The following is a 230,686-nucleotide window of genomic DNA, read 5'->3' as shown; positions in this document are numbered from 1 at the left end:
GGACGGCGTGGTTCCTTCCAGCTTTTTGAATGCCTGGTTAAATGTTGCCTTCGAATTGAAACCGCATTCCAATGCAATACCCAGCAGGGATAAATGCTGGTTGGACGGATCGAGTGCCTGGACCTTGAATTCCTGCAACCGGTATTGATTGACAAATTCGAAAAAATTTACGCCAAATGCTGTATTAATTACCTGCGATAGCTGATGTCGCGGGATGTCCAGGCGTGCAGCGAGCTCGACGAGCGTTAGATTATTGTCCAGGTAAGGCTTTTCGGAATGCATCAGGGTGGTGACGCGCTGTGCAATGTCGTCGCTGAGCACATCAGATAGGCTGCTTTTGGCATACTTTGGGGCGGGTTCAGCCTCCTGCGCGGGCGCAGTAGCGGGTGAAGGCGTTAATGCGGCCTTTTCATGAAGAAGCTTGAATGCGATCCAGTAGATGAGCACCACTACGAGCAGGAAATGCGCCGGGTAAATGCTGCCAAGATACGCTACCCGGTATTTCCGGGCGTAAAAGGTAGCCACTGAAAAGAGCATGACCGATAGCACGATCCAAAGGAATTCTTTGAGCCAATGGACGTCGATGAGGTCGCTGTTCGAAAAGTGCTGGGAGCGTTTGCGCAGGTTGCGGTAAAATGTGAGCAATGAACTCCCCACGAAACCTACATGAAGATAGTTGGTAAGCGTGTTCATCCAGCCAAAATCCTGTTGCGCGACTAAACGGGAGTCGGAAAGGTAGGCCAGCTTGTCGGCCGTTGGTAAGGAGAAATAGGGGAGCAAAATGAAGAAGTAGATCGCAAAAGGTAAAAGCGACAGCCATTGCCGCCGATGCATCCTGAAATCGGGGTCGGTAATGCTTTGGGTCAGCAGCAGGATCAGCGGCCCGTATAAAAGCGGTAACAGCCACGACAGCCTGCTGCAATGCGGATACAGAAGAAACATATCTTTAACATCCAGGCAGATCAGAAAAAGGTGGCTCATGACTACCAAAATGAGCGTGGCGAGAATCCGGTTAGGGACCTGGTTGGATGGTTTTCGCAGCAGCATCATCGCCAGAAAGCCGCCTTGAATAATGCCCGAAAGGAGTATTGCTGTGATCAAAACAGGAAGATGAATGTGCTAAACAGGTACACCAAAGAGGTATGAACTTGTCGGGAAAGACGACACCCGGCTCGTTATTGACCAAAATTGCGGAAAATTTCAAGATGAAACTTCGTACACTACTTACCGCCCTCCTGCAACTGGCTATATACTTAGCAACCGGTGCACAATCTTTGTCCGACAAAAAAATTTCTTCCTCCGCATTGCTTTCGGATATGGACATGGCCCGCTCTGCCGTGGTAACCCTTCACCCCGGTTTCGGACGTTTCGGGCCGCGTGAAGAATTCCTGCATGCGCTCGATTCGGTGAGAAATGTGATACGCGGTAGCGACTCGACTTCCTTCATTTCCTTTTTCAGGATGGTGAACCCGGTATTAACGAAAATCCGGTGCGGGCACACCAAGTTTTTCCCGCCCATGAAAGGGTTCCCTTTTTACTTTTTCACGGATAACCTGATTCCCCTGATCGTGCGATTTGATAACGGGAGGCAGTTGCTGGTGACGCATTCGGGGCACCCGGAGGCCGTAGGGAAATACGTGAAGCGCATTAACGGGCAGCCGATCGATTCGGTGCTGAATGCATTGCGGTCGCAGCTGTTTGTCGACGCGCATGTACGAACATCCGCCAATGCACAGATAGCGCAATATTTCAGCGCCTGGTATGCCGACTTCGTTCAGTCGGGCAACGGGCCGTTTGAAATAGTACTGGCCGATGAGCAGGGAGACCATACGACCGTGGAAATGAACGGCATTAGTGCGGACACGTGGCAGCTGCTGAATCAGAACACCACTTATCTGGCCGCTCATAATCACCTCAGTTTTCCTTCAGATACCGTGGCCCGACTGCGGGTTGCGACGTTTTACCCCCCACAGGGTGACAAGTATTTCCGGCGGTTTCTCGACTCGGCCTTTACGCAGATACGCAGCCGGAAAGTGCAGCGGCTGATCATCGACCTCAGGGGTAATGAAGGGGGGAATGATGCATTGGGAAAACACCTTTACGCACACATAGCGCGAAGCGATTTCCGGTATTACGACCGCATTGAAGTGAAGGTAAAGCGCAAAAAGGACGTCCCCAATCGGGGTAACGTATACCTGCCGCGGTTCATCGGGTTGGCCAGGTGGTTTATCAGGAAAGATGCTCAGGGTAGGCTGTTATTCAAAAAACACCAGAACCTGGGTATGCATAGGCCGCACCGGCAGGCGTACACCGGAAATGTTGTATTTCTGATGGACGGACTGAGCTATTCTGTTACCTCGGAATTCCTGGCCGTCGCCCGAAGCGAAAACCGGGGAATCTTCATGGGCGAAGAATCGGGCGGGGCCTACCAGGGCGACAACAGCGGCACATTCGCGATTTACAAACTCCCTGCTACCGGGCTCGACCTGGGCATCCCGCTGGCCGGCTACTACATGGCTGTCAAACCTGAATCCGGAGTTTCCCGCGGTGTTATGCCCGATATCGTCGTCAGACCGTCGCGCCAGGACCTGCTCTCGGGCCGCGACCCGGCCGACGCATTGCCTGCCGAATGAATTTTTAAATCCAATCACCATAAATCAGCCATGAAAATCAAAGTTTTAATGGCGGCGTCGCTGACGCTGCTGGCCGCGCATTTGTCCGCGCAGGCGCAGGACACCTTGCAGTACAAGCTCAGGATTACCGTCCCGCTCGTGGATTATCCGCAAATCACCGATCTCCCGCAGCACTATGTGTCGATGGACCAGTCCCTCGAATATGCCCGGGGTATGTATGAGCTTTCGTTTTGGGGGATCGACGCGCTGGGCAATACATTGGTGCGTCCGAAATCGCCTGGAAGAAAGATCTGGAACGGTATCCTCAAATACGGCATGACACTGGGCTTTTCGCGTTTTGCGAGCGAGCTGCCCATTCCGCTTGGCGAGTGGGCACATGAAGAGTTCCATAGGACCGTGCTCGGGGTCAACGGGATCGCCTCCAAAAACGGTAACTGGTTCCCAAACCGGTGGGACGGGACGGTTTACGGCATCACCGACGCCGCGCTGTCCAATTTGAAACAAAGCAACCCGAATGCGTTGCTATACGCGTACACGGCCGGCGTACAATCGGAAGTCCTGCTGAACAAGCGCATTTCAGTTGATGATTTCTACAAGAAGCGGACCTTGCCCAAAGGTGCATTGGTACTTTACAATGCCTGGTATGTACATAATTATTTCCGGTTTTCGACCAGTCCCGAGAGCGATTCGGCCAAAGTGTGGTCACCCACTTTTGAAAATCCGCTGGAAACAGAACGTGACTTTGCCGGCGCAGACCTGACTGCCTGGGCTTATGATATGTTTAACCCGGAAACCGCATTTACCGAGCGAACAAAGTTCAAAGGCGGGGAAGGGGTCAACCGGCGGGTCGGATTTTCGGAGCTGAGCAAAGAGGCCCAGCACTTTTTGCTCCGGCAAAAAAAGCTGTCGCTGCTCAACTACCTCAATCCTGCGATATTCATGGTCAACAGGATCCGGTTGGGCCGTGGCATTGCGTTCAACTTCTTTACGCAGTATGCGCCCACCCATTTCGGTAACAGCATTTCGCTGATCGTACCTGTGCAGGTAGGCGCCCGCGACCTGCTGTTCGGCGCGCATCGCTACAACAACCGCGACCACGGGTATTACGGCATTGAATTGGGTGTGGCTAACCACCGTTTCATCGACAAGTGGTATGGAGACCTCACACTGCAAGGCTGGCAGCAGCCCGAGGCGTTTTTAAAAGAGGAGCATTATACCGGTGGTGCAGTTCACGCAAGGCTTTTCCGTGCGATCAGCAAGGGATTTTCGGCCTATGTTTCGCTCAATGGCAAAACAAAAGGATGGGAGATGGGGAGCCCTTACCTGGGGGCTAACTTGTCAGCACAATTCGGGATGCGTGTGGAAGTGCATTAGAAGTCGACGTAACCAGGAATGGTATACGTCGGCCTGGCTCGTATTGTCATTTTTTCCTGGCCGGCAGGCGAGGAAGCGCTTTGTCGTGTATCGAGTAAAGGTGTTCTATATTTCCACGCAAATCCAGGAGAAAACAGTGGACATTCAGGGTTACGATTGTGTGGTCGTCTACCCTGAATTGATGGATTTGCTTGGCGAGCGCTGTTGAAAATTTGACATGGCAACTGTGCTCGCCAGCCGAAAGTGCCTCCTTCGTCAGAAAGTTTTGGTAAGCGCCGCAATCTTCGTGTTCGATGATGTAGACATCCTTGATATCGTGCAACGCGATCGCAATCCGCACATGGTCACGCCATACTTCATTCCATTTTTTGTAGCTTTTGATTCCGCTTTCAAGCTTGGCGTGATCCAGCAGCACCGCGAGTTCGGGGTTGTCTGCCTGCGTCATTAACGACGTCCCGGCCAGGGCAAAGTGATCATAGCGGTTGGTGAGGTTGTCAAAATGAAGGAATTCCAGCAAATTGTCGGTTAGCCTCAGATCGATGCAGCTTAATACCAGGATGTTTTTTCTGGGCAGGTGATAAATGCCGCGCTCGGGATAGATGAAGTAGGACATGGTTGACTGACAGGTTTGGATGATGAGGTAGAATACCGGTTTGATCATGAGAGCTGATCAAATCAGACTAAGTAATAACCTGTCGTCTTTTAATGTTCTTGTAGTCAGTTGGTTATTAAGCGGTAATTGTATCGGTTAGAAGACCCTGCCCAATGCCCGCGCGGCGCGTTGGGCAGGGTCTCACATATTGTGCTATTGAATCTGGATGACGACTTTTTCTTTTCCCTGCATGACAAGCTTGACCTCATATTCAATATATCCCTGATCCTTGTCGTAGATAATGCGCAGGCGGTCGGGTTGGCGGCCAAGCTCGGACAGCCACCGGGCGTAGAGTTGGGCAAAGGCCTGCTTGTGGGTAATCTGCATTTCGGACAGTGATTCCTTGGCGGCCAGGTATGTCCTGAAATCGTCCTGGGTTTTGCTGTCCTTTGAATTGGGATTATTGGTGAGGTCCATCACGAGCGTGCCTTTCCAGGGGGACTGCTGCCGGATAGACAGGTAAAGCCGTTTGAATAAAAGACTGGTTAAGGGTTTTTGAGAATTGATTTTAGCGTGCCCGAGCGGGGTTTTTCCCAGTATCGGAACAATGGAGAAGGTGTTCATGGTTTGTGGATCCGAGTGCTGTTATGTAATGATTTGGCGATTAATTTGGTCAAAACAAATGCGTCGCAAATAACCATTTTCGGGAGGGTACAATCATTGCCACATCATACACATTTCTTGACAAATTGTGCATTTCTTCAAAAAACGATCGGCCAAATGGTTGCGCAAATCCAGTTTAAGGCTGAATTTTGCCTGAATATGGTATTCTGCAAATATGTGGTTGTATAAAATCTGATGAGGAGCCTGCTAATATCCCTGCTGCTGGTTGTATGTGTGGTTTCCGGCTATGTTTCGGGGCAGGGTTTCCCTTATAAATTCAGTTACCTCACGGTCGACGAAGGCTTGTCGCATACCGATGTGAATGACCTTGCGCAGGACCGGAAGGGATATATCTGGGTCGGGACCAACTTCGGCCTGGACCGCTACGACGGCTATTCGGTGCAGCGGTTTTACAACACCAATGTCCCGCTCCAGAATGCATTCAAAAACCGCATTATCGCGCTTTACCCGGATGGCGAGGATAAGATCTGGCTTAGTACCGAAAACGGATTGCAGTGCTTTGACCCCGCCAACGAGCGGTATTTGGATTATACCATCAGGAAAGCCCCCAAAAATCCTGTTTTCTGGAAGCTTTTCAAGCCGACCGGCAACCTGATCTACGGCTTGACCAATTATCAGATCAAGTTGTACCGGATTTCCGGCAGTTCCCTGGAAGAGCTGCCGCTGACCATCCCTGCCGGTGTCCGTTTTTTCAGTATGGAGCCCGACCGGAATGGTACGCTCCACTTTGCCAGCGACCGGGGATTGTGGCGGCTCGAAGGCCGGCAACGGTTTGTCAAAGTACCGGTGGCCGGTTTGCCGACAGACAGTCTTAAACGCATTTTTTTCGATAAACGAAATAATTTACTGATCGCGTCCCGTAACCAGGTGTTCCTGACCGGCGGTGGGCAGTTGCCTTTCGTCAAAAAGCAATTCACCTGTGTCGACTGCACGCCCTCTGTCGGGATTGCGGCAGGGAACGGCCCGGATTACTGGATTAACACCCGCACCGGATTGATCCGGCTGGATGGTAACCTGAATTTGATCCAGAAGATCGATGAGGTATCGGCACCGCGCAGTTTGAATTCCACGGTGGTCGTTCGTATCTACATCGACCGCTCCGATTGCCTGTGGGTCGGGACGTCGGGCGGAGGGCTCAACTATTGTGACCTGAATCAAAAGCTTTTTTATACGATGCGGCACGAGCCCGGACAGGCAAATTCGCTGTCGGGCAGCTACGTCCGTTCGATTTACGAAGATGGAAACGATCTCTGGATCGGTACCAATGCGAATGGCCTGGACCTGTATGACCGCAAATCGGGCGCTCGCACCAACTATAATGCGGTGAATTCTGCCGTCAGGCTGCGAAACAACAATATTGCCGCGTTGACATTCGATACAGCCCATAATTTATGGATCGGTACCGAGTCGGGGATCGACATTCTCAGGCCCGACAAGAAGACGCTGTGGAAACCTGACGGCTATCAGCAGTTTCCCGCTTTTGGCATCACCACGCTGGTGGCCGATTATTATGGAAACATGTGGTACGGGAACCTCGACAAGCTGGGTGTGATATGGAAAGACGGTACCGGGAAATACCAGGTCAGGGAGTATGCCGAAGGGCATTTTATTCTGGCAGCAAAGGACAAGCCGGAGCTGTTTGTCGCGACCAGGCAGGGTGTAAAACGCATGACGGTTGACGCGCAGGGAAGGGTGTTGCGCACCATCAGCTACCGGGCTACTTCGCAGCCGCATTCGCTCAGTTCGGATTACAGCGCCGTGATAGGCCGGCAAAATGACAGTACCTACTGGATCGGCACGATCGGGGGCGGATTGCACCGTCTGACATTGCGCGAGCGCGACCGATCCACACGCATCGAACATTTTGGCGAAAATCACGGTATTTTCAATGACGTCGAGGGCATCGAGATCGACGGGGACAACATCTGGCTGGGAGGAAACGGCTTGCTATGCCTCAATTCGAAGACCGGAAAGCTCATCCGTTACTATAAAAACGACGGCTTGCAGGGAAACAGTTTTAAAATCAGGTCGTCGTTCAAAGCAGCCGACGGCAAAATGTACTTCGGGGGCATCAATGGCCTGAATTATTTTTACCCGCAGCAGATCCGTTCCAATACGGTCGCCGCCCAGCCGGTTTTTACAGGTATCCTGATTAACAACCGGCGGCCCAAAATCGGCGAATCGGGCGATATGGACAATGTGGTGAGCCAGGCTATCGGGTATGGCGAAAATGTGGAGCTCAATTACCTGCAAAACAACTTTATCGTGTCCTTCTCGGCCATGCATTTTGCCAACCCGCTTAAATGCAGGTACCGCTACAAACTGGTCGGTTTTGACAACGACTGGAATTATACCGACGGCAACAACCCCCGGGCGGGATACAGCAACCTCAGTTACGGGAACTACCAACTCGTGCTCGAAGCGACCAATAACGACGGGATATGGAGCAAGCGTCGCGCCGAAATCAGCATTAACATCAGTCCGCCGTGGTGGAAAACCGATCTGGCGAAGGCGCTCTACGCATTGCTGGCCATTTCGGCATTGGTGGGTATTTACTTTTACCAGGCACGCTGGCACCGGCTGAAACGGGAGATAGAGGTACGCGGAGTGGCCGAACAGAAGCGGGAGGAGATCCATCGCCAGCGGGAGGAGTTTTACCAGCAGCAGCTGATGTTCTTTACCAATGTTTCGCACGAGTTCCGCACGCCGTTATCGCTGATCCTCGGTCCGCTGGAAAGCCTCATAAGCCAGAATAGCGATGCTACGCTCGGGCATTCCTACCAGCTCATGCACCGGAACGCCAAGCGGCTCATCAACCTGATCAGCGAACTGATGAACTTCAAGAAAGTATCCGACAGTCTGATCAAATTGCAGGTGCGGCCATTGGCGATCAGCGAATTTTGCCGGCAACTGGCAGCGGAATTTGATGGGGTTGCCGCCAGTAAACACATTTCGCTGCACCTGATCGACCACACCCGAAAGAACGCCTATTGGCCGCTGATGGGGCTGTTCGATGCCCAGATTCTGGAAAAGATACTGCTGAACCTGCTGAACAATTCGTTCAAATACACGCAGGACGGGGGAGCGATTACCTTTGAGATTTTTACGGATATCAACCAGTTCAAAAGGTCGTTCGAGACAGGTTTCGAATTGCTGCATGAGGGGCACCGAGCCCGGCGATACCTGTATTTCCGGGTGGCCGACACGGGTATCGGCATCTCGGCCGACACCATTACCCGGATTTTCGACCGGTACTACCGGATCAGCAGCGATCACCTGGGCTCAGGCGTAGGGCTCGCGCTCGTCAAGAGTCTCACGCACCTGCATAAAGGCGACATATACGTTTACAGCGAGCGCTACCAGGGCACCGAGATCATCATTGGTATACCATTGGGCGAAGAAAACTGGGCCGAGGCGGAGCGTGCGCCTTCCAGTTTCGAGCCGGAGGTACGACTGGAACCTACCGACCATTCGATCCTTGCGCCCATTACGGACACGGTTTCAGGCCGGCAGGAGGGTGTTCAGTCAGGCAAGCGCATCCTGCTCGTGGACGATAACGCGGAATTGCGGATTTTCTTGAAACAAAGGTTTGAACAACAGTATTTTATCTACGAGGCGGCCGACGGCGAAACAGCCATGAAGCTGGCCGCGGAAAAAATGCCAGACCTGATCATCAGCGATGTCATGATGCCGGGGATCAGCGGGATCGAGCTTTGCCGGCAGATCAAGGAAAGTTTTGAAACCAGCCATATCCCTTTTATTATCCTCTCCGCAAAGGACGCACTCACCAGCAAAATAGAGGGAATGGAATCGGGTGCGGATTTTTATTTTTCCAAACCGTTGAGCATCGACCTGCTGATGCTGACCGTCAACAACGTTTTCGAACAGCGTGAAAAGCTCAGAAAGAAATTTACCAACAACTACCTTTCCGAAGCCAGCGAGCTGGTGCATTCGGAGAAGGACAAAGAGTTTTTCCAGGCATTGCTGAAACTCATCGAAGACCATATGGAAGATCCGAACCTGGATGTCGATTTTCTCTGCCGCCATTTGTATACCAGCCGGACCAAATTGTACCAAAAGATCAAAAGCATTACCGATCAGTCGGTCGGCGATTTTGTGCGCACGATCCGGCTCAAAAAGGCGATCCAGATCATGACCCACGAAGATATTCCGCTCAATAAGGTGGTAGACCGCGTCGGTTTGCAGAGCAGCTCCAACTTTTCAAGGGTATTCAAAAAGGAATATGGCAAATCGCCCCTGCAATTCATGCAGGCGCTCAAACGGAACCAGCTCTGAGTTTGATGTCGGACCAGACTTTGAATGCGGAACATACAACCCATTATGTTTTTTGTTTTGTTTCATCTATCCCATACTTTTGCTTAAATTGTGGTAGGTTCTTAGAATAATATATTGAATTCTGGTTACTTGTTAGATATTAATTCTGTATAGCGTTTGAGTGGGATTGGTCTGGATCGGGAAAATAGTCTTTTGCTCTCTGCGGCCCAGGGCAACCAGACTGCTTTTGTCGCCCTCTTTCATAGTCACAAACACAAGCTTTACAGTTATACGCTGCGGTTGACACAGTCGGAAATGCTGGCTGAGGACATTGTCCAGGATGTGTTCATGAAGCTCTGGTCGGAGCGCGCCGCGATGGTCTCCATCGATAATTTCGGAAACTATATTTTCCGGATGGCTAAAAATCAGGTACTCAATCATTTCAAACGGGTGGCCCACGAAATGGCGATCGTTTCGGAGATGTTCCGGGACGGCGACCAGGGCTGTAACAATGCCCAGGACATGCTCGCCGTGCGCGAGGTGGAGCAGGTACTGCAATCGGTCGTGGAAATGCTGCCCCCGCAGCAGAAGGCGATTTACCGGCTAAGCCGGGATGAAGGCAAAAGCCACGAAGAGATAGCAGGCCTGCTTAAAATTTCCCCGAATACCGTCAAAAACCACATGGTGCAGGCCATGGCGACCATTCGCCACCAGCTGCGCCGCCACGCCGATTCGCTGCTCGTGGTAACGGCTCTGCTCGCTTTGAAAAAATAATTCAAAAATTTTCGGTGCAGACTAGTCCCTGCTCTTTTCCCGATTGTCTTTCATTTGGCAATCGGGTATAACTGCTTGCTTTTGTTGGTAATCATTAGCCGGTGGCCAAATTAAATAAGGGCCAAATGCCGGATTGGAGATATTTTATGAACGACGAGCGGATAGGCCTTCTGATAGGCAAATGGATAGATGGAACGCTTGCCGTTTCGGAAAAACGGGAACTGGCGGAATGGGTTCGCCTGAACCCTGACGATGAGCGTACGGCCCGGCTGCTGGAACGGTCCTGGGAAACTTTCGAGCCCCGGGAGCCGATGCCGGAGGCCATGTCGGAGCGCATTCTTTCCCATATTTTCCCGGCAGAGGAAACAATCGGGGACGAGCCGGATGAGCGTGAGTCAACACGCGGCATTGCGTGGCTCTGGCCGAAGCTGGTCGCCGCCGCGCTTCTGATCGGACTTGGCGTGTACTGGTGGAAGGGTTATCAGGATAAGGTACAGCTGGCAAAGCAGAAAGTGACCGCCGTGCAGCCCGCGGACTTGCCTCCGGGCGGCAACAAGGCGATCCTGACACTCGGCGATGGTTCGAGCATCACGCTGGACAGCGCAGGTAATGGATTGCTCGCGAGCGAGGGCGGTAGCAGTGTAACACAGTCGGGCAAAGGCCAGCTGGTGTACAAGGCGGGGCAGGGGACTGGCAGCGCGCCGGTGATTAATACGGTGACCACGCCCAAGGGAGGACAGTTTCATATTGTACTGCCCGACGGAACGGGTGCCTGGCTGAATGCGGCGTCGAGCCTGCGTTTCCCGACCGCATTCACCGGAAAGCAGCGAAATGTGGAGATCACCGGCGAGGTATATTTCGAGGTGGCGCATAACAAGCAAATGCCTTTTGTGGTAAAAAATGGCGAAACGCGGATCACCGTGCTCGGGACGCATTTCAATGTGATGGCTTACGACGACGAGAAAGTGATGCGCACGACGCTGCTCGAAGGAGCGGTGAAAGTTACGCGTGGGGCTAGCGAGGCGCTGCTCGCGCCCGGCCAGCAGGCGCGTATTCACGCAGGTACGGGCAATGTGCGGGTGGTAGACGGCGTGGATACGGATAAAGAGCTTTCCTGGAAAAACGGCTACTTCCAGTTCGAAAACGAGAGCCTGGAAAGTGTTATGCGCCAGGTATCGCGCTGGTACGATGTGGAAGTGCAATATGAAGGAAATACCCGGGGAGAAAATTTCACGGGCCGGCTGCCGCGCAATTCCAATGTATCCAAACTGCTGAAAATCCTTGCGTTAAGCGGGGTGAAATTCAGGATTGAAGAAAAAACCATTATTGTAACACCGTAAACCTCCTGCCTATGACCGAATAGCGACCCGCTTCGCCGGCATCTGCAAAAAAAGAACGGGAACGTTGCAACCGCTCCCGATCCGGCAAGAGCCTGGCATCTGTAAACAATTGTCCTACTGTTTAGTACCAACTCTCAAGACAAAAGTATGAACCACAACTCTTTTATCCAAAAGGGGCCGGGGGCCTTGTGTGCCCATGAAGGACCTCCCCGCCCTCCCTTTATCAGGGCCATTCTGGTTATGAAACTGATCTTTATTTTTTCGCTCGCATTCTGCATGCAGGTAAGCGCCAGCAGCTTTTCGCAGAAGATCACCATTCTGGCGAAGAATGCGCCGCTGGAAAGGGTTTTGAAGGAAATCGAAAAACAGAGCGGCTACTCGTTCTGGTATAAAACAGAGCTAATCCAAAAGTCGGAACGGGTGACGATCTCCATGCGGGAGAGCACGCTCGAAGAAGTGTTGGCCAAATGTTTCGTCAACCAGCCGCTGGAATATTCCATCGTGGACAAGACGGTGGTTTTACAGGCGAAAAAGCAGTTGAAGATAGCACCTCCGGCCCCCAAAGCCGTGCAACTGATCAAGGGGCAGGTGATGGGCTCGGACGGAAAGCCGCTCGTAGGCGTGACCGTCGTTGTGAAGGCCAGCAAGCTCGGGACTGTGACGGATGCCGACGGGAATTTTTCGATCGATGTAGCGGATACGGATGTACTCGTTTTTTCCTACATCGGGTTTGAATCCAGGGAGGTCCTGGTCGGCAAGCAAACCAGCATTTCGGTTTCATTAAAGGAAAGTAACACCACCTTGAATGAGGTGGCAGTGGTTGGGTACGGCCAGCAATCGCGGAAAAATCTGACGAGTGCGGTTAGCACAGTCAAAAGAGAGGAGCTCAATAATGGCGCCATTGCCGACGTCGGACAGTTACTTCAGGGGAAAGTGCCGGGACTGAACATCACCGCCAGCGGCGACCCTAACAAGCCGGCAGCGGTGGTAATGCGCGGAGCATCCACGATTAACAGCGCGCAGGGGCCGTTTTATGTGATCGACGGTGTGCCCGGGGCCGATATTGCCACCATTGCACCGGATGATATCGCCTCGATAGATGTGTTGAAAGACGCGGCTGCAACGGCCATTTATGGTAACCGTGCTGCCAATGGGGTGATCATGGTCACCACCAAAAAGGGGAAAGCAGGGACGATGCAGATTTCCTATAACGGTTATGTGGGTATCGAGAAGGTTTCGAACAAACTGGACATGATGACCGCGGACCAGCTGAGAGCTTTTCTGGACAAAAATGGCATCGGCTTTACCCCTGCGGATGACAAAGGGGCCAATACGGACTGGCAGTCGTCTATCCAGAAAAAGACTGCGGTTTCCACCAATCATAACCTGTCGTTCAATGGCGGCGGCGAGCACACGACTTACGCCGCGAGTTTGAACTACGTGAAGAAAGACGGTATCCTGCTGAACAGTGATCTGACGCGTGTAATCGGCCGTTTGTCCATTGAGCAGCGTGCCTTGAAGGACAAATTGAAATTCGGCTTCTCGGTGACGAACTCGCATAGCAATGGCAACGATATTCCGTATCGCAACACCGTGTTGCTGCAATCGACTTCCTACCTGCCTGTTTCACCGATCAGAAAAGAGGACGGTTCCTATTTTGAAAATTTTCAGAATACCAACTATTACAATCCGGTGGCGATGATCAATAACAGTGAGATGAATACGAAGTCGAACAATCTCATCGGAAGTTTCAAAACGCAGGTGGAGCTGCCTTTCGGGCTGACTTATAATCTGGACATTTCCTACCTGAATACCAATACTTTGCAGGGAACGTACTACAACAAGTATTTTACGAATAATTATAACAATATGTACGATAACCCGGATCCGGGTTTGGGCTTCCACTCTGTCCAATCATTCGGTAAAAACGGGCAGGCCAACAGGAGTTCGTACCAGAATACCAGTAAAATTCTGGAAACTTACCTGACCTGGAACAAGGAATTCGGCGATCATACCATTAACGCGGTAGTGGGTTACTCGTGGCAGAACAATAAGATAGGACAGGGCTTTCAGGTGACGACCAGCAATTTTCCGGTTGATAACGTTACCTACAATAACCTCGCTTTGAGCAATCCCTATGGAACATCAGGTTTCCAGATTGGCTTCGGACCGGATGGTGTTTATCAGGAAACCCAGCTGATTTCGGATTTTGCCCGGTTTAACTATAACTACAAAAGTAAGTATTTGCTGCAAGGTTCGGTCAGAAGGGACGGCAGCTCGGTGTTCGGGGCTAATCATCAATGGGGTTACTTCCCGTCGGTGGGTGCAGCGTGGAGAATCAGCCAGGAAGGTTTCATGGAAAGCCAGCGCGTATTCAGCGATCTGAAATTACGGGCCAGCTACGGAGTTACCGGTAATGCAAGCGGGTTCAATGCCTACACAGCGAAATTTATCTCCGGCGCATTGGGTACATATTATTACAATGGCGCACTTACCGGCGCATACGGTCCTACAAAATCCGAAAACCCGGATTTGAAATGGGAGAAAACAGCAACGACCAACATCGGTCTCGACTTTGCCGTGCTGGGTAACCGGGTAAACGGCTCGCTGGAAGTATATGAAAAGAACACCACGGGAATGATCTATTCCTACACCGTGAACCCGATTCTCGTTCCATCCGGAAGCATTGTGGCGAATGGGGGAAGCGTGAATAACAAGGGAATCGAGTTCAATCTGAATGCGAAAGTGGTGGAAAATACCAATTTCAGCTGGACGAGCGGAATCAACCTGGCACATAACAAAAACGAGATCACCAGCCTTACCAATCCCCTGTTTGCGGGCGGCGACTCGGTATTGCTGTCGTATCCCGAGGGGGGCGGCCAGTCGGGAAGATCATTGCAAATCCTGAAAGCGGGCCGGCCATTGGGACAATTCTTTGCATTTAAATATGCCGGCAAAAATGAAGCGGGTGTTTCTCAATTCGTGGCGGCAGACGGTACCCTCACGACCACACCGGTAGTAGGGAAAGATTATCACTACCTGGGCAGTGCGCAGCCGAAGCTGATGCTGGGCTGGACCAACAGCGTGCGGTACAAAAACTTCGATCTGAACGTGTTCATCAGAGGTGTATTCGGAAACAAGGTCTTCAATGCGACCCGCGCCGACCTGTTCAGGCCAAGTACTGCGCAGTATTCCAATATCCTCGTGGATGCGGCTAACGAATCCACCAGTGATTTTAACGCCTATGTATACTCGTCGCGATTCCTCGAAAGCGGAAGTTTTGTGCGGTTCGACAATGCTACGCTGGGCTACAATTTCAAGAAGCTGGGGCCATTTGTCAAAAATCTAAGGGTGTACACTTCCGTGAATAATTTGTTTGTCATCACCAAATACAAGGGTGTTGATCCGGAGGTGAACCAGGGCGGGATCGCTCCGGGGGTTGACTACAACAACTTCTATCCGAAGACCCGTACGTTTCTATTCGGTCTGAACATATCCATCTAAAATCGAAGGAGAATCATGAAGAATTCATATATAAAATTTGTTTTCACAACGCTGGCGGCAACCGCGCTGTTTGCCTGCCACGACCTGGACGTGCCGGTCACGACCGCGCTGACGACCGACGTTTTCCCGAGTACGGATGAACAATTCATTTCCGCAGCCGGGCCTGTTTATGTGGCATTGAGAGGGAATTTCGGAGCGGAAGCCTATCAGATCGCGGCGTATAGCACGGATGAGGGCATTATGCCCGCCCGGGGAGGTAACTGGTACGACGGCGGGCAAAACCAAACTTTGCACCTGCACACCTGGACGGTGGACAACGGCTATGTGAACGGCCACTGGACGTGGCTATCGACCATTATCGGGGTTGCCAACCAGACGATCTCCATTCTGGAACAGAAAATGCCGGACGGCGCAGCGAAGCAAACGAGCCTTGCAGAGATCAAAACGGTACGTGCATTAGCCTATTTCATGATGATGGACAGTTTTGGAAATGTGCCTATCTACACGACTTACGGTGATTTTGCACCCAAAACCAACTCGCCCAGGACAGAGGTTTTTAATTTTATCGAAAAGGAAATCCAGGATGCGATCCCCAATCTGAACGAAGTGTCGGGCGTGCCTCAATACGGAAGGCCCAACAAATGGACTGCCTATGCCTTGCTGGCCAAAATGTACCTGAACGCCGAGTACTACACCGGTACCAACCGGTATAACGACTGCATTGCCGCCTGCGACAAGGTGATCGGTTCGGGATTGTATGCATTGGAGCCCAGAAGCAGCTATCTGAATATGTTTTATCCGACGAACGGGCCGCAGATGAAGGAGTTTATTTTCGCGATTCCTTACGATCCGGCGCAAACCAATACTTTCCCATTCAGAAGTGTCAACATCCGTGCGCGCTACGACATTCCGAGAAGTATGGTGAAGAAGTTCAACCTGCCGTACACCCCTGCCGGAAGTGCGTGTACACTACCGGAATATTATGCCAATTTCAATGACGAAGGCGATATTCGCAACAAGCAATGGCTTACCGGGTTGCAGTATATGAACGACGGCGTCACACCACTGACTGTTACGACTACCAAAATCGGTTACGACCAGTTTTACAAAGGCAGCGATCCGGCGGCACCCTACACTTACCAGGTGAAACTGACGCCCGAAGTGGTATTGCGTCAGGACGTGGCTTCTTTTGACGCGGGTAACGACGAAATCGCCTGGCACATGGGTTACCGCAATATGAAGTTTTACCCCGATGCGAGTTCGCTCAACCGGAACCAGAACAATGATATCCCCGTCTTCAGGTACTCTGATATTGTTTTGATGAAAGCCGAGGCGATACTGCGCGGCGGAAGTCCGACGCTCGGTCATACCGCACTTTCGCTGGTGAATGAGCTGCGGGCGCAGCGGACCACCTCGCCGGCGTTGACGAGTGTTAATCTTGAATTTATCTACGCGGAAAGAGCGCGCGAGTTTGTCTCGGAGGGCTGGCACCGGAATGACATGATCCGTTTCGGGAAGTTTGAAGGCAAATGGGGCTACAAAACCGATTCAGACGTGAACAAACGCATTTTTCCGATACCAAGGGTAGCGCTGCAACTCAATCCTGCGCTGGTTCAGAATCCAGGTTATTGATTTATAACATTCTCCGTAGCCGTATTTCGGGTACGGAGAATGCCTTCATTCACATCGTTCCAGTCACAGCATTCAGCTGCCGACAGGCCAATCATTCCGTATTTTAAAATGAATCATTTCCGTAATGGTGGTTCTTCTCCTCGATGGTTGGGAAGGACCAACCGGTTTTGTCTTATCTTTTGGATGAGTGTCCCCGCGACGACTTCCATAGCCCAGGCGGTTGTCGATCCCGCAAGTTCCTTGATACAGCGAGTGGTCCCAACGCACGCCTCGCATTTTCAGGTAGAGGAACTGCATTCGAGGTCGGGTAAGGATGAATTTGAAATCGAAAGTAAAGCGGGTAAAATCGTCCTTCGTGGTTCCAGCGGCGTAGCGATAGCCTCTGCCTTATACCATTACCTCACCGAATATGCGCATTGCCAGATTACCTGGAATGGCACAAACCTGGCGCTGCCTGCCCAATTGCCCGTCGTTCCGGCCAAAGTGCGTAAAGAAACCGCGTACCGGTACCGCTATAACCTCAATTATTGTACATTCAATTACACCATGAGCTGGTGGGACTGGGACCGCTGGCAGAAGGAGATCGACTGGATGGCCCTGCACGGGATCAATATGCCGCTCGCGATTACGGGAGAAGAGTACGTATGGTTGCAGGTGTACAAGGAGATGGGTTTCAGCGAGGAGGACCTCAAAGATTTTTTCAGCGGCCCGGCCTATTTTGGCTGGTTCTGGATGGGGAATCTCGATGGCTGGGGCGGGCCATTGCCACTCAGCTGGATGGAGAGCCACCAAAAGCTGCAACAGCAGATTGTCCGTCGCGAGCGGGAGCTGGGTATGAAACCGGTATTGCCCGCATTTACCGGACACGTTCCGGCGGCATTCCGCAAAAAGTATCCCCAGGCCCAATTGAAAGCGACCAACTGGACTAATGGTTTCGGCGATACCTACATTCTCCATTCGCAGGACCCGCTGTTTGCGGAAATAGGGAAGCGGTTTTTGAATAAGCAAAAAGAACTCTACGGAACCGACCATTTGTATTCGGCCGATACATTCAATGAGAATGAACCGCCCACCGACGATCCCGCCTACCTTTCGAAGCTCAGCGAACGTATTTATCAGGGTATGCAGCAGGCCGATCCCGACGCGGTGTGGGTCATGCAGGGCTGGCTTTTTTACAGCGACCGCAAGTTCTGGAAGGCGCCGCAGATCGAAGCGTTACTCAATGCAGTCCCCGATGAGCGGATGCTTTTGCTCGACCTGGCTGCCGAGATAGAGCCGGTCTGGAAGCGGACGGACGCCTTTTACGGTAAGCCCTGGATCTGGAACATGCTCAACAATTTCGGCGGGAATGTGAACCTCTTCGGACGAATGGATGGCGTGGCCCAGGGACCGGCCGCCGCCTGGAACAGCCCCAACAAAAAGCGCATGGAAGGGATCGGTCTGACGATGGAGGCCATCGAGCAGAACCCGGTGATCTACGAACTGATGATGGACCATACCTGGCGGACAACCCCCATTGACCTCGACGAATGGCTCCCCCGATACGCGCGAAACCGCTACGGAAGGGACGACCAGCGGCTGGTGAAGGCATGGCAAATTCTCCGGCGGACCGCTTACAACGGCATGGAAATACGCGACGGGGCCGAATCGATCGTCACAGGCAGGCCTACGCTGGATTCTACAACCGTGTGGACGCGGACGAAGCTGAATTACCCGCCGGCCGACTTGTTGCCGGCCTGGGATTTGTTCGTAGAAGCGGCGGCAAAAGGCCCCCATACCGAGGGTTTCCTGTACGACCTGACCGATATTTCGAGACAGGTGCTGGCCAACTATGCATTGGTCGTGCAGAAACGGTGGGTAGAGGCGTTTCGCAGGGGAGATCAGGCAGGCTTCGACAAGTACAGCCGCGCTTTTCTCGAACTGATCGTAGATATGGATCTGCTGCTGGCGACGCGCAAGGACTTTTTACTCGGCCCGTGGATCGCTTCGGCCAGGCAATGGGGAGCCACCCCGGCAGAAAAGGCGCTTTACGAGAAAAATGCCCGGGACCTGATCACGCTCTGGGGCGATGCGGACAGCCCGCTGCATGAATATTCCAACCGGCAATGGAGTGGATTGCTCAACGACTTTTACAAAGTACGATGGGAGCAATTCTTTGGCATGCTGGGGAAATCGTTGAAATCAGGAACAACGCCCGACTGGCAGGCTTTTGAAAATTCCATACGCCAATGGGAGTGGCAGTGGGTGAATGTGCGGAAGGATTACCCAGTGGCGCCGAAAGGAAGTAGTGCCCAAGTGGCTGCGGGCCTGTACGAAAAGTACCAGCGCCAGATCCGCGATGCCTATCACACTACGGCGCGGCATTAAATTGGATGATTACCAATACAAAACAGCCCGGTTACTAATCGCAACCGGGCTGTTTTGTTGAATGGATTTCGAGTTTGGTCCGGACTTGAATGCATTTAGTTGCCAGCCAGGATTTGATAGGTTTTCCCCTTTTCTGTTTTAAACTCGGTAATGTATCCGGCAGCCGTTTTTTTGCTGGTTGCACCGGCTACTTTGACGGGTACGTTTGTTTTGATCGTACATAACTGCCCGTCCAGTGATTTGATGACGGAGCTGACCAGTTTCCTGTTTTTCCAGTTTATATCGACCTCAAATCCGGACCGTGCACGAAGGCCTTTGATGCTGCCTTCCTTCCAGTCGGATGGGAGGGCGGGTAAGAGGTGTATTCCTTTCAAATGACTCTGGATCAGCATTTCGGACATTCCCGCAGTTCCGGCAAAGTTCCCGTCGATCTGGAATGGCGGGTGAGCGTCGAAAAAGTTGGGGTATGTGCCGCCGCCCCTGTACTCTGCGTTACCCTCGTTGGTATATTTCATCAACTGGCGAATGAGTTTGTAGGCGTGGTCGCCGTCGAGGAGCCGCGCCCAGAAATTGATTTTCCAGCCCTTACTCCATCCGGTTCCATGGTCGCCGCGTACTTCGAGCGTTTTTCTGGCCGCCTGGAAATATTCCGGGGTGTTTTGGGAAATCTGACGTCCCGGATGCAGTCCGAACAGGTGCGATACGTGGCGGTGCAAGGTGTCGGTTTCTTCAAAATCTTTATACCACTCCTGTATCCTGCCGCGCTTGTCTATTTTCAACGGGTAAAGTTTAGCTCTTTTTTCAACCAACAGCTTTTTGAATTCCGGATCGTTGCCGAGTACATCCGCCGCTTCGATCAGGTTCGAAAAGAGGTCGTACACAATGGAAATGTCCATGGTGGTAGCTATCGAAACAGCCGCTTCGCCGCCTTTGGGGTCTTTGAACTTGTTTTCCGGCGAGGTGGAAGGGGCTGTTACGAGGTAACCGTCCTTGTCCTCTACCAGCCAGTCGAGCGTAAACAGGGCAGCTTCTTTCATGAGCGGGTAACCTTTATCACGCAGGAAGGCCTTGTCGCCCGAAAACCGGTAATGCTCCCACAGATGCTGGCACAGCCAGTTGGCGCCCATGTACCAGTTGGCCCACACCGGATCACCGTCCCCGACATTCCCTACCGGATTGGACATCCCCCATATGTCTGCATTGTGATGTGCCACCCAGCCCCGGGCACCGTAAAACTCTTTTGCGGTGACCTTACCGGTTTGGGAGAGGTCTTTGATCCACGTCAGCAGGGGCATATGCATTTCCGACAGGTTCGCCACCTCCGCCGGCCAGTAATTCATCTGCGTGTTGATATTGATCGTGTAGTTGGAGCTCCATGGCGGCCGCATTTCCTTGTTCCAAATGCCTTGCAGGTTCGCGGGCGGGCCGGCGGGTACGCCCGGGAGCGCGGGCCGTGAGGACGAAATCAGCAGGTACCGACCGTATTGATAATAAAGCACTTCCAGTTTCGGGTCATGGTCCCCTTTGGAATAGGCCATCAGGCGCTCGTCCGATGCGAGTTTCGGATTGGGATTATTGGGAGAGCTATCGGTCAGTTCGAATCTGACACGGTTGAAATAGGTATGGTAATCAAGCTCGTGACGTTTTTTGAGATCGGCGTATGTTTTGCTCAATGCCTTGTCCAGGTAGCCTTTGGCCAGCGCTTTTTCATCTTTTCCATCCTTATCCGGGCATTTATCAAACCCGTTGAAGCTGGTCGCGGCCGACAGGTATACAAACACCTCGCTCGCATTCCTGACGCTGATACCGGAAGTATCCGTCGAAATGACGCCGTCCTTGCTCACGGCTTTGATCCTGAACTGAAACCGGGTGCCGTTGCAGCCATTGGGATCCTCATAGACGATCGGCTGCTGGCCTTGCGGATTGTAATAGTTTGGGTTAACGTGCGATGGCGCTTTACCATTGACCACCAGTTCGCGGGTACCGGTGGCTAGCTGGTAATGCAGCTGGCTGTTCGCGGAAACGGTGAAGTTGAGCTGTTTGGGTTTCGAAGCGGATATTCTCATTACCAGGATGTTGTCGGGCGCCGAGGTGAAAATTTCTCTTTTGTAGCTGACCCCATCGACGGTGAAGCTCGTGCTGGCGACGGAATTGGCAATATCCAGGTCGCGGTAGTAGCTGGTGGCTTTTTTGCCCTTTAAATCCTGCGAGATCCGCAGGTCACCCATCGGCATATATGACTCGGTGTAAAGACCCTGCATTTTTTTCAGCAATTCATTTGCTTTCTGGTAATCCTGCTCTTTCAGCAGCGCTTCCCTGACCTGCGGCAGGTAGGAGGCCGATGCCGGGTTGACATTCGTTTTTACCGGCCCGCCCGACCAAAGTGAGCTCTCGTTGAGTTGCAGCAGCTCCTGTTCGACGCCCCCGAAGATCATCGCACCGATGTGCCCGTTACCGACCGGCAGCGCTTCCACCCATCGGGCGGCCGGTTGTTTATACCAAAGTTTCAGATCGGCGGATTGCTGCCCGAACGAGCTGAAACGCCATAGCGTCAGCAATGCGACGGCGACGAGCTTCCTGGGTAAATGATTCATAAATGAGGTTCGGATTAAAATAGATAGTTTTCTGGTAAAGGATATGCGGTCAGTTGATAAATGCCATGGCTTTGATGACGTTCGTGGCAGGGTCGAGCCAGCTTTTGAAATCGGATTTGATGTCACTGAATTCGACACGGTGGGTAATGTAGTTTCCGGGTGTTATCTGCCCGTTTCGAATACAGCTGATAACGTATTCGAAATCGGCCCGCGTGGCATTGCGGCTGCTCATCAGCGTGGCTTCGCGTTTATGGAACTCGGGGTGGCTGAAAGCGATCTCTCCGCCTTGCAGGCCCACGAGCACATACTTCCCGCCGTGGGACAGGTATTCGAATCCTTTGTTAATGGCTTTGAGGTTTCCGGTGGCGTCGACCACGACCGTAGGCATATCGCCGGCGGTCAGCCGGGCCAATTCCCGGGCCACATCCTGTGTTGAACCATTAATGCTATGTTTCAGCTGAATATGCTCCTCGCAGAACCGCAGCCTGCCTGCATGGATATCCAGGCCGATCACCTTCGCCCCCGCGATCCTGGCAAATTCCATAATTCCCAGACCGATGGGGCCAGCTCCCATGACGAGCACCGTATCATCGGCCGTAACACCAGCCCGCCGGATGGCGTGTGCCCCGATCGCGAGCGGTTCAACCAATGCGAGTTCCTCAAATGTAAGCCCTTCGGCATGAACGAGTTTGTCGGAAGGGACGGAGATGAACTCGGCCATACCGCCGTCTACATGCACCCCGAACACTTTCATGCGGGTGCAGCAATTGGTTTTTCCGTTGCGGCATGCAATGCAGTGCCCGCAGTTGAAATAGGGTAGGAAAGTAACAGCTTCGCCTACCGAAAAGCCGGGCGCTCCATGGGTTGCCACGATTTCACCGGCGAGTTCATGGCCGAGTATTCTGGGGTAATTGAAAAATGGCTGCGTGCCTTCGAATGCGTGCAGATCGGTGCCGCAAATGCCGATGTTCCTGATTTTCAAGATGGTGTGATTCTCCGTCAGAACGGGGATGTCGGAGTCGTGGTACCGGAAATTCCCGGGAGTTTCGCAAACTAATGTTTTCATCGTGATGGTAGTCGGGTTACTTCCTTCCCGGGCGGTCGGGAATGGCCGTAACTGCGCTGATAATGGTACAGTTGCCTTATTTTCTTTGATTTATAACAATACAAAGGAATTGTGTTTTTTTAGGAAGATTGCGCAAAACATTAACCGAATTGTAAGAGATATTAACATGTTTATGGGCAGGCTGCTTATTTTTGGTGTATAGAAATTTAATATGAAACCGCAGCTACTCAGGGTCCCGAATGCGCAGGCACATTCGTTCAGTGTTCGGCACGACAAAATGACGAACATCAACAACCGCTGGCATTACCATCCGGAGGTGGAACTGATCTATTTTCACAGGGGATCGGGAACGCAGTTTGTGGGAGATAGTATCAAAAGGTTTTTTACGGATGATATTGTGCTGGTTGGCAGCAACCTGCCGCATTACTGGCGATTTGACGCGCCTTCGGAACCGGTGAATGTCTCAGGAAATCTCGTTTCAACCGTCATTCACTTTATGCCGGATTTCTGGGGCGATAAATTTCTGAACCTGAGCGAAAACAAGCCTTTTAAATCGGTATTGGAGAAAGCAGGCAGGGGGCTCCTTCTGACGGGTCGTTTAAAAGAAGAGGTGCGGCAGCAGATAACCAGCCTGGATCACGCCGAAGGCCCGGACCGGATTATGACGCTGATGAAAATCCTGTACAGCATTTACCGGTCGGAGGAGACGGTCATGCTATCCTCGATCGGATATCAGAGCGTTCTCCTGGATTCGGAGAACGACCGGATCAATGATATCTACGAATACACATTCAACAATTTTCATAAGAAAATCTATCTGGAACATGTAGCCGGCATTGCGGGGTTGGTACCCAATTCGTTTTGCCGCTATTTCAAATCCAGGACCGGTAAAACATACCTGCAATTCCTGACGGAAATTCGGGTCGGAAACGCCTGTAAGCTGCTCATGAACGATAATATCAACCTGAAAGAGGTCTGCTATGAAAGCGGGTTCGCGAATTTCAGCTGCTTTCACCGCAGATTCAGGGAGATTACCGGACAAAGCCCGCACCATTACAGGATGACGATAGCCAACTGAATGAAAACCTGCTACTCTTTACCCGCAGCAAACCGGGCGATCTGATTTTGCTGGTACCGGTTTATTTCGTCGAGTTTCTCCGGGCCTAATGTCTCGGCCAGCAAGTCGGCAAAGTTCCGGGCGCGGTTAACTTCCAGAATTTTCCCGTGTTTCTGCTCAATAGGGCCCAGCAGGTTCACCATCAGATGGCTGTCCGCTTTCGACATCTCGCCAAACAGCATGTGGGCGGGCAGGTACAGCCGCTCATAAAGTTTGAACAGCAATTGCTTTCCCTCCACGGTCAGCTGAACGAGCTTTGCCCGTTTATCGGAAGGATCGGCCCGTTCGGAAATGTAGCCGGCTTTTCTCAACCGGTTGAGCATATCGATGCCGGTGGTCTGTTCGAGAAAGTTATAGGTGATGATATCGATTTTGCGGGCTTCTCCCTGATGGAAAATGGCGTTCAGGCAATAGAACCAATCCAGCTCTATTTCTTCTCCTTCCTTCAATGCCAGTTTGGAATAAGTCGTCAGCATGGCACCCAGCCGGCCAACCAGTTTGGCGATTGTAGATGTCATGTCGGGCGGCTCGATACCGGAGAAAAGGCCCTTGTCTGATCCCGCGGCATCCATCATGGCCAGGTAATGGCGACAAAAATCCGCTACCGTAGCGTCCGGACGTGTTTCCTGAAAGCTATCCCACGCACTGATCAATTCAACAATTGGCTTCATAATAGATCGTTTTTGCTGTAAATGTAAATAAAATAGTCGGTTTCGTTGTTTATATATCTAAACCGATATAATTTTGTCAACATAACAACTGAACCGATGTAATTAAAATGGAAATTTCTTTGAAAGAGCCAACCGCAGATCGAACGCCGGCAAACATGTCGCTGTTGATCACCACAGTTGCTTATCTGCTGCTCAACGGAGCGCAGTTATTTGAAACGGCAGTGCTGGTCCCGGTATGGACGGTCGCCCCGCCGGCGTCTTTGCATTTGTTCCAGGGGCCTTACGGACTTGACTTTAAGGTTTTCTGGATCGTGGCCCACTCGCTGCACGAATTGACCTTCCTGGCAGCTCTTGTTCTGAACTGGAACATACATTCCCGCCGAAAAATATTGCTCGTGGTCCTGGTGCTGCACGTCCTCGTGCGGGCCTGGACGCTGCTGTATTTTGCTCCAGTGATCATATCCTTTCAGCAAATACCCGTTTCGGATACAGTCGATCAAATTCTTTTGCAAAAGGCCGCGCGATGGCGGGAGATGAACCTGGTCCGTGTGGCGGCATTTACAATCCTCTCTTTTGTGCTCATTCCGTTGAACCGGACAGGTAAAATCACGGACAGCGCTATTTCGCATGCCTGACATGGCGCGGCAGTTAAACATATCATTATCATGAAAGCAATTATTGTTGGTTGCGGGATCGCCGGCCCCGCTATGGCGCTGGCACTGCAAAAAGTGGGCGTACAGGCAGTCATCTACGAAGCCCGGGAAACGGCTGATGACACCCAGGGCGCCTTTCTGGGGATTTCTCCGAACGGATTGAATATTTTAAAAGAATACGTGGCGTTGGACGAGTTATTGACCGATTATACGCCCGGCAAGATCCGGTTTTTCAATGCGCGTAATAAATCCATTGGCGTCATCGATAATGCGGAGCAAATGTCCCGGTATGGCAGCGAGACGATCCAGGTTAAACGTGGCTTGCTCAATGGCGCTTTGCGGCGTGCGGCCCAACAGGCCGGTATACCGATCGAATTCGGGAAGCGGCTAGTGTCTATCGGGCAGCGTGAGGTGACGGTGACGGTCTCTTTCGCCGATGGTTCTGTCGTGGAAGGCGATTTGCTGATCGGTTGCGACGGCATTCATTCTGCCGTTCGCAGGGCGATTTTTCCGGAAGCCCCCGGACCCGAATACACCGGCTTATTGTCAACCGGCGGCTTTACCCGGCTGGAAGATTTCAGTCATCCCTCGGACGCCATTCGCATGACGTTCGGAGAGAGGGGATTCTTCGGGTATGCGGTTTCCAAAAGCGGGGAAATCTGGTGGTTTAACAACATCGCGCAAAAGACGGCGCCACTGCGCCATGAACTGGATCAGTCGGAGCTGACGGATTTGAAAAAGCGATTGACGGCATTGCACCGCAATGATCCCGAACCGATCGTATCGATTATCGAGCAAGCACATTCCATCGAAATTTACCCGATCTACGACATCCCTTTTTTGGACCAATGGCATCAGGGGCGCATATGCCTGATAGGCGACGCGGCGCATGCGACCGCCCCGCACATCGGGCAAGGCGCATCGCTGGCCCTTGAAGATACGCTGGTGCTGGCACAGTGCATCCGCGACTGCACCGATTTGCACGCGGCATTTTCCCGTTTCCAATCGTTGCGCCAGGAACGCGTTCAGGCGATTATCAAACAGGCACGGAAGGTAGGGGATACCAAGACTGTCCCCAACCGCTTTCAACAATTTTTCCGGGATTTGCTGCTGCCTATTTTCGTCAAGCTGGAAGCGCGGAAAATGGACTGGGTATATGGTTACCGCGTCGACTGGCACCGCAAACTGATCTGATTCAGCTCAAACCTGAAAGAGTCTACATGAAAACCACTATGATCAGCAGTGCTATCTTCCTGCTATACGGCGTTGCCGGCGGAATTAGCTCCTGCGAGGTGGGTAATATGGCGCCTATTGCCAATACGGCCACATTGCCTGCCAAGCTATCCGATTATGGTATATTTCCTGACGGGACTGTCGATCAGCTGGCACCGGGTTTTCACAAGTACGATCTGGCTACCCAGCTTTTTACTGATTATGCCGAAAAACGGCGTTTGTTCCATTTGCCGCTGGGTGCACAATTTTCGTTTGACCCGTCGGGTAACCCCGTTTTTCCCGATAGTTCGGTCCTGGTAAAGACATTCTTTTATTATAAAGACAAGCGAAATCCTGCCGCCGGAAAGCAATTGATTGAAACCCGGCTCCTGGTGAAACTGGAAGGGCAATGGAACGTGGGAACCTACAAATGGAATGATACCCAGACCGACGCATTGCTGCTGGAAAGCGGAACCGATGAAACTGTAAGCTGGGTGAATGAACGAGGGGTTCGTAAAACCCTGCGTTACCATATTCCCTCTCGGGAGGAATGCACATCCTGCCATCGCTCGGGCCGCTCCATTACGCCTATCGGCCCCAAAGCCAGGAACCTGAATATCCCGCTCGCGGGTCAACCCGATCACCCAAACCAGCTTCTGCATTTCCGGCAGGCAGGCCTGGTGACGTTGCAGCCCGGCGATCTGCTGACGCCGCTGCCCGATTGGCAAGACCTGTCAGTTCCGCTTGATCAACGCGCGCGTGCATACCTGGACGTTAACTGCGCGCATTGCCATTCATCCGTCGGTTTTGCCGAAAGTACCCGCCTGTATTTGGGTTACGAGCTTCCTCTCTCTTCCACACGGATCCACACCCGGAGGGACCACATCCTGCACCGCATACAGTCGGCCAATTCCAATATCCGTATGCCTCGGTTAGGCACAACCGTGCCCGATTCGGCCGGGGTGGCGTTGATTAAGGCCTATATTCAATCTCTATAAATGGTTGTCAGGGGATTTGCCTTGCAAAAAGGATAAAATCAGTTCCCGGAGGCGTTATACCGAGCCCGCGTATCAGGTGGACGATCTGCCCGCGGTGGTAGGTGGCGTGATTGACGATATGCGTGAGTACGTCCGCGAGGTTATCGAGGTACGGGTCGCCGGCCATGTTTTTGTAGGCCAGCTTGGTATGAAAATCGTTGTCTTGCAACTCGCTCAGGTGCGAGAGCCAAAGCGCGCCGTTCTCCGCGAGCTGTGAAGCAATGGCAGACGGCGGGAGCGTTGTCCAGAGTGGCACATCGTTTTGTTGCCCTATTACCCTGAAATACCAGTTTCTTTGTGCGTGTGCGAGGTGGGATGCAATCAATAGGACCTGCTCATCCCGGATTTCGTTCGCTGAAATGAAGTCGGCAACGGCCTTGTTTGCCCAGTTATTGAAGGTGAAGAAACGGGTGAAGAACGCTTTCATAGCTAGTGGTTATTAAAAAACGGAAACACTGTAAGATACGGCACTTCCCTCGAAGGGTCAATTTTTGCCCGCATTAGTGTATATTTTTGTAAGGTATACTTTACTTTTGGTAAACTGTATATTACATTGCAGCCTCACTAAACTTATCAAATATGGCACCATTATCTTTGGTCCGGTATCGGCCGGTTGGGGTTTTACTGACAATTGCCGGGTTTTTGTGCTTATGGGCTGCTTCCTGCGAAGGGCTGATCAATGTTTACCGGATTATTTTGCCGGGGCATACGCTGCCCGACGGCTCTTATCCTTATCCTGCCAATTTCCGGGGCGTCAATGCGGTGTTCGGCATTGTGTCGGCCTGCATGCTCACCGTTGGGGCTGCTATGGTGTTTCTGGCGAAGGAGCCGGATGAATACTTTTACAAGGTCCGGCTGGAATCCATTCAGTTTGCAGTGTTCGTGCAGTTTCTGGTCGGATTGATTGCCTTTGCATACTTCTATTTTACACCCGGTTATCAGATGGAAAACACATTTCAGGCTATCCTGGGACTTGCTTGCGGTGCCTTTCTGGTTGCTTATCCGGTGCGGTATTATACAGGGATCCATTTCAAGGCTGATCAGGATTGAGTACCCAAAACATGAAACTGGAAAACACGTTGCGCGTCGAGCGCGCGATTATGCGTATGACGCAAGCCGAACTGGCCGAACGCGTAGAAGTGTCGCGGCAGGCGATCATTGCGATTGAGACCGGCAAGTTTATCCCCTCTGCTGTTTTGGCAATCAAATTGGCGAGGGTTTTCGGCAAGTCCGTTGAAGACATATTTATCCTGGTGGAAGATCAAAGCCAGGTGGGAGTGAAAGAATAAGCGTGCGTATTAATCATTTATTAGCTATGAAAATACTTTTTGCGCTGTGTTTCACAGTGTTTTTCGCTGTGCGCACGACTTGCGCCGGCCTTGGGCAGATAGAGGGGCACGCGACCAATGCAACGGAGGAAAGTCTCCAGTGCACCATTGTTTCCAATAAGCTGGCCAGCAATCCTGTCAAGGTGGTGATACCGATGAAGGACGGATACTTCCGTCATCAATTCGATATTACGGAGCCGACATTTCTGAGTTTCAGCGATGGGACCAACTACTTTGGAGGGTTTGTCGAGCCCGGCGACAGTGTTGTCATTACATATGATCGGGTAGATTTCGCGAACAGCATTTCTTACCAGGGAAGAGGCAGAGAGAAATTTGAGATTGTGCATTCGATTACGGACCTCAGCCGCATGGCGCGCACAATTGCCGCGACCGCCAAAGGGCGCAGGTTCCCGGTGGATTACATGTTTGCCGCGATCGATAGTTTGAAGGATGGTATTCGCCAGCGAATCGACCGCTCTGCGAACTCGATGAGCGCTGAAAGTCAAAAGCGATTGCTTGGAGCTTTGGCCGCAACTGAGCAACACGCGAAACACAATGGCCTGGTTGCTGTTTTCGGAGATTCTTACAACAACATTATGGCCAATCACCGGGAGAAGCTCAGTGATGCTTCCATTGTGCAAATGAAGAAGCTGCTGGATTACGAGGAGGTATATTTCGATTCCAGGGTCTATGTCGATGCCGTCAAAAGTCTTGCGTCCATCTATATCGAGGAGAACATCGGGCCGGTAACTAGCAATTTTGAGGAACAGAAGTATCAGATACTGATCGGGATGTTGCCCCTGAAGTTGCGTACGCCTGTCTTGTTCATGGCCCTGAAATCGGATATAACAACGGCTTCGCATAATGTGAACGAACCGGCTTTGCTGCAAGCTGCCGAGCTGCTGACGGATCGTCAACTGAAACAAAACATTCTGGATCTGCTGGCCGCGAGGCGACTGATCAGGGTGGGGGACAAAGCGCCGGAATTTTCAGTGCGAAATCTGTCTGGGGAAAAGATCGATCTGGCTTCGTTCCAGGGCAAGACTGTGTACCTTGATTTCTGGTTTGCCGGCTGCGGGCCGTGTCACGCACTTTTCAAATCCATAGAGTCCGTTAAGAAACACTTTGAAAATGACGACCGGGTTGTTTTTTTAACAGTGTCGGTGGACAATGAAATAACCTGGAAGAGAGCCATCGACCGGTTCGGCGTGAAAGGGTACCACGTTTTTACGGAGAATAAGCTGCGCGATCACCCGATCATCCAATCGTACAATGTAACGGTCTACCCGACGACCTACATCATTGATCCCGCAGGCCGCTTTCATAACGTTCAGCCCTCCAACAATCCGGATGTGCTCAGAAAGCAGATCGAGGAATCGCTCGGGGCTATTTCCCGTAACCGATAATCTTTCGAACCCTCCGTACGCCTTTGTCGATTACGCGGTAATCGACAAGTTCTCCATTGTTTTGAAGATAATCATAATCGGTTTGAACATCCATAACCAACCCGATTTTGGCTGCATAACACTTGTATCCCAAACGATAAATCACGGGCCCGGTTGTATCCAAACGTTCAGTGACTTTCAATGTAGTTGGGAAATAAAGGGAATCTATTTGCTGCGGCTGATCCAGATCTTCATAATAAAATAAATGACCGTAGCGGGGATCCTCGTCGTTCATGGAAAAATGTTGATACCCATCCCATTTAACAACCGGACTATAAGGAAATACCAGCGAGGTAATCAATTCATTGTCCTTGTTCTGCATTACTTTGTCGATGGAGACATAGGCTTTGTATTCTTTTGTTTTTAACCAGTAATCGGTTGGTTTAGTCCTGACCGAGTAAGAAACAAGGCATTCGGATACACCGTTGGAATCGGTTTTTGAATAAGTTACTTCCTCTTTTTCAAACCAGCTGGCAGTTTTGGGTTCTTTGTTGCCCGTCGAGTAAATAGCCTCTTCAACCGCGTAGATGCGGTAAGAGCCAGCGGTTACCGGGAAATAATCGGGAACGACCGGACTTTCTTTCGGATCTTCACAGGCGATCAAAAAGAGCACAATAAATCCCGTAATATACCGGATGAATTTCGATTGACAGAAAGGAAAGGTGGTAGACTTGTTTTTCACAGGCAGTGTGATTTGCATTTAAATTGTAACGGTGAAATTTTGTTTTTGTTACAGGCTATTTACCCGCAGTCAGATCCAACGCTTTTTGAAGCTGCACATCCTTTTCTGTAAGGATATCCGAAATGGTAGGGGTAACGGGGTATTCGGGAATAATGCCGCGGCCCGGTTCCTTAGCCGGTTTCACGGCGTTCGCATACCGGATCGTCGGCACGGCGATCTGCACGCCTGAATGCGGAAGGCTGAGCCTCACTGTTCCTCCCGAGTTGTTACCCTCGTAGCCTCCGCCGGTTTCTTCCCCTATAAAAACGGCCCTGGCGTTGCTTCTGGCGATGGCACAAAAGTCGGCGGCGGTCGAGAACGTCCGCCCGTCGATGAGCACGTACACGTTCCCCCGAAAATGCGACCCGGCCGGTTGTTGCACGGCGAGGCCGGGGTGGTCGTCGGGCGTCATCACCGGCTTTGATTGGGAACGCAGGGCCGCAAAGTAGCGGAATGGCTCGCCCGTAAGGTAGGCATACAGCAATGCGCCGTACACATCCTCACCACCGCCATTTCCACGCAAATCGATTATCAGGTCTTTTATTTGCCTCTCTCTCAGTGCCCCGAACGTCGTTTCCAGAAAGGCCGGAAAATCCTGGCCGGCTTGCATGATTCGCTCCTTGCTGAATGTACGGATTGTGAGCTGGGCCCGGGTGCCGCCAGGGTAGGAGAGGTCAAGCGGCTTGGTGTTGCTTCCGGTTTTGTATGCGGGGCAGCTTGTGTTTTCAAACAATGCCGCCTGCAAGGTAACCTCGCGCAACTGACCATCCGATGCCATTATTTTTACTTTGTAATGGGTCTTTGCTCCATAAATAAAGTTGTAAAGAAAGAGAAACGCGTCGTTGTTCAAAGTCGCATTCTTTTTGGTCCGGATCTGCCCATCCGACGGGAGGTATTGTATGAGTCTCCGACGGATCTGTTGCATGGAATCGCCGTCTATCGACAAAATTTCGGTTCCCGGGGGTACAGTTTCATCCCTGCTGCAAAGCACAAATGCACGGTCGCCGGCAAACCAGACTTTCAACGGGAACATCGGCACGGATGCGGCATAATTTTCCATGACTTCGCCGGGCAGGCTGCCACTGGTATGCCCGCATTCCAGCGCGCTGACGGCAAACCGGACCAGGTTTCCGAATTCAATCAGGTTCATCGGGGCGTTAATGCTGGCCTGGCAGCTGTCGAGTAGCCGGTTGAGTGACTCCCGGGAACGGTAGCGGTACATATCCGGGTGGTTTTCGGTGAGCACCTTTCGAAAAGCTTGGAAATCTTCCTGCAAGAGAGACGCGTTCAAAGGCTGGTTGAAATCGTTTTTGGACGTGAGCTGGCCGGAGGCGCTAATGGTGGTCAATAGCAGGGTGAGGGCAATAAGAATCCCTCCCCAGCGAATGGGTGTCGTTGGATACATCGTAGTGGTTTGATTTAAAAGATCCTAGTGATCAGATTTTTTCAGAAAAAAATAATAGCCCGCAAAGCTGCCCGACAGGCACAGCGAAAGCACCGCAAGGGCGCCCCAGGGTGTGAGGTTAGTAAAGGCAATGATGGTAAAGCCCACGGCCATACCCAGGAAGAGGACAAACCATTTGACGCAGGTTTGCAGGTTTTGCCGGCTGTCCGATTGCAGCAGAAGGGCTGCGAACTCCTCGCTCACACCCGATTCGAGGACTTTTTCTTTAAGCCGGTACTGAAAATAACGCCTGGTGAGTTCCAGCAGAAAAGCCAGGAGGAGTGCCACCAGTAAAACGGTTACGCCTAATGCAACCTGGTCGCGGTCGACGTAGGTATTGGGCGTCGTTTGTGCGTTCGCGGAAGCGGGTACAGCGGCGAGGGAAATGATCGATAGTATCTTTTTCATGTTTGATAGCCGTTTGTAGATTAGACCGCCGCACCGGGGAAATGTTGCAGCCTCTCCGCCGCATTGAGCGCGCGGATTTTGTCGGAGTAGTCTTTCCACAGATTGGTGAGCAGGAAAGAAAACAGTAAGCAGCCTGCTACGCCGCCCATAATCACCTTGCTATTCCATAGCAGTTCACGCAGTAGTCCGGTATTGAGGTAACAAAACACCCCAATGGTCGCGAGAATGCCTGCGAGCGAGACGCACGCCAGGAACACGAGCTCAGGAGCGTACCTGCGCTTCCGCGACGGAAGTCGCGTCAGCACCACTTTCGCGAGGTCGAAGTCAAATTCTTCCGCGGGCATTGCCGAAATGCTACCGACCATTTTTTGATAAAAGGCAACCCGGCCTGAGCAATGCGGGCATTGTGCGATATGCGATGCATTGTCTGCGCTTCCGGTATCCAGCGCATATTGCTGAATTTCCATGTCTGATAAATGATCCGCTGTTTTCATAAGCCCTTATTGTAAATCATTTGCATTCGTTCTTTCAAAATTTTCCGGGCCCTGAACAGGTAATTTTTGATCGTGCCGTCCGGCAGGGCCACGATCTGCGCGATTTCCGAATAGCTTAGCTCCTGGTGGTGATAGAGCGTAATCAGGAGCTTGTACAAGGCCGGAAGTTTTTCGATTTCCGATTGAAGTAAACTGTCAAACTCGGCACCCATGAGATTTTCTTCCATATCATGCTCATCTGCATACTCGTGCGGGTGGTCGTCTTCTTCGCCGGTGCGTATGAAATACTGAGTTCCAATGGCCGAGGTTTTATTTTTTTCGAGCTGATTAATGCAGGTATTGTAGGCAATTCTCGCAATCCAGGTGGAGAGTTTGGACTGAAAACGGAAGCTATCCAGCTTTTGAAAGACTTTCAGGTAAACGTCCTGGGCAATATCCCGTCGCTCTTCCCGGTCGGGGATCATCTTGAACACGATCTGCGCGACGAGCCCTTCGGTATCCCTGACGATCGTTCCGAACGCCCTGGTGTTGCCACTGAGCACCCGTTCCACCAGCATACGGTCGGTCGGCTTATGATGTTCTTTCTGATCCATTGCTACTGATTGGACAGCCATGGTCTTTAAAAGTTGCAAAACCGCCAGACACTTACCGTTTGACGGACTCTTCCTGCAAAAAACGGGTGTATATCGCCGCCCCTTTCCGGTTCAGGTGGTGGGCATCGAACAGGTTTTCGGGGATAAAAAACGCATCGAGCAAGGGCTGTTCCGGCAACCGGATCAGATTATCATCAGGCAGAAATGGTGCTACCTGTGATAGGATACGGTATTCACCCCGGGTAATGTTGTTGGGATAATAGAAAACAACTTTCCTGCCCAGTTGCCTGGCGCGCGCGATCAGCTGCTTGATTTGAGAAACATAATAGGTATTCCGTTCCGGCTGCGGGCGAATGCCTAGCATTTGTTCGGTCGCGCTTTTATTGGCAACGATCCGGTCATTTGTTTTGGAAAGAGCCGCCATCACGGGCTGGTAACCGTTGGCCAGGAGGTTAGCCTGACCTTCGATAGGGTCATTGTTGCCCGGGTTGAGCGCTTTCCTGGCAGACAGCACTTGCGGAGCAATGGATACCATCTGGAACAATGTCGTATTGAGGCCGGCCAGGAAGCTACCGGTCTTTTCGTGGAAATCGATGTCGGGGCAGTCGGCCAGTACGTTGGCCCGGAAAATAGCGTCCGGGATAACCTGTTGCGGCGGCAGTGCCACGGTACTGTAATCGAGCGCGCTCAGCTCGATATAGATAGTTTTTACGGCAGGGGCCGTCGAAAGTATGTCATCCGCAATCCGGATGGAGCTATAAGGCGAAAGACTGAAAATGCCGAAATTGTAGCTCCTTGTTTTTGAGTGGTTGAGCGAGTCGAAAAGTGCCGGGTCGATTCCGTATTGGGTCCGGCTGGTACCGATGAAAACGACATCCGGATGGTAAGCGCGGCAAAGTTGCTCCCTCGCAGGGATGTCGCGTCGCGGGTCGGTGTAAAAGCGTGCGACAATCAGCGTGACGACCACCTTAAAGGCGACAAGCAGCAGCAGCCATTTGGTAATTTTGACAATCATGATGCCTGCCTTGGAGAATGATTGATTAAAACTGGATATAATAAAAATTGCCTACCGACGGCCTACCGAACAGCAGTACCAGCTGAACAAGCAGCAGCACCGACAGAGTCCGGTACAATGCGCTTTTTTTCAACATATAAGAAGCGATGTCTTCTTTCTCCCCCATTTTATAATTGAAAAAATCCATCACGAGGAACAACGCGATGGTCAGCAACAGGCTGGACGTCAGCAGGGACGTTGTGCCGGACTTAAACCCGAACATGCTGCTGTACAACCGCACCCCGCTGCTCAGTTCCGCGGCACGGAACCACCCCATGATCAGCGTGCCGGTGAGGAGCCTCACGACCACGCGCCACACATAATGCGCCTGCGAGCCGGTGGGAAAATTGAACCTGGTGTAAAACCGCTGCCAGAAATCTTTCGTGCGCATTTCAAAATTGATGTAAGCCCATTGCATCGAACCCCAGATGACGAACGACCAGCTCGGTCCGTGCCAGAGCCCGGTAATGATGAAAGTGAGCAAGCGGTTGAATTCGAGCCGCTTCTGGTTGGTGACGCCTTTGCTGATGTTGAAAAAGATGTAGTCGCGGAACCAGGATGTGACCGTGATGTTCCAGGCGCTCCACGATTCCGTCCGTGAGGGCGTAAAATAGTACCGGTTCGAAAAATTCTTGCTAAGCCTGATTCCCAGCAACCTGGCCGAGCCGGTGGCAATGTCGCAGTAGCCCGAGAAATCGCAGTAAAGCTGGATGGAGAACAACAGGATGGCCAGTGTGACGGAAATGCCGGTGTAGGCGTCGGGCCGGTCGAAAACAGGGCTGGTAATATCGGCAAGCCTGGCCGCAAGGACGATTTTTTTAAATAACCCCCAGATAATGAAGTAAATGCCGGCCTTGATGTTTTCCTGGTCATACGGCTTCGGGGCCCGGAGTTGCGGGACGAGCTGGCGTGTGCGTTCCAGCGGGCCCGCCAGCAGCGTTGGGAAAAAGCCGAGGTAGATCATCAGGTAGCCGAGGTGGTTTTCCGGTTTGATATACCGGCGGTACACGTCGTAGAGGTACCCGATGATCAGGAACGTGTAATAGGAAATACCAATGGGCGCGATCCAGTTCAGCGCGACCAGTGACACGGAGTTATGGACCGGCACCAGGTATTTGAAAAACAAAAGCGGCGAAAGGCAGATCACGATGGACAGCGAGAGCAGTGCTTTCCGCTGCTTTTTGGAATATGCCTGATTGGCCAATGCCTTGCCGGATGCGTAGCAGATCGTGACCAGGATCAGCCACACGACCAGGTATTTTCCACTCCAGCTGAGATTGAACAAAACGCTGGCGACCAGCAGAAAGACCCATTTTTTTGCTTCCGGTACTTTGTAATAGGCAGCAACAACGAGGGATAACAGAAGTAAATACGTGAAATCCGTGAATTTAACCATGCACTTTTACTTTAAGAGCACGGGTAAACGCTTGTAGCCCCTGAAAAAAATCTTGGAATCCCATTCAGGGCTTTGGGTAGGATGTAAACGGATATCCGGGAACGCGGCCATGAAACGGGGCAGGAACTTCTGCATTTCGAACCTGGATAGCCGCGCGCCGAGGCAATGGTGCATGCCAAAGCCGAAACCGATGTGCGGATTAGGCTTACGGGTGGGCACGAACGTATCAGGATTTAGAAATACCGCCGGGTCACGATTCGCAGAAGCCAGGCCCAGTAGCACAGTCTGGCCTTTTCTGAGCTTCAATCCTTCAAATTCCATGCTGTGCGCGACCTGCCGGGGAATCCAGTTCACCGGGCTTACGTAGCGGATCAGCTCTTCCACGGCAATGGCGCATTCATTATGGGCGTCCCAGTTGATCACCTGGTCGCGGTTTTCGATCAGCGCCGCAATGCTTTTGGTCAGCAGCAGGGTAGTGGTTTCCGTGGCAGCATTGACCAGGAATTCCCAGGTGCCGATCAGTTGCGGGGCCCTTTCGCTGCCCATGATCTCCCGCATTTCGAGCAGAAGACTGTTGGTAGCCTCGGCTTCCTGGCGGGTAAACGTTTCGGAAAGATAGCCGTGGAACTGCCGCGACATCGCCGCGCATTCCAGCAACTCGGTGACGGACAGTGTTTTTTCGAAAATAAAGGTAATGACGTAGGAAAACTTCTGGATAAAATCGTAATCCGCTTTTTCCAGATGGATAATCTTGCTGATGATCAGAAAGCTGAACTGCCGCGCCATTTCCACGATATCTGCTTCGTTCTGCCCGTCGAGCCCCGTGATAATCTCCTGGATCGCGTCAAGGGTGATTTTTTCGTAGTCGGCCTGGTAAAACTTCTGGTTCACGAAACGGCGGTGCTCTGCATGCTTTTCACCATTCATAAACAGTAACCAGTAGCGAAGGCTTTCCCCGAATTCGAGCAGGCCGGGGTCGTTGTCCGAGAGGGCCGACACGATTTTGAACCGCTCGGTAAAGTCGAAATTTTTGAAATTGTCCAAATCGGACAGGATCTTCTTCACGTTGGCATAATCCATCGCCACCAGGTCACCGAACATATTGAAATGCAGCGGGTCCGACTGGCGGATGTCGGCGATCAGCCCGGAATAGTTTTGATTGACCTCGGTTTTCGACGACCAGATCGACGTCGCAGACATGAGCGGGGTTTGCATGATCAAGACGGAAATGGTTTTTATATTTCCTGGTTTTCTGCAATCCATTGGCTGGTGGCGGCAATGGTACGCATCTCCCAAAAAATGGAAGGGCTTAATTCCATCCCGACATATTCTTCCAGCTCAGTGGTGATGTTGACGAGAATGAGGGAATCTAATCGAAAATTGACAATGTCGGTATCGAGTGCAGCTTCGGAGGGATCAATTCCCGCGTGTTTTGAAATGTTCGCGGCGATCCATTCGGAAATTTCAGTAAAGGTCTTGGGCATGAAGGCGTCAAGTAGGGTGTACAAATGGTAATAATTGAGTAATGTACTATCAAAATTCTGCCCAAAAAAGCCTGGACGCCGGATAATGTAATTTTGGCCCTCATAAAGTTAGTGACCGGTAATAGACTTGTTTTTCATGCCGCAAGCACTTCGCGAATGGCCGTTTAATAATCCAGCCAGGCTTTCAGCACATTTGCCTTTTCCCGGCTTACCAGCACTTCTACCTCAGGATGATTGCGGATATCGATTTTGAGCTTCCCGTTGAAATGGTGGTGAATGCGTGCGATAGCGTCTATATGAATGATAAATTGGCGGTTGGCACGAAAGAACTCCTTCGGGTTGAGCTGCTGTTCAAGTTCTTCCATCGTTTGAACCAGTACTTCTTCGGAACCGTCGGTCAGGCAGGCACGCGTGATCTTGAATTCGGAATGAAAGAAAATCACGTCGCTCACCAGCACGGTTTTGTACCCGTCTTTGAAAGGCAGCAGGAACCGGCTCCGGAATTCTTTCGGCTGGACAAAGTTCAGCAGCCCTTCCAGTGAACTGAAGTCGAGCCGGCGGGTCTGTTTTTCGGCCTCTGCGAATGCATTTTCGAGCTCGTCCTGCTCCACGGGTTTCAGCAGGTAATCGATGCTGTTGTATTTGAATGCCCGCACGGCGTATTCATCATAAGCTGTCGTGAAAATGACGGGGCATTCGATGCGCACTTTTTCAAAGATCTCGAAGCTCAGGCCATCCGAGAGTCGTACATCGACCATCACCAGGTCCGGGTGAGGGTGCTGGCCGAGCCATTCGACGGTTTCGGTAATGCTTTCCAGCACGGCCACAATTTCGGCTTTGGGCCGGATCGCCTTGATCAGCCTGCGCAGGCGGTCGGCATTGGGTTTTTCATCCTCGATGATCAGAATGGTGTCAATCATATTTTTATCAATGGGATAATCACTTTGAATGTACGTTCGTCGGTTTCAATCACTGGCTGGCGATGGGAGAGGAGGTTAAACCTTCTCACAATGTTCGTGATCCCGATCCCCGACGACTGGATCGGCTTTTCGAGCGGTAACAGCGTGTTTTCGACGATCAGCTCCTTGTCTTCGTTGCTGAAAATCCGCACCACAAGGGGCTCTTTCTTGCTGGTACGATTGTGTTTCAATGCATTTTCTACAAGCAGTTGCAGCGTCAGCGGCGGCATCAGCAGATGGCGATGCGCCGGGTCGACGTCGATTTCAAATAATACCCCTTCCCCGAAGCGGTGTTCGATCAGGAACATGTACGAGTTCAGGAATTTCAGCTCGTCTTCCAGCGGGATCACGTCTTTTTTGGAATTAACCAGCATGTAGCGGTAGATGCGCGAAAAATTCTCCGCGTATTCATAGCCCAGTTGCTGGTCTTCAAGGATCAGTTCCGAAAGCACGCTGAGGTTATTGAATACAAAATGCGGGTCGATCTGTAATTTGAGCGACTGTAACTCCGCCTCCATCGCGGCCTGGTTGAGCTGCGCCACCTGAATAGCCTCATTGCGCCAGTTCATGATCAGGTAATTACCGATGTTGATACCCATGATCATGATCGCGATGATCGTGCTCACCACCATCCACTGGATGATACCCCGCGTTTCTTCAATCGTAAGGCCCGATTCGAGGAGTAGCAACTGCTTTTCGTCGGAAAGGTAAATGAATGCGATGTTGATCAGCAGGTTGAGCAGCAGGACGGCGATCAGGTTGAAACTGGTTTCCAGGAAAAGCCGTTTGCCGGGGTGTTCCTTCCAGGACATCAGCCTGTTGAGGCGCATGCCGATAGCGATGTTGATTTCGGAAATCGAAAGGCAGTACAGAAAAGATACCAGCCAGTCGCCGAGGATGACCAGCGGCTCGCGCTCGAAATAATGCTGCCAGTACGCCGCGAAAGGGTCCAGGATGTAGGATACCAGGTACGACGCGAGGAATGCGAGCACCGCTACCAGGATGCGTATTCCTTTATTATTCAAAAAATAGGCGTCTCTTCCGTTGGCCATTCCATGTGTCAGGTTTGCATTTGAAAATGCCGCGTCCAGCCTTTTGGCAAGGACAGGTTGCATTATTTCACTACAAAAATAAAACGCGCCGCCCGATACCCGCCGAAAATTGATCCAATGCGTGGAAATCGGGTACCGAACCGCATGTGCGCGGGACTGAAACGGCACCGGCCCGTACCTCAGGCGCGGGCCGGGATTCGGTAGGGCCATTCTTCGTTTCGGTCGCGAAATTCAACGCTTCGGTCAGTTTAAACCGGTCACGGGCATGAAACCTGCATTTTTTTGCATAAAAATCAACTTCTAAAAATGACACAGGGATTCATGTTGAGCCGTGAAAAAACAAAACAGGCTTTGCTCATCGGACTGGTCGCGTGGGTGTCTGCCTGCGGGCCGAAGCAGGAGCAGCCGCCCATGCAGAATGCACCCGTGAGCGTCGATTTCCAGGAGATCCGGCAATCGGAAGCACAGGTGGAAAAGAAATACCCGGGCTCGATCGAAGGTTCGGTGAATGTCGATATCAAGGCGCAGGTATCGGGCTATCTCGACGAAATCTACGTGCGCGAGGGCGAGTACGTACAAAAAGGTAAGCCGCTGTTCCGCATCAAGGGCGACGTGTTCCAGGAGCAGGTCAACAATGCCGACGCCGCATTGAAAGCCGCGCTGGCCGCCGAAGAAAGCGTGCGGATCGAGTTGGAAAAGATGAGGCCGCTCGTACAAGGCAAGGTCATGTCGCCGGTGCAGCTGCAAACGGTCGAGTCGAACTACGCATCGGCCAAAGCACAGGTGGCACAGGCGAAGGCGGCATTGGGTTCGTCGCAGATCAATGCGGCATTCAGTCTGATCAAAGCACCGGTAAGCGGCTACATTGGCCGCATCCCCAACCGGATCGGTAACCTGGTAACGCCCGCCGATGCCGCGCCTCTGACGACGCTCTCGGAGATCAATGATGTGTTCGTGTACTTCTCGCTCAGCGAGTCCGACTTCATATCCTTCATGAAAGACCGCCAGACCGACGAAGGCCTGCATACGGTGGAGCTGATCATGGCCGATGGGACGACCTATCCGCAAAAAGGCCGTGTGGAAATCGCCAGCGGTAATATCGAACGCGCCACCGGCAGCATTCCGCTCAAAGCCGTTTTCCCTAACCCCGATAAGGTGTTGCGCTCGGGCGGGACCGGAAAGGTGGTTTTGAGAAGGACCCTGACAGACGCCCTCACCGTGCCGCTCGCCAGTGTGAAAGACATTCAGGACCGCTATTTCGTATTTGCCCTTGGCGATAGCAACAAGGTGGCGATGAGGCCCATCGAAGTCAGTGGCCGGGCAAAAAACCATTATATCGTTAAAAGCGGATTGAAGGAAGGTGACCGCATCGCTTTGAACCGCATCGACGTGCTGACCGAAGGTATGCCGGTGGAACCGGGTAAGACAGGAGTGGCGGACGCGGCAGGCAAGTAAAGCATCAACAACAACTGAAATCAAGTCATGTTAAAATCAATTATAGACCGGCCGGTGCTGGCAACGGTGATCTCCGTCGTGTTCGTCATCCTGGGGATCATCGGCCTTACCCGGCTTCCCATTACCCGTTTCCCCGACATTTCGCCTCCTACCGTGCTCGTAAGCGGCAGTTACCCGGGCGGTAACAGCGAGGCGGTGCTCCGTTCGGTGGTGACGCCCCTCGAAGAGCAGATCAACGGGGTGGAGAATATGCAATACATTTCGTCCTCCGCGAGCAACGATGGTACCTTCTCGGTTCGTGTGATCTTCAAACAGGGCGTAGATCCCGATCAGGCGGCGGTGAACGTGCAGAACCGCGTGCAGCAAGCCACGCCGATCCTTCCGCAGGAGGTGATCCGGATGGGCCTCACGACGTCCAAGCAGCAGAACAGTATGATCATGATCTTCAACGTGTATGCGGAAGATAATGCTAAATACGACGAGCTGTTTTTGCAAAACTATGTGAATATCAATCTTATCCCACAGATCAAGCGCGTGCCGGGTGTGGGCCAGGCACAGGTGTTCGGGTCGAAGGATTACTCGATGCGTGTGTGGCTGAACCCGCAGAAAATGGCGGGGTACGGGCTGATACCTTCGGATGTGACGTCGGCAATCGGTCGCCAGAGCCTAGAATCCGCGCCGGGTAAATTGGGAGAGGAATCGGATGCGGCGCTCGAATTTGTGATCCGGTACAAAGGCAAGAAAAATCTGCCGGAGGAATACGAGAACATCATCGTGAAAAGAAACGGTACCGAGCTGGTGCGGTTGAAAGACGTGGCACGGGTAGAGTTCGGGTCGATCAGTTACAGCGGGAATAATAAGGACAACGGGCGCAATGCGGTATCGGTGGCGATCCTGCAAACTTCCGGGTCCAATGCGAACGAGATCGAAATCGGTGTGAAAGACGAGATTAAAAAAGCGTCGCGTTCGTTCCCGCCGGGGATCAGCTACGCCAGTTTGATGAGCACCAAAGACCGGCTCGATGAGAGTACCAGCCAGGTGAAATCCACATTGATCGAGGCATTTCTGCTCGTGTTTATCGTCGTGTTCCTGTTTTTGCAGGATTTCAGGTCGACGGTCATTCCGGCCATTGCGGTACCGGTCGCGATTGTCGGGACATTCTTCTTCCTGCTTGCATTTGGTTTTACGATTAACATTCTGACCCTCTTTGCATTGGTACTTGCGATCGGTATCGTGGTCGACGATGCGATTGTGGTCGTGGAGGCGGTGCATAGCAAGATGGAAGGCTCGCATATGAGCGGGCGCGAGGCCACGCACAGCGCGATGGGCGAGATTACCGGTGCGGTGATTTCGATTACATTGGTGATGTCGGCGGTGTTTATTCCCATTGGCTTCATGACCGGCTCGTCGGGGCTGTTCTACAAGCAGTTTGCCTACACGCTCGCCATCGCGATCATCATCTCCGCGATCAACGCATTGACATTGACACCCGCGCTTTGCGCATTGCTTTTGAAAAACACCCATGCGGAAGGCAGTCACGGCAAGCCGATGAATTTCAGCCAGCGCTTCTTTACGGCATTCAACTCGGGTTTCAACAGCATGACAGGCCGGTACGTCAAAGGCGTCCGTTTCCTGGCAGGCCAAAAATGGCTGGCCGCCGGAATTGTGGCGGCGATCACCGGTTTCGCTATTTACCTCATGACCAGCACACCGCGCAGCTTTGTGCCGATGGAGGACGACAACTTTATCGTGTACAGCCTTGGGATGCCTCCGGGTACCGCGCTCTCCCGCACGACCGAAGCCGCCGCTAAGATCGACAAGCTCCTGTCCGACATGGAGGCGATTGAAAGCAATACCAGCATTACCGGTTTCAATATCCTGGGTGGCAATGCCAGTGCGGCCTATGCGACGGGTTTTGTGAAATTGAAGGAACAGAAAGATCGCGGGAAGGTGCAGGATATCGATGCAATCCTCGGTATTATCTCAGGCAAGCTTGCTACCGTGAAAGAGGGTACCGCGATGGCATTCCGCTCTCCGCCTGTGGAAGGCTACGGGATCACCAGCGGCGCCGAGATCGTTTTACAGGACCGTATGGGGCGTGACCCGGCCGCACTCAAAGCCATGGCCGACAGTGTCATGGGCCAGATTATGCAGCAGCCGGGCGTACAGTATGCCTACACCATGTTCCGTGCCGATTACCCGCAGCTGGAACTGGAAGTGGACGAGGAAAAGGCTACGCAAATGGGCGTAGATGTGGATGGCATGCTGGGGACGATACAAACCTATTTTGCCGGTGACCAGTCGCTGAACTTCACCCGTTTCGGGAAATTCTACCGTGTGAATGTGAAAGCAGACGGTGTTTTCCGCACCGACCAGGAAGCATTCAATGAGCTATTCGTGCGCAATGACCAAGGTGGAATGGTACCGGTGAAGTCGCTGGTAACGCTCAAAAAAGTGTACGGGCCCGAGTCGGTGAGCCGGTATAACCTCTACAATTCTTTGACGATCAATGTGGTGGCGGCACCGGGCGCAAGTAGCGGCGCGATTATGGATAACCTGGAAACCAACGTGCTGAACAAGCTGCCGGGCGATTACAGCTACGAATGGACCGGGCTGAGCCTGGAAGAAAAATCTTCGGGGAACCAGACGATGCTGATCCTTGCGCTCAGCCTGTTGTTTGTGTATTTCCTGCTCGCGGCACAATACGAAAGCTACCTGCTTCCGCTGGCCGTCCTGCTCTCGATCCCGACGGGTATTATCGGGGCGTTCCTGGGCATCCAATCCATCGGGCTCGACAACAATATATATGTGCAAGTCGGTTTGATCATGCTTATCGGTTTGCTGGCTAAGAATGCGATCCTGATCGTAGAGTTCGCCGTGCAGCGCAGGCGCGCGGGGCTGTCGATCGTGGAATCGGCGCTGGATGCGGCGAAAGCACGTCTGAGGCCTATTATCATGACGTCCCTGGCATTCATCGTGGGAATGGTACCGCTGATGCTGGCTACCGGCGGCTCGGCTTCGGGTAACAAATCAATCAGTACCGGTGCCGCCATGGGCATGCTCAGCGGTGTGGTACTCGGGGTGATCGTGATCCCATTGCTGTACATGCTCTTCCAGTATTTGCAGGAAAAAGTGTCGCGTAAAAGGCCAGTGGAAATTGTAAACGGATAAAAATGAGGACATTCAATCGATATATCATAACCGGCCTGATCCTGGCATTGTCCCTGTCGGCTTGTCGGGTAGGGAAGGAATACCGCCGGGCCGATCTGAAACTGCCCGAAAAATACCGGCAATCCGGGAATACTCAGTCGCCGGTAGCCGAGCCGATCGCCCTTACGGCGGATTCGGTGAAGCTTTCGTGGCGGGCGTTTTTCAGGGATACGACTCTTGCCACACTCATCGAAAAGGCGTTGGTCCATAACAACGACATTGCCGTGGCGATGATGAACATGCAGCAACTCGACCTGACGTACCGGCAAGCGAAACTGGGATTGCTGCCCACGGCCGATTTCAGTGTGGGCGCCAATCGTACCTGGCTCTCCACCAACTCGCTCAACGGCTCTCTCAGCGACCAGTTTCTGGGTACGAGCTATATGGACGATTACAGCGCGACTATCCGTCTGAGCTGGGAGGCCGATATCTGGGGCAAAACCCGCATGCAACGGGAGGGGGCATTGGCCAACTACTTTGCCCAAAAGGAAAATCTCTCGGCACTACGTACCCGCATTGTGGTGCAGGTAGCGCAGGCATATTATAACCTCGTAACGCTCGATGAACAGTTGAAAATCGCGCGGCGCAATGTGGAGCTGGGCGATAGCACGCTGAATATGATCCGCTTGCAATATGCATCGGCGCAGGTTAACTCCCTGGCTCTGGAGCAGGCCGTGGCGCAGAAGAAAACGGCCGAATTGCTCATACCGGCCGCTTTGCAGGATATTGCGGTGCAGGAAAATGCATTGGGCATTCTTTGTGGAAGCTACCCCGACAGCATCCAGCGCTCGGGCGCCGCTTCGGCACTGGTTTCCGGCATGACATTGCCTGCGGACGTACCGGCACGCTTGCTGAGCCGCCGCCCCGACGTGAAGGCCGCGGAATATGCCGTAATCGCTGCCAATTCGCAGACCGGCCTGGCAAAAGCGGCCATGTACCCGGCCATCAGCCTCACGCCGTCGATCGGTGCGAACTCTTTCAAGTTCAATACCTGGTTCGATTTGCCGGGCTCGATGGTGAAAAGCGTAGCGGTGAATATCGCGCAGCCTCTTTTCCAGAAAAAGCAGTTGAAAACGGCCTATAAAATCGCGCAGATCGAGCAGCAAAAGGCGGCGGTGCAGTTCAGGCAGTCGGTGTTGACGGCTGTGGGGGAGGTGTCGGATGCGCTTGCCAAATCGGAGCATGTGCAAACGCGGCTCAGATTAGTGGGAGAAAAAAAGGAGTCGCTGACGAAAGCTAACCAGGACGCTCTGGTGCTCTACCGGAGCGGGATGGCGACCTACCTCGAAGTGATCACCGCACAGAACAATGCGTTGCAGAACGACCTGGAAGCCATCAATATCCGCCGCGAGCAATATAATGCGGTGATGGACCTTTACCGCGCGCTTGGCGGCGGGGACGAGCAATAGGGATCAGGCGGCAGGCATTCGACCGGCCGCCTGATTTTTTACTAAGTACCCCAAACCCGGTTTTTCAAAATGTCGAATGTCTGTCGCAAATGCCCGTTCAGCATCAGTAGTACCACGGCCGCGACTAATGCGTAGCCCACAAAAGTGAAAATTTCCATTTCGGCCAGCAGCGTGGTTTGGATGGAGAGGCGCTGGCTGAGCTGGCGGAATGCGAGGCCCGTTGCCTGGTCTTCGGAAAACCCCTTTGCCACGAACCGGGCGGTTGATCCGGCCAGCCAATGCTGCGTTTCGGCGTTTTCCGGGGTTAGTACTTGCTGTAACTTGTGGTAATGTTTCTGTTGTAAAATCACCAGCGCATTTTGCATCATACAAAAACCCAGCGTGCTGCCCCAAAACCGGCCGGTGACGCCGACGGTGCCCGAAAATGGTGCGAGGTGGGAAGGGGTGGAGGATACTGTGAAGAGCACCAGCGGCACGAATATCACACCGACGCCCACGCCTTGCAGGAGGTAAGGCACGGCAATGTCTGCCAGCGACAGGTCCGGCACAAACAGGAACGTGAACCACAGGTGGTGAATGGCCAGGACCGAAAAGCCCAGCATGAAGATGTACCGGGTAGCAACCGAACGCGACATGCAGGCCGCGGCGATCAGCATACCGATTGCATTACCGGCCACATTCAGATACTGGATGTGGCCGACCCTGACGGGCTCCCAGTTCCATACCTTTGTCATGGTTTGATGGCAGAGGTTGAGGGTAGCCCTTGAAATGTAGAAAACAATAAAAAGTAGCAGGCCCGTGCGAAGGTTAGCATAGCGGAATACCGCGAAATCGAAACATGGACGTTTTACAAGTTGTTGTCTCAAAATGAATAGCGCGGAGGTAACCGCAGCGGCCGTACATGCCGCGACAATGAGCGGCGATTCGAACCAGTATTTCTTTTCCCCATACACAAGCACGAACGCCCCGCACAAAATGGCCGCGTGAACCAGTACCAAACTCGCCCAGTCGATCTGGAAGAGCGGCGTTTTGCGTTGGAACCGGTGTCCGTTGAAGATCAGTAATACCCATGCGACGCACAGGAGCTGGAAAAATGCGGACCCGTAGGCCATGTAATTCCAGTCGTAATTTTCCAGTAGCCATACGGCGATGTTCATGATGAATGGAGAGGCCATCAGCAGCATTCCATAGGTAAATGAAAACACGATGATGGTCGCATTCCTTGATTTAAAGCGGGTAAGCAGCAGAATGCGCAGCGGCACCCAGGGCAGGGCCATCAGCACGCCTTCCGCCGCCCGGAGCATAAGGAAAATTACAAAGTCGTGCGTGTAGGCCGACGCGATGAATGTGAGCGCGGCGAGGGTGTAGATGGCGATAAAATAATTCCGGGTCGGGAAATACCGGAAAATGCGGTTCTCGACCAGCAAGGTCGCGAGGAAAGTGCCGTAGGTGACGCTCATGGCAAATTGCAGATCTTCGGGCTCGACATCCAGGAAACTCGCCGAGTAGGTCATATTGCTGGTGTACAATCCGAGCAGCACCATGGTATGCAGCATGCAGAATATCAGCACCGATTTGATGAGCCAATCGGGCACCCAGCTTTTGAAAACAGGTTGTTTGTTCACAGGATCAGTGCTGGTGGGCAGCGGTAACGGTGACGTTCATGCCGGCCCGGAGAAAGGCGGTCTGCGAACCGGGATCAATAAGTCTGATACGTACCGGAATGCGTTGTTCGATCTTTACGAAGTTGCCGGTCGAATTGTCGGGCGGCAGAATGGAGAAACGGGCGCCGCTCGCTGGTGAAAACGACTCGATCCGGCCGTTGAAAGTGCGGCCATGGGACGCGTCGGCTTTGAAGGTAACGGGTTGCCCGACGGTCATATCGGCGATCTGCGTTTCTTTGAAATTCGCTGTGATCCATTTTTCGCGGCTCACCACAGACACCAGCGTTTGCCCTTCCTTCACGAGCTGGCCCGGCTGAATGGTTTTCCGGCCTACCCAGCCGTCGTATGGCGCGGTAATGACCGTATACGACAAATACAATGCCGCGTTGTCGGCGGCCGCATTCCTGACTTCTATCATCGATTCGGCCACGGGTACCTGTGCGAGCGCTTCGGAAGTCGCCAGTTCAGAAGCCCGGATGCTTCTGTTCACTTCGTCGTAATGTGCCTGAGCGGATTCGTAGTCGGCCCGTACTTTCTCGACTTGCTGCTCGGTGGCGGCTTCCTCGTGCAAAAGGGCCTCGTAGCGTTCGTATTCCAGCTTGGTTTTCCAAACCAGCGTCCGGGCCGCGTCCAATTGCGCCTGGCCTACGGCTACATGGCTTTGAGTCGACGCGGCATTTTTGCGTGCCGCCGAAACGTGATGCCGGGCATTACTGATTTCGGCAGTCGCCACGCCCCAATGCGCCCGGTACTCCCGGTTATCGATGACAATCAGCGTGTCGCCCCGGTGTACAAATTGGTTTTCTTCGTACCGTACTTGCTGTACGTAACCGGTAATACGGGTCGCGACGGGTGTTACATACTGGTCCACCTGCGCATCGTTGGTTTCTTCGTAGTTGCTGTAAATGATAAAGAACCATACCCCGAGCCCAATGCCTCCCAATGCGATGAGGCTGGCAATGACGGTTATGGTGGTATGGAACGGGCCGTGTGCGGCCGGGGTTTTGCGGACTTTCATGAGAATGTGTTTGGAATATATCGGGAGTTAAAAGGGCCTTATGGCAGCTGGCCGGAGGCGTATAATAGCCGCCGGTGTTTGACGGTAACGTTAATGCGGGCCGTGAGCAGATCGAAGCGCGCCTGGAGGAGCGCATTGTCGGCGTCGAGCATTTCGGTGATCAGGGCGAGCTGGTGCAGGTATTTGAGTTTTACGATGCGGTAGTTTTCCGTTGCCTGCGTCACGGCTTTTTCTTTGACGGGAATGGTTTCGAGCAGGTCGTTCAGCTCGGCGTGGTGTTTGAACACATTGTCCATTACCCGGTTTTTAACGACGCCCGTCTGCATATGCTGCGCTTCAGTACGCAGGCGAGCGATGTGCGTGCGGGTCTTGTTTTTATACAAATTGGAAAGGCTGTAAGTAGCTTCCACCCCAACACGTCCTAATGTATAGAGATAGGGGTCGGGCGGGAAAAACATGTAATTGGGATAGTTGAACCCGTAGGATGTGAAGAGGTGGATGTTCGGCAGGTATGCCGCCCGTGCGATCCGTTGTTCTGTTTCGGAAACCGCTTCCATTTTTTCAGAAATGCGCATTTCATCTTTGGCGAGCGCTGCCTGGAGATATGAATGCATGTCTTCGATCGGTAAGGTGCTTTCCAGCAGGTGGGCTGTGTCGAGTTCGAGGGAAATCTCTTCCGGCATTTCCAGCAAAGTGTGCAAATCATGCAGCACGATTTCGGTATTGCTGCGGTTGGTCGTGCGCGAGAGGTGCATATCGGAAAGCTGCAATTCGGCCCGCAGTACTTCGTTCCGGGTAACGGTGCCATGCGCCTTGAACGAGCGTACCTCTGCAAGCCGGTCTTCCTCTTCCCGGATATGTTCTTGCAGCAGTTTGTCGAGCTCCATCATTTGATAGGCTTTAAAAAACAGCTCCGTCGCTTCCATCTTCACGTCGTTTTCCGTTTTCAGCACCGCCAGCGAGGCGATCTCGTCCTGCTGGCGCGCTTTCAGGATCGCATACCGGATCTTTCCCCCGGTATAAAGCGGCATTTTCGCGGAACCGGTGAGGTCGGCGATGACGGGAATGGTGTGCGTTACGACTTTGTCGCCCAGGCCGTGGCGGTATTCGGTCAAATCGGTAATGCGGGCATAGGAGGCATGGAAATCGACTTCGGGGAGGCGCAGCTCCTTCTTTTCGTCAATGTTGGCCTCGGTTACGGCCCTTTCGATCCTGGTGTGGCGAATGTCACGGTTATTGGCCACCGCGATTTTCAAAGCTTCCGGCAGCGACAGCCGGCGGGAGCTTTGTGCCTGTGTGGCGGAGGAGAGCAGCAATGCGCCCGCAAATACCGCGCCGGCTGTTACAGAGCCTGGTTTGTAAGGGGTTGATAATGAGTGATTATTTCTTGGGGATGGTTTTGTTCTGAATTGCACTTTGCTGAGTGTGAACTGCCAGAACACGGCCGCAGATCTCATTGCGATAGGACTTATAGGTGATTTAAATTGTAAAGCAAAGGTGCGACGTTTTGATATGGCTTTATTATCTTGCAAAGTCAAATATTTATCCATTTACGCCATGTCGAAAATCGATCGGATGTATTACCTCACCGAGGTCGACAAGCAGCCCCGCAGTATCTATTGCATGCACGACCTGATGGGTGAAAACGACGTGGCCCCGCACATGCACCGCAAGGGGCAGTTCCTCTACACGCAGGGAGGGATCGTGCATGTGGTGACACCCCGGAAAACTTACTTTTTGCCGGCCCGGCATTATATATGGATACCGCCCGGGGTAGAGCACAGCATTCATCCCGGCTCGCCGGATGTGATCATGCGGAATCTGTATTTCCCGGTAGAGCCCGGGGACCAGCCTTTTTACTTCGAAACAGGTATTTATCCTGTGAACGACCTGCTATTGCAAATGGTGATTTTCAGTAATCAATGGAGCGGGGATATTCACGAGACCGACAAGAGCAGTTACCTGTTTGCGATGGCATTGAAATACATTTTGCCGGAAATCAGCATTTATAAACTGCCGCTTGCATTGCCCTATGCGAAAGACAAGCGCCTCGATAAGGTGATCCGTTTTATGGAGGACAACCTCCAAGAGCCCATCGTGTTCCCCGAACTTGCCCGCCGGTTCGGTTTCAGCGAGCGCAGTCTTTCCAGGTTGTTTCATAAGGATCTGGCAATGTCGTTTGTCCAGTATCTGACCATTCAGCGGATGATGCGGGCGTTACGTTTCCTGCTGGAAGAGCACATGCCGGTGAAGGAGGCGGCGGCATTGGTAGGCTACAACAGCGTCCCGACATTCAGTACTACCTTTTACAAAATCATCGGAATCCGCCCTTCCGACTATGTGAAGCTGAATGATCTGTCGCATGAAAAGTTGTTTTAAAAATGCTGTTGGTTAATTTGGCCGCCGGGTTGAACAAACACTATGCAGATCGAACATTTTCTGGGAAAAAGATTGGGGTTGGAAGGCGGTCGCCTGCGCCAGTTGCTGGATATAGCGCATGCGAGGCGTTGCCGGAGAGGTGATGTTATTTTTCAAAGAGACAAAATTTGCAATTCCCTCGGATACATTGTGAACGGCGCGCTGCGGACCTATTGTGTCATGGAATCCGGGCAGGAAATCAGCTTCCTGCTGCAAGTGAACGGCGATTTTTTCGGGGATTACGAAAGTTACCTCACGGGTGCGCGGTCGCGGTTCATTATCGAAGCCATGATGGACACCGAGGTATTGCTGTTTGACAAGAGCGATCTTGACCGACTCATCGACAGCGACATTTTCTGGCTGCGGTTCAGCCGCACGATCCCCGACGTCTGCTTCCTCGAAGCAAAGCGCCGGATCGAAGACCTGCTGTTCTTCGGGCCGGAAGAGCGTTATGACAGACTGCTGAACAAAATGCCGGAAATCGTTCAGAAAATCCCTTTGAAATACATTTCGAGCTACCTGGGGATTACGCCGCAGTCGCTGAGCCGTATCCGGAAGCGGATCATTAATTAACTTAAGTGAACGTTTTTTGGACCACCCGCAACCCAATTTAGCGGCTACAAACAACCAACAGTAAAAACATGGAAGTAGCCATTATTGGAGCAGGGATCGGCGGATTGGCGACAGCCCTCGCATTGAAGTCAGCCCAAATACCATTCCGCATTTATGAAGGAGCACCTGCGCTGGAACCCGTCGGTGCGGGCATTATGATCGCCAACAACGCCATGCAGGCGTTCCGCACCTGGGGGATTGCCGAGGAGGCGATTGCATTGGGAAACCGCATTTCGGTGATGAACCTCACGCATCCGGATCTGAGCCCCATATCTTCCAACGATCTCGGATGGTTCGAGAAGCGGTCGGGTCTGCATAACATAGCCATTCACCGCGCCGATCTTCACCGGGTTTTGGTAAATGCGGTGGGGGGCCACCACATTGTTTTGAACAAACGACTGAAAACCGTTTCACAGGCCGAAAATGCCTACGAGCTGTCATTCGAGGATGGTAGCGTGGCAGCGGCAGATTACCTGGTGGGTGCGGACGGCCTCCGCTCACGAATGAGAAGCGCGCTGTTCGGAAACGGTGCGTTGCGGGACGCCGGGCAGAATTGCTGGCGGGGCGTGACAAATTACGCGCTGCCCGAACGCTACCATCACGAGTTGAACGAGGCCTGGGGAAAAGGAAAGCGTTTTGGTTTTGTGAGGCTGAACGACCGGCAAGTGTACTGGTATCTGCTGATCGACCAGGACCTCGCCGACTTGACGTCCGATATTCTACCTTATTTAAGCGACTTTCACCCGTTGGTCGGGGAAATCATCAGGGCTACGCCTTCCTCCGGCTGGATCGTCGCACCGATCTTCGATCTGAAACCCATGCGGCAATGGAATACCGGTCGCGCCTGCCTGATCGGTGACGCTGCCCACGCCACGACCCCTAATCTCGGGCAAGGCGCATGCCAGGCGATTGAGGACGCCTATGCGCTCGGGGAATTGCTCAAAAAGTGCTCACTCGATGAGGCCATTCGCCGGTATCCGTCGGTTCGCATGCCGAAAGCGCATTACATCGTCGATATGAGCTGGCGGATCGGCAAGGTGGCACATGCCCGGAACCCGCTGCTGATCGGCCTGCGTAACCTGATCATGAAAGCGACGCCTGCGCGGGTCAATCAAAGGCAACTGGCGAAGATTTTCTCGCTGGATGCGGTTTAGCGGGATTCCTGCAAAAATCGTTAAGTTAGCCAGCGCTAATCGCATTCTCATTTCCATTATTCAGCATGTTGAGTCTGATAGGGCTGGCAATTACTTTCTTTCTGGCTGTCATTTTATGGGGTAAGCGCCACAAAACCAGTGCCGACTATGTGTTGCTGATCTGGTTGCTGCTGATCGGCGTACACCTGGGGTTTTACTATTCGGTCAGGAGCGGGAAGTACCTTCAATTTCCCTATTTGCTCGGTGTCGAAATCCCGCTTCCGCTTGCGTATGGGCCGCTGTTGTACCTGTATACTTCCGAGCTTACGCGGCTTACGCACAGGCGGCGATACAGGGTCCTCCACTTTGTCCCCTTGATGCTGGCCTATGTCTATGTCATACCATTTTATATGCTGACACCCGAGCGCAAGGTGTGGGTATACCAGCATGAAGGGGAGGGGTTTCGTGAGCGGCAGTGGGTGTTGCTGTGCGCGATCGTACTCTCCGGGGTGTCGTATGCGCTGCTTTCGTGGTTCCGGTTACAAAGGCATCGAAAGCGTATCGATGCCCGGTTTTCCAATACGGAAAAGATCAATCTGGCCTGGCTCCGGTACCTCATTGCCGGGATATCGGTGATCTGGCTGACGATCTTTCTCGATAGCGAGGACTACATTTTCGGAGCGGTAGTGGCATTCGTATGCTTCATCGGGTATTTTGGCATCCGGCAAACGGGGATATTTACCGATCAATCGAGACTTGCTCTGGAACAGGAGATCCTGGTCCCCGATATCGCTGCCGTGCCGCTGGCGGAGCCCGGGGAACCGGTTGCGGAGGTTGATCATGCAGCGCAGGAAGCCGCCGTGAAATCGAAATATGCGAGGTCCGGGCTGAGCCGCGATGTGGCCTTGCGGATCTACGAAAATCTGGAAGACCTGATGGCCCGTGAGCGGCTTTTCACCGACCCCGAGCTTACCCTGGTTCAGCTGTCCGAAAAACTCGGTACCAATGCCAATCATCTGTCGCAGGTAATCAATATGGTCGGTAACAAAAGCTTTTACGACTACGTCAATGCCCTGCGGATCGCCGAATTTACCCGGATTGCAGCGCTGCCCGAAAACCAGAAATACACGCTGCTGCACCTGGCCCTCGAATGCGGGTTTAATTCCAAAACTTCCTTTAATCGTAATTTCAGGAAGCATACCGGCTTGTCGCCCAGTGAGTTCCTGGCCAGGCAAGATGTCCATTTGCAATAGGAACAGGCCGTGGCGGACGTCCAATTTCGTGCCATCCTACACGCCGGGGCGATCCCCGATGTCCCGGATTTCATCTTTGCCGAAAACTTTTAATCGACAAAGATGAAAAACCAACTTACCAGCCGGCAATGCTGTCGCCGGATCATCCGCATCACTTTGCGCGCCGCTTTCCTCATTCCCGTCCTGGCCGTATGGGCGCTTTCCTGCACAACCGATCACGTCCCGCCCGTCGATCATCCCGACGCGGAAAAGTACCAGCGTATCGTGGCCCGTTTCATGGAGGCAGGCGCTTCGGGTGTAAGCATAACGGTGCGTTCGCCGAAAGGTACCTGGCACGGCACGGGCGGCTTTGCCGATAAGGGTAATGGCATTGCCATGCGCCCCGAAAATACGTTGCGGGTCGGCAGTATTTCGAAGGTATTCACGGCCGCTACCATTCTCCGGTTGCAGGAGGACGGTAAGCTGGCCATTACCGACAAGATCAGCAAATACCTGCCTTCGGAAGTCACCAGCCGCATTGCCAATGCCGGCGAGGCGACCATTGAGCAATGCCTGAACCACACATCGGGTATCCGTGAATATCTCGACGACGAGACGATCGAAGGCATTGCCACCGGACGAATTGTGAAGTATTCGGCTGCGCAGAACCTCGCGCTGGTGTACGACAAACCGGCAGATTTCCCGCTGGGCAAAGGCAATTATTGTAATACCAACTACCTGCTGCTTTCGGAGATTATCCGGGCCGTGACCGGAAAAAGTGCCTATCATATTGTCCGCGAAAGAACCATAGAGCCGCTGGGGCTTCGTAACACTTCCGCCAGTGTGGTTTTGCCGGCATCGCTGACGCAATCTTACTTTGAGACCGACGGTTCGATGCAGGAAGTGACCTGGGTCGATAACAATGCGGTGGGCGGAGAAGGGCAGCTCGACGGCGGGATGATTTCTACTTCGGATGACGTGGCCGCATTTCTGGAAGCATTACTGACGGGAAAGATCCTCTCGCCCGCTTCGCTCGCATTGATGCAAACCTACCAGGACATCGACCCCAATACGCTGCCCGACGAACTGAAATATTACAAACAATACGGATTAGGCCTGATGAAAATCGAGACCGATCATGGCACGGCGATCGGCCATGACGGACATGTGTATGGGTTTGTCGGAAAAGTGTTCTATCTTCCCGAACATCAGACGACTATCGCGATTTTGCTTAACGGCTGGTCCCCTTCCAGCGTGGCGGTACTCAATGCAAAAAGCACTTTTAACCTATTATTCTGAAAACCATATTCTATGCAGCGCAGGAAGTTTCTTCAATCAACACTGGTGGCTACGGCAGGTACGGCCGTTGGTACCAGCAGCGTAACAGCAGGCAATGCCCCCGCCGCAAGCAGGGAAATATATGAATGGCGTGAATACGAGTTCCGCTTTGGGGCGGATCAGTCGCAGCTCGAAAACTATTTCAAAACGGCGCTTATACCGGCATTGAACCGGGCCGGTGTAAAATCGGTCGGCGTCTTCCGGGAATGGCGCGCATCGGATCCCGCCAAATTTTTCGCGCTCATACCCTATGGTTCATTGGAACAACGCATGACAGTCCATGAAAAATTGAAGGCGGATCAGGAGTATGTGAAAAACAGCGCGGCATACAACGGTATTCCGGTGGAAAAGGCATTATACAGCCGGTTCACCTCGTCACTGATGATGGCTTTTGAAGGCTGGCCTGTCATAACCGTTCCTTCCGCCACGCCGCGGGTATTCGAACTGCGGACGTATGAAGGTTACAGCGAGGAAGCCGTCACCAGGAAAATCAAAATGTTCCATGATGGCGAATTCCCTATTTTCCAACGGGCAGGGCTCAATCCCGTGTTCTTTGGCGATGTCATTGCCGGCGATAAACTCCCGCGCCTGACCTACCTGCTCACCTGCGAGAACATGGAAGCGCGCGACAAGGGCTGGGTAGCATTCATCGCCGATCCCGCCTGGAAAAAACTGGTAGGTGACCCGCAATATGCGAATACGATCTCCAAAATCAGCAATAGTTTTCTCATACCGACGGCCTACTCGCAGGTGTAGGTGTGGCAGACGGCAGGGATTCTTGTGATTAGCCAATTTGATTACCTAAACTCCAATTATTCAGCATGATGTCCAGCAAGAATGACAACAACCGACGGAGCTTTATCAAGAAGTTTACCGGCGGTGCGCTGCTTACGGCCGCCGCGCCAGGGCCCCTGTTTGCAGGCGAGCGCATCTTCTCGCGCGAGCTCCCGTGGGAAAAGCCGAGGTTCGCCGCTAATGATACCATCCAGATCGCCTGTATAGGCACCGGCATTATGGGAATGGGGGACACCCGTACCGCCCTGAAAGTGCCCGGCGTGAAGCTCATGGCCGTGGCCGATTTGTACGACGGCCACCTTGTACGTGCCAAAGAACTGTTCGGCAATGATATTCAGACGACCCGAGACTACAACGAAATCCTGAGCCGCAAGGACATCGATGCGATCATCCTCGCCACGCCCGACCATTTGCATTCGCAGATCGGTATCCAGGCTCTGAAAGCCGGCAAGGCCGTTTACTGTGAAAAGCCGATGGTACACAAGATCGAGCAGGGGTATGATATGATCAAGGCAGCGTCCGATTCGGGTAAGGTTTTTCAGGTGGGCAGCCAGCGCGTAAGCTCCATTATTTATGCCAAAGCCAAAGAGCTCTACCAATCGGGGGCTATCGGCGAGCTGAATTTCGTGGAAGTGTATTACGATCGCCATTCGGCGCAGGGGGCCTGGCAATACTCCATACCCCCCGACGCTTCGCCGCAAACCGTAGACTGGAACCGCTTCCTGAGCGACAAGGCACCCAAGATAGCGTACGATCCGCTGCGTTTTTTCAGATGGCGCAATTACCAGGATTATGGTACCGGTGTAGCGGGCGACCTGTTCGTGCATTTGTTTTCAGGCATGCATTACATCCTCGATTCTAAAGGGCCGACCCGCATTATGACCAGCGGCGGCTTGCGGTACTGGAAAGACGGCCGCGACGTGCCGGATGTCATGCTGGGTATTTATGATTATCCCAAAACGGCTTCGCATCCGGCATTCAACCTCACTTTGCGGGTGAATTTTGCCGATGGTTCAGGCGGAGGATCGGGCTTCCGGTTCGTCGGTACCGACGGGCAGATCACGCTTTCGGGGAATACGGTGACCGTGAAGCGCAAGAAAATGGCTGCCGCACCTGGTTACACGATCGATACATTCCCCAAAGCATTGCAGGAGAAGTTTTTGGCAGAATACAACAACAAATATCCGTCTCGCCCCGAAATGTCCGAACCCGACGTGCAGGAATACAAGGCGCCGCAAGGCTACGACGACCGGCTGGACCACTTTGCGATATTCTTCGATGCTATGCGGAACAACAAGAAGGCGCTGGAAGACGCGGTATTCGGTTTCCGTGCCGCCGGGCCGGCATTGCTTTCCAACAAAAGCTATTTCGAGAATACGGTGGTGCATTGGGACCCTGAAACGATGAAGCTCGGGAAAGTATCCTGATCGCCGTCGTCTAAACTCCATCTCCTGAACTTTACTCCCCATGATTAAAATGAATTACCGGATGATCTGGGCGCTGCTGGCGTCCCAGGTCATTTTTTTGACGAGCGCTCCGGCACAGACGGGCAGGGGAGACCGTATCAGCGGCTCCAACTTCGAATCGCGCAGCCCGGTGCTGGCCATGCATGGTATGGTTGCCACCAGCCATCCGCTCGCCACCCAGGCAGGGCTCGATGTCCTCAAAAAGGGCGGCTCGGCCATGGATGCAGCCATTGCGGCGAATGCGGCCCTGGGGGTAATCGAACCCAATAATTGCGGCATTGGCGGTGATTTGTTCGCGATAGTCTGGTCGGCCAAGGATAAAAAGCTCTACGGACTGAACGCGAGCGGCCGATCGTCCAGGGGCCTTACCTATGAAAAACTCAAATCCGCACTGGGCGACAGAACGCAAATGCCGCTGTACGGACCGTTGTCCGTATCGGTACCTGGCGCCGTAGATGGCTGGTTCGCATTGCACCAGCGTTTTGGCAGGTTGAAAATGGCCGATATCCTCGCACCCGCGATCACATTTGCGCGGGAAGGTGCGCCCGTGCCCGAGGTGATCGCCTATTCGTGGGAGGTAGCGTACAGGCGCCTGAAAGAGCAGAAAGACATTACAGAATTTGAAAATTTTGGCAAAACATTCCTGATCCGGGGTGCCGTACCACGCCATGGACAGGTTTTCAAAAATCCGGACCTCGCCATTACCTATGAAAAGATTGCCAGGCAGGGGAGGGATGTGTTTTACAAGGGCGAAATAGCCGACCGGATCGATGCCTATGCACGTAAAACGGGGATATTTATCCGGAAGGAAGACCTGGCCGCGACCCAAAGTACCTGGGTGGAACCTGTGTCGGTGAATTACCGGGGCTATGATGTATACGAACTGCCACCCAACGGCCAGGGCATCGCTGTGCTGCAAATGCTGAATATCCTTAAACCTTACGATTTGAAAAAGCTGGGCCACAACAGTGCCGAGTACCTGCATTTGCTGATTGAGGCCAAAAAACTGGCATTCGAGGACCGCGCCCGCTATTATGCCGACCCGGATTTTGCCAAAATCCCTTTGCAGACCTTGCTATCCGACAAATATGCTGCCGAACGTCGGGCGCTGATCAACCCGGAGAAGGCTTCTGTGAAATTCGACGCGAGCCAGTCGGTGCTCAAAGACGGCGATACGGTGTACCTCACCGTGGCTGACGCCGAAGGCAATATGGTATCGCTCATCCAGAGCAATATGCTCGAATTCGGCAGCGGTATGGTGCCGGACGGGCTGGGTTTTGTGTTGCATAACCGTGGCAGCAGTTTCAGCCTCGCGCCTGGGCATGCCAATGTGTACGCGCCCGGGAAGCGCCCGTTCAACACCATTATTCCCGGCTTTGTGCGCAAAGACGGTAAGCCGTTCCTCAGTTTCGGCGTGATGGGGGGCGCCATGCAGCCGCAGGGGCATTTGCAGATTCTTTGCAACATCCTCGATTTCGGCATGAATGTACAGGAAGCCGGCGATGCGGCCCGTTTTGCGCATTCGGGCAGCAGCGAGCCGATCGGTACCGTGATGTCGGACGGGGGAAAAGTGGCGCTTGAAGGCGGTATTCCGGCGCAGGTCCGTGAAGCATTGGTGCGCAAAGGCCACCAGCTGGCGGACAAGGACTTTTTCGGCGGTTACCAGGCTATCCTGGTCGATCAGGAAGAGAAAGTATACCACGGCGCGTCGGAAATGCGGAAAGACGGGCAGGCGGCAGGATATTGATAGTCCGGGAAACGCTTTCCGGGAAACGGTTCAAAAGGAACGTTTCCCGGATCTTAAATCGATTATTTCTTCGGTTCCTTAACCGCCTTGATCGGAAAGTCCCCGTATTGCGAAGACACGATGCCGGTTAATGTATCACCCTTCTGCATGAAGCTGTATTTGAAAACGCCCGCCTGGCTCTCGATCGTGAATGCTACTTTTTCCTGATCTACCGTCAACTCTTTCATCTCCTGCTTTTCGGTGTCACCCACATATCCGGTGGTTTTGTTGTCCTTTTGTTCAAAGGTAAAAAAGCCCGATTCATATTCCGGCGGAACGTCGCTGATCAGGTATTTCCAGGTACCGATAATATCCGCCGGCAAGGCAGCATTTTTGGCGGCAATAGAAATAAATCCTATTGCGATAACCATCAGGAGATAGTACTTTGCTTTCATTTTGAATCAGAAGTTTAAAGTTTGAAACGGTCGATAGACGTTCTAAAATAAAAAGAAATCCTGGCTTTCCTCATTGATCCCCTTATGAAAAGAACCTTCTGTTTGATGCTTTTAATTTTTAGCACGGCTTTTTGTCGCGCCCAGGGAATTAATTTTGCCACTACTTCCTGGGAAGAAACCCTTCAAAACGCGGAAAAAAACGGAAAACAGATCTTTTTGTATGTTCGGGCGACTTCCTGCCGCTATTGCCGGCAAATGGAAAAAGAGGTTTTCATTAGTCGGGATGTAATCGATTATTATAACGGGAATTTTATCAGTTATAAAATTGACATTGAAGACAAGGGCGCGGGCGAAGCGCTGGCGGAGAAGTATGGAATTAAAGGTTTTCCTACCTATTTGTTTCTGAGTAAAAACGGCCAAAAGCTGCATCAGAGCTCGGGGGCCAAGCCTGCCGCTGATTTCATCCGGGACGGGCAGAATGCATCCGACCCGAATACCGCATTATTTCCCATGCTGACCCGGTACGAGCAAGGCGAAAAGTCGCCGGAGTTGCTGTTCAATTTGAGTAATGCATTATCATATTATATGGTTGATGATAACCCGAAGGAAAAAGTGACGGAGGAATACCTGGCGACGCAGTCGGCTGACGAACTGGCATCAGAACGGAATTTAAGGTTCATTTTTGGGGCGGGTCTTGGCTTTAAGTCGCCGGCGACGGTTTATCTCCTGCAAAATCAGCAGAAATTTGTGGGCTTGTTTGGCAAGGAAGATGTCGAAAAGGCAACGCAAAGAATTATGACCCGCACGGCAAACATGGCGGGCAGGACCAACGACCTGGTGCTGATGAGCGAGCTGAGAAAGGTCGCCGTTGACGATTTTCCGGACAGCGTTAAAATCTTGTCGCTTTTGCAAATTTACTTTTACGGCGGACGGGGCGATTGGCTCAATTACGGCCGATCGACTTTGAAATACGGCAGTACCGTTGGGGCGAAAGATTGGCAAACCATGTATGAAACCGGTATTTATCTTAAAACCTTTGCCAAGGATCCCGAGACATTGAAAATAGGGGTCGAGATCATGGACAAGGTTTTGAATTTGAACAAAAACTACGAGTATTTATGCATTTATGCCCAGCTTCAAAAGAAATTAGGAAATAAAGAGCCGGCTTTAAAAGCAGCGGAAGAAGCGCTTCAAATTTCCGTTGCCAAAGGGGCGGACGGTGACGATGCCCGGGAATTGATCAACGAGCTTACGGCTACCCATAAATAGGCACTTATCGAATGCCTCACCTGGTTTGAGTCGTGAGCCAATCCGACATGATAGCCAATGCTTTGGGCGAAAAGGTTTCCTCGATGCCTGCATATTCACTGGGATGGCCGCTTTTACTTTCCTGAAAGAGATGGTTAAGATTCTGTAATTCTTTTACGGTCACATTTAAATTGCCGCCTTCTTTTAATGCTTTTGAAATCGCAGGCAGATTTTGTTGCGCGTCTACCTGTAAATCTTTCGATCCATTTAAAGCCAGAACCGGGCAAGTCACTTTTTGAAAATATTTAGCAGGGTCGGCATTATATAAAAATTGATACCACGGCCCACACATGAAATGGATTTGATCTTTGAAAAATTGCTCCGCTGTCTGTCCCGGAGGGAGCATTTGCCTCGGGTAGTTCTTTGCCTTGGGTTGCATGTAGGCGGTCAGGTTCCTGCGCAATACGGCGGTGTCGGGCGAGTTTTTGAGTATTTCAAGCGCGTCGCTATTGATTTTGTTAATGAATGCAATTCCCGCTTTGTCAACACCGCCCGCCCGTGCGATCAATTCCATTTGTAGCGATATTACTTCGTAGCTGATAGCGCCCGGACCAGCCAGAGAAATGACAAATTGGATATCCCTGGACTGCGATGCGGCGATGGCCGCTACCAGCCCGCCTTCACTATGTCCGGCAAGGCCGATTTTGTTGGGGTTAATGTCCTTTCTGGATTGCAGATAAGCTATTGCGCTCTCGGCATCTGTGGCGAAATCCAGGGAAGTGGCTGTCGCGAAACGCCCGGTCGATTTGTTTGTTCCCCGGTCATCATAACGCAAAACCGCGAAGCCATGGCGGGTGAGGTAATCCGCGATGATCAGGAATGGTTTATGTCCGAAAATCGTCTCATTCCGATCCTGCGCCCCGCTACCGGTGATCAATACTACGGCAGGAAAGCTGCCTTTTTTAGCTGGTAACGTGAGGGTTCCCGATAGCGAAATACCAGCCCCGCTATTTTGAAAAGTTACACTTTCGCTGTAATAAGGATAAGGTGGCATTGGCTCCTGCCGTTTTTTTGCAACAGCCTTTTCGGGCAAAAGCATATAAACAATGCAGCCGACTATCAGCACGAGAAATACCGCGAGGGTAATTTTTTTATTCATGATAAACTTTTTAGGATATATTTAAAAAGTCGTTGTATTCCACTTCATACCACAGGCGATGGTACTCGGCAAATCGGGGATGGTTATGAAAACAAACCTGATGCCGGGCGCTAAGACGCTTATCCCGTATCTGGCGAAGTTATCTCAAAATTAACGGCGCGATAGACAATGGGGCCCGGCAGGTAGTCGAACAGCCGAGAATGCGGGGCCATAATTCAGACCAGTACGGCTGCCGCTTGCTCCGGCTCTTTTCCGTGAAGAATGCGGTCGATATTTTGCAAAGTGACCTGGGCGATTTCCGTCAGCGCTTCCTCCGTGAAAAATGCCTGATGGGCTGTTACAAGCACGTTTGGAAAACTCATCAGGCGCTGGATGGTATCGTCCTCGATAATGCTTTCCGAAAGGTCTTTGAAGAAAAGCTTTTCTTCCTGCTCATAAACGTCGATTCCCAAATTCGCCAAATGCTTGCTTTTGAGAGCGTCTATTGCATGGGCCGTGTTGATCAGCCCGCCGCGGCTCGTGTTGATCAGCGTCACACCGGGTTTCATCAGGGCCAGGGTACTTTCGTTGATCAGGTAATGCGTGCCGGGGTTGAGCGGGCAATGAAGGGAAACGACGTCGGAGGAACGCAGCACCTCTTCCAACGGTTTATACTCGACTCCCGCCAGTTGAAGCTCGGGATTGGGATACAGGTCGTAAGCCACGACTTTGCAGCCGAAGCCCTTCATGATCCTGCAAAATGCACCGCCTATTTTGCCCGTTCCTACCACGCCGATCGTCTTGCCATACAAATTGAAACCGAGCAGCCCGTTCAATGAAAAGTTCTGTTCGCGCACCCGGTTGTAAGCTTTGTGCGTTTTGCGGACGAGGGTGAGCAACATGGCCACCGTATGCTCCGCCACGGCTTCGGGCGAGTACTCGGGCACACGGCACACGCGTATCCCGCGCAGGCGGGCTGCATTCAGGTCGACGTTATTGAACCCGGCACATCGCAAAGCAATGATTTTTACGCCCTTTTCGGCCAATATGGCTATAACTTCCGCATTCACCTTATCATTGACGAACACGCAGATGGCCTCCTGGCCGTCGACGGCATGGGCGATGTGCGGTCCCAAATGGGTTTCCAGGTATTCGATTTCGAAACCGTAGGGGCGGTTGTACTTATCGAAAAACTGTTTGTCGTAGGGTTTGGCGGAGAAGAACAGGATTTTCATGACGTAAAAATAGAAGATATTTAGTTCTTAACCCGCTGCTCTTCACTACCTGAGCCGCCGACGTTCCGCTTCCGCTTGCCGGAGGCGCCTTTGGAGAAATTGTACGTGAATGATGCTGTCAGCACCCGCGTGTCGGCATCGTTGTAATAGTTGGCCCGGGCATTGGGAATATTGAGAATGCGGCCATTGGGTTCAAGCGAACTAAAAACGTCGCGGAGCGAGAGCTTGACAATGCCTTTGTCTTTCATCACCTTTTTCTGCACAGCCGCGTTGACCAGAAACAAATCGTCCTTATCGAATTGCGCGCTCTGGCTGCGGGTGATATAAAATCCGCTTAGTTCGGCGCTCCACCCGTTTTTGAACAAAAACTGGTTGTTCGGGCTGATGTAGCCGTAGGTCGAGCCGGTCGTGTGGTCCGGGTCGCCAGGCATACCGCGGAAGTTGTTGCGGATGAGTTCGGCGTAAAAATTGCAGGTCCACCAGTTGCCTGCTTTGAGGCGGGCGGTCAATGTGATGCCGCCCCAGATAAGCCTGCTGATATTGCCTGTCCGGCTGATGAACACATTCCCGGCTTGCTCGATCACCTCGCCCTGCATATTCCGGGTGTAATTGTAGAGGAGCGACAAATTGAACCGGCTCTTATAGTTGAGCGAAAGCTGGAACTTGTTGCCGAACTCCGGTTTCAGATAAGGATTGCCGGCGAAGTAGGAGAATTTGTCCAGCAGAAAAACGAAAGGGTTCAGATCCTGGTAGTACGGCCGGCCGATCCTGCGGCCATAGGAGAAATTCAGGTGTGTTTGGTTGGTGTCGAGCTTATAGCTGACGTAAAGTGTAGGGAAAATGCTGGTGTAATGCAGTGCAAACGACGAGTCCGGTTTGACAGCATTGCCCAATTGGTGCCCGTAGCCGTTGGTATTTTCCGCACGCAGGCCGGTTTGAAGCGAAAGCTTTTTGAAATCCCGGTTGAAATTCAGATATGCGGCGTTGATGTTTTCGGTGTAACGAAAACGGTTGGTTTTGTCGTAATCCACCGAAACCGTTTCTCCCTGATGCAGAAAGTAGTTGGCCGCATTGTCGGTGCGGACGAGGCTGCTTTTGAAACCCGCCCCGAGCTTACCTTTTTGCAGCGGATGTTCATAGTCGGTCTTGGCTGAATAAATGGCAATGGACGATGGAAGGTCGGTCGTGATTTTTTCCTGTCTTTTGAATGTGTCCTCACCATCGAAGAAGTCGTTGATGAATGTCTGCCGGGCGCGGATGCGGTATTGAATGTAATCCAGGTCGAAGGTCAGCAACTTTCCGGTACTGTCGTACTGATGGCTGAAATTGAGATTGACGCCGTGCTGCCGGAAACGGTTCCGGTCACTGTTGTCGGCCTGGATGAGGGAATCGATCGCCCCGGCAGCATTCCTGACAATGCTGCTCACGGGCCTCTCCTCGCGCGAGTGTGTGAATGCACCCGTGTACACGATGCCCCAGGAGGTTTTTTCACTGGCGTAGAAATCCATCCCGGTTTTCAGGTTTGCGGTCCTGCTTTTGGGATAAAAGAAAGTGGTTTGGTCAAACGACGACCGTAATGCATCATTTTCGCCGTAGTACCTCCGCTCAATATCGAGCCGGCGCCACTGGTCGACGCTGTTGAAGCTCGCATTGGTGAAAAAATTGAAGCGGTTGCTGCGGTAGTTGAGGTTCACGTTTTCGTTGTGCCGCCAGTACCGCGACCTTGCAGGGCTGAGGGTAATACTGCCATTCAGGCCACGGACCTTGTTTTTACGCATTCTGATATGGATGATGCCGGCACTCCCGGCCGCGTCGTAACGTGCGGGAGGGTTGGTGATCAGCTCGATCTTTTCGACCGCGTTGGCAGGTAACGACCGCAGGTAGGCTGCCAATGCGGCCTGCGACAGATAGGTGGGCCGGTTGTCGATGAGCACGAGTACGCCCGGTTGACCTTTGAGGCTGATGCTGCCGCTCTGGTCGACCATCACACCCGGCGCTTTTTCCAGCACTTCCAGCACATTGGCACCCGCATTCGAAATCAGGGCATCGACATTCAGCACCGTCCGGTCGATCTGGTATTCCACGAAATTCTTTTGCCCGGTCACTTTCACCTCGTCGAGTTTGATATCGGCGGTGTTTAATGTGATGATTCCCAATTCAATGGTCTGCTTTTCGTTCGGAATGTCAAACTTGCTTCTGGTAAAGTTTTTAAAGCCCATCATGGCGACGGCCGCGAGGTAGCTCCCGTTTTTAATGCCTGTAATCGAAAAAGTACCGTCCTTCACGGTAAGCACTGTTTTCACCAGACTCGAATCCGTCGCACGGAGCACCGAAACGGCCGCGCCTTCCAGCGGCGCATTGTTGGGGCCAACCACTTTTCCTTTGATTTGGGCAACAGCATTTCCCAGTGCCGTCAGCAGGGCAACGGCAATCCATAGGGTGGTTCTCACCCGGTTAATGGCTTTCATCATGTGATGTTAAGGTTGTTTTTTGTGACTGGCAGGCATAGTTTACCTGCCTTACTCAAAGTAAGTTTTGGAATATCTGTGTATTAACCAGGATTAACGGTGGCTCCCGTAAGTAAAGTCGATCACGTCGCCGGGTTTGGGGAGTACTGCATCGAGCACGCTCTTGTGAACCGATTCGGGTTGTTTTACGCCATTGAGGATCAGTTCGTTGTTGGTGATCCTGAAATCGATATTGTCACGTGAAATTTCGATGCCCTCCCGCTCGATGGCGTCCATGATCGTGTTGTTAATCGCCTGGCGCTTGATCCGGATCGGATTAGGCTCGTATTCATGCTGGTAGGTTTGCAGGGGCTGCGGTTGATACGTTTGCACATATGGCTGCCATTGCACGGGCGCCAGCCGCCTGCTCATGGAAGAGTCGACGTCTAACGGAACGGACAGCCGGTTAAGCGGCGCCATCGGTTTTTGCAACGGTTGTAGCGTGTCGGGTCGAACCGGATTTGGGTGGTTTATTGCTCCCGTACGGTTTTGGACAGCCTGGTTTTGCTGTGCATTGGATTTGTTAATGAAGGGGTTGCCGGTATTTTTGGATCCGGTTTGGTCTGGCTGAGGGTTGGCGTGGTTCGCTGACGAGGCCGCAGGATTTTGGACGTTGCCGACGCGGTGAACCTGTTTCGTATTAACCTTTTGCTGGCTCGTTTGCCGGCCACCGGATTGCCGGCCACCGGGGTGCCGGCCACCGGACTGAGCGAGCAGGACTGTAAATGTGAAGAATGCCAGCATTGCTACCAATAGCACTGTTTTTTCAGCCGCACCCAACGTCGAGTTGGTGCATGAGGCAATGCGTTTGGCGCGCTGTACGAGGCCCCCTTTTCCGGAGAACGCTAATTGATATACGTCTTCATTCAGCTGGTATTCCCGGAATGAGAGAAGGGCACGGATATAGGTTGTCTGGTTGCCCGAGTACCGCAGGGCCATATCATCGCAGCAATTTTCACGCTCTTCACGAATGAGCCTGGAAATCCAGAGAATGCCGGGGTTGAAGAAAAAGAGCAATTCGGTAAGCCGTTGCAGGAAATTGACGAAAAAATCGAGCCGCCGGATATGTGCCAATTCATGGAGCAGCACCATTTCGATCTGATCCGCGGGAATAGCGGTAATTACGCCCAGCGGGATGAGTATCACGGGCTTGAAATGCCCCAGTACGGTCGGGACTTTCACCAGGCCGGACTGTAATATCCTCACGGGCTGCGCGATGCCCATAGTTTGGGCGAATTCATTCAAACGCTGTTCCCAATAGCTGCCTATGCTGTAAACTTGCCGCGTTTTGAGCTGATGCAGGCGATAAAGCCCGAGTGCAAGGCCGGTGATTTTGACTAACACCACGAGTAACCAGAGTAAGGTGATTGCCTGAATGTTTTGGGCAAGGAAGCCGGTGGCGATGCTGACAACGTCTTGCCCGGAAGGTGTTGCCTGGACGGATGTTGCCGTTTCCCGGGCAGCGTGCGCTACCGAAACGTCCTGGATCAGTACCTTCTCCCGGACAGGAGAACCCGATTGTACGAATGCAACGACGGTCCCCATTATGAAGAATAAAAGCAATCCCGTCAACAAGTTATAGCGGATCTCGGGGCGGCTGCGGCGGGTGCCTACTACCACAACTGCGGCCAGCAGCGCCGCGACGGCCCCAATCCAGAGTGAATGACCGAGCGCCACCCCGGTTTGCCGGATCAGGGTATAGGCGGTTTCGGAAGTGAGCAGATTTTTCATGGCTGGTTTGATTTAGGAATTCCCTTTTTCCAATTGGTCCAAAACCGCCCGGATTTCATCCAGCTCTGCTTTGGAAGCTTTTTTGTTATCCAGCAACTGCATCACCAGGTTGCTGGCCGAGCCACCGTACAAATGGTCGACAAAACGATCGAGTAGGAGGCCTTTTGTCTTTTGCTCTTCCTCGACCGCCTCGTAAACGTGCTTCATACTACTCTCATCGCGGGAGAGCATGCCTTTTTCGGCCATCAATTGCATTTGTTTGAGGGTTGTGGTGTAGTTCACCTCCTTCAATGTGTTCAACTCGTTGTGCACAAAGCGCACGGTGGAAGGCCCGTGCTTCCAAAGGATGGTCAGAATATCGAGCTCGGCTTTCGTGGGTTCAGCTTTTTCGGAACTCATGGCTATGAAAATTAAGTACATACCAAAGGTACGATTAAAATCGTACGATGCAAATGGTAAGGTAAATTAATTTACAAAGCCTAGCGCAGCAGCGTCTCGGTATTGTACCTGTTCCTATACTCAACAGGCGTAAGCCCGGTGATCCGCTTGAAGATGGTCCTGAATGTTTTCAAGTCGTTGTACCCGACATTGTAGGTGACATAGGCGATGTTGGATTCGCCGGATTCCAGGGATTTTTTGGCGGCTTCTATCTTGATCCGCTGGATGTATTCGATGGGGTTGAGGGTGGTGGCGCTTTTGAAGCGGCGGATGAAGTTCCGCTTGCTCATATTTACATGGCCGGCTATCTGGTCCACTGAAATGTCGGTTTTGAACTCGCTTTCAATGTAGGTTTGTGCCCGGTGAATGTCCTGGTCATTATGGCCGCGATGGCCGGAGAATATGGTGAAAATACTCTGGGATGTACGGCCGTAATCCAGCGCATAGTACTTGCTCAATGTAATGGCGATCTCTTTCCCGCAGGTTTTTTCGATGAAATACAGAATGGCGCTCAATGCCGAAAAGCCGCCGCCGCCGGTGATAATGGCCTCCGACTGGGTAACCACGCGCTCGGGGCGGAAGTTAACAAGCGGATATCTTTTCCGCATATCGTCGATCGCGCCCCAGTGGGAGGTAGCGGGCATGCCATTCAGCAGGCCGCATTCGGCCACAAAATAAGCACCTGTGCAAAGGCTGATGATCTGCGCCTTGCGCTGGTATTTTTCTTCGAGCCAGCGGGTCAGTCTACCATATTTAAGCAGCAGCTGATCCATGTCGGCCCCCTCGGTGTTCATCGGCGGGACAACGATCACATCCGTATCAAAGTCGTCGGCCAATGTTTTCGCACAATGAAATTGAACCGGAAGGTTTAATTGCACATCACGAAGATCAAAACCCACCAGGTCGATTTCGAACGGCGCTGTTTTGCCGCTTCTGACAACCGCATCCTTTGCGCCGGTCAGCAATGCGACGGTGCTCGACAGGGCTGTCAAAAGCACATCTTCATATACGATTACAGAAATGTGTCTGGTGCGCATGGGTTGGCAGGTTTACTCAAAGCTATCATAAAGATGGCACAAAATACACCTTTGATTGTCATTTTTGCACGCCGCTCGACTTTTCAAGCCCCGCTAGTTTTGCATTATCACCAAACAGAAACAAACTATGAAAACGATCTTTGATGCTGCCACGCGGGACGAACTGATCAGAAGGATACAGTCACTCGACAAACGTAATGCGGCGCAATGGGGCAAAATGAATGTGTACCAAATGGCAAAGCATTGTACCATCTGGGACGAGTGGGTGTTGGGCGTTCATAAACCGAAGTACAAACAGGAATTAATGGGATGGATTTTCGGCCGGATGGCCCTGAAAACCTTCGTCAAGGACGACAGGCCTATTCAGAAGAACGTCCCGACGAGCCGGCCTTTTATCGTCAAAGAGTTGGATGGCGACCTGGAACTGCAAAAGAAGACCTGGATCCGGTGTATTGCCGCGTATGAGCACTTTTCCAATCCGGATTTTATTCACGATTTTTTCGGCAAGATGACGCGGGAGCAAATCGGGATATTTGCCTACAAGCATTCGGACCATCATTTACGACAGTTCGGCGCTGTCGATCCTGTGGCAAATCCCGACGAGCGCCAACTTTCCGGGCTCGAACGTCAGTAAGAAGCGATGCTCATCAGTGGGCCATAAAAAACCACAGTGTTTCGGGAATCGGGCTCCTTTGCACTGTGGTTTTTCGGGGTATTGTACCCACTTAATTCCAGCCGTTGGCTATGTCTTTGGCCACGTTAGGATTGTAGTTCTTCTCAACATCGGGGATCGGCAGGAGGACGTTTTTGTCCTGGAAAGGCTGTTTCCCGTCGCCCGGCTCGGCCGCACGCTGCGCATTGATCGTCTGCTTGGCGATTCCCCAGCGAATCAGGTCGAAATACCGGCTTTGTTCGCCGCAAAGTTCTACCTGGCGTTCGCGCATGATGATTTTCATCGCGTCGGCCTGCGCGCCCAGGCTGGTGTACGCGACCGCGCCCGAGCGTTTGCGCACCTGGTTGATCAACGCCAGCGGATCGGCGCCGGTTTTACCTTGCTGGATTTGCGCTTCCGCGAGCATCAGCAGCACATCGGCAAACCGGATCACCTGCCCGTTGATGGAGCTTTGCGGACCTCCGTAAGAGGCTACTTCATTGTAATACTGGTATTTTTTCCAAACGTAATATCCCTGAGGGTCGTCGGCCTTGAACGGGAAATCGATCGCGCCGCCTGCACATTTCTGGCAATACTGAGTGTCGCCGCCGCTTTCCTTGCTGCCATAGAACGTAAACTTCGCACGTGGATCGATGTAGTTGGCGCTGGTGGTCGGGTGGGGGTATTGGAAAGATTTAACAGTGGTGGTCGGGATGTAAACATTGAACCAGTCTTTGAAACCATATTCCTGGGCACGGTCGGAGTGGGTTGCTTTGCCGCCCCAGGTTTCCTGTCCGCCGAAGACGTAGTACTGGTTGCCAATCCCCCAGTCGGTCCATTTGGCGTTCATGATCTGGAAAATGTTCTCCGGGCTGCTCTGGTTCGTTGAGCTGAACAGGTTCTCGTACGACGGGTCCAGCGAATAGGTGAACGGAGCGGCTGTCAGCTGTGCCAGCGTGGTTTCTGCCTGCGCCCATTTTTTCTGGTACAAATAGGATTTCCCCAGCAACGCTACCGCCGCACCTTTGGTTGCCCTTCCGAGGCCGGTAGCCGCATCGTATGACACAGGCAAATCGGCTGCGGCCAGTTTCAGGTCGTTTTCAATCGCAGCCCAGATCGCCTCCGCCGAAGAGCGGGACGGGTAATTATTGGCCACCGTGCTGTCGTAAGCGGTGATCAGCGGGGCCTTACCCCACAAATTGACGATATTGAAGTAAGCGTACGACCGCAGGAACCGCGCCTCGGCAATGTATTGCTTCGCCGCCTGCTGGTCCGCGGCGCCTGTCGGATTCCATACACCCGCGCGGTCGATGACCACATTCGACCGGAGGATCAGCCGGTAAAGGCTGTTCCACAGCTGGCCGATCTGCGCCTGGCTCGTACCGAACGAATAGTCGGCGATCTGCGCCATGTCGCCTTGCAGGTTGGTCGTTTTCTTGGCTTCGTATCCGAGCAAATCGAAAATAAAATAGTACTCCCGCGACCAGAGGCCGTTGTGCAGTAATGTCGCATAAGTGGCGACGACGGCCTGGTTGAGTCCTTCGGAAGAGGTAAAATAGGTTTTGTAATCGTAGGCACTCTGGCTTTCCAGGTCCAGTTTGGATTCATCGCATCCGGCCAGCTGAAAAGCGGCAATCAGTCCTGTCAGAAAATATATGATCTTTTTCATGTTCACTTCAAGTAAGTTTTCTTCTAACCATTAAAACCCAAGCTGCAAGCCGCAAAGCAACGTTCTTGGCTGCGGCAACTGCTGACGGTCGTCGATACCGCGTGAGAAGATGAAGCTGCCGCCGTTCTGGGTGCTTACCTCCGGGTCATAGCCTTTGTATTTGGTAAAGGTCAAAAGGTTTTGTGCCGCCGCATACACGCGGATGCTCTTGAACACCTTGCCGCCGCCAATGCCTTCGATCACGCCCTGGGGCAGGGTGTAGCCCAGCGTCACGTTACGAAGGCGCAGGTAAGCACCGTTTTCGAGCCACCAATCGGAGGGACGCAGGTTACCATCGCCCGTTGCGCTCTGTCCCGCACGCGGAAGTTCGGCCACATCGCCGGCCTTGCGCCATCTTTTCAGGATTTCGGTAGAAGCATTGTGGCCCGTGGATTCATTTTCAGTCACGAACTTAAATGCATTCACAATTTTCAGACCGGAAACACCCGAAACGACCACATTCAGATCGAAGCCTTTGTAATTCACACCCGCATTGAAACCGTATACGATTTTCGGGATAGGGTTACCCAGGATCTTCTGGTCGGTGGAAGTCACCTTGCCGTCGCCATCCAGGTCTTTGAAAATAAAGTCTCCGGGAAGGAGGCCCGCCTGGTACTTGGTGGTGGCATCGCCTGTCTGCTCGGCCGCTTTGGCATTCAATGCGTCGATTTCCGCCTGGTCTTTCGCTACGTGAGATACTTCATAGCCGAAGAACGATCCGATCGCCGAACCCGCAGCTGTGTAAGTGAATGCAGGGAGGTTGCTGAATGCCCCCGCCTGAATGGGCGCGGCAAACTCGCTTCCAAGGGAGTTGACGATGTTTTTATTGTAGGCCAGGTTCGCACTCATATTATACTGGAACCCGCCCCGGGCCTGATCGCGGTAACCGACCGAAAACTCTACGCCCTTGTTTTGGGCACTCGCCGCATTGGCGTATTTGCTGGGTTGCCCGCCGCTAGCCGAGGCTCCCGTACTTCCTGAAACGGGTACGCTTACCAGCAAACCGGAGCTTTTGCGGTTATACCAGTCAACGGTAACATTCAAGCGGTTGTTGAGAAACCCGAGGTCGAGGCCAATGTTGGTCTGATCTGTCGATTCCCAGCGGATATTCGGGTTAGACAGCGTATTAATGGTAGTACCCGGATTGAAACCCTCATTGGTTCCTAACGAGTAAACCAGGTTACCGTTAGGACTGCCGCTGTAAGTCAGTACGGACGTTACGCCGGTAGTCGGGATCGAGTTATTTCCGGTTCTACCCAATCCGAACCGTACCTTGCCGTCGCTCAGGAAATTCAGGCCATTTTTGACAAACTCTTCATCCACAAAGCGCCACGCAACACCCAATCCGTAGAAATTCCCGAAACGGTTGTTGGCCCCGAAGTTCGAAGCACCGTCGCGACGGAAGCTTCCCGTAAGGATGTATTTGTCGTCGAAAGTATAGCCCAAACGTGCAAAATAGGAGATCACCGACGAGCGTGCATAACCGTAGGTGGAACCCGTAACGGCTTGTGACTGCGCTACACTGATGTTCTGAATGGCGTCGTTCGGAATTTTGGTACCGGTTGCATTCAGGCCCGAAGAATTTCCCGGATCGAGGTAGCTGTTACCGAGCGTGGCCGAAACACTGTGTTGGCCAAATACCTTATTGTAGGAAAAATAGTTTTCAAGCGTGTAAAACGAATAGTTGCTGAAACCCAATGTAGCCTGTTGCGGATTGGTCAGGTTGTTACCCCCCGTGTAGCCATATTGGTAGCTGCGATTCTTGCCTCCGCCGATTTCGGCCGAAAGCTGCGTGCGGAACCGCAATCCGGAAATGATATCCACTTCTGCAAAAACCTGCGGGAAGAACACAAAACCGGTATTGATGGGGTGGTTCAGGTTAATGGCCGCGAGCGGGTTGTTACCATTGCTGAAATCGTCGACGTTGGTGGTGTTGGAGTAACCGCCAGGGATATTCGCGTCGTAGATCGGCTTGTAAGGCGCATAATACACCGCGTCGGAATGCTGGCCAGCTGTCCGTCATCTTTGGTATAACGGATATTCAGGCTTTGTCCCAAATGAAAGCGGCCCAGGGTTTCGTCCAGTGCAAAACGTGAATTCAGCCTGCTGTTGGCGAAGTTCCTGACAATGGCCTGCTGTTTGATATATCCCAATGAGAAACTGTAAGCTACTTTTTCGCTACCACCATTGATGTTCAGGTCGTTTTGCGATACGAGGGCGGATCTGAATATCTCTTTCTGCCAGTCGGTACGGTCGGTGGTCACGTCCGGAGTATTGAACTTGGCGGGCAGGGATGAATTGGTGGTGGCGGCGAAATCTTTCAGCAGGTCGATGTACTGCGAAGCATTCAGCAAATCCAGCGTCTTCCAGGCCTTGGCAACGCCCCATTGGGTATTGAAATTGATACGCGGTGCGCCCGATTTGCCTCTTTTGGTAGTGATAATGACCACGCCGTTGGCTGCGGCAGAACCATAAATGGCTGTGGATGAGGCGTCTTTAAGGATTGTGATGTTTTCAATATCCTGCGTAGCAAGCGTATTGAACATCGTTTTGCTGCCCTGGATACCATCAATCACATACAATGGATCAACCCCTGTGAAAGAACCGGTTCCGCGGATGAGGATCTGGGCATCGGAGCCCGGCGTTCCGTTCGATTGCAACACCTGCACACCCGCCGATTTTCCGATCAGCAACTGCGAAGGGTTGGTGGCGGTAGTGGCGCCGGCATCTTTTGAGGAAACAATATCCACGGAGCCTACCACGTCCTGCTTTCGCGAGCTTCCGTAACCGATCACGACCACCTCGTTCAGCGATTTATCGTCCGGAACCATCGATATGTTGATCACCGCCCTGTCGCCCGCTGCAACTTCCTGCGTTTTATAGCCTACAAAGCTGAATACCAGTACGGCTTCCAGGTTGCTCACTTCAAATTCGAAATTACCGGAAGCGTCCGTCAGTGTACCCAGCTGGGTCCCTTTCAGGCGTACGCTTACGCCCGGGAGGCCGTCGCCGTGTTCGTCGCTTACCTTGCCTTTCAGCACCTGCGCGAGCATATCCCGCATTTGTATGGAGAGTAGCCCGGTACTTTTGGTTTGCAGTTCCTTGCTGGCTTTAAGCAGGATGCGCCCCGATGGGGTAACCTGGTAGGAAATCTGAAGAGGTGCCAGCAAGGTTTGCAATGCCGCCGCCAGTTTCTGGTTGACGACATGGATCGCTACCGGACGCTCGGCGCGGATTGCCTTGTTGCTGTACACAAATTTTACGTTTGCTTTCTGCTCCAGCTGGTCGAGTACCGTCGCCAGTTCCACCTTGTCGGCGTGGAGCGTCACGGTCCGTTCCAGGACCTCCTGCGCCTTGCTGACGTGCGCCGCGTAGGTGAGGCTGGAAAAGACGATTGAAAAGATAAGCTGGGCTAAAGAAATTTTCATGAGCAAGCAAAGCGACGCCCGGTTTTTTCGGTATCGGTTTTTTTTCATAGTTTAGAAAGGTTTTTTATAACTAATGAATACCCCGCTGCCGCATCTTGGCGGATTTCCGGCAGCAGGAAAGTACTGACCGGCAGGGTAGCTTTCTGCCGGTTTCTTTTTTGACTTCGGGACAGGTTTTAATGCATAGGCAGTATTTAGGTTAAATAAAAATTACTTGCAGCCGGCCGCCGAAATCAGGATGCGCGTCCCCTGGACCTGGTAAGAACCGTCGTTGGACTGGCAAATCAGGTCGAGCTGCTCGAACAGCGACATATTGGTAAGGTCACCGGTAAACGTACATTCATTCACTGCATCGCCGGATACCACGATATCTACACCGTAGGCATCTTTCAGGCGCTGAAAAATTTCGGGTAATGCAGTGTTCTTGTAAATCGCAGGAGGCAGCTCCACGTGGGCGGTCAACAGCACCGGCTTGTCGACGAGGCTGGTCATCAAATGCCCGCTTTCCTCGAAATAGGTCACGCGCTGGTTCGGGGTCAGGATGACTCCCTTATTGAACTGGTGCTTGGTTTGCGAAGCCGGTTCATCAGTGCCGATACTTTCGTTTTCGAACACGGAGACCTTTCCGCACACCACTTCAACTTGCATTTGACGCTCTTCTCCGCCTTCTTTCACCCAGAAACTCGTCCCCAGCACGCGGGTCACGAGCTTTCCGCTATACACGAAAAACGGGCGATGGCTGTCCTTGGTGATATTGAAAAACGCGTCGCCTGTGAGTTGCACCTCGCGTTTCGTGGCTGAAAAATTACGGGGGTAGGTGAGCCCAGCCCCGGGGGCGAGGGTTACTTCGCTGCTATCACCCAATTGGATACGCATGGGCCGGGCCGTGTTGTTAGCAGTGGAAACCAGGGCTGCCTGATCGGCTTCCAGCAGTAATGCGTCGTCTGCGACCGCTTCCGGAGCAGGTTTATTGGAGAAAAAGTAAAACAACGACAGCGAGACAACGAGCACCGCAGCCACCGAGGCAAACATGCGCACGGCGATGGGCGACAGGCGTGGCAAAAATGGTTTGGCCCTTCCGGACGCTTTTCTTTCGTGTTGGATGGCGCTCCACATCCGGGCTTTCAGGACCGATTTTTCGGTGTCCGAGAGTTCGGTTTGCGGTACGCCGCTTTGCACCTGGTCGTACCAGGCGTGGATGCGGTCTTTTTCCGCGGGAGTACATTTTCCCTCGCGGTACTTCAAAAGCAGGTTTTCAATCTCGTCGTAACTCATAGGTTCAGGGGGTGACTGGCTCAGAATGCATTTGTCTGATTCAACCTCTAAACCGTACAGGTCGGCGGTTGTCCCTGAATGTTTTTAAAATAACTTGAAAAGTTTATGTGAAATATGGGTTTTGGAAGAAAAATTCCTTGAAAAATACAACATCCGGGTGGTCAGGAAAAAATGCTGAGGAGCAGCAGGAGCAGGGTTTCGTTCAGGTACTCGCGGACGGCCTTGGAGGCCTTGCCCAGGTGATACTCGACCGTCTTTTCGGATAAATTCATGAATTCTGCGATCTGGGCGACCGTCCAGCTTTCGACCCGGCTGAGTTTGAATATTTCCCTCGTTTTGGCGGGAAAGGGTTTGAGTCCTTCGTCAATGTTGCGCAGCAGTTCGTTGTAGGCAACCTCGTCTTCGGTATAGTGCTCGTGCTGGCTTGCAAATGTCTGGTAATAGGCCAGGTACCGGCTTCTTGGCCCGGCTTTGCGAATGTGATCGATGACCTCGAACCGCACGGCGGAAAAAAGATAGTAGTTCAACGTCGTGGTACGCAGGTTCGCGCGCTCGTTCCACAGGCGGGTAAAGATGTCCTGCACGATCTCTTCCGCAATGTGCCGCTGCCCGAGTTTGTGGAATGCGGCTTTGTACATCGGGTACCAATACTCGTCGTAAATAGCGGTAAAGGCCCATTCGTGCCCGGAGCATAGTGCGTCCAGCAATTGCTGGTCAGAAACTCGTGCGCTATCCGGCATTTTAGTGAAGAGGTGTCAAGTTTACATTTTTGACAAAGTTATATTTTTTGGTTCGATATTCACATTTTATCCCGCTGATAAGTCAATCAAGTTTTTGTCATTCCCTGAAACTGAACGAATGTGTCCGCTTTTGAACATTAAATCTGACTAATTTTGTAATTAATGCATTGATATTTAATGGGTTGAATTTGGTTTTCTTCCCGGTGCGACTTTTGCAGGCAACGCAATAATTCCATTTGCCCATCCTATAAACCAGCCATGATATGATCAGTAATTATTTCAAAATTGCGCGTCGGAATTTGTGGAGAAACAAGGCTTTTTCTGCGATTAACATTTTGGGTCTGGCGCTGGGGATGGCTGCCTGCTTTTTTGTATTCCAATACGTATATTTCGAAAATAGCTACGACCGGTTCAATCCCCAGGCAGCCAATATTTACCGGGTTCCGATATCCTACTCGGGCAGTATGGCCGACGTTCCCACCACAGCGACCAACCACCCGGCACTGGGTCCGGCCATGAAGGCTGATTTCCCGGAGGTACTGGATTATGTGCGCATTGTGAGTGTGTCGTTATTTATGAATGCTTCTACGATGTCGTATACCGTGGGACGTGCCGAGCCGAAGACATTCAATGAAAGCAGCATTTTCATCGCAGACAAGTCCTTCTTCAAAATTTTCAACTACCCGCTCATTTTGGGTGACCCCCAGACCTGCCTGGCCGATAAGGATGCCATCGCGATCTCGGAACGCACGGCCGAAAGGTATTTTGGCAAAGCCAATCCGCTTGGAAAAATATTGAAGCTGAATAACCAGATTCCCCTGAAAGTGACCGGCGTTTTTAAGAATATGCCCGAAAACTCGCATATGAAGTTCGATATGCTGATTTCTTTCGAGACGGTAGGACATGAATGGGGCTTTCAGGAATGGACCTGGCCGGAATTTTATAACTATGTGCTCCTGGCGCCCGGCACGGATCCCAGAAAGGTGGAGGCGAAATTTCCTGCATTCATCAACAAATACCTCGGGGCAAAAATGAAGGAGCTCAACTTCCGGTGCAGCTTCGCCATGCAACCGTTGACGGACATCCATCTCAACTCCAACTATCTCCACGAAGCGGAAGCCAATGGCAGCCGGAAAGAAGTGTACTTTCTGGGCGTTATCGGCGTATTTATTTTGCTGATCGCCTGGATCAATTACATCAACCTCTCCACCGCGAAGTCGATGGAACGGGCGAAGGAAGTCGGTTTGCGGAAGGTGGTGGGGGCATTCAAGAAGCAGCTGATCGGGCAGTTTCTGTTTGAGTCGTTGATCATCAATATGCTATCCCTGTTTGTGGCGGTCGTGATGATCGTATTGTTTAGCCCGTTCTTTGACGATTTTGTAGGGAAACAAATTAGTCAGAATTTCTTTTCAACGGGCCTCGGCAGCGAAATGGGATTCTGGGCGGCGGGATTCGTGGTTTTTATTGCCGGTGCATTGCTCGTAGGTGCTTACCCCGCATTTGTCCTGTCTTCTTTCCTTCCTGTAAAAGTGCTGAAAGGCCTGATGGTGCAGTCGCGCTCGGGTATTTCGATGCGAAGGGTGCTGGTATCTTTTCAGTTTACCCTTTCAATTATTTTGATTGCCTGCACGTTTGTGGTGGTGAAGCAATTCAATTACATGCGGAACGGGAACCTCGGTTATGATAAGGACCAGATACTGATCGTAAAGGCTCCCGTGGTCAACGACACCACCATTTTCAGGAAGTACCAGTATTTTAAATCCGAGATCAGTCATATCCCGTCGATCGGGGCAACAACCGCGACGTCCGATATTCCGGGACACACGATCAGGTACCGCAACGCAGTGCGAAGAGCCAACCAGGGCATCGATAAGAGCTTTACGACTTATCTGATGGAAATAGACGAGCAATTTATTCCTTCATACAAAATACAACTCGTGGCGGGAAGGAATTTCGAGAATGCCGATTCTTCCGAGTTACAGGTGAGCAACAACAATAAAGTGCTTATTAATGAAGAGGTTGTCGCAGCACTGGGCTATCCGGATGCCGCCTCGGCCGTGAATCAGGATATTAAGTTCAAATTGGGGCAGCGAGAATTGCCCTGCAGGGTAATAGGGGTGGTGAAGAATTTTCATCAGCGGTCGATGAAGGAAAAATACGACCCGATCCTGTTCTATTACCCCACACGCACCGATTGGAAGTACATTTCTGTGCATGTCAGGCAAGGGGAGTTTGTCCGAAGTCTTGCCGACATCCGGAATCTGTATAAAGAGGTCTTCGCCGGAAACCCATTCGAGTACTTTTTTCTGGACGAATATTTCAACAAACAATACCAGGCCGATCAGCGATTGGGTAATGTTTTCGGGCTTTTCGCTGTCCTTGCCATCGTGGTAGCGTGTATGGGCCTGCTGGGGTTATCGAGCTTTGTCATCCGGTTGCGGACGAAGGAAATCGGCATCCGAAAAGTGCTGGGCGCCACCATTGGCGGTTTGCTGATCCTCATTTCAAAAGATTTCGTAAAACTCGTCCTGTTCGCCTCGATATTGGCCGTACCCGTGGTGTACTTCGCAGCCAAAGCCTGGCTCGACAACTATGCCTTCCATATCGGTCTGGGCGTATCTATTTTCCTGGTCCCACCATTGCTGTTGCTCGGTCTGACGCTTCTGACGATCGGCCTGCAAAGCATGAAAGCGGCACTCAGTAACCCGGTGAAAAGTCTGAAGAGCGAATAAATAATCCCCGATTTATCCCAGGTAGGGGCCTCCGGGCACGCCCCAGCCCCATTTAGGCATCGGTTCGTCCGGGCTCATTTGGAGGGTATCGTTATTTGAGTTCATGACCGCGATCCGTGTGCCCCATTCGATGTAGGCAATGAATGCGGAGCGGAACTCCGGATCATCGGGCAGATGGATCTCATCGGCTGTTTCCAGAAGTAACGAAACCCAGCGTTGACGGTGTTGCTCGGTAAGGTGTTTGGCCAAATGTTTTTGAACCATTTTGAAATGACTGCCTTCTGACGTGCTATACCACTCGGGGCCACCCATTACTTCGGCAATAAAATGCGCCACGTGTATTTGATGATCGGGCGACATATGTTTGAAGACCGGTTCCAAAAGCGGGTCTTGCAGGACTTTTTGATAGAATAAACCGGTCAGTTTTTCGAAAACAGGCATTCCGCCCGCCCAGTCAAATAACGTGGGGATTGAGGTGTTTGGAGTCATGGCAGGTTATTGGGGACAATTCTGGTACACCGATTCCGGGATCGGCGCGCCGTAAATGTAACAAAACACGGCACCATTCATGTGCCTGATTGCTATTTATGTTATACAATTTTCATCGGGATCAGTGTCCCATACGACGTGGTTTGCTCCCGGCGAAACGGATCGTACCAAGGATCGTCATGAGCACGAAGCCTGTAATGCCCGCGGCGGCGAAACCCGACTTCCACAGGTTGGTATCGGGAGTATTATTCAATAATGAGATTGGCCACAGAAATGGCCAGTAAATGCTGACGGAAAGGCTTCTGGCGATAACGCCGCCGAGTATAAAGATCATCCCGGTAGCTGTTGGAACCAGAAAGCTGCGGGAAAATACGCTCAGCTGTATCTGAATGGCGAGAATGGTAAGTCCCGATAGGAAAATCCATCCGCAGGCCTTTGCAGGCATCGATGTCATGGGATAATGCTGGAAGCCATATGCCGGTTTTAGAACGGCCAAAAGCCAGCCGGCACCCCACATCAGGAAGAGCAACGATAGCTGGCTTAATGCTACCAGTAGCACGGCCCAGCTATACTTTGACAAGATGAATGCCTGTTTGCTGATCGGAAGCGTTGCCCAGTAAGACCAGCCGTTCTGTTGGTGTTCCATTGAAAAGTACAGTGCGGCTTGCAGGCACACGTAGATTGGAAAGACAAACAAGGCCCAGCCAACAAGGATATGTGCCGAAAAATCAGTCCATGGGCTCTGTCCGGTGTAATAGAACTTATGCCCGCTGCTCAGGCTGGCAATAAAAGCGACGGTTACCGCGAAGGCCGGTGCACCCAGGCTTAGCCAGAGAAGGGGAGTTCGCCTTAATTTAATCGATTCGGCCAGGAAGCATACCCGGAATTCTGTTAGCAGGTTCATTGAGCTGCCTGGGTTAAGGTTAGGAAAATGGATTCAAGACTGTCGGCGGGTGTGCAGGCCTCCGATCGGAGCTGGTTTAATGCTCCCTGGTATACTAGCCGGCCATCATTCAGAATGGCGATGTCCGTCGCGATTTTCTCGATTTCAGACAAAAAGTGGCTGGAAATCAGGATTGTTTTGCCAAATCCGCGATTCAGGTTTATGATCAGGTTTCGGATGTCCAGTATTCCCGCCGGGTCCAGGCCGTTAGTAGGCTCATCCAAAATCAGCAACGCGGGATCACCCACCAGCGCCAGCGCGATGCCGAGGCGCTGGCGCATCCCGAGAGAATAAGTCGATACCCGTTGATGAGCTACGCGATCGAGTCCGGTCAGTTCCAGACATTCAATTGCTTGTCGCCGGGGGAGGTTTCTAAGCAAGCGCGTCATTTCAAGATTTTCCAGGCCTGTCAGATGCGGGTAGAGGGTCGGTAGTTCGATCAGGCTCCCGATATTGCCGAGCAGTTGCCTTCGATTTTTCTGAATGGAAGACCCGAACAGGCGGATCGTACCGCTGGTAGGCGTGAGCAGGTCCAGCAACAAACGAATTGTGGTTGTTTTGCCCGACCCATTGGGGCCGAGCAAGCCGAAAATGCTTCCGGCAGGTACCCGAAGGTCCAAATCATGGATGATCCCTTTTTCTCCGTGACGGTATCGGAGCGCGCTCGTCTGAATGGCTAATGATTCCATTTTGTTTCTGCTTTTTTCCTCAAAGCAAATGATGCGTGAGCTGTGAGCAAGGAAATTGTCGCCGACAAGCACAGTAGGAAGTCCGACAGCAATATTCGGGCGGCTAGTCGATTCGGTGGTAGAAATCGGACAGTTGACGGGCAGATTGTTGCTGTTGAGGTAAATCCAGTGGAATTAGGATCGCAATTCGGTATCTTGCCGGAGATGCTGATAAAGGTTCATACGTTTCACCGCCTCCGGTTGAGTATTGTCGCACTGCATTTGGTGTGTTGGGTTTTCTATGCGTCTGTTTCATATTATTTCGCTTATCTGAACAAGACCCCATTCCTGCTTGCCCATCCGAGTGTTTTTTTGTTGGGGCAGGCCGCCGTTTTCTATGTGAATTTCTACTATTGGATACCCGGCCTTCTTGCGGGACGAAGATTCCCTCAATTTTTTGCCTGTAATCTGTTTCTGGCGGCAGGATTGGACTTGTTGCTAATTCCGATGTTTCACTGGATCAGGGCCCGGTATTTTGGCATGGCGCAGCCATTTCATTTAAGTATGACCACACAAGTGGTTTTGCGGTCCCTGGAATTTTTCTTCGTGGTTTTTCTGGCAGCTATCGCACGTTTTTCCAACGATTGGTTTGTGCATCAAAAGCGGGCACGCGAACTTGAAAATGCCCATTTGAAAACCGAACTGGCATTTTTGAGGGCACAGATAAACCCGCATTTTCTTTTTAATACACTCAATTCCCTCTACGCGCTCGCTATCAAGCGATCCGACCATACCGCTCCGGCGATCATGCAGCTGTCGGGATTGATGCGTTATCATCTGGATGGAAATGAAGAGCGACCGCGGAGCCTTCGGAGAGAATTGGAAGTGCTTGGGAACTATATCGATCTGCAGAAGTTGCGACTCCCCCGTGGTTTTGCGCTGGACTTTACGGTAAGCGGGAGCACCGACGGCCCCCAAATTCCCCCGTTGTTACTATTGCCATTGGTGGAGAACGCATTCAAGCACGGGGCCGATTTTATCACGATTTCGGTGATGATCCGGGATCAGAAGCTCACCTTGTCCACTCAAAATGGTGTTAATAAATACCTTTCAGTGCCGCCGAGCGGAATCGGGCTGGTGAATTTGCGGAAGAGGCTGGACTATCTCTTCCCCGGCAAAAGCTCGCTTCGGGTTCAGCGGACTAATGGCCGTTTTGACGCACTTCTGGAAATCCCACTATTTGTTTCTCCCGATGAAATTGAAATGCCTGGTTGTTGACGACGAGCCTTTGGCCGCCGAAATTCTGGAAGCTCATATCGAGCGAATTCCTTCGCTGCACTTGGAAAAGGTGTGCACTTCCGCCATTCAGGCGCTGGATTTTTTGGCGGGAAATCAAGTGGATCTGCTGTTTCTGGACATTGAAATGCCTGTCATAACCGGTTTGCAGTTTTTGAGAATGGTCAAACAATTACCTCCCGTAATTTTGACAACTGCCTATTCCGAATTCGCTTTGGAAGCTTTCGAACTGGAAGTGGTGGATTACCTGCAAAAGCCGATTGCATTTGAGCGCATGTTAGCCGCTGTGAATAAGGTACGTCATTATATTTCCATGAAGCAAGCCGTTGACAAGCAGCAAGCCGCTTCGGATACTGCTTTCCCGGATTTGTTTGTAAAATGCGGATCAAAAATAGTCAGGGTTCCGCAGAACGAGATACTCTTCATTGAAGGTAAAAAAGAGTATGTCCTGATTCGTACCCTGACGCGGGAAATTAAAACAACCGTCACCATCCGTGAATTGTCGGAGCGCTTGCCTGCGCAGCTTTTCATCAGGGTGCACAGGTCGTTTATAGCTTCACTGAGCAAGGTTGACAGCATCGACAGGGCAGGGGTCTGGATCGGGGAAACAAGGATACCGATCGGAGACATTTATCGGGAACCGTTATTAAAGCGAATTTTAAATTGATCCGGTTAATGGTGCGTAATCGCAAGAAACGGGTTTGCAACCACTGAAATATTTGGCTGTTTTGATGCAAAAACAAGCAACAAAATGCATCACATCAGCAACCCGTCTATTCTGTATTTTGGTACTCCGGTAGTATTGGTAGGGACTACTAACGCCGACGATACCTTTAATCTCGCCCCTATATCGTCCGCGTTCTGGCTTGGCTACCGCTGCATGATCGGCATAGCCGCGCATTCGAAAACAACGGAAAATATCCTGCGGACCAGGGAATGCGTGCTTAATCTTCCGTCCGTGGATTTGGTGGGCGCGGTCGACAGGCTGGCGCTCGTGACGGGAAGTAATCCAGTGCCGGCGGGGAAAGTGCTGAAAGGCTACGAGCATGAAGCCGACAAGTTCGGCCGGGCCGGTTTGACGCCCGTGGACTCCACGATTGTGAAGGCCCCGCGGGTTTTGGAATGCCCGGTTCACCTGGAAGCGGCATTTGTCGCGATCCATCCTTTTGCGGCTGAGACAGGTATCGAAAACATCCGGAGCGTAACGCTGGAGTTGAAAATCCTCCGTGTGCATTTGGACGATTCGATCGTTTCCGACGAGAACCCGGATCACGTTGATCCTGATAAATGGCGCCCGCTCATGATGAGTTTTCAGCAGTTTTATGGGCTGGGAGGTCGGGTACATCCTTCAAAGCTGGCGACCGTTCCCGAGCAACTTTACCGGACCCGGGATACCGAACTGGCTATGGCAGCTTACCCGTCATCACCAGGGTAGAAGAGCTTAATAATTACTTAAAGCTTGCAGAATGCTCGGCGAACCGTAAATTGAATAGTTTTACAGTTCAGACTAATCCCGGCATTCTATGAACAAGACTTGTATTTTAATCCCGCTGATAATCATCGCATTAGGGCTTGTTGCCTGTAACCGGAAGAGCAGCACTGGCAGCCTGGAAGAAGCAGAAACTTACAAGGAATTATCGGCCAAACGTGTTGGCTTACCTAACGGCTGGTCCCTGACACCAGCCGGTCGCAGCTTCGAGCTGGACGACCTGCCGCTTAACCTGGTCGTATCCCCGACAAAAAAATATTTGGCCGTCACCAATAACGGACAAAGTACGCAGAGCATAACGCTGATCGATGCGGCAAGCGAAAAAATACTGGATACCGTGCGCGTCGGGAAAGCCTATCTGGGGCTTGCTTTTAGCGATGATGAAAGTAAAATTTACGCCTCGGCAGGTAACGACAACGTGATCCTCGTTTACGATATTCGCGACAAGCAGCTGGTGGCAACCCAGCCGATCGAGCTCGGTAAACCCTGGCCGGTGAAGATTTCGCCCACCGGCCTCTGCGTCGATGACAATGCCGGAAAACTATATGTCGTAACCAAAGAGGATAGCGCGCTTTACGTATGCGATACACGTGCAAGAAAGGTGTTGTCCAGGCTCAAACTGAATGCGCCTGCCTACACCTGCATGCTCTCGCGCGACAGGAAGGAGCTTTACATTTCGATGTGGGGCGGGGCCGCAGTGGCGGTAGTGAACACGGCTTCCAATGCCGTGATCGCGACGATACCAACGAATAAGAATCCCAACGATATGGTGCTTACCCGCGATGGGAAGTTTCTGTTTGTCGCCAATGGCAATGACAACACGGTTGCGCTGATCGATGTTCTGAAGAGGCAGGTGGTGGAGACGCTGACGGCTTCGCTTTTCCCGCATGCGCCGGTAGGTTCCACACCCAATGGATTGGCATTGAGTGAAGATGAAAAAACGTTGTATATCGCCAATGCGGACAACAATTGCCTCGCGGTTTTTGATGTAACCGAAAAAGGGCACGGACGTTCCAGCGGCTTCATCCCTACCGGCTGGTATCCTACGGCCGTCAAGGTAATCGGGTCGCGGATATTCGTTACCAATGGAAAAGGGTTTTCCTCCAAAGCCAACCCCAAAGGGCCGAATCCGGCCTTGTCGAAAGTGCCGCAGCAGATCGGGCCTAACCCGCAGGCGAACACAGGTCGTCAGCAGTACATTGGCGGTTTGTTCAAAGGCACCATGTCGGTGATAGACGTCCCGGATTTGGAGGTGCTGGCTGCCTATTCCCGGTTGGTTTACGCCAATACACCTTACAGCAAAAGCAAGGAACTCGATACGGAAGGCGAAGCAGGCAACCCCATCCCCAGGCATGTAGGCGACAAATCGCCCATTAAATACGTGTTTTATATCATTAAAGAGAACCGTACTTACGACCAGGTGCTGGGTGATATGAAGGAAGGCAACGGGGATTCGTCGCTTTGCCTGTTCCCTCAGAAAATCACGCCCAACCAGCATGCCATCGCGAAGGAGTTTGTGCTGCTGGATAATTTTTATGTAGATGCAGAGGTAAGTGCGGACGGGCATAACTGGTCCTCTGCCGCATATGCCAACGACTACGTGGAAAAGAACTGGGTAACCAGCTACGGTGGCCGCGGCGGGACCTACGATTACGAAGGCCAGAAGGAGATCGCACACCCGCGCGACGGGTTCATTTGGGACCACTGCCTGCGGGCAGGTGTGAGTTTCCGGACCTACGGATGGTTTGCCGATGGAGAGAAACCCAATATTGCCACTTTGAAAGGCAAATTTTGCCCCACTTTCAAAGGGTACGACCTCGGCTACAAGGATATTGACCGTGAAAAAGCCTGGGAGATGGATTTCGATAGTCTGGTGGCCCGCAATGCATTACCCCAATTGAACACATTGCGCTTCGGTAACGACCACACTTCCGGCGCGGCGGTGGGTAAGCCTACGCCATATGCAGCCCTCGCGGACAACGACCTGGCCGTTGGTCGTTTTGTGGAGCATCTTTCCAAAAGTAAGGTTTGGAATGAATCGGTGGTATTTATTCTGGAAGACGATGCGCAGAACGGACCGGACCACGTCGATGCCCATCGCTCCATTGCATTCGTGGCTGGCGGTATGGTGAAACGCGGATTTGTGGACCACACCATGTACTCAACCTCGGGCATGCTGCGTACCATGGAGCTGATTCTCGGCCTCAAACCCATGAGCCAGTACGATGCCGCCGCTACGCCCATGTGGAGATGTTTCAGCCCGAAGGCCGACGCGACGACTTTCACCGCCAGACCGGCCAATGTGGATTTGGAACAGCGAAATGTGGCTGTCAATAAAAATTCCAAAAAATCTTCCCAGTTCGACCTCTCGATGCCGGACGCTATCGACGACCTTGTTTTCAGCGAAATCGTCTGGCAGACCGTCAAAGGCGAAAACAGCATCATGCCGGCGCCGCGCCGCGGGGCTTTTGTGCGTTTAGGAAAAGGTGAAGAGGACGAGGATGACGATTAAAAGCTGATGGTAAAATAATCTGCGTTCCGATTTGCCTACTTTTTGTCCCCATTTCGAAATACCGGTCGTCATGGGGGTAAAAAGTCATTCTGAAAAATGAAAAGGGCATTACACATTACTTCCAGTGCGCGGGGCGCGCAGTCGTACAGCCGGGGCCTGAGCTCCGCCATTATTAAAAAGCTAACCGATAAAAAGGAGATCGGGATAGTAGTAGAACGAGACCTGATCCGGCTGCCGCCGCCGTTTCTCGACGAAAAACTGATCGGGGAGTTCTATAAACATGCTGATCCGGTATCGGACGAGGGGCGGCATTTGCTTAACTACGCCGATGCTATTTTCAGCGAGATCGATCAGGCAGATATCATTGTCATCAGCACGCCCATGCACAACCTGGGCGTTTCCGCACCGCTGAAAGCCTGGCTCGACCAGCTGGTGCGTGTGGGACTTACCTATCACTTCAATGAAGATGGTTCAAGAACCGGCCGCTTTCAGAACAAGAAAGTATATCTGGCGATAGCGTCAGGCGGAAAGCAGGCTTTCTGGCCGGAAGGTTACGAATTTATCGAATCCTATATCAAAGCGGTATTCAGTGCGTATACCGGTATTACGGATATTTCGACTTACCGGGTGGAAGGTACCGCGATGGGACTTCCTGAACTCGATTATACGGAAATTTTGCAAAACCTTTAATTCCAGTTCAATGCTTTTATATATTTGCCATTATTTTTAATGAGTCCAAATAAATAAAAAGCGAATGATTAGATTTCTAACACTGGTTTTGTGCATATTATCCGTACAAGTTTATGCCCAGACAGGCACGATCAGGGGTACGGTGACCACTTCTGACGGCAAACCTGCCGAGTTTGTCAATATCAGCCTTGGAAAATCTGCCAGGGCGGCTGTGGTGAATGAAACAGGGCATTATGCCCTTCACAAGGTCCCTGCGGGAACTTACACGCTGACCGCAAGTTTTACAGGCCTCATTACCCAAACGAGCACTGTAACAGTGGCTGCGGGGGAGACGAGCCTGGTGGATTTTACGTTGGCAGAGGACAATCGTCAGTTACAGGAGGTGGTCGTTCGGGACGACAGCCGACTGACAAGTAAGGAGACCGACTATGTGGCGCGGATGCCCTTGAAAAACCTGGAAAATCCACAGGTTTACAATGTCGTGGGGAAAGACCTGATGAAGGAGCAAATGATGACCGACGTGAAGGATGCCTTCCGTGCGGCGCCGGGAGTGGCTCCCACGGAGTACGTTACCGGCAGCTTCGCGGTGGTGTTTAGAGGGTTTACGAATTTCGATTACGCACGGAATGGAATGGCGACTTCGGTTTACAGAACCGGGACGGAAATAGCAAACCTCGAACGCATTGAAATGATCAAAGGCCCGTCGGGCACGCTCTTTGGTTCGCAGGTGTCGACTTTCGGCGGGGCCATGAACCTGGTTACCAAAAAGCCCTATGCGGGGTTTGGCGGCGAAGTGGCATACAGCATGGGAAGTTTCGATTTGAGCAGGGCAACGATTGATATCAACACGCCACTGGACAAGGAGAAAGCGGTATTGCTGCGGTTCAATGCTGTACAACATCAGCAGAACAGCTCCAACGAATACGGCAAGAACAAGCGGTTCGTCATAGCGCCGAGTCTTTTCTACCAGGCCAGCGACCGCCTTTCTTTCCTGTTTGATTTCGAGTATTTCAAAAGTAATGCGACCCGTTTGGCTTACACGCTGCTTTTTGCAGACGAAGTTCCATTCAAGTCGGCCAAAGACGTACCCCTGGGTTTCAAAAAGTCTTTTTTTGACAATGACCTGCTGAGCGATGCGCAAGCGACCAAATACTTCGGGCAGGCGAAGTACCAGATTAGTAAAAACTGGACATCTACGACGGGTATTTCACATGTAAACGAGTTCCTGAACCATAGTTACCAGCCTTATGTAAACTGGATCAGCGCCGATACAGCGGTGACGAGTATCCGGCATTTTGGGCCAAGGGAGAGGACTTATGCCAACGTCCAGCAGAACTTCAACGGCAGCTTCAATACCGGGAGGTTTCGCCATAACCTGCTGATCGGGGTGAGCTATGAGTACAACGACGAATCGGTGACGTACAGGATTGTTCCTCTTGACAAGATCAACATTAATCGGCCGTTTGAAAAAGCCGGCCTGAGCCGGGTGAACAGTGTCCTGGCCGATCCCGCGACGCCCACCTCGCACGACGCGTACGGGGGCAACGCGCTTGGGGTCTACGTCTCGGATGTGATCAACTGGACAGACCGCCTGTCGACCATGCTGAGCTTGCGTTATGACCGTTTTGAACAGACGTACGAAGGCGGTTTTGTACAGCCGTCGCTTTCGCCGAAGCTGGGTATTGTTTATCAGGTAGTGAAAGACCAGGTGTCGTTGTTTGGAAACTTCATGAATGGCTTCCGCAACCAGGGGCCGGTGGAGCAGCCCAACGGCAGCCTTTTCAAGCCGAAACCGGTGTTTGCCAATCAGCTGGAAGGGGGCGTCAAAGCGGAATTGCCAGGAGGCAGGCTGGGCGGGAGCGTGAGCTACTATTATATCAACATCGACAACGCCCTGCGTACCGATGATGCGCAATACAGCTTTCAGGACGGCCAGCAGGTAAGTAAGGGCTATGAGGTCGAGCTTACGGCTAATCCCGTTGCCGGACTTAACATCATTGCCGGCTATGGATTCAATGAGAACAAGTTTGTGAAAGCCGACGCATATGAAGGGAAATTGGCAACACAGGCGCCGCAGCACATCGTCAACTACTGGCTCAGTTACCGCCTGCCTTTCCAGCTTCTCAAAGGTGTCGGCGTGGGTTTTGGGGGTAACTATGTGGGTGAATCGTATTTGAATTCAAGCAACACCTATGCGATCCCGGCCTATCACGCTATAAATGCGACGGCATTTTATCAAAGGGAAAAATGGAAGCTTGGCCTGAAACTCAACAACCTTACCAATGTCAGGTACTGGGACTCCGTTGGCAATGCGCAATTTACCCGGAATTTTGTAGCCACCTGTTCTTTCAGGTTTTGAAGGTATTGAGTTGATAACCAAAGTTGTAAGAAAACGGCCGGCAGCTTCCCCGCGGTGGGACAGTTGCCGGCCGTTTCATTTGGTTGCCCGAATGAATTTTTTCTACAATTATTCCGTGCGAATTGTGTAGATTTTTGCTGACTTTTCGATTATGATCTGTCCATCAACTTACTGGAAAATAGGGGTGAATTGTACAAAAAGTATTATGTTTTTGTATCTCCCGGTGTCATTGTAAAAGAGAAACCCATCTGAAAGCGATGAATAACCAATGTGGCCTGTCGTTGCCTTCTTTCCAGTGTAGGATTATTCTGTTTTTTCTCGTTCTGACCGCCGGCTTCGCGGGGTGCCGGAAGTCGGAAAGGAGCGGTCACGACGTGGGATTGGAAGCATGGATCGACAGTCTCGACCGGACCTCGCGGGTAACCGGGAGCCCGAGGGCGATCGCGAGTCTCGATTCTTTCATGGCGACGATCGATCAAAAGAACATTCACGACAGCATTCTCTATTTCAAATTCATGAAGGTGCTGAGCCATCGCGATTCCACCATGGACGCCGCCGCGCTCGCTTACACCGACAGCCTGCTCGGCCTGTTCGCGTCCACGCGTGTCCGCGAGGAAAACCCGATCGACTATTCGAGAGCTTTGCTGTTAAAGGGAGATGATTTGCTGAAACAAAAGGAACATTACCAGGCTTACCGTAACTATTACAAGGGCAAGTCCTTTCTGCTTTCGATGGGTGAAGTATGTGAATGCGCACGGTACAGCAGCAGGATTGCCAACATTTCGTTCAAGGAAGAAAACTATTATCAGGCCATTGAGTATTGGAAGCACGAACTGGAAGAATTGGCACAATGCAGGGAGCCGGAGAATTTTCAGCTGGAATTTATCGAGAAACAGGGGAGTATGCGAAATATAGGCATCGCATATATGCTGATTAACGAGCCGAGCAAAGCGCTAGATTATTTTAATCAAGCCGATCGGTTTATTACCCGGAATGCCGCGCGGTTTCCGAAAGAGCAGAATTTTATCCGTTTTGCACGGATCGTCATTTTGAGAAACCAGGCAGAAGCCTATGCATTGAAAGGCGATAACCGTACCGCGGAAAGACTGATAAAAAAATGCCTCAAACACGATGCAAAGATCGACTGGTCTATCGACGTCGAACGGGAATCGCGTCAGATACTGGCCCAAATTTACATCGATGGACATGAATATGATAAGGCGCAGGCCCAGCTGGATTCGCTGAAGCGGCTGCCCGGTGCTGGAAACAATCCGGCTGCGAATAGCCTGTACCGGACCATGCAAGCCTCTGTTTTATACGGGCGCGGCGATTTTCAGGAAGCCGGTAAACTGCTTCTGGCTAATGTGGAAGCGGAGCGCAACGGAAAGCTGAAAAGAAATGCACAGAGCAAAAACAATGTCGGGCATTTGTTGCAGCAGGTCCAACGTGAACATGAGATAGAACTGGCCGCCCAAAAAGATGAACGCGAAGACCTGATCCTCCAATTTTCGGTGCTGCTCACCTTTGCTATGGCCGTCATTGTGTACCTGATCTGGCGCAATACCCGGAAAACCATTGTGAACCTGCGGGCAGTAACTAAACTGAATGGGGTAATCACGCAAAGCAATATCGCATTGCAGGATACGGTCAATGCATTGGAAGAGTCGGAGGTGGAAAAGGAGAAAATGTTGCGGATCGTCGCGCATGATTTGCGTAACCCCATCGCCGCGATGATCTCTGGTGCGGACGTGCTCTTCTGGGACCAGGCCCCATCCGAAGAACAGGCGATGCTCGTCAACGCGATCCAGCAGTCGGGCCAGTTGGCTTTCGGACTGATTGGCCAGATATTGCAGTCGGGGCCGGACAAGAAGAAGATCAGCAAAAACGAGGAAGACCTGGCGGAAATCGTACAATCCTGCATTGATATGCTGAGCTACAAGGGAAAGGAAAAGCGGCAGACGATCCATTACGATTATGAGAAAGCCATGGTGCCGGTCGACCGGGAAAAGATCTGGCGTGTATTTTCCAATCTCCTGAGTAATGCCGTCAAATTTTCGCCGCAGGAAAGCGCCATTAATGTGAACTTGAGAAAGAGCTCGAACCTGACGTTGCTCAGTGTTCAGGACCACGGCATCGGCATCCCGGATGATCTCAAAGGGCACATTTTTCTTTCGACCAACGATGCCAGGAGGGTAGGGACGGCCGGCGAGCAGTCCTTCGGGATCGGGCTTTCTATTTGCAAGCAGATCGTGGAAGCGCACGGCGGCAGGATCTGGTTCGAATCGGTCAGCGGGATCGGGACTACTTTTTTTGTGGAGTTACCGGATTGACCGTTTAATAATGTATTCTCCCATTCTTAAAAAAATAATAGTCTTTCAAGGGTAGGTTATGGAACTATTTGCTTTTTGCATATAGAATTACTTCGAAGTAGCTTTTTAGCGCCCCACTAAATTCCTGTGAGATTGCCTTTTTCAGTGGACCATCGCACCCGCAATGGTTTGGAATTGTATTGCCTACCTGTTTCACAAAATTTATCATCATGGACGAAAAACAATTAAGGAAATCTTTCATTGATCCGATCCTGGAATGGGCCCGGGCAAATCAGAAACCCAGGGAACTTCGGCTGAAAAGTCTGGCCAAGGGGGTAGCAGCGGCCGACGTTTCGGCGGAGCCCGAGGAAATGCCGTTTGTGGTACCCCAGCAATTTACCGGAAAAGACTACATTACCATGCTGCTGCACGTCGACGCCGAGATCGAACATGGCCTGATGTTGCAATACCTGTATTCGGCTTACAGCATTGGCGGGCCGCAAATCCCGGAAAAGTACAGGGAGCGGGTGCACAACTGGAAAAACATCGTGCTGGGGATTGCCAAAGAGGAAATGGGGCATTTCATTTCTGTTCAGAATGTGTTGAAAATCATCGGTGCGCCATTGAACTTCGGGCGGGAAAGCTATCCGTGGGATGTGCCTTTCTATCCGTTCCCGTTCACGTTGGAAAAGTTCACACTCCGGTCGCTGGCGAAGTACGTATATGCCGAGGCGCCAGCGGAATGGCTGAGCAGTGACGATCCGGTCGCGAAGGAAATCAACAAAACCGTACACGCACAGGCTTCCGACCCGCATACGGTAGGCGCGCTTTTCAAAGTTCTGCTGCAACTGATCCAGGACCCCGACGTGATTTCGGACGATGCATTTCAGCCGGGAACCTATCCCTACCAGGCCAAATTTGATGAATGGGGTCGTGGTTATACCGGAGGTGACCGTGGAAGCGTGAAGGGCAACCGGTTCACGAAAAGCCCCGACGTGCTGGTGGCACCCCTGCTGTCGCGCGATGACGCCTACAATGCCCTCGAACAGATCGCCGAGCAAGGTGAGGGCGACGAGCTCGACTCCGACACGCCGTCGCATTTTGAGCGCTTTTTATTCATTTACAATGATTTCAAAGCCATTCTCAAAGAGACGGGCGGCAAATTCGATCCCGCCTACAACGTAGCGACCAATCCGTTCGCGGGCGATCCCGACCATGCCGGTACCGCCTCGAATGAACCCGCCGATGAAATGGAACAGAACGAGATCACCACCGAGGAAGGCATTTTGTGGGCCAATCTCTTCGACACCCGGTACAGGCTGCTGCTCAACTTTCTGGCCCATAGTTTCCTGCTCGACAACGGCAATAATAATGTCGGGTCATTCACGCCGCGCGGCCTCATCATCAACTCGACTTTCGGGGAAATGTACAATTTGCGGAGCCTGGCCACGATTCTCGTGCAAACGCCGCTGTCGAGGAGAAGCAAGCTGATGGCCGGGCCGCCGTTCACATCGCCGTACAGCTTCGACCTGCCTTTCGGCGAACATAACCGCTGGCGCCTGCACCGCGATCTGCTGGTTGCTTCCGGCAACCTCATCGAAAGCCTGAAAGCATTGAAACAACAGCCGCACGGCCAGTACCTGAACGCTTTGCAGGAAATCGACCGCAAGCTGCTTGAAGCGATCGCCCAACTGATGCAGGCCGAGCTGGCCTGAGTTTCTCAACACATTAAAGCCAAAACCATTGCCGGATATGAAAATTCTAGCATTAAGAATACTTCCTCCCATTGCACTCGGGCGTCTGGGCGAATCAGACAAGCCGATGGCTGCATATGACCTTACATTATCCCAAAACAAACCCCTGGATTTCCGGAAAATCGTACCGGAGCAAACTTTCAATGTACATCCGTCGACCGGGGAAATAACTGCCTACCAACCCGAGCGGGTTGCGTTCAAGGACGCGGAAAACCTGGAAGACAAAACCGGAAAAGCGCATCCTGTGGCTCCGTTCCTGGAAGTATTCGCCATTACCGACAAGCAGCCCGGCCGGTTGGTACCGCTGACGGTCGATTTGCTGAAAAAGACCGGTTACGAGCTGGAAGATATCAGTTGGGACGTGCAGGTGGGTAATATCAAGATATTCAGAAGGACCAATGACGAAAATGACAAGATGTACGCGACCATCGATGGCATCCGGTCGCACGAACTGAGACCTTTGCTGGGCCAGTGCGCGAATTTTATCAAGGGTAAAACGCTGCCGCTCGGGTTTGTTCAGTTCATCAAACCTACCCCCGATTTCCCTGAAATAAGGTTCCGGTTCACGCCCGCAGCGGGAAAAGTTTACGGATCGAGCCTGGTGAGATTCAATAACGGAAAGGAGCAGGTGGACCCGGTGTTTGCCGGTCGCCGCGACGATCCTATTTTATATGATATCAAAAAGGGGAAATGGCGGGGTTATTCGGAAACCAGTACGCCTAACCCGCTCTATACCAATCCGGCGCAGATATTTGCCGGGTATTCCGATGCGAATGGCAACCAGGTAAGCTGGGGCTATCTCGACGACGAATGTGACGGTTTCGTGACGGTAAAACTCGCCGGACGTGATGGCAAGTCGTTACTGGCAAAGGCGCATATCAGCGCCGGGCCTCCGGCGTACGCGCCCGACACGTTGCCGATCCGCGTGGTATCCGACGAACTGGAACAGATATTGAAAGGTACCGACGTCGATGGTGAAGTAACGATCGAAGAGGCCGAGGAAATCGTGCGCCGCGCGTTCGAAACGATCCGGCTGATGAACACGGCCATTATGAACGGCAATGCCTACGAAGGCAAGCTGAATGTGGCCAGTACGATGGTGCGGCAGAACACCAACGATTTCGGACGCCTCTATGAGCCGATCATGGCGACTTCGCTGGTAGACAATATGGCGTTGCAGGTGCTGCACGAGCGCGTTTTCGCCGGGCTGAGCACCGGTGCGTCGCCCTGGTTCGAAGACCTGTTGCGGAAACCGGAGGAAATCGGAGACCTGTCGGCAAAGACCCTTCGCAAAATGCCTGCATTGATGCGAGGAGCCGATGGCCGGTCGCTCACATTTACCAAACGGCAGCTCAATATGGTCATTAAGGCGGCGGCCCGATCGCTGATGCCGGATGCGGATGCAGCGGACGCTTCCGGTGACGACCCGCTGGTCCCTTCCAACCTGACTGCACAGTTGCATTACCGAGGGAAAGGAAACCCGGTGAGCGTACTACCCCGTACCGCGATCTCCAACTGCTTCCCGGGGCTGGAATTCGATTTTCGCAACCTGTGGCGCCGCGCATTCCAGGGAATCGTGCTGATCGAAAACAACAATTATGTGATAGATGCCGACAAATCCCTGGCGCATTTGGTACATCACCGCCTGGTAGCCATTGACGGGAAACCAACGATGGTAGCCACCTCGGGGCCGGTATTTCCCGACGGCGATAGTGTTCCGCTCCGGACAGAGGCTAACCCGAACGGGGTGTCGTTCATGGAATGGTCCAATTCGATGGTCAATGTGCTGCAAAAGCAAGGACAGCAGGTTGCCTGCTATTTTACGGCAGAGCAGAGCACGCACGAGGTGGTCGTGGATCTGGATAAACTCGATGACCCGGCCCTGTATACCAAGGTCATGCTGACGGTCAATAAAGTTTTCGAGGGCGATAGTGCCACTCTTTCGGAACAGATCATCAGGCCGGGCGAACTTACCCAGGGACTTTGTGCCCCGTGGCAGAACGACTACCGCGAATGCGCCTGCTATTACTGGGCAGCCAGCCGGCCCGATTACGTGAATGTCGTGCCAGACGAAAAGGGACTCAGCACCGGCGATAGCTGGATGGCCAGGAAACGTACCGGTAAGTACATTCCCGACGACCGCGTGAATACCCGGTTACTGTCCTATGACGACCTGTTTATCAACTGGCAGGGCGAGCTCAACTTTATCGTGGAAGGAAAAGATGCACTTAATAGCTGAAATGGAACCGGTCGTAGCGGTTTCACGATTGGCCCGGACGATCGCCGGGCAATCCCGGCCGAAATCACCCTCGGCCCACCTGATCAAAGGCAGGCAGTCGCAGCTCTTCATCCCGAATGGCAGCAGGCTGTACGCCGTGGCCGGCGACGTGGAGCAAAGGATCGAGCGTGCATTGGACGCAGGCGACGAAGCGAAATTACAGGATTTGTTGGTCAGATGCGGTTTGTCCGCGCCTGATTACGTCGATAACACGCCGCTGGAAAGTCCCAGGCTTTACGCTCTTTCGCTCGCCATTGCCCAGAAATGCAATATGGGCTGCACCTACTGCTATGCCGATCAGGGTAGCTTTGGCGGGCAGGCCAAAAGCATGTCGCTGGATACAGCGCTGCGGGCGATCGACCTGCTGATGGACCAATGTCCCGAAGGTGAAAAGGTGCAACTCACATTCCTGGGCGGTGAACCGCTGGCCAACCGGAAAGCCTTGACGGAAGCGACGGCCTATGCAGTGGCCAAAGCCGAAAGAAAGGGCATTAAGGCAGGCTTTTCGATCACGACCAATGGAACAATGGTGACCGAAGCCGATGCCCGGTTTTTCGAGGAATATGGCTTTGCCGTAACGGTGAGCCTGGATGGCGTTGGCAAAAGCCACGATTTGCAAAGGCCTATGAAAGGTGGAAAAGGCAGTTTTGACCTCATCATGAGAAACCTGGGGCCGCTATTGGCCATGCAAGGTAAAATGCAGGTCTCCGCCCGCGTTACAGTCACCCCGCGCAACCTCGATCTGCCGGTTATGTTGGACGAATTCATCCATATGGGCTTCCACAGCGTCGGTTTTTCCCCGTTGCTGCGTTCGATGAACGGCCGCGACGAAATGGGGCAGGAGGAGCTCTCGGTACTCCTCGAAAACATGATCGCCTGCGGGTTAAATTTTGAAAAGCATGTCCTGGCTGGCAATCGCTACCCGTTTTTGAATATGGTAAATGCGTTGAAGGAAATTTCCAAAGGCACACACCGCCCATATCCTTGTGGGGCAGGCGCGGGCTACATGGGCGTTTCCGCGGACGAGGAGCTTTTTGCCTGTCACCGGTTTGTGAACGAGGACGAGGGCAAGATGGGTAACCTGAGCACGGGTATCGATGCAAGTTTACAGAATGGATGGCTTTCGTCGCGGCACGTGAGCAACCAAAGCCCGTGTACGCAATGCTGGGCCCGTTACCTCTGCGGAGGAGGCTGCCACCACGAGGTAATTGCGAAAGGCCGTACGGCCTGCGACTACATCCGCTCGTGGCTGCATTACACGATACAGGCGCATGAGCGGTTGGCACGTTTGAAACCGGGCTGGAATATGTAATAATTTATGGTTCAGGATTTTGAAATCGTAGTCGTAGGGGCCGGTCCGGCTGGCCTCACAGCGGCGATCCGCTTGCTCGAAATGGGCCATTCGGTGGCGCTGGTGGAACAGGAAGCATTTCCGCGTCCGCAGATCGGCGAGTCCCTTTCGCCGGGGGTACGCTCTATTTTCGCCTATCTCGGCGCTGGAGAGCTGTTGGGCGATCCCCGTTACCTGCCTGATATCCCGGCCAGGGTCGCGTGGGGTTCCGGCGAGCCTCTGCTCGTGGAACCGGCGCAGCGCGGAGGAGGGGTGATGGTCGACCGGGCGCATCTGGATGCGCAGCTACTAGCTGTGGCGATCGGTAAAGGGCTCCAAGTCTTCCAACCCGCCCGGATGACCGCATTGTCTTTTCAAAATGACCGCTACGAACTGAAAGTACAATCCGCGGCTCGTGATTTCCGGATCACCGGCCGCGTGGTTTTGGATGCCCGTGGACGCAAAGGCGCGCATACCCGCGAGCACATGACACTCGCACCTGCGTCGGTAGCGCTGTGGACGCACGTGCCAGCGGACACAATGCGTCACGAAGCCGCTATTGAAACGGTCGGCGAAGGCTGGATCTGGGGTGCGCCGGTGCCGGGAGGCGAGTATCGGATCATGGTTTTTACAGACCCGGATTCGATTAAAGGACAAAAGCTGGTACCCTCGATGCAGCAAATGCTTACCCAATCGCAACTGTTCCGATCGGTACTTATTGATGATTTGCGTTTTGAAATACAAACCTGCGTCGTGAGCGTCTATGTACACACGCGCCCATGGGACCGGCAGTTTATCAAAATCGGCGAGGCCGCATTTACCCTCGATCCGTTATCCTCGACCGGGGTGGAAGCAGCTATGCGCTTTTCCTTGCAAACGGCTATTGCCGTGCACACCATGCTGGCCGATGGAAACCCCGGCGTCGCAAAGGCATTCTATGAAAACAAACTGGCCGACGCCGTCGCCAGCCATTCCCGCTGGACTTCCGGCTATTACAGGCAAGCAGCCACATCGGATTCTCCATTTCCCTTCTGGGAAAAAAGAAGGAACTTCCGCATGGAAGCGCTTTCGGTGATCAATGACTTTACTGCGTTGATCAAACGGAGGCTAACCCGGGAACGTCCAACTACTCACGCAATACAACCCGCCGCCGTGCCGATCGACCCGCTCATCCGGTTCCTTTGGGACAAACCCGTTCGCCTCTCCGGCCAGCTCGCATTTAGCTCGGAATTTGCTGTCACCGGCGATCGTGTTGAAATCCGGCGTGCATTGCAACATCCCAATCTTTCCAGGCCGTTGATTTACCTGAACCAGATCGAGGTGCCCCCGCTCCTGAATGCATTGAGCGAAGGCGATACTTACGGCGCTGCTATCGAAACCTGGTGCCGCCTTGTTCCTTATCATGATGTCAAAAAGGTATTGGGATTTCTTTGGAGCGCGGAGATTGTTCAGTAGTATTGTAATGGTGTTTTTAACCCACAAAACCTTTTCGAAAAATGGAACCATACCGTTACGATACGCTCAGCGAAGCCGTAAATGACTTGCAAAAAAGAGGTTATACCCACGATTTCCTGATCGAAGACGGAACCGAGAGTCTTTACTGCAAGCAACGTTCACTCGAACTGTCGCCGGACGAATTTGTGATCGACGAAATCCATCGGTTTGAAGGAATGACGGACCCGGCCGATGAGAGCATTGTGTTCGCCATATCTTCTTCGCAACACGACATACACGGGCTGGTGATTAACAGCTTTGGCGCGGATTTTGGGTACAGATCTTCGAAACTGGTTGAAGATCTGCACAGAAGAGCCCGCGGGAACTAAAAGAAAACGGTGCGCTAAGGGCGGAGGTATTCGCGTGTGTCCAGCGCATAAAAATGCCCGTTCGCATCTCCGAAATACAGCGCTCCGTCGGCCGCTACCGGTCCTGATAGGATCGATCCCAACGAGAGAATGTGTTTTTCTGCTTGGAGGTAATTATCGCCGTACATATCGAAATCTTTGCGGATATGGTCGGTATCGTCGTATACCAGCGCGTGGTTTTTCCTGCTTTCGTCCGTCTGGAAGGTTTTGAGCACCTTTCCGGTTTCGGGGTCTGCGAAATACATCCTGCCATTGAAACAGCCGAATACCAGCCGGTCCTTCATGACCAGCGCCGTGGCATACACCCGCATGTTAAGCGGCGTTACCCAGTTGACTTTCCCGGTTGCGGCATTCAGCGAGTAAAACTGGTGCGTATCCGAGGTGCCCACAAAGAGGTTTCCCTGATGAAGGGTAGGTGTCGCAATCACCCAGCTGCCCTTTTCCTTCATGTTCCACTTCTGTTCGCCGGTTTGGGCATTCAGGCTGTAAATGTAAAAATCACGGCTGCCGAAAATCACCTGCTGGTCGTCGACGTACGCTGCCCGCTGCACTTCACCCTTGGGAAATCCAGGATCGCCGAGCGTCTTGAACTTCCATACCAGGTTGCCGTCCCGCGCATCGAGCACATAAAAATGACCATCGTAACTCCCGATGAAAACCTTGCCGTTCCTCACTACCGGTGAAGCATGTACGACGCCCCCGGTTTTGAACCGCCAGCGTAATTTCCCCGACTCGATATCGATCGCGTACACCGAGCTATCGCCGCTGCCGGCGTACAATACATGGCCTTCCGCAACGGGAGACGACAGGTAGTAATCCCAGGTGTCGTAATGCTGTTCCCCGCCGGTTTTGAAGGTCCACAGCAGTTTGCCCTTTTTCTGATCGACGGCGTAAATGTTGCCGTCGGCGCTGTTGAACAGCACCTTGCCAGCGGTTACCGCAGGTGTCGACCTGATCGCCCCGGCGGTGGTGTACTTCCACAGCTGCTTGCCCGAGGCCCTATCCAGGGCATATAAATTCATGTCATTACTACCGAAATAGACGACCTTGTCCGTCACGGCAGGTGCCCCGTGAATGCCTCCGGTGGTCGAAAATTTCCATTGAAGCGGTTGCTGGGTAAAGGCCGGAATACTAAGGATTAAACAAAACAGGAAGAGGTTCAATTGTTTTTTCATGGCTGTTTAAAGAAAGGATAGATGTGCCCGCAAGTTATATGAAAATAGTCAAAGCGCACGGGCGCAATAAAATTTCAGGGCATTTTTGAATTCCTTGCAAAATGAGTAAAATGCACAATTATTCTATTTTTGTCCTAACCCACGCCCTGGTAAATGTCAGACTCTACGCTTCCGGATTCACAACTTTGGTGCCTGATCAAGGACGACGACCAGGCTGCCTACACAGTCCTTTTCCGGAAATATTACCCTGCATTGCTCGGTTATGGGAAGTCGTTGACCGACCATCACGGACTGGCAGGCGATTGCGTGCAGGAAACATTCATGGAAATCTGGCTGTACCGCAGAAACCTCGCCGTGCCCGATTCGGTGAGAGCTTACCTGCTGGCGGGTGTGCGCAGGCGCATTGCGCGCCGCCTCGAACGTGACCGCATTTTCAGGCACTCGCGCGACATTGGCGAAGGCGAGTTTTCCTTCCAGTTTACACCACTCGATGAAATGATCTCCGACGAGGAGACGCGCCGGCAGGTACAACAGCTCAATACCCTGCTGAACCAGCTTCCCGCGCGCCAGCGTGAGGCGTTGTATCTCCGTTACCATCAGCAGCTCGATATCGATGAGATCGCCCGGCTGATGCAGATCAACCCGCAATCCGCTTCCAACCTGCTTCACCGCGGAATCAAGCATATCCGCGAAGTTTGGGTAGGAGAGATGCACACCCTTGCGCTGCTGCTATGTGTGTATTTTTAAATTTTTTATCAAAAAAATAGAAATTGGTGAGTATCGCCCGCCGGTACTGTCCTCTCCTGCCTGAAAAACCACTACTTCATGCAGCGAGAAAGCTATACTACCGTTACGCAATTTTGTGACGATGCATTGTTCCGGGACTGGGTTATCACAGGACGTGATCATGCCGGCTGGGTGCAATGGCTCGAAGCAAATGCCGATAAACAACGGCTGGTACAGGAAGCGCGTTACCTGGTCCTGGCGATCGGCAGCGATGCTCCCGGTGCCACAGCCAGAGAAACCGATCAGGCGCTTGAAGAGACCTGGTGGCGGATCCACGAGCATGAGCACCGCGTGCGGCCTCTCGCGTTCGCTAGCTGGTGGCGTGTGGCGGCCGCTGTCCTGCTGTTTGCACTCGGCCTGGGCTGGTACGCTGCGCGCCGGTATTCCGCCGGAACGGACATTGCTGTACGCAAGCCGTCGGCTGCCTTACCCGGAAGCAGAGATATTGGTATTTACAATGACTCCAAAGTACCTCGCCTCGTGAATTTGGAAGACGGTAGTACGATCATCCTGCAACCAGGGGGAAAGCTGAGCTACCCGCGGAAGTTTGCCGTGGAAAAACGTGAGGTGCATTTGTCGGGTGAGGCGTTTTTTGAAGTGAGTAAAAACCGGCTGCGCCCGTTCCTGGTTTACACCAACGATATTGTCACGGAGGTGGTAGGGACGAGCTTCCGCGTCAAAGCGGCCGACGACCAGCCGGAAGTGGAGGTATTTGTTAAAACAGGGGAAGTGCATGTCCGGCAGATCAAACCGAAAGATAGCAAGGCGGCCGAGAATGTGGTTTTGCTTCCCAACCAGTCGGTCAGTTATGTTAAATCCCGCAGCCTTTTCGAAAAACCCGAAAATAAGGATATCCCTAAAAGGGCTATTGAATACCTGAATTTTGATTTCTCCGATGCACCCGTCGGGACGATTTTCTCGACCCTGGAAAGTGCTTACGGCGTGACGATCGATTATCCCCACGATGTTTTACGCGACTGTTACCTTTCCACCTCGTTGTCCGATGAACCACTTTTGTCGAAACTGAAAATCGTCTGCGAAAGTATCAGCTCCGGTACGCAGTTCCGCATGGAAGGAAACCACGTGATTGTAGAATCTACCGGATGTAATTAATGATCCGCCTATGAATTAACCAACCTGTATACAAAAAAGAGCCGGACTGGTTGCAGCAGGCCGGCTCCCGAAATCCACAACTCCGATTGCATTACGCCCTGGGAGTGGGGTGTTATTGCCCAATTTTTCTGTCGAATCGAAACAATAAACCGTCAAATCTATGAAGAAAACTTTGACTGCCAAACGCTTATTGTGTCAACTCTTAATGAAGTCGTTACAACAAATCGTCCTTTTGATTGTCGTAGCCCAGCTGGCAATGGCCGGACCGCTGGCCGGTCAGAACCTCCTGGAAAAAAGAGTTACGCTGAATCTCAACCGCGCTACACTGGGCAGCGCATTACAGCAGCTGGAAAAAACGGCTGAAATCAAGTTCTCCTACAACTCGCGCATGCTGCCGCTGAAATTCACGGTGAGCCTCAATGCGCAGAATGAACCGCTTGCCGCAGTGCTCGACAAGCTCTTATTGCCCAACAAAATCAGCTACAAGCAGGTGAGCAACCGCATTGTGCTGCGAAGCCAACCGGAAGTGATCAATGCCGTGGAGCCGGCACCGGACCTGAATGCGGTGAAGTACGCGACAGTGGTGGAAGACAGGTCGCTGGTGGGCAAAGTCACCGGAGAAAAAGGGGAAGGACTGCCGGGGATCAATATTGTAATCAAAGGCAGCCAGCGTGGGGCCGTGACGAATGCCGACGGAAGTTACAGTCTGCTGGTGCCTGATGGTGCCCAGACGGTCGTGTTCTCTTCGGTGGGCTACATTTCGCAGGAAATACTGGTTTCTCCGGAACGTACAGCCCTGGACGTTTCGCTGAAAGTGGACGAAAAAGCGCTGGAAGAAGTAGTCGTGGTGGGTTATGGAACGCAAAAGAAGGTAAACCTCACTGGATCGGTCGCGAGTGTCAATGTCGACAATATGCAGAGCCGCCAGGTAAGCAACAGCCTCGCCGCATTGCAGGGGCAGGTTACGGGCTTGCGCATTAGCCAGGGCACGGGTATGCCCGGCCGCGAGAGCGTTTCGCTGCAACTCCGCGGGGCCAGCTCCTGGGGAACCAACACGAGCCCGCTGGTGCTGGTCGATGGTGTAGTCGGTTCGCTGGATGTGCTACCCATGTCGGATATTGAAAGCATTTCGGTATTGAAAGACGCTGCGTCGGCGTCGATCTACGGCGCGCGGGCTGCGAATGGGGTGATATTGGTGACCACCAAGCAGGGGAAGAAAGGCAAGCCGGCATTGACCTACAATATGTCCCTTCGGACGCAGTCGCCCACGGGTGTGCCTAACCAGATATGGAATTCGGCGCAGTATATGGAGCTTTTCAACAAAGCCGTAGCCCGGAACGCCGTTAGCGCGGTGCCTTTTCCGCAGTCGCTGATCGACAAGTACAAGGACCCCAACCGTAACAAGGAAATGTTCCCGGACTACAACTGGGCGGATGCCGTCTGGAAATCGGCCCCGATGCAGGAGCATAATGTCGGCGTGAATGGCGGTTCCGACGCTTTTAAATACAATATGTCGGCGGGTATCATCGACCAGAAAGGCGTGCTGATGGGCCATAACTACAAGCGCTTCAACGGACTGGCCAATCTCTCGACGACGATCAACAAGTACATTACAGTCGGTACCAACGTGAGTTACATGAAGGGCAATTCGGTTTCTCCCTATTATGAAAACCAGAATTTCGTCCTCATGACCATGACCCAGGCGCCGCTTGTGAAGCCTTACCTGCCCGATGGCAGCGGCCGCTACACCGACAAAGCCGTGCCCACCGGTGTCGGCGGTACGCAGAACAACCGCAACCCGTTCTGGATCGCCAACGAAACCTACCGGGATTATGAAGACTGGCAGGCCAACGTGCAGGGCTGGCTCGACGTGAATTTCCTGCAAACCGAAAAAATGGGTTTGAAATGGAGCTCTAAATATGCTTCCCGGTTCGCCGAGCAGTTCCGTAATATCTATCATTACGGCGCGGATGCATACTATTACCTTCCTGAAAGCGAATACACGCCCGGCGGCGCCAACGTGTACCAGAAAGGTACCCCGTTCGGGCCGGAAGCATTGGGTGTAAACCAGGGCAATTTCCGCACGCTGCTGAATACGTTCTATTCTTCGGTGAACTGGAACTGGAATCCCGACCGGCAGGACATTTCACTCATGGTAGGGTACAGCCAGGAGGAGCAAAAATACCGTTGGCTGGGTGGCACCCGCAGTGTATTTCCCGTGAAGAATATGTACGAGATCGATGGTATGGGCCCTTTAAACCAGACTACCACCGGCGGCTTGACCGAATGGGCCTTCCAGTCGCTCTTCGGCCGCGCTACCTATGCATTCGCGCAGAAGTATTTGTTTGAAGCCAATTTCAGGTATGATGGTACTTCCCGCATTTACAAAGACAGTCGCTGGGGATTTTTTCCATCCGCTTCGGCCGCCTGGCGGATCAGTGAAGAGGCATTTATACGGGACGGCGCCAACTGGATCGACAACCTGAAAGTCAGGGCATCATACGGGTTGCTCGGGAATGCCAATATCGGTGAATATCCATGGCAGGAAACTTATGTAACAGCCACTTATGCATTTAATGAGGTGTTGAATCAGGGTGTTTTTCAGAATGCCTACCGTAACCGGGAATTGAAATGGGAAGAGACCAAGACCGCGGACATCGGGCTGGATTTTAACCTCAAAAATGACCTAATCTATGGTACCGTCGATTGGTACAACAAATCCACGACCGGAATCCTGGCTGGCGCTATCATCCCCGCCAGTGCCGGGATGTCAGCCCCGACCATTAACTACGGTGCGCTTCGGAATTATGGTGTAGAAGTTGAGCTGGGGCACAAAGGCAAGGCAGGCGCGGTGGAGTATGGTGTCAATGCGCAGGTCTCGGCGAACCGTAACAAAGTAGTGAAGTACCCCGCCCCAGCGTACGGCGATCGCATCATCAAAGAAGGCTTACCTTATCGTGACTATTATTTGTATGAATACACCGGTCTTTTCAGATCCGAAGAAGAGTTGAAGGCAGTGGTTACGCCGGGTAACCCGCAGTTAGGTGACATTAAATTCAAAGACCAGAATAACGACGGTAAAATCGACGGCGACGACCGCATTCGCGTGAAGGGCGCTTACCCCGGCTTTATTTATTCTTTCGGAGGAAATGTCAGATGGAAAAACTTCGACCTCGCCGTTTTCTTCCAGGGTGTTCAGGGCCAGAAAGTCAGGACTTATTTCTTTGGCGAGGACCCATTCTCCCAAGGATCTTCCCCGCATCCGAAATTCCTGAATGCGTACGATCCTGTAACCAATCCGAATTCAGACATACCGGCCATCTACGGCTGGGGATATGCGCCTATGACCGGCGGCACGGCACAGAACTCGACCTATTTCCTCAAAGATGCTTCGTACCTGCGCCTGAAAAACTTGCAGATCGGCTACACGATCCCTGCTTCGGTTACCAAAAAAGTGGGTATTAACCACTTGAAAGTATTCCTCACCGGCGACAACATTCTCACATTCACCAAATACCCCGACCTCGATCCCGAGCGGGCAGGAGACGGCTGGCATGCACAATACCCGCAGCTGAAAGTCTATTCGGTGGGCCTCAACCTGAGATTTTGATTGGTATAAAAAGATGTCATTCGATTTAAAAGATATACACCATATGAAAACTTTTCTGAACCATATTCTCTTGCCGGCTTTGTTCGTAGCCACGCTGACGGGTTGCAGCGATGATTTTCTGGATAAAAACCCGCCGCAGGAAATTGCCGCAGGGCAGTTCTGGACTTCGGAGGGCGATGTGCAAATGGGCCTGGCAGGATGCTATGCCCGCCTGAAAGGCACCTATGTGACCTGGCACCGCAGCTACTGGGACGCTGCCGTCGACAATGGTTGGGCGCAGCATTACGGCGATATCCGCCTCATGCAGTCGGGCACGCTCGATCCGGCCAACTCTGGCGCACCGCAGGCGCTATATACGTCCTGCTACACGGGCATTGCGAGCTGCAATACTTTCCTCAAAAACTTCACCAAAGTGGCTTTGCCCGCCACCGCTGCCAAAGTCTACGAAGCCGAGGCGCGTTTCCTGCGGGCGATGTTCTATTTCGAACTGGCGCAGCGCTGGGGCGGGGTAGTGATCTATAAAGAGGTCCCTTCCGATATCGAGCAATTGAAAATCGCCAAATCCACCCAAGAGGAAGTGTATAAATTCATCGGGGAGGACCTGGGCTTTGCGGTGGCTAACCTTCCCGACGACGCCTACAAATCTGGGCATGCCGTGAAAACCAGCGCCCAGGCGTTGCAGGCACGCATTGCATTGTATCAGGGTAAATGGGATGAGGTGATTGCATTGACTTCCTCCATTATTACTTCCAATAAATATTCCCTCGCTGCTGATCTCGAATCGCCGTTCATCAAAGGAAAGGGTCAGGCAACGTGCCCTGAAAACATTTTTTCCATTAAATATATCGAAACCCGCGACGGTCGCCAATCGAACGACGGTGGCCAGGAAGTGGAATTTTTCCGCTGGGGAGGTCTGGCTCCCACCAAGGACCTGATCGATGAATATGAGACCGGCGACCTCCGTTTGAAAAAGTGGTATTACTATTCTCCCAACAAGACAACTTTCGAACGTGAGGACGGGTTCAAATTCCAAACGGAGTTTACGGCCACCAATTATGGCCTGATCAAGTTTGCGGCGATCTGGGACCCGGGGCGCTTCATTCCCAGCGAGCGGGATATCCTTACGGGCCACGACATTGTGCTTTTCCGGCTATCGGATATTTACCTGATGAACGCCGAGGCGCAGATGGAAAAGGCCGGCGGCACGACCACCGACGCCAAGGCGCTCTCGTACGTGAATGCGATCCGCACCCGCGCGGGCGTGCCTGCGCTCGCAACGCTCACCCGTGCGCTCGTACGTAAGGAGCGCAGGCGGGAGCTTGCATTCGAGGGCCTGCGACTCTTTGACGTCGTTCGGTGGCGCATTGGGAAGGATATCAACGATAAGTTGATCCACAGCAACATCCGGTTGAAATGGGACGATAAGTTCTATATTTGGCCGTTCTCGCAAAGCGAAATGGATATTAACACAGCATTGAAACAAAATGAGGGATATTAAACGCCGTATTTGTCTTCCGATCCTGCTGGCGTGTGTGTGGCCGTTTTCAACGACGGTCCGCGCGCAACCGGCGAAGCAGCATAATCTTCATTTTGAAAAACTGGCAAAAGTGTGGGATGAGGCGCTTCCGCTGGGCAACGGTACCGTCGGGGCGCTGATCTGGGAGCGGGAAGGCAGGCTGCGCTTCTCGCTCGATCGCGCCGATGTATGGGATATGCGCCCGATGGCGGGCCTGCATCGTGAAGAATTCAGCTACAAATGGGTTCAGGAACAGGTCCGTAAAAAGGATTACAAGCCGGTTCAGCAGTATTTCGATGCGCCCTACGACCGGGAGCCGGCTCCGTCCAAAATCCCGGCGGGTGCATTGGAATTCGATTTGCCGGGCGGATGGCAGGTAAAGCGGGCCGACGTATTACTTGCGTCGGCCTCCGCCGAAGTGGAATGGTCGAATGGCGTTGTGTTGAAAACATTTGTGCACGCTACCGAGCCGGTAGGCTGGTTCCGGTTTGAAAACCTGCCGCAGGAATTGGTGCCGCAGATCGTCGCGCCGAAATATACCGGAGCGGTGAAAGAGGGCGGCACGGTGAACTCCCTCGTGGGCGACGACCTCGCGCGCCTGGGCTACAAACAGGGTACCATTACGCCGGGGCCGGGCAGTATTACCTATCGGCAGGAAGGCTGGGGTGGGTTCAGTTATGAGGTCGCCGTGCGTTGGAAGCCTTTGCAAAATGGGGTAGTAGAAGGGGTGTGGAGCGTTTCTTCGCATTATCCGAAGGCTCCTGCAAAGCCCGCGGCGTCCGCACTGGTCCAAAATGCATTGAAACAAACCTATGCAACCGCTGGTACGTCGCATCAGGCCTGGTGGGATCGTTTTTGGGGCATGTCGGCCATTTCGGTGCCCGACCCGCTCATTGAAAAGCAATGGTATCTGGAACAATACAAGTTCGGATCGGCCGCCCGTCGCGGCGCGCCTCCGATCTCTTTGCAGGCCGTCTGGACGGCAGATAACGGCCGCATCCCGCCATGGAAGGGCGATTACCACCATGACCTGAACACGCAGCTCAGCTACTGGCCGGCATACAGCGGTAACCATATGGAGGAAGCCCTGGGTTATCTCGACCACCTCGACGAAAACAAGGACAATTACCTGCGCTATTCCAAACTGTATTTCGGCGTCGACGGACTGGCAGTACCGGGTGTGACTACCCTCGACGGCACCGAAATGGGCGGCTGGATCCAGTACTCGCTTTCTCCCACGGTGTCGGGCTGGCTGGCGCACCATTATTACCTGCAATGGCGGTACGGTATGGATAAGGATTTCCTGAAAACGCGCGCTTACCCGTGGTTCAAGCAGACCTGCACTTTATTTGAAAATATTACCATCAAAAACGAAAGAGGCGAGCGGCACCTGCCCATCAGTTCCAGCCCGGAGATCCGGGACAATCGCCTGGAAGCGTGGTTCCCTGAAACGACCAATTATGACCTGGCCATCATGAAGTTCACATTCCGGGGCGGCGCAGAGTTGGCGGAGGCCATGGGAGACAAGCAGCAGGCCGCAAAGTGGCGCAAGCTGCTGGCCGAATTCCCGGATTTTGCTCAGACCGAAAACAGCGAACTCATGTTTGCCCGTACTTTGCCCTACAATGAATCGCACCGGCATTTTTCGCATCTGATGGCGATCCATCCGCTGGGATTGATCAAATGGGAAGATGGGGAACAGGCCCGGAAAACGATTACGAACACCATCGCCCTGCTCGACAAAGTGGGACCTGACTGGTGGTGCGGGTATTCTTACTCCTGGCTCGCGAACCTGAAAGCACGTGCGAAGGATGGCGCGGGGGCCAGGGACGCGCTGGCGACTTTTGCGAGGGCGTTCTGTTTGCCCAACAGCTTCCATGCCAATGGCGACCAGACGAAATCCGGGCTTTCCAAATTCACCTACCGTCCGTTCACCCTGGAAGGCAACTTTGCATTTGCCTCGGGCTTGCAGGAAATGATGCTGCAAAGCTACGCCGGCGCCATAGAGGTCATGCCCGCATTGCCCGCAGACTGGAACGACGCCTCATTCAGCAACCTCCGCGCCGAGGGAGCAGTGCTGGTAAGTGCCGAAAAGAAAGATGGGCGCATCGTTCAAATCAGCCTCCTGGCCGAGAAAGCAGGAGAATTTTCATTGAAATTACCGGCCCCGGGTTTCAAAATAACCATGGCCAGCGGCGTACGGAAAATAAAAGACGACGGAAAGCTGATCACGTTCAGTGCCCCGGCAGGTGGGAAGATTGAGCTGGTCAACTAAGCCACATTTAATCAGCGGTTCTGAAAACCATGAACGGCCAGTTTGTGTTTTTCAGAACCGTGCCGGATCGATAACGTTCCCCTGTATCCGGTGGTCCCTTCCACGATTTCCTTTGCTTCCTTCACAGCCAGAATAAGGTTGTAATCGACTGCGGAAAAATACATATCGAAACCTTTGGCACTGCGGACAGTCATGGTGTGGCTTAGCAGGATATTCTTGCCGCCGTCTACATAAACAGCTCTTTTCAGCGGATCTGCGAGGAAAATGTAATGTTTCTCCGACAGCGGGACCTGCCTGAGCGAGAAGAAATATCCTGCGTCCCCTTTGATGGGCCTTTCGTCCGTAGCGGAAACCAGAAGACCCTGGGCGATTTGACACATGCCGGTAACCGGCAGGAGCAAACTGATGCTCACGAGCAAAATGGATAGGTTTTTCATAAGTGTCTGAGGTAAAAGTGGTTGAGTATGAAGTCAGGAATTGGCGCGATCAATTTTTGTACAAAAACCGTGCCGCGCGCGGGAACAGGGGCATTTCCCCAAATCGTGAGTTTTTTTTGTATTTAAAATTTTTTCTCTTTCACTTTACCTGCAAAAAATATCCAGGTAATGGTTGGCGAACCCACAGATGAAGCAACGCACTGGAAAGAGCTCCTTTCCGGCAGCAAAGAAGCCTATGCGGCGATCTACGGATTGCATGTGAAGGCGATGTACCGCTATGGGATGAGCCTGGTGTCCATTTCGGAGGAATTCGTCCTAGACTGCATTCACGATGTATTTGCGGAAATCTGGATCAAACGCGACCGGCTGAGCGTTCCCGACAACATCCGTTCGTACCTGTTCGTCGCACTGAAAAACAGGATATTGCATTTGCTGAAACGGCAGGAGCGCCCGCATATGTTTGTGACGCAGGAGCATTTCGAAGACCTGTGGTTCGAATCTTCGGCGGAAGATATCCTGACGCAAAAGGAAGAATCGGCGAGCAGGGAGGAATTGCTCACCCGCCTTATCGGCCAGCTGCCGCCCCGCCAGCAGGAGGCGATCAGGCTTCGGTTTGTCGAGAACATGGATTACCACGAGATAGGGCAGGTGCTGGAAGTGAATACCCAGTCGGCTCATAACCTGGTGTTCCGGGCGATGGAAAAACTACGTGGCTGGCTTTTGGTAGCCCTTTTCCTTTTTCAATACTGCCTGTTTTGAAAATAATATTTTGTAACTCCCGGTACTTTTAAAATTTTTTTAAAAATTTATTCATCCTGCCGAGTATGAAAATGAAGGATGTGTTATCTAACTGTAAAACAATCTCACAGTGGACAGCACATACGAACATTTTGGAATGGTAGATTTCGTCACGGACGATCGCTTTCTGAGGCATCATCTGGCTCCGTCAACGGATTCGGAGGCGTTTTGGGAAGAATATCTCCGGACTTATCCGCACAAGCATACAGCATGGCAACAGGCCGGGGAACTCCTCCATGCAGTGTTGCTGGGGCTGACGAGCTATTCGAGAACGTATCTGTCCGAGGAAGAGGAGGTGCGGTTGCTCGACAGGATCATGCGTACCGCGGAGGCCTACGACGCAGGCATACAGGATACGCGCCTGCGCGAGGAGGACGCGCCGGTGAAGCCGCTCCGGCAGACTGGCTGGTACCGGATAGCGGCCGCTGCGGTTGTCGCACTGGCGGTCGTGGCGACGGGTTACCTGGTTTGGCGGCCCAAAACGTCCCGCAAGGCGCATTATGCCGAAACGATTTCCGCATTGGAAAGCACTTCCCGGGTGACGCGGCACACCAACAAGTCGGGGCAGCCGGAGCTTTATTACCTTCCCGACAGTTCTTCCGTCATGCTGGCGCCGCAGAGCGAGGTCAGTTTTACGGCTGCCTATAACCAGGAAAACCGTAGTGTATACCTTTCCGGAAAAGCGACGCTGGATGTGGTCCCGAATGCCGGCAAGCCATTCTTCGTTTATGCGAACGAGATCGTCACCAAAGTATTGGGCACGAGGTTCGAGGTGGTGGCTTTTGACGACGGTTCGGATGTGACGGTGAAGGTGTTGAATGGGAAAGTTACTGTTTATCAGAACAATGTGAGGAATAATGGGGCAGAAGCCGTGCCGAAGCAATCGGCCATTCTGCTGTTGCCGAACCAGCTGGTGGTTTTCGACCGAAAGGCGGAGCTCTTCGACAAGCGGTTGGTGGAAAACCCCGTTTCGCTCCCAGAGGTGAAGTCGCTTCCGAAATTCGAATACGAGGACGGCTATGCGGTCCGGTTCTTTGAAGATATCAAAAAAACTTACGGGGTCAACGTTGTCTACAACCCCGAACTGCTGGCCAATTGCCAGTTTTCAGCTTCATTTTCGGATGAAAGCCTGCCGGAGAAACTGGATGTGGTTTGTAAGACCATCGGGGCGTCGTATGAGATCATCGATGCCCAGGTGGTGATCACCACCACCGGATGTAAACCATAACGCTATATATAATTTTTGACTTGACCTAATCCTTAACCTTTTCACCCAACCCCCCTCGTCTGTATGATAACATAGCTACATCCCCATACTTCTTAAGCAACATGGCCAATGATGCTTGCTCCATCATTGGCCTGTGATAATCCTTAGCATCCCGGAGAGGTTGTAAGGATCGCTATTGTCCGAATTTTCCAAACGAACAACTCATTCAAAAGTATGAAACAAGCAAGACATTTACTATTCCAATGTATGAAAATATCGTTGGTTCAGGCGTTACTGGCGTTTGTGTTTATGGGGGTTTCCTGGGCTAATGATCTGTCGGCACAGGAGCTTTTGAGTCGTCGGGTGAGCCTGAACCTGACCGAGGTAAAGCTCAGACCTGCCCTGAAAGAACTGGAAAGGATCGCCGATGTGCGGTTTTCCTATACGCCGCAGATTGGCCAATCGCAGCAGCTCGTGACGCTGAAAGTGACCAATGCGCCCCTTGGGTACCTGCTCGACAAGCTTTTTGAGCCGATGAATATCCGATACGAGCTCAGCGGGAAGCATATCATTCTTTCGCGAATGCCCGCCGCGGCTGCGCCCGTGAAGATAGAGGTGCACGAGTCGCCGATGCTGAATCTGGCGCCGGTGAAGGGAAAGGTGGTCGATGAGATAGGCGTGCCGCTCCCGGGTGTCAGCATTTTGCTCAAAGGCACCACCAACGGGACACTCACCAATGCCGAAGGGGAGTTTTCCCTCGATGTGCAAGGCGGCGAGGGGATCCTGGTATTCAGTTTTGTGGGGTTTGTTTCAAAAGAAGTACAAATCGGAGGCAGGACTTACCTTGACGTCAAACTGGAACCCCTGGCCAGCGCGCTGAACGAAGTGGTGGTAGTAGGTTATGGCGCCCAGAAAAAGGTTTCTATGACTGGCTCGGTCAGCACGGTGTCTGCCGACGCCATCAAAAATGTGCCCACGGCCAACATTACCAATGCATTGGCGGGACGTGTGGCAGGTTTGTTCGCGACCCAGAAAAGCGGTGCGCCGGGCTCGGGCAGTACGCTGATTATCCGGGGTAAAAGTACGTTCAATTCAACAGACCCTATTTATGTGATCGATGGGATCGTACGCACGCCCGGTGATTTCGAAGCGCTCAGTCCCACCGAAGTGGAGAGTATTTCGGTGTTAAAAGATGCCACTTCGGCGGCGGTTTACGGTGCACGGTCGGCTAACGGCGTAATCCTCGTGACCACGAAACGCGGCTCTGCGGACGCGCCCACCTTCACGTACAGTGCGTACGTGGGCAAGGAAACCCCCAGCAAAGTACCGGAGCGCATGAATGCCTATGAACACGCCTTGTACCGTAACAATGTAGCCCGGTTTAATGACAGGCCCATTACGGACCCTTCGTATTATACGCAGGATGAAATCGACTATTTCAAGAATAACAACGTCAACTATGACTGGTTCAAAGGCGCCTGGCAGGACCCTGTTTTTACTCAGCATAACCTGAGCGTTTCGGGCGGTAGCGAAAAAGTGAAGTATTTTTCGAGCCTGGGCTACAACTTCCAGAACGGCGGGTTTAAAAATCTGAAATACGACCGCTTCAACCTCCGCTCCAATGTGGATGCCAAAATAGCCAAAGGCCTGAATATGGCGTTGATGGTCGATGCCAGCCTGCAAAAACGCGACCGGCCTTACTGGCCCTACGATGGCGGCGACGACGACCGGATGTATGACCTCTATCGCGGCTTGCTGAATAAACCGTCGTTCATGCCCTGGAAAATAGGGGATAAGTATGTCCGTGCATTCCAGCAATGGAACCCCATCGGCCTGATCGATAACGCCGGTTTCAGAAGCATCCGGAAAAACACATTCAATGGGATATTGAAGCTGGATTATGCGATCCCGCACGTCGACGGCCTGAAAGCCAACGTTTCTTTCAATTACCGCAAATACTACGAGTACGACAAAACCGTCCGTAAGAAATACCCGGTTTCAGAGTTTAAAACCACGGGCGGGCACAACCACCTGCTGACCGAGGAAGTGACCAACAGCCTGTTGCTGGGCGACTGGGAGAACAGCGCTTATGCTTCTTTCAATGAAGTGAATTCCTATCAGCTCAATGCCGGCTTGCAATACGAGAAGACATTCAATGAAAAGCACTTTCTGACGATCATGGGTATGTACGAGCAGGCCGAAGGCACTGGTAACTACCTTTACGGCTCGCGGAACAAATTGCTGACGCCGACGATCGAGCAGCTCTTTATTGGTAATGCAGCGAGTGAAAACCAGAGTGCCACCGGTAGTGCATCTGAAACGGGAAGACTTGGCTACATTGGCCGTGTGACCTATTCTTACAATGAAAAGTACCTGTTCGAGGCCAACTTCCGTTCGGATGCTTCCCTGAAATTCGCGCCGGAGGGCCGCTGGGGTTTCTTCCCGTCGGTATCAGCCGGCTGGCGTTTGTCGGAGGAGTCGTTTGTCAAGAACAATTTCAAAAACATCGATAACCTGAAACTGCGCGCTTCGTACGGTCTGCTCGGGAATGACGGGGGCGTAAATGTGGCGGAATATGGTTACCAGAGCATTTTTTCCGTCGCGGGTGGCGCGGTGTTCGGCTCAGCCACATCCGGCATTGCTCCGGGTGCGCTTCCCAATTACAACATTACCTGGGAAAAAACGCGCATTACCGACATCGGCCTCGAAGGCTCGCTGTGGAGAGGATTGCTGAGCTTTGAACTGGACTATTTCAGAAAGTATACCTACGATATCCTCGGCTCGAGGGTTATTTCCATCCCCAATACCTTCGGTGCGACGCTTCCCAAGGAAAACTATGGTATTGTGAGTAATCAGGGGATCGAGATCGTGGCGCGGCATGACCATACGCTGAAAAATGGCTTACAGTACTTCCTGGGCGGTAATTTCAGCTTTGCCCGTAACAAAGTAAAACAGCAGGATTATGCGGCGGGCGCATTCGATTACCAAATTCCGACGGGCCGTCCGATGGGTTATTTGTCGGGCTACGAGGCGGTGGGCATCGCCCGTACCCAGGCCGACCTGGAAAACCTCCCGAAATGGGGTACTTACGAATGGTCGCTGGGCGATGTGATCCTGAAAGACAAGAATGGCGACGGTACCATCGATTCCAAAGACATGGTTGTGCTGTCACGGCAAGGCGTGACCCCGGAAATTATGTACGGCATTACCACAGGTGGCCGCTGGAAAGGCTTTGATCTGAATGTGTTGTTCCAGGGCGTTGCCAATCGCAGGCTGCTGTTCCCCAACCGTGGAGACCTTTGGGACGAACAGGCGGTGTTGAAGATCTGGACCGATTCCTGGTCGCCCGAGAACCCCAATGCCAGATATCCGCGTGTTGGCGGCATCGGTGCGAGCAGTTATGGCGCCAGCAGGGCACCGTCGTCATTCTGGCTCATGAACGGTAACTACATCCGGTTGAAAAACATCGAGATCGGCTACTCGCTGCCGAAGGCTTTGACCAACAAGCTGGGGATCGGGGTGTTACGTATATATGTGTCCGGTGCTAACTTAGTGACGTTCGATAAAATTAAAGTCTCCGATCCCGAAGCAATCGAGGGGGCTTATGGCGTGTACCAGTACCCGATCATGAAAAGTTACAATGCAGGTTTGTCCCTCAGGTTCTGATCCGGCGGGCAGGTTATTTCAATTGATCCAAGATTTAGACAAAAATGAGAAATAGAACATATCAATACCTGTGCGCTATCATGCTGGCTTCCTCCCTGGGGCTAATGTCCTGTGAGGATGTGCTCGACAAAAAGAACTTGTCGGCCATCACGGAAAAAGATGTCTGGACCGACCCCGCGCTGGCTACGGCATTTGTGAACAATGTGTACTTGTCGGTGCCTTCCTGGGACGTGACGGTAGCCGATGCGACCGATGAGGCTTCACGGAATAATAGCTGGATTTCCGGTGTAACCACGGTCGATAATGTCCTGAACGGTGGCATGCCAGGCTACTGGCCTTATGCCGATATCCGTAAAATGAACCTGTTTTTGCAGGAGATTGATAAACCCGCCAGTACCATCGAGCAGGCGACCAAGACCACGCTGAAAGGCCAGGTACGGTTTATCCGGGCATTCGTTTACTTTGAGATGATCAAACGATATGGCGGCGTGCCGCTCGTCACCACTGCGCAGGAGCGCGACGACGACCTGCGTGTGCCGCGTAACTCGACCAAGGAATGTTTCGATTTCGTGCTCTCGGAACTGAACACCGCGGTGGGCGAATTGCCGGAATCGTATCCGGCGGCTGATTTGGGCCGCGTTACCAAGGGAGCGGCACTTGCTATGAAAGGTCGCGTGCTGCTTTTCCGTGCCAGCCCGCAGTTTAATCCGAGCAACAATCCCGCGCATTGGCAGGCGGCTTACGACGCTAATAAGGAAGCATTGACCTACCTTTCCTCCAAGGGGGCCGGGCTGATCGACACGTACAGCAATGCGGCATTGTTTCTGGCCGAGATGAACAAGGAGGTAATCTTCGCGATCCGCTTCCTGAACCCTGCCGGCCGCACCCAGAACCGCGACGCAGCCGTGAGACCGATCGATTTTACGGCCAATGCCACTGGGGGCTGCCATCCCACGCAGGAGCTCGTAGACGCATTCCCGCTTAAAAGTGGCAAAAAGACCGCCTGGAACGATCCGCAATATGCCGGCGACGTGACCAAAAGCTGGCAGAACCGCGACAACCGGTTTTATACCACCGTCGTTTACAATGGCGCGTCGTATTTGGGTAAAACCATGGAGCTGAATGCGGATGCGTCCGGGAATGGCTATTCTTATGGTAAACAGAACGGTACCCTCACCGGCTACTATTCCAGAAAGGCGATCGACGAATCATTGGACATTACCAATTCGCAGATTTCGGGAACGGATTACATCGATATGCGCTATGCCGAGGTGCTGATGAACTACGCCGAAGCAGCCATGGAGCTGAACAAGCTGCCGGAGGCATTCGATGTGCTTAGACAGATCCGTAAGCGTGCGGGAATCAATGAAACCACGCCCGGTGACGCCTCTCTATCGGGAAAACTCTATGGTTTGAACCCGGCCATGACGCAGGCCGAAATGCGGCAGGCGGTCCGGGACGAGCGTTACATCGAGTTTGCATTCGAGCAGAAACGGCTCTGGGATTTGCGGAGATGGCGGTTAATGCACCTCCAAATGACGGGTAAGAATAAACGCCACGCGATGATCCTCAATACCGACGCTTCGAAACCGGGTGGGTTTACCTATACGCTGTACGATCGCGACAATGCTCCGATGGTGTATAACGAAAACATGTATTTCCTGCCGCTGAGCACGGCTACGATGCAGGGAAATGCCAACCTGAAACAAACCAAAGGCTGGGGCGACGGTACGTTCGATCCGCTGGAAGGCATGTAATCATTAAAAGGTGTTCCGGACCGACGTTCATCGATGCGCTGTGTCCGGGATATCTTTTCTACCCACGCCTGTCGTAAAGCCTGGGGGCAGGAACCAGCTTCGGCCGATCACCAATGGCACACGGCGTGAAACCTTGCAGCTTTATCGCCATAAGGATTAAACTTAACGCGATAGCGCGTACATTTTGCAGGCCATGCCGGGAAATGTTTATTGTATTTTTGAAAAAATAAACTCTTTTAAAACAGCCCTTAACCAATTCCAATTACTTTTTATGAAATACCTTTTTTTAGCACTGGGTCTCCTTAGTTTCGCCGCCCGGGGACAAACGGCCGGTACTCCGTCGGCTGGCACCCCGGCAGCCGGCGACTGGCTGATCAAACCGGGAACAGCCAAAGCCCGTATCGAGCAATCCGGCAGCGATATTGTGATGTCCAACGGCCTGGTGAGAAGGGTGTTCCGCCTGAAACCGGACCTGGCCTGCATTGAATACAAGAACCTCACGAACGGACAGCAGCTGCTTCGCGCAGTGAAACCCGAGGCAAGGGTGGCACTGAATGGTGTACCTTACAATGTGGGCGGTCTGTACGGACAAAAAGAGAATGCCTACCTGCTGCCGCAGTGGATCGACCAGCTGAAAGTATCCGACAGCGCGTTTCACTACGTCGATTTTAAAATCGTGAAAATAGCGCCGTACCTGCAATGGAAGACGTCCATGTGGGCCGGAAGCAAGAAAGATGCGACAGGAAGCGAAGTGACATTTCGCTTCGGCTCGTCGCTTCCTGCGCTGGCGGGCGTGGACGTGTATGTGCACTACGCGATTTTTGACGGCATTCCGCTGGTATCCAAATGGGTGACAATCGAAAACAAAAGCAAGGGCGATTTGACGATCGATCAGGTCGTGAACGAGATACTGGCCGTGACCGAGGAGGAGAGTGCCGTGGTGGGCAAGCCGGAAGAAATGGCCAAGCCGAATGGTTTGTACATTGAAAACAACTTTGCGTTCAACAATGCCATGCGTTACGGGCTGAGCGATCAGGCGACGCATTGGAAAGTCGATGGAAGTTACACTTCGCAGGTCAATTATAATTACCAGACTCCCTGCCTGCTCGAAGTACATCCGAAGGTACCGATGGGGACGCGCCTCAAAGCGGGCGAAAAGCTGGAATCGATCCGTACGTATGAGCTCCTGATGGATAGCTATGACCGCGAGCGCAAGGGAATGGCCGTTCGTAAGATGTACCGGACCATTGCGCCGTGGACGACGGTCAACCCGATTTTTATGCACCTTGTGAGCAAAAACGACGAGCAGGTACGCACGGCGATCGACCAATGCGCTGCGACCGGTTATGAAGCATTGATCCTAAGCTTCGGGAGCCACTGCAACATGGAGGATATTTCGGCCGAAAACCTTAAAAAATGGAAAGATCTGGCCGATTATGCCCACAGTAAAAAGGTCATGATCGGGAGCTATTCGCTTTTCAGCTCGCGGAAGATCAGCGAAGAAGATGATGTGATTAATCCTAAAACAGGTAAAACCGGCGGAGCATTCTTCGAGAACGCCCCCTGCCTCGGCAGCAAATGGGGGCTGGCTTACCTGGACAAGCTCAAAAAATTCATGAGCCACACCGGCTTTGATATTTTCGAAAACGACGGTCCTTACCCGGGCGACGTTTGTGCATCCACTTCGCACCCGGGCCACGAAGGCCTGGCCGACTCGCAATGGAAGCAAATGGCGCTCCAAAAAGGCCTGTACCACTGGTGTGCCGAGAACGGTATTTATGTGAATGCCCCCGACTGGTATTTCCTCGATGGGACCAACAAAGTAGGGCTTGGCTACCGGGAAGTGAACTTTTCGCTTCCGCGCGAGCAGCAAAAGATCCTTAACCGCCAGAATATCTTCGACGCGACCTGGAACGAAACGCCATCGATGGTTTGGGGTTTTGTGCCGCTGACCAAATACCAGGGCGGCGGGCCCGAGGCGGTGCTTGAACCGCTGTCGGAACATCTGGATGCCTACGAACAACTGATGATGCAATACTATGGCGCAGGGGTGCAGGCATGCTACCGAGGCCCGCGCCTGTACGATACCGACGAGACGAAAAAGACGGTTAGCCATGTGGTGAGCTGGTATAAAAAATACCGCGATATCCTCAATTCCGACATTATCCACCTCCGCCGCGCGGATGGTCGCGATTGGGACGGCATTATGCACGTCAACCCGGAACTGCCGGTGAAAGGGCTGGTCATGTTGTATAATCCGACAGGTGAGAAGATGATCAGGAATGTGAAATTGCCTGTGTATTACACGGGTAAGGATCAGTCGGTGAAGATCCGGGTGAAGGAAGGTGCGGCACAATCTTATAAGGTCGGCCGGAACTACGAGGTTGACTATAAAGTGGAGATACCGGCGGAAGGATATACCTGGCTGGTAGTCGAATAGAAGTATACGCGCTGGCAACGGCGCATCAAATAGGAGGGACAGGTCGGCCGTCAAGCGGACTTGTCCCTTTTTTGTTTTGACCCGTCCCGGACTACTTCTAAAATCAAAACCGGCACATCTCGGGCGTCCGGCCGGGATATACTTTTGGCAAAAAAAAGAGCTATGTATAACCTGATCCAACGAATAGTACAGCAGGACCAATTGCATGCCCGCTGGCTGAATACCCTGTCGTACCTGGAAAACGCAGGTGCGAGAAAGATATCCGCTTGCGAACACCACACGCTGGTGGAGATCATTCAGTTGAAACACGCCGCCGAGGAACACCGGCATGCCTATATTTTGAAAAAACAGATTTCGAAACTGGCGCCTGCCGCTTGCCCGGACTATTCGGACAGCTACCTGTTTGCCGCGGTATCCACGCGCCAATACCTTGCCATGCTGGATATTCAATGCAGCCGGTACATTAAAAGTGTATTTGGATTGAAGGGCGCGCAGCTTCGTTATGCCGCTTATTTGTTTGTGACCTACCTCATTGAGGTGAGGGCCGACGAACTGTACCCCATTTACCAGCGCGCGCTTTCGGCGGCATCTCACCCGGTAACCGTAAAATCGATCATCGCGGAAGAGGAAGGACACCTGGAAGAAATGAGTTCACAGCTGAGCCAATTCTCGGCAGACTGGCAGGCACACGCGGAAATATTGCAGAAAATGGAGCAAGGGCTGTTCAACCGTTGGCTGGGCTGCCTGGAAAGCGAACTGGCTAATGCGTGACGACGTGCTGGCCCTTCTGTCGCAAGCCCTTTCGGACCGGGAGCAACGGGGGATTCTTCGGGAGCTCCGGACCAGGCAGCCGGGTATCGATTTTTATTCCAACGACTATCTTGGGCTAGCCCGCAACAATGCATGCCATGAAATGCTGCTGGCTTCGCTGAACGACAATCCGCAATGGCTGCGCGGGGGCACCGGATCGCGGCTGGTGAGCGGAAATTCGGCATTGACGCTCTCCGTCGAGGATTTTATCGCGGCAGAGCATCGAACCGAACGGGCGCTGTTGTTTCCGTCGGGGTACATGGCTAATATGGCGCTATTTTCCTGCCTGCCCGGGAGGAACGATACGGTCCTGCTCGACGAGTTTGTTCATCGGTCGGTGCTGGACGGCTGCCGGCTTTCATTTGCAGGCAAGATGCGGTTTCAGCATAATGATCTGGACCATTTGGAGAATCGCCTTGCCAAATCGCGCGGGAAATGCTGGATCGCTGTGGAAAGTCTCTACTCGATGGAAGGTGATTTTGCCCCACTGCACGAGATGGTTGCGCTTGCGGAGCGTTACGGGGCTTCGCTGATCGTGGACGAAGCGCATGCGATGGGCGTTTTCGGGTATGGGCTCGTGTGCGACGCGCAGTTGCAGGAGCGGGTATGCGCGACCGTGGTGACGTATGGAAAAGCCATGGGTGCGCACGGAGCGGCCATATTGTCGCGTGGAACCGTGATGGATTACCTGGTCAACTTCGCGGCCCCGTTCATTTACACCACCGGCCTTCCCGACCTGTTCGCGGCGACGATCCGGAACAATTATACCTTCCTGAAAGCAAATCCTCACCTGCGCGACGATCTGCAAGACCGGATCAGGTACTTTTTTTCAGCCGGACTACCGACGCTTTCCGGTGCGGCAAGTCCGGTCCAGGCTGTCCCGTGTCCGGGGATGGAACGGCTGGCTGCGGCTAAGGAAATGCTGGAAGCGCAGTCGCTGTTCACTTTCGCGGTAAGACCGCCCACAGTGAAAAGCGGCTCCGAACGTCTGCGGGTTAGCCTGCATACATTCAATACGAAAGCGGAAATCCAACAACTTACCGATTTGTTAAAAGCATTCCATGACACCGAATAGAACCACCTTGTTCGTCACCGGTATCGGGACGGATGTAGGGAAAACAGTCTGCTCCGCCGTTCTCACCGAATGGTTCAAAGCCGACTATTGGAAACCCGTGCAAGCGGGTACCTTGCATCACTCCGACCGGAAAACGGTTGCCGGGCTCACCGGCCCCGCTATCGTTACGCATGCGGAGGCGGTATCCCTCCGGCTGGCCGCGTCGCCCCACAAAGCAGCGCGGAAAGAGCAGAAGTGCATTGCCGTCGGGGACCTTGGCCTCCCCGAAACCGAAAATCACCTGATCGTGGAAGGAGCAGGCGGGTTGTATGTGCCTATCAATGAGCAGCTATGCGTGATCGACTGGATAGAAAGCCTTGGCGTGGAGGTGGCTTTGGTAGCGCGAAACTATCTGGGCTGCATTAATCATACCTTGCTATCGATTCAAGCCCTCAGGCAAAGGTCCATTCCCTTGAAATACCTGATTTTCAACGGGCCGTTTGACGAAGACACCCGCCGTGTTATTCTTTCCTATCCGGATATTCAGGCGACGGTACTCTCGATACCGCATTTCAAAACATTAAACGCTCAAAGCATTGCCCGCGCCGCCCGTCGGCTGCGCAGGGAGCATGGTTATCCTGTTACACAATGAACACGCAACATCTTACCTGGGGGCAACGGGACAGCGCCGTGAACTGGCATCCGTTTACACCGATCAAAACCGCGGGCGAAGCCATCGCGATCGTGCGTGGCGAAGGGGCCTACTTATATGATGAAAAAGGCAAGCGCTACATCGACGCTATCTCGTCGTGGTGGGTGAATTTGCACGGGCACGCCCATCCGTACATCGCGGAGCAGGTGTACGAGCAATTGCGTACGCTGGAGCACGTCATTTTCGCGGGCTTTACGCATCCGTCGGCCATAGCGCTTTCGGAGGAATTGCTCACGGTGCTGCCCGGGAACCAACGCAAGGTATTCTACTCCGATAATGGTTCCACGGCGGTGGAAGTGGCGTTGAAAATGGCTTTGCAATATGCTTACAACCGGGGCGAGAAGAAAACCAAAATCCTCGCATTCCGCCAGGGCTACCACGGCGACACGTTCGGGGCGATGGCCGTGGGCGGCCGGAGCGGCTGGACGGAGCCGTTTGCCGAATTGCTTTTCGATGTAATCCATATCGATCTGCCCACGGCGGAAAACCTGCCGGAGATCCAGGCAGTCATCGACCAGCATGCCGACCAGGTTGCCTGCTTTGTTTATGAACCATTGGTGCTGGGCGCGGGTGGAATGCTGATGTACGAGGCGGTGCATCTGGATGCATTGCTGCACTATTGCCGCTCGAAACACATTTTGCTCGTTCAGGACGAAATATTCGTCGGATTCGGGCGGACGGGGCGAATGTTCGCGGCTGATCATTTAACCGTAAAGCCCGACATCATGTGCCTTTCCAAAGGATTAACCGGAGGCACCATGCCGCTGGGCGTTACCAGCTGCACGGATGCGATCTACCAGGCATTTTGCACCGATAACGCATACGGGACATTGTTCCACGGTCATTCTTTTACAGCCAATCCGCTCGCATGCCGGGCGGCGCTGGCGAGTATGGAGCTCCTGAAAAGCGCGGAAACGCAGGCATCCATTGCCAGGATTGCCGCGCAGCAAGAAGCGTTCCGCGTGCGTGTGGCATCGCACGCGACCATTCATTCGGTACGGCAATGCGGCATAATCCTTGCCATGAACCTCGGTGCCGGCGGAAAGGATTCCTACTTCCGGAACCCAAGCCGGCATGTATTCGAAGCGCTGCTCGATCGGGGCATTCTCCTGCGCCCACTAGGGAATGTGCTCTACCTGGTGCCTCCCTATTGCATCAGTAATGCCGACCTGCAATACATCTATGATGCGATTTTGGGGGTAGTGGAATAGGGCGATTGAGGCGTTCTCAGGCTATTGGCCGATGGCTATCTTCTGTACGGAACCCGCCACGGTCACCATGTAAAGGCCGGGAACTATGCCGGCTGTCGTTACCGGCTTGCCTGGCTCGGCAACTTGCCTGCTGATCGTTTTCCCGCCGAGGGTCCGGATCACGACTTCGCCTTTTTCTTTCAGGTTTTTGATGTAGAAATGGTCAGTCGCCGGATTAGGATAAGTCACGATCGCCGAGTTGGCATTTTTAACCGAAACAATGCTTGAATAAGCAAATTTGCCGTCGAAATCGAGTTGTTTGAGGCGGTAGTAGCTGTTGAAAAGCGGTGTTTTGTCTATAAAACTGTAATCGCTACCTATATTGCTGTCGCCATGCCCGGCTACAAATCCAACTTTTTCAAAGTTGTTGCCATTCCAGCTGCGTTCTACATCGAAGCCCTTGCTGTTGCTTTCAAAACTGGTTTTCCAGTTCAGGTTGTTCTCGTTACCTTCATTGCTGGCTGAAAACGAGACAAGGGTAACCGGCAAGGATGTCACTACTTCTTTTTGCGTGGTAAGTACAAGGCCAGGTATGGCGCTGTTACTAACAATAGCGTGATAGGTACCCTCCTCGAAGGCGTTATAGGTTTTGTCGCCGATAATCGTGGCGATCAGTACATTGTCCCTGTACCATTTATAAGTATTGTTGGCGATAGTTCCCCCCGCTTCGGCAGATAGCAAAGTGGAACTGATACCCACAGTGGCATTCAGTTTAATGGCGGACTGGGATGCGTACCAATCCAGTCGGCTGATATTCGTATCCATGCCGTCAAAATTGAAAGCATTAAACATGATATCGACAGTAGCGGAAGCCGGGATTCCCGACAGATCGGGAATTGGGCCGCCGAGCGTGCCATAGTAGACGTCGCAGCAATTGGAATAGCGCAATCCCAGGGTTTTCAGATTGACCAGGTTATTGAAAGAGGCGGGAATGCCACCGGTAAAATTGTTGGCACCGGTCAGGTTCAGATATTCAAGTTTGGTAAGGTTGCCTAGTTCGGTCGGGATAGCACCTGAGAGTTGCTGGTTGCCCAGGTCGAGATGTTTCAAATTGACCAGATTACCCAGCGTACTCGGAATGGCGCCATCAAGCGGGCCATGATACTGCATATCCACCAGGCCGCAACTCAGGTCGAGGTAAGTCAGCTTGGTGAGATTGCCTAGGCTCGCTGGCAGTGGGCCTTGTAACGGAAATCCCCCCACCCACGGCCAATCACTGCCCTTGCCACTAAGGTCCAGGTATTCGAGGTTGGTTAGGTTGCCAATTTCTGTCGGAAGAGGCAGGTATTGCGTGTTACCTGGAAATTGGTTGTCCACAATCATGGTCCAGTCGACGATGAACGTTTTCAACTGGTCCAGATTTCCGATCTCCGGGGGAATGCTTCCATCGAGGGCGCTTCCCTTAAGGTTCAGTCCGGTCACGCGTCCGCCTTCGCAGGTAACGCCCCACCAGCCGCACGGGCTATCACCCGGGTTTCCTGCTGGGTTCCAGCCTGCCTTTTCGATCCATTGAGGGCCATTGGTGGAGTTATAAAGTGCAATTAATGCCAGGCGGTCCGATTCGAGGGAACCTTGCCCGTAGCTGGTAAAAAATGACGATAGCAAAATGACGAGTAGAAGATGTTTCATAGCTATTGGTTACTGATAGGAGAAGTTCAATTTGGATTCTTTATGTTACAAAAATGTAAACATCAGCTACAAAAGTCAATAAGGGGCTGAAAATGTTGTGTTTAAGCAGATTTGGTCTGCGACCATCGCTAGCAACACAGAGTGGTGTTATTATAAGTATAGAATAGTATAGATTCGAAATTACGCTGAGCCTTGTAATTAAATGTGTCATTTTGATACTTATTTATAGCAGTTTAGCTCGAAAATCGCCCCTGAGCGATTTCTCGACATCGCCGAAAAATATTTTTATTTAAAATAGTATAGAATAGTATAGGTTAGTTAAAAATTGTGTTCTTTTGATAAAAAATTAGACAGTGTAATTGTGTCGGGCGGCATCCGGAGGCTGGCCTGGACAGCTCGTGTTTCACTTTATAACCCTTTTTAACATGATTTTTTCTACCCGCTTTTCTCCACTGCTTCTGGCCGTGCTGTTGTTCCTCAGCGCGCTTGCGGTCAGGGCCCAGGTGCCGGTTTCGGGCCGGGTAACGGACGCGTCCGGCCCGCTCGTCGGTGTGAGTGTGATCATCAAGGGTGCCAATGGCGGCACGTCTACCAATGCGGAAGGCCATTTTACGATCAATGTGCCTACGGCCGAAGCAATCCTCGTTTTTTCCTACATAGGTTATATTCCCCGCGAAATACAAGTTGGCAAGCAAAGCAAGCTCGACGTGTTGCTCGAAGCGGATACCAAAGCGCTCGATGAAGTGGTGGTAGTGGGGTACGGGACCAAAACCCGTGCGGACCTCACCGGGTCGGTATCGACGATCAGAGGCACGGAGCTGGAAAAGTCGCCGGCCAGTAACCTGACCAACTCCATTGCCGGTCGCGTGCCTGGATTGATCGCCAACACACGAAGCGGCGAACCCGGCAACGACAATGCGGAGATTTTTGTCCGCGGCAAGGCCACGCTGGGTAGCACCGGTGCGCTGGTCGTGATCGACGGTATTCCGGATCGTTCGGGTGGCTTTGCGCGGCTTAACCCGGCCGATATCGAATCGTTTACGGTAATTAAAGATGCTACGGCGGCGATTTACGGCGCACGGTCGGCTAATGGCGTGATCCTGATCACGACCAAGCGCGGGGTGGCCGGCAAGCCGGTATTGTCCATCGGCACCAACTGGTCGCTCACGCAGGCGACGCGCGTGCCGCAAATGCTGAATTCCTATGAATATGCATTGGCGACCAACGAATACGACCGGATGATCGGGCAGAACCCCACCTGGACGGATGCCTCCTTACAGAAGTTCCGCGACGGTTCCGACCCGCTCTCGTTCCCCAGCACCGACTGGTGGGATGCGACGATGAAAAAAAGTGCATTGCAGCATAACCAGGTCATTTCCCTGCGCGGCGGCACGGACAAGGTTACCTATTTCCTTTCCGGCCAGTACCAGAAGCAGGATGGTATTTACAAAAAAGACGCGGCCTATTACAAGCAAGCGCAAGCCCGTGCCAACGTGGATATGGCCGTGACCGATAACCTGAAAATCGGGGTGGACGTGCTGTACCGCAACGAATTCCGCAATTCGGCGGTGGGTAACTACAATGCGGGGGCGATATTCCGGGAATTGTGGCTCGCGTATCCGTACCTCGTGCCGGTTTATCCCAACGGGCTCGTCGGGCCGGGTATCGGCGGAGGGCCGAACAACAGCATGGTATACGTCACCAGTGGGGAAGCCGGCTACAACCGGAATTCCAACGATTATCTGCAGACCAAGACGTATTTTAAATGGGATTTGTCCAAACTGGTCGATGGCGTGTTCCTGGATGGCTATTATGCTTACGACCTTACTTTTTCGAAGAACAAGGCATTTACCAAAACTCCTCCACCCGCTTTCCGTTACGATGCTGCAACCGGAAATTACATTCAGATCAATTCGGCGATCAAACCGAGCTTGTCGGAGTCGCGCGGTACTCTGAAACAAAACCTGATGAACATCCGGCTCGGCTATAACAACCGGTTCGGTGACCATTCCGTGGAGGGTTTTGCCGCATACGAGCGTTTCGAAGGCAATGCCGACGAGATCAGCGCATTCCGGTCGAATTTCCTCAGCAACTCGCTCGACCAGCTTTCGGCAGGTAGCCTCATAGGTCAGCAGAATAATTCGACTGCCGCTCAGACGGGCCGGAACAACTTCATTGCCCGTGCTTCCTATGGTTTCAAGAACAAATACCTTTTCGATTATAACATGCGTTACGACGGCTCGCAGAATTTCCCCGAGGGAAAACGCTACGGCTTTTTTCCGGCCGTTTCGGCCGCATGGCGCATTTCACAGGAGGATTTTTTCAATTCCAAAAGCATTACGGAGCTGAAATTGCGCGGCTCCTGGGGTAAAACGGGTAACGACGCCGTATCGGCATTCAACTACATCCAGACCTACCTCCTCGGAACCGGCTATGGCTATTCACTCGGGTCGAATGCCTCGCAGGTGAGTTCGCTGGTGCCCGGGCCGACCCCTAATAAAAACATTACCTGGGAAGTAGCCACGACCACCGACGTGGCGCTCGACGCGCAGTTCCTTAAAGGCAAGCTGGGTATTACCATCGACTATTTCCGTTCCATGCGCACGGGTATCCTCATTACGCGCAGTGAGTCTGTCCCCGCGTACACGGGCCTGACCCTGCCCAACCAGAACCTTGGAAAAGTGCTGAATCGCGGGATCGAACTCGAAGCCTACTACAATGGGACCATCGGAACGAGTTTCGGATATAATATCAGAGGGAACCTCACGTACGCCCGTAACAAGGTCATTTTCATGGATGAGGCAGCGAGCGTACCTTCGTACCAGCGCAAAACCGACATTCCGATCGACTCATGGCTGGTGTACGAATCCGACGGCCTTTACCAGAACCAGGCGGAGATCGACGCCAGCCCGCACCCGGCCAACACGGCGCCCGGCGACATCCGCTACAAGGACATCAACGGCGACGGGGCCATAAACGGTCTGGATCAGGTACGGAAATCGTCCGTCCGGACGCCACAGCTGATCTACGGTACGTCGCTGGGCCTTTCATGGCGGAACCTGGATCTTTCGGTTTTCGTGCAGGGCCAGGCCATGGCACAATCGTACCTCGCACCGGCCGGGCTGAACATGGCCAGAGAGTTTTTCGATGGTCGTTGGCAGAAGGAAGGCGACAATCAGTTCCCGCGTAACTTCAATGGCCCTACCGGTGCATCGAGAGGCGTAAATACGATGACTTCCGATTTCTGGCTGCGCAATGCGGCATTCGTAAGGCTGAAAAATGTGGAGCTGGGCTTCACGGTGCCTTCCGGTGTGCTGAAAAAAGCCAGAATGCCCAGCGCACGGATCTATATCAATGGCAGCAACCTGTTCTCGATCGACCGGTTCGGGCCGTCTTTTGATCCCGAAATCCCGAACAACACAGGTTACTATTATCCGCAGCAGCGTGTCGTGAACCTGGGTGCCAACATCAGCTTCTAACCCTTACCATTTAATCCATGAAACCACAAACCAACCATACAATTCAATCCGGCATTCAGGCTGCGAAAAACGCGGTCGGCTGGTCGGGGAAACTGCTCGCGGGAATTTCCATCGCAGCGGGCATGCTGGTCATGAGCTCCTGCAAGGATGTGCTCGACCTGAAACCGCAGAATGCCTATTCGGAGTCCGACGTATGGACAGATCCGAACCTGGTGCAGGTATTTGTGAACGGTATTTATAACCAGACGGTGATGGCATACAAAGACGGCGGCTTTGGCTGGGGTGCGCAGACCGACGAGCTGTACGGTAACTTCAACTGGACCAATGAAAACAGCTACGTGCAGGGCGAAGCCACGCCCGATAATCAGACCGCTTCCTCGCTGAACCGCTGGGGCGACCTGTATTCTTCCGTTCGCAATTGCAATGTGTTCCTGAAAAACGTAAGCCAGCTGGATACCGTTTCCAATGCGCAAGCGGTGCGTACGATGCGTGGAGAGGTCTATTTCCTGAGGGCGCTGGCTTATTTCGAATTGTTGAAGCGATTTGGCGGCGTGCCGCTGATTACCAAAGTATACGACGTCAACGATACGGGCTTCAACGAAAAGCGTGCCTCGTGGACCGAAACAAAGGACTTCATTCTCGCCGACATCGAGCAGGCGGCAAAGTTGCTGCCCGCAGCCTATTCCGCCGATCTCGACAAAGGCCGTGCCACCACAGGGGCCGTTTTGGCGCTTAAATCGCGATTGCTGCTGTACGCGGCGAGCCCTTATTTCAATACTTCCGGGGATAAGAAGCTCTGGCAGCAGGCCAAAGAAGCCGCCAGGGCAGTCATCGATTTCAAAGGCGCGCCGTACGCTTTGTACGGTAATGCAGCCAATGGGACTTACAACAAGACGTACCTCGAATTTTTCAATCCCGAAGTGATCTTCGCCCGGGTGTACAGCGGCCTGGCGAGGGCCGACCGGTACAATACCGTAAGCCGCGACCTTAGCCCGAATGGTTATGAAGGGTACAGCGCCTACAATGTGGTCCAGCAAATGGTCGACGCATTCGAAATGGCCGACGGGACTGCGTTCAGCTGGACCAACCCGGTGCATTCGAAAAATCCTTATGCCAACCGTGATCCGCGGTTTTACGCTACGATTCTGGCCAATAACCAGCTATTCAAAGGGCGTGCAACCCAGTTTTTTGAAGGCGGCGACGATTCGCCTCAGAGCCCTTACTCGCCCTGGAATGCCTCCAAGACGCGCTATGTGATCCGCAAGATGGTTGACGAGTCGGTCGACTGGCAGAAGCAGGACTACGCTGCCTCGCAATGGGTCGGTTTCAGGCTTTCCGAAATTTACCTGAATTACATGGAAGCCTGCGCCGCATTGGGTGAGGACGGCGAAGCGCTTACTTATCTGAACAAGCTGCGGTCGCAAAAAGCGGGCATGCCTCCGGTGAATGCATCCGGCGCGGCATTGATGGACAAAATCAGACAGGAACGCCGTATCGAACTTTGCTTTGAAGGGCATCGCTATTTCGATATCCGGCGGTGGGGTATGGCTGAGGTCGGTTCGAAGGACGCACTGGGTGTGATCATTACCAAACAGGCCGACGGCACATTTACGTATCAGCCGAATACCGTTCAGAAACGGGTATGGCAACCGGCCCTGTATTTCTACCCGATCCCGCGGACGGAATTGCAGCGGAACCCTTCTCTGACGCAGAATCCGAATTATAATTGAGGTTGTAAAATAAGGAGCGAATTTGCGCTTCACTGACAGCCTCAGTGCACTTACGCAGCATTGTTTTAAGAGGATATTTATAAAGACATTGTATTTTAATTCAAAAACGAAAGGAATGATCAGATTTATCGCCGCTGCTTCTATCTGGCTCGCTGCCCAGCAGCCCGTTAATGCACAAAGCGAAACGTTAAAGTTCCGGTCGACGGACGCTGCATTGCAAACGGCGTTCGATCGGGCAAAGGAAATGGCGCTGAGCCACCGGGGTAATCCGGCCGACCCGGTGGGCGACTGGTACGAAGCTGCATTGCCTTCGCGCTTCGCATTCTGTATGCGCGACGTGGCGCATCAGAGTATGGCCGCCGAAATGCTCGGGCTCGGCAAAGCGAACAGCAATATGTTTTCCCATTTTGCCCGAAACATCTCCGACGGCAAGGATTGGTGCTCGTATTGGGAAATCAATAAAGAAGGAAAGCCCGCGCCGGCAGACTACCGGAACGACGATGAGTTCTGGTATAACCTCAATGCCAATTTCGATGTGATGCAGGCCGCATGGAAGCTCTACTTGTGGACCGGTGATAAACGGTACATCAATGGGCCCGAGTTTGCCGATTTTCACCGGAAATCGGTCCGCGAATATGTGGAACGCTGGGTATTGCAGCCGGATTCGCTATTGTCGCGGCCGCTTCACCCGAATGCGCATGCGGCGTACAACGACAAGGATTCTTTCCACCGCTGCCGTGGGCTCGCTTCCTATTCCGAAGGCGTACATGACCTGAAAATGGGCGTCGACCTGATCGCGTCGCTTTCGCGCGGAATGCAAACCTATGCCGATATGTTGCGTGTGGAAGGCAAAACCGCCGAGGCTGCGGCATTCGATCAAAAGGCCGGGCAATACCGCCAGCACATCGAAAACAAATGGTGGAGCGATAAAGAGGATAAATACTTCACGTACTATTCTTCCAAAGGCGTATTCGGTTATACCGAAGGCGAAACCTTTCTGCTCTGGTTCGATGTATTGAAGGATACGACCAGGGCTCGCAAAACGATTAACCAGATCCTGGCGCGCGATTGGAATATGGAAAACCAGTCGTATTTCCCCTATGTACTGGGGCAGTATGGTTATCCCGAACAGATCCGCAGCCAGATTCTCCACCTGACCGATCCCGCCACCAAACGCCGTGAATATCCCGAGGTTTCCTACGGAGCGGTGCAGGGCGTGGTGCAGGGCATTATGGGCATTGAGGCGGATGCGCGGGTGAACCGGATTACGACGCTGTTCAACGGACGGGCTGAGGATACGCATACCATTGAAAATCTGCCTGTTCTGCAACGGAACATTTCGGTTACGGAATCTGCCAAAACGGCCTCGCTCCGCAATGCGGGCACCGCTGCTGTTCAATGGCGGGTGATGTTTGCAGGAAAACATCCGTTCATACTCGTGAATGGCAAGCGGCAAAAGGCCAGTCAGGCGGTTGTGAAAGGCTCGCGCACGGTGTCGTTTGCGGATGTGCAGGTGGCTGGTAAGCAGGAGATTTCTGCTCGGGTAGAGTAATGTCAGCCTGAGCGGGCCGCGTCACTGTCAGCCTGAGCGGACGGGGTCACTGTCAGCCTGCGCGGGCCGGGTCACTGTCAGCCTGAGCGGGCTGGGTCACTGTCAGCCTGAGCGGAGTCGAAGGCCGTTACTGCAACGGCCTTCGACCGCCCGGCCCTGTCCGCTGACAAAAAAGTGCGATGCCCCTCATTTCAATTCAACCCCTTTCGTGAATAAATAAGTTTTTAGCTTTACGAAGTAAATACCGCTGAATGGAGAGCATATTTGATAAAATTAAGGAATTGCGGGAGGTGACATCCTATTCCAAACACGACCAGATCGTCGTTGGGATCATTAATGCGATCGACCAGAAGATTGTTGCACCCAACGATTTGTTGCCGTCGGTCAACCAGATGATCCAGGAACTGAATTTCTCCCGCGAAACCATACGCAAGGGGTATGGTGAACTGGTAGACAGGGGAGTGGTCGAATCCAAAAACAGGATAGGATATTATGTGACCAATGCGCAAACCGACCAGTTCATGAAGGTGGCCCTGATCATGTATAATCTCGACACATTCGAAGAACTTTTCTACCGGAATTTCAGGAAAGAACTCGGTAAAAAAGTCCATCTGGACGTGTTTTTCCATCATGGCAGCGTGGATGTGCTGGAAAGCACATTGTTCCAGATCAAGGGGAAATACGGCATGTACGTGGTGGCGCCGATCCCGCACCGCAAGACGAAGGAAATCCTGGAAACCATTCCCCGGAGCAACCTGCTGATATTCGACCGGTTTGAGCAGCTGGACGGCGAAGTGAGCTATATCGCGCAGGAATTCGAGCGCTCGACCTATGCAGTGCTCGAAGCGCTCGCGGACAAGATCCGGGAGTTCGATGAGATCATTTTCTATCATTCCCCCAAATCCCTCGACCCGAAAGAGATCGTGTTCTCATTCAAACGGTTCCTGCACGACTATGCCATTCAGGGGCAAATCGTGAGCGAATTTGTGCCGGGGTCGGTCGAGAAGGGGAAGGCCTATTTCACGCTCGATAACTACACGATGTGGTCGATCCTGAAAGAATGCAAGGGCAAAAAATTTACAATGGGCGTCGATGTAGGGCTGCTGTCCGTCAACGATGAACCCGCCAAGGAGTTTGTCGACATTACTACCTATTCGACCGACTTCGCGTTGATGGGAAAGCTCGCCGGGCAATCGATTATGCAAAAGCAGAAGATCCAGGTGATCCTGCCCAATGTACTGATCCGCAGAAAAACCTTGTGACCGTCCCATGCGCGAAGAAGTGGCCCTGAGCGGCATTGATGCCGGCATTATCGTGCTTTACCTGGCTATTCTGGTCGGGGTAGGGATTTACTTCTCCCGCCAGCGCCGGATCGAAACAGCCAGCGACCTCTTCCTGGGCGGCCGGTCATTGAAATGGTATAATGTCGGTCTGTCCATATTTAGCAGTAATGTGAGCCCCGTCATGCTCGTGGGCTACGGCGGCATGGCTTACACGACAGGCATGGTCGCTGCCAACTTCGACTGGCTGGCCTGGTGGTTTCTGCTGCTGCTGGCGATGGTGTTCGTGCCGCATTATTTCGCGACGAAAGTGAGCACCATGCCCGAATTCCTGTTGCGGAGGTACGGCCAGCGCTCATTTACCTTCCTCACTTACTATTCCATGATTTCGACGCTCATCGCATCGGTGAGTTTCGTGCTGCTCACCGGCGGGCTGGTGATCGCACAGCTTCTCGACGTGCCTTTCTGGGTGGCGGCGGTGGGCGCCACCGTGCTCGCAACGAGCTTCACAGCTACGGGCGGCCTTGGCGCGATTGCCAGAACGGGCGTGATGCAATCCGTCGTGGTGACAGTCGCGGCGCTGATTGTCGGCGTAATCGCGATCGACCGCATTGGCGGGATTGGTGAGGTGGTAAGCCGCTCCCCGAAGGAATTCTGGACTATTTTTCGTCCGTCCGACGACCCCGTCTATCCGTGGCACGCGGTCCTGCTCGGCTACCCGGTGGTCGGGATCTGGTACTGGTGCACCGACCAGACGATCGTTCAGCAGACCCTTGCGGCCAGGGATATCCGGCATGGCCAGTATGGCACCATGCTCATGGCGGGCCTCAAAGCCCTGGTACCCTTCATTTTCCTGCTGCCGGGGATCTACTGCTACATCCTGTTTCCCAATCTCAGTAATCCGGATCATGCCTATCTGGTTATGACGGCTAACCTGCTCCCGGTCGGCCTGGTAGGCATTACGCTCGCCGCGCTCATTGCGGCGCTTGTGTATGATGTGGCAGTGGGTATCAATGCGTTCAGCATGGTTTTTTCTTTGAATGTTTATTCCAAAATCATCGATCCCGATGCCTCGCAACAGAAGCTCCGGACTGTCGGGCGGGTAGTGATTATCGGCTCGTCGTTCATCGCCATGATGATGTCGATCCTGCTATCGACCGTCGACAAAGGACTGTTCGACCTTTCGCAGGCTGTGGGCACCTACCTGGCCCCTCCGCTGACCACCGTGTTTTTAATGGGGGTAATCTGGAAAAAGGCTACCAGCCTTTCCGCCAACCTCACCTTGTACCTCGGTTCTCCGCTCTGCCTGGGTATCGGCATCATGCAGCTGACCGACTTCCCGCACAAAGCATTCTGGCCGCATTTCATGCTGCTCACATTCCTGCTGACCGCCTTTCTGATGGTTTTTATGGTCGCCGTTTCCCTTTTATTTCCCGAGGAACGTCCCGGCTCGCTGCCGACGCTGGCCGAAACCTACGCTTCACAGCCGCATTACGACCGCCGGGGCATTTGGCTGGGCTGGGCGTGCATCGGGGTGGTGATGGGAGGGCTTTATTTTCTATTCAGATAAACCGGGTTTTGTCGATAGATTTTGTGACCGTGCAGCTTTCCTTATCGCTTAAACACCGTCACATGCTTTTCAAAAGAACCAAACATGTCCTGTTCCATGCCGCCATCCTGGGCACGGCATTATCCACTCCCGTTTTCAGCCAGCAGCAGCCCGTCGTGATCGACGTTAACCTGACGAAGGTAAAGGCCCCTATGCAACCCATTTGGGCGTTTTTTGGCTATGATGAGCCCAATTATACCTATATGAAAGATGGGAAAAAACTGCTTACGGAAATCTCGCAGTTCAGCAAGGTTCCCGTGTATGTGCGGGCGCATAGCCTGCTGGTGACGGGCGATGGCGAGGCAGCGCTCAAATGGGGTTCTACCAACGCTTATACCGAAGATGCGCAGGGCAAACCGGTGTACGATTGGAAGATCGTGGACAAAATTTTTGATACCTACATTGAAAGGGGTATGAAACCCATTGCGCAGATCGGTTTCATGCCGCAGGCGTTGTCGTCGAAACCCGAACCGTACCGTCACCACTGGAAGCCGGGCGATAATTACAACGACATTTACCTGGGCTGGGCCTATCCTCCCAATGATTATAACAAATGGGCCGAGTTGGTGTATCAATGGGTAAAACATTCGGTAGCCCGCTATGGCAAGAAGGAAGTGGAAAGCTGGTACTGGGAGCTTTGGAATGAGCCGAATATCAGTTACTGGAAAGGGACTGTGGACGAATACATTAAACTATACGACTACACGGCCGACGCGGTCAAACGGGCATTGCCTACTGCCAAAATGGGCGGGCCGGAGGTGACCGGCCCTTCGTGGGACAAATCGGAGGCGTTCATGCGGAAATTCCTCGACCACGTTACATCCGGCAAGAATTACGTGACCGGCAAAACCGGCACGCCCATCGATTTTGTCACCTACCACGCCAAAGGTGCACCGAAAATAGTGGAAGGCCATGTGCAGATGAATATGGGCACGCAACTGCGCGATCTCGACAAGGGTTTCGAGATTGTCGCTTCGTATCCGGCGCTCAAAAAGTTACCGATCATTATCGGCGAATCCGATCCGGAGGGATGCGCGGCATGCTCGGAGGATGTAAGTCCGCAGAATGCCTACCGCAACGGCACCATGTATTCGAGCTATACGGCGGCGTCTTTTGCCCGGAAATACGAGCTGGCCGAGGGGCGGGGCGTGAATTTGCTCGGCGCGGTGAGCTGGTCGTTCGAGTTTGAGGACCAGGCCTGGTTCCGCGGGTTCCGCGACCTGGCGACTAATGGCGTCGACAAGCCGGTGCTCAACGTGTTCCGGATGTTTGGTATGATGGAAGGAAACCGGGTGGAGGTGAAACAAAACCTGGCCTATGATTTCAAAATGGTGAGAGATGAAAGTGTTCGTAAAGAGGCGGATATCAATGGCATCGCTTCCAAATCGGGCAATTCGGCAGCCGTCATGGTATGGAACTACCACGACGACAATATCCCGTCACCCGATGCGACCGTGAAAGTGTCGGTACAAGGGCTGCCGTCGCAAAAAGTAATGCTCTACCACTACCGCATCGACAAGGAAAATAGCAATTCTTACGAAGCCTGGAAAGCGATGGGCTCCCCCAAACAGCCGACCGCCGAGCAAATCAGGCTGTTGGAAAAGGCCGGGCAGCTTGCATTGCTGACTTCGCCGCAATGGATCGAGCCCAAGAATGGCAACGCGACGGTAGAAATGCAGCTGCCACGCCAGGGCGTGTCGTTGCTGCATTTCAAGTGGTGAGGTATCAGCGCATTAAATAGCTGTTGACGATCTCCTTTACTTCCTGCAAAGTTCTGCCGGGAGCCGGGTAAATCGTCGGGATTGGTTTTCGGGAGAAGGTTTGCAAATACAATACCCATGCATCTCGCCACCAAATGGCCTCTTTGTGTTGCTTCATGAGCCGGCCGGTAACGTCGGCGTGGATCGCCGGGTCCACCGATGATTTTACGCCGGCCCATTGTTTTTGCATCCAGCGCACGGAGTCGGCGCCGGTATAGAACCTGTGGCACAGCTCGTCCCAGAGGCTCCTCCCTGAGTTTAGGTTTTGCGACCAGGGAATGTGATGGAACCAAAGCAAATAGGGGAGCGGGCATGTTTCTGCACGGAGCCAGGCACGGCTGGCTTCCGGGCGGTATTGTTGCAATGCATTGCTGCCGGTAGCCGTGCGGTCGAATCCCAGGCCGAGGGTGTCGGCCCGGTGGTAGTATATGGCCGTCCAGTCGGGGCGGGAGCTGCGATTTTGCCACGGCTCGGGTGCGTAATGGCTGCCCGTCCAGGGGCGCGAGAGGCCCAGCGGCGTATTGTAATCCACGTAAATTTCCCTGGAACGCAGCATGATATCGCTGATCGTGGACACATCTTTGTCTTCGGTGGTCAGGGTAAGTTGTGTCCATTCGCGCGCGATGGCCTCCGGGCTCAGCGTATGGTCCCAGGCCAGCCGCCCGAAAGCGTACCAGTTAGCCTGCGCCATCGGATGCCCGGTCCAGTTGCGATCGGAGCCGGTATTGGCCACGCCCGCGATGCAGGTCAATGGATAATTGTGCAGCGAGCCGTCGATAATGCGGGCTACGGTGGAGCCTTTTCCATGCACATAGGTGTCCGCATCGAGGCATTCTTTGAAGAGCGGGGCCTCGTAAACCCAATGCGTCGCGAAGCCCGTATATTCCTGCGTCAGTTGAAACTCCATGCCCAGCGGCGTCCCGGGCATATTCCCGAACAACGGCGAAAACGGCTCGCGGGGCTGGAAATCGATCGGGCCATTTTTGACCTGGACGATCACATTTTTCGCAAATTTCCCATCGAGCGGAGCAAACTCTTCATAAGCGGCCTTGAAGCGGTCGGCGGTAGGATCGGCTTTGTAAACAAATGCCCGCCAGATGACCACACCGTCGAATGGGGCAAGTGCCTCGGCGAGCATATTGGTACCGTCGGCATGGGTGCGGCCGTAATCCTGCGGACCGGGCTCACCCTCGGAATTGGCTTTCACCAGAAAACCTCCGAAATCGGGGATAGCCCGGTAGATTTCCTTCGTTTTTTCGGTCCACCATTTTCTGACTTCCGGGTCGAGCGGATCGGAAGTTTTCAGGCCTCCCAGCGTTTTGGGAGCTGCGAAATGGATGGATAAATAGGTTTTAATACCATATTTCCTGAAAATACCGGCCAATGCGGCCACTTTGGGCAGATACTCGGCCGTCAGAAAGCGCGCGCTGGCATTCACATTGTTCACGACTGTGCCGTTAATGCCGATCGACGCATTGGCCCGGGCATAATCCGTATAGCGCGGATCGACCGTTTCGGGCAGCTCGTACCATTTCCACAACGACGATCCCGCGTACCCGCGCTCGATAGTCCCTTCGGGGTTATCCCAATGGTTGAGCATCCGCAGCTGGATTTTCGGGCTGCTCTGCCCTGCGACTTTCTCAACAGGCAAGTGCTGTTGCAAATGCCGGAGCAATGCGAAGCTGCCATACAGTACGCCCGCATCTTTCGGAGCGGTGATGACCGTGTTGCCGCCCCGCATGCCGATCGAATAGCCATCTCCGGATGCGATACCGGCCGAAACCGAAAGGATAACCCCATTCTGATTGTTGAGCGGATTTTTCACGATCTGAACCGGTTTGCCAAGCATGGCGGTCAGGCCGGTCTGCAATTCTTTGGCGGCGCTGTTCAGGATATCACTGTTGCCCGATACAGCTATAAAGTTGAAAGATTTGCTGTAAGCGGCCCGCATCGAAGCATTTTGAATGCGGTTATATTTGAGCCAAAGCCGGTAACCGTCGTCGGCCCACGCCTGATTGGTAAAAATGAAGGTGAAAATCAGCAGCAGGGCCAGGTTTTTTATGCTGTCGGACAAAAGGTTTTTGCTGAATAACATCATGTACAGAGTTGGATATGGTCGTCAGGTTTTAGTGATTTTGAGCAGAACCCTGGCCATCGGTGCGGAAGGGCGAGGCGGGGAGGCCGGCCGAATTGTAAAAATTGACCCCCTCCGGGTTATCCTGCCAGGCATACCGGACGTATCGCGGCGATTTGACCTGCTCGGTATGTAATGCGATCCGGTCTTTTCCGATTATCTCGGCTTCCGCCCAGTAAAACTTCCGGTCGTCGCCCGCAACGGCAAACCAGCGCAATGCCTCGCCGTCGGACGACACGATGCCCTCGCCGACCTGATCGAATGTCAACAGGACCTTGTCGTTTTCGACGCGGTGCGATTTCAGCACGGGCCCGGAGTAAATGATGTCCTTCTCGCCATATGCCTGGTTCCGGGCGGCCAGCGCGAGCCGGTGTCCGATATCCTTCTTATTGAGCGGGTGGATATCGTTCCATTCGCCGAGGTCGATGGTGACGGCCACGGCGGTGTTGGGTAATGCAAGCGCCTTGTTCTGCGCTTCCCGAAGCAATGCAATATTGCTTTCCGCCGGGGTGTAGTCGATGTCCTGGAAGTTGGGCAGTTGTGCTACAAGGAACGGCAGGCGGTCGTCGTGCCACAATGAGCGCCAATCGTTGATCAGCGCCGGGAGCCATGCATTGTAAGGTTCGGGGTTACTTGTATTCGATTCGCCCTGATACCACAAAAATCCTTTGATTTTCAGGGGCAGGACCGGCGCGATCATCGCATTGTACAGGGCCGTCGGCTGGTTCTGATGCACCAGTCGGGCAGTTGCCGGGGCTTGTCCGGGCGGAAACACGGCACCGACTTTGTATTGCCACGTGCCTTTCAAATCGATCGTATCGCTTCCGGTTGTCATAAAATAGGGCTTGTCGGGCACGAAACCGCCCTTGCCCGAAGAGTTGGTAACCCTGATCACGAAGCTATTCTGCCCCGGTTTGAGCAAATCGCCCGGGATCTCGTATCGCCGGGGCGGGTATTGGTAAGTAATGTTGCCTATTTTCTTCCCATTGACATACATTTCGTCGGCATCCACAATGCGTCCCATATATAGTTTAACAGGCTTTCCGGCCCAGCTTTGGGGTACCTCAATGGTTTTTCTGAACCATACCACACCATCGAGCGCTTTCAGGCCCTGATCTTCCCAATACCCGGGGATATTGAAATTTCGCCATCCTTTGGGCTGGTAGGCGTTGCCTTCCCAATGTTCCCGCTGACCTGCGTCGGTTACCGGGCGACGCGGCGGAATTGCGTTCGCGATGCGGGCCAGTGCATTCACATAGCTGGTATCCTTGTTTTGGGAAATGGTTTTCCGGATGTTTTCAAAATCCTTGAAGCCACTTTCACTGATCCAGGCTTCGATCGGTGTGCCGCCGACGGAGCTATTGATGATACCGATCGGGACTTTGTGTCTGGTATAAATTTCACGGGCAAAAAAGTAGGCGACGGCACCGAAGCCGAGCACGTTTTCGGGGCTGGCCGTTTTCCATTCGCCTTTGGGGAAATCCTCCGCCGGGCCGTTCAGGCTGGTGAGCGTCGGCACGAAGAAATTGCGGATTTCGGGATAGTTGGCCGACGCAATGTCTGTTGGAAAACGCTCTTTCACGCGTTCCATGTTGATCACCATATTGCTTTGCCCGCTGCACAGCCACACATCCCCGAATGCTATATCCGAGATCCGGACTTCATTCCTTCCTTTCAAAATCATCGAATACCCGGTGCCTGCGGAATGCGCAGGGAGCCCTATTTCCCATTTCCCGGCTGCGTTTGCCGAGGTTTTGTAAGTTTTTCGGTCAAATTGAAGGGTAATCTGCTCTTTGGGCGAAGCCCAGCCTCCTATTTTAAGGGGTTGGTCGCGCTGCAAAACCATGTGGTCGGCAACCAGCCGGGGCAGGCGGATTTGCGCATGCAGGGGAAGGGCCACACAAAGGAGGAGCAGGGCCAGCGGGTGTAAAATCTTTATCCGGATTGATCCGATCATGTTTAAAGTGTTATAATTCAATGCGATGTATGTAAAAGAGGTTTGCGTTTCATTGTCTTGTATTCGGAGGGCAGCATATTGAACTTGGCCTTGAACGACTTCGTGAAATAGTTGGGCGTGGCAAAACCGGCGGTATAGGAGATTTGCGAAACGTTCATGTCGCTTTTCTCAAGCAACAGCGCGGCCTTTTCCAGTTTGATCGACCGGATGAATTCGATAGGGCTTTGTCCGCTGATTTCCAGTACTTTGGTATAGAGCGTGCCACGGCTCATGCCTACGTGCCGGGCGAGGTTCTCAACGCTGAGCTGGGTCGAATTCAGGTTGTCGTCGATGTAGGAAAGTATGCCCCGCAACAGTTTTACGTCACCGGACTCGATCGCCACGTCACGGCCCGTCATTTGTATCTGCCTCGAATACACATCTTTAAGCAGCCTGTTCAGGAGCAGCAGGTTATTGATTTTAACATTCAGTATTTCAAAATTGAAAGGCTTGGTCAGGTAATCGTTTGCACCGGAGCTCAGGCCCTTCAATTGCTGCTCTTCCCCGCTCGATGCTGTAAGGAGGATGATCGGGATATGGCTCGTCCGCTTGTCGGACCGGATCTTTTCGCTCATAGCGAGCCCGTCCATTTCCGGCATGGCAATGTCGCTCACGATCAGTTCGGGATGGCAGCTGAGTGCTTTTTGCCAGCCTTCTTTGCCATCGGTGGCTTCCAGCACGCGGTAATGGGCTTTCAGGTTTTCTTTGAGATAATGCCTGAACTCCGCATTGTCCTCGACGATCAGTATCCGGGGCAAATCGCTGCCCGCCAAATCGTTGCCCGGCAGGTCGCTGCCCGGCAAACCTGCGAGGTCGGTTGGCGGTGCCTTCATGGCAGGAGTTAGGGTGCCTTCGGCGGGCACGGTTTCGGCGAGAGGGGCCGGAGGAGCAATTTCCACGGGGTTGAATACCCAGGTTTCGCAGGGAAGCCCGACGGTGAAAACGCTGCCTCTGCTGCCATTGCTCCCTACTGTGATAAACCCGCCATGCATTTGGACAAACTCCCGGACGATCGACAGGCCGATCCCGCTGCCCTGGTTGAGCACCGAGGCGCCCGCGTCGTCCTGGAAGAACCGGTCGAAGATCTTCTCATGATGTGCCGGCGCAATACCGATGCCGGTGTCTGATACTTTGATATACAGCCAGTTTTGTTGTGACTCGTCTGTGCCGCAGGTCAGTTGCAACGCCACTTCGCCTCCTTCCGGTGTGAATTTGAATGCATTGGAAAGCAGGTTGAAAAGAATGCGTTCCATCTTGTCGGCATCGAAATCGATCAGCAAATGCGCGATGGGACTATCGAATGTAAAGCGGATGCGTTTCCGCTGGGAAAGGTCGCTGAACGAGTCGCACGCATCGCGTATGAAAGGTACGATGTCGGCGCGGCGGAGATCGGCTTTCAATTCCTGTTCCTGCAAGTTTTTGAAATCCAGCAGCTGGTCGACCAGGTTGAGCAGCCGTTTGGCATTGCGACGGATCGCCGAAATCTGGGGCTGGTGGGGCGATTCCTGTGCGAGCAGGTTTTCCACCGGCGCGAGAATGAGCGAAATGGGTGTTCGGAATTCGTGGCTGAGGTTGGTGAGAAACTTGATTTTCAGCCTGTCGAGCTCCTGCTTGCGTTCCGTTTCGCGGCGTGCCTGCTCTTCCCTAAACTTCCGGTTCAGTCTGCGGATGCCGCGGCGTCGCATGAGGAACACGGCCACAATGGGGGCGAGTACGTAGAAAATGTAGGCGTAAATGGTGAGGTAAAAAGGAGGTTTGACGATCACCGAGACGGTCGTCGGGGGCGAGCTCCAGTCGCTGCCGTCGCTGCTGGCCTGTACCTCGAAGCGGTAGTCGCCGGGACTGAGGTTGATGTAACTGGCCGTGTTGGCCTGGCTCGCCTGCTGCCATTCATTTTGCAGTCCCACGAGGCGGTACCGATAGGCGGTCTGTTCGGGGTTGGTGTAATTAAGCGCCCCGTAACCGATCGAAAAGTTCTGCTTGTAATCGAGGCGGATCGTCCGCGCGACCGAAATGTCGGCGTCGATCATGGCCGAATCAGCGGATGTGATGCTGCGGTTCCCGACTTTCAGGTCCCTGAGCATCACCGGGGTTTGGCCCTGCTGCTTTTTCAGGCCACGGGTGTCGATGTAGTTGAAACCCGCAATGCCGCCGAAAAATAGTACGTTGTCCGACGTTCGCATACCCGCACCGAGCGCGAACGTATTGTTTTGCAGGCCATTATGTGCCGTATAGTTGGTGAATTTCTTTTTATGTAAATCAAAAAAACTGATTCCTTCATTGGTACTCACCCAGATACGCCCCTGCGCGTCTTCCAACACCTTGTTTACCATCCCGCTCGGAAGCCCCTCATTGACACCGAATGTGATGAACCTGCGTGTTTTCGGGTCAAATAGCGCAAGGCCTTCGCCGCCGGTACCCGCCCAGATATTACCCCGGCTGTCTTCCAGGAGCGAAAGCACATTGTTGTTGGGAAGCGCGGCGGTTTCGCGGTCAAGCAGTGTGGAAACGCGTTTTTCAGGGTCAAAAACGGCAATACCGGTCCCGTGTGAGGCGATCCACATTTTCCCGTGCCGATCCTCCAAAATATCGCGGATGTAGGCATTCAGCGGGATCATGCGTTTCAGAAGGGAAATGTTGGGGTCAAAAAACCTTTCGAATTGCCTGGTTTCCGGATGGTACACATTGACGCCCCCGCCATTTGTACCAATCCACAGTCTTCCTTTTTTGTCCCTCGTAAGGGAAAAAATATTGTTGTTGCCCAATGAAGTAGCCTCCGGGCCTTGCAGGAACTGGTCGTACGCGCCTGTCGCGGGGTTCAGGCGGAACAGCCCGTCCTGGAATGTACCGATCCAGAGCGCATCCGGCGTCGTCAGTTCCAGCGACAGAACGGCCAATCCCGAGGAAGCCGCCTTGTTCCGGGCGTGGATGGTAACCTGGCGGAAAAGATTGGTCTTACGGTCGTAGAGGTTCACGCCGCCATCGTCGGTCCCCACGAAAATGCGGCCGTCGGGATGCTCAGCGAATGAAGTGACGAAAGGGGCGCTGAGGCCGTACGGATCATAGGGATCGCAGCGTTTCAGCCCGAAAAGCGTCAGGTTACGGTCGTATTTGTTCACGCCGCCCTTGTAAGTGCCCATCCACGTAATACCCGAAGAGTCGGTGAGGATGTTGCGTATAGACTTGTTCGTTATGCTGAACGGCATGCGCGGGTCGGGCGTGTGGTGCGTAATGTGCCCCGTGCGCGTATCGATGATATTCAGCCCGCCGTCGGTGCCGATCCAGACCTCGTTCCGGCTTTGCGGAGCGATCGAAAAGATCATATTATTGCTGATCGACTGGCCGTTGCCGGGCTGGTAACTGAATTGCCGGTCCGGTTTTCCGTCGGGAGAAAGAGTGAATAAGCCGCGCTGTGTCCCGATCCACATGTTGCCGGCACTGTCCTGGCTGATGGCCGTCACAAAGTCGGCACCGTCCTGGTTACCTTGCTTGCCATGGTAATCGATGGGGACAAACCGGTTTTGATTACTTGAAAATCTGAAAAGCCCATTGCTTGTGCCGACCCACATTTGCCGGTTCCGGTCGCGGAAAACGCGATGTACGTGCTTGCCTGCCACCTGCGGCGGGACACCCGTTGTGGTGCCGAATGTTTTGAAATTCAAGGTGTGAGGGTCAATGATAATGAGGCCCTGGGTAGTGCCGGCCCAGATTTTACCCTGCGCATCCTCGCATAGCGAATTGATACTGTGAAGCGCTTTAACCCTGACAAATGAGTCCCTCCGGCGATCGTACAAATGCAGGGAGCCAATAATCGTCCCCACCCAGATGCGGCCTGCGCGGTCTTCATAGAGCGCCGAAACGTCGTTGGATTTCAGGGAGGTTGAGCCCGTTTTCCGGTGCCGGTAAACGGTGAAACCTGTCCCGTCATATTTATTGAGGCCGTCGTCGGTAGCGAACCACAGTAAGCCGAAACGGTCTTTCAGGATCGCGGTGACGGTGTTGGAAGATAGCCCGTCCATGGAAGTGATGGCGGTGAAACGGGGCGGTTCGCTTTGGGCAATAGCCATCTGTCCCAGGCCGGCAAAAAGCAGTGGCAGGCTCATCAGTAAGCGCAGAAACGGCCGGATTTGTATCAAGTGTTAAGCAATAAAGGTGATTTACTATAAAGACGACGGAAACACGTGTTTCTCCGCCGTAAAGAATGGGTTAAATGCAACTTTGTCCCTGAATTTGCCACTTTTAGCCCCTTTTTGAACATTTGTTCCCATAGTTTGAACAAATGTGCTCACGGTCGGCTTCGCGGTCATACTACTTTTGTCCATTGTCAGGTTACCATAAATTATTGGAATCATTATGTTCTAAAAATATATTGTCAAAATGACAAATAAAAATTTTCAACAAAAACCCTGCAAGCGTATGCGCTACTTTTTACTGAACAAGAGAAACCGGCTCCGCACATTGGCGACCATGGGATGGCCGCTGATGCTGGCGATGACGCTGGATCCCGGCGGCGACGCCCGTGCATCGAAAATCGATTTGAAAGCGCATGTCCGTCAGGTCATGGCGGAGGTGGAAGTAACCGGGAAGGTTACGGGAGAGGCTGGTGCCGGGCTTCCGGGCTCCGGGCTTCCGGGCGCCGGGCATCCGGGTGATGCGCTACCGGGAGTGAGTATCCTGATCAAAGGTACCACGCGCGGAACAATAGCCGATGAAAACGGGAATTTCAGGATTAATGTCCCCGATAACGAACAGACCGTGCTGGTGTTTTCGCTGGTAGGTTATGTTTCCAAAGAAGTAGTGGTGGGAAACCAGAAGGTCGTGAACGTAACGCTCGCTCCCGACCATAAAGTACTGGAAGAAGTGGTCGTAGTCGGCTACGGGACGCAGCGCAAGCGGGATGTGACCGGCTCGGTGGTTTCGGTGAGCGAGTCGACGCTCAAAGAGGTACCCGCGCCGAACCTGGTGAGCCAGCTCAAAGGCCGTGCGGCCGGTGTGTCCATTATCAGTAACGGCAGCACGCCCGGTTCGCAGGGGCAGATCAGGATCCGCGGTAACCGCACGCTGACCACCAGTTCGGGATCGAGTGATGGCCTTGACGGCCCGTTGGTGGTGGTCGACGGTATCCCGTTCGGCGGATTGAACGACATCAACCCCGATGATATTCTCAGCCTGGAAGTATTGAAAGACGCTTCTGCAACGGCCATCTATGGCTCGCGCGGTGCGGGCGGGGTGATCCTCGTGACGACCAAAAGAGGGAAGATCGGCAAGCCTGTGTTCAGCTACGACGGCTACCACGGCGAAACGCGTATCATGGGTAAATTCAATGTGATGAATGGCCCTGAATATGCTCAGTTCAAAGCGGATGCTGCCAAATACAACCGCACGAGCCCCGGCACATCGGGCTATTTGCTTACTCCGAAAGAACAGGAAGCGCTGGACAAAGGGGTGTCTACCGATTGGCAGGACCTGATCTACAAGCCCGGTTTTATGTCCAATCACCAGCTTGGCATGCAGGGCGGTGTCGAAAACACGCAGTACTCGCTGGGTTTGGGGTATTTCAATGAAACGGGCATTATCCCTAACCAGAACTTCCAGCGCTTCAACCTTCGCGCGACGATCGATCAGCGGATCGGGAAAAATATCAAGGTCGGATTGAACACGCTGAACACCCTTACCTACCAGAACACACCCGGCGGAGGTGGCGTTCCGGGCGGACTGGTGCGCCTGACACCGCTCGCGTCGCCCTACAATGCCGACGGCAGTGTGAATATGTTCCCATCGGAAGGGTCTATCGATGCCACCGGGGTGAGTCCGCTCACGATCATGACCAAGAAGGATTCCTACCTCGGCCGTACGCGCTCGGTGCGTACGTTCAACAGCCTGTACGCGGAGGTGAACATTCTGCCCGGTTTGAAATACCGGTTCAATGCAGGTCTGAATTTCAGCCAGTCGAATTACAATGGCTATAATGGCCCGCTGACCTATTTCAATTCGGCCACGGTACAGTCTTCTTCCACGGCGGAAATCAGCAACACCGAGTACTGGGACGTGAACCTGCAACATTTGCTTTACTACGATAAAACATTCGCAGACAAGCATAAACTGGGTTTCACCGCACTTTATGAATACACTAAAAACCACTCCCTCGGCAGCCGCTTTACCGTGACCGGCGTACCGGCGGACTACATTAAAACGTCGAACTTTTCACTGGCGTCCGGCCAGCCTGTGGCCAACTCGGATTTCGGTAACTCGTTTTCTGAAACGGGCTTGCTTTCCTACATGGGACGGCTCAATTACAGCTACGACGATCGTTATCTGTTGACATTGACCTTGCGCAGGGACGGCTCTTCCACGCTGTCACCCGGGAATCAGTATTTCAACTATCCGGCGATCGGCCTGGGTTGGAATGTGATCGAGGAAGGGTTTATGAAAAGCGCTGCTTTTGTTTCGAACCTGAAACTACGCGGTGGCTGGGGTGTGTCGGGGAACCGGAACGTGGGCGCGTATTCGACGCTCGGCGCATTGTCGGCCGGATATTACAATTTTGGAACAGGTACAGCCGGTCAGCAACTGGCCTACACCGTTACGAGTCTTCCCGCGAGCAATCTGAGCTGGCAATCGACGTCGCAGGTCGATATCGGTGTCGACTTCGGGTTTCTGAACAATCGCATTACCGGTTCGGTCGATTGGTACCACCAGAAAACGAAAGACATTTTGCTGTCGGTGCCGCTTCCGCCGAGCAACGGGGCCGGTTCGACTTTGAAAAACCTGGGTAAAACCGAGGGTAAAGGTTTGGAAGTAGCGGTTACTTTCGAGATCGCCAGAAAGCCGAAAGGGTTCAATTGGAGCGTGGACGCGACCTATTTCTTCAACCGCGAGAAAATCACCCAGCTGACCACCCCGCAGGAAAAGGCCAACCTCGGTGCGGGATGGTTCGTAGGACAGCCGCTTTCGGTGATTTACGATTACAAAAAGCTGGGTATCTGGCAGCTTAGCGACGCGGAGAACGGAACGCTGGCCAAGCAGGTATCCCCCGTGCAATATCCGGGGCAGATCAGGGTCGAGGATTTGAATGCAGATGGAAAAATCGATGCGAGCGACCGGCAGATCCTGGGTAATTTCCAGCCTAAATGGGAGGGAGGGCTTACCAACCGTTTCAGATTTAAAAATTTCGATGCGTCGATTGTCACCTATGCGCGGATGGGCATGAAAGTGCTTGTACCTTATCTGACAGGTAACTCGACGGGTTCGGGCGGGTTTGCATTCTTCAACCAAAGCCGCGTCAATCAGGTGAAAGTCGATTACTGGACCGATACCAACCCGACCAATGCATTCCCGGCACCCGACGCGAGCAGCGCGGTGGCCAACTTCGGGTCGACGCTCGGATATTACGACGGCTCGTTTATCAAATGCCGGAGCATTAACCTCGGGTACACGTTCGCGAGCGATATCATCAAGAAGATCGGCGCTACGTCGGCCCGCATTTACGTGAACCTGACGAACCCGTTCATCATCTATTCGCCATTGGTGAAAGACAACCTGGCCGTGGACCCGGAAGGGAACAGCTACGCCAGCGGACAATCGACGCTTAACCCGCAGGGCGCGAGCGAGCGTGGAGCGCCGGAGCGACAGATCGCCGTAAACCTCAATAACCCACCGGTAAGACAATTCACTGTGGGCGTAAACCTTAAATTCTGATCCGACTATGAAATCCATCAAAATATTCATCACCGCCGGTATGGTCGCATTGCTGAGCTCCGGTTGTGAAAAAGTACTCGAAGAACATCCGCAATCCCAGATCGTTCCTTCCTATTTCAATAGCCCCTCGGGCGTACTCGGCGGCATTGCCGGGGTGTACAACGACATCCGCAGCCAGTGGGGCACAGAGGGCTTCACCGTGGAAATGCAGGCGGGAACCGACGAATTTATTCAGGGCCTTAGCGCCGGTACCCCCATTCCTTATACTTACAACGGGTTGAACGGCAGTAACTTCGGTTCGGCATGGGGTGTTGCCTTCCAGGATATCAATACTTTGAACGGTGTGCTGCAATACGGCCAGACCATCGACCTGCCCGAAGCTACGCGCAAGCAATACCTCGCGCAGGCCAAGTTCCTGCGGGCATTCTGGTATTTCTACCTTGTACAAACCTGGGGTGACGTGCCTTTGCATACCGAATTTATTACCGTACCCTCGCAGGCTGCATCGCGGCAGCCGGCGGCGCAGGTGTATGAGTTGATTATTAAAGATTTAACGGAAGCTGCGGCCGATCTGCCCAACCAGCCTACCGCGCCATTTCTGGGTAAAGCGGCCACCAAGCCCGTGGCGCTGTTCCTGCTGGCAAAAGTACATCTCACCCGCGGCTGGCTGAATAACACCGCGGCTGATTTTACCAAAGCGGCGACGTTGTGCGACGAGATCATCGCAAGCAAATCCGCCTATGGGCTGGATCTGTGGCAGGACTATGGCGACGCATTCGTGCCGGCCAATGACTATGGAAAAGAGACGATGTTTGTGAGCGACCACGTGCTTGATCCCAAATACGGCTATTACAGCGTGGGCGGAGCGGCCGGCGGCGGTGCGGCGCAGAATCTGAGCCCCTGGTTTACGAATTGGAATTACCCCAACAACAGCGGTATCAATTCCTTCAAGAATGCTTCGGGAGGGTTTGTCAACAGCGGTACCTCGGGCATGATCCGTGACTCGTACTATGGTCGTCCGTATATCCGTATGCGCCCCAATTCCGACAAATGGCCTACCGGTCCGCACGCGGGCAAGAACTATTTCCTCGATCAGGCATTTACCCACCGGGATATTGATTCGCGCTTTGCCAGCTCCTTTTATACCGTTTATATTTCCAATACTTCCATTACGAATACGGCCACTACGCCCAACAACAGCCGCGGGATCGGCTACACGACCGTCGTAGGGTCGGATACCGCCGTATGGCTACCCGATTACGAGGTGCCCGGTGCGCCGCAATTTGTCGGTACCAGGCCGTTCAAGGGCATTGTGGTGCCGCCGAGCCTGTGGAACAACGGTATTTTCCCTGCATTGAAAAAATTCATGGACCCCAGCCGTGGCGCCAATTTCAACGACCCATCTACCCGTCCGTGCGTTTTGTACCGGTTTTCTGACGTGTATATGACCGGTGCGGAGGCGTATTTCAAAGCCGGCGACGCCGCCAAAGCCGCGAGCCTGCTCAACGTCGTGCGTCAGCGCGCGGCATACCGCAAGAGCAATACCACCGCGCAGAATGCCACAGCCGCCGCAGCGATGACCATCACAGCCGCCGATGTTACCCTGGATTTTATCCTCGACGAGCGTAGCCGGGAGTTTTTCGGTGAATGGCAGCGCTGGCACGACCTCGTACGTACACGCTCGCTCGTGCGCCGCATGCAGGAGTGGAACCAGGAAGCAGCGCCTTATGTGAAGGATTTCAATATGCTGAGGCCAATTCCTCAGTCGCAGATCGATAGAGTAGTGGACGGTCCTGCTTTTCCACAAAACTCCGGATATTAAACCTCATTAACCTGTCTACTTATATGACCCGCAGCTTTTTATCAGTCGGATTGATGGCCCTCGCGGCGATCGGCGGCGTTGGCCTGGAAACGGGCCTTTGCCAGCAAGCGCCCATCAAGCCGTTGATCAGCGACCTGTTCACCGCCGATCCGTCCGCACATGTATTCAATGGCAAGATCTACATTTATCCTTCCCACGACATCGAGGCCAATGTGCCGCAGGACGATGAAGGCGGGCATTTCAATATGCGCGACTACCACGTGTATTCGATGGACCATATCGGGGGTAAAGTGACCGACCATGGGGTGGTACTAGACCTGAAAGACATTCCCTGGGCAGGGCGGCAGCTGTGGGCGCCCGATGCCGCATTCAAAAACGGGACTTACTATCTGTATTTTCCTGTCAAAGATAAAGAGGACGTTTTCCGTATCGGTGTAGCCACTTCGAAGTCACCCGCAGGGCCATTCAAGGCAGAGCCGAAGCCTATTCCGGGCAGTTACAGCATCGATCCGGCCGTTTTTACCGATACCGACGGACAAGCCTATATGTACTTCGGGGGGATCTGGGGCGGGCAGCTGCAACGCTGGCATTCGGGGAAATATGATAAGTCTCTTTCCACCGACCTTGGCAAAGGCCACGATCAGGAACCCGCATTGAGCGCCAAAGTAGCTAAAATGAGCGGCGACATGCTTACCTTCTCCGAAACGCCCCGCGATGTGCAGATACTGGACGAGCACGGCAAGCCACTCCTCGGCGGCGATCATGACCGCCGGTTTTTCGAGGGGGCCTGGATGCATAAGTTCAATGGGAAATACTACTTTTCGTATTCCACCGGCGACACGCATCTCCTCTGTTATGCCGAAAGCGCCTCACCTTACGGGCCGTTTACCTACAAAGGAGTGATTATGAAACCGGTAGAGGGCTGGACGACGCACCATTCCATTGTAGAGTTCAAAGGGAAATGGTACATTTTTTACCATGATTCCACGCTTTCAGGGAAAACACACCTGCGTAACGTGAAGGTACGCGAGCTCGTGCGCGACGCAAATGGCGCAATCGTCCCGATCGTGCCCTGAAATAGTACAAGATATTTTGGTAAACATACGCCGGTGCCGCCTTTTAAAGGCTGTGCCGGCGCATTCGTAACGGACATTTCATTCAAAGCATTTAATCATCGAAGCTATGCAAATCGAAAGACGTGATTTTTTATCGACATTAACCCTGGCAGGCGCGGCTACCTTGTTTTCTGGCAACCCGCTGATCGCCGCCACTTCGCCGAAAAAGGACAAGCTCGGCATCGCTCTCGTGGGCCTGGGTTATTACAGCACCGACTTGCTGGCCCCCGCGCTGCAACTGACGGAAAAATGCTACCTCGCAGGTATCGTTACCGGCACACCTTCCAAAGCCGAGGCGTGGAAAGCCAAATACAATATCCCGGACAAGAATATTTACAACTACCAGAACTTCGACCAGATTGCTAAAAACCCCGATATCGACATCGTTTACGTGGTTTTGCCCCCGTCGATGCACCGCGAATACGTGGTTCGGGCTGCGAAAGCGGGCAAGCACGTGTTTTGCGAGAAACCCATGGCACCGTCCGTGGCCGACTGCGAGGCGATGATCGCGGCCTGCAAAAGCAACAAGGTGAAACTGGCCATTGGTTATCGCTGCCAGCACGACCCGAATATCCAGGCTTTCATGAAAGTAGCGAAAGAGCAGAAGTTCGGAAAAGTGAAGATGATCAATAGTGCCGCGGGGTATTTCGACGCCCGCACCGACCATTGGAAGCAGAAAAAGGCGCTTGGTGGCGGCTGTATGGGCGACATGGGCGTGTATGCATTGCAGGGCGCGCGCCTGGCCACGGGCGAGGAGCCTGTCAGCGTGATCGCGCAGGCATCGACGACCCGCCCCGATATTTATAAGGAAGTAGAAGAAACGATGATGTTCATGCTCGATTTTCCAAGCGGGGCGAAGGCGGCGTGCCAGACCAGTTTTGGCATTAATATGAATTATCTGCAAGTGAACTACGAAAAGGGCTGGCTGAAAATGGAGCCGCAGTCGGGTTACAACGGGAACAAGGGTAGCATGTCGGACGGGACGATCATTAATTTCCCTATCAAAAGCCAGCAGGCCAAGCAAATGGACGAGGACTGCCTGGCCATTATAAACAACACCGATCTGATTGCCCCGGGCGAAGAAGGACTGCGGGATATCCGTGTGGTGGAGGCGATTTATAAATCGGTGGCTACGGGTAAGAGCGTGAAAATATAGTTATGCAAAAAATCCCCTTGTTTCTGGCCGGTTGGCTGGCATGCACCGGTGCATTGGCCCAGCAGAAATCCTTAAAGGACGCCTACGTAGACTACTTTCCGGTCGGCGTGGCGGTGGCCCCGAGAAATCTCTCGGGCCCGGAGGCGGAGCTGATCGTGAAGCAATTCAGCAGCATTACGCCTGAAAACGCGATGAAAATGGGCCCGATCCACCCCGAGCCCGACCGTTATGCCTGGGAAGCGCCCGATGCGATCGTTGCATTTGCGCAAAAGAATGGCATGAAGGTGCGCGGCCATACGCTCTGCTGGCATAACCAGGCGCCGCAGTGGTTTTTTACCGATGCCTCGGGCAAGCAGGTAACGCGCGAGGTGCTGCTCGAACGTTTGAAACAGCATATTACCGATGTGGTAGGCCGTTACAAAGGCCGGATTTACGCCTGGGATGTCGTGAACGAGGCGGTACCTGATACAGGGACGGGCATTTATCGACCATCCAGATTTTATGAAATTGTCGGCGAGGATTATATTGAAAAAGCGTTCGAATACGCGCATGCCGCGGATCCGGCCGCAAAGCTTTTTTATAATGACTACAATACCGAGAGCCGCGCCAAACGGGAGAAGATTTACCAGCTGCTCAAGAAACTGAAAGAGAAAAACGTTCCCGTCCACGGTGTGGGTTTACAAGGGCACTGGTCTGTGTATGAGCCTTCTGAGAGCGAATTGCAGGAGTCGATCAGCCGGTTTGCAAGCCTGGGGCTGGCGGTACAGATCACGGAGCTGGATGTATCCGTGCACGTGAAGGAACACGGCCGGCGTGAGCGGACCGAGGCCGATAATGCACCAGTGGCCCCCGAGGCATTTGCCCGCCAGGGCGGACAGTACGAAATGCTTTTCAGGACGTTTCGCAAAAACCGCGGCGTACTCACCGGCGTTACTTTCTGGAACGTGTCGGACAAAACGACCTGGCTGGATAATTTTCCGGTTCGCGGCAGGAAGGACTATCCGCTGCTATTCGATGAAAAGCTCCAGCCGAAGGCGTTCTTCAACAAAATCGTCGATTTCTGAATGCATTTAACCCAATAACCGCGCAAAATGGTTTTCCAGAAAGCTCCGCATACCGTTGCGGAGCTTTTCTGCCGTGCCCGATGATATCGACAATTTCCTTGTGTGAGATGAAATGGGTGTTCACCGGAAGCTTGCGCAGAAGCCCGCCCACGTGCACGTGGACGAACACCGGCAGCGACTTTTTCCCGTTTACAGGCAGTTCTGTCCGGGCTCGCACCCCAGCGATGGGTTGATGGCGATTCGGGCTTCGTGAATATCCCTTAATCTATCGTAATTGTCAAGGAGCGTTGATCAACTTTATAGCCGTTGTATTATTGACCACGCTTACAATGTTAGGGCCATATGACAAGGTAACTGGTGGAAATTCGGTGTTGAATTGCATGGTTACTAATTTTTGGGCGGTCCTTGTTTCCCCGATCGCCATATCAAATGCAACAGGATTTGCCGCGGAAGAACCGGGAGGGGACCATCCACCCGGGCCGATAAGATCATCCCAAAGCGGAGGATGTGGCGGATAGGCGGAACCTATGCGCTACTAAAAACTACCAAAGAACAAGGCACGATGTCCGAAACCGTAAACGAATAACAGCAACAGACACGCCCATACAAGCACAGATATTATAAAGATCCAAAGGGCTAATCGAAATAAAATACGTATGTATTTCATGGATGTCTTGACTTCTTTCAGGAGAATGCTTCGTCTGTCGCACTATTTACAGTAAATATTTTGAAATTTTCTGCATGAAAATAATCTCCCCTTGAACGGTATCGGGAGCGTTCGCCTTACTTTGGTGATTTATATTTTAACCCTGATAATATGCCCTTCATCAAACGACCCCACCGTTTTTTTAAGGTGTTCATAGTATTGGCCACGTTCCTGCAAGTCGTGTATGCGCTTCTGTTGGTATTTAATGTCTACCAGGTTATTTCGGCGTCGGCTTCGGACCTGTTGCCGGGATGGTGGAAGTCAATAGTTATTATCTATCCACCCGGCGAGAATCCGGCGCTGAAAACGGCTTAATTTGCTTCAAATAGGCTATTTTTGTCCTTCATTATATCTCAACATTTACTATGACAAATTCTTCCCGTCGTAAATTTATTGCAGGCTCGGTTTCTCTCGCCGCGGGCGCTGCGGCATCCGTGGCCGCGCCGGTTACTCCTGCGAAAAGCAAAACCCCGTTGGTGCACCACGTATTTTTCTGGCTTAAAAACCCTGGCTCGGTAGCCGACCGTGACCGGATCATCGAAGGCTTGAAAACATTGCGGAAGATCGAGGCGATCAAGGAACTCCGTATCGGGGTGGTGGCCAGCACGGAGAAACGGGATGTCGTGGACAATAGCTGGGCAGTATCCGAGCTGATGTTTTTCGAGGACCTCGCAGGCCAGGCGACCTATCAGGATCATCCGATCCACCAAAAATTCATCAAGGATTGCAGCCATCTGTGGGACAAGGTAATCGTATATGACGCGATGGATGTTTAGTTTTTAGGAGGAAGGAGGAAGGAGGAAGGAGGAAGGGGAAGTTCTCAATACCTGACAATACCTGACTCCATCCTCCTTTCCTCCATCCTCCCTTCCATAGCGCCGAACATTTATTTTGACTTCATACAACGATTGATGTCACCCTTAGCCTCTTTATCCTGGCGCTGCTTCATGCGCGGCTACGGGTTCACATTTAAGCTAATCGATGCGTCAACTTTTTCGTGCATTAATGCTGCTGGCGGCATTGCCCATTCGATCCTTCGCTCAGGACACCGCTTCCGTCACATTTACGGAGGAGAATAGCCCAGTGGTGGAGCAGCGGTTTATCGACCGCTATGAAAATGTTTTCATGACCAAAGTCCCTACCCGGAAGATGTTCAAGCTGGGGTATCTGGCAACGACTTACAATGGGCTCGGGTTCAATGCGGCATTTGAATACAAGGTGTTGCCGGCGTTGTCGCTGGAAGTGGCGCTCACCGGCCGGACCAACCGTACCGGAAACGCCGTCACATTGGAGCGGTTCGAGCGGCAATTCAGCGGAAACAATCTGTTTGCCAGCATAGGCAGCCGGTGGTATTTTGAAATGAACAAGCGGATAGCACGACAGCAAAGTGCCAACAATTTCAGCGGAAGTTACCTGGGAATCTCCTACGAGCGATCGCTGGCGGCCATTCTGAGCAACCGCCCAAGGGAGCTTTTCAGCATTACATACGGGTTTCAAAGTCGTTTTCTCGCCAATGGCTTTCTCGACTTTTCGCTGGGCCTCTATTACGCCAGTCCATATTTGTTTATGTGGGATCGGGGTTACCTGCCGTCGCGTGGCTTCCAAGCGCAAAACGCCGTCATTGCATCGCGTGCCCTGCTTGGCCTTGCGTTCGGCGATTGGAGGCGAAATAATAAGGAGCCATTATGCGACGTCCTGCATTGCGACTATTTGGTGAAGCAGCATTTCAAAATCCGGTTGCCGGAGGTGAATATCGGGTTGGAAGCTCAGTCGCTCCGTGCGGAAGCGGGTTATGAGCGAAAACTGGGTAAGAGCCCGTTGTCGGTCAATCTGAGCATTGGTAGCGAAATGAACCTCTCTTCTTGGGAGACTAGATCGTCCATTACCGCCGTCGGTGAGGCGCAGATTCGCTGGTATTACCTGCAAAAGAACCAGGTGAGGAAGGGCAAAGCCTCGGACAATCTGTCGGGGTTATACCTGGGGCCGCGATTCGCGTATAACTATGATCGGATCGTTTTTAGAGGGAGAAACCCTTTCAACACCTGGAATGCTGCTGCCGGTATTCTGGCTGGTTATCAGCAGCGTCTGTTCAATAGGCTTTATTTCGACGCCGCAATTGGCTATTCGGGTAACAGTATGAGGAAAAGCATTTTTAAGGTTAGCTACTGCGAATTGCAGGCCAAGGCGGGAATCGGCTTTGCGCTTTGACATTTCAATACAATCCAGAACATAATGCAGTCGCCCGACTTGTAATAGGTTCTCAGATACGTTGCCATAAATTGGCCGGAATAATCGATGGTAATTACAACCGACTTCTTTGTTTTGGCTAATCCGCGATGCTCGACGACGAGGCGATCTTGATATCGGCATGTTGCCAGGCCTTATCAAAATCGGATTTAACCGTCTGTGCTTCGCTGTTATTATTCTGCTGCACCAGGGCATTATGGAGCCCGATCAGCGCCCAGCCATTTTTTCGCCAGGTGCGTAAATCCTGGCGGTAGGTATGTTCCGCCTCGGCGTTCTTCCCGGCTTTGAGCAATACAGCCCCCAGGTGATGGCGCACGGAGAAAAACCAGTCGGGCGGCTCATTGTAGTTGAGGTTATCCTCGAGGGCGATGGCTTCCCCGAGCAGGGCCGCCGATTTGTCGAGCTGGTTTTGTTGCGCGGCGATACCGGCCGACAATACCTTGGAGGCGATTTGTACGAGATCCACCGAAGTATTGATGTTCCATACCGTGATGTCTTTCAACGTCGTGTCGGAGGCCAATGCGGTGAGCGACTTCATTTCTTCCTGTGCATGCGGCAGGTCGTGCTTGCCCAGGAAGGCCATTCCCCTCGCATAATGCCATATAGCCCGTGGATAAATCAGGTCCTTGCCCGGGGCAGGTTCGGTCAGAAGGGTATCCCACATCGAAAACTTCACGGCGATGTAATAGGGAATGGTATAATAATGCTGAAGCGTGCCCCACCCGGGTTGCCGCATTACCTCTTTCGCGGAGTAATGCTGTACTTTCCGCGCGGCAAGCCAGGCCAGGTCGGAATTGCCTTCCAGGGTGGCGGTAGCTGCCAGGAAATGGTAATTGTGCGGGAAATAGGCGAGCGGGTAGGCGCCTTGTGCGTGACAGGTGGTGATGTAATTGCTATCGGCCCCGACAGCGCTTATATTGGAAAGCGAGCCCAGGTGGTAATCACCGGTGAGGATGTAAATATGCGATGGCATGTGGAGCAGGTGGCCTGCGCCCGGAACCAGCGAATCGAGCAAGGCTGCCGACGCCATCGCTTTTTCGGGCGTAGCGGAGGCCTCCAGTGCGTGTATGTAGAGGTGGTGCGCGCCCGGGTGCCGCGGGTTCTTTTTCAACAGGCCTTCCAGCACAGCCACCAGCGCGGGTGTCCAGGATTTGGCTGCTTTCGTTTTTTTATCATATAAGTCCCATGGGTGCAGGTCCATCTGCGCCTCCGCGTACAACGCCCCGATGTCGGGATCGGTAGGGAACTGGTTGTATACTTTTTTCATGGCCGCCGCGAACGCGATATCCAGCGGTGCCCTGTTGGCAGGGGGGACCTCGCTGTACCGAGTGGTCAGTGCGTCTATGAGTGCTTTTTCTTTGGGGGTACATCGGGCAGCCAGTTGTTGCGCTTTTTTAGTGGCCGCCCAGGCCCGCTGAAAGTTGTCCGGTTCCATTCCGGCATTGTAATTAGGGCCCAGCACGTAGGCATAACCCCAATAGGCCATCGCGCAGGTCGAATCGAGCCGGGTGGCCTGGTAAAACGACCGGGCAGCCTCGGCGTGATTAAAACCGTACGAGAGCATCATCCCCTGGTTAAAATAGGCCTGCGCCTCCGGGCTGGAAGTCGAAATTTTGAAATCGATGCCCTGCAAACCGTCGAGCAAGGGCGCTTTTTTGCCTGAACTATACCATTCGGCGTCCGTGGTTTTGGGATTGTAGCAAACCGTAATCCGCCCGGTGCTGTCGGACGCGGGCTTTTCAGCTTCCTGCTTCTTTTTGAAGCACGAAGAAAGAAGGATAATTAATGCGAGGTAACAATGGCCGTGCTTCATGAGCGTAGAAGTTTGAGTCACAGATCACATGAAAGGAAAGTAACCCGCGGGTGCGGTGTGTACAAATATAGGAAATATCGTGCTGGCAATGAGCGTGTTGTGGGGTTCTTAGTAAACGGTCAAAGTGGTGTTTTTATAAAATATGCTTCTCAACCCTTCCTCATCAGCGCCACATGCCTGTGGTGTTCCCGGATCATTTTTAGTCCGTCTGCGAAAGTCATCGGCGGCGCACCATTGCGCATATTAGCCATGCTGATTTCGCGGAGGATTTTCCAATGCCGGTAGATTTCCTTCCAGGCGAAGAAAAGGGAATGTTCCGGGTCGTAAATATGCGTGGGCTCGCTGACAGCGCCATTGAGTTCGATGATCGAAAAATGCCTTCCTGCTTCCAGTTCTGCCCAGCTTTTGAAACGGATATCCAGCCTTCCGTAATAGAAGCCGGGAATAGCGCTGCATACCTGGTCGATCGCCTGCGTGAGCGCAGGGGTAATGCGATGGCTGAGGTCCGTGAATTTAGCACCGCGGCTGTGGTTGCCGTAAGGCACAAGGCCGACCTCTTCGCCGTCCGCAGGAACTGATCTTATCCGGTCTCCGAGGGATGCACGGAGGGCGGGGAGTTGTAAAATAGCCCGGTCGTCCCGCATGATCAGGGTCAGGATGTCCGACTCTCCGTCGCCGGTAACGCCTAAAAGCGCTTTGCCGACAATTCCTGAGACGTGCCCGTTTGGTTCTCCGGGCATGCGGTGATAGAATATGCCTGCTTCATGCGGGTAGTCGATGTAGGGCTGCAAGAGGAAGTCGACCTGGCTGGACCGGCGATAATCTTCGAGGTCGGCTTCGGTTTTCAAAAGCTTTACCTGCACGCCGCGTTCACCGATATCCGGTTTGGCGATCAACGGGAATTTCAAGCGGGCGCTATTCAACAGCGATTGCACTTTTTCCCTCGAAATACCCACTTCACATAACAAGGTTTCGGGGAAAGAGCCCACAGGCATTAGTGCGTAAATCCTGCTTTTACGCTCTCCCGCAAAGCCAGCATAGCGCATGGAGGGGTTGGCTGCGCCGAAGAACCAAACCGATCGGGCCTTCATGCCCAGCCACAGCCATAACGGTACCATAGGCAGGTATACGCATTCCAACGGCCAGTACTCCCAGTGCCGCGCACGGATCAGGAACCGCCGGGCTCTCGGGAGGATATTGTCGAATGAGGCATGCTTACGATAGGCAGGTTGGGTCACGGATGTAGTTCCGGTCCGAAGGTCGTGGTAGTGCATAGCGGGCTCTGCGCTGCTCAGGTCGATGGAGGTAACGCTCACCGTGGCCATGGCGCCGCGCTGTGCATTAAAACTGTGGCCGGCATCGAACCGTACATCCTTCCCGAGGTGAAAATTCAGGATACTTTCCTCGTTCACGTCGGCCTGGCGATACCATTGTTGTAGCTTCTCCGACCGCATTTGTTGCGCTTCCTGGCTGTATAATGTAGCGGAAGCCCAGATATGCGGTTGACGCGCGTCGAGTTCGCTCCGGTGCTTGCGGCTACCGTCCCAGGTGCAGCGAAACAACCTGCAGTCCGTGAACAGGATCAGTGTAAAGGGTTCGATTCCCTCGAAAGAAATTGTTTCAAAACAACGGACGGGCGAATCGGCTTCTACGATTTCCAGCATCACCAACCCACGGCTGCGGCGGTACGACGGCTTGCGCTCGTGGTTGGCAAAACCTCCGTTGAGCAACACCGCAGCGTCGCGCCGGCCTTTCAATGCGATCCAGGTGCCTCCGGCGTGCGCGTCTTTCGGGTAGGTGAGCGTGCCGCCTGTATAGCGGGTTACGGGTGGCTCCGCGGGCGCACGATCGATATGTTCATCCCTGTTGGAAGTCAGGAACGCCCCCTTTTCGGTCGGGATGTAGGTTACGGTGCACATTGCGCCTGGCGGTATCGGATGGTGGAACTGGCTACGCCGAAACTATCGGGCAGTTGCAGGGCTGTGAGGGCACGAACGCCGATTTTCATCAATGCCATGTGGTGCACCGTATGTTCGAGGTTGTAAACCAGTTCCCGTTCGTAGTTGGTGGAAACCTGGAAGCCGGCCTCGGCGGTGGTCGTCAGGTACAGTACTTTATTTTCTTTGCCGAGCGTAGCCGCAATGCTGCGCAGCCAGGTGAGGGCCAGCGCCCGCTCTTGCTCAATGGCCTTATCCCGGCGCCTGGCGTCGTAATGGACATCACCCGTCCGGTAGCCACGGTCGAGTTCAATGAAAAATTCGATTACGTGGCGGACATGCCCGCCCAGGGAGGCACCCGAAAGTACCGGCAGGCTGCGCCTGTATTGCTCGTCGGACAGCGCATCCAGCATGGCGCCAATTTGTACCAGCGTGGCTTCGATCGATTTTGTTAGTTGCCTGTTCATGTCGTTCGTTTTGGGATAGGGGACAAAACAATGCCCGTTTTGGGGGAGATTTGGTTTACGTGTTAATCGCGGGATTTCATCCCCGAAATGCTGCTGCGGTGCCAGAACACGAGCACCAGACAAGTAATCAGAACGATTACTGCCATAACAAACAGCTTGCCCGAGTCGTTTTGCACCACGATCCCCAGGCGCGTGAGATGCATGAAGACAGCCCCGGTCATCACGCCGATGCCGATCAGTGCGCCGTAGGCAGTGGTACGTGGAATGAGGATCAGTATGGATGCGATCAGCTCCAATACGCCCACGAATATACGTCCCCAGGGCTCCATCCCGACAGTCGAAAAGATGTACACCGATTCCGGCGCTGCGGAAAATTTGAAATAGAGGGTCTGCAACATAATAATTGCTGCTACGAACCGCAGCAACCACGACCATTTTGGATGTGTTTGCGGTTTCATCACTGTTTGTCTTTGATCAATGGCCATTGTGTATCTGCTTTTTCGATGAATTCTTCCCTTTTTTTCGACCAGTTGTTTTTGACTTTCATATTGTAGTTGAAATACAATTTGTCGTTTACGATCGTCCAGGTTTCTGCTTCTGTGGGTGCTTTGTGGCCTTCGGAAGTTCCGTAGGCGCAGTAGCCGCCATATTGCGGCTCATATTTTTCGGGAGCCGCTTTGAACGCTTCCAGGTTGGCGCGACTGGCGAAAAGCCATTCCGCGTCCTTGTAACGGTAGCTCAGGCTATCGGCGCCTTCCGTCGGTCGCGCGTCTTTGAAAAACGCGACGACGTCATATCCTTGGATGGCTTTGCCTTTCGGCGCGAAAATTTCTGATTTCTGTGCAAATGTTGCCTGGCCTATCAGCAATAGCGCGGCAGCGAATAATACTTTGTTCATGAGTAATGCGGTTTTTTAAGGTACAAACTTCATCCAGTTGTGATCGGCCTGTGTTTTCAGACGCGCTTCATCCTGGTTCCAGCTTTTGAGCGTGTTATTGAAATATTTGTTATAAAAAAGATAGAGCTTGCCGTCCAGGACTTTGAACGTCTCCGGGTCGATCGCTACTTTTTCGCCTTTCTTGCCCATAGCGTATGCGCACCATCCGCCGAACTGCGGTTCGTAACGGGTCGGATTGCGTGTGAATTCCTCTTTGTTTTGCTTCGAAACAAAGCGGTAGGTAACGCCGTTGTAGTTGGCCGAAAGCTCCTTTTTGCCTTCGACGGCCTTGTTGATGGTGAAGTAGGCCACGGGATCGTAGCCCTGTATGGCAAGGCCGGACGATTCAAGATTGAACTGCTTTTTGCGTAGTTCGGGAGTCTGGGCGAAAGCGGTGCCTGCCAGTAACAGAAGGAGCAAAAGGACATGGATGTGTCTTTTCATTGTAATGTGACTTTGATGATGTTGCTGATCGCCGGAAGCGTCGTGAACTTGTTAGGATTGGGAACAGGTGCAATGGGCTTGCTCTCATTCAGCGGCGTGCCCGCCAGGTTGAATTGCGTAATGCCCGCGCCGGGGAATTGGTCGATGGCAGTACCATTATCGTATAACCCGACCGACCCCGAAACATCGCCGCTTGCATTGCCGTCGATATCGTTGCCGCTTGTCGCGAAGAACCAGTCATTGGAAAAGCCATACATGGTAGCGATGGCAATGCGATCACCCGAGGCCAGCGTGAGTGGCTGTGAAACTTTACTACCGGCATTACCACCGATTTTGGGCAATAATACAGTGCTGGCGGGTTCTTTCAGCACATACACATTTTTAATGCCAGCCTTTATTTTCAATGCGGCGGCGAGCACGTCGGCATTCCCTTTCTGCGCGAGTTCTTTCAGGCCCTCGCCCCGGTCGTTTTCACCCGGTTTGAAGAAAGGGTTTTCGCTGCCGTGATAAACGACCACCAGTACCGGCGAAAGGGGTGTGAAAATGCCGGTTTGCGAGGCAAGCCAAGTACTGAGCGGGGCATTGTCGCCAGCCTCGGCAATGCGCGTCAGGCCTTCGGTAGTGGCTTTTCCGTCCGAGTAGACAGGTTCGGGAAGCAGCAGGTTGCCGCCGGCAACATAGGAAATCGCCCATACACCCGGACTGAAAGGCGTTTCGTTTGCAGTTCCGCCCGACTGGTTTTTAATGGTGATGGTAAACATCGAGCTGCCGTCGTAAGCCAGCGAAACATTCATCAGCTGTGAAGCGGGCAGGAATGCGTGGCCGTAGTCGTCCATACCCGCTACCTCTTTGATATTGCGCGGCGTCGCTTCGGCTGTCCCCGGATGCGTCACGCTCATGCCCGGCGCCTGGTTTACGCGTGAGCCGTTGTCCCAGAGTTTGATCTGCGCGGAGACGTCGCCGGTAATGGGCGTGCCATTATCATCGTACAGCCTGATGCCCGGATTGGCGGGGGCAAAGAACAGGTCGTTGCTCCATCCGTACATGGTTGCGAAGGTGAGGCGCTGGTTTTTGGCCGCCGAAAATGAGAAGGAGACCGACTGACCGGGCAATATGACCGGCGGCGTGCCAGCCCCTTTGAATGTGCCTGATTGTACGAGCGGTTTGGCATCGAGTACGTTTTCGATGCCAAGGGTTTTGGCGGTTGGCTGCGGGTCGTGATCCTTCGTGCAGGCTCCGAAAATGAGGGCGGTCAGCGACAGCCCGAGCAGAGATTTGATCATGTCTGTTTCCGTTTTGAATGTCTGGATGATGCAAAGCAACGGATACGGTATCCCGGCGGCGTAACGGAATTATAACAAAAGTATCACAGCGGCATTCCGCGCTGTTTTATTTGTAAACTTTGCAGAAAATCAGCGGATATGGACACCAAAAATGTGTTGATCGTCGAGGACGATACCAACATTACCGAGTTGCTCTCAATCCATCTTTCAGACCTGGGATGCAAGGTGGTTTCGGAAAAAAACGGGCAGAACGGCCTCACGCGGGCGCAGGACGGAAATTTCGACCTCATCATACTCGACGTGATGCTGCCCGGCCTGAACGGCATGGAGATTTGCCGGAAAATCCGGCAGGGCGACCGGCAGACACCCATTATGATGCTCACCGCGCGCTCGGAGGAAATCGATAAGGTAATGGGCCTTGAAACCGGTGCCGACGATTACCTCACGAAGCCGTTCAGTGTGCGGGAGTTCATTGCGCGGGTGCGGGTGATATTCCGGAGAAGTGAGGAAAAGGCACGCTACGCAGCGCCGGCGCCCCAATTGATCCGTATTGCCGGACTGGAAATCGATATCGACAAGCGGAAGGTAATGCTGCGGGGCGAGCGGCTCGATTTATCGCCCCGAGAATTTGAACTGATCGTTTTGCTGGCGTCCAACCCGGGGAAAAGTTATAGCCGCAAGCAGTTGCTGAGCCTGGTGTGGGGGTATGATTTTGAAGGATATGAGCATACCGTCAATACGCATATCAACCGGTTGAGAGGAAAAATTGAAGCGGATGCTTCCAATCCTGTATTTGTACTAACCACCTGGGGCATCGGCTACCGGTTTAACGAAGATCTTTGAAATGTCAGTAAGAACCATCGGGGGGAACCTCCTCTTCTGGAAAATAAGCGGCGTGTTTGCAAGTCTGCTGATCATCCTGGGCATCATATTCGTCATGATCGCTTCCCGCTTTTCGAAGTCGTATTATATGACGGCCCATCAGCAGCTGTACGGAGGCATTGCCCAGCACCTGGCTACCTTTACCCGGCCTATTAAAAATGGTAAGCCGGATACCACCGTCACGCACGACATCATCCATTCTACCATGGTCGCGAACCCGAGCGTCGAGGTGTACCTGCTCGACACGCTCGGGAACATTACCGATTACGTGGTACCGCAGGCATCCGTGCAGATGAAGAAGGTCGACATGGCGAAAGTGCGGGAATGGCTGGCATCGGATACCGGCAAGCCGATGGGCGACAACCCGAAGCATCCGGGGGAATCCAGTATTTTCTCGGTGGCGCCGGTGCTGGAAAACGGCGTGAGGGTCGGGTATGTGTACGCCGTGCTCGCGAGCGAGACCCAGAAGCAGATTCTCGCCTCGCTGACCGACGACCTGAATTTCAGATTGGCCGCTTATATTTTCTTTGCGGCGTTGCTCGGGGCGTTTGTGGTGGGAATAGTTACGTTCTTTTTGATTACCGACAGCATTTGCAGCATTGCCGGGGTCGTGAAACGGTTTAAGGATGGCGACCACGCCGCCCGTGTACATGGTTACGCGACGGGGAACCTGGGCGTGCTCACTTCTACATTCAACGACATGGCCGACGTGATTGTCGACAATATCGAGAAAATTACAGCCACCGACCGGCTCCGGCAGGAGCTTATCGCCAACGTTTCGCATGATTTGCGGACACCGCTTTCAATCATGCAGGGGTACGTGGAAACAATGATGATCAAAAAGGACACGCTTTCGGAGCCTGAGAAAGAACGCTACCTGGCCATTGTCCAGGAAGGGACGCGGAAGCTCTCGGGGCTGGTGGACCAGCTGTTTCAGTATTCGAAGCTGGAAGCGAATGTGGTGTCGGTACAGAAAGAAGTGTTCCCGTTGGGCGAACTGGTTTCGGATATTCTCAGCTCCTACCAGCTGAAAGCGGATGAACGAGGTATCCGGCTCTTAATGGAAACTGTTCCCGCTTTGCCGCAAGTGTTTGCGGATATCGCGTTGACGGAACGGGTGTTCCAGAACCTGCTCGACAATGCGTTCAAATTCACTCCTGATGGCGGGCAGATTACCGTGCATCTCGCCGAGGCCGGCAGCGGTATCAAAATCCGGGTTGCCGATACCGGCGTGGGTATTGCGAAAGCTTATCAGGAACAGATTTTTGAGCGCTACAAGCAGGCGGAAATGTACCCGTCGGGGCAAAAGGGGACGGGCCTGGGCCTGGCGATCGTGCGAAGGATTCTCGAACTGCATCAAACGACCATTGAGGTGGTCAGCGATAGCGGAAAGGGCGCTGCTTTTGAATTTATCATGCACCGGGCATAGTGCCCTGCACAGTCCGGTCGATTTGCCTGACTATCGGTTGCCGCGCAAAGGTTGCCCCGCAAATCGTTGCCCCGCAAAGGTTGCCCCGCTCAGATTTTTACCTTTACTTTAACCGGCTAACCGGAGCGTATTGTAAAGGAGACCCAGCTGATTATTGTGAAACAGGCGACCATCAAGAAATTCCATTCATTCCTGAGATTCAAAAGGAGATTGACTACTTACAGTTTAAGGAAATTCAAGCTGTATGAAGTCATCATTTTTTGGCTTAAAAGTATCCTGACCAGGTCACAGTTTCTGATATTGTCGGGGATATTGGTCGGATGCAGTGCCGGGTTGGCCGGGGTAGTCCTGAAATCACTGGTGCATGCGATTCATCACCTCATCACGCACAAGGTACATTTCGAAACACAGATTTTCTTCTATGCCGTATTCCCCTTCCTGGGGATTGTGATCACCTCCCTTGTGGTGATCTTGTTCTTTGGCGGCAACGATCGCAAGGGTATACCGGCCATTTTGCACGAGATCGCGCAGAATTCCAGTATTGTCGCCCCGGTGAAAATGTATTCCCAGGTGGTGCAAAGTGCCATTACCGTGGGGCTCGGCGGTTCCGCGGGTCTGGAAAGCCCTATTGCGGTAACCGGTTCGGCGATCGGGTCCAATTTCGCGCAGACCTACAAGCTGGATTACCGGGAACGTACGTTGTTGCTCGCAGCGGGCGCCACTGCCGGGATCGCGTCCGCATTCAATGCACCGATTGCGGGGATGATGTTCGCCGTCGAAATACTGCTTACCGGGGTGGTATTCACCGACTTTATTCCGCTCGTACTCGCGGCTGTCTGCGGTAATGTGCTTTCCAGGATGTTGCTCAATGAGGAGACCCTCTTCCATTTCAGCAGCAGGCATCCGTTCAATTACCATAATCTGCCTTTTTACCTTGTGCTGGGTATTCTGTGCGGACTTTATGCACGGTACTTCGTGGTGATCGGGCATCAGGTGGAGCGATTTTTTGGCAGTCTGAAAGGCGGAAGGCTGCGGAAAGCCATGTTCGGGGGGGCGATGCTGTCGGTGCTTTGCGTGTTATATCCGCCATTGTTCGGGGAAGGTTACGAAACCGTCAAGGCGATGGTGAACGGGCAGGTAGGGGAGTTGATGGAAAATAGTTTTTTCGGTATTGTCGGTGGACAGCGGTGGGCGGTCGTCGTGTTCCTGGCGATTGTTTGCCTGCTGAAAGCCTTTGCGAGTTCCATTACCATTTTCAGCGGCGGTAACGGAGGGAATTTTGCGCCTTCGCTTTTTGCGGGCGGCACTCTCGGGTTTGTTTTCGCATTATCCTGCAACTTCATCGGTATTTCCGACGTGCCGGTGGCCAATCTGGTGCTGGTAGGAATGGCGGGTGTCATGAGCGGCGTGCTGTACGCGCCGCTGACGGCCATGTTCCTGATTGCCGAATCCAGCTCGGGGTATGACCTGTTTATTCCTTTGATGGTGGTGGGCGTGATATCATTCCTGATCTCCAAATGGTTTTCCGCCATTTCTCCCGATTTGCAAAGGCTTGCCGATGAAGGGAAAATATTCACCCGTGAGCATGACCGCAACCTGCTTTCTCAGCTCAACACGCTGGATTTCATCGACAGGGATGTGCCCGTTGTGGACATAGACCTGCCCTTTGAAAGCTTCGTACATGCGTTGCACGAAAACAGGCATGATCACCTGGCCGTCGTAGACCGGCAGGGGATTTTTCGTGGCATCATCCTCGTAAAGGAACTGTATCCCTATCTGTTTACGGCGGAAGCTGAGGCCGGTTTGTCGGTGATGTCATTCTTGCGCCAGCCCCCGGCGACTGTTGCGGAAACCGAACCGGTTGCCCGGATCGTCACCCAATTTGATCAAACCGGTGCCTGGCATTTGCCGGTTGTTGATACCCAGGGCCGTTACGTAGGTTTTATCGCGAAATCGAGGTTGCTCGACCGCTATCGTAGCCTCCTCCAAGCGCATTCGGGTTGATTTTGCCTTTGTTTAAAAGAATACTTTTTTAAATTGCCAGCCCTGTATTTCCCACCTGAACCACGAGTTATGGCATTTTACAGATACCTTCTTACTACGCTTACTGCCCTGACCCTGTTAGGGGGCTGCCAGGATAAGGAAAGAGCACATGAGCTCGACGTGCGCGAGCAGAGCATACTTGCGCGGGAGAAAGAGTTTGCCATTAAGGAGGCTGACTACCAGTCGCTTTTGCGCATGCGCGACAGCCTGCTTACGCGGAAGGATACGGCCGTCGTGATCCAGCGCTGGCCCGATGATATTGCCGGACTTTGGGCAGGTAAGTCGGTTTGCCGGGAGTCGAATTGCAGCGAGTATGTAATAGGCGACCTGCGTTCCAACACCTGGGAGTTTGTAAGCGACTCCACCGGTCTTTACACGCGCGTAATCAACAACAACAAGGTTGTGCGGGTATTTTCCGCGAGGTACGACAGCACCAGCATTCAGCTGCAATACACCAGTGATACGTCGGCTACGAAGAAGCTGGAACTGAACGTGGAGCTAACCCGCGACAACAAGAACCTGATCAAGGGCACGCAGACGACGGCCATCGACAAGTCGTGCACTGCGAAATTTTCCATTGAGCTAAACCGCCTAACCAACCGCTAGATGATGACGCTGCTCAACATCCACATCGGCAGTTTACCGATCGAAGACCCGGTATTGAAGTTCCTGCTCGAACTGATTATCATACTGAGCGCTCCGTTGCTGCTCAACAAGATCAAAGTCCCGCATTTGCTCGGCCTGCTCATTGCAGGTGCCGTGGTGGGACCCAACGGCCTTAACCTTCTGTCCCGCGACAGCAGCGTGGTGGTAACGGGCACGACAGGCCTGCTGTACATTATGTTCCTGGCCGGGCTTGAAATCGATATGGGCGATTTCAAGAAAAATATGGGTAAGAGCATCACATTCACCGTGTTTACATTTGCCGTACCCTTTATATTGGGATTGATAGGAGGTTATTATGTGCTGCATTTCTCGATGCTTACCTCGGTGCTGTTTGCCAGCCTTTTTTCTTCGCATACACTCATTGCCTACCCGCTCGTGAGCAAGATGGGCGTGGCCAAAAACCTTTCCGTGAATATCACGGTCGGCGGAACGATGCTGACCGACGTACTTTCACTGCTGGTACTGGCCGTGGTGGTCGGGATGACCCAGGGAGAGGTAAATAGTGCATTCTGGCTCCGGCTGGGACTTTCAGTGGCGGCATTCAGCCTCACGGTATTGTTCGTGTTTCCCATCATCGGAAGATGGTTTTTCAAGAAGGTCGATGACAAAATATCCCAATACATATTTGTGCTGGTGATGATTTACCTTGCGGCCGTGCTGGCGGAGTTGGCAGGTATCGAGGCGATTATCGGCGCTTTTTTTGCAGGTCTTGCGCTCAACCGGCTTATCCCCCATACCTCTGCGCTCATGAACCGCGTAGAATTTGTAGGTAATGCCATTTTCATTCCATTCTTCCTGATCAGCGTGGGCATGCTCATCGATTTTACGGTGTTTTTCAAAAGCCTGGAAACCCTGGGTGTTGCCGCAGTGATGCTGGTAGCCTCCATCGGCGGGAAGTACCTGGCGGCCGTATTTACGCAAAAGACGTTCAGGCTGACGAAGGATGAAGGGATGATCATTTTCGGACTGAGTTCGGCTTCGGCGGCGGCGACACTGGCGGCTGTTATGGTCGGTTATAACATCATTCTATCGGAGACCGAGAGTGGCGAACCGGTGCGTTTGCTGAGCGAACACGTACTCAACGGCAGTATCCTGCTGATACTGATTTCCTGTACCATTTCGTCGTTCGTATCCATGTCGAGCGCTGCCAGGATCGCGGAGGCCGATAACGAGGCTACGGCGTCGGGTACGAGTCCGGAAGCTGAAAACATCCTGATCGCCGTCAATTATGAAGATGCGGTAGAGAAGTCGGTGAACCTTGGTTTGCTTATTAAAGCCGGACATAACAAAAACCGGCTCTTTGCATTGAATGTGATCAACGACGAGAAAAACGAGTCGTCCGTCAGAAATGCCGAAAAGACACTCCACACGGCCGTAACGCTGGCTGCGGCGGCCGACGTGCAGGTCCAGCCGCTTACCCGCTACGATAGCGATGTACCTACCGGCATCAGCAATGTGATCAAAGAGCAAAAAATAACGGACCTGATCATCGCTTTGCAGCCAGGGAAAGGCCTGAGGCCATCGTTCGTTTACAACCTTACGAACGGTTATTTGCAAAATGAAAATGTGAATACGTTGATCTACCACGCGGCCCAGCCGATTTCTACCATTAAAAAGTACATTGTCCTGATCCCGCCCAAAGCGGACAAGGAGCCGGGCTTTTTTCATGCGCTGCTGCGGGTATGGAACATCGGGAAGTCGTCGGGTTCGGAAATGGCTTTTTATGCCAGCGCTCCGATTATCGGCATTATCGAAAGGGTAGCAGGCAAGTCCGCTATCGAATTATCACTTCATACGATCGATTACTGGGGAGAGGCCGAACAGGCCGCCACCTCGATCGCGGCCGATGAGGGGCTTATCTTGTTCATGGCCAAACGCGGAATGGCCTCGTTTTTCCCGCGAATGGGCCAGATGCCTGATTTTCTGAATCAGTATGCGCTGGAAAATAACTTTTTGCTGATCTATCCATTCTCACAACAAAATGCGGACGAAACCGAAAAGCGGTCAGTGAGCAACCACGACGATTTTGTGGCGATTGGCCGGATGATCGGCAAGATGTTCCCGGGGTAGGGCCGATGGGTTTCGTTGAGCCATACAAGCAAGTAATTTGAGCCGTGGAGGAAATCTGCCGCGGGCGTGCAGTCGTCATCTTTGTGTTGTTAAAATTCAACATAAAAAGATGACGACTATAACCAAAATGAATCTCGGCCTGAACGGGCCGCTCGTTTCCAAACTCGGATTAGGCTGTATGCGCATGTCGCCTGTATGGGGCAGCAAAGGTCAGGGCGAATCTGAAAGTATCGCTACCATTCACGCAGCGCTGGATAATGGCATTAACTTTTTGAATACCGGCGATTTTTACGGCGCCGGGCATAACGAATTGCTGGTAGGGAAGGCCATCAAAGGCCGTCGTGACGATGCATTTATCAGCGTCAAGTTTGGCGCTATTTTTTACAATAACCAATGGCTGGGACTAGACCTGCGTCCGGCCGCGATTAAAAACTTCATCAATTATTCGTTGGTGCGCCTGGGCATCGATACCATCGACCTCTACCAGCCATGCAGGCTCGATGGCAGCGTTCCGGTGGAGGAGGTGATCGGCACCGTTGCCGACCTGATCACCGAAGGGAAAGTGCGGTACCTGGGCGTATCCGAAATCACCGCAGAGCAGCTGCGTAAAGCCCACAGTGTACATCCGGTAACCGCATTGGAAATAGGCTATTCGCTCGCCGACCGACAAATTGAGCAGGATTTGCTGCCCACAGCCAGGGAGCTGGGGGTCGGCGTGGTGGCATTTGCCAATACCGCCGAGGGATTGCTTACCGGCGACATGAAAGCCCCGCTTCCGGAGGGTAGCTACCAGCACCATTTCCCGCGTTTTCAGGGAGAGAACCTGATCAAAAATCTTGCTACTGCCGAGCTGTTGAAGCAAATGGCAGTGGAGAAGGGGTACACGCCTACGCAGTTGGCGATCGCCTGGGTGAATGCGCAGGGCGACCACATTATGCCGCTGGTAAGCATGAGCCGTCGTGCACGACTTCCGGAAAACATGGATGCGATGCAAATCCGGTTCACCGCCGCGGAAATGGACCTGCTCAACACGCATTTTGCGCCCGGGGCAATCGTGGGCGGTACGTATCTTCAACGCTAGCAGGGGACTTTGAACCCCGCTTTTTTAATATCTTTACAACGTGACCAATCCAACTGAAATACTGCCTGGCGTTATTTTTTACTCCTATCACTCGAAACAGAGGAAGGACAAAATAGCTTTTATGGAGCACAATACGCTGGTATTGCAGGTCTCCGGGCGGTTTTCATTGGAAACCGCCACGCAGAAGATCGCAATGGGTGCCGGCGAAATGCTGCTGATCCAAAAGAACCAGCTGGGGGAAATCACCAAGACACCCCTCGAAGGCGAGGACTATCAAACCGTAGTGATATGCCTGCACGAAGACATGCTGAGGACCATAGCGCTGGAAGAGCAGGTCGAGACAGGGTATAAATATACCGGGCCGCCGAACGTCCTTGTGCCTGTCAACGATTTTTTGCGGGCGTTCTTCCAGTCGGTGATCCCGTACGTGCGCGATCCGGATGCGACGCTAACCGAGCGGCTTGGTACGCTCAAAGTAAAGGAAGCGGTGCATTTGCTGCTGCACGCCATGCCGGAGCTGGAAGAAATGCTGTTCGATTTTTCGGAACCTTATAAAATGGACCTGGAAAAGTTCATGCTCAGCAATTTTCACTACAATGTCTCCGTCGAAAAGTTTGCGAGGCTCACAGGGAGAAGCCTGGCGGGTTTTAAGCGGGATTTTCAAAGGATATTCGGCATGGCGCCGCGACATTGGCTGCAAGAAAGAAGGCTCGCAGAAGCGCGGCACCTCATCGAATCGAAGCATAAAAAGCCGTCGGCGATCTACCTCGACCTGGGATTTGAAAGCCTTTCGCATTTCTCCCATTCATTCAAGAAGAAGTTCGGAAAGGCACCTACCGAGTGGGTGGTGTAGGCCGTGGGCGCGCATGACGAGTACTTGTGCGCGATCGACCCCTTCTTTTGGCAGGTTCGCACCCGCATTGGCAGTGAATGACCGTGTACTTTTGTTGTGTCACAATTTAACTGAAAACACAAAAAGAAAAAGGACATGGGAAAGATCATCGCTATTACCCAACTTTCAATTGACGGCGTCATGCAGGCGCCCGGCGGACCGGATGAAGATCCGACCAGCGGGTTCACGCACGGAGGATGGTTCATGCATTACGGAGACGATCTGCTGCACAAAACCATTACTGAAATCATTTCGGGTGAGTTCGAAATGCTGTTAGGTCGCCGTACCTATGATATTTTTGCTTCCTACTGGCCCCTCCACGATGACGACCCGATCGGCAAAGCATTTAACAAAGCCAAGAAATACGTTGCGACAACCACCCATGACCATCTCGACTGGAACAACGCGCAGATCTTGCGGGATGTCGTAGCGGAAGTGGGCCGGTTGCGGGCAACGGAAGGCCCGGACATTCATGTTTGGGGCAGCAGCAATCTCCTGCAAACGCTGATTTCGGCAGGGCTCATCGACGAGCATCGGCTCTGGATCGCCCCGGTTGTGTTGGGCGGCGGAAAGCGATTGTTCGAAAACGGCGTGCCCGCGGGCGCTCTTTCACTGGTCGATTCCAAGGTCACGTCGACGGGCATGATGATCAATACCTACCGTCCGGCAGGGCCGCTGCCGGGAGAAGGGGCGTAATACTTTCGAGTACGTATAAGGATATCCGCACGTAACCGGGCCTGGCTAGTCAGTCAGGCCCAGTTGCTGTTTGACGAATGCATAGTTTTTAAGGTCGGCAATAGCGATACGCCCTTTTTTGTCGGACGGTATAATGATCCAGCGGAATTCGAGGTCGAAATCGATGGGGGTAAGCCTGGGCTTGTAGTAGGTGACATCGAAGTTGATTGTCCCGGTCTGGTTTTGGACCTGCATGAAAAAGCCGAGCGTCAGTTCTTCGTTGGCAGATGGTAAGGAAAATACCACATTCGGCCGGCCGTCGTTGCGGTAATAGGCCATCACGAGCGCGCTGTCGAGGATTGCCTGGGTAATGCGGGTGTCCGGATGCGTGACCATGAAATACGTGGAATCCTCACGCTGCCAGGCTGTATGGGACACTTTGACCCAGGGAGATACGATGACATTTGCCGCTCCGGCAGGTCCGGCCGGGCCCTGTGCGCCATTTGGGCCGGGTACTCCCTGCGGGCCCTGTGCGCCAGCCGGACCGACGTCGCCATCCGGGCCTTTACAGGCGATTATTGATGTGATTAGCAAGAGTATCCAAAGGCAGGTTCTGCCGGAGAACGGTATCGTTTTCATCATGATTTCGAGGTGAGAAGGGGACGGGCAAACGTTTCAAAAACGCATCGGTAAACACCAAGATTTACCACCTCACTTTCCCGCTCCAATCGGGAAGAGAGTACAGATAGAGGCTATGCTTCAGATAGTTGTAACTGTCTGATAATTAGGGTTTAATAAGGGTAAATATATTGAATTTAATTTGGATATATAAAGAATAAATAGCAATTTTTCTATACGCTTATTCGTGCGTCAAGGTCCCTCTTCTTCCATCTTAAATTCTGATGCTTATGAGACCGATTCTATCAGTGCTCTCATTTTGCCTCCTGTTATTTTCGGCGTGTTCCGCCCAGGCACCCGTGATAACACGCGGCCCGTATCTGCAAATGGCGTATTCACAAAAGGTAAATGAGTTTGCTACGAATGCTTCTGTGACGATCCGCTGGCGGACAAACGTCGCTACCGTTGGTCGCGTGGTTTACTCTTCCGAACCGGAGTATGAATTGCTTGGGCAAGGGTCTCCCATGGTGGAGGAAGCCGCGCCTGTTACCGAGCATAAGATCACACTCACAGGCCTGAAAGCCGACCAGCAATACCGCTATTACATCGGGGCGACGGTGGTAACCCAACCTCCGTCATTCCCGGTTGTCCTGGAAAAATCGCCCGAGCACTTTTTCAGGACGCCGCCGCTTCCGGGTACCAGGAAGAAAACGAAACTGTGGGTCCTCGGTGATTTTGGTTACACCGATCCGTTCCCTGCGACCGCCAACCGCCAGGATAGCGTGATCGACTCCTGGAGGGATTTTATGACAGTCACCAAAACAGGCCCGATGGACCTTTGGCTCTGGCTGGGCGATAATGCCTACGAGCAGGGAAACGAGCAGCAATACCAGGAGCGCATTTTCAATAAAACCAAAGCGCGGTACGATTTCATGTTCCGGCAAACGCCGTTCTACGCGACGCCGGGCAACCATGACTATTACGACGGGACCGTGGACGTGGCGACGCTTAATCAGAAGAGGGCAGACAAGAATATTCACTATTATAGCGTCGTCGAGAATTTTACCAATGGGGAGGGGGGCGGAGAGCCCTCGATGACAGAGGCTTATTACTCATTTGATTATGACAATATCCACTTCATCAGCCTCGACACGTACGGATATGAAAAGCCAGGCGACGACTACACGAAGATCCTGATTCCTACCAGCGTTCAGGCGCAGTGGCTGAGAAGGGACCTTGCCAAAGCGAATGCCAACCCGAACATCAACTGGGTGATCGTATTTACCCATATGCCACCGTTCACAGGTGGTTCGCATAACTCGGATGCGGAGGCTGAGCTGATGCAGATCCGGAACAACCTCGTGCCCATTCTGGATGACTACAAAGTGGACCTTTTATTGGCCGGGCATAGCCATGGCTACGAGCGTTCGCGCCTCATGCGCGGCCATTCCACGATATCCACCGATTTCGTAAAGGCTATCCACAATCCGGTGCTAACCAGCAATGCCCAGGACAATGCCCGGTACGATGGTACCCCTAACTCCTGCTTTTATTATAAAAACAGCGCTGCCGCGAAAAACGAGGGGATCGTATATGTAGTGAACGGCGCCGGCGGGCGGGGCCCCGAGGAGGTGTTGAGCAATAATTACCGGAATCCTGGTCTTGTAGGCAGGCTTATGACCTCCTCGAACCTTTTCGGGGGCGGCTCGATGTACATTGAGGTAGAGAACAAGCGGCTGACTGTCAAATATATTTCAGCCAAAAAGCAGGTGTTCGACCAGTTTACGATCTTCAAAGACCTGGATAGCTTTACGGTTCCGGAAACTGACGACGTCACCCGCACGGCCATATGCGAATGCACGGACGCGCAGCCGGGAGCCGATAACTTCACGCATTACGTGGATAATAATGGTAATCTGCTCTTGTCGATCAACAAGCACGACCTCAGCATCGGGAAAGCCGGGGTGGCGCCTTTTGAAGTAAAACTGGGGGGCAAGCCGGGACGGACGGAAGTAGGGGCGCTGGGCCCGGGTACCAACTACGTAAGGTCGGACAGACCGCGGTCGTTCAGTTCCAACTGGCGGGTCATGAACCGGTACTGGTCTATGAAGCCCAATCCCGAGCTCACCGCCAAACAGCAGGTGACGGTACGGCACTATTACAAGGATTCCGACCTGATATCGCTCCGTTACAACGACGGCGCCTATGAGCAAATAGGGCATTTCAGCCTGCGATTTTTTAAGATCAACAGTTTGACCAATGCCTATGCGCTGGATCCTGTCACCGGCGTGCATAACACCATCAAAGCGGCCGCTGATTTCAACAAGGACGGCATCTGGCTGTATGATGTAAAACAGAGCAATATTACCGACCAGCAACCCACGCCGCTTGAATACAAGTGGCGGTATGGTTTCAACCAGCCGGAAGTATTCTTCTACCCGACGAAATCTTATCCCTTCTATTCGGGCGAGTTTGTGGTGGGGCGGCTGAATGGCGGTGGCGGGATAGGGGGGCAGGTATACAACCAGAATCCCCGCGGTACCGTGGTAATCCTGAATGCGGGCAGTACCTGGCGCTTTTTTGCCAGAGGAATGGTGCCTCCCGATAATGGCATATTCAACTGGAAAGGCGGACAGGACCCCGATGAGCTCAATGTGGAAGATCCGCCTAACTACGATGACGCAGCAAACTGGCCGACCGGCCCGGCGCCGTTTGGTTATTCGCCCAACCGGGAAGACGGAGAAAAAACGCTCATCCCGGCTTGCCAGGCTGAACTGGACTGCTACGAGTACCGGGGACGCGACTCTTACCTGCGCGAAGGCTGCCTTGCGGCCCCGTGCGCAACCCGTTGGACGACTACCTATTTCCGGAATTCCGTTCGCATAAGTTCGCAGAATATGACCTACCATAAATCGGTCATCATCAACTATAAGAGGGATGACGGGGTGGTTATTTATATCAATGGCAAAGCGCTGACCCCGGGGGATCCGAATATTAACCCGACTGCGGTCACTTACTCGACATTTGCGACGAATGCCACTCCGGAGTACGCCTGGCAGACGATCGTGGTGCCAAACGACGGAAGTTTTTTCAGACCGGGGCAAAATACCATCGCGGTGGAGCTGCATCAGACCAGCGCGACGAGCTCGGACCTGCATTTTGATATGGATATTACATTGAGCCCCGACATATTGACCGTGCCGACACGCGTAGCACCCATGGCCGAATTGCGCGACCAGGAGCCGGAATGGGTGATTTATCCCAATCCAGTTGACCAGGACAGGATTGTGTTCGACAAGCCGCTTGAATATGAAACTTTGCGCGTCACCGATTCGAAAGGAGTGATACGGCGCTACCTGTCGGCGCCTGGTGCTTTGAAGGAACTGGATCTCTCGGGCCTTCCGGCAGGTATTTTTATCCTTTCAAGCCAGCACAAGGGCGCGGTGCGGCACTACAAGGTGATTAAAAAATGATGATCCGGGCGGGCACGTCGGGTTATCCCAGGTGTGCCCGCTTGCCACATTCATCAGAGGTATTTCATGCTGAGTTTTACAGAGTTGCTTTGAAAAAAATTGTTTTCACTATTTTGGATGCTGGAAAGAATATTCGTTCGCACGTCGCGAACAGGCACATCAACACCGGCGCGTTATGCAGAAAAAATTCAACTTGACGTCTTTTAATCTCTACGAGTTTCTTAAACATCAGAATGCCCACAGTTTCAATGTCCCCTTCTTTCTGGCCGACAGGCATACCTATCAAAGCGCCCATGTGAACTTCCCGTTCAGGACATTCACTTTCGGGCTGGGCATTACCTACACGGGCGAAGGCGACGTTTTCAAGATCGGCAGCACCGATTACCTGGTGACGGCCGGTTGCCTTACGACCGTCGGCCCCGGGATGGTCTGCCAATGGACCGGAAACTATACCGCCGAGCACGATACGGTTTATTTTACCGAAGAATTGTTTGAGGGTATGAAAAACAATGCTTTTCTGCATTCGCTTCCGTTTTTCTTCCATGGCGGCAGGCATGTGATCCGGCTGTCGGACGATCAGACCAGGAAAATGGCTTCCCTGTTCAGTTTGCTGAAAGAGTTGAAGGACGATAAAAGCGCCGTTCCCGGGATGGTCCATTCATTGCTGATGCTCGCGGAGTCGTTTCATGCCGATCCGGAAAGCCGGGCCCTGCGCGGAAGCAGCCAAAGCGGCATTTCGAATGGTATTTCCAACAGAGAGAAAATAGCGCAGGCGTTCAGAAAGCTGGTCGCGGAGCATTTTCCGGAGCATAAGGAAGTTGCCTTTTATGCGACGGCGCTGCACATCACCCCGAAATACCTGAGCGAAGTATTGCAGGCGGAATTGGGCAAGCCGGCCAAGGCGTTCATCGACGAATATGTGGTGATGGAGGCCAAAAGTCTGCTGAAACAGACAGCCCTGTCTATCCAGGAAATCTGCTACTGGCTGGGCTTTGAGGATGCTTCGCATTTCAACAAGTCTTTCAAAAAACTGACGAGCATGACGCCGACCGAATACCGGAAGAGCTGACTTGTCCGGCGGAGTTTTTTACTATTTTTCCCGAAATCCTTCCTAACGGCGCACGGCTTCATGGCGGTACCTTTGTTTCACACAAAAACAACAGGACGGCCATGAAAAAACTTCACTTTCTTTTGCTCACATCGCTCATCCTGAGCCCGATGATCACTTTTTCACAAACTCAAAAAAACGCAACTATGAAAAACATGGAGGTATTTAAAGTATCGGTTTCGCAGCAAGTACTGGATGATTTGAAAAGCCGTTTGCAAAACACCCGCTGGCCGGGAGAAGCGGAAGGCTCAGGCTGGCATTTCGGTACCAGCGAAGCCTATTTGAAAGAATTGGTACAATACTGGCTCACCAGCTACGACTGGCGGAAGCAGGAGGCCGAACTCAATAAGTACCCGCAGTATATCGCCGATGTGAACGGAGTGAAGGTCCATTTTCAATATATTAAGGGAAAAGGCAAAAATGCCAGGCCGCTTATCCTGACGCACGGCTGGCCGGATAGCTATTACCGTTTTCACAAGATCATTCCGCTACTGACCGAGGGCGAGCAGGGCTTTGACCTCGTGATCCCCTCCATTCCGGGTTTCGGGTTCTCGGGTAAGGTAGCTATGACGAGCGAGGCCGTCGCGGATCTTTGGAAAGAACTGATGACGGGAAATCTGGGCTATGATAAGTTCTATGCCGCCGGCGGCGACGTGGGGATGAGCGTTACCAAGGCATTGGCCTCGAAATATCCTGATGTGGTGTCCGGAGTGCATTTTACCGACGTGGGCTACCCGATGGGCCAGGAAGACCCGGCTACCATGAGTGAAGCCGAAAAGCAGTTTGCACAGTTTGTGCAGCAATGGTGGTACAGCGAGGGCGCTTACGCCATGGTGCATGCGACCAAACCGCAATCGCTCGCCTACGGACTAAACGATTCACCTGCCGGGCTGGCCGCGTGGATATTAAGTTTCGGCAATGCCGGAGCATCGCCAGAAATCCTCGAAGAGGCATTTGGCGGCCGGGATGCATTGCTGACCAATATAATGATCTATTGGACGACGCAAACCATCGGTACTTCGATGAGGATGTACAAAGCCGATGCCATTGCCCAATGGAGCGGGGCCCAACCTTTGCAAAAATCGAAAGTACCAGCCGGCGTGGCCGTGTACCCGCGGGAAGCGCAATTCCCGAAAGAATGGGCGGAGCGCTTTGTGAACGTCGTCAGCTTCCGCAAAATGAGCGAAGGAGGGCATTTCGCCGCGTTGGAAGTGCCGGATAGCTTCGCGACGGAACTGCGGAGCTTCTTTTACAGCATCCATTAGCCGGGGCCGGTTCATCCGGCGCCAGGTTGGGTAATGCCGGCGGAAAGTTTCTCTTCGCCGGCATTTGGCTTATTTTTTTATGATCTTTTTGGAAATGGTATACCCGCTTTTCGTGGTCACCCTCACAACGTAAAGCCCGGCAGGGAGGCGTTTGGGATCGATATAATGCTGGTTCCTGGCCCGCTGTACCACCGTTCCCGCTGCATTGAGCATCTCCACTTCCCAGCTTTCGGATACACCGCCGATGGTAATGCTGTTTTCGGCCGGGTTTGGGCTGATGATCACCTTTTGTATTTCGGGCATCCTGACCGACACCATTCTGGAATAGGTGTAACTGGCATCCGTATCGACCTGTTTCAGGCGGTAGTAGACGAGGTTCGAAGGTAGTTCCGGCACATTCGCAAACTGATACTCGGAAAGTCCCGAGGCGATCCGGAAAGGTTCCCATACCTGTCCCACTGTCCGGAATGTTTGGGCGTCAGGGGCCGATTCCACATCAAAATGGTCATGCCCCGATTCGAATGAGGTGGCCCAGTGTAACATCACCTGGCTTTGTTCCAGCAATTCTGCCTCGAACCTCACGAGCGTGACCGGTAATCCCGGGCCGACGTTCACAACGGCCGGCACCCGTACATCGCTGGGGCAGTCGGCGCGGAGGCACGAAGCGTAAAAGGTTCTGGACTCTTCCAGGACAGGCGTGGTATAGCTGCTGCCTGATCCGAGTTGGTTGCCATTTGCCGGGGCGTCGTACCATTGAATCAATCCGTTGCAACCCGTTGCATTCAGCGTGGTGGCGGTTCCTTTCGGAATCGACTGGGCGATCACATCGGGATCCAGCCCTTTGCTGTTGATCAACCCGGAGCGGAGCGTTTCCAGCGCACTACGCATGCGGGTACGCTGATCGTTGGTAAACTGGGTCTGGCAACTGAAATTATTATAACCCATGTAGTTTTTAAGGACATTACCATAAGGGGCGTTGCCATTGCAGGAATTGGGTGGGTTGGATGCTCCGTAGCACAGGTAATTCGAGCTTTGGTTAACCGGTTCGGTGTCGCAGATATTGTCGCCCTGGCTACTGCAATTGTCGTTCGGAGGACATTCAATATTATCCAGATCACCCTCGCCGATCCCTCTCGCGAACGTGTGCCCGAGGAACAAGCCATGCCCGGCTTCGTGCGCGAGGATTTTGGTAGTGAAATAGGAAGCGGTGATCATCATACCATCGTAGGGGGAATAGGCCCCTGTGGGAAAGCTGGCAAACGCGGCTCCCTGGTCCATGTAGTTGACGACCCAAATGTTGTAGTAATCGAGATTATTCCAATAGCTCATCGGATATACCTGGTCGTAGGGTAGTCCGGGGCCGCCGGGGCTTGTTACCCCATAAGAGGTGTATGCCGGATTGTTAGGATAAATCCGGTTGATTCCCGTGCTGGGCGTGCATTGCGGCGATCTCACCGCCAATTTGAACTGTATTTGAGTATCCACGCCGTCAGACTCCGGAAGCTGGTTCCTGAATGCCTTGTTCAGTTCGGCGATCCCCTCGTGGACCTGGTCATCGGTGAGCAACGGGTACCCGTAGGATTCGATAATATGCACGACAACAGGAATGGTATAAACCGGATCGGAAGCACTGGTACGGTGCGATCTGGCAGAAGCGATGCGGGTATCCAGCATTTTTTGCGCACGGTCAAAAATCTGTCGCTGTGATTTTGAAAGGAGCAGCTTGTGATTTTGAGATGTGGCGGAACAGGTTGGGCCGGCGGGTTGCTGGGCATTTAAAACAAGGGCCTGCATGAGGAGCAACAGCGCTGAAAAGGTGTAGCGAAGCAGGTCGCGAGCGAGAGTAGTCATTTTTTTCATGGTCATGGATGCTAGGGTTCACTCAGAAATAAATTGTATATTAAATATAACTATATTAAAATAGAATATAATTATTCATCGTAAAGCGGTTTCCAATAATTCGGACACCCTGGCTCCGCATTGCGCTGCGCCCAATAAAAACAGCCGACTCGCTGAGCCGGCTGTTTTTTGTTTTACCTTCCATTAGGCCGGGTAATGCGGCCCATACGATGGTTATTTCCGATTAAAAGCCAGGGTTATTAGGCAGCAAATTCGGGTTCACGTCCGATTCTTGTCTCGGTACCGGGAACAGCAACTGCTTTTCGCTGAAAGTGGCGCCGAAAACGGTTTTATGGCCTACGAAATCGTCCCATTTGCCGGTCACGTCATTGCGCACTTTCCGGGTCCGGATCATGTCAAACCACATTTTATTCTCGAAGCAAAGCTCAAAATAGCGTTGTGACCACACTTCCTGTTCGAATGCCGCCTGGCTCAAACCCGACACGGGTGCCAGGTTGGCGCGCGTACGGATCGCGTTTACATATTCGACCGCTTTTGCGTTAGGCGCGCCTTCCGCGCGGTTGGACGCCTCCGCGTACATCAGGTACACGTCCGCGAGACGGTAGAGGGTGTAGTTCAAATCGGATTTGATCGTATTCGTGACGGCATTCGCATCGAACCATTTGTAGATGTACGTGTTCTTGAACTTCACCGGCTGGCCGGTTTTGATGCTCGGCGCGGTGGTGTAAAAGAATTGCTTCTCTTCTACGCGCTTGTCGCCCGCCGGGAACGACTTGATAAATTCCGGCGTCGGATATACCGATCCGTATTCATCCGCATATTTCGAAATGCCCGAATAGTTGGGGATCGTCAGCGGTGTGAGCGGGTTGGTCAGCGGCACGCTGGCGGCATACTGAACCTGGAAAATGAATTCGCCCAGGTTTTTGTTCGCCGGGTTGATCATATCCGTGTAATTCTTGAAAAGCGAGTAGCCGCCTTTCTGGATCACGTTCAGCGAGCGTTTCGCCGATTCGGCATAGTATTGCTGCCCGCCGTTGATCGCCGCACCCGCGTAGGTGAGGTACACATCCGCGAGGATCGATTCTACCGCCGACATCGATACATTGCCCGTCGTATTCGACCATGGAAGCGTAGACGCTTCGGCGGCAAGCAGATCGGGGATAATGATCTTGTCGTAAATATCCTTCGCAGGCGTTCTTGCGACATTCAGATCCAGGTTTGTGGGCGTAGCCGTTACCGCAGGAACCGCCCCGTACATCCGCACGAGATAAAAGTAGTACAGCGCTCTCAGTGTGTGAACCTCCGCCAGCATATTGTTTTTCTGCTCGTCGGTAAGCCCGGCCGCATTGATACCCGGAATGCTTTGGAGCGCGAGGTTACAGGCCCCCACGCCAAGGTACATTTGTTGCCACCAGGTATCGAAATAGAACGAGGTATTGGTATAGCCCAGGTTCTGGTAATTCACAAATCCGGTCTGGCCGAGGTCACTATTCGCCTTACCGGTCATGAATTCGAGCAGGTTATAGGTGTTACCACCATAGGAAGCCGGCTGGCCGGCCAGCAGCCCCTGCAAGTTGACGTAAGCGGAGTTGGCATATGCCCGGGCTACTTTGCTGCTGGATGCCTCGGATTCCGGCGTCAGGAAGCCTGTCGGGGTTTCTTCGAGGAAGTCCGAACAGGAGCCCAGGGTCAGCAGTGAAGCCGCCATCAATATATTTTTCAGCACTTTCATATCTTTTGTAGTTGCGGTTTAAAAAGTAAGTGTCAAGCCCAGGTTCCAAACCCGTGGACGGGGATTGGCGAAGAAGTCCAGGTTTTGCGAGAAGGCGGTGTTGGCCCCATAGCCGGAATTGAATGTATCCACCTCGGGGTCGTAGCCGCTGTATTTCGTGATCACAAACAGGTTTTGAACACTTGCGTACAGGCGCAGGCGGTCGATTCTCAGCTTTTCAAGTACAGGGTCGTTGAACGAGTAGCCGAGCATGAAGTTCTGTCCGCGGATGAACGAGCCGTTTTCTACCCACCAGGTATCGAAATGCGAATCCTGTGCAAATTTGTAATTACGCACCTGCGAGATCATCGTGTTCTGGTTGGTAGGCGTCCAGGCGTCCAGCACGGTAGCGAGGCTGTTCGCGATGGTCTGTCTGTCCTCTACCGAGTGTTTAAAAGTCGCCGCGGTATTCAGGCCTTCCACGAAGCGGATATTGAATGAGAAATCCCAGCCTTTGTACTTCATGGTACTGTTGAAGCTGCCCGTCCATTTCGGCGTTGTGCGGCCGATAATGCTGTAATAGTTGCTTCCGTCGGCATTGTAGATGTACTTTCTGTCGCCGGGTTTCAGGTTATGCTCGGCAGCGAGGGCTGCCTCGTCGGTGCTGTACGTTCCGATCCGGGTCATGCCGTACAAGGATCCGATCGGCTCACCTACGCGAAGGATGTTGGTCTGGCCGAGGAAATTCGGGCCGGGGAAAATATCGGCATTACCGCGGTTCAGTTTCAGGATCTTGTTCGCATTGCTCGCAAATATGAAGTTGGTAGTCCACGAGAAGTTCTTCGTTTCGATGTTCGTCGTATTCAAACTCACTTCAAAACCCGAGTTCCGAACCGAACCTACGTTTTGGTACACATTCGCATTCACTTCACCGGCCGACCATGGAATAGGCGCTTGAAGCAGCAGGTCTTTGGTTACACGGTTATAATAATCTACCGTCAGGTCGATATTCTCCCGGATTCCCAGCTCGACGCCCGCATCGAACTGCAACGATTTCTCCCATTTCAGGTTGGGGTTACCCAGGTAGCTCGGCAGCAAAGTCGATTGCAATGCACCGTTCAGTACCGTGCTGGTAGCATTGGTGGTACCGGGCTGGATTTGCGCAATGGACTGGTACTGGCCGATTTCCTGGTTACCCGAAAGCCCGTAGCTCGCACGTACTTTCAAATTGGTGATCGTTTTGTTGCCTTTCAGGAAGCCCTCTTCCGAAACACGCCACGCAGCGCCTACTGACGGGAAGAATGCATACTTGTTGTTGGCACCGAATTTCGACGAACCATCATAACGGCCTGTTGCTGTGAAGAGGTATTTCTCGTCGAGGTTATAGGTGGCGCGGGCGAAATACGAATTCATAGCCCACTTATAATCCGATGAGGTAGAGGAGCTTCTCACGGATCCGGAGCCGAGCGTATGCCATTGGAAAATGTCGTCGATAAAATTTTGGGTTTCAACGAAATCGGTTTCCTGGTTGTACTGCTGCCACGATGCCCCGAGCAATGCGGTAAAGCGGTGGCGCTGGTTGATCGTCTTGTTCCAGGTCAGGTAGTTTTCCGACTGCCAGTAGGTGTTGAGGTATCCCCGGATGTTGGCCACGCCGCCCTGGTCGGCCGACATATGTGCCAGGTTCTGGGAGGAGAAGAAGTTGTTTTTCTGTGATTGCAGGTTAAATCCGAGATCGGTTTTGAAATCCAGGTCCTTGGCAATGTGGAAAAGCAAATAGGTATTGCCCAGGGACTGGAGCGTGTTGTTGATCGTGTACCGGTTGTGGGCGATATTCACGGGGTTCGGCCCGCCTTCCAGCCCTGCAATGTCGTTGTTGCCGGCCCAGGTACCATCCGGATATTTCACGGGCAGGATCGGCACTTCTTCGGACACCATCCGTGGCACGTTCAACCCGCCATTACCGTCGGATACCATGCGCTGGCGGCTGTTGATCAGCGACAGGCTTCCACCCACTTTCAGCCATTTGTTGATATCCGTATCGATGGTGAACCGGAGGTTGTACCGTTTGAATGCGGAGGTTGCCATGAGGCCATTCTGGTTCAGATAGCCGAGCGAGAGGCTGAAAAGCGTCTTGTCGTTTCCTCCCTGAAAATTGAGCTGATGGTTGGTCGAAACGGCTGGCTTGTAGACCTCTTTCTCCCAGTTGGTATTGTACAATGGCTTGTCGTTGGCATCGAACAGGAGGGGGAAGTTCGCATGGTTGAGGGCCGCGGGAGGTGCCCAGGTGCCGCCTGCCGGGTCGAATTTCGTGCCATTAGCGTAGGCCTCATTGTAAACCTTTACAAATTCGTCGGAATTCAGGGTTTTGACATGGCGGTACAGCTCGCTCACATTCACATTCCCGTCATAGGAAACTTTCATCGCACCGGCGCGGCCGCGTTTGGTTGTGATCATGATCACGCCGTTCGCCCCCCTTGCACCGTAAATCGCGGTGGAGGACGCGTCCTTGAGTACTTCGAGGGAGGCAATGTCGTTTGGGTTGATCGAGTTACCATCGACACCGATCACGCCGTCCACCACGTAGAGCGGGTCGATATTGGAGTTGATGGAGCCGATACCCCGCACGCGCACTTTGGCTGCGGCACCGGGCGCATTGCTGTTAACGCTCACCTCGACGCCCGCAATTTTACCTTGCAATGCCTGGGAAACGTTGGGTACAGGTTTGTCGACGAGCTGTTCGCCCTTGATGGTAGCCACAGCGCCGGTAAGGTCCGATTTGCGAACGGTACCGTACCCGATCACGACCACTTCTGTTAAAGCCCTGGCATCGGTGACTAGGTTTACGTCGATCACGGACTGGTTACCTACCGTGATTTCCTGGCTGGAAAACCCCACAAAGCTGAATACCAGTACGCTGGATTCATTAGGGACATTGATTTCGTAATTTCCGGAAGCGTCCGTCGAAGTACCGATGCCGGTTCCTTTGATCAGCACGTTTACACCGGGAAGCGGGGAGGCGTCTTTGGAGTCAAGGACTTTACCGGTGATTTTCTTGTCGGTGGCCGTGCGGGCGTGCGAGCACAGCGAAATCAGGAGCAATAGGTTTAGCAGGACTATTTTCATAATCCATCCCGACCGCAGGACGGGCGGTTGTACATAACTTTTCATGTAGAAATTAGTTAGTGTTTATCAAGCGTTTTGTGTAAAAAAGTACGTGGGAGGGCATCCGTGCGGGCACGACGGGGGAGCGGATATTTGTCATGATTTCAAATAGGTTTAGTAATAATTCCAGGTTTTAGTGATTTCCGAACATGGCAATGCCAACGCCTTTGTGCCGCTCAGCGGGCGTAATTCGGTTGGATGTCAGGGGGGAGGGAGATATTAATATTTTTAAAAAATATAGTCCAAAAAAGGCCTGTGCAGATTTAAACGCCGTTAAAATGGCCTTAAATTAAGATTAAAATGCACCCCGGAAAGATTGCCGGGAAGCCAACATGCTGGGTAGCAGGGCGTGGGCCCGAAGGGTGTTTGTTACCTTGCCTGAAGTGTTGTGAGGACGGTCCTGGCGTTGGTATTCTGAGGATTGAGGGCAAGTGATTTCTGATAGGCTGCGATCGCCTCTTTTTTTCGGTCCAATTTCATAAGGCATTCGCCATAGCTGTCGAAAGTGTTGAAGCCATTGGGGTAAAGTTCTGTATTCAGCTTGAATATTTTGACGGCTTCCGAAGGGTTAGCCATCAATTTATACCCGAACGAATTGATAGCTGTCTCACTTACATCGTACAATGACGCTGCGCCTTTTTGGGCCTCCGCCCGTATAAAAGCCGCGGTTTCGTCGGTAGATTGATGGATATCGTGGTATTGGGAAATCGGCCGCAGGTTCATCCGGCGTTCCTTGACGAGCTGCTCCGCCAGAGTCTCCACATGGTAAGCCCGGCGTTCCTGGTCAGTAACCTTTGTGCTGTCGATCTGATAACGCTGCCACTTCCCATTCTGGCCCATCATGACATATTGCGTACCATAAATCTGCGGCAAGCCTTTCCGCATAAGGTGCCTGTCGATGGCCGCTGCCAGCAGCCATTTTTTCACAGTGCTGTCCAGGTCGAGGGCATGCCGCATCAATGCAACGGCCTTGGCGGAAGCAAGGGTGTCTGTGCCGTGCTGAAAGATCATGGCGCTTCTGTAAAAATCTTGCCCGGTGAGGACCTTGTTGGAATCCAGTAGCTCGTCCACTCTTCGGCGTCTCAGCGAATCGGCCTTGTTCAGGATGGTCCAGTCGATATTGGCAACCTTCCGGGCAGATTGGTCTTCATCGTACATCCGCTGGATTTCCGCATTGTCGGAAGTTTGCGCAAACAGCGGTGCGAAGGTCAGCATGACGAGCGCTACAATGGAGATGAGCTGTTTCATGGAATCGGGAGTTGATGAATTATCCGACAAAAGTATTGAATGTCAGAAGTATACTTTTCCGGGCCTGCCGATCGACCCTGTTGCAGGAGTAAAGCATTTGAAGAGCTGCTGTAAATGCGCTAGTTTTAAGCGGTAAACCAATGCCCTGGAATGAATACCGCCCTGTTACTTCAAAATATCGGAAACCATGTTCGGCTTGAACCGGCGGAGGCGGATTTATTGCTTTCCCTGTTCCAGCCGAAAGTGTTGAAGCGAAAAGCATTTCTGTTGCGGCAGGGCGAGGTGTGCCGGTCAGAGAATTTCATTGTGAAAGGGTGTGTCAAGGTGTATTCGCTGGATGAAAACGGGTTTGAGCATATCCTGATGTTCGGGATCGAAGGCTGGTGGGTAGGCGATCTGCTCAGCTTTCTGACGGGCCGGGAAAGCCGCTATCACATCGAAGCATTGGAGGATACCGAGCTGCTGCAAATTACAAAGCCGGATCTTGACGAGCTGTACGAGCGGGTGCCCAAAATGGAGCGCTTTTTCAGGATACTCCTTCAAAATGCATTCATTGCCCATATGGAGCGGATCGATCAGTCGCTCTCGCTCGACGCTGCGGGTCGGTATGCGCAATTTATCCGCAAGTACCCGGCATTCGGGCAGCGCATTCCGCAAAAGCAGATCGCAGCTTATCTTGGCATGACGCCCGTATTCCTCAGTATGCTCCGTAAAAAATCGATGGCGGGCTGATTTCTTCAACTACTTTAATTTTTTCGACCGCCGCTTTCCGGTCCTTTGTTGCCTCAAACAACAATTCTCAAAGTAATGAAAGCAATCATTTTTAGAACGAACGACGATTGGACCGGCCTAATTCTCCGGCTCACCATAGGTTTGATCCTCTTCCCGCATGGCGCGCAAAAAGTGCTGGGCTGGTTTGGCGGCCCCGGCTTCGATGGGGAAATGCAGTTTTTTACAGAAACCCTTCATATGCCCTGGCTGATCGCGTTCCTGGTTATCCTCATCGAGTTTGCCGGTGCAATCGCCTTGATTGCCGGGTTCGCTTCAAGGCTCTGGTCGGTAGCGATCATCGGGCTGTTTACCGGGATTATTTTCGTGGGGCAGCATGCGCAGAACGGTTTCTTTATGAACTGGTTCGGCAACCAGCAGGGCGAAGGTTATGAATACCATTTGCTCGTGATCGGGCTGGCGCTGGCGGTTGTCGTCCAGGGGAGCGGGCGCTTTTCGATCGACAGGAAGCTACTGGCCGCAGCTTAATTCCGGAGGTACCGGGGGACGAATAAGCCCCTGCAAAACGGGCATTTGCAGGGGCGATTATATTTACACGACCGGGTCCCAGCCCTTCGCATACTCGCGTGACCAGAGTTTTTCAGCTTCTTTGTCTCCGATAATATGCCCGTTTTTCGGGTCGATTTTCAGGTCGCGGCCTACGCGCCAGGCGATATTGCCGAGCTGCATGGCTACGACGCTCTTGTAGCCCAGCTCCACGTCGCAATTCGGCTTGCGGTTGTTGCGGACCGCGTCAAGGAAATCGGCGACGTGAAGGTTGTCCATGCCGAGGCTGGGACTGGCGAGGTTCCGGCCTTGCATACCGGCTTCCTCGGTAGGGGAGTTCACTTCTTTGATGAGCTTGCCGTCGAGATCGTACACCTTGTAGGAATCGCCACCGGTGTCGAGGCTGCCGTTTTCGCCGTAAAATATGATCCCACGGTCCTGGCCTTCGATTTTGCGACCATTGGAGCTCCTCGATTCCCATATCAGCGAAATGCGGCCCGGATAGTCCATGGCGATGACCTGCGTGTCGGGCGTTTCCCAGTCGTCCTTGAATTCATACCGCCCGCCGACGGAGCTGACGCGCGTCGGAAAGTCGACGCCCAGGCCCCAGCGCGCCACGTCCACCTCGTGCGTGCCGTTGTTGAGCGCTTCGCCGGTACCCCAGTGCCAGAACCAGTGCCAGTCGTAATGGATCAGGCCTTCCTTGTAAGGCATGCGCGGGGCCGGGCCCTGCCATAGTTCGTAGTCGAGCCACGAGGGGACGGTACCCGGTTTCAGGTAAGTGGCCTTTCTTTTATTGGTATACCATGTTTTGGCCAGATAAACGCGCCCGATAATGCCCTGGTGCAACTGTTTGATACCTTCCGTGAGCACAGGCGCGGACCTGCGCTGCGCGCCCATTTGCACCACGCGCTTGTACTTGCGCGCAGCCTCGATCGCGAGCTCGCCCTCGCGGGGGTTGTGGCTCAAAGGTTTCTCCACATATACGTGCTTCCCCGCCTGGCAACCCATGATCGTCAGCGGCGCATGCCAGTGGTCCGGTGTGGCGATATATATGGCGTCGATCGATTTGTCTTCGAGTACTTTACGGCAGTCTTTTTCGGATTTGGGTTTAGCGGTTTGTTTGGCTTCCATCACAGCTTCGATGGCCTTTGGGACGGCCCGCTCGTCCACGTCGCAAACCGTGCCTACTTCCGTATTTTTCTGGCCGGCAAAGGTGCCGCTCATGCTTTTACCCCGGCTGTTAACCCCGATCGTCGCCACACGTATGAGGTCGTTGGCGCCGATAATGCGGTTGTAGCTCTTCGCACTGAAACCCATGGCCGTACCGCCGATGGCGATTCCCAGCGAGCCTGCTGCGGTAGTTTTTAAAAATTCGCGTCTGTTAGCCATGACTTGTAATAATTGATTCGATTTACTAAGCGTTGCGGTGCCCGGATATACCTTTCGGTAGCGGGCAAATTCGCAGATTTTGATGCGGCCTGGAAACTAAGAAAAAAAGCAGTAGCAGTCTTTCGTCTGCTACTGCTAAAAATCCCCCTTTAGTCGCAATCCTCTATTGATTTCAGGGGATGCCGGGCGTTTCGCTATGGAACGAGTACCTTTTTGGTCGAACGGCCGTTGTGGGCGCCTTGAAGCAAGAGGAAATACAAGCCTGCCGACAGGTTGTTTTGGGGTTTTAAAACGAATTCATTCCCTGTCCTGGCCAGCGAGAACCGCTGCGCCCTTCCCGCTAAATCATAGAGGCGGATCGCGGATGCATCTTCATTTTTCAGCAGGAATCGGATCTCCGTTCCCGATGCCGGATTCCCCAGCAGTTCGAATGCAACGCTATTTGCGCCGTTGTCAACGGCAATGAGGCGTGAGATTTCGAAACTTCCGTCAAAATCGACGATCCGCAGGCGGTAATAATTCATCCCCGACAGCGGTTTGGTGTCCAAAAACTGATATTGGCGGGTAGCCGTTGAGTTGCCGAGCACATTCACCCGGCCTACCTGCGCAAATTCCCGGGCATCACCGCTTCTTTCGACATCAAAGTAGTGGCTACCCATTTGTTCCGTAGTAGTCCATGAAAGGCCGATCGCATTGTCGAGCAACGTCGCGTTGAAGTGCGCCAGCTTAACAGGCAGTACCACGTTACCCCCTTTGAGAAGGCATTGCAGCGGAGGCGTCTCCTTGTCGTTGGACTCCGTTGCCCATGCATCTGCCTGAATATCCGGCAATTCGGAGCATGCGCCCGGTACGATCAGCTGGATATTATCCACGGTGATCCTGAAAGAACCCCCTCCCAGATCGGTTTCGCTCACGGTGAGTCCGGCAAACATAGGAGTGACCGTGTTGTCGGGAGCATAATCGGGTAATAAGGCCACGGGAGAATCAGTGCTGAGAGCAACCGTCGCGAGCACATTTCCGAGTTCATCTTTGGTAGGTCCCTTCTTGTAATCAGGTGCGGAGTAGTTGGTTGCCAGCCAGAAATGGATGTAAGCGAATTTGTTACCATTGTTTTTAGTGAGTGTAAAAGAGTATTTGATATTAACGATGCAATTTCCACCGGAAGCCGAAACACTGTTTAGTTCAATCAGATCATCACTCAGCAGGCACGGGTCGGCCAACGCAACGGAGGCCGGTAAACTTACCATCAAAATCAATCCTAATGCTTGAAGTGTTTTCATAATACAGGACGTTTAGTAGGTATTTGTTATACATTAATATACATCCTGAATCTTTAAATAGTTAAATATTTTTTGCGAATCTGAAATAGTTTTTCTAAAATTGGACGTAGCTGAGTATGATGTAAAACTACATCTCGCTGCCTATGAAATACTCCTTTGAGTTGTAGAATTATATCTGAACGTATACATTCCAAAATATATATTATACTGATTATAAGTAGTTTGTATTGATTATTGAAGTATTTCTTTGGCTGGAAAATTAAAAAATCGAGAAATTGGCCGCTTTGCCGAAACCTAATTTGAGGTCGGAGTTTGCTGAATTTGTAATATTTGAAAAGTGCAATTACGAAAACAGGTTGTTTCTTGGTGTAGTACCATTTTGTTGTTCTGGCTCCCTGCCTTGGATTTGACCGGGGACTTGTATACGCGAAAGGTAAATCAGAGGTGATTTTCGGGCGTCGCGATGGATCGAACGGTATCGTGGACAGCGCTCCGGGCAGGCGGGGCCGGAGTGCTGAATAATAAAAAAAACAGGCGGCGGGGTAATCCAGTAGCAATAAATCCAGAAAATGATGTTTAGTTTGAAGAATGGACGAAAACGATAGATGCGACAGCAGGGAGAGCGTCCGTAAGCAGATCATCTTTTAGGAGAAGGGGCGGGTGCCCGTTAAGTAATGTCATGTTTCTAAGCAAGATCAAATCCCAAGAATCCGGAGTGGTGCTCTACGGTATCACACCACCCAAAGCCGACACCACTGTTGAACGCGTTGCCGAAATCGCCCAGAAGACCATTGAGCGATTGGCCGCCCTGGATATCGATGCATTGGTCGTATATGATGTGCAGGACGAATCGGCCCGCACGAAGGAAGAAAGACCCTTCCCGTTCCTGAATTCGCTCGACCCGCTGCATTTTGCTTCGGAGTATCTGGGAAGCCTTGAGGTTCCGAAAATCATTTACCGTCCCGCCGGCAAGTTTTCTACCGAAGAACTATCGGAATGGCTGGACTTACTGCACAAGCAAAATTTCTATCCTGTTTTCGTGGGCGTACCTGCCCCGGATTTTCCTGTGAAGACAAGCCTTCCCGAAGCTTATAAAATCTGGCGAAAGAATGAGGAAACGTCGGTCATCGGTGCCGTGACGATTCCGGAAAGGCATAAAATCCTGCAAGACGAAGATGTGCGGATCCTGGACAAGATGGAATGCGGCGTATCGTACTTCATTTCACAATGCGTGTTCAACCTCGAATACGCCAGGAAGGTGGTCGAAGACCTCGCCGAGCGTTGCGCCCGCGAGCAAGTAACCCCGCCGACCATAATTTTCACCATCACGGCCTGCGGTTCTGAAAAAACGCTGCAGTTTATGGACTGGCTGGGCATCAACGTGCCCGAAGACGTGAAAGAAGACCTGCGGAAGTCGGAAGATATTCTGGAACGATCGGTCAATATTTGCCTCGACATTGCTTCCGAGCTCACTGCATTCTGTATGGAGCGTTCTATTCCTTTCGGCTTCAACATCGAAAGCGTCGCCATCCGCAAGGCTGAAATCGAGGCTTCGATTTACATGGCAAGTCAGATCAGTCAGATGCTGAAAGATAAGGGCGTACGGAAATCGGGCAAAGTACAGCCAGTTCTCAGGACTACGACTTGATCCTTGCCGATACATTGGCCAAAATCTTTTTAACCAAGCCCATCACCATTTCGAAATGAAATGCCAGAAAGGTGATCCCCAGGATAGCAGATTTAAGGATAAGCAGATAGAACAGGTTCGAATTGTTGGGCTTAGGACTAAAGAATACCTGCGTTAGGTAGAGGAGTATTATCAGAACAGCAGCTAGTCCGAGGTGCCTGACAATCACTTTCAGAAATCTGGTGAAACTGCTACCCAGAATCCGGTTGATCAATACGTAATACACGATGACAAAATTCGTCGCGATCGCGATGGAAATGCAGAGGGCGGTAAGGGTCAGCGACTTGAAGTAGAGAATGCCGAGCAGCGTCGCGGAGATAGTCGTGAAGGTGGCCAGAATACCCATTTTGAACAGCATATCGGTCCGGCCCATGGACTGGAAAATGGCACCGCCGCTTGAATTGACCATTTGAAGCCATATGGAAGCCCCGAATATTTGCAGAACGGGCGCAACCTCCATCCATTTGGAGCCCAGTACCAGGTATACGATCTCGTTTGACGAAAAGAACACGAATATCGAAATAGGAATGCCCAGCATTGCCAGTATGTTTACCACTTTGAGATATTCTTCGAAAATGGTTTTTGGCTGATTGACATATCTCGCGAGCACGGGGTGGAGCACAGGCGTGATCACGTGCGTGAGGTTCGCTACCGGATACATCATGAGCTGGTAGGACTGGTTGTAAATCCCCAGATTCTGGTTACCCATGAACTTGCCGATCAATATGTTGTCCAGGTTTCGCGAGAAGTAATTGATGAAATTGAATGCGAACTGAAAACCCGAATACCTGGCAATTTTTCTAAACCCGCCGAAGCCGAAACCTTCCACCAGCCTCAGTTTGGAAAAGTAGAAGCACATCAGGCAGATCATCAGGTTGGAGAGGATCGACCGCCATACGATCGAGTAATAGCTGTACCCTTTCATAGCCAGGAAAACAACCAGAATGCCCGTGGTGACGCTTGCTGCGATTTCTATCCCGCCCAGTAATTTGAACGACTTGTCCCTCATCAACAGACTCCTGGGAACACCGGATAATGAGCTGAAAAAGACGCTGATCGCGAGCAGCTGACCGATCGGAATGTACTTGTCGCTCTCGTAGAACCAGGCAATGCTGTAAGATAAAAGGTAAAATGTGAGTCCGAGGAAGGTGCTCAACAGAATGGTTACTTTAAAAATATCGGAGATGTCCTTTCCCGTCAGGTCGCGGTTTTGAACGATAGCGGATCCTACACCAATGTCGCCCAGAATACTAAAAAAAGTGATGAACACCGTCACCACGCCTACGACACCGTATTCGTTAGGGGATAAAAATCTGGCCAGTATCGAATTGATTACCAGCCCGATCAGGATGTTGCTGTATTTTGAAATAAAAACAAAGAAAGTCCCTCTTTTGATTTCTTGATCAACCCGCATTTTCTGTAAGTTTTATTACATGCCCGCTCCGGACCGGGCAACTAGGCTTTCGGAGCGTTCTTTTTCGCAACGAGAATGTAAGTACATGCATCCTTGTCTTTACCGCCCTGCGAAGGTATTTGGTCGAACAGGTAAATGAGAGGTTGAAAAATGATCGCCAGGACGGGACGTAAGAACGGGGGTAGTGCAAATGTGAAGCCATCCTGGAAGAGTTGAAGGCCCATGGCCGACCGGCCGATGATCCCCCGAAAGTGGATTACTTCAAACCCCGCATCAGTCACGACTTTTTTCAAACCGGTGGACGTCCAGCGCCAGAAATCGGTGGGGTCGGGGTGGAACATCCAGTAACCATGCGTGCTCAGGATCAATTGCCCGTCGGTTTTGAGTACTCTTAGGGCTTCTTTCAGGTACTCTGTCGGATTGACAACGTGTTCCAGTGCCTGGGTAGACAGCACGACGTCGAGCGTTTCGTCGGGGAGTTCGATTCTGCCTTCGGGAGAAATCAGAATATCGGCTACCTTGTTCCCGGGCAGGTCGATACCGATGTACTTGTGAACGTAGGGGGCTACTAATGACTCGTAAGGCCTGTTTCCGCATCCATAGTCGGCCAGCGTTAAGCTTCTTGAATCGCGCGCCACAAAATCGCGAATAACATCCTCAATGGCCTGGCGAAGTTGGCGAAGGTAATAATAGCGGGTGGCCATTCGTCCGAATATCGACGGATACAAGCGTTCGACTCCTGGTTCTCTTTCTGTCATTTTAAGTAGGTAGTGTTGATAAGTAACATTTAACGGGCGCAATTTATAACTCTTTTTCGCGAATTAAAGATCGGCCATTGTATATTTGAACGTTTTAGAGAAGCCGGCATTTTGCGTTTACAAAAGGTTACGGGGGCAATTTGGGCTTCGTTTATCCAACGTGCGTTACCAATGATTTTGCGGTAAATTGCCTGGTATGTTACACTCACGCGCCTGCGGGGCAATACACTATCCAGTTTTTGACATATGAACATTCTGGTATTCAATCAGTCATTTTTTCCGCTTAGCGAAACATTTGTCCATCGGCAGGTCGTAGGCTTGTCTGAGTATCACAATGTTACCATGTTGACCTATCGCTATGAAAATCAAGACAAGTTCCCCGTTGATGCCGAAAAAGAGCTCCTCGCCCCGTACCGGGGATTGCCTGATAAACTCATCACCAAGGTATTGCGGCTGGCAAAGGGCCAGGGTTACAAGCTGAGCTTTCAGAACCGCTCGTTGGTGGAAGGGCTGATCAAAAGGAACAAAATAGATGTAATCCACGCTCATTTCGGCCCCTCGGGGATTGAACTGCTGCCCGTTGCGAAAAAACTAAATATCCCGATGGTCGTTAGCTTTCATGGAATCGACGCCGCCCCGGCAATGCTGGGCGATCCTGAATATGCGGCTAACATTCAGAAAGTAATCGGGTATGCGAACGCGGTTATCATCGTCAGCCCGCATTTTATCGACACATTGAAACTCAGCCGGTTCAGTAACAAAGTGCATCTGATTCCCTACGGTACCGACGAGCAGAAGTTTCTTCCGGCTGACTTACCGGACCGCGAGAAAATCGTTATACAACATGTTGGTCGCCTGGTCGCGAAAAAGGGCGTCCCTGACCTGATAGCGGCATTCGCCGGGCTTTGTGGCCGGTACGATAACCTGGAACTGAGGATCATTGGCGACGGCCCGGAAATGCAGACGTGCCGCGACCTGGTCGATCAGCTGGATTTGGGGGATAAAATAGTACTACTGGGCTCCAAGCCGCACGCGGTTGTGAACGAGTATATGAAGGACGCGGACATTTATGTCCTTAACAGCCGAACCGACGACAAGGGCGATATGGAAGGTTTGCCAAACTCTATTTTGGAGGCGATGAGCATGGAAAAAGCAGTCGTTTCCACTTATCACGCCGGTATCCCGCAAGCAATTCAGGATGGGATAAATGGTTTACTGGTGAAAGAGAGGGACAATGAGGCCCTAGCTGCCGCGCTCGAAAAGTTGATTAAAGACCGGGATCTGAGACGTAGGCTAAGCGTGGAGGCGCGTAAGATGATCATCACCCATTTCAGCGCTAATGGCATGGAAAAAAGAATCCGGTCAGTGTTTGCGGAATTGTGAGGACTCTCCTACACCACTGACCGGATCGATATCAGGGCAGCTCAGACAGGCTGTGATTTAACTGCAATTCTTCCTGTGTAGTCGATTCTGTTGAGCAAAAGGGGCTTGTCTTCAAAATACTCGTCCACTGCTTTTTTACATCCGTCCCAGTGCCCGTAATCGTCGATGATCAGTACACCGGACACTTTGAGAAGCGGGTATAGATGCTTCAACTCGTGGGCAGTGGATTCGTACCAGTCAGTATCCAGGCGCAGCAATGCTATGCCATTGGACGGCAAAGTGGCCGGAATGGTATCCTCTACCTTTCCTTTTACATAGTGAATATTGGTCAACGGATATTTTGTGATGCCCATGTTCTGTTGAACGTCATGGATATCTGCAAGGCACCACACAGAGGTTTCTTTATTGCTCACGTTCTTTTCGAGCAGTTCGTCGGCATCCTCCCCCCTAAATGTTCTGTCATGCTCGGTTGGTGCAGACATACCTTCAAAAGTGTCATACAGGTACAATTGCCTGTCGGTATTACGCAAGTGCAAAAGGGTGAGAGCGATCATCATCGAGCTTCCGCCCCTCCACACTCCACATTCCACAAAATCCCCGGGGATATTGTTCTTTACCACGTATTTCACGGCATTGAACAACGCGTACATACGTTCGACGGAAGTCATTGTGTACGGCTTGCATTGATCATACAAGGTCAGGAACGTTTCATCGTCAGTAAACTTCTCCTCTTTTTTTATCCGGGATACTTGTAAACCAAAGGGTTTCAATAGCAGCGAATTGATCATAATTTAAAAGATATAGTGTAATTGAATTAAATGTTCAGGTGCAGGTTCTTATAAACTCCCCAAAATGCTCAAATAATACCTACGAATCTCATGCCGGCCAGTTCGTTTAAGATCGGGTTCAGCTGCTTGGTTTCGTTTTCCTGGTCATTCGGTCGCATTTCAAGTACCAATTGTTTCGCAGAGGACAAGTGTTTGCATTTTGCATCAACGATAGAAAAGATTCTTAGTAATTCCAAACTTGCTATCAAGTTTTTAGCCCTTTCAAAAGCCACGAAAATAGTGTGTCTCCGGGCATTAATTCAAACTTGACTACCCTGCGGTTGGTATTGGTAATCCTTCAACATTTTTTACCATGAGGGGCTGGTATCGAAACGACAGCCAAGGAGAAGATCACAGCAACCATGTTTGAATGCTTGAAATGTAGAATTTAAGCGTTTTTATAGATATATATCTACTACAAATATCAAATCATTTTACTTTTCTTTTTTAAAACTATTTCTACTTTTGAGGCATCGCCGCGATGCCAAAATACACAGTCATTTCAGATCATTTACTCAACAAACATCATAATCATGGGCCTCGAAGCGCGAGAATCCGCGTCCTGTATCCTTGAACTGGACGAACAGTTCGGGTTGGACAGCTATCAGATCATCATCACAACATTGGAAAACTGGGGCATCCGATTGTATGCCGGTGTAAATGGGGGAGGGGTCATTCATTTGCTCAAACACCTGGATCCGCTCGGCTACGGCAACACCGGGGCGCCTTCCCTCCTGACCATCGGAGAATATACGGCCGGTTTTATTCCACTAGGATATTACCTGGGCAGCGGCGAAATGGCAGCTTCTGTTGCGACCACCGGCGCTGCTACCAAGCTCATATGCTGTGGATTAAGCGATGCCAAGTTGCATGATATTCCCGCCGTATATATAGTACCGGTATCGAACGGAAGCACCGCGGGTTTTTCGCCATTGCAGGACACGACCGAGTTTGGCAGCAATATAGTAATGCAGCTTCGGGCAGAACTACCTGAATCTGTTTTTATGCTGGACAACAGGGCTACTGTAATTGAACAGCTGTCGCTTGCAAAGGAGCAGTTGGACCGCTCGAAGCCGGTTGTGCTGGTGCTGGACAATGAAGGGCTCAGTATTCCTCCAATAGATGCAAGGGCTGCTCCCGCCGTCCCCGATGTCCGCATCCGGGAAGAAGATTGTATGGAGCAGTTTCTGGCAACATTCCGGAAGGAGGTGGATGGCAGGCGCGTAGTGCTGTTCGTAGGGGAGGAAATGGCGCGTTACCCTCGCGCTGCTGCGCTCACGACCCGGCTTAGCGAGGTGCTTCGCGCCGCTACGATATGGAGCATTAATGGTGCGAATGCCGTGAGCCGCGACAATCCCTATGGCTATGGTTATATTTCTTTTGGAGGCAACGACAGGGCCATTTCGGTGTATAATTCATTGGGGGAAGATGATGTGTTGCTGGTCATAGGCGCGTGTCCCGATGAGTACACGGTCAATTTCAAGAAGATTTCTGCTTCGGCTACATTTCATTTGAGCAATATTCCGCAGGCATACGGGCTGGTTGGCGGCAGTTTGCAGCATGTGGTGGAGGGACGCTATTATCCAATGCATGCTCCGCTGGATTTGGTGTTGCAAACTTTGGCAGATGCCGCAGCCGCACGCCCGTTTGGCAACATCCCGGTGGAGAAGGCACCCCGGGATTTGAATGACTCACCCTTTGCACATGCACGCGGCGAATATGCCGATATGGCTGCGCTCTATCAACGCCTCGACCGTTGGTGGCCCGAGGGGTCTGTCGGGATCGATGATACGTGCCTGGCCTACAAAGACCGGCAATATGTAACCCAGCGCCCCAACAACAACATCCGTTTTTTCTCGCTTTACCGCGGTTCGGCCATGGGCGGGGCCTTTGGTGTTGCCATCGGCGCTAAACTGGCCGATCCTGCCAGGCAAGTGTTTTTATTTACCGGCGACGGCTGCTTCCGGCTGTTTTCGGGCTCGCTGGGCGAGGTGAGTCGTCTCGGATTGGTTGTATTTCTGCTTAATAATGAGACATTCGGTATTGTCGAACAGGGCCTGAGGAAGGTTTTGCCCGATATCGGAACGGCGTATTACCATGCACAGCTTGGCGCGGTCGACTACTGTGCCATTGCCCGCGCAAACAACTGGGACGCTATAAGTCTCGCGCCCGATCTCCGTAATCTCGATGAAATACTTGTGAGAATAGACGCCGGGCTGGACAGGTCTTTGCTCATCGAAGTTCCGGTTGATCCCAATCAGGTATTGGGTAAAAATCCACGTTTGAAAAATTTGTAATACATGAACGTTACACAAAAAGATATGCTGATCCGGCAAATAAGCGACAGTTTTCACTGGCTATCGGGCCAGCCTCTTTTCGCACCTCCGGGAGCCGATTTTTACAAATGGCTTCACGAGGAAGCTCCGTACGGCATCCTGGCACATAATACCGACGCCGATCCGCATTTTATATACGCCAACGACCACGCCGTGGCCTCGTTCAAATACACGGCGGATGAAATACTGGTCGTACCATCCAGGCTGAGTGCTTCGGAACAGGACAGGCCCGAGCGGCAACGAATGCTGGAAATCGTGTTGCGCGATGGCATTGTTTACAATTATTCGGGCCCGAGGGTCGATAAATACGGCCATAGTTTCATGATTTACGACGGAATCGTGTGGCAGCTGCGAAACCCGGACGGCCGGATTTGGGGACAGGCTGCCCTTTTCTGGACGGACGAAATCAAGCGCCCGGAATGGTTCCGTCCGATTCGGAACCAGTACCATCAATAGACCGGCTGTGACTTCGCCCGGGGTTTTCCCCATTTATACCGGTGCGTCCAGTAGGCAACTTTCATAGACAAATACCCGATTCCCGCGCCCACGAGGACGTCGCTGATGTAATGCCGGTTATTGGCCACGCGCAGCAGGCCTACGGACGACGCCACTGTGTATGACGCATAAGGCATCCACGGATAGCGGTCTTTGTATTCTTCATTCAGAAACGTGGCCGCGGCGAAAGCCTGGGTCGTGTGCCCGGACGGGAAGGAATTATAGGAGCTCCCATCCGGGCGGAGGGTATGGGTGGCAGATTTCAGGATGGTCGCAGTGGTAAGGGCCATTGCTTCGCCTTTGACCAGGATTACGGTGCGGTTGAGCACGTCCGTTTTGGACTTGACCCCGAATGCGTCGAGGCCATAAGCCACTATGAGGGGCGAAAACTGCATGTAATCGTCGATATGCGTGTGGAAACGCGGAATGTGGCGGTTTCTGCTTTCGGCGAGCTCGTTTTTGATGGATTCTTCCGAGTGGCCATTGGCTATAAGGCCGCCGATGATCAGCGAGGCAGGTGCGTAAAACTGCTGTAAAGTCAGTGGCTTACGTACAGGCAGACTGTCGGCGGGGGAAAATGTCTGTGCAAAAGAAGACGTTGAAAAGAGGAGGAAAATGATGAGGAGGCGCATGGGGTAAGCAATGTTAAAATTTGAAACTGTAACCGGCCCGCACTAGCTGGGTCTCGTAATAATCGCGGCTGTTGTAATGGAAGCCGTCACCATACACGGTTTTGCGGATCACCAGCGTACCGAAAAGGTCGGTCGCGTTGAGGAAGATCTCGCCTTTGGGCAATTGCCGTTTGGCCCCGGCATCCACCGAGAAGCGGTAACCTGTGCGGCCCTGTGGTACTATGTCGGGTGCCTGGTAAATGGTCACTACTTGCAGCTCGGTTTTTTTACCTTTCAGCACAGCGCTCACTTTGGCACTGCCAGAGGTGAGCGTTTGCTTAGGCGCGCTGAAAATGGATTTTACGGGGTACAGGTTCTCGACCGAGAATGCATTGACGGTATTCTTATACATATTACCATTCACATTCACCGAAAACCAGGGGGCAAGGTCTTGCTGCAACACCAACTCGCCGCCTGTGTTGTAGCTTTTCCCGGCGTTCTGGAAAATGTTGTATATCAGAGTGCTGCCGGGCACAATGGTACCGATGCGGGTAATGGTCCCGTTGATCTGCTTGCGGTACAATGCAGCATAGAGCGAGCCATTGGTCCAGCTCGTTTTGTAGCCGGCCTCCCAGGAACTGGTAAATTGCGGTTTGAGGGCAGGATTACCGATTTTGATGATCTCCGCATCGTCATATTTAGGAAAAATACGGATATCCACCTCATTGGGCCTGTCGACGCGGCGGTTGTAGAACAGCGATACCTTGTTATGGTCGTCGATTTTGTAGGCGAAACGTACATTCGGGAAAGGCTTTGCGTAGGTATAGCCGTCGCTGTGGTAAGTGGGGTGCGTCGGATTGACATCGTAACGGAGATTGATATACTCGACCCGCAAGCCTGCTTCCACCTCGAAATTCCTGTTTTCAAAAACATAATTTCCATACACAGCCGGGATCGTTTCCTTATAATCCGCCCAGCCGCCGGCCAGGCTGTCGATAGGGGAGTTCTGGCCCGGAGCGGCGACGCCCGGGAAGAATTGCATGTTTGTCGGGATAAACCGCCTGCGCAGTTTCAGGCCGCCTTCCAGCCTTCCGTACCGCAGCGGGCGAATGTAATCGGCATTGAAATCGAACACGTTTTCATCCGAAAGCAGCTTGAATGCATCTTTCCCGGTGAAATCGGGCATGATATTAGAAAAAAAATACTGCTCGTTTTCGCGATGGAAAGTGTAGTTGAGGCCTATGTTGAGCAAGCGTCCCGGTTGCGCGTATTTGTGCTGGTAGGACGCGCTGGCGGTTACGGTGGTTTTTAACTCATCTTCCAGGAACTGCCAGAGCCGGTTCCGTTGGGTCAGTTTTGCATTGAAAAATGGCTCGTCACCACGGTCGAGGATCTTTTCGCTGCTGAACAATGCCGAAACCGATAATGCGTTGTTTGCGTCGAAAGTCCAGTCGACCCCGGTTTTGGCGGTCACCACGTTGGTGCTGCGGTTCCGCTTGGTTTGCTGCCGCACGGTATCCCCGCTGTCGTAGTAACGGTTCACAAACTCGTTTTTGTTGAGCGTCGGGGTGTGCAGGTAGTCGCCCTGGAAAAACACATTGACCTTTTTCTTCTTATAATTCAAAGCCAGCGAAGGGTTCAGTTTGAGCGTGTTCTTGTATTGCGGGCGGATATCGGGCAGGTTTTCTTTCCGCACCCACAATGCGCCAAGCCCCGCGGCCATGCCTATTTTCCCATTAAAACCTTCTTGCTTTTCTTTTTTGTAAATAATATTGATGATCCCCGCATTGCCATTCGCATCGTATCGGGCCGAAGGGTTATTAATGATCTCGATCCGTTCGATGGCCGAGGCCGGGATATTATCAAGGCTTGTCTGACTGCCGAAACCGGTAAGCGCAGTCTGGCGGCCATCTACCAGGATCGCCACCTTGTCGCTGCCGCGCAGCAGCACTTTGCCGTCCTCGCCGGCAGTTACGCCGGGCAGGTTTTTCAGCGCCTGTAACACCGACCCGCCGCTCTGGCTCACATTGCGGCTGATATTGAAGGTCTTCCGGTCGAGCTTGTCGTCGACGCCCTCGGCTTGCTGGCCGGTGATAGTCACTTCCTGCAAGTTCTGGGAATCGTCGGCCATCCGGAATTCGCCAAGGTCCAGGAAGGGGCTCAGGGTACCTACGGTAATGGGCTTGCGCAATGCTTTGTATCCCAACGATACGCATTCGATGCGGTAGTTGCCGCTTTTCACGTCGGGCAGGCTGAACCGCCCGAGCTCGTTGGTAATGGTACCCGTTACAAAGGCGCTGTCTTTTTCAGTCTTGAGAACAATATTGACAAATGGGAGGGCCTGCCCGCTTGCCACGGAGGTAACCTGCCCGGAGAGCGTTACCTTGCTTACCTGTGCTTTGAGCTGCAAAATGGTAAGAAAGAAGCAGAGGCAGGTGAAGAGTCGTTGGAAGGCCATTCAGACATTTGTTTTTGATGATCTGATGGCAAAAATGAGGACCGATTTGGAAGAAATTTCGAATTCAGAAACGGACGGAAAAGCGGTGCATACCCTGCGTAAAATCATAGCATATCCGCCAGCCGCAACGGTCGCATATCTCGCGCGCGATTGCGAGCCCGAGCCCGCTGCCCGCGTGCTCGTCCGACGCCTGTGCGAACCTCCTGAAAAGGTTCTCCGTCTGTAATGCGCCCGCTCCCGTGTTGGAAATTGTGAGCACGCCGCCGTCTAAATGCACCCGTATTTCCCCGTCTTCGGGCGTATAGCGCACCGCATTCACGAGCAGGTTCGTGAGCAGAATTTCGGTCAATACCGGATTGGCTTCGACGGTAAACGGACCGATGTTTTCGGTGTAATGCAAAGCATTGTTTTCAAAACGGTCACTAAACTGTTCAGCGATAGCTGAAAGCGTCTCATCGAGTGCTATTGGCTCCTTTTCCTCAAATTGCGAATGCTCGATGCGGGCCAGCAGGAGCAAATTCTTGTTGATGCGCGAAACGCGGTTGATCGCCTGGTAAACCTGCTCGACGATGCGCATTTGTCCCGCGTCGAGCGACTGGCTCTGTAAAAGCATATCCAGCCGGGATTTGACAATGGCCAACGGGGTCTGCAATTCATGTGACGCATTCTCAGTGAATTCCTTTTGCTGGCGGTAGGAGGCCAGGCTGCCTTGCATTAACGTATCGAGACTGGCGTTCAAATCCGTAAATTCGGTTACGTCCGATGCCGGTAATGGCACGGCTTTGCCGGTTTCCAGCCTAAATGTGCGAAGGCCGGCGAGCGTGTCGTAAAACGGCTGCCAGATGCGCAGGGCGGTTTTGCGGTTGAGATAGATAAACCCTGCAAGCAGCAGCATGATGAAAAAGGCCGTCACCCCACCGATGGCGAGGATCGTTTCGTCTACTTCCTCCATATTGGTTTCGATCAGCACGCGGTAGAGCTTGTGATTCACGCGGATGTCGGTGGTCAGGCACCGGAACTGCTCGCGGTCGTGCATGAAACTGTCGAACCGGATAATGGTATAAAGGCTGTCGGGGCGGGGAGTAGTTGTTGGATTGAATGAAAAGCCGGGCTGTACCTTGTCGAGCACGTTGATCATATTATCCACCGCGGTATCGGGCAGGCTGAGCCGGGTGAGACGTTTTTCCAGTTTTTCGCGGATGGCGTAATGATGCTTGTCCAGCTCGTTTTCCCAAATCACGTCGATAATCAGGAAGTAGACCGGAATGCTGATCACCAGCACGGTGAATGCATAGATCACCAGCGGGCGCAGGCTTTGGTCGAGCAGCTTTTTCATCCTTCCCATTTGTAGCCGGTCCCGTAAATCGTTTTGAGGTAATTGCCATAACCAGCCTCCGTGAGCTTCTTTTTCAGATTCTTTACATGGGCGTATACGAAGTCGTGGTTATCAAACATGTCGGCAATATCGCCCGACAAATGCTCAGCCAGGGCACTTTTGGCGATTACCCGGTTTTTGTTCCCGATAAAGAACAGCAAAAGGTCCAGCTCCTTTTTCGTGAGCACCACCACTTCGCCGTGGACAGTAATTGTTTTACTGAGTAAATCGACCTTCAACTCATTTTGCACAACATCGTTATGGTTGCCAAAGCTCCGCCTGCGGATCACCGAGTAAATGCGGGCCGCCAGTTCGGGCAAGTGGAAGGGTTTGGCCAGGTAATCGTCGGCACCGGCGTGCAGGCCCCTGATCTTGGTTTCATAATCGCCCTTGGCCGATATAATGATCACACCGTCTTGCTGCCCCTGCTTTTTGAGCGTTTCCAGGATGTCCATACCGTCACCGCCCGGCAGCATCAGGTCCAGCAAGATGCAATCGTAACGGTACAATTCCACTTTCTCACGAGCCTGCGCCCACGTACCCGCGTACTCGCACAGGTAGTCCTGCGCCGTCAGGTAGGCTCCGATGCTTTCGGCCAGGCCGGGCTCGTCTTCAATGATCAGGATCTTCATTCGGGCAATTTAATGCAACAAATTGGAATTCTTTTTGAATTTCTGTAACCCCTTGCGCCAGTTGCTGCTCTCATAAAATGCTTGCCGGGAGGCACCTTTTCTTGCTGTTGAATTAAAAGAATATCACTATGCTTCTTACTAAAAATCTTCTCATGCCGGGAATAAAAAAGATGTTTGGAAAACAGGCCAGCTATCTCACCGTATTGCTTTGTCTGGCAATTTCTGTTGCAAATGGACAACAACCCGCCATGCCGGACATGGACGACCCACAAGCCGTGAAGCAGTGGTTGAAAGGCAAGAGAATCCCTGCGCTGGCCATCGGCTATATTGAAAATGGGAGTATTAAAAAAATCGATGTATTTGGTGAATTGAAAGCTGGTGTTCCCGCGCGGGAGAATGCGGTTTTTAATGTGGCGTCGGTCACGAAGACCATCACGGCTATGGTAACCCTGAATCTTGTGAATGCGGGCAAATGGAAACTGGACGAGCCGCTGGCGCATCACTTTACGGACCCCGATGTGAAGGATGATCCCAGAAGCGGACGGCTTACCACGCGGGACGTCCTTACGCACCGCACTGGGTTTCCCAACTGGCGCACCGAGTCGCCCGGAGGGAAACTCGCCTTTCAGTTTGATCCGGGCACGAGGTACCAGTATTCAGGAGAAGGAATGGAATACCTGAGGCACGCATTGGAGAGTCGGTTCAAGCGTTCGCTGGGCCAACTGGCAGATTCAATCATTTTCAAACAGCTGGGGATGCGGGATACGCGGTTTACATGGAACGAAGCCGATGAAAGTCGCTTCGCGTATCCGTTTGATGCTGGTGGAAAGCAACTGGAAGTGGTCAGGAATACCGAACCTAATGCAGCAGATCTGCTCAAAACTACCATTACTGATTATTGTAAATTCATTACCTGGGTATTGAATGGCGGCGGATTGAGCGAGCGCTTGCGGGAAGAAATGGCCAGTCATCAGACCCAGCGGAAAGCGAATTCATACATGGGGCTGGGTTGGGTAGTCTACGATCCTGTTGGAAAGGGCGAATTTGCTTTATCTCACGGTGGGCACGATCCCGGCGTACATACCATTTCCATCTTGCTGCCGCAATCGAAACGGGCGCTGGTGATTTTTACCAATTCGGATAATGGCATCCAGCTTTACCCGGATCTGCTAAACCACTACCTCGGTACACAGGGGCAGGCTATCGTGGCCATTGAAACAAGTAAGAACCCGGGCTAAATCAAACACCCGTCGGATTGCTCATAGGGATCCGACGGGTGTTTGCATGATGGAGTTTTCTGAAAAATACTCCGGGAATTATTTCTTGCCTATTTTATACAACCTTCCCTGATCGGTAACCGCGTAAAGCGCGCCGTCATGGCCTTCGGTAATGTCGCGGAAACGCTGGTTTTCGCCGGAAAGAAGCCTTTCCTCACCCACTACCTTGTTGTCTTTGATCACGATACGGCAAACGTGCATGCCGCTGAGCGACGAGATAAACAGGTTATTTTTCCATTCAGGGATTTGCTTGCCGTCGTAGAAAGTGATGCCGCTTGGAGAAATAACGGGGTCATAGTAATACACCGGTTGCTCCATTCCTTCTTTTTGCTGGATCACATCGCCGATTTGCTTGCCGCTGTATTCGATACCGTAGGTGATCGTAGGCCAGCCGTAGTTTTTGCCGGGCAATATGCGGTTGATCTCGTCGCCACCTCTCGGGCCGAATTCGGTTTCCCATAGATCCCCGGTAACCGGGTTGATCGCCAGCCCCTGGACGTTGCGGTGACCGTACGAATACAGTTCCGGACGAGCACCTTCCTTACCAATGAACGGGTTGCCTTTGGCAGGTTTCCCGTCGGTGGTAATGCGGATCACCTTGCCCAGGCCGGAGTTGAGATCCTGTGCCTGCGGGCGGGTAACGAGGTCGGAACGCTCGCCGGTGGATACGAAGAGGTTCCCGTCTTTCGCAAATTTCACGCGGCCGCCGTAGTGGAGCGTGCCTTTATAAGCAGGTGTTGCCTGATAAATGACTTTTACATTTTCGAGTTTTGTTCCGTCGGCCGATAATTTGCCTTTGGCCACGGCCGTCAGGTTGCCGTCGGCAAGCGGTTCTGAAAACGCCCAGTACACCATTCTGTTTTGTGCAAAGGCGGGATCGAGGGTCACTCCGAGCAAGCCGCCCTGGCCGTCGCTATTCACTTTGGGCACGCCGTCGATGGGTTTCCCGACTTCTCCGGTAGCCGATACGATGCGCATAGCCCCGCCTTTTTCTGTCACCAGAAACTTGCCGTCCGGCAATACCGCGATTCCCCACGGTCTTTCCAGAGAGGACGTCAGTACTTTTCCTTCATACGGGGTTTTGGTCACAACCGAGCCGATGCGGGTTTGGCCTGCAAATGCAGATTTGTACTCCGAGTTAGGCTTTTTAGTCTCGACGGGTGCACCAGCCTGCTGGGCGATCGAAAGGGATGGCGCAAGGGCCAGGGATGCGCCGGCGACGAACGCGTGGATTGCAAATTTCATTTTTAAGGAAGTTTAGTCTTAAAGCCCGGAATTTGTCAGGGCGGACAGTTGCGAATTTACTATTTTCATTCCAGAACGAACGCCAAAGCCGGAATAAAACGTTTCCGGCTTTGTTAAAAGTGAGTGAATAGGGCGGGTAATGACGTAATTTTATCGCCCACCAAATCAAGGCGCCGTATGCAGCAACTGATTACCCATATTACCGCGCACAGCTCGATAGGTCCTGAAACCCTGGACGCGATCGGCGACTTTTTCGAAGTACGTACTTTTAAAAAGCGGGAATTGTTGCTGCAAGAGGGGCAGCGGTGCCAGGAGAAGTTCTTTATCGCGAAAGGGTGCGTGCACCTGTACTACCTGCGCAGGAATGGGGTGGAGCAAACCATCGATTTCGCATTGGAAAACTGGTGGACGAGTGATTTCATGGCTTTTCAGCACGGCGGCATCGCGCAATTTTCCATCCGCGCCGTCGAGGCAACGGAAGTTTTCGCAATTTCCGCTACCGGGCAGCGCGAAATGTTGTCGGCATTTCCTGAACTGAACGAATACTTCCACCTGATGTTCCAGCGCGCTTATGCGGCCTCGCAAATGCGCATACGGAAGACGTACGAACTGTCGAAGGAGGACTTGTACCAGGATTTCAGCCGAAACTATCCTGCCTTTATGCAGCGGGTACCGCAGTACCTGCTGGCTTCGTTTTTGGGTTTCACGCCCGAATATCTGAGTGAGATCCGCAAGAAATTCGTTTCTTAAACTGGTTTAATAAAGGAAGCAAGCTAACGAGCTCTCTTTGAGCATAATGTAAACATGTCAAAAAACCGGTGAGCGTAAAAGGGGGCGATTGGAGAGGCTAAGCGAAATTGTAAATAATTGTTGTCAAAAAATTTGAAAATTTTTTCGAGTTGAGGTACTTCGTGATCACTTCACTTACATCAGCAAAGCTAAAAAATTTTCAACCAGATGAAAAAGTTCATTTTTCTCTCGCTGTGCATGGTGCTCATCGCGCTATCAACGTTTGCACAGACCAAGGGAGTCTCATCCTTCACATCGGAGGCGAACTCAACCAAGATTGACACGGTTGTCAACGCTACTACGAAGTATCAGGTCTTGAAGGCCGCGAATTCCGGCGACATTTTAACCGTCCAGGTAACAGCTACCAAAATTTCAGGCACGACAACCGGCGGTATTATCCGACTGTACGGCTCGAACGATAAGGTAGCATGGGTCCGTGTCAAAGAAGGTGCTGCGCTCGCGGCCGCCGATTCGTTGATATTGACTAATGTGTCGACGCCTCAAACGATAGTCTTTACTGAGAAGCCCGGGCGATATTTATGGTACAGGGTGGCGGTACTCGGCGCGGCAACGTCCTCCACTAAATTCAGTTCGGTGGCGGTCAATTCCCGATAACGCTTTCAATTTTTTGTGTTTGGTTATTTGACAATAGGGGCGGATTCTATCCGCTCTTTATTGCTTTAATACTTCAACGTATGTCACAAGATCAGATCGATACTTTGAACGATGCGGAGCCAGGCGACCGGTTTATGGTCGAGGTTCGTTGCGTGGCTGAGGAGGCAACGACAGAGGGGGAATCCACGATGTTTATTACCAAACAAGACGGCAGCGTGATTCTTGTCGACAAGTTTTTCGCAGTTCGCAAAATGACCAGAATAGCCTGATGGAAGCAGCAACTATTTTTTGCCTGGGAATTTCCTATACGATTTCCGCAGGCTTCATAGCCCTTCTTTTGATGATCCTGAGTGAAGACCTGAAAGATGTTTTCGTCAGGGTTTTAACGTATACAATGTTTGTGCCGGCGGTGAATTGCCTGGTTGCCCTGTCCTTCGCCGTGATCGTTTGCTCTAAGTTAATTGCCGATGGCCCTAAAAAAGAAAACCCGGAAAAAGACGGCGCGAAGCCGGTCGCAGGGCGCCGCGTCTGAGTCCAGTAAGCTGACGTTGAAGCAGCAGCGGTTTGTCGAGGAGTATACCAGAGATTTCAATGCCTCCGCTGCATGCATCCGTGCTGGTTATTCTGAGCGGTCAGCTAGTGTCATTGGGAGCCAGAACTTAGGAAAACTTAACATAAAAAATGCCATCGATGCGAGAGTGAAGGAATTCTCCATGTCGGCAAATGAAGCGCTGATGCGTATTTCGGACTTTGCGAGGGGTAATTTTACCCCTTTTTTGGTGTTGGGTGATGATGGTTATGTTTCGCTAGATCTTTCCAGTCTCCCGGCTCAACAGAACCTACACCTGATCAAAAAGGTGAAGCAAACCCGAAAGACCTACGGCGACGATGTTCCGATTACTGAGGTGCACACTGAGATCGAGATCCACGACGCGAAGGATGCGGTAAAAACGGTGCTGCAAATGCATGGTAAGCTGATCGATAAGAAAACGATCGATCACACCTCGAACGGCCTGCCGATCGAGAAAACCGAGATTGTTTTCGGAGATGGTTCCCATGGCGACGCAGATAAAACTGAGTAAAAAATATGCTCCTCTTTTTCAGTGGCTGACAGCGAAACCCGGCAGTGACCTATCGAAGGTCAATAAGGTGATCATCACCGGCGGCCGGTATTCGCAAAAGTCATTTGCTGTGGGTATGTGGTCGTGCATTGCGGCAAAGGATTTCAACCATAGGATACTGTACACCCGCTACACGCTCACCGCCGCCCAGGATTCTATCATACCTGAATTCGAGGAAAAGATTGGCATCCTGAATTGTCCGCAGGCCTTTGTGGTAAAAAAGGACCGGATCGATGGAGCAACGAATAAGAGCAAGATCGTATTCAAAGGGATAAAGACAAGTTCGGGTAACCAGACGGCAAACCTCAAATCCTTGAAAGACTTTTCGGTTTTCATCCTGGATGAGGCCGAGGAGATGCCAGACTTTAAAAGCTGGGACAAGATTACAAAGTCAATCAGGGCACTGGATGTAAGGAATATCTCCATTATCATCCTCAATCCGGCAACAAAAGAGCACTGGATACACGAGGAGTTTTACGAGGGGCGCGGTGTTCCGGATGGTTTCAATGGTATTAAGGACGATGTGCTTTACATCCATTCGTCTTATCTGGACCTGGAACGCGAATACATCGACGATGCGAACTGGAACGACTTCGAGGATAAGCGCAGGGCGCATGAGGTGTACAAAGCCCTTTCGGATGACCAAAAGGCCGATTGTGATCCAATCATAGTAAAGAAGGCCAAGTATTACCACCACGTTGTTGACGGTGGCTGGTTGGGCAAAGCGGAGGGAGTTGTATTCGAAAACTGGTCGATCGGGAAGTTTGAGGAAATTGGAGTGCCGCTTTATGGTCAGGATTATGGTTTTAGTGTCGACCCGACCACCTTGGTGAAAGTCGCCATTGATAAATCGAGGAAGAAGATATTTCTCAAAGAGCTGCTGTACGAGCCTGGACTCAAAACCAGCCAGATCATTGCGAAGAACAAGCAGCTCACTAATGGCGCCCTTATTTATGCCGACAGTGCGGAGCCTCGGTTGATTGTAGAAGTAAGGGAGGGTGGGGTAAACATAAGAGAGGCGTTGAAGCCGCCGGGAAGTTTGACGGCAGGCATTGCGATGATGCTCGATTACGAATTGATAGTTGACCCTTCAAGCCTTAATCTGATTAAGGAGCTCAATAATTACGTGTGGCACGATAAGAAATCAAAAACACCTATTGATGCCTGGAATCACCTCATAGATGCGGCTAGATATGTGGTATACAGTACATTAAGTATAAAAGTGGTCGGTGGCCGAGGAGGCTAAAAATTATAAAACAATGGGAGTATTTGATGTTTTCAAGCAGAAGCAGGACTCTATTCGAGTGACCTCCTCGGTATCTGCGAACCGCCCTATGGAGATGCTTTTAAAGTGGCAGCCAAACGGGCAGGTTATTATGTACAATACCAACGGGGAAGAGCTATTGGATAAAGGCTTCCTCAGCAATCACGCCATTTTTACTATCCAAGACTGGAAGTGCCAAAAGGTGGCAATGGCACCTTTTATTCTTTATGAGGTCCGTGACAAAAAGCTTTACAAGCAGATGCGGAATCTGTTGAAGTTTGCTACTCCCGAAGCAATGGACACGGTCCGGGTTCTGCACAAAAGCGCACTTGTTGAGGTCGACCGCCCAGAGATTACCCGGATATTCGACCGACCCAATCCTATGATGCCGTGGGCGGAATTTGCATACGGTACAGTCCTTTACAAAGACCAGATAGGCGCTGGTCATTGGATGGGTGTGCGTGCTGGCAGCGCAAACGACCCGACTACCGGAAAGATCCGTGAAATCTATTTGCCTCCTGCACACCACATGGTTGCCGAATCTGGTGGTATGACTCAGCCGGTAGGAAAGTGGTTTCTAAAAACTAACCCAGAAGTGAAGATCGATGCAGCCAATGTGTATAGCCTCCGCAATTTTTCGCCAATCTACACAACTGAAACTCAGTTCCTTTATGGACTATCCCGCCTGCATGCGCTGCGTGCCATCCTTCAAAAGCATAATGAGGGGACAAAGACCGAAGCCGAAATTTATGCGCAGAAAGGTATTCGTGATATCGTTTTCCCGCAGGCATTGCCGGAACATGCGGTGATCGATTACGATACTTTCCAGCAAACCCGGGACGCGTGGAACCAGAAGGTTAATGAGGCAAAGCAAGGAAACATCCTGATTAATGACGTACCATTGGGTTCTCTCCGTATTGGTTTTTCCCCGCAGGACCTTGGCTTGCTCGAATCTCAGTCTGTCACCAAAAAAGACTTTTGCGCAGCCTATCACGTAAAGCCGGAGATATTTGGATGGTCGGACCAGTCGACATTTAATAACGTCGCTGAGGCAAGGAAATCCAGTTTTACAGACGCGGTAGTACCAGAGCTTGAAGCAATGGTCGACGCATTGAATACGTGGTATCTGCCCTCATATGATGACTCGGGCAAGTTGGCTATTGCCGTGAATTACGACCATTTCGCAGAATTGCAGGAAGATAGCGCGGAAAAAGCAAAATGGCTTGACCTGGTTCCACTTTCAGCAAATGAGTTCCGTGAAGCCATGGGATGGGGAGAGGGTAATGGCGAGAACGATAACAAAACCCTCGTTAACAGCGGTAAGAAGATTCTGGACGACCTCGGACTGGAAAGCTTCCGCGGCAATCCGGATGCGAGCTACGACGAGGATTTGAATAATAATAATGGATAATCAACAACGGCACGACTACTGGCGGAAATATGCCCGTCAGAATGCAAAGTATGAGCGCAACGGTGTTGTGCACTTTCGTCGTGTCGTAGCGGAAACGTTAAAGCCGGTTATCTCCCTGGCTACCGAGCAGGGTGCAGCGGCGGCGCTGGCTTCTGTTGATGTGCTGATCAGCCGCGCGTTCATCGAACAGGGATTTGTCGAATTCTATTACTACGTCGGCACTATGCACAAGGCATGGGCAGAGGCTGAATTCAAAAAACGTAAACGAAAAGACCGCGGATTGCCGCCGATCGATGTAAACCGGGTGGCTGTTGATCCTGCGGATGCTGGCTTTGGCGCGGGCTTCTTTAATCCTGCCTGGTTGCAACGATTAAAGAACCTGGTTTATAGCTCGGAGGTTGCCAGTCGTGTCACCAGCATTGCCAACACTTTAAAAAAGAAGCTCCGTGCGGTCCTGGGGCGTGCTGTAAAAGAGGAAGTCCGCCCTTCGGCCATGGCTCGCAGGATTCATGACGAAATGGGCGGTAAGTTCAGCGAAGCCCGCGCGCGCCTGATCGCAAGAACGGAGGCTACCTATGTGGCCAACGTGGCTGCAAAGCAGCAGGCCATCGAGACAGGACTCAAACTCGTAAAGGTGTGGATCGATACCAGGGATGCACGCGTGCGGGATACTCACTGGAAGAATGCCGACCCGATAGGCTTCGAAGAAAAGTTTAAAGTTGGGGATGCATTGATGGATCATCCGGGCGATCCGGCCGGCGGAGCAAAGGAGTGCTGCAACTGCCGATGCTGCGTCGCATACCTTCCAGCTGACGATCACGAAGATATTTTCCCAAAAGAACCAATTTTTTAATACGTATATAGACAAGCGGTTAAAGTTTGACATGTTTGGTTGCTAATATTTGCGATTAGCAAGAAAATCCACTGTATTTAATGGACCTGTTAAAGAGCATAGACCAGTCTATCACCGATATTGATGTTTCGAAAGGCATCATTACCGGCTATTTTTCGTCCTTTGATTTCAAGGATAATGACGGCGATATCATCCGTAAAGGAGCCTGGCAAAAAACCATTGCCGAGAACGGGCCAACCGGCACACAACGTATCCGCCATTTGCTCGACCACGACAAGACAAAATCAGTGGCAGAGCCGCAATCTTTGGAAGAGGACCACTTCGGGCTAAGGTATGTTTCGAAAGCAGGACGTCACACCAATGGGCGTGATTTTCTTTTGATGTGCGAGGACAAGTTGATTAAAGAACACTCCTTCCGTGGCAAGGCGGTAAAGCAGTCATTTTCCAAGGCAGACAACTCGAACATCATTACCGAGGTGTTCATGTGGGAAGGCTCTTCGATGCAGGCATGGGGCGCGAATCAATGGACGCCGCTGGTAAGCGTAAAGTCGCTGTCCGACTTGCAGGAAACTTTCGAGGTACTGGTAAAAGCATTTAAAACCGGCAAATACTCCGATGAAAAATTCATGGAGTTGGAGCCATTATACAAAGAACTTGGTGAGTTTTTTAAATCCACTCCTGAGCCGGGCAAATCCACTCAGCAGCCGGAAGACAAGAATAAGCCGACTTTTAGTTATTCTGAAATTTTCCAAAAATCACTTCATCACAATGTCTGATAGCGAAGAATTAAAAAAGATCCAGGAGATCGGCGATGCGATTAACATCCGCATGAAAGCCTTGGAAGACAAAGCCACGTCGAATGCTACTGCCCTGGAAAAAGTTAAGGAACTGGACACGCTCTGGAACCAGGTCAAAGATAACCCCGACAAGATCAAAGAACTTGGCGATAAGGTTGAAGATGTTATCGTGAAATTGAACCGCCCTGACTTCGGCAAGGAAGTTATTGAAAGCTATGCGTCGGGTCTGGAAAAGACTTTGACCAAGGGCTTGGAGGGTGTTGATTTCGGCGACCGCAACGCGAGTAAAAAAATCGTTTGGGATATGGGTCAGCGCGGTTTGATTAAAGCGGCAGGAACCATTACTAACGCCAACTTCACAGACGCAGCCTCTGGCCTTGCTGTCCCGTTTAATCCTGACTTTGATCAGCAATTGGTAACCAGCCCACGCCGCAAGGTACACATGCGTTCGGTTATTCCTATTCTGCCCATGTCTGGTGATGCAATCCGCTATCAACAGCATAAAGGCCATGGTGAAGGCGAGATCGACATCCAGGTAAACCAGGGAGATAGAAAGCAACAGATCGAGGAAGAATACGAAATGGTTGACTTGATCCCTCGCACAATCGCGGGTTTCTACCGCGTTTCAAAGCAGGAGATTGCCGACGTTACCTTCCTTACCCAATCGCTCCTTTCTGAGGGCACAGAGCGCTTCATGAAAGTTGAGGACGCGAAGTTCCTTTATGGTGTTGGCGGCTCGAATGATATCAAAGGCATTAATGAGTATGCTGCGTTGTTCACTGGCGATATGCCGAATTACTACGAGGCTATCCTCAATCCTATTTTCGAGCTGCTTGATGCGGATGAAGATCCGAACTCTGTTTTGCTGCGGCCGTCGACCTATTGCCAGCTACTGAAATACAAAACCACAACCGGTCAATATAATTTCCCGATGTTGTTTGTACCTGACCAGCAGCAGCCAATGTCTATCGCTGGTGTGCCAATCAACATGAGCACTGCCGTGCGCCTCAATGAGGGTTTTGTCGGTGGTTTCAGTGCTGAAACTATGCAGATCCGTGTGCGTGAAGCGCTTTCAATTGCCTTCGCCTATGAGGATGCCAACAACTTCACTGAAAACCTTGTGACAATCCGTTTGGAGGCTCGCGAGACTTTGCAAATGAAGCGCGCGAAAGCAGTCAAGAAGATCGATTTCACCCAGGTAGCGCCTGCGGCATAATTGCTCAACGTTCATTAAAAGGATGCCTTCCACTGCGAAGGCATCCTTTCTAACTCTCCTGAATGGAAATACTGTACTTCATCAACAAGATCGAAAATGAAAACTTACAAGGTGGTTAACCGGTTTCACGATGCTCAGAATGGCTACGTGCTGCGCAAAGTAGACGAGCAGCTCATTTTGACTGTCGAGCGTGGCGAGGAACTCGCCGCAAAAGGCTTTGTACAGGCCGCTGAGGACGACGGAGACTTGGGTGGTTCAGATTCATCTACCAGCGCCAATGACGAGGATTCCCAAAAGGAAACGGTTGCCAATCCGCCATCAACAGAATTACTTGACAATCTTGCGGAGTCGTTAAAAGCCGCAGTTGAGGCCAAGAAAGCAACCAAAGGAAAAGGTAAGCCTGTGGTCACCAAAGAAGAGAAAAACGTCTAACCCAAGGCTCTCAGATGGTGACACGTGGTTTTACATACAGCAGGATCGAAACCGGCGAAGAGCCGGTCGATCTTGCTATGTATAAAGCTCACCTTGAAATAGATTTCTCTGATCACGATACGCTGTTACAATTCTTGTTAAAGGCAGCCCGCAAGCAGGTAGAGAAGTTTTTGAGCGTTTCGCTCGTGACCTCTACCATCACCGCCCGCTGGGAAGAACTTACCTCGGTAGAAATCCCATATGGCCCGGTGATATCAGTTACCAGCGTGAAGGATGCCGCCGGCGAGGACGCCACGCATACGATCGAAGGTATGGTACCAGGATTTGCCCGAATCAAGGCAGGCCGCGCAATGCCCACGATATTGATGTACGAGGCGGGCATGGCAGAGGTAGACGAAGATATCCAGCTTGCGATTATGAAGCTTGCGACAGACAATTTTGAGCAGCGTACAGGACTGGACCTTTCGGGGCGCGGCGGTTATCAGCTTTTTGCTAACAACTGGATGAAAACGGTGGCGAGCCACAAACGGATAACATGGGCGGCATAAACCCAGGAAGACTGCGAGACCGGGTTGAGTTTCAATCCTTAAACAGGACTGAAACGGACCGCGGCGGCGATAATGGTGCATTCGTGACGGCTTTTGAAACCAAGGCTGAAATCGTCCCTATGAAACCGGTTACAACGGTTGAGGATGGGCAAATGACGATCATCCAGCCTTACAGGGTTTTGATCAGGTATTCAGAGGAGCACGCCGTTAAACCGGATATGAAGCTACTCTGGAAGGGAGCCAAGTTTTTGATCAGCAATATTATGCAGCCGGATACGCGAAACCGGACCCAGACATTTACGATTACGCAAACGGACGAAGAGTGAAAATAGAGGTAGGTGGCGTTGAAGCATTTGTATCCACTTTAAACAAGTGGAACAAGCGAATGATTGCCCAGGCGAACAAAGAGGTGATTGGCGCGGCGATGCGGGCGGCCGGCTTAGCACGTCAGCGATGCCAGCCTCACGATGATGACGATGCGGTTACTTCTGCCGACATACGTGCAGTTGCCCAAAGCATCAACTATACCCATGACAAGGAGAATATTTCTGCGCAGGTTTTCGCAGGGAATACCCAGAAAGATCACTTTGCGGCCTATTTGGAGTTCGGCACCGGGGACCATGCAAAAAAGTACGTTAAGACGCTTCCTTACGAATACGAGGTACTTGCATGGCAGTTTTTTGTGAACGGGAAAGGTACGATGCGAGAGCATCCTTTTCTCATACCCAGCTACCGCCAGGAAGGAAAACGGTTTGTAGAAAGAATGAAAGGCCTGCGGCCATTATAACATGAGTAAGAGAAATGTCGCGCGCCCGATTGGGAAGGCATACTTCGATTTGCTGAACAACATGGTGATAGAGGGACATACAGTGCCATTTGTCCATATGCGCGCAGCTTACTCAAAAAGCAAGCCATTCATCCGGCTATTGTCGCTGACTGCTTTCGATGAGAACACAAAGGATGCATTTGACTGTACCGCCACTGTTGACTTAGAAGTTCATACCAGCTTTCCCGGCGACTTTGGAAACATGGACCTTGCCGACGCAATTGCGGATGAATTGTTTGCCCGGGTGATGCCTGAGCCTGGTAAAAGTGGAATTCAAGCACCAGGGCTCAACATAATCAGCGCAAAAATGCTGGAAATGCGAGACCGGGACGAGTGGAATGGCAAGGAGAGCAAATACCAAAAGTTTATCACAATAGAGCATATCGTTTTTCAAAAATAACTTCATCAACAAATGGAATTTAACGGATCGGAATTTAAGGCGTACCTCGCCGGAAGTCCTAAGAAATTGATTGCGGGCACCCGTAACCTTTCCTTAAATGTCTCATCTGAATTACTGGACACAACAACCCGTGATGCAGGTGGATGGAAGCGGAACTTGTACGGACTTCGCTCATGGACATTTAGCATGTCTGGTGTGCTGGATTGGGTTGAGGGCATGAATGAGGCCAGAGCAAAGTCAATACTCGGTTTTATTCTCAACCGTACCCAATTATCCTTGGAAATGGGCACCGATGATGTCGGCGACGAAATGCTGACTGGAAATGCCAAGGTAATGGATTTTAGCCTTTCAACGCCTCATGAGGGAGTCTGCGAATGGACGGCTGAGGGTGAAGGTAATGGCGCTCTGGATATCGAAACAATCGCTTAATCAAACCCCTCTTATGGAAGTCAATAAACTAATCGGATACACGGAAATAACAGTCCAGGGCGAAGTAATACCCATAAAGATGGGATCGGGCGCTTTGAGTCTTTTTTGCGACGAATACGGCGTAAAGGTTCATGAAATCGGGTCTATTTTCGATGTGGTAGAGAAAGATGGTAAGCGGTTTCCTATTCCTGTGAATTCATTGAAATGCCTTGCCTGTGCTCTATGGGCAGGCGCAAACCACATGAGGCATAGAGCGGGACAGCCATTTTACCAGATTTCAGAGGCATTTGATTGGGTCGACGAAATCGGTGGGCCAAGGTCGGAAACCGCCAGCCGGGTAATGGAATCCCTGTACAACTCCATTATTAATGGCGGCCCTGTTTCCGTTTCGGAAATGGGAGCCGGCGGAGGCGGCCGGCAAAAAAAAAGGCAATGACATGGGAAGACTGGCGATCCATAGCTATGGGTGAGCTTGGTCTGACTTATCAGGAATTCTACGATAAAACATTATTCGAGCTTTCGGCAGAGTATTGGGGGTATATAGTGCGGAATAATGACGCTGTAAGGCCGATCCGCAAACTATATACCCTTCTTCATAATATCCACGCAAAACACACCAGGACAGAGCAAAAACTGTGGCCACTGCCCTATGAATCACAGCAACAAGCGGCAGAAGAGCGCGAAATGTCGCCTGAGGAAAAAGCAGCGAGGAAAGCCGCCAGAAATGCCGAATTCAAGGAATTGCTCGAAGAGGCGAGAAAGCGAAAAGCTAAACGTTGATCATGGAAGAACCGGAATTAGTATTCAAATACAGGGCTGACCTTGCCGACTTTGAGAAGGGCAACGAGCGAGCCCAGCAGCAGGTAAATAAAACCGCGCAGGAAACCAAGAAAGCTTCAAGTGTGGCCGAGAAGTACGGCGACGTCATGGCACAGGTTTCGACAGTGATGGGCGGTGCCTTTGTGACCGCTGGAATAGCGGTTGCAACCGCGGTATATGGCGCAAACAAGCAGGTTGATAATTTCACAAAATCCCTGCGCATATCCAGTGGGACCTCCGATAACTACCAAAGAAATCTCGAAGCGCTGACCGAGATTGCCGACAGGAACAAGAAAAGCATATTTGGTCTTGCCGAGGGCTATAACATGCTTACCCGGGAAACGCGCGGCACAGCGAATGAGGGGCAGCCTACGGTCGACATGTTCAATAGCTTGACGAACGTAGCCAGCAAGACCGGATTTTCTGTTTCGGACACGACCGATCGATTTGCGGCCTTCATCGACAAGATGAAGGAGGGTACAGTGGACTCAAAAGGCCTTACCAATGAATTGGACAAGCGGCTATACGAGTCGTTTCTCAAAGTAGCAAAGGGTATTGGCGCTTCCGATGCGGAATTAAATGAGCTGCTTAAATCCAGTGACCGGGCGGTAGCCCAGGTGCTTCCCGCTTTGGCGGCCGAGTTTGAGCGCTCATTGGGCGATATCCCGCAAAAAGAGGCGCATGATCTTGGAGAGGCGTTTGAATACGCCTATTCGAAGTTAACCTTACTACTGAATGGGCTATTCGAGACTTCCGGTGCAGAATCTGTATTGACAAAGCTGACAGAGGATGCCGGAGGCTTTTTGGACGTTTTGGGAAAGGTAAACAAGGCATACGGAGCGATTGGGACTACCGGTTATGCGGTCGGCACTGCGTCAGCGAAGTATCTGAATACTTTAATTGGCGGAGTCGAGAAAGCGACCAACCTTCTTCCGTTCATAGAAGGGAAGCTTCCGCGGGTTACTGAACCGTCCGAGATGATGGCGCCGTACCTGGAATACGCAAATAACCAGAACAAGAAGCCATCAATGCCGAATTTCCCTATTTCAGGGGAAATCAAGGGCAGTCAGTTTTACATTGGCACATCGAACTCTCTGGGTCTTCAAGCAGAACTGGAAAAGACCCGCGCCGAGGCCGCAGAGAAGGAAAACAAGAAGCGGATTGCTAACGAGAAACGTTTAGCCGGCGAAAGGAAGCGGGCACTGGATGAGATTGCCAGGCAGGAAGTACAGGAATCAAAAGAGCGCATCCGTGATGGTGAATTGCAGGCAGAGAAGAATGTTCGGGAACATTATGAAAACCGGCCATCATCTAATATTTCCAATCGATTACTGACCAACAAAGGGACAGAAGTAGACTGGAATTTTGCTACGGATAAGGTTACCGAGCATTTCAGCAGCGACACTTCAAGCATGGCAACTGCCATGGAAAAGCTCGCCCACGTCATTGAGCAAATCAATGAATTGCCTGGAATCGATTGGGCGGCAAAGATACAGGCTGACAAGCTCAAAAAGGAGCAGATAGAATTATCTCAGTCTGCCGAGGCGATTAATGAAGCAGTAGGGCAACAGTTGGCAGAGGCATTTAATGCAGCCGGTCGGTCCATTCCGCGGGCAGTCGGACAAATGGTCGGATCCGTGGCTATGGGTGGCGACGAAATGAATTCTGTTGGCAACGTATTCTTCCAGATTGCGGCAGATTTGTTTGATCGTGTTGGAGAGGCGCTTTTGACTGCATCTGGAATATTTAAGGCTTCTCAGATAGCGATTAAAACTATGAACCCAGCGGTGGCAATCGCTGGTGCGGTGGCTTCATTTGCCGCTGCTCAGGTGCTCCGGTCCCAGATCGATAATGCTGGTAAAGAGGCAAGTCGCGGCTTTTTCACTGGTACCGCGCGCGTAGGCGCCCTTGCGCCCGTCGGTGTAGATAATATCCCGATCAACGTGTCGGCAAATGAAATGATTTTGAATACCCGCCACCAGAGGAATTTATATGGGCTGATAAATGGCTCAAATGCTCCGACGGCGGCCGGCGGCTCAATGGTTGCCAGCAAAAAGGATAGTGATGTGCTTATAGCAAAATGGGCGGCTGACGACCTGGCTGTCGTATTGAAGCGTGGGCAGCGTAAACTAAACAGGTTAAAGTAGTAATGGCATACGGATTAAACTTTTTTCTGGAAACAGCCGATTTAGAAGACACTCTTTACCGAACTGAAATACTCCGCAGGGGTTATTCGGGCGAGGCCATTGAAGTCACAGACGGGACATTGTCCCCGGTTGTGATATCGATGGTGGATGATGTTGCTTCGGATGTTTTTGCTTCGGTCCGGTCCCAAAAGATAGAATTGGAGTGGGTTTCCGATCAGGATTCAGGATTTGATATTTCCGCCTTGTTTATCACTGACGAGCAGGAGTATAAAGTCATTTGTAAAAAATGGGTTGCCGGAGCGTTTGAAGTTGTCTGGGCGGGTTACCTGACATTCACAGGGTGCAAAGAGCCATTTTTACCGAAACCTTATCCGGTTCAAATGACTGGCGTCTGTGGCCTTGGATTGATGCGTGATCAGAACTTTCTCGACAAAGACGGTAAGTTCGTAGAGGGAACTTTGAGCCTGATGGACATCATTGTGAATTGCCTTGCCCAGGCGCACCTTGATCTTGATATTGATGTTAGCGTCGGGTTAAAGTCGGACCTGGCAAACCCCATACCGCTATCTCAGACGTACATTGGAACCGACGGGTTGCGCGGAAAATCGGCGTATGACACGTTGAGTGAAATACTAAACTCGGTCAATGCTTTCATTTCGCAGCAGGACGGGAAATGGTTTATACGGGGAGTCTCAGAGCAGCAAGCCGAGCAAATTAGTGTTTACCGCTTTTCGGCAAATGGTGATTTTATTGAGCAAGCGACGGTTACGCAGATTCTCACGATCGGCAGCGAGGATTTAGTTTCCGATTCTCCCGATTTCGTCAACCTGTTTCCGATGTCGGACGTAGAAGAAAGTTTTGCGGAGCCCTATTCTGTTGTAACCAATATTGTTTCACCGGGAATTGCGGTAAATCTGCTCAAAAACGGGACTTTCAACCCGAATGGCAATCCTTGGGGAATCAATCTGGGGGCTATGAGCGGATGGGCGAATAGTCCGGAGCCAAAGGGGTGGAGGTATGAAGGGTCCGGCACACCGGATGATCCTTACCGGTTTATCATGATAGGCTCGGTTAAAACTACCGGAGATATTGTCTATGATCAAAAAGACGCCAATGTTCAGGCGAACACCACAATTTACAATACCGAACCGATCACCATCTATCGCGATGGCGGAAAGGACTCCTATCCGAATATAAAGATTGTAGTGGCGGGGGCCTTCCGCATGCGCGACGGCGGACGTCTGATGATTTCCTGCCGCCTGAATGACGGGGATAGGGAATTTGTTGACTGGCTTGACGAAAACGGAACCTGGACACAGGAAAAAAAGTTTGTCAAACGCACCAATATCAAAGTAACTGGCGACACGCCACACAATCCGGATGAATACCTGCAACTGGCTGACATTCCCTTGCAGACTTTCGAGGTGACGAGCTCGAAGATTTCCTCATACCTGAATAGGCCGGGCGGATGGATTGCTAAGCTGTATTTCAATATATATCCGACTGGCGTAGGGAAGGAAACCTTCCCGGAGATAAGCAATAATTTCTCGCCGGCAGTGTGGTTGGAGGATTTCAGTGTCTCGATCACGACTGAAACCAAGTTCGAGGGAGAGCACGACTATCAAATCGATGCAAAGAAAATCATTCGTAACGGCGAGGAGTACGAATACACAACTATCGTTGCGGACAAGATCAGTATCCAGACAGCGCACCAGAAACGTGACGACTTCCGGGTAATGACTGGTTACGCATCCGTCGGTATCGCGAATTTAACTAAGGCATGGCGCCGTATGGTTAATGGTTCGTTTGTGGGCGATCCAGAGCCCTTGCAGCACTTAACCTTACGCGAGAGACTGAGATTGCTTTGTGGAAAGCGTCGCGTGCTTGAAGGGACTTTTTATGGAGAAGGTGCGGGTCCGGCCCACTCGGTTAAGAGTCTTTTTGATGAAGATCCGAATACGTTCTATACTATTACCGGATGGCGCTGGGACATCAAGAACAGGCTTTACTCGCTCCGCATCCATGAACTTGACTTTACCCCATTGGCGGATGAAGTCATCACGCTGACTGATTCCAGGGACAATGGACGAGGGAACAGGCTATATTCTGGCGGTGGCGGATCTTCGAGTTCTGGAAATGGGAGCAACACCGGGAATGAAGGGCACGAAGAAATCCTGCTAAATGAGCCGATCGAGCCATTTGAGTATGAAGTGTTGGTTGAGGATGAGGATTACCGGGTACTGGATATCGGTGCGTTGATACTTTCTAACCATGTGCCCGAGCTGCTTGAAGCGAGAATATTGAATTATCCGGATTGGATCAGCGAGGTAGTTTTTTATCGCGGCGAGGACTTGGACCCGGAGGCTGTTCCAGAAGGCGGCATTTTGCAGTTCAAATGGATTGGGAGGCCGATAAAATCGGGTAATTATCAAATCAATATAGAGCTGATTGGCGGGTCTGGTGAGGACTACGTCTTGGTTGTTCCTATCGTGGTGGACCCCTCCGAAGACTTCACCGAAGAGTGGCCCCCGGTGTATGATCCGTTTCCTGTGCTTTACTTTTCGTTGAAAGAGGAGAGTACCACAGGCTTTTTAATTACGGACTACCTGACCACCGATCACGTCAACCTGACGTATCGCATCTTAGGGAAGCCTGATTGGATCACAGCCCAATCTGTGGTGTTTGATCAGCTGTCAATGACAGGTACGCCTGTCGCGATTGAGCGCAGGACGGTTATCCTTGAAATTAAGGATGCCATCAATCGGGTAAGCATGGAGGAGATTATTTTGCAGGTAATTCCCGCTACCAAGATTTCCTGCGAGTTATTGGGCATACCTGGACCGGAAGTGCTCGGAGATTTGCCTGGCGCTTTCCCGCTTCCGGCAAAGTGGGATTTAGGTTTTGAGGTCGACGGCCGGCATGATAAGGTAATCCTCACTATAAAAGGTGGTGGTGATACGGGCGAAGAGGTCGAAAAGTTGAAAATTTTCACACTGACCAATCCGGCAGAATCGGGCACGTACAGGATTTTTATAGACACGGACGGGGTAACAACTTCGGCAGGTCAGTTTGGGGCTGAGATCACGGTAATTTATGGCGAAAACCAGAAAGCGAAGACCTTTGATCTGACGCTCTACGACGAAGAATACCTGGCCAAGATGCGCAAGTACTTGACCAAGGGGGCCGACCGCATAGGCGAGATTATGCCGGATGGTAACACTTCATTTATTTACCCTGGACTGGCCAATGCGCGCGTCGAAATCCACGACATTGATTTCGACGAGATTTTCATTTCCCTTGAACGGGAAGGCGTCGAGGTAGGCGCGCAGCACCTTACCGGTATCGACCCTTTGATCAACTGGTGGTTTTATGCGCTCGATGAGGATACCGAATTGGAACCGGGCGTATATACATTTCCGGTAGAGCTTTTAAAGGAGGGTGTAACTGTTTTTAAGCGTACTGAAAAATTCACCATTGAAACCAAGGATGCCGAGCCGTTACCGGTGCTATCACTGGCCACATTTGCCGCGGGCACGACGAACGTAAACGTCTTGGCTGAAAATATCCCGCTGAAAGGCGCGGAATATGATCTGCCTTCGAATTATACGGTTGTGTTTAATGGGTTCGGCCCAGGTGTGTCATACTCCTCAGTGGAATCGAAATTCGAGTTTCTGCGCGGGGAGTCGTTTGCAGAGGTAGATGTTCAACAATATACAGGTTACCCGCAAATTACAACGTATCCGCAACCTGTAACCTCGGGGAAAGTCCTTATATTTGGGAACAAATCATCTTTGAAAATTGGGGATATTCACCAGGCGCCATCCCGGGTCCGCGTTACTTTTATCGGCAAAGACGAGAGCGGGAAAATAGTAGGCATCGCCCAGGCTGATTTCAGTTTTCGCGTGGCACTCGATCCGGAAGATTACAGCGGCTTTGCTTTCTTCGAGGATGATATTGCCACCGGATCAGGTGCGCTGATCGACGGCAATATGCCTCGTGACAACCGCAAATACCTTATGCCGGCGACTGGCAAAACTTGGAGCGTCCGCAGAAAGTCGTTCGAGGGAATGCCCTTTGAATATGTTTCGGTAACAGTTGGAAAGCTTGTATCTGGGGTTTGGCAGGACTATGGAAACGTTATTTACTTTCCGGAACCCACTACCGGCGTCGATGACTACGAGACGATACGGACAGAATGGGAGTTATCAGGCGGCAGGCCAATTGTCAAAAACTCGGTTCAGCCCATCTATATGGACGAGCCGGGCGAATACCGGGTGATAATGTCGATTAATGTCGATGGGATTAATCACGGATGGCAGACCAATTTCGAATTGATCGAGGACGTAGAGCCGCCTATTAAAGATTGCTGCGCCGATTGCGATTGCGAAGGCGGAGGAGAATGGAACGGAGGCGATGCGCCCGAGTGGTAATAAAGAATTTCATCAACAAACATAAATAAAGAAATGGCATTAGTTCAAACCTTCAAGGTGGCGACTTTACCCGCTACACCGGTTGCCGATGCAATCTACTACGTAAAGGGTCCCACCGAAACAAAACACCGTGTATGGGTAACCACTACGGCGGGTGTGGCGCGTGAGATCGATGCTGTAACCGAGGCGGCGCTTACAACAGCGCTCGCCCTGAAAGAAAACGTTATTGCTGCCGGCACCACTGCGCAGTACTGGCGCGGAGACAAAACATGGCAGACGCTTAATAAAGCAGCTGTCGGCCTGGGTAACGTGGACAATACGCCCGACGTAGACAAGCCACTGAGTAATGCGGATATCGCAGCACTCGCCCTCAAAGCGAACGACAACGCGGTTGTTCACAGAACAGGAGCCGTGAACGAATCCATCGACGGAATTAAGACTTTCGTTTCTTCGCCATTGGTACCTAATGCCACTACGGCGGGACAGGCGGCGGCTTACGGTCAGGTGACGGCGGGAGACGCTGCGTTGCAAACGCAGATCGACAACATCAATACCGCCATCGCGTCAGGACTTGAATTTAAAGGCACCATCGACGCATCAACAAACCCGAACTATCCTGCCGCTTCCGTGGGCGATGTTTACATTGTGAACGTAGCCGGTAAAGTCGGAGGAGCTTCCGGCGTAGATGTAGAGAACGGAGACATGCTGATTTGCCGTGTTGCCAGTGCTGCTGGTAGTCAGGCCACTGTGGGCGCGAACTGGAACATTGTTCAGAGTAACCTCGGAGCGGCTACCGAAACGACGATAGGTTACAGTAGAAGGGCGACTACGGCCGAGGCAACAGCGGGAACCTCTGATGTGGGTTTCATGACTCCGTTGAAAACCCAACAAAAGATCGATGCTACCGCAGTAAAGTGGGATGTAGCGCAAGCCCTGACAGCTCCGCAGCAAGCCCAGGCCCGGACAAACATCGGAGCGGCATCCGCGACCTCGATAGCAGGAACAGCCGGTAAGCTTAGCAAATTCACCGCAGCCGGTACTATTGGCGATAGTATCGCAACGGAAACAGCCGGAGCGATTACAATTGCCGGAGTTTTGGAGAGCGACCTCGCACCAAACTCCAACGTTCGAGGCTTAAACCTTAAAAATGGAGGGGTAGCCCGTTGGGGTGCGGGTAAAGCTGGACTTGAAACCGGCTCCGATGCTGGATCCGACTTTGTTCTGTGGGCTTACGCCGATAACGGTTCATTTCTAAGGGAGGCCTTCAAAATAACTCGTTCAACCGGAGCGGCTACGTTTCTCAGCACTGTAACGGTAGGTACGCCAACTGCACCCGGCCATGCGACGACCAAAGCTTATGTAGACGCAATCGGCGCGGGCTTGAACTGGGCAGCAACTGAGTGGTAATTCATCAACACTAAATCGATAAATCAATGGCATTTGATAAGGAAAAGGACGCCTTGGATAGCGTATTCAACGGGCTCGACCAGGCCTGTCGCAAGGGAGCCTATGGCTTGCAGGAAGCGGCCAAATTAATGAGCGACGTGAATACGATCGGCTCTCTATTACATGGCGGTGTGAACGCCATTCTCTCCCAAATCGTGCAGCCTCCGGCCGAGGATCAACCGGCCGAGGAAAACCAGGAGGCGGAGCCGTCACCCGAATCAATCCCAGGAACAAACCAGAAAGTAGCTAAATCCAGATAATTGCAATGGGAGCAGTAAAGATGTACCGCAATTCCTCTCTTCCGTCGCCTGGAACAATGGCGGCGGACCAGGTGCGGTTTGTCAAGGTAGGTAGCAGCTACATCCAGTATGTAATTGATAACTCCGGCGTGGCTATTCCTCCGGCTGTAATGGCCCACACCCATAACATTTCGGACGTAACCGGCCTGCAAACCGCGCTCGACGGGAAAAGCGATACAACCCACACCCACGCCAACGCAACTATTACAGTGGCCGGGTTTATGTCGGCAGCTGATAAGGTGAAATTGGATGGGTTGAGTAACTACGTGCATCCAAACTCTGGGGTATCAGCCGGCACCTATCGTAGCGTCACCGTTGACGCGATGGGTCACGTTACAGCTGGAACGAACCCTACTACGTTGGCGGAATATGGGATTACCCAGCGTTACGTTTCACTGGATCCTGCGGATGGTTTCGCTACACCCGTGAAAAGCTCCTACGACCTGAATACTTCGGCGCTGACCGCTTACGGATACGCCACAACGGCGACGAACCGCCCAACAGGTGCAGCAGCGAACGGGTATTTCTCGACCAACGCCATTGACAGTACATCGTTTTTCCAAACGTTCGCCAACCCAACGGTTCAGGATGCCTTTTTCTACCGTAGGAGAAACACGAGCACTAATTACGCCTGGTTGCAGGTGGCTTCGCGGGAATGGGTGGCTACTCAGATTTCAGGGACGACTGGCAAACTTGCAATGTTTACGGGTGCCAATACGGTTGGCGATAGCATCGTTTCTCAAAGCGGTATAAATGTTACGGTAGCCGGGCAATTTATTTCGGATGTTGCAGCCAGCGGCTCCGGGTCGCGTGGATTTGGCTATATGGCTAACGGGCTTCTACGGTGGACTATCGGGAAGTTCGGACTTGAAACGGGCTCTAATGCCGGTTCAGACCTTGTCTTTTATAGGTTCAACGACGCCGGAGCATTTATAGCCGAAGCGCTGAATATCAACCGAGCTACCGGCAATGTGACATTCGCAGGGACTATCACTGCCAGTGGAGGGAATAGCACGCAGTGGAATGCATCGGTGCCTTCCACAAGAACCATAACCATTAACGGCACTACGTTTGATTTGACAGCTAACCGCTCGTGGACGGTTGCCGGAGGGGTTGGAGGATCTGGAACTACCAATAGTTACGCGTTATGGACATCGGGCAGCAATATAGGCGTTGGCTCTCTAAGTGAGGATACTACCTATTTGATAACGAATAAGTCTATACGGATAGGGTATCAATCTGGCGGCACGAACAGGCACATTGAATCATACCATAGCACGTCACTTGCGGCCCTATATTTTTTGAAACCTTCATTAACTGAGGGATGGGTTTACGGATATGCAAATGACGATTTCAATTTTCAATACGCACACCCGACCAATCCGCAAAGGTTATTTCAGTTCAAGGCGAATGGACAGTTTGCGTTAGACATTCCGACAGGTATTGCGCCGTTTGGACTGGTCAGCACAACGATGAGCCCCAATCTGAACGCGGATATGCTTGATGATTTGCATGCATCGGCGTTTGTTCAGACAAGCAGGACGCTTACCATTAACGGAACTACCTTCGATCTTTCGGCGAACAGGTCTTGGACGATCGCGGCAGGAATCGGAGGAAGCGCTACGGTAGGTAGACTCCCTAAAATGGCAACGACAACAACGTTGACGGATAGCCTTCTGAGTGAATCCGGAATTAGCATCACTGCCAATGGTGGAATTTTTGTTTCCGATACACCAACAAACTCTAACGTTCGCGGAGTCTCAATTTTAAATGGAGGAGGTCCACGTTGGTCGTTTGGGAAAGCGGGCACCGAGTCAGGTTCAGATTCGGGCTCTGATTTCACCTTATGGAGTTACAGCGATGCCGGGGCCTTCGTGCGGGAGCCGTTGCGCATTTCTCGCGCAACTGGCAATGCCACGTTTTCCGGGGCTGTATCCGCAGGCAGCTTGTCGGTAGGCGGCAATACCAGTTCACAATGGACTCAGGCATTCAACTGGGGGAACCATGCAACTGCTGGATATGCTACTGTAAACTATGTCGATACTAACTTCTATTCTAAGGGATACA

Annotated in this window: 175 protein-coding genes (1 of these 175 cut by a window edge); 110 read left to right on the top strand and 65 right to left on the bottom strand. The window is 52.4% G+C overall.

The window, feature by feature from the left end; translation table 11 throughout:
- Positions 1-1,101: the 5' portion of an AraC family transcriptional regulator gene (locus J7619_RS00875; protein ID WP_291192940.1), read on the bottom strand. It extends 39 nt beyond the left edge of the window; 1,101 of the gene's 1,140 nt are visible here — the first part of the coding sequence; it begins with the start codon at positions 1,099-1,101; its stop codon lies off the left edge, out of view.
- Between the two features lie 173 nt (positions 1,102-1,274).
- Here J7619_RS00875 and J7619_RS00870 point away from each other — a divergent pair, with 173 nt between their 5' ends.
- A complete protein-coding gene (locus tag J7619_RS00870) occupies positions 1,275-2,633 on the top strand; it encodes a S41 family peptidase (RefSeq protein ID WP_291192938.1) in 1,359 nt (452 codons plus the stop codon).
- A 30-nt stretch (positions 2,634-2,663) separates the two neighbouring features.
- Positions 2,664-4,007, top strand: coding sequence for a hypothetical protein (locus J7619_RS00865; RefSeq protein ID WP_291192936.1), 1,344 nt, complete (start codon positions 2,664-2,666; stop codon positions 4,005-4,007).
- A gap of 46 nt (positions 4,008-4,053) precedes the next feature.
- On the opposite strand, the gene J7619_RS00860 is transcribed toward J7619_RS00865, so the two are convergent.
- Positions 4,054-4,620 carry a hypothetical protein gene (locus tag J7619_RS00860; protein WP_291192934.1) on the bottom strand — a complete coding sequence of 189 codons (567 nt, stop codon included), beginning with the start codon at positions 4,618-4,620 and terminating at the stop codon, positions 4,054-4,056.
- Positions 4,621-4,812: 192 nt separating this feature from the next.
- Positions 4,813-5,223, bottom strand: a complete 411-nt coding sequence (locus J7619_RS00855; RefSeq protein ID WP_291192932.1) for a hypothetical protein — start codon at positions 5,221-5,223, stop codon at positions 4,813-4,815.
- 234 nt (positions 5,224-5,457) lie between these two features.
- Between J7619_RS00855 and J7619_RS00850 the strand changes: the two genes are divergently transcribed.
- The 6 genes from J7619_RS00850 to J7619_RS00825 all read left to right on the top strand — a co-directional run bounded on the left by J7619_RS00850 (position 5,458) and on the right by J7619_RS00825 (position 19,175).
- Positions 5,458-9,579 (top strand): two-component regulator propeller domain-containing protein, encoded by a 4,122-nt coding sequence (locus tag J7619_RS00850; protein WP_291192930.1) that lies wholly within the window; start codon positions 5,458-5,460, stop codon positions 9,577-9,579.
- A gap of 156 nt (positions 9,580-9,735) precedes the next feature.
- The gene (locus tag J7619_RS00845) at positions 9,736-10,332 is read left to right on the top strand and encodes an RNA polymerase sigma factor (protein ID WP_291192928.1); all 597 of its coding nucleotides are present in this window, start codon (positions 9,736-9,738) and stop codon (positions 10,330-10,332) included.
- Positions 10,333-10,457: 125 nt separating this feature from the next.
- Positions 10,458-11,672, top strand: coding sequence for a FecR family protein (locus J7619_RS00840; RefSeq protein ID WP_291192926.1), 1,215 nt, complete (start codon positions 10,458-10,460; stop codon positions 11,670-11,672).
- A gap of 240 nt (positions 11,673-11,912) precedes the next feature.
- Entirely contained in the window at positions 11,913-15,176 is a 3,264-nt protein-coding gene (locus J7619_RS00835) for a TonB-dependent receptor (protein WP_291192924.1), read from the top strand.
- Positions 15,177-15,191: 15 nt separating this feature from the next.
- On the top strand, positions 15,192-16,808 hold the full coding sequence (locus J7619_RS00830) for a RagB/SusD family nutrient uptake outer membrane protein (RefSeq protein ID WP_291192922.1): 1,617 nt from the start codon (positions 15,192-15,194) through the stop codon (positions 16,806-16,808).
- Between the two features lie 183 nt (positions 16,809-16,991).
- Positions 16,992-19,175 carry an alpha-N-acetylglucosaminidase gene (locus tag J7619_RS00825; RefSeq protein ID WP_291192920.1) on the top strand — a complete coding sequence of 728 codons (2,184 nt, stop codon included), beginning with the start codon at positions 16,992-16,994 and terminating at the stop codon, positions 19,173-19,175.
- 95 nt (positions 19,176-19,270) lie between these two features.
- Here J7619_RS00825 and J7619_RS00820 read toward each other — a convergent pair whose 3' ends face one another.
- Positions 19,271-21,769 carry a glycoside hydrolase family 95 protein gene (locus tag J7619_RS00820; protein ID WP_291192917.1) on the bottom strand — a complete coding sequence of 833 codons (2,499 nt, stop codon included), beginning with the start codon at positions 21,767-21,769 and terminating at the stop codon, positions 19,271-19,273.
- 49 nt (positions 21,770-21,818) lie between these two features.
- Positions 21,819-22,835, bottom strand: coding sequence for a zinc-binding alcohol dehydrogenase family protein (locus J7619_RS00815; RefSeq protein WP_291192915.1), 1,017 nt, complete (start codon positions 22,833-22,835; stop codon positions 21,819-21,821).
- A 211-nt stretch (positions 22,836-23,046) separates the two neighbouring features.
- Between J7619_RS00815 and J7619_RS00810 the strand changes: the two genes are divergently transcribed.
- Entirely contained in the window at positions 23,047-23,913 is an 867-nt protein-coding gene (locus tag J7619_RS00810; RefSeq protein WP_291192913.1) for an AraC family transcriptional regulator, read from the top strand.
- A gap of 11 nt (positions 23,914-23,924) precedes the next feature.
- Here J7619_RS00810 and J7619_RS00805 read toward each other — a convergent pair whose 3' ends face one another.
- Positions 23,925-24,623, bottom strand: a complete 699-nt coding sequence (locus J7619_RS00805; RefSeq protein WP_291192911.1) for a MarR family winged helix-turn-helix transcriptional regulator — start codon at positions 24,621-24,623, stop codon at positions 23,925-23,927.
- A gap of 107 nt (positions 24,624-24,730) precedes the next feature.
- On the opposite strand from J7619_RS00805, the gene J7619_RS00800 reads away from it, so the two are divergent.
- Genes J7619_RS00800 through J7619_RS00790 form a run of 3 tightly spaced genes read left to right on the top strand, consistent with a single transcriptional unit; the run spans position 24,731 to position 27,486 of the window.
- Positions 24,731-25,258, top strand: coding sequence for a transposase (locus J7619_RS00800; protein ID WP_291192909.1), 528 nt, complete (start codon positions 24,731-24,733; stop codon positions 25,256-25,258).
- A 30-nt stretch (positions 25,259-25,288) separates the two neighbouring features.
- Positions 25,289-26,470, top strand: a complete 1,182-nt coding sequence (locus J7619_RS00795) for an FAD-dependent monooxygenase (RefSeq protein ID WP_291192907.1) — start codon at positions 25,289-25,291, stop codon at positions 26,468-26,470.
- A 26-nt stretch (positions 26,471-26,496) separates the two neighbouring features.
- Positions 26,497-27,486, top strand: a complete 990-nt coding sequence (locus J7619_RS00790; RefSeq protein ID WP_291192905.1) for a hypothetical protein — start codon at positions 26,497-26,499, stop codon at positions 27,484-27,486.
- Positions 27,487-27,493: 7 nt separating this feature from the next.
- Here the strand turns inward: J7619_RS00790 and J7619_RS00785 are convergent, their stop codons facing one another.
- Positions 27,494-27,952: a DinB family protein gene (locus J7619_RS00785; RefSeq protein ID WP_291192903.1), complete on the bottom strand. Its 459-nt coding sequence runs from the start codon at positions 27,950-27,952 to the stop codon at positions 27,494-27,496.
- A 152-nt stretch (positions 27,953-28,104) separates the two neighbouring features.
- Here J7619_RS00785 and J7619_RS00780 point away from each other — a divergent pair, with 152 nt between their 5' ends.
- From J7619_RS00780 to J7619_RS00770, 3 genes are read left to right on the top strand one after another with little or no spacing between them, the layout of a single operon-like run.
- Positions 28,105-28,575, top strand: a complete 471-nt coding sequence (locus J7619_RS00780; protein WP_291192901.1) for a hypothetical protein — start codon at positions 28,105-28,107, stop codon at positions 28,573-28,575.
- A gap of 11 nt (positions 28,576-28,586) precedes the next feature.
- Positions 28,587-28,814, top strand: coding sequence for a helix-turn-helix transcriptional regulator (locus tag J7619_RS00775; RefSeq protein ID WP_291192899.1), 228 nt, complete (start codon positions 28,587-28,589; stop codon positions 28,812-28,814).
- Between the two features lie 26 nt (positions 28,815-28,840).
- Positions 28,841-30,259, top strand: coding sequence for a TlpA disulfide reductase family protein (locus J7619_RS00770; protein ID WP_291192897.1), 1,419 nt, complete (start codon positions 28,841-28,843; stop codon positions 30,257-30,259).
- On the opposite strand, the gene J7619_RS00765 is transcribed toward J7619_RS00770, so the two are convergent.
- From J7619_RS00765 to J7619_RS00710, 12 genes are all read right to left on the bottom strand, one after another.
- Positions 30,240-30,980 (bottom strand): hypothetical protein, encoded by a 741-nt coding sequence (locus J7619_RS00765; RefSeq protein WP_291192895.1) that lies wholly within the window; start codon positions 30,978-30,980, stop codon positions 30,240-30,242. The two genes, J7619_RS00770 and J7619_RS00765, sit on opposite strands and share 20 nt — an antisense overlap.
- 55 nt (positions 30,981-31,035) lie before the next feature.
- Positions 31,036-32,424 (bottom strand): S41 family peptidase, encoded by a 1,389-nt coding sequence (locus J7619_RS00760; protein WP_291192893.1) that lies wholly within the window; start codon positions 32,422-32,424, stop codon positions 31,036-31,038.
- A gap of 24 nt (positions 32,425-32,448) precedes the next feature.
- Positions 32,449-32,871: a hypothetical protein gene (locus tag J7619_RS00755; protein ID WP_291192891.1), complete on the bottom strand. Its 423-nt coding sequence runs from the start codon at positions 32,869-32,871 to the stop codon at positions 32,449-32,451.
- A 20-nt stretch (positions 32,872-32,891) separates the two neighbouring features.
- On the bottom strand, positions 32,892-33,365 hold the full coding sequence (locus J7619_RS00750; protein ID WP_291192889.1) for a hypothetical protein: 474 nt from the start codon (positions 33,363-33,365) through the stop codon (positions 32,892-32,894).
- Positions 33,362-33,958: an RNA polymerase sigma factor gene (locus J7619_RS00745; protein ID WP_291192887.1), complete on the bottom strand. Its 597-nt coding sequence runs from the start codon at positions 33,956-33,958 to the stop codon at positions 33,362-33,364. The genes J7619_RS00750 and J7619_RS00745 overlap by 4 nt, the downstream gene beginning before the upstream one ends.
- A gap of 52 nt (positions 33,959-34,010) precedes the next feature.
- A complete protein-coding gene (locus J7619_RS00740) occupies positions 34,011-34,973 on the bottom strand; it encodes a hypothetical protein (protein ID WP_291192885.1) in 963 nt (320 codons plus the stop codon).
- A gap of 25 nt (positions 34,974-34,998) precedes the next feature.
- The gene (locus tag J7619_RS00735) at positions 34,999-36,408 is read right to left on the bottom strand and encodes an MBOAT family protein (protein WP_291192883.1); all 1,410 of its coding nucleotides are present in this window, start codon (positions 36,406-36,408) and stop codon (positions 34,999-35,001) included.
- Positions 36,409-36,414: 6 nt separating this feature from the next.
- Positions 36,415-37,623 (bottom strand): cytochrome P450, encoded by a 1,209-nt coding sequence (locus tag J7619_RS00730; RefSeq protein WP_291192881.1) that lies wholly within the window; start codon positions 37,621-37,623, stop codon positions 36,415-36,417.
- Between the two features lie 20 nt (positions 37,624-37,643).
- Positions 37,644-37,892, bottom strand: a complete 249-nt coding sequence (locus J7619_RS00725; RefSeq protein ID WP_291192879.1) for an acyl carrier protein — start codon at positions 37,890-37,892, stop codon at positions 37,644-37,646.
- A gap of 164 nt (positions 37,893-38,056) precedes the next feature.
- Positions 38,057-38,812, bottom strand: coding sequence for a LytTR family DNA-binding domain-containing protein (locus tag J7619_RS00720; protein ID WP_291192877.1), 756 nt, complete (start codon positions 38,810-38,812; stop codon positions 38,057-38,059).
- Positions 38,809-39,966: a sensor histidine kinase gene (locus J7619_RS00715; RefSeq protein WP_291192875.1), complete on the bottom strand. Its 1,158-nt coding sequence runs from the start codon at positions 39,964-39,966 to the stop codon at positions 38,809-38,811. The genes J7619_RS00720 and J7619_RS00715 overlap by 4 nt, the downstream gene beginning before the upstream one ends.
- A gap of 7 nt (positions 39,967-39,973) precedes the next feature.
- Positions 39,974-40,216, bottom strand: coding sequence for a hypothetical protein (locus tag J7619_RS00710; protein WP_291192873.1), 243 nt, complete (start codon positions 40,214-40,216; stop codon positions 39,974-39,976).
- Here J7619_RS00710 and J7619_RS00705 point away from each other — a divergent pair.
- Genes J7619_RS00705 through J7619_RS00695 form a run of 3 tightly spaced genes read left to right on the top strand, consistent with a single transcriptional unit; the run spans position 40,210 to position 45,977 of the window.
- Positions 40,210-41,358 (top strand): efflux RND transporter periplasmic adaptor subunit, encoded by a 1,149-nt coding sequence (locus J7619_RS00705; RefSeq protein WP_291192871.1) that lies wholly within the window; start codon positions 40,210-40,212, stop codon positions 41,356-41,358. The genes J7619_RS00710 and J7619_RS00705 overlap by 7 nt on opposite strands.
- 27 nt (positions 41,359-41,385) lie before the next feature.
- On the top strand, positions 41,386-44,529 hold the full coding sequence (locus J7619_RS00700; protein WP_291192869.1) for an efflux RND transporter permease subunit: 3,144 nt from the start codon (positions 41,386-41,388) through the stop codon (positions 44,527-44,529).
- Between the two features lie 2 nt (positions 44,530-44,531).
- Positions 44,532-45,977, top strand: coding sequence for an efflux transporter outer membrane subunit (locus J7619_RS00695; protein WP_291192867.1), 1,446 nt, complete (start codon positions 44,532-44,534; stop codon positions 45,975-45,977).
- Between the two features lie 41 nt (positions 45,978-46,018).
- Here J7619_RS00695 and J7619_RS00690 read toward each other — a convergent pair whose 3' ends face one another.
- Genes J7619_RS00690 through J7619_RS00680 form a run of 3 tightly spaced genes read right to left on the bottom strand, consistent with a single transcriptional unit; the run spans position 46,019 to position 50,116 of the window.
- The gene (locus J7619_RS00690) at positions 46,019-47,602 is read right to left on the bottom strand and encodes an MFS transporter (protein ID WP_291192865.1); all 1,584 of its coding nucleotides are present in this window, start codon (positions 47,600-47,602) and stop codon (positions 46,019-46,021) included.
- 4 nt (positions 47,603-47,606) lie between these two features.
- Entirely contained in the window at positions 47,607-48,659 is a 1,053-nt protein-coding gene (locus J7619_RS00685; protein WP_291192863.1) for an HlyD family secretion protein, read from the bottom strand.
- A gap of 38 nt (positions 48,660-48,697) precedes the next feature.
- Positions 48,698-50,116, bottom strand: a complete 1,419-nt coding sequence (locus J7619_RS00680) for a TolC family protein (protein ID WP_291192861.1) — start codon at positions 50,114-50,116, stop codon at positions 48,698-48,700.
- A 100-nt stretch (positions 50,117-50,216) separates the two neighbouring features.
- Between J7619_RS00680 and J7619_RS00675 the strand changes: the two genes are divergently transcribed.
- The 8 genes from J7619_RS00675 to ggt all read left to right on the top strand — a co-directional run bounded on the left by J7619_RS00675 (position 50,217) and on the right by ggt (position 59,400).
- Positions 50,217-51,038 (top strand): AraC family transcriptional regulator, encoded by an 822-nt coding sequence (locus J7619_RS00675; RefSeq protein ID WP_291192859.1) that lies wholly within the window; start codon positions 50,217-50,219, stop codon positions 51,036-51,038.
- 42 nt (positions 51,039-51,080) lie between these two features.
- The gene (locus tag J7619_RS00670) at positions 51,081-51,650 is read left to right on the top strand and encodes a Crp/Fnr family transcriptional regulator (protein ID WP_291192857.1); all 570 of its coding nucleotides are present in this window, start codon (positions 51,081-51,083) and stop codon (positions 51,648-51,650) included.
- Positions 51,651-51,718: 68 nt separating this feature from the next.
- On the top strand, positions 51,719-52,843 hold the full coding sequence (locus J7619_RS00665; RefSeq protein ID WP_291192855.1) for an FAD-dependent monooxygenase: 1,125 nt from the start codon (positions 51,719-51,721) through the stop codon (positions 52,841-52,843).
- 65 nt (positions 52,844-52,908) lie between these two features.
- A complete protein-coding gene (locus J7619_RS00660; RefSeq protein ID WP_291192853.1) occupies positions 52,909-54,075 on the top strand; it encodes a helix-turn-helix domain-containing protein in 1,167 nt (388 codons plus the stop codon).
- A 102-nt stretch (positions 54,076-54,177) separates the two neighbouring features.
- Positions 54,178-55,353 (top strand): serine hydrolase, encoded by a 1,176-nt coding sequence (locus J7619_RS00655; RefSeq protein ID WP_291192851.1) that lies wholly within the window; start codon positions 54,178-54,180, stop codon positions 55,351-55,353.
- A 12-nt stretch (positions 55,354-55,365) separates the two neighbouring features.
- Entirely contained in the window at positions 55,366-56,148 is a 783-nt protein-coding gene (locus tag J7619_RS00650; RefSeq protein ID WP_291192849.1) for an NIPSNAP family protein, read from the top strand.
- A 65-nt stretch (positions 56,149-56,213) separates the two neighbouring features.
- Complete coding sequence (locus tag J7619_RS00645) at positions 56,214-57,614, top strand: Gfo/Idh/MocA family protein (protein WP_291192847.1); 1,401 nt, start codon at positions 56,214-56,216, stop codon at positions 57,612-57,614.
- Between the two features lie 61 nt (positions 57,615-57,675).
- Positions 57,676-59,400: a gamma-glutamyltransferase gene (gene ggt, locus J7619_RS00640; RefSeq protein WP_291196436.1), complete on the top strand. Its 1,725-nt coding sequence runs from the start codon at positions 57,676-57,678 to the stop codon at positions 59,398-59,400.
- 62 nt (positions 59,401-59,462) lie between these two features.
- Here ggt and J7619_RS00635 read toward each other — a convergent pair whose 3' ends face one another.
- Entirely contained in the window at positions 59,463-59,834 is a 372-nt protein-coding gene (locus J7619_RS00635) for a hypothetical protein (RefSeq protein WP_291192845.1), read from the bottom strand.
- A gap of 105 nt (positions 59,835-59,939) precedes the next feature.
- Here J7619_RS00635 and J7619_RS00630 point away from each other — a divergent pair, with 105 nt between their 5' ends.
- A complete protein-coding gene (locus J7619_RS00630; RefSeq protein WP_291192844.1) occupies positions 59,940-61,103 on the top strand; it encodes a thioredoxin family protein in 1,164 nt (387 codons plus the stop codon).
- A 16-nt stretch (positions 61,104-61,119) separates the two neighbouring features.
- Here J7619_RS00630 and J7619_RS00625 read toward each other — a convergent pair whose 3' ends face one another.
- The 6 genes from J7619_RS00625 to J7619_RS00600 all read right to left on the bottom strand — a co-directional run bounded on the left by J7619_RS00625 (position 61,120) and on the right by J7619_RS00600 (position 69,168).
- Complete coding sequence (locus J7619_RS00625) at positions 61,120-62,241, bottom strand: S9 family peptidase (protein ID WP_291192843.1); 1,122 nt, start codon at positions 62,239-62,241, stop codon at positions 61,120-61,122.
- Between the two features lie 215 nt (positions 62,242-62,456).
- Positions 62,457-63,455 (bottom strand): 2-hydroxyacid dehydrogenase, encoded by a 999-nt coding sequence (locus tag J7619_RS00620; protein WP_291192842.1) that lies wholly within the window; start codon positions 63,453-63,455, stop codon positions 62,457-62,459.
- Between the two features lie 20 nt (positions 63,456-63,475).
- Positions 63,476-65,926, bottom strand: a complete 2,451-nt coding sequence (locus J7619_RS00615; protein ID WP_291192841.1) for a TonB-dependent receptor — start codon at positions 65,924-65,926, stop codon at positions 63,476-63,478.
- A 90-nt stretch (positions 65,927-66,016) separates the two neighbouring features.
- Positions 66,017-67,693, bottom strand: coding sequence for a M56 family metallopeptidase (locus tag J7619_RS00610; RefSeq protein WP_291192840.1), 1,677 nt, complete (start codon positions 67,691-67,693; stop codon positions 66,017-66,019).
- A 12-nt stretch (positions 67,694-67,705) separates the two neighbouring features.
- Positions 67,706-68,092 (bottom strand): BlaI/MecI/CopY family transcriptional regulator, encoded by a 387-nt coding sequence (locus J7619_RS00605; protein WP_291192839.1) that lies wholly within the window; start codon positions 68,090-68,092, stop codon positions 67,706-67,708.
- A gap of 80 nt (positions 68,093-68,172) precedes the next feature.
- Positions 68,173-69,168: a GlxA family transcriptional regulator gene (locus tag J7619_RS00600; RefSeq protein ID WP_291192838.1), complete on the bottom strand. Its 996-nt coding sequence runs from the start codon at positions 69,166-69,168 to the stop codon at positions 68,173-68,175.
- Positions 69,169-69,295: 127 nt separating this feature from the next.
- On the opposite strand from J7619_RS00600, the gene J7619_RS00595 reads away from it, so the two are divergent.
- Positions 69,296-69,802, top strand: a complete 507-nt coding sequence (locus J7619_RS00595; RefSeq protein ID WP_291192837.1) for a DUF1569 domain-containing protein — start codon at positions 69,296-69,298, stop codon at positions 69,800-69,802.
- Between the two features lie 91 nt (positions 69,803-69,893).
- Here the strand turns inward: J7619_RS00595 and J7619_RS00590 are convergent, their stop codons facing one another.
- The 5 genes from J7619_RS00590 to J7619_RS00570 form a co-directional block, all read right to left on the bottom strand.
- Positions 69,894-71,489: a RagB/SusD family nutrient uptake outer membrane protein gene (locus J7619_RS00590; RefSeq protein ID WP_291192836.1), complete on the bottom strand. Its 1,596-nt coding sequence runs from the start codon at positions 71,487-71,489 to the stop codon at positions 69,894-69,896.
- Between the two features lie 30 nt (positions 71,490-71,519).
- Positions 71,520-73,520 (bottom strand): SusC/RagA family TonB-linked outer membrane protein, encoded by a 2,001-nt coding sequence (locus J7619_RS00585; RefSeq protein WP_291192835.1) that lies wholly within the window; start codon positions 73,518-73,520, stop codon positions 71,520-71,522.
- Positions 73,403-75,004, bottom strand: a complete 1,602-nt coding sequence (locus tag J7619_RS00580) for a SusC/RagA family TonB-linked outer membrane protein (RefSeq protein ID WP_291192834.1) — start codon at positions 75,002-75,004, stop codon at positions 73,403-73,405. Before J7619_RS00580 ends, J7619_RS00585 begins: the two co-directional genes overlap by 118 nt.
- A gap of 162 nt (positions 75,005-75,166) precedes the next feature.
- Entirely contained in the window at positions 75,167-76,231 is a 1,065-nt protein-coding gene (locus tag J7619_RS00575) for a FecR family protein (RefSeq protein WP_291192833.1), read from the bottom strand.
- Between the two features lie 161 nt (positions 76,232-76,392).
- A complete protein-coding gene (locus tag J7619_RS00570) occupies positions 76,393-76,971 on the bottom strand; it encodes an RNA polymerase sigma factor (RefSeq protein WP_291192832.1) in 579 nt (192 codons plus the stop codon).
- A gap of 263 nt (positions 76,972-77,234) precedes the next feature.
- On the opposite strand from J7619_RS00570, the gene J7619_RS00565 reads away from it, so the two are divergent.
- Entirely contained in the window at positions 77,235-79,703 is a 2,469-nt protein-coding gene (locus tag J7619_RS00565; RefSeq protein ID WP_291192831.1) for an ABC transporter permease, read from the top strand.
- A gap of 12 nt (positions 79,704-79,715) precedes the next feature.
- Here the strand turns inward: J7619_RS00565 and J7619_RS00560 are convergent, their stop codons facing one another.
- The 3 genes from J7619_RS00560 to J7619_RS00550 all read right to left on the bottom strand — a co-directional run bounded on the left by J7619_RS00560 (position 79,716) and on the right by J7619_RS00550 (position 81,824).
- On the bottom strand, positions 79,716-80,192 hold the full coding sequence (locus J7619_RS00560; RefSeq protein WP_291192830.1) for a group II truncated hemoglobin: 477 nt from the start codon (positions 80,190-80,192) through the stop codon (positions 79,716-79,718).
- 121 nt (positions 80,193-80,313) lie between these two features.
- Entirely contained in the window at positions 80,314-81,096 is a 783-nt protein-coding gene (locus J7619_RS00555; RefSeq protein ID WP_291192829.1) for an ABC transporter permease, read from the bottom strand.
- A complete protein-coding gene (locus J7619_RS00550) occupies positions 81,093-81,824 on the bottom strand; it encodes an ABC transporter ATP-binding protein (RefSeq protein WP_291192828.1) in 732 nt (243 codons plus the stop codon). The genes J7619_RS00555 and J7619_RS00550 overlap by 4 nt, the downstream gene beginning before the upstream one ends.
- A gap of 42 nt (positions 81,825-81,866) precedes the next feature.
- On the opposite strand from J7619_RS00550, the gene J7619_RS00545 reads away from it, so the two are divergent.
- The 12 genes from J7619_RS00545 to J7619_RS00490 all read left to right on the top strand — a co-directional run bounded on the left by J7619_RS00545 (position 81,867) and on the right by J7619_RS00490 (position 99,643).
- Positions 81,867-83,081: a sensor histidine kinase gene (locus J7619_RS00545; RefSeq protein WP_291192827.1), complete on the top strand. Its 1,215-nt coding sequence runs from the start codon at positions 81,867-81,869 to the stop codon at positions 83,079-83,081.
- Positions 83,056-83,766, top strand: coding sequence for a LytTR family DNA-binding domain-containing protein (locus J7619_RS00540; RefSeq protein WP_291192826.1), 711 nt, complete (start codon positions 83,056-83,058; stop codon positions 83,764-83,766). Before J7619_RS00545 ends, J7619_RS00540 begins: the two co-directional genes overlap by 26 nt.
- Positions 83,767-83,850: 84 nt before the next feature.
- Positions 83,851-84,534: a flavin reductase family protein gene (locus J7619_RS00535; protein ID WP_291192825.1), complete on the top strand. Its 684-nt coding sequence runs from the start codon at positions 83,851-83,853 to the stop codon at positions 84,532-84,534.
- Positions 84,535-84,622: 88 nt separating this feature from the next.
- A complete protein-coding gene (locus tag J7619_RS00530; RefSeq protein WP_291192824.1) occupies positions 84,623-87,100 on the top strand; it encodes an SMP-30/gluconolactonase/LRE family protein in 2,478 nt (825 codons plus the stop codon).
- A gap of 96 nt (positions 87,101-87,196) precedes the next feature.
- The gene (locus J7619_RS00525) at positions 87,197-87,790 is read left to right on the top strand and encodes an FMN-dependent NADH-azoreductase (RefSeq protein ID WP_291192822.1); all 594 of its coding nucleotides are present in this window, start codon (positions 87,197-87,199) and stop codon (positions 87,788-87,790) included.
- Between the two features lie 64 nt (positions 87,791-87,854).
- Positions 87,855-90,149: a TonB-dependent receptor gene (locus tag J7619_RS00520; protein ID WP_291192820.1), complete on the top strand. Its 2,295-nt coding sequence runs from the start codon at positions 87,855-87,857 to the stop codon at positions 90,147-90,149.
- 257 nt (positions 90,150-90,406) lie between these two features.
- Complete coding sequence (locus J7619_RS00515) at positions 90,407-92,479, top strand: HAMP domain-containing sensor histidine kinase (RefSeq protein ID WP_291192818.1); 2,073 nt, start codon at positions 90,407-90,409, stop codon at positions 92,477-92,479.
- 209 nt (positions 92,480-92,688) lie between these two features.
- Positions 92,689-94,173: a ferritin-like protein gene (locus J7619_RS00510; protein ID WP_291192816.1), complete on the top strand. Its 1,485-nt coding sequence runs from the start codon at positions 92,689-92,691 to the stop codon at positions 94,171-94,173.
- A 37-nt stretch (positions 94,174-94,210) separates the two neighbouring features.
- Entirely contained in the window at positions 94,211-96,451 is a 2,241-nt protein-coding gene (locus J7619_RS00505) for a hypothetical protein (protein WP_291192814.1), read from the top strand.
- Positions 96,435-97,802 carry a radical SAM/SPASM domain-containing protein gene (locus tag J7619_RS00500; RefSeq protein ID WP_291192812.1) on the top strand — a complete coding sequence of 456 codons (1,368 nt, stop codon included), beginning with the start codon at positions 96,435-96,437 and terminating at the stop codon, positions 97,800-97,802. Before J7619_RS00505 ends, J7619_RS00500 begins: the two co-directional genes overlap by 17 nt.
- Before the next feature lie 6 nt (positions 97,803-97,808).
- Positions 97,809-99,275: an NAD(P)/FAD-dependent oxidoreductase gene (locus tag J7619_RS00495; RefSeq protein WP_291192810.1), complete on the top strand. Its 1,467-nt coding sequence runs from the start codon at positions 97,809-97,811 to the stop codon at positions 99,273-99,275.
- Between the two features lie 41 nt (positions 99,276-99,316).
- The gene (locus J7619_RS00490; protein ID WP_291192808.1) at positions 99,317-99,643 is read left to right on the top strand and encodes a phosphoribosylpyrophosphate synthetase; all 327 of its coding nucleotides are present in this window, start codon (positions 99,317-99,319) and stop codon (positions 99,641-99,643) included.
- 14 nt (positions 99,644-99,657) lie between these two features.
- On the opposite strand, the gene J7619_RS00485 is transcribed toward J7619_RS00490, so the two are convergent.
- Positions 99,658-100,857 (bottom strand): PQQ-binding-like beta-propeller repeat protein, encoded by a 1,200-nt coding sequence (locus J7619_RS00485; protein WP_291192806.1) that lies wholly within the window; start codon positions 100,855-100,857, stop codon positions 99,658-99,660.
- Between the two features lie 153 nt (positions 100,858-101,010).
- Here J7619_RS00485 and J7619_RS00480 point away from each other — a divergent pair, with 153 nt between their 5' ends.
- The 5 genes from J7619_RS00480 (at position 101,011) to J7619_RS00460 (ending at position 110,157) form a co-directional block, all read left to right on the top strand.
- Positions 101,011-101,604: an RNA polymerase sigma factor gene (locus J7619_RS00480; RefSeq protein ID WP_291192804.1), complete on the top strand. Its 594-nt coding sequence runs from the start codon at positions 101,011-101,013 to the stop codon at positions 101,602-101,604.
- Positions 101,605-101,682: 78 nt separating this feature from the next.
- Positions 101,683-102,756, top strand: a complete 1,074-nt coding sequence (locus J7619_RS00475) for a FecR family protein (protein ID WP_291192802.1) — start codon at positions 101,683-101,685, stop codon at positions 102,754-102,756.
- Positions 102,757-102,961: 205 nt separating this feature from the next.
- Complete coding sequence (locus J7619_RS00470) at positions 102,962-106,366, top strand: TonB-dependent receptor (protein WP_291192800.1); 3,405 nt, start codon at positions 102,962-102,964, stop codon at positions 106,364-106,366.
- 43 nt (positions 106,367-106,409) lie between these two features.
- Positions 106,410-107,864 carry a RagB/SusD family nutrient uptake outer membrane protein gene (locus J7619_RS00465; RefSeq protein WP_291192798.1) on the top strand — a complete coding sequence of 485 codons (1,455 nt, stop codon included), beginning with the start codon at positions 106,410-106,412 and terminating at the stop codon, positions 107,862-107,864.
- Entirely contained in the window at positions 107,851-110,157 is a 2,307-nt protein-coding gene (locus tag J7619_RS00460) for a glycosyl hydrolase family 95 catalytic domain-containing protein (protein WP_291192796.1), read from the top strand. Before J7619_RS00465 ends, J7619_RS00460 begins: the two co-directional genes overlap by 14 nt.
- An 11-nt stretch (positions 110,158-110,168) precedes the next feature.
- On the opposite strand, the gene J7619_RS00455 is transcribed toward J7619_RS00460, so the two are convergent.
- On the bottom strand, positions 110,169-110,594 hold the full coding sequence (locus J7619_RS00455) for a hypothetical protein (RefSeq protein ID WP_291192794.1): 426 nt from the start codon (positions 110,592-110,594) through the stop codon (positions 110,169-110,171).
- 168 nt (positions 110,595-110,762) lie between these two features.
- Between J7619_RS00455 and J7619_RS00450 the strand changes: the two genes are divergently transcribed.
- From J7619_RS00450 to bioA, 9 genes are all read left to right on the top strand, one after another.
- The gene (locus J7619_RS00450) at positions 110,763-111,353 is read left to right on the top strand and encodes an RNA polymerase sigma factor (RefSeq protein ID WP_291192792.1); all 591 of its coding nucleotides are present in this window, start codon (positions 110,763-110,765) and stop codon (positions 111,351-111,353) included.
- Between the two features lie 109 nt (positions 111,354-111,462).
- The gene (locus J7619_RS00445) at positions 111,463-112,620 is read left to right on the top strand and encodes a FecR family protein (RefSeq protein ID WP_291192790.1); all 1,158 of its coding nucleotides are present in this window, start codon (positions 111,463-111,465) and stop codon (positions 112,618-112,620) included.
- A gap of 246 nt (positions 112,621-112,866) precedes the next feature.
- Positions 112,867-116,265, top strand: a complete 3,399-nt coding sequence (locus tag J7619_RS00440) for a TonB-dependent receptor (RefSeq protein WP_291192788.1) — start codon at positions 112,867-112,869, stop codon at positions 116,263-116,265.
- 44 nt (positions 116,266-116,309) lie between these two features.
- Positions 116,310-118,022, top strand: coding sequence for a RagB/SusD family nutrient uptake outer membrane protein (locus tag J7619_RS00435; protein WP_291192786.1), 1,713 nt, complete (start codon positions 116,310-116,312; stop codon positions 118,020-118,022).
- A gap of 271 nt (positions 118,023-118,293) precedes the next feature.
- Entirely contained in the window at positions 118,294-120,462 is a 2,169-nt protein-coding gene (locus J7619_RS00430; RefSeq protein ID WP_291192784.1) for an alpha-galactosidase, read from the top strand.
- 162 nt (positions 120,463-120,624) lie between these two features.
- A complete protein-coding gene (locus tag J7619_RS00425) occupies positions 120,625-121,233 on the top strand; it encodes a hypothetical protein (protein WP_291192782.1) in 609 nt (202 codons plus the stop codon).
- The gene (locus J7619_RS00420) at positions 121,226-122,347 is read left to right on the top strand and encodes an aminotransferase class I/II-fold pyridoxal phosphate-dependent enzyme (protein WP_291192780.1); all 1,122 of its coding nucleotides are present in this window, start codon (positions 121,226-121,228) and stop codon (positions 122,345-122,347) included. Before J7619_RS00425 ends, J7619_RS00420 begins: the two co-directional genes overlap by 8 nt.
- Positions 122,334-122,978: a dethiobiotin synthase gene (bioD, locus tag J7619_RS00415; RefSeq protein WP_291192778.1), complete on the top strand. Its 645-nt coding sequence runs from the start codon at positions 122,334-122,336 to the stop codon at positions 122,976-122,978. The genes J7619_RS00420 and bioD overlap by 14 nt, the downstream gene beginning before the upstream one ends.
- Entirely contained in the window at positions 122,975-124,249 is a 1,275-nt protein-coding gene (gene bioA, locus J7619_RS00410; protein WP_291192776.1) for an adenosylmethionine--8-amino-7-oxononanoate transaminase, read from the top strand. The genes bioD and bioA overlap by 4 nt, the downstream gene beginning before the upstream one ends.
- A 21-nt stretch (positions 124,250-124,270) precedes the next feature.
- Here the strand turns inward: bioA and J7619_RS00405 are convergent, their stop codons facing one another.
- Complete coding sequence (locus J7619_RS00405) at positions 124,271-125,917, bottom strand: hypothetical protein (RefSeq protein ID WP_291192774.1); 1,647 nt, start codon at positions 125,915-125,917, stop codon at positions 124,271-124,273.
- A 425-nt stretch (positions 125,918-126,342) separates the two neighbouring features.
- Here J7619_RS00405 and J7619_RS00400 point away from each other — a divergent pair, with 425 nt between their 5' ends.
- The 6 genes from J7619_RS00400 (at position 126,343) to J7619_RS00375 (ending at position 137,288) form a co-directional block, all read left to right on the top strand.
- On the top strand, positions 126,343-129,396 hold the full coding sequence (locus J7619_RS00400) for a TonB-dependent receptor (RefSeq protein ID WP_291192772.1): 3,054 nt from the start codon (positions 126,343-126,345) through the stop codon (positions 129,394-129,396).
- 17 nt (positions 129,397-129,413) lie between these two features.
- A complete protein-coding gene (locus tag J7619_RS00395; RefSeq protein ID WP_291192770.1) occupies positions 129,414-131,126 on the top strand; it encodes a RagB/SusD family nutrient uptake outer membrane protein in 1,713 nt (570 codons plus the stop codon).
- 115 nt (positions 131,127-131,241) lie between these two features.
- Entirely contained in the window at positions 131,242-132,678 is a 1,437-nt protein-coding gene (locus tag J7619_RS00390; RefSeq protein WP_291192768.1) for a hypothetical protein, read from the top strand.
- 251 nt (positions 132,679-132,929) lie between these two features.
- The gene (locus J7619_RS00385; protein WP_291192766.1) at positions 132,930-133,940 is read left to right on the top strand and encodes a GntR family transcriptional regulator; all 1,011 of its coding nucleotides are present in this window, start codon (positions 132,930-132,932) and stop codon (positions 133,938-133,940) included.
- A 7-nt stretch (positions 133,941-133,947) separates the two neighbouring features.
- Positions 133,948-135,528: an SLC5 family protein gene (locus J7619_RS00380; protein WP_291192764.1), complete on the top strand. Its 1,581-nt coding sequence runs from the start codon at positions 133,948-133,950 to the stop codon at positions 135,526-135,528.
- 62 nt (positions 135,529-135,590) lie between these two features.
- Entirely contained in the window at positions 135,591-137,288 is a 1,698-nt protein-coding gene (locus J7619_RS00375) for a GH39 family glycosyl hydrolase (RefSeq protein ID WP_291192762.1), read from the top strand.
- Positions 137,289-137,292: 4 nt separating this feature from the next.
- Here J7619_RS00375 and J7619_RS00370 read toward each other — a convergent pair whose 3' ends face one another.
- From J7619_RS00370 to J7619_RS00360, 3 genes are read right to left on the bottom strand one after another with little or no spacing between them, the layout of a single operon-like run.
- Positions 137,293-139,422, bottom strand: a complete 2,130-nt coding sequence (locus J7619_RS00370; protein ID WP_409012711.1) for an alpha-glucuronidase family glycosyl hydrolase — start codon at positions 139,420-139,422, stop codon at positions 137,293-137,295.
- Between the two features lie 31 nt (positions 139,423-139,453).
- Positions 139,454-141,418: a sialate O-acetylesterase gene (locus J7619_RS00365; RefSeq protein WP_291192758.1), complete on the bottom strand. Its 1,965-nt coding sequence runs from the start codon at positions 141,416-141,418 to the stop codon at positions 139,454-139,456.
- A gap of 17 nt (positions 141,419-141,435) precedes the next feature.
- On the bottom strand, positions 141,436-145,593 hold the full coding sequence (locus J7619_RS00360; RefSeq protein WP_291192756.1) for a hybrid sensor histidine kinase/response regulator transcription factor: 4,158 nt from the start codon (positions 145,591-145,593) through the stop codon (positions 141,436-141,438).
- Positions 145,594-145,873: 280 nt separating this feature from the next.
- Here J7619_RS00360 and J7619_RS00355 point away from each other — a divergent pair, with 280 nt between their 5' ends.
- The 8 genes from J7619_RS00355 (at position 145,874) to J7619_RS00320 (ending at position 157,226) form a co-directional block, all read left to right on the top strand.
- Positions 145,874-149,155, top strand: a complete 3,282-nt coding sequence (locus tag J7619_RS00355) for a TonB-dependent receptor (RefSeq protein WP_291192754.1) — start codon at positions 145,874-145,876, stop codon at positions 149,153-149,155.
- A gap of 7 nt (positions 149,156-149,162) precedes the next feature.
- Entirely contained in the window at positions 149,163-150,977 is a 1,815-nt protein-coding gene (locus J7619_RS00350) for a RagB/SusD family nutrient uptake outer membrane protein (RefSeq protein WP_291192752.1), read from the top strand.
- Between the two features lie 23 nt (positions 150,978-151,000).
- Positions 151,001-152,053: a glycoside hydrolase family 43 protein gene (locus J7619_RS00345; protein ID WP_291192750.1), complete on the top strand. Its 1,053-nt coding sequence runs from the start codon at positions 151,001-151,003 to the stop codon at positions 152,051-152,053.
- A gap of 106 nt (positions 152,054-152,159) precedes the next feature.
- On the top strand, positions 152,160-153,248 hold the full coding sequence (locus J7619_RS00340; protein ID WP_291192748.1) for a Gfo/Idh/MocA family protein: 1,089 nt from the start codon (positions 152,160-152,162) through the stop codon (positions 153,246-153,248).
- A gap of 2 nt (positions 153,249-153,250) precedes the next feature.
- Entirely contained in the window at positions 153,251-154,312 is a 1,062-nt protein-coding gene (locus J7619_RS00335; protein ID WP_291192746.1) for an endo-1,4-beta-xylanase, read from the top strand.
- 817 nt (positions 154,313-155,129) lie between these two features.
- A complete protein-coding gene (locus J7619_RS00330; RefSeq protein WP_291192744.1) occupies positions 155,130-155,333 on the top strand; it encodes a hypothetical protein in 204 nt (67 codons plus the stop codon).
- 50 nt (positions 155,334-155,383) lie between these two features.
- The gene (locus tag J7619_RS00325) at positions 155,384-155,794 is read left to right on the top strand and encodes a Dabb family protein (protein WP_291192742.1); all 411 of its coding nucleotides are present in this window, start codon (positions 155,384-155,386) and stop codon (positions 155,792-155,794) included.
- Between the two features lie 205 nt (positions 155,795-155,999).
- Positions 156,000-157,226: a hypothetical protein gene (locus tag J7619_RS00320; protein ID WP_291192740.1), complete on the top strand. Its 1,227-nt coding sequence runs from the start codon at positions 156,000-156,002 to the stop codon at positions 157,224-157,226.
- Positions 157,227-157,344: 118 nt separating this feature from the next.
- Here J7619_RS00320 and J7619_RS00315 read toward each other — a convergent pair whose 3' ends face one another.
- From J7619_RS00315 to J7619_RS00285, 7 genes are all read right to left on the bottom strand, one after another.
- Complete coding sequence (locus J7619_RS00315) at positions 157,345-159,078, bottom strand: tetratricopeptide repeat protein (protein ID WP_291192738.1); 1,734 nt, start codon at positions 159,076-159,078, stop codon at positions 157,345-157,347.
- Between the two features lie 149 nt (positions 159,079-159,227).
- Positions 159,228-160,997 carry an NRDE family protein gene (locus J7619_RS00310; RefSeq protein ID WP_291192736.1) on the bottom strand — a complete coding sequence of 590 codons (1,770 nt, stop codon included), beginning with the start codon at positions 160,995-160,997 and terminating at the stop codon, positions 159,228-159,230.
- Positions 160,985-161,482 carry a hypothetical protein gene (locus tag J7619_RS00305; protein WP_291192734.1) on the bottom strand — a complete coding sequence of 166 codons (498 nt, stop codon included), beginning with the start codon at positions 161,480-161,482 and terminating at the stop codon, positions 160,985-160,987. Before J7619_RS00305 ends, J7619_RS00310 begins: the two co-directional genes overlap by 13 nt.
- Before the next feature lie 62 nt (positions 161,483-161,544).
- Complete coding sequence (locus J7619_RS00300) at positions 161,545-161,940, bottom strand: DoxX family protein (protein WP_291192731.1); 396 nt, start codon at positions 161,938-161,940, stop codon at positions 161,545-161,547.
- Positions 161,940-162,380 (bottom strand): YHS domain-containing (seleno)protein, encoded by a 441-nt coding sequence (locus J7619_RS00295; RefSeq protein ID WP_291192729.1) that lies wholly within the window; start codon positions 162,378-162,380, stop codon positions 161,940-161,942. Before J7619_RS00295 ends, J7619_RS00300 begins: the two co-directional genes overlap by 1 nt.
- Before the next feature lie 15 nt (positions 162,381-162,395).
- Complete coding sequence (locus J7619_RS00290; protein ID WP_291192727.1) at positions 162,396-162,863, bottom strand: YHS domain-containing (seleno)protein; 468 nt, start codon at positions 162,861-162,863, stop codon at positions 162,396-162,398.
- Positions 162,860-164,146, bottom strand: a complete 1,287-nt coding sequence (locus J7619_RS00285) for a spondin domain-containing protein (protein WP_291192725.1) — start codon at positions 164,144-164,146, stop codon at positions 162,860-162,862. Before J7619_RS00285 ends, J7619_RS00290 begins: the two co-directional genes overlap by 4 nt.
- A 138-nt stretch (positions 164,147-164,284) precedes the next feature.
- Between J7619_RS00285 and J7619_RS00280 the strand changes: the two genes are divergently transcribed.
- From J7619_RS00280 to J7619_RS00245, 8 genes are all read left to right on the top strand, one after another.
- Complete coding sequence (locus tag J7619_RS00280; protein WP_291192723.1) at positions 164,285-164,989, top strand: response regulator transcription factor; 705 nt, start codon at positions 164,285-164,287, stop codon at positions 164,987-164,989.
- Between the two features lies 1 nt (position 164,990).
- Entirely contained in the window at positions 164,991-166,457 is a 1,467-nt protein-coding gene (locus J7619_RS00275) for a HAMP domain-containing sensor histidine kinase (RefSeq protein WP_291192721.1), read from the top strand.
- A gap of 156 nt (positions 166,458-166,613) precedes the next feature.
- Positions 166,614-168,461: a chloride channel protein gene (locus J7619_RS00270; RefSeq protein ID WP_291192719.1), complete on the top strand. Its 1,848-nt coding sequence runs from the start codon at positions 166,614-166,616 to the stop codon at positions 168,459-168,461.
- Between the two features lie 69 nt (positions 168,462-168,530).
- On the top strand, positions 168,531-169,106 hold the full coding sequence (locus tag J7619_RS00265; RefSeq protein WP_291192717.1) for a hypothetical protein: 576 nt from the start codon (positions 168,531-168,533) through the stop codon (positions 169,104-169,106).
- Positions 169,107-171,236, top strand: a complete 2,130-nt coding sequence (locus J7619_RS00260) for a cation:proton antiporter (RefSeq protein ID WP_291192714.1) — start codon at positions 169,107-169,109, stop codon at positions 171,234-171,236.
- A gap of 109 nt (positions 171,237-171,345) precedes the next feature.
- Complete coding sequence (locus J7619_RS00255) at positions 171,346-172,317, top strand: aldo/keto reductase (RefSeq protein WP_291192712.1); 972 nt, start codon at positions 171,346-171,348, stop codon at positions 172,315-172,317.
- A 121-nt stretch (positions 172,318-172,438) separates the two neighbouring features.
- A complete protein-coding gene (locus J7619_RS00250; protein ID WP_291192710.1) occupies positions 172,439-173,170 on the top strand; it encodes an AraC family transcriptional regulator in 732 nt (243 codons plus the stop codon).
- Between the two features lie 135 nt (positions 173,171-173,305).
- The gene (locus J7619_RS00245) at positions 173,306-173,905 is read left to right on the top strand and encodes a dihydrofolate reductase family protein (protein ID WP_291192709.1); all 600 of its coding nucleotides are present in this window, start codon (positions 173,306-173,308) and stop codon (positions 173,903-173,905) included.
- Positions 173,906-173,950: 45 nt separating this feature from the next.
- Here J7619_RS00245 and J7619_RS00240 read toward each other — a convergent pair whose 3' ends face one another.
- On the bottom strand, positions 173,951-174,526 hold the full coding sequence (locus J7619_RS00240; protein ID WP_291192707.1) for a collagen-like protein: 576 nt from the start codon (positions 174,524-174,526) through the stop codon (positions 173,951-173,953).
- 266 nt (positions 174,527-174,792) lie between these two features.
- Here J7619_RS00240 and J7619_RS00235 point away from each other — a divergent pair, with 266 nt between their 5' ends.
- The 3 genes from J7619_RS00235 to J7619_RS00225 all read left to right on the top strand — a co-directional run bounded on the left by J7619_RS00235 (position 174,793) and on the right by J7619_RS00225 (position 180,348).
- Positions 174,793-177,975 (top strand): metallophosphoesterase, encoded by a 3,183-nt coding sequence (locus tag J7619_RS00235; RefSeq protein WP_291192705.1) that lies wholly within the window; start codon positions 174,793-174,795, stop codon positions 177,973-177,975.
- 175 nt (positions 177,976-178,150) lie between these two features.
- The gene (locus J7619_RS00230; protein ID WP_291192703.1) at positions 178,151-179,044 is read left to right on the top strand and encodes an AraC family transcriptional regulator; all 894 of its coding nucleotides are present in this window, start codon (positions 178,151-178,153) and stop codon (positions 179,042-179,044) included.
- Between the two features lie 101 nt (positions 179,045-179,145).
- Complete coding sequence (locus J7619_RS00225) at positions 179,146-180,348, top strand: epoxide hydrolase family protein (protein WP_291192701.1); 1,203 nt, start codon at positions 179,146-179,148, stop codon at positions 180,346-180,348.
- A gap of 69 nt (positions 180,349-180,417) precedes the next feature.
- Here J7619_RS00225 and J7619_RS00220 read toward each other — a convergent pair whose 3' ends face one another.
- The 4 genes from J7619_RS00220 to J7619_RS00205 all read right to left on the bottom strand — a co-directional run bounded on the left by J7619_RS00220 (position 180,418) and on the right by J7619_RS00205 (position 188,332).
- Positions 180,418-182,199, bottom strand: a complete 1,782-nt coding sequence (locus tag J7619_RS00220) for a T9SS type A sorting domain-containing protein (RefSeq protein WP_291192699.1) — start codon at positions 182,197-182,199, stop codon at positions 180,418-180,420.
- A 232-nt stretch (positions 182,200-182,431) separates the two neighbouring features.
- Entirely contained in the window at positions 182,432-183,940 is a 1,509-nt protein-coding gene (locus J7619_RS00215) for a RagB/SusD family nutrient uptake outer membrane protein (RefSeq protein WP_291192697.1), read from the bottom strand.
- Positions 183,941-183,958: 18 nt separating this feature from the next.
- On the bottom strand, positions 183,959-187,090 hold the full coding sequence (locus J7619_RS00210) for a TonB-dependent receptor (RefSeq protein ID WP_291192695.1): 3,132 nt from the start codon (positions 187,088-187,090) through the stop codon (positions 183,959-183,961).
- 363 nt (positions 187,091-187,453) lie between these two features.
- Positions 187,454-188,332 carry a tetratricopeptide repeat protein gene (locus J7619_RS00205; protein ID WP_291192693.1) on the bottom strand — a complete coding sequence of 293 codons (879 nt, stop codon included), beginning with the start codon at positions 188,330-188,332 and terminating at the stop codon, positions 187,454-187,456.
- A gap of 150 nt (positions 188,333-188,482) precedes the next feature.
- Here J7619_RS00205 and J7619_RS00200 point away from each other — a divergent pair, with 150 nt between their 5' ends.
- Together J7619_RS00200 and J7619_RS00195 are read left to right on the top strand one after the other, a co-directional pair.
- The gene (locus J7619_RS00200) at positions 188,483-189,064 is read left to right on the top strand and encodes a Crp/Fnr family transcriptional regulator (RefSeq protein ID WP_291192691.1); all 582 of its coding nucleotides are present in this window, start codon (positions 188,483-188,485) and stop codon (positions 189,062-189,064) included.
- A gap of 75 nt (positions 189,065-189,139) precedes the next feature.
- Positions 189,140-189,589, top strand: coding sequence for a DoxX family protein (locus J7619_RS00195; RefSeq protein WP_291192689.1), 450 nt, complete (start codon positions 189,140-189,142; stop codon positions 189,587-189,589).
- 63 nt (positions 189,590-189,652) lie between these two features.
- On the opposite strand, the gene J7619_RS00190 is transcribed toward J7619_RS00195, so the two are convergent.
- Both J7619_RS00190 and J7619_RS00185 read right to left on the bottom strand, forming a co-directional pair.
- Positions 189,653-190,999, bottom strand: coding sequence for a Gfo/Idh/MocA family oxidoreductase (locus J7619_RS00190; RefSeq protein WP_291192687.1), 1,347 nt, complete (start codon positions 190,997-190,999; stop codon positions 189,653-189,655).
- Between the two features lie 194 nt (positions 191,000-191,193).
- Positions 191,194-192,279 (bottom strand): T9SS type A sorting domain-containing protein, encoded by a 1,086-nt coding sequence (locus J7619_RS00185; RefSeq protein ID WP_291192685.1) that lies wholly within the window; start codon positions 192,277-192,279, stop codon positions 191,194-191,196.
- 679 nt (positions 192,280-192,958) lie between these two features.
- Between J7619_RS00185 and J7619_RS00180 the strand changes: the two genes are divergently transcribed.
- Complete coding sequence (locus tag J7619_RS00180; RefSeq protein ID WP_291192683.1) at positions 192,959-193,927, top strand: methylenetetrahydrofolate reductase; 969 nt, start codon at positions 192,959-192,961, stop codon at positions 193,925-193,927.
- On the opposite strand, the gene J7619_RS00175 is transcribed toward J7619_RS00180, so the two are convergent.
- Both J7619_RS00175 and J7619_RS00170 read right to left on the bottom strand, forming a co-directional pair.
- Positions 193,917-195,380, bottom strand: a complete 1,464-nt coding sequence (locus J7619_RS00175) for a lipopolysaccharide biosynthesis protein (protein WP_291192681.1) — start codon at positions 195,378-195,380, stop codon at positions 193,917-193,919. The two genes, J7619_RS00180 and J7619_RS00175, sit on opposite strands and share 11 nt — an antisense overlap.
- Before the next feature lie 41 nt (positions 195,381-195,421).
- Positions 195,422-196,138 carry a class I SAM-dependent methyltransferase gene (locus tag J7619_RS00170; protein WP_291192679.1) on the bottom strand — a complete coding sequence of 239 codons (717 nt, stop codon included), beginning with the start codon at positions 196,136-196,138 and terminating at the stop codon, positions 195,422-195,424.
- Between the two features lie 246 nt (positions 196,139-196,384).
- On the opposite strand from J7619_RS00170, the gene J7619_RS00165 reads away from it, so the two are divergent.
- Positions 196,385-197,521, top strand: coding sequence for a glycosyltransferase (locus J7619_RS00165; protein WP_291192677.1), 1,137 nt, complete (start codon positions 196,385-196,387; stop codon positions 197,519-197,521).
- Between the two features lie 41 nt (positions 197,522-197,562).
- On the opposite strand, the gene J7619_RS00160 is transcribed toward J7619_RS00165, so the two are convergent.
- The gene (locus J7619_RS00160; RefSeq protein WP_291192675.1) at positions 197,563-198,309 is read right to left on the bottom strand and encodes a TylF/MycF/NovP-related O-methyltransferase; all 747 of its coding nucleotides are present in this window, start codon (positions 198,307-198,309) and stop codon (positions 197,563-197,565) included.
- A gap of 572 nt (positions 198,310-198,881) precedes the next feature.
- Here J7619_RS00160 and J7619_RS00155 point away from each other — a divergent pair.
- Positions 198,882-200,645, top strand: a complete 1,764-nt coding sequence (locus J7619_RS00155) for a thiamine pyrophosphate-dependent enzyme (protein ID WP_291192673.1) — start codon at positions 198,882-198,884, stop codon at positions 200,643-200,645.
- A 3-nt stretch (positions 200,646-200,648) separates the two neighbouring features.
- Complete coding sequence (locus J7619_RS00150) at positions 200,649-201,140, top strand: MEKHLA domain-containing protein (protein ID WP_291192672.1); 492 nt, start codon at positions 200,649-200,651, stop codon at positions 201,138-201,140.
- On the opposite strand, the gene J7619_RS00145 is transcribed toward J7619_RS00150, so the two are convergent.
- From J7619_RS00145 to J7619_RS00130, 4 genes are all read right to left on the bottom strand, one after another.
- A complete protein-coding gene (locus tag J7619_RS00145; RefSeq protein ID WP_291192671.1) occupies positions 201,134-201,811 on the bottom strand; it encodes a phosphatase PAP2 family protein in 678 nt (225 codons plus the stop codon). The two genes, J7619_RS00150 and J7619_RS00145, sit on opposite strands and share 7 nt — an antisense overlap.
- A gap of 13 nt (positions 201,812-201,824) precedes the next feature.
- Positions 201,825-204,248: an outer membrane beta-barrel family protein gene (locus tag J7619_RS00140; protein WP_291192670.1), complete on the bottom strand. Its 2,424-nt coding sequence runs from the start codon at positions 204,246-204,248 to the stop codon at positions 201,825-201,827.
- A gap of 64 nt (positions 204,249-204,312) precedes the next feature.
- Complete coding sequence (locus J7619_RS00135) at positions 204,313-205,584, bottom strand: HAMP domain-containing sensor histidine kinase (protein ID WP_291192668.1); 1,272 nt, start codon at positions 205,582-205,584, stop codon at positions 204,313-204,315.
- Positions 205,581-206,255: a response regulator transcription factor gene (locus J7619_RS00130; RefSeq protein WP_291192666.1), complete on the bottom strand. Its 675-nt coding sequence runs from the start codon at positions 206,253-206,255 to the stop codon at positions 205,581-205,583. Before J7619_RS00130 ends, J7619_RS00135 begins: the two co-directional genes overlap by 4 nt.
- Positions 206,256-206,407: 152 nt before the next feature.
- On the opposite strand from J7619_RS00130, the gene J7619_RS00125 reads away from it, so the two are divergent.
- Complete coding sequence (locus J7619_RS00125; RefSeq protein ID WP_291192664.1) at positions 206,408-207,493, top strand: serine hydrolase; 1,086 nt, start codon at positions 206,408-206,410, stop codon at positions 207,491-207,493.
- Between the two features lie 78 nt (positions 207,494-207,571).
- On the opposite strand, the gene J7619_RS00120 is transcribed toward J7619_RS00125, so the two are convergent.
- A complete protein-coding gene (locus J7619_RS00120) occupies positions 207,572-208,777 on the bottom strand; it encodes a PQQ-dependent sugar dehydrogenase (protein ID WP_291192662.1) in 1,206 nt (401 codons plus the stop codon).
- Between the two features lie 177 nt (positions 208,778-208,954).
- On the opposite strand from J7619_RS00120, the gene J7619_RS00115 reads away from it, so the two are divergent.
- From J7619_RS00115 to J7619_RS00005, 23 genes are all read left to right on the top strand, one after another.
- Positions 208,955-209,527, top strand: coding sequence for a Crp/Fnr family transcriptional regulator (locus J7619_RS00115; RefSeq protein WP_291192660.1), 573 nt, complete (start codon positions 208,955-208,957; stop codon positions 209,525-209,527).
- Between the two features lie 207 nt (positions 209,528-209,734).
- Complete coding sequence (locus tag J7619_RS00110) at positions 209,735-210,181, top strand: hypothetical protein (RefSeq protein ID WP_291192658.1); 447 nt, start codon at positions 209,735-209,737, stop codon at positions 210,179-210,181.
- An 80-nt stretch (positions 210,182-210,261) separates the two neighbouring features.
- A complete protein-coding gene (locus tag J7619_RS00105; protein WP_291192656.1) occupies positions 210,262-210,450 on the top strand; it encodes a hypothetical protein in 189 nt (62 codons plus the stop codon).
- Positions 210,450-210,713, top strand: a complete 264-nt coding sequence (locus J7619_RS00100; protein WP_291192654.1) for a hypothetical protein — start codon at positions 210,450-210,452, stop codon at positions 210,711-210,713. Before J7619_RS00105 ends, J7619_RS00100 begins: the two co-directional genes overlap by 1 nt.
- Positions 210,649-211,263: a terminase small subunit gene (locus tag J7619_RS00095; RefSeq protein ID WP_291192652.1), complete on the top strand. Its 615-nt coding sequence runs from the start codon at positions 210,649-210,651 to the stop codon at positions 211,261-211,263. Before J7619_RS00100 ends, J7619_RS00095 begins: the two co-directional genes overlap by 65 nt.
- Entirely contained in the window at positions 211,238-212,548 is a 1,311-nt protein-coding gene (locus tag J7619_RS00090; protein ID WP_291192650.1) for a PBSX family phage terminase large subunit, read from the top strand. Before J7619_RS00095 ends, J7619_RS00090 begins: the two co-directional genes overlap by 26 nt.
- Positions 212,549-212,561: 13 nt before the next feature.
- Positions 212,562-213,977 carry a phage portal protein gene (locus J7619_RS00085; protein ID WP_291192648.1) on the top strand — a complete coding sequence of 472 codons (1,416 nt, stop codon included), beginning with the start codon at positions 212,562-212,564 and terminating at the stop codon, positions 213,975-213,977.
- Positions 213,970-214,830: a phage minor head protein gene (locus tag J7619_RS00080; RefSeq protein WP_291192646.1), complete on the top strand. Its 861-nt coding sequence runs from the start codon at positions 213,970-213,972 to the stop codon at positions 214,828-214,830. The genes J7619_RS00085 and J7619_RS00080 overlap by 8 nt, the downstream gene beginning before the upstream one ends.
- 80 nt (positions 214,831-214,910) lie before the next feature.
- Entirely contained in the window at positions 214,911-215,606 is a 696-nt protein-coding gene (locus J7619_RS00075) for an HK97 family phage prohead protease (protein WP_291192644.1), read from the top strand.
- On the top strand, positions 215,599-216,843 hold the full coding sequence (locus J7619_RS00070; protein WP_291192642.1) for a phage major capsid protein: 1,245 nt from the start codon (positions 215,599-215,601) through the stop codon (positions 216,841-216,843). Before J7619_RS00075 ends, J7619_RS00070 begins: the two co-directional genes overlap by 8 nt.
- A 96-nt stretch (positions 216,844-216,939) precedes the next feature.
- A complete protein-coding gene (locus tag J7619_RS00065) occupies positions 216,940-217,275 on the top strand; it encodes a hypothetical protein (RefSeq protein WP_291192640.1) in 336 nt (111 codons plus the stop codon).
- Positions 217,276-217,289: 14 nt separating this feature from the next.
- A complete protein-coding gene (locus J7619_RS00060; protein WP_291192638.1) occupies positions 217,290-217,823 on the top strand; it encodes a phage head-tail connector protein in 534 nt (177 codons plus the stop codon).
- Positions 217,811-218,149 carry a phage head closure protein gene (locus J7619_RS00055; protein ID WP_291192636.1) on the top strand — a complete coding sequence of 113 codons (339 nt, stop codon included), beginning with the start codon at positions 217,811-217,813 and terminating at the stop codon, positions 218,147-218,149. The genes J7619_RS00060 and J7619_RS00055 overlap by 13 nt, the downstream gene beginning before the upstream one ends.
- Positions 218,146-218,610 (top strand): hypothetical protein, encoded by a 465-nt coding sequence (locus J7619_RS00050; protein WP_291192634.1) that lies wholly within the window; start codon positions 218,146-218,148, stop codon positions 218,608-218,610. The genes J7619_RS00055 and J7619_RS00050 overlap by 4 nt, the downstream gene beginning before the upstream one ends.
- 1 nt (position 218,611) lies before the next feature.
- Positions 218,612-219,049: a hypothetical protein gene (locus J7619_RS00045; protein WP_291192631.1), complete on the top strand. Its 438-nt coding sequence runs from the start codon at positions 218,612-218,614 to the stop codon at positions 219,047-219,049.
- A 12-nt stretch (positions 219,050-219,061) separates the two neighbouring features.
- Positions 219,062-219,478 (top strand): phage tail tube protein, encoded by a 417-nt coding sequence (locus tag J7619_RS00040; protein WP_291192629.1) that lies wholly within the window; start codon positions 219,062-219,064, stop codon positions 219,476-219,478.
- A gap of 13 nt (positions 219,479-219,491) precedes the next feature.
- On the top strand, positions 219,492-219,914 hold the full coding sequence (locus J7619_RS00035) for a hypothetical protein (protein ID WP_291192627.1): 423 nt from the start codon (positions 219,492-219,494) through the stop codon (positions 219,912-219,914).
- On the top strand, positions 219,911-220,258 hold the full coding sequence (locus J7619_RS00030; RefSeq protein ID WP_291192625.1) for a hypothetical protein: 348 nt from the start codon (positions 219,911-219,913) through the stop codon (positions 220,256-220,258). The genes J7619_RS00035 and J7619_RS00030 overlap by 4 nt, the downstream gene beginning before the upstream one ends.
- A 2-nt stretch (positions 220,259-220,260) precedes the next feature.
- Positions 220,261-222,444, top strand: a complete 2,184-nt coding sequence (locus J7619_RS00025) for a tape measure protein (protein ID WP_291192623.1) — start codon at positions 220,261-220,263, stop codon at positions 222,442-222,444.
- 2 nt (positions 222,445-222,446) lie between these two features.
- A complete protein-coding gene (locus tag J7619_RS00020) occupies positions 222,447-226,874 on the top strand; it encodes a hypothetical protein (protein ID WP_291192621.1) in 4,428 nt (1,475 codons plus the stop codon).
- A gap of 33 nt (positions 226,875-226,907) precedes the next feature.
- Positions 226,908-228,281 (top strand): hypothetical protein, encoded by a 1,374-nt coding sequence (locus J7619_RS00015; RefSeq protein WP_291192619.1) that lies wholly within the window; start codon positions 226,908-226,910, stop codon positions 228,279-228,281.
- A gap of 26 nt (positions 228,282-228,307) precedes the next feature.
- Positions 228,308-228,580: a hypothetical protein gene (locus tag J7619_RS00010; protein ID WP_291192617.1), complete on the top strand. Its 273-nt coding sequence runs from the start codon at positions 228,308-228,310 to the stop codon at positions 228,578-228,580.
- A 5-nt stretch (positions 228,581-228,585) separates the two neighbouring features.
- A partial coding sequence (locus tag J7619_RS00005) for a hypothetical protein (RefSeq protein WP_291192615.1) occupies positions 228,586-230,686 on the top strand: 2,101 nt, incomplete at its 3' end.

Origin of the sequence: Dyadobacter sp. (assembly GCF_017744695.1) — a bacterium.
In the GTDB taxonomy this organism is placed as follows: domain Bacteria; phylum Bacteroidota; class Bacteroidia; order Cytophagales; family Spirosomataceae; genus Dyadobacter.
This window is presented reverse-complemented; position numbering and strand designations above follow the sequence as displayed.

Excerpts from the sequence above, each read along its gene's own strand:
- J7619_RS00865 (WP_291192936.1), top strand. The coding sequence starts at position 2,664 with ATGAAAATCAAAGTTTTAATGGCGGCGTCGCTGACGCTGCTGGCCGCG.
- J7619_RS00860 (WP_291192934.1), bottom strand. The coding sequence starts at position 4,620 with ATGTCCTACTTCATCTATCCCGAGCGCGGCATTTATCACCTGCCCAGA.
- J7619_RS00855 (WP_291192932.1), bottom strand. The coding sequence starts at position 5,223 with ATGAACACCTTCTCCATTGTTCCGATACTGGGAAAAACCCCGCTCGGG.
- J7619_RS00850 (WP_291192930.1), top strand. The coding sequence starts at position 5,458 with ATGAGGAGCCTGCTAATATCCCTGCTGCTGGTTGTATGTGTGGTTTCC.
- J7619_RS00840 (WP_291192926.1), top strand. The coding sequence starts at position 10,458 with ATGCCGGATTGGAGATATTTTATGAACGACGAGCGGATAGGCCTTCTG.
- J7619_RS00835 (WP_291192924.1), top strand. The coding sequence starts at position 11,913 with ATGAAACTGATCTTTATTTTTTCGCTCGCATTCTGCATGCAGGTAAGC.
- J7619_RS00830 (WP_291192922.1), top strand. The coding sequence starts at position 15,192 with ATGAAGAATTCATATATAAAATTTGTTTTCACAACGCTGGCGGCAACC.
- J7619_RS00825 (WP_291192920.1), top strand. The coding sequence starts at position 16,992 with ATGAGTGTCCCCGCGACGACTTCCATAGCCCAGGCGGTTGTCGATCCC.
- J7619_RS00820 (WP_291192917.1), bottom strand. The coding sequence starts at position 21,769 with ATGAATCATTTACCCAGGAAGCTCGTCGCCGTCGCATTGCTGACGCTA.
- J7619_RS00815 (WP_291192915.1), bottom strand. The coding sequence starts at position 22,835 with ATGAAAACATTAGTTTGCGAAACTCCCGGGAATTTCCGGTACCACGAC.
- J7619_RS00810 (WP_291192913.1), top strand. The coding sequence starts at position 23,047 with ATGAAACCGCAGCTACTCAGGGTCCCGAATGCGCAGGCACATTCGTTC.
- J7619_RS00805 (WP_291192911.1), bottom strand. The coding sequence starts at position 24,623 with ATGAAGCCAATTGTTGAATTGATCAGTGCGTGGGATAGCTTTCAGGAA.
- J7619_RS00800 (WP_291192909.1), top strand. The coding sequence starts at position 24,731 with ATGGAAATTTCTTTGAAAGAGCCAACCGCAGATCGAACGCCGGCAAAC.
- J7619_RS00795 (WP_291192907.1), top strand. The coding sequence starts at position 25,289 with ATGAAAGCAATTATTGTTGGTTGCGGGATCGCCGGCCCCGCTATGGCG.
- J7619_RS00790 (WP_291192905.1), top strand. The coding sequence starts at position 26,497 with ATGAAAACCACTATGATCAGCAGTGCTATCTTCCTGCTATACGGCGTT.
- J7619_RS00785 (WP_291192903.1), bottom strand. The coding sequence starts at position 27,952 with ATGAAAGCGTTCTTCACCCGTTTCTTCACCTTCAATAACTGGGCAAAC.
- J7619_RS00780 (WP_291192901.1), top strand. The coding sequence starts at position 28,105 with ATGGCACCATTATCTTTGGTCCGGTATCGGCCGGTTGGGGTTTTACTG.
- J7619_RS00775 (WP_291192899.1), top strand. The coding sequence starts at position 28,587 with ATGAAACTGGAAAACACGTTGCGCGTCGAGCGCGCGATTATGCGTATG.
- J7619_RS00770 (WP_291192897.1), top strand. The coding sequence starts at position 28,841 with ATGAAAATACTTTTTGCGCTGTGTTTCACAGTGTTTTTCGCTGTGCGC.
- J7619_RS00760 (WP_291192893.1), bottom strand. The coding sequence starts at position 32,424 with ATGTATCCAACGACACCCATTCGCTGGGGAGGGATTCTTATTGCCCTC.
- J7619_RS00755 (WP_291192891.1), bottom strand. The coding sequence starts at position 32,871 with ATGAAAAAGATACTATCGATCATTTCCCTCGCCGCTGTACCCGCTTCC.
- J7619_RS00750 (WP_291192889.1), bottom strand. The coding sequence starts at position 33,365 with ATGAAAACAGCGGATCATTTATCAGACATGGAAATTCAGCAATATGCG.
- J7619_RS00745 (WP_291192887.1), bottom strand. The coding sequence starts at position 33,958 with ATGGATCAGAAAGAACATCATAAGCCGACCGACCGTATGCTGGTGGAA.
- J7619_RS00740 (WP_291192885.1), bottom strand. The coding sequence starts at position 34,973 with ATGATTGTCAAAATTACCAAATGGCTGCTGCTGCTTGTCGCCTTTAAG.
- J7619_RS00735 (WP_291192883.1), bottom strand. The coding sequence starts at position 36,408 with ATGGTTAAATTCACGGATTTCACGTATTTACTTCTGTTATCCCTCGTT.
- J7619_RS00730 (WP_291192881.1), bottom strand. The coding sequence starts at position 37,623 with ATGCAAACCCCGCTCATGTCTGCGACGTCGATCTGGTCGTCGAAAACC.
- J7619_RS00725 (WP_291192879.1), bottom strand. The coding sequence starts at position 37,892 with ATGCCCAAGACCTTTACTGAAATTTCCGAATGGATCGCCGCGAACATT.
- J7619_RS00720 (WP_291192877.1), bottom strand. The coding sequence starts at position 38,812 with ATGATTGACACCATTCTGATCATCGAGGATGAAAAACCCAATGCCGAC.
- J7619_RS00715 (WP_291192875.1), bottom strand. The coding sequence starts at position 39,966 with ATGCAACCTGTCCTTGCCAAAAGGCTGGACGCGGCATTTTCAAATGCA.
- J7619_RS00705 (WP_291192871.1), top strand. The coding sequence starts at position 40,210 with ATGACACAGGGATTCATGTTGAGCCGTGAAAAAACAAAACAGGCTTTG.
- J7619_RS00700 (WP_291192869.1), top strand. The coding sequence starts at position 41,386 with ATGTTAAAATCAATTATAGACCGGCCGGTGCTGGCAACGGTGATCTCC.
- J7619_RS00695 (WP_291192867.1), top strand. The coding sequence starts at position 44,532 with ATGAGGACATTCAATCGATATATCATAACCGGCCTGATCCTGGCATTG.
- J7619_RS00685 (WP_291192863.1), bottom strand. The coding sequence starts at position 48,659 with ATGAAAGTCCGCAAAACCCCGGCCGCACACGGCCCGTTCCATACCACC.
- J7619_RS00680 (WP_291192861.1), bottom strand. The coding sequence starts at position 50,116 with ATGAGATCTGCGGCCGTGTTCTGGCAGTTCACACTCAGCAAAGTGCAA.
- J7619_RS00675 (WP_291192859.1), top strand. The coding sequence starts at position 50,217 with ATGTCGAAAATCGATCGGATGTATTACCTCACCGAGGTCGACAAGCAG.
- J7619_RS00670 (WP_291192857.1), top strand. The coding sequence starts at position 51,081 with ATGCAGATCGAACATTTTCTGGGAAAAAGATTGGGGTTGGAAGGCGGT.
- J7619_RS00665 (WP_291192855.1), top strand. The coding sequence starts at position 51,719 with ATGGAAGTAGCCATTATTGGAGCAGGGATCGGCGGATTGGCGACAGCC.
- J7619_RS00660 (WP_291192853.1), top strand. The coding sequence starts at position 52,909 with ATGTTGAGTCTGATAGGGCTGGCAATTACTTTCTTTCTGGCTGTCATT.
- J7619_RS00655 (WP_291192851.1), top strand. The coding sequence starts at position 54,178 with ATGAAAAACCAACTTACCAGCCGGCAATGCTGTCGCCGGATCATCCGC.
- J7619_RS00650 (WP_291192849.1), top strand. The coding sequence starts at position 55,366 with ATGCAGCGCAGGAAGTTTCTTCAATCAACACTGGTGGCTACGGCAGGT.
- J7619_RS00645 (WP_291192847.1), top strand. The coding sequence starts at position 56,214 with ATGATGTCCAGCAAGAATGACAACAACCGACGGAGCTTTATCAAGAAG.
- ggt (WP_291196436.1), top strand. The coding sequence starts at position 57,676 with ATGATCTGGGCGCTGCTGGCGTCCCAGGTCATTTTTTTGACGAGCGCT.
- J7619_RS00635 (WP_291192845.1), bottom strand. The coding sequence starts at position 59,834 with ATGAAAGCAAAGTACTATCTCCTGATGGTTATCGCAATAGGATTTATT.
- J7619_RS00630 (WP_291192844.1), top strand. The coding sequence starts at position 59,940 with ATGCTTTTAATTTTTAGCACGGCTTTTTGTCGCGCCCAGGGAATTAAT.
- J7619_RS00625 (WP_291192843.1), bottom strand. The coding sequence starts at position 62,241 with ATGAATAAAAAAATTACCCTCGCGGTATTTCTCGTGCTGATAGTCGGC.
- J7619_RS00620 (WP_291192842.1), bottom strand. The coding sequence starts at position 63,455 with ATGAAAATCCTGTTCTTCTCCGCCAAACCCTACGACAAACAGTTTTTC.
- J7619_RS00615 (WP_291192841.1), bottom strand. The coding sequence starts at position 65,926 with ATGATGAAAGCCATTAACCGGGTGAGAACCACCCTATGGATTGCCGTT.
- J7619_RS00610 (WP_291192840.1), bottom strand. The coding sequence starts at position 67,693 with ATGAAAAATCTGCTCACTTCCGAAACCGCCTATACCCTGATCCGGCAA.
- J7619_RS00605 (WP_291192839.1), bottom strand. The coding sequence starts at position 68,092 with ATGAGTTCCGAAAAAGCTGAACCCACGAAAGCCGAGCTCGATATTCTG.
- J7619_RS00600 (WP_291192838.1), bottom strand. The coding sequence starts at position 69,168 with ATGCGCACCAGACACATTTCTGTAATCGTATATGAAGATGTGCTTTTG.
- J7619_RS00595 (WP_291192837.1), top strand. The coding sequence starts at position 69,296 with ATGAAAACGATCTTTGATGCTGCCACGCGGGACGAACTGATCAGAAGG.
- J7619_RS00590 (WP_291192836.1), bottom strand. The coding sequence starts at position 71,489 with ATGAAAAAGATCATATATTTTCTGACAGGACTGATTGCCGCTTTTCAG.
- J7619_RS00580 (WP_291192834.1), bottom strand. The coding sequence starts at position 75,004 with ATGAAAAAAAACCGATACCGAAAAAACCGGGCGTCGCTTTGCTTGCTC.
- J7619_RS00575 (WP_291192833.1), bottom strand. The coding sequence starts at position 76,231 with ATGAGTTACGACGAGATTGAAAACCTGCTTTTGAAGTACCGCGAGGGA.
- J7619_RS00570 (WP_291192832.1), bottom strand. The coding sequence starts at position 76,971 with ATGCCGGATAGCGCACGAGTTTCTGACCAGCAATTGCTGGACGCACTA.
- J7619_RS00565 (WP_291192831.1), top strand. The coding sequence starts at position 77,235 with ATGATCAGTAATTATTTCAAAATTGCGCGTCGGAATTTGTGGAGAAAC.
- J7619_RS00560 (WP_291192830.1), bottom strand. The coding sequence starts at position 80,192 with ATGACTCCAAACACCTCAATCCCCACGTTATTTGACTGGGCGGGCGGA.
- J7619_RS00555 (WP_291192829.1), bottom strand. The coding sequence starts at position 81,096 with ATGAACCTGCTAACAGAATTCCGGGTATGCTTCCTGGCCGAATCGATT.
- J7619_RS00550 (WP_291192828.1), bottom strand. The coding sequence starts at position 81,824 with ATGGAATCATTAGCCATTCAGACGAGCGCGCTCCGATACCGTCACGGA.
- J7619_RS00540 (WP_291192826.1), top strand. The coding sequence starts at position 83,056 with ATGAAATTGAAATGCCTGGTTGTTGACGACGAGCCTTTGGCCGCCGAA.
- J7619_RS00535 (WP_291192825.1), top strand. The coding sequence starts at position 83,851 with ATGCATCACATCAGCAACCCGTCTATTCTGTATTTTGGTACTCCGGTA.
- J7619_RS00530 (WP_291192824.1), top strand. The coding sequence starts at position 84,623 with ATGAACAAGACTTGTATTTTAATCCCGCTGATAATCATCGCATTAGGG.
- J7619_RS00525 (WP_291192822.1), top strand. The coding sequence starts at position 87,197 with ATGAAAAGGGCATTACACATTACTTCCAGTGCGCGGGGCGCGCAGTCG.
- J7619_RS00520 (WP_291192820.1), top strand. The coding sequence starts at position 87,855 with ATGATTAGATTTCTAACACTGGTTTTGTGCATATTATCCGTACAAGTT.
- J7619_RS00515 (WP_291192818.1), top strand. The coding sequence starts at position 90,407 with ATGAATAACCAATGTGGCCTGTCGTTGCCTTCTTTCCAGTGTAGGATT.
- J7619_RS00510 (WP_291192816.1), top strand. The coding sequence starts at position 92,689 with ATGGACGAAAAACAATTAAGGAAATCTTTCATTGATCCGATCCTGGAA.
- J7619_RS00505 (WP_291192814.1), top strand. The coding sequence starts at position 94,211 with ATGAAAATTCTAGCATTAAGAATACTTCCTCCCATTGCACTCGGGCGT.
- J7619_RS00500 (WP_291192812.1), top strand. The coding sequence starts at position 96,435 with ATGCACTTAATAGCTGAAATGGAACCGGTCGTAGCGGTTTCACGATTG.
- J7619_RS00495 (WP_291192810.1), top strand. The coding sequence starts at position 97,809 with ATGGTTCAGGATTTTGAAATCGTAGTCGTAGGGGCCGGTCCGGCTGGC.
- J7619_RS00490 (WP_291192808.1), top strand. The coding sequence starts at position 99,317 with ATGGAACCATACCGTTACGATACGCTCAGCGAAGCCGTAAATGACTTG.
- J7619_RS00485 (WP_291192806.1), bottom strand. The coding sequence starts at position 100,857 with ATGAAAAAACAATTGAACCTCTTCCTGTTTTGTTTAATCCTTAGTATT.
- J7619_RS00480 (WP_291192804.1), top strand. The coding sequence starts at position 101,011 with ATGTCAGACTCTACGCTTCCGGATTCACAACTTTGGTGCCTGATCAAG.
- J7619_RS00475 (WP_291192802.1), top strand. The coding sequence starts at position 101,683 with ATGCAGCGAGAAAGCTATACTACCGTTACGCAATTTTGTGACGATGCA.
- J7619_RS00470 (WP_291192800.1), top strand. The coding sequence starts at position 102,962 with ATGAAGTCGTTACAACAAATCGTCCTTTTGATTGTCGTAGCCCAGCTG.
- J7619_RS00465 (WP_291192798.1), top strand. The coding sequence starts at position 106,410 with ATGAAAACTTTTCTGAACCATATTCTCTTGCCGGCTTTGTTCGTAGCC.
- J7619_RS00460 (WP_291192796.1), top strand. The coding sequence starts at position 107,851 with ATGAGGGATATTAAACGCCGTATTTGTCTTCCGATCCTGCTGGCGTGT.
- J7619_RS00455 (WP_291192794.1), bottom strand. The coding sequence starts at position 110,594 with ATGAAAAACCTATCCATTTTGCTCGTGAGCATCAGTTTGCTCCTGCCG.
- J7619_RS00450 (WP_291192792.1), top strand. The coding sequence starts at position 110,763 with ATGGTTGGCGAACCCACAGATGAAGCAACGCACTGGAAAGAGCTCCTT.
- J7619_RS00440 (WP_291192788.1), top strand. The coding sequence starts at position 112,867 with ATGAAAATATCGTTGGTTCAGGCGTTACTGGCGTTTGTGTTTATGGGG.
- J7619_RS00435 (WP_291192786.1), top strand. The coding sequence starts at position 116,310 with ATGAGAAATAGAACATATCAATACCTGTGCGCTATCATGCTGGCTTCC.
- J7619_RS00430 (WP_291192784.1), top strand. The coding sequence starts at position 118,294 with ATGAAATACCTTTTTTTAGCACTGGGTCTCCTTAGTTTCGCCGCCCGG.
- J7619_RS00425 (WP_291192782.1), top strand. The coding sequence starts at position 120,625 with ATGTATAACCTGATCCAACGAATAGTACAGCAGGACCAATTGCATGCC.
- J7619_RS00420 (WP_291192780.1), top strand. The coding sequence starts at position 121,226 with ATGCGTGACGACGTGCTGGCCCTTCTGTCGCAAGCCCTTTCGGACCGG.
- bioD (WP_291192778.1), top strand. The coding sequence starts at position 122,334 with ATGACACCGAATAGAACCACCTTGTTCGTCACCGGTATCGGGACGGAT.
- bioA (WP_291192776.1), top strand. The coding sequence starts at position 122,975 with ATGAACACGCAACATCTTACCTGGGGGCAACGGGACAGCGCCGTGAAC.
- J7619_RS00405 (WP_291192774.1), bottom strand. The coding sequence starts at position 125,917 with ATGAAACATCTTCTACTCGTCATTTTGCTATCGTCATTTTTTACCAGC.
- J7619_RS00400 (WP_291192772.1), top strand. The coding sequence starts at position 126,343 with ATGATTTTTTCTACCCGCTTTTCTCCACTGCTTCTGGCCGTGCTGTTG.
- J7619_RS00395 (WP_291192770.1), top strand. The coding sequence starts at position 129,414 with ATGAAACCACAAACCAACCATACAATTCAATCCGGCATTCAGGCTGCG.
- J7619_RS00390 (WP_291192768.1), top strand. The coding sequence starts at position 131,242 with ATGATCAGATTTATCGCCGCTGCTTCTATCTGGCTCGCTGCCCAGCAG.
- J7619_RS00385 (WP_291192766.1), top strand. The coding sequence starts at position 132,930 with ATGGAGAGCATATTTGATAAAATTAAGGAATTGCGGGAGGTGACATCC.
- J7619_RS00380 (WP_291192764.1), top strand. The coding sequence starts at position 133,948 with ATGCGCGAAGAAGTGGCCCTGAGCGGCATTGATGCCGGCATTATCGTG.
- J7619_RS00375 (WP_291192762.1), top strand. The coding sequence starts at position 135,591 with ATGCTTTTCAAAAGAACCAAACATGTCCTGTTCCATGCCGCCATCCTG.
- J7619_RS00370 (WP_409012711.1), bottom strand. The coding sequence starts at position 139,422 with ATGTTATTCAGCAAAAACCTTTTGTCCGACAGCATAAAAAACCTGGCC.
- J7619_RS00365 (WP_291192758.1), bottom strand. The coding sequence starts at position 141,418 with ATGATCGGATCAATCCGGATAAAGATTTTACACCCGCTGGCCCTGCTC.
- J7619_RS00355 (WP_291192754.1), top strand. The coding sequence starts at position 145,874 with ATGCGCTACTTTTTACTGAACAAGAGAAACCGGCTCCGCACATTGGCG.
- J7619_RS00350 (WP_291192752.1), top strand. The coding sequence starts at position 149,163 with ATGAAATCCATCAAAATATTCATCACCGCCGGTATGGTCGCATTGCTG.
- J7619_RS00345 (WP_291192750.1), top strand. The coding sequence starts at position 151,001 with ATGACCCGCAGCTTTTTATCAGTCGGATTGATGGCCCTCGCGGCGATC.
- J7619_RS00340 (WP_291192748.1), top strand. The coding sequence starts at position 152,160 with ATGCAAATCGAAAGACGTGATTTTTTATCGACATTAACCCTGGCAGGC.
- J7619_RS00335 (WP_291192746.1), top strand. The coding sequence starts at position 153,251 with ATGCAAAAAATCCCCTTGTTTCTGGCCGGTTGGCTGGCATGCACCGGT.
- J7619_RS00330 (WP_291192744.1), top strand. The coding sequence starts at position 155,130 with ATGCCCTTCATCAAACGACCCCACCGTTTTTTTAAGGTGTTCATAGTA.
- J7619_RS00325 (WP_291192742.1), top strand. The coding sequence starts at position 155,384 with ATGACAAATTCTTCCCGTCGTAAATTTATTGCAGGCTCGGTTTCTCTC.
- J7619_RS00320 (WP_291192740.1), top strand. The coding sequence starts at position 156,000 with ATGCGTCAACTTTTTCGTGCATTAATGCTGCTGGCGGCATTGCCCATT.
- J7619_RS00315 (WP_291192738.1), bottom strand. The coding sequence starts at position 159,078 with ATGAAGCACGGCCATTGTTACCTCGCATTAATTATCCTTCTTTCTTCG.
- J7619_RS00310 (WP_291192736.1), bottom strand. The coding sequence starts at position 160,997 with ATGTGCACCGTAACCTACATCCCGACCGAAAAGGGGGCGTTCCTGACT.
- J7619_RS00305 (WP_291192734.1), bottom strand. The coding sequence starts at position 161,482 with ATGAACAGGCAACTAACAAAATCGATCGAAGCCACGCTGGTACAAATT.
- J7619_RS00300 (WP_291192731.1), bottom strand. The coding sequence starts at position 161,940 with ATGAAACCGCAAACACATCCAAAATGGTCGTGGTTGCTGCGGTTCGTA.
- J7619_RS00295 (WP_291192729.1), bottom strand. The coding sequence starts at position 162,380 with ATGAACAAAGTATTATTCGCTGCCGCGCTATTGCTGATAGGCCAGGCA.
- J7619_RS00290 (WP_291192727.1), bottom strand. The coding sequence starts at position 162,863 with ATGAAAAGACACATCCATGTCCTTTTGCTCCTTCTGTTACTGGCAGGC.
- J7619_RS00285 (WP_291192725.1), bottom strand. The coding sequence starts at position 164,146 with ATGATCAAATCTCTGCTCGGGCTGTCGCTGACCGCCCTCATTTTCGGA.
- J7619_RS00280 (WP_291192723.1), top strand. The coding sequence starts at position 164,285 with ATGGACACCAAAAATGTGTTGATCGTCGAGGACGATACCAACATTACC.
- J7619_RS00275 (WP_291192721.1), top strand. The coding sequence starts at position 164,991 with ATGTCAGTAAGAACCATCGGGGGGAACCTCCTCTTCTGGAAAATAAGC.
- J7619_RS00265 (WP_291192717.1), top strand. The coding sequence starts at position 168,531 with ATGGCATTTTACAGATACCTTCTTACTACGCTTACTGCCCTGACCCTG.
- J7619_RS00260 (WP_291192714.1), top strand. The coding sequence starts at position 169,107 with ATGATGACGCTGCTCAACATCCACATCGGCAGTTTACCGATCGAAGAC.
- J7619_RS00255 (WP_291192712.1), top strand. The coding sequence starts at position 171,346 with ATGACGACTATAACCAAAATGAATCTCGGCCTGAACGGGCCGCTCGTT.
- J7619_RS00250 (WP_291192710.1), top strand. The coding sequence starts at position 172,439 with ATGGAGCACAATACGCTGGTATTGCAGGTCTCCGGGCGGTTTTCATTG.
- J7619_RS00245 (WP_291192709.1), top strand. The coding sequence starts at position 173,306 with ATGGGAAAGATCATCGCTATTACCCAACTTTCAATTGACGGCGTCATG.
- J7619_RS00240 (WP_291192707.1), bottom strand. The coding sequence starts at position 174,526 with ATGATGAAAACGATACCGTTCTCCGGCAGAACCTGCCTTTGGATACTC.
- J7619_RS00235 (WP_291192705.1), top strand. The coding sequence starts at position 174,793 with ATGAGACCGATTCTATCAGTGCTCTCATTTTGCCTCCTGTTATTTTCG.
- J7619_RS00230 (WP_291192703.1), top strand. The coding sequence starts at position 178,151 with ATGCAGAAAAAATTCAACTTGACGTCTTTTAATCTCTACGAGTTTCTT.
- J7619_RS00225 (WP_291192701.1), top strand. The coding sequence starts at position 179,146 with ATGAAAAAACTTCACTTTCTTTTGCTCACATCGCTCATCCTGAGCCCG.
- J7619_RS00220 (WP_291192699.1), bottom strand. The coding sequence starts at position 182,199 with ATGACTACTCTCGCTCGCGACCTGCTTCGCTACACCTTTTCAGCGCTG.
- J7619_RS00215 (WP_291192697.1), bottom strand. The coding sequence starts at position 183,940 with ATGAAAGTGCTGAAAAATATATTGATGGCGGCTTCACTGCTGACCCTG.
- J7619_RS00210 (WP_291192695.1), bottom strand. The coding sequence starts at position 187,090 with ATGAAAAGTTATGTACAACCGCCCGTCCTGCGGTCGGGATGGATTATG.
- J7619_RS00205 (WP_291192693.1), bottom strand. The coding sequence starts at position 188,332 with ATGAAACAGCTCATCTCCATTGTAGCGCTCGTCATGCTGACCTTCGCA.
- J7619_RS00200 (WP_291192691.1), top strand. The coding sequence starts at position 188,483 with ATGAATACCGCCCTGTTACTTCAAAATATCGGAAACCATGTTCGGCTT.
- J7619_RS00195 (WP_291192689.1), top strand. The coding sequence starts at position 189,140 with ATGAAAGCAATCATTTTTAGAACGAACGACGATTGGACCGGCCTAATT.
- J7619_RS00190 (WP_291192687.1), bottom strand. The coding sequence starts at position 190,999 with ATGGCTAACAGACGCGAATTTTTAAAAACTACCGCAGCAGGCTCGCTG.
- J7619_RS00185 (WP_291192685.1), bottom strand. The coding sequence starts at position 192,279 with ATGAAAACACTTCAAGCATTAGGATTGATTTTGATGGTAAGTTTACCG.
- J7619_RS00180 (WP_291192683.1), top strand. The coding sequence starts at position 192,959 with ATGTTTCTAAGCAAGATCAAATCCCAAGAATCCGGAGTGGTGCTCTAC.
- J7619_RS00175 (WP_291192681.1), bottom strand. The coding sequence starts at position 195,380 with ATGCGGGTTGATCAAGAAATCAAAAGAGGGACTTTCTTTGTTTTTATT.
- J7619_RS00170 (WP_291192679.1), bottom strand. The coding sequence starts at position 196,138 with ATGACAGAAAGAGAACCAGGAGTCGAACGCTTGTATCCGTCGATATTC.
- J7619_RS00165 (WP_291192677.1), top strand. The coding sequence starts at position 196,385 with ATGAACATTCTGGTATTCAATCAGTCATTTTTTCCGCTTAGCGAAACA.
- J7619_RS00160 (WP_291192675.1), bottom strand. The coding sequence starts at position 198,309 with ATGATCAATTCGCTGCTATTGAAACCCTTTGGTTTACAAGTATCCCGG.
- J7619_RS00155 (WP_291192673.1), top strand. The coding sequence starts at position 198,882 with ATGGGCCTCGAAGCGCGAGAATCCGCGTCCTGTATCCTTGAACTGGAC.
- J7619_RS00150 (WP_291192672.1), top strand. The coding sequence starts at position 200,649 with ATGAACGTTACACAAAAAGATATGCTGATCCGGCAAATAAGCGACAGT.
- J7619_RS00145 (WP_291192671.1), bottom strand. The coding sequence starts at position 201,811 with ATGCGCCTCCTCATCATTTTCCTCCTCTTTTCAACGTCTTCTTTTGCA.
- J7619_RS00140 (WP_291192670.1), bottom strand. The coding sequence starts at position 204,248 with ATGGCCTTCCAACGACTCTTCACCTGCCTCTGCTTCTTTCTTACCATT.
- J7619_RS00135 (WP_291192668.1), bottom strand. The coding sequence starts at position 205,584 with ATGAAAAAGCTGCTCGACCAAAGCCTGCGCCCGCTGGTGATCTATGCA.
- J7619_RS00130 (WP_291192666.1), bottom strand. The coding sequence starts at position 206,255 with ATGAAGATCCTGATCATTGAAGACGAGCCCGGCCTGGCCGAAAGCATC.
- J7619_RS00125 (WP_291192664.1), top strand. The coding sequence starts at position 206,408 with ATGCCGGGAATAAAAAAGATGTTTGGAAAACAGGCCAGCTATCTCACC.
- J7619_RS00120 (WP_291192662.1), bottom strand. The coding sequence starts at position 208,777 with ATGAAATTTGCAATCCACGCGTTCGTCGCCGGCGCATCCCTGGCCCTT.
- J7619_RS00115 (WP_291192660.1), top strand. The coding sequence starts at position 208,955 with ATGCAGCAACTGATTACCCATATTACCGCGCACAGCTCGATAGGTCCT.
- J7619_RS00110 (WP_291192658.1), top strand. The coding sequence starts at position 209,735 with ATGAAAAAGTTCATTTTTCTCTCGCTGTGCATGGTGCTCATCGCGCTA.
- J7619_RS00105 (WP_291192656.1), top strand. The coding sequence starts at position 210,262 with ATGTCACAAGATCAGATCGATACTTTGAACGATGCGGAGCCAGGCGAC.
- J7619_RS00100 (WP_291192654.1), top strand. The coding sequence starts at position 210,450 with ATGGAAGCAGCAACTATTTTTTGCCTGGGAATTTCCTATACGATTTCC.
- J7619_RS00095 (WP_291192652.1), top strand. The coding sequence starts at position 210,649 with ATGGCCCTAAAAAAGAAAACCCGGAAAAAGACGGCGCGAAGCCGGTCG.
- J7619_RS00090 (WP_291192650.1), top strand. The coding sequence starts at position 211,238 with ATGGCGACGCAGATAAAACTGAGTAAAAAATATGCTCCTCTTTTTCAG.
- J7619_RS00085 (WP_291192648.1), top strand. The coding sequence starts at position 212,562 with ATGGGAGTATTTGATGTTTTCAAGCAGAAGCAGGACTCTATTCGAGTG.
- J7619_RS00080 (WP_291192646.1), top strand. The coding sequence starts at position 213,970 with ATGGATAATCAACAACGGCACGACTACTGGCGGAAATATGCCCGTCAG.
- J7619_RS00075 (WP_291192644.1), top strand. The coding sequence starts at position 214,911 with ATGGACCTGTTAAAGAGCATAGACCAGTCTATCACCGATATTGATGTT.
- J7619_RS00070 (WP_291192642.1), top strand. The coding sequence starts at position 215,599 with ATGTCTGATAGCGAAGAATTAAAAAAGATCCAGGAGATCGGCGATGCG.
- J7619_RS00065 (WP_291192640.1), top strand. The coding sequence starts at position 216,940 with ATGAAAACTTACAAGGTGGTTAACCGGTTTCACGATGCTCAGAATGGC.
- J7619_RS00060 (WP_291192638.1), top strand. The coding sequence starts at position 217,290 with ATGGTGACACGTGGTTTTACATACAGCAGGATCGAAACCGGCGAAGAG.
- J7619_RS00055 (WP_291192636.1), top strand. The coding sequence starts at position 217,811 with ATGGGCGGCATAAACCCAGGAAGACTGCGAGACCGGGTTGAGTTTCAA.
- J7619_RS00045 (WP_291192631.1), top strand. The coding sequence starts at position 218,612 with ATGAGTAAGAGAAATGTCGCGCGCCCGATTGGGAAGGCATACTTCGAT.
- J7619_RS00040 (WP_291192629.1), top strand. The coding sequence starts at position 219,062 with ATGGAATTTAACGGATCGGAATTTAAGGCGTACCTCGCCGGAAGTCCT.
- J7619_RS00035 (WP_291192627.1), top strand. The coding sequence starts at position 219,492 with ATGGAAGTCAATAAACTAATCGGATACACGGAAATAACAGTCCAGGGC.
- J7619_RS00030 (WP_291192625.1), top strand. The coding sequence starts at position 219,911 with ATGACATGGGAAGACTGGCGATCCATAGCTATGGGTGAGCTTGGTCTG.
- J7619_RS00025 (WP_291192623.1), top strand. The coding sequence starts at position 220,261 with ATGGAAGAACCGGAATTAGTATTCAAATACAGGGCTGACCTTGCCGAC.
- J7619_RS00020 (WP_291192621.1), top strand. The coding sequence starts at position 222,447 with ATGGCATACGGATTAAACTTTTTTCTGGAAACAGCCGATTTAGAAGAC.
- J7619_RS00015 (WP_291192619.1), top strand. The coding sequence starts at position 226,908 with ATGGCATTAGTTCAAACCTTCAAGGTGGCGACTTTACCCGCTACACCG.
- J7619_RS00010 (WP_291192617.1), top strand. The coding sequence starts at position 228,308 with ATGGCATTTGATAAGGAAAAGGACGCCTTGGATAGCGTATTCAACGGG.